This window comes from Thalassospira lucentensis, from assembly GCF_050516545.1.
Lineage (GTDB): Bacteria > Pseudomonadota > Alphaproteobacteria > Rhodospirillales > Thalassospiraceae > Thalassospira > Thalassospira lucentensis_C.
This window is the reverse complement of record NZ_CP191544.1, coordinates 4173460-4404145: the sequence shown is the minus strand read 5'-3', so window position 1 is coordinate 4404145 and position 230686 is coordinate 4173460. Positions and strand designations below refer to the sequence as shown.

General features: G+C 53.1%; 187 protein-coding genes, 1 tRNA gene and 1 riboswitch (2 of these 189 running past the window's edge). Of the genes, 71 read left to right on the top strand and 117 right to left on the bottom strand.

Annotation, left to right across the window (positions count from 1 at the left end; translation table 11 throughout):
- Positions 1-377, bottom strand: the 5' end (the start) of a protein-coding gene (locus ACQ0MK_RS20100) for a methylmalonyl-CoA mutase family protein (protein ID WP_430474125.1). It extends 1681 nt beyond the left edge of the window; only the first 377 of its 2058 coding nucleotides appear in the window; it begins with the start codon at positions 375-377; its stop codon lies off the left edge, out of view.
- A 288-nt stretch (positions 378-665) separates the two neighbouring features.
- Here ACQ0MK_RS20100 and ccrA point away from each other — a divergent pair, with 288 nt between their 5' ends.
- The 3 genes from ccrA (at position 666) to ACQ0MK_RS20085 (ending at position 6119) form a co-directional block, all read left to right on the top strand.
- Positions 666-1946, top strand: a complete 1281-nt coding sequence (gene ccrA, locus ACQ0MK_RS20095) for a crotonyl-CoA carboxylase/reductase (RefSeq protein ID WP_430474124.1) — start codon at positions 666-668, stop codon at positions 1944-1946.
- Between the two features lie 172 nt (positions 1947-2118).
- Positions 2119-3786 carry an acyl-CoA dehydrogenase family protein gene (locus ACQ0MK_RS20090; protein ID WP_430474123.1) on the top strand — a complete coding sequence of 556 codons (1668 nt, stop codon included), beginning with the start codon at positions 2119-2121 and terminating at the stop codon, positions 3784-3786.
- Between the two features lie 233 nt (positions 3787-4019).
- Positions 4020-6119 carry a methyl-accepting chemotaxis protein gene (locus ACQ0MK_RS20085; protein WP_430474122.1) on the top strand — a complete coding sequence of 700 codons (2100 nt, stop codon included), beginning with the start codon at positions 4020-4022 and terminating at the stop codon, positions 6117-6119.
- Positions 6120-6217: 98 nt separating this feature from the next.
- Here the strand turns inward: ACQ0MK_RS20085 and ACQ0MK_RS20080 are convergent, their stop codons facing one another.
- The 6 genes from ACQ0MK_RS20080 to ACQ0MK_RS20055 all read right to left on the bottom strand — a co-directional run bounded on the left by ACQ0MK_RS20080 (position 6218) and on the right by ACQ0MK_RS20055 (position 11967).
- On the bottom strand, positions 6218-7384 hold the full coding sequence (locus ACQ0MK_RS20080) for an adenosylhomocysteinase (RefSeq protein WP_430474121.1): 1167 nt from the start codon (positions 7382-7384) through the stop codon (positions 6218-6220).
- 102 nt (positions 7385-7486) lie between these two features.
- The gene (locus ACQ0MK_RS20075; RefSeq protein ID WP_430474120.1) at positions 7487-8191 is read right to left on the bottom strand and encodes a glutathione S-transferase N-terminal domain-containing protein; all 705 of its coding nucleotides are present in this window, start codon (positions 8189-8191) and stop codon (positions 7487-7489) included.
- A 239-nt stretch (positions 8192-8430) separates the two neighbouring features.
- Positions 8431-8871 carry a cyanase gene (gene cynS, locus ACQ0MK_RS20070; protein WP_350040936.1) on the bottom strand — a complete coding sequence of 147 codons (441 nt, stop codon included), beginning with the start codon at positions 8869-8871 and terminating at the stop codon, positions 8431-8433.
- Positions 8872-8910: 39 nt separating this feature from the next.
- A complete protein-coding gene (locus tag ACQ0MK_RS20065; protein ID WP_430474119.1) occupies positions 8911-9819 on the bottom strand; it encodes an ABC transporter ATP-binding protein in 909 nt (302 codons plus the stop codon).
- 11 nt (positions 9820-9830) lie between these two features.
- The gene (gene ntrB / locus ACQ0MK_RS20060) at positions 9831-10661 is read right to left on the bottom strand and encodes a nitrate ABC transporter permease (protein WP_350040938.1); all 831 of its coding nucleotides are present in this window, start codon (positions 10659-10661) and stop codon (positions 9831-9833) included.
- A gap of 1 nt (position 10662) precedes the next feature.
- The gene (locus ACQ0MK_RS20055) at positions 10663-11967 is read right to left on the bottom strand and encodes a CmpA/NrtA family ABC transporter substrate-binding protein (RefSeq protein ID WP_430474118.1); all 1305 of its coding nucleotides are present in this window, start codon (positions 11965-11967) and stop codon (positions 10663-10665) included.
- 364 nt (positions 11968-12331) lie between these two features.
- Here ACQ0MK_RS20055 and ACQ0MK_RS20050 point away from each other — a divergent pair, with 364 nt between their 5' ends.
- The 8 genes from ACQ0MK_RS20050 (at position 12332) to rbsK (ending at position 20869) form a co-directional block, all read left to right on the top strand.
- Positions 12332-14278 (top strand): sigma 54-interacting transcriptional regulator, encoded by a 1947-nt coding sequence (locus tag ACQ0MK_RS20050; RefSeq protein ID WP_430474117.1) that lies wholly within the window; start codon positions 12332-12334, stop codon positions 14276-14278.
- Between the two features lie 167 nt (positions 14279-14445).
- Positions 14446-14640: a twin transmembrane helix small protein gene (locus ACQ0MK_RS20045; protein WP_350040941.1), complete on the top strand. Its 195-nt coding sequence runs from the start codon at positions 14446-14448 to the stop codon at positions 14638-14640.
- Positions 14641-14697: 57 nt separating this feature from the next.
- Complete coding sequence (locus ACQ0MK_RS20040) at positions 14698-15270, top strand: cob(I)yrinic acid a,c-diamide adenosyltransferase (RefSeq protein WP_430474116.1); 573 nt, start codon at positions 14698-14700, stop codon at positions 15268-15270.
- A gap of 244 nt (positions 15271-15514) precedes the next feature.
- Positions 15515-16264 carry an electron transfer flavoprotein subunit beta/FixA family protein gene (locus tag ACQ0MK_RS20035; protein ID WP_430474115.1) on the top strand — a complete coding sequence of 250 codons (750 nt, stop codon included), beginning with the start codon at positions 15515-15517 and terminating at the stop codon, positions 16262-16264.
- A 15-nt stretch (positions 16265-16279) separates the two neighbouring features.
- Positions 16280-17215 (top strand): electron transfer flavoprotein subunit alpha/FixB family protein, encoded by a 936-nt coding sequence (locus tag ACQ0MK_RS20030; protein ID WP_430474114.1) that lies wholly within the window; start codon positions 16280-16282, stop codon positions 17213-17215.
- 69 nt (positions 17216-17284) lie between these two features.
- Positions 17285-18172, top strand: a complete 888-nt coding sequence (locus tag ACQ0MK_RS20025; protein WP_430474113.1) for a 3-hydroxybutyryl-CoA dehydrogenase — start codon at positions 17285-17287, stop codon at positions 18170-18172.
- Positions 18173-18338: 166 nt separating this feature from the next.
- Positions 18339-19805: a xylulokinase gene (gene xylB, locus ACQ0MK_RS20020; RefSeq protein ID WP_430474112.1), complete on the top strand. Its 1467-nt coding sequence runs from the start codon at positions 18339-18341 to the stop codon at positions 19803-19805.
- A 131-nt stretch (positions 19806-19936) separates the two neighbouring features.
- Positions 19937-20869 carry a ribokinase gene (gene rbsK / locus ACQ0MK_RS20015; protein ID WP_430474111.1) on the top strand — a complete coding sequence of 311 codons (933 nt, stop codon included), beginning with the start codon at positions 19937-19939 and terminating at the stop codon, positions 20867-20869.
- 13 nt (positions 20870-20882) lie between these two features.
- Here rbsK and ACQ0MK_RS20010 read toward each other — a convergent pair whose 3' ends face one another.
- The gene (locus tag ACQ0MK_RS20010) at positions 20883-21443 is read right to left on the bottom strand and encodes a redoxin family protein (protein ID WP_430474110.1); all 561 of its coding nucleotides are present in this window, start codon (positions 21441-21443) and stop codon (positions 20883-20885) included.
- A gap of 31 nt (positions 21444-21474) precedes the next feature.
- Between ACQ0MK_RS20010 and argH the strand changes: the two genes are divergently transcribed.
- The 3 genes from argH (at position 21475) to ACQ0MK_RS19995 (ending at position 26885) form a co-directional block, all read left to right on the top strand.
- Positions 21475-22890, top strand: coding sequence for an argininosuccinate lyase (gene argH / locus ACQ0MK_RS20005; protein ID WP_430474109.1), 1416 nt, complete (start codon positions 21475-21477; stop codon positions 22888-22890).
- A 140-nt stretch (positions 22891-23030) separates the two neighbouring features.
- Positions 23031-24296, top strand: coding sequence for a diaminopimelate decarboxylase (gene lysA, locus ACQ0MK_RS20000; RefSeq protein WP_430474108.1), 1266 nt, complete (start codon positions 23031-23033; stop codon positions 24294-24296).
- Between the two features lie 183 nt (positions 24297-24479).
- Positions 24480-26885, top strand: coding sequence for a DUF4175 domain-containing protein (locus tag ACQ0MK_RS19995; protein WP_430474107.1), 2406 nt, complete (start codon positions 24480-24482; stop codon positions 26883-26885).
- A 96-nt stretch (positions 26886-26981) separates the two neighbouring features.
- On the opposite strand, the gene ACQ0MK_RS19990 is transcribed toward ACQ0MK_RS19995, so the two are convergent.
- A complete protein-coding gene (locus ACQ0MK_RS19990; protein ID WP_430474106.1) occupies positions 26982-27812 on the bottom strand; it encodes a DUF3426 domain-containing protein in 831 nt (276 codons plus the stop codon).
- A 324-nt stretch (positions 27813-28136) separates the two neighbouring features.
- Here ACQ0MK_RS19990 and ftsE point away from each other — a divergent pair, with 324 nt between their 5' ends.
- The 4 genes from ftsE (at position 28137) to ACQ0MK_RS19970 (ending at position 31528) form a co-directional block, all read left to right on the top strand.
- A complete protein-coding gene (ftsE, locus tag ACQ0MK_RS19985; protein WP_350042864.1) occupies positions 28137-28850 on the top strand; it encodes a cell division ATP-binding protein FtsE in 714 nt (237 codons plus the stop codon).
- 58 nt (positions 28851-28908) lie between these two features.
- Complete coding sequence (locus tag ACQ0MK_RS19980; RefSeq protein WP_350046792.1) at positions 28909-29811, top strand: cell division protein FtsX; 903 nt, start codon at positions 28909-28911, stop codon at positions 29809-29811.
- Between the two features lie 117 nt (positions 29812-29928).
- Positions 29929-30648, top strand: a complete 720-nt coding sequence (locus ACQ0MK_RS19975; RefSeq protein WP_430474105.1) for a YdcF family protein — start codon at positions 29929-29931, stop codon at positions 30646-30648.
- Between the two features lie 64 nt (positions 30649-30712).
- Complete coding sequence (locus tag ACQ0MK_RS19970; RefSeq protein WP_430474104.1) at positions 30713-31528, top strand: lysophospholipid acyltransferase family protein; 816 nt, start codon at positions 30713-30715, stop codon at positions 31526-31528.
- Positions 31529-31613: 85 nt separating this feature from the next.
- Here the strand turns inward: ACQ0MK_RS19970 and ACQ0MK_RS19965 are convergent, their stop codons facing one another.
- The 6 genes from ACQ0MK_RS19965 to ACQ0MK_RS19940 form a co-directional block, all read right to left on the bottom strand.
- Positions 31614-32579, bottom strand: a complete 966-nt coding sequence (locus tag ACQ0MK_RS19965) for a DMT family transporter (protein WP_430474103.1) — start codon at positions 32577-32579, stop codon at positions 31614-31616.
- Positions 32579-33139 (bottom strand): gamma-glutamylcyclotransferase, encoded by a 561-nt coding sequence (locus ACQ0MK_RS19960; protein ID WP_430474102.1) that lies wholly within the window; start codon positions 33137-33139, stop codon positions 32579-32581. The genes ACQ0MK_RS19965 and ACQ0MK_RS19960 overlap by 1 nt, the downstream gene beginning before the upstream one ends.
- 38 nt (positions 33140-33177) lie before the next feature.
- A complete protein-coding gene (locus ACQ0MK_RS19955; protein WP_430474101.1) occupies positions 33178-34059 on the bottom strand; it encodes a DMT family transporter in 882 nt (293 codons plus the stop codon).
- An 86-nt stretch (positions 34060-34145) separates the two neighbouring features.
- Entirely contained in the window at positions 34146-35111 is a 966-nt protein-coding gene (locus ACQ0MK_RS19950; protein ID WP_430474100.1) for a prephenate/arogenate dehydrogenase family protein, read from the bottom strand.
- Positions 35111-36208, bottom strand: coding sequence for a histidinol-phosphate transaminase (gene hisC / locus ACQ0MK_RS19945; protein WP_430474099.1), 1098 nt, complete (start codon positions 36206-36208; stop codon positions 35111-35113). The genes ACQ0MK_RS19950 and hisC overlap by 1 nt, the downstream gene beginning before the upstream one ends.
- Before the next feature lie 54 nt (positions 36209-36262).
- A complete protein-coding gene (locus ACQ0MK_RS19940; RefSeq protein ID WP_430474098.1) occupies positions 36263-37156 on the bottom strand; it encodes a chorismate mutase in 894 nt (297 codons plus the stop codon).
- Positions 37157-37391: 235 nt separating this feature from the next.
- Here ACQ0MK_RS19940 and metX point away from each other — a divergent pair, with 235 nt between their 5' ends.
- The 4 genes from metX (at position 37392) to ACQ0MK_RS19920 (ending at position 40469) form a co-directional block, all read left to right on the top strand.
- Positions 37392-38501 carry a homoserine O-acetyltransferase MetX gene (gene metX, locus ACQ0MK_RS19935; RefSeq protein ID WP_430476055.1) on the top strand — a complete coding sequence of 370 codons (1110 nt, stop codon included), beginning with the start codon at positions 37392-37394 and terminating at the stop codon, positions 38499-38501.
- Between the two features lie 2 nt (positions 38502-38503).
- Positions 38504-39151 carry a methionine biosynthesis protein MetW gene (gene metW / locus ACQ0MK_RS19930; protein WP_430474097.1) on the top strand — a complete coding sequence of 216 codons (648 nt, stop codon included), beginning with the start codon at positions 38504-38506 and terminating at the stop codon, positions 39149-39151.
- Positions 39152-39330: 179 nt separating this feature from the next.
- Complete coding sequence (locus ACQ0MK_RS19925; RefSeq protein ID WP_430474096.1) at positions 39331-40167, top strand: hypothetical protein; 837 nt, start codon at positions 39331-39333, stop codon at positions 40165-40167.
- Between the two features lie 14 nt (positions 40168-40181).
- Complete coding sequence (locus tag ACQ0MK_RS19920) at positions 40182-40469, top strand: hypothetical protein (protein ID WP_430474095.1); 288 nt, start codon at positions 40182-40184, stop codon at positions 40467-40469.
- 17 nt (positions 40470-40486) lie between these two features.
- Here the strand turns inward: ACQ0MK_RS19920 and ACQ0MK_RS19915 are convergent, their stop codons facing one another.
- The 6 genes from ACQ0MK_RS19915 to ACQ0MK_RS19890 all read right to left on the bottom strand — a co-directional run bounded on the left by ACQ0MK_RS19915 (position 40487) and on the right by ACQ0MK_RS19890 (position 46401).
- Positions 40487-40945, bottom strand: coding sequence for a molybdenum cofactor biosynthesis protein MoaE (locus tag ACQ0MK_RS19915; RefSeq protein ID WP_430474094.1), 459 nt, complete (start codon positions 40943-40945; stop codon positions 40487-40489).
- Positions 40946-40994: 49 nt separating this feature from the next.
- The gene (gene pgsA, locus ACQ0MK_RS19910; protein WP_430474093.1) at positions 40995-41546 is read right to left on the bottom strand and encodes a CDP-diacylglycerol--glycerol-3-phosphate 3-phosphatidyltransferase; all 552 of its coding nucleotides are present in this window, start codon (positions 41544-41546) and stop codon (positions 40995-40997) included.
- Between the two features lie 165 nt (positions 41547-41711).
- Positions 41712-43649, bottom strand: coding sequence for an excinuclease ABC subunit UvrC (gene uvrC, locus ACQ0MK_RS19905; RefSeq protein ID WP_430474092.1), 1938 nt, complete (start codon positions 43647-43649; stop codon positions 41712-41714).
- A gap of 440 nt (positions 43650-44089) precedes the next feature.
- Entirely contained in the window at positions 44090-44515 is a 426-nt protein-coding gene (gene folB, locus ACQ0MK_RS19900; RefSeq protein WP_430476054.1) for a dihydroneopterin aldolase, read from the bottom strand.
- A gap of 103 nt (positions 44516-44618) precedes the next feature.
- A complete protein-coding gene (locus tag ACQ0MK_RS19895; RefSeq protein WP_430474091.1) occupies positions 44619-45389 on the bottom strand; it encodes an SDR family oxidoreductase in 771 nt (256 codons plus the stop codon).
- Between the two features lie 49 nt (positions 45390-45438).
- A complete protein-coding gene (locus ACQ0MK_RS19890) occupies positions 45439-46401 on the bottom strand; it encodes a calcium/sodium antiporter (protein WP_430474090.1) in 963 nt (320 codons plus the stop codon).
- Positions 46402-46699: 298 nt separating this feature from the next.
- Between ACQ0MK_RS19890 and ACQ0MK_RS19885 the strand changes: the two genes are divergently transcribed.
- On the top strand, positions 46700-48658 hold the full coding sequence (locus tag ACQ0MK_RS19885; RefSeq protein ID WP_430474089.1) for a cation:proton antiporter: 1959 nt from the start codon (positions 46700-46702) through the stop codon (positions 48656-48658).
- A 105-nt stretch (positions 48659-48763) separates the two neighbouring features.
- Here ACQ0MK_RS19885 and phoB read toward each other — a convergent pair whose 3' ends face one another.
- The 6 genes from phoB to ACQ0MK_RS19855 form a co-directional block, all read right to left on the bottom strand.
- Positions 48764-49462: a phosphate regulon transcriptional regulator PhoB gene (gene phoB / locus ACQ0MK_RS19880; protein ID WP_430474088.1), complete on the bottom strand. Its 699-nt coding sequence runs from the start codon at positions 49460-49462 to the stop codon at positions 48764-48766.
- A 17-nt stretch (positions 49463-49479) separates the two neighbouring features.
- Positions 49480-50202, bottom strand: a complete 723-nt coding sequence (gene phoU / locus ACQ0MK_RS19875; RefSeq protein WP_350042843.1) for a phosphate signaling complex protein PhoU — start codon at positions 50200-50202, stop codon at positions 49480-49482.
- 22 nt (positions 50203-50224) lie between these two features.
- On the bottom strand, positions 50225-51028 hold the full coding sequence (gene pstB / locus ACQ0MK_RS19870) for a phosphate ABC transporter ATP-binding protein PstB (protein ID WP_430474087.1): 804 nt from the start codon (positions 51026-51028) through the stop codon (positions 50225-50227).
- A 1-nt stretch (position 51029) separates the two neighbouring features.
- Positions 51030-52379, bottom strand: coding sequence for a phosphate ABC transporter permease PstA (gene pstA, locus ACQ0MK_RS19865; RefSeq protein WP_430474086.1), 1350 nt, complete (start codon positions 52377-52379; stop codon positions 51030-51032).
- Positions 52372-53751 (bottom strand): phosphate ABC transporter permease subunit PstC, encoded by a 1380-nt coding sequence (gene pstC, locus ACQ0MK_RS19860; RefSeq protein WP_430474085.1) that lies wholly within the window; start codon positions 53749-53751, stop codon positions 52372-52374. The genes pstA and pstC overlap by 8 nt, the downstream gene beginning before the upstream one ends.
- A 134-nt stretch (positions 53752-53885) precedes the next feature.
- Positions 53886-54917, bottom strand: coding sequence for a PstS family phosphate ABC transporter substrate-binding protein (locus ACQ0MK_RS19855; protein WP_430474084.1), 1032 nt, complete (start codon positions 54915-54917; stop codon positions 53886-53888).
- A 418-nt stretch (positions 54918-55335) separates the two neighbouring features.
- Between ACQ0MK_RS19855 and ACQ0MK_RS19850 the strand changes: the two genes are divergently transcribed.
- The gene (locus ACQ0MK_RS19850; protein ID WP_430474083.1) at positions 55336-55638 is read left to right on the top strand and encodes a hypothetical protein; all 303 of its coding nucleotides are present in this window, start codon (positions 55336-55338) and stop codon (positions 55636-55638) included.
- 139 nt (positions 55639-55777) lie between these two features.
- Here ACQ0MK_RS19850 and glcF read toward each other — a convergent pair whose 3' ends face one another.
- The 4 genes from glcF to ACQ0MK_RS19830 form a co-directional block, all read right to left on the bottom strand.
- Positions 55778-57103: a glycolate oxidase subunit GlcF gene (gene glcF / locus ACQ0MK_RS19845; protein ID WP_430474082.1), complete on the bottom strand. Its 1326-nt coding sequence runs from the start codon at positions 57101-57103 to the stop codon at positions 55778-55780.
- The gene (glcE, locus tag ACQ0MK_RS19840; RefSeq protein WP_430474081.1) at positions 57103-58353 is read right to left on the bottom strand and encodes a glycolate oxidase subunit GlcE; all 1251 of its coding nucleotides are present in this window, start codon (positions 58351-58353) and stop codon (positions 57103-57105) included. The genes glcF and glcE overlap by 1 nt, the downstream gene beginning before the upstream one ends.
- Positions 58354-58469: 116 nt before the next feature.
- On the bottom strand, positions 58470-59954 hold the full coding sequence (locus tag ACQ0MK_RS19835) for an FAD-linked oxidase C-terminal domain-containing protein (protein WP_430476053.1): 1485 nt from the start codon (positions 59952-59954) through the stop codon (positions 58470-58472).
- 14 nt (positions 59955-59968) lie between these two features.
- A complete protein-coding gene (locus tag ACQ0MK_RS19830; protein ID WP_430474080.1) occupies positions 59969-63436 on the bottom strand; it encodes a pyruvate carboxylase in 3468 nt (1155 codons plus the stop codon).
- 431 nt (positions 63437-63867) lie between these two features.
- On the opposite strand from ACQ0MK_RS19830, the gene ACQ0MK_RS19825 reads away from it, so the two are divergent.
- Both ACQ0MK_RS19825 and ACQ0MK_RS19820 read left to right on the top strand, forming a co-directional pair.
- Positions 63868-65271 (top strand): cache domain-containing protein, encoded by a 1404-nt coding sequence (locus tag ACQ0MK_RS19825; protein ID WP_430474079.1) that lies wholly within the window; start codon positions 63868-63870, stop codon positions 65269-65271.
- Between the two features lie 46 nt (positions 65272-65317).
- Positions 65318-65989: a response regulator transcription factor gene (locus tag ACQ0MK_RS19820; protein ID WP_350041708.1), complete on the top strand. Its 672-nt coding sequence runs from the start codon at positions 65318-65320 to the stop codon at positions 65987-65989.
- Positions 65990-66045: 56 nt separating this feature from the next.
- Here ACQ0MK_RS19820 and ACQ0MK_RS19815 read toward each other — a convergent pair whose 3' ends face one another.
- From ACQ0MK_RS19815 to ACQ0MK_RS19800, 4 genes are all read right to left on the bottom strand, one after another.
- Positions 66046-66801, bottom strand: coding sequence for a hypothetical protein (locus ACQ0MK_RS19815; RefSeq protein ID WP_430474078.1), 756 nt, complete (start codon positions 66799-66801; stop codon positions 66046-66048).
- Positions 66802-66856: 55 nt separating this feature from the next.
- Positions 66857-67216 carry a TraR/DksA family transcriptional regulator gene (locus tag ACQ0MK_RS19810; RefSeq protein ID WP_430474077.1) on the bottom strand — a complete coding sequence of 120 codons (360 nt, stop codon included), beginning with the start codon at positions 67214-67216 and terminating at the stop codon, positions 66857-66859.
- Between the two features lie 103 nt (positions 67217-67319).
- Positions 67320-68534: a hypothetical protein gene (locus tag ACQ0MK_RS19805; protein WP_430474076.1), complete on the bottom strand. Its 1215-nt coding sequence runs from the start codon at positions 68532-68534 to the stop codon at positions 67320-67322.
- A gap of 158 nt (positions 68535-68692) precedes the next feature.
- Entirely contained in the window at positions 68693-68944 is a 252-nt protein-coding gene (locus ACQ0MK_RS19800) for a hypothetical protein (RefSeq protein WP_430474075.1), read from the bottom strand.
- 529 nt (positions 68945-69473) lie between these two features.
- Between ACQ0MK_RS19800 and ACQ0MK_RS19795 the strand changes: the two genes are divergently transcribed.
- The 4 genes from ACQ0MK_RS19795 (at position 69474) to ACQ0MK_RS19780 (ending at position 74655) form a co-directional block, all read left to right on the top strand.
- Entirely contained in the window at positions 69474-71378 is a 1905-nt protein-coding gene (locus ACQ0MK_RS19795) for an ABC transporter substrate-binding protein (RefSeq protein WP_430474074.1), read from the top strand.
- Between the two features lie 44 nt (positions 71379-71422).
- The gene (locus ACQ0MK_RS19790; RefSeq protein WP_430474073.1) at positions 71423-73780 is read left to right on the top strand and encodes an ATP-binding protein; all 2358 of its coding nucleotides are present in this window, start codon (positions 71423-71425) and stop codon (positions 73778-73780) included.
- Between the two features lie 282 nt (positions 73781-74062).
- Complete coding sequence (locus tag ACQ0MK_RS19785; protein ID WP_350041715.1) at positions 74063-74287, top strand: hypothetical protein; 225 nt, start codon at positions 74063-74065, stop codon at positions 74285-74287.
- 143 nt (positions 74288-74430) lie between these two features.
- Positions 74431-74655, top strand: a complete 225-nt coding sequence (locus ACQ0MK_RS19780; RefSeq protein WP_350046765.1) for a hypothetical protein — start codon at positions 74431-74433, stop codon at positions 74653-74655.
- A gap of 245 nt (positions 74656-74900) precedes the next feature.
- Here the strand turns inward: ACQ0MK_RS19780 and gltB are convergent, their stop codons facing one another.
- A complete protein-coding gene (gene gltB / locus ACQ0MK_RS19775; RefSeq protein ID WP_430474072.1) occupies positions 74901-79466 on the bottom strand; it encodes a glutamate synthase large subunit in 4566 nt (1521 codons plus the stop codon).
- A gap of 28 nt (positions 79467-79494) precedes the next feature.
- The gene (locus ACQ0MK_RS19770) at positions 79495-80925 is read right to left on the bottom strand and encodes an NAD(P)-dependent oxidoreductase (protein ID WP_350041718.1); all 1431 of its coding nucleotides are present in this window, start codon (positions 80923-80925) and stop codon (positions 79495-79497) included.
- Positions 80926-81189: 264 nt separating this feature from the next.
- On the opposite strand from ACQ0MK_RS19770, the gene ACQ0MK_RS19765 reads away from it, so the two are divergent.
- Together ACQ0MK_RS19765 and ACQ0MK_RS19760 are read left to right on the top strand one after the other, a co-directional pair.
- Positions 81190-82020, top strand: coding sequence for an undecaprenyl-diphosphate phosphatase (locus tag ACQ0MK_RS19765; RefSeq protein WP_350041719.1), 831 nt, complete (start codon positions 81190-81192; stop codon positions 82018-82020).
- Between the two features lie 32 nt (positions 82021-82052).
- Positions 82053-82598: a GNAT family N-acetyltransferase gene (locus ACQ0MK_RS19760; RefSeq protein WP_430474071.1), complete on the top strand. Its 546-nt coding sequence runs from the start codon at positions 82053-82055 to the stop codon at positions 82596-82598.
- Here ACQ0MK_RS19760 and ACQ0MK_RS19755 read toward each other — a convergent pair.
- Together ACQ0MK_RS19755 and ACQ0MK_RS19750 are read right to left on the bottom strand one after the other, a co-directional pair.
- On the bottom strand, positions 82595-82870 hold the full coding sequence (locus ACQ0MK_RS19755) for a DUF3572 domain-containing protein (protein WP_350041721.1): 276 nt from the start codon (positions 82868-82870) through the stop codon (positions 82595-82597). The two genes, ACQ0MK_RS19760 and ACQ0MK_RS19755, sit on opposite strands and share 4 nt — an antisense overlap.
- Before the next feature lie 20 nt (positions 82871-82890).
- Positions 82891-83280: a hypothetical protein gene (locus ACQ0MK_RS19750; protein WP_350041730.1), complete on the bottom strand. Its 390-nt coding sequence runs from the start codon at positions 83278-83280 to the stop codon at positions 82891-82893.
- 299 nt (positions 83281-83579) lie between these two features.
- On the opposite strand from ACQ0MK_RS19750, the gene ACQ0MK_RS19745 reads away from it, so the two are divergent.
- Complete coding sequence (locus ACQ0MK_RS19745) at positions 83580-84317, top strand: transporter substrate-binding domain-containing protein (protein WP_350041722.1); 738 nt, start codon at positions 83580-83582, stop codon at positions 84315-84317.
- 279 nt (positions 84318-84596) lie between these two features.
- Here ACQ0MK_RS19745 and ACQ0MK_RS19740 read toward each other — a convergent pair.
- A tRNA-Leu gene (locus ACQ0MK_RS19740) sits at positions 84597-84684 on the bottom strand.
- Between the two features lie 222 nt (positions 84685-84906).
- Here ACQ0MK_RS19740 and ACQ0MK_RS19735 point away from each other — a divergent pair.
- From ACQ0MK_RS19735 to ACQ0MK_RS19725, 3 genes are all read left to right on the top strand, one after another.
- Positions 84907-86307 (top strand): hypothetical protein, encoded by a 1401-nt coding sequence (locus ACQ0MK_RS19735; RefSeq protein ID WP_430474070.1) that lies wholly within the window; start codon positions 84907-84909, stop codon positions 86305-86307.
- A gap of 153 nt (positions 86308-86460) precedes the next feature.
- Entirely contained in the window at positions 86461-87156 is a 696-nt protein-coding gene (bluB, locus tag ACQ0MK_RS19730) for a 5,6-dimethylbenzimidazole synthase (protein WP_430474069.1), read from the top strand.
- 41 nt (positions 87157-87197) lie between these two features.
- The gene (locus ACQ0MK_RS19725) at positions 87198-87449 is read left to right on the top strand and encodes a hypothetical protein (RefSeq protein ID WP_430474068.1); all 252 of its coding nucleotides are present in this window, start codon (positions 87198-87200) and stop codon (positions 87447-87449) included.
- A gap of 98 nt (positions 87450-87547) precedes the next feature.
- Here ACQ0MK_RS19725 and ACQ0MK_RS19720 read toward each other — a convergent pair whose 3' ends face one another.
- From ACQ0MK_RS19720 to mutT, 3 genes are all read right to left on the bottom strand, one after another.
- Positions 87548-87898 (bottom strand): hypothetical protein, encoded by a 351-nt coding sequence (locus ACQ0MK_RS19720; RefSeq protein WP_430474067.1) that lies wholly within the window; start codon positions 87896-87898, stop codon positions 87548-87550.
- Positions 87899-87990: 92 nt separating this feature from the next.
- Positions 87991-88764: a competence/damage-inducible protein A gene (locus tag ACQ0MK_RS19715; RefSeq protein WP_430474066.1), complete on the bottom strand. Its 774-nt coding sequence runs from the start codon at positions 88762-88764 to the stop codon at positions 87991-87993.
- A gap of 67 nt (positions 88765-88831) precedes the next feature.
- Positions 88832-89263 carry an 8-oxo-dGTP diphosphatase MutT gene (gene mutT, locus ACQ0MK_RS19710; RefSeq protein ID WP_430474065.1) on the bottom strand — a complete coding sequence of 144 codons (432 nt, stop codon included), beginning with the start codon at positions 89261-89263 and terminating at the stop codon, positions 88832-88834.
- A gap of 232 nt (positions 89264-89495) precedes the next feature.
- On the opposite strand from mutT, the gene ACQ0MK_RS19705 reads away from it, so the two are divergent.
- Positions 89496-90344 (top strand): alpha/beta hydrolase, encoded by an 849-nt coding sequence (locus ACQ0MK_RS19705; protein WP_430474064.1) that lies wholly within the window; start codon positions 89496-89498, stop codon positions 90342-90344.
- A gap of 66 nt (positions 90345-90410) precedes the next feature.
- Here the strand turns inward: ACQ0MK_RS19705 and secA are convergent, their stop codons facing one another.
- Positions 90411-93119 carry a preprotein translocase subunit SecA gene (gene secA, locus ACQ0MK_RS19700; RefSeq protein ID WP_430474063.1) on the bottom strand — a complete coding sequence of 903 codons (2709 nt, stop codon included), beginning with the start codon at positions 93117-93119 and terminating at the stop codon, positions 90411-90413.
- Positions 93120-93454: 335 nt separating this feature from the next.
- On the opposite strand from secA, the gene ACQ0MK_RS19695 reads away from it, so the two are divergent.
- The 4 genes from ACQ0MK_RS19695 (at position 93455) to argJ (ending at position 98252) form a co-directional block, all read left to right on the top strand.
- Positions 93455-94555, top strand: coding sequence for a hypothetical protein (locus tag ACQ0MK_RS19695; RefSeq protein ID WP_430474062.1), 1101 nt, complete (start codon positions 93455-93457; stop codon positions 94553-94555).
- 57 nt (positions 94556-94612) lie between these two features.
- A complete protein-coding gene (locus ACQ0MK_RS19690) occupies positions 94613-95683 on the top strand; it encodes a hypothetical protein (protein WP_430474061.1) in 1071 nt (356 codons plus the stop codon).
- Positions 95684-95952: 269 nt separating this feature from the next.
- Positions 95953-96831 carry a peptidylprolyl isomerase gene (locus tag ACQ0MK_RS19685; protein WP_430474060.1) on the top strand — a complete coding sequence of 293 codons (879 nt, stop codon included), beginning with the start codon at positions 95953-95955 and terminating at the stop codon, positions 96829-96831.
- 191 nt (positions 96832-97022) lie between these two features.
- The gene (argJ, locus tag ACQ0MK_RS19680; protein ID WP_430474059.1) at positions 97023-98252 is read left to right on the top strand and encodes a bifunctional glutamate N-acetyltransferase/amino-acid acetyltransferase ArgJ; all 1230 of its coding nucleotides are present in this window, start codon (positions 97023-97025) and stop codon (positions 98250-98252) included.
- Between the two features lie 77 nt (positions 98253-98329).
- Here argJ and ACQ0MK_RS19675 read toward each other — a convergent pair whose 3' ends face one another.
- Positions 98330-99604, bottom strand: coding sequence for a pentapeptide repeat-containing protein (locus ACQ0MK_RS19675; RefSeq protein ID WP_430474058.1), 1275 nt, complete (start codon positions 99602-99604; stop codon positions 98330-98332).
- Between the two features lie 180 nt (positions 99605-99784).
- The gene (locus tag ACQ0MK_RS19670) at positions 99785-101059 is read right to left on the bottom strand and encodes a pentapeptide repeat-containing protein (RefSeq protein WP_430474057.1); all 1275 of its coding nucleotides are present in this window, start codon (positions 101057-101059) and stop codon (positions 99785-99787) included.
- A gap of 359 nt (positions 101060-101418) precedes the next feature.
- Between ACQ0MK_RS19670 and ACQ0MK_RS19665 the strand changes: the two genes are divergently transcribed.
- On the top strand, positions 101419-102642 hold the full coding sequence (locus ACQ0MK_RS19665; protein ID WP_430474056.1) for an HDOD domain-containing protein: 1224 nt from the start codon (positions 101419-101421) through the stop codon (positions 102640-102642).
- 20 nt (positions 102643-102662) lie between these two features.
- On the opposite strand, the gene ACQ0MK_RS19660 is transcribed toward ACQ0MK_RS19665, so the two are convergent.
- From ACQ0MK_RS19660 to ACQ0MK_RS19650, 3 genes are all read right to left on the bottom strand, one after another.
- Complete coding sequence (locus tag ACQ0MK_RS19660; protein ID WP_430474055.1) at positions 102663-102983, bottom strand: YnfA family protein; 321 nt, start codon at positions 102981-102983, stop codon at positions 102663-102665.
- 31 nt (positions 102984-103014) lie between these two features.
- Positions 103015-104025 carry an asparaginase gene (locus ACQ0MK_RS19655; RefSeq protein WP_430474054.1) on the bottom strand — a complete coding sequence of 337 codons (1011 nt, stop codon included), beginning with the start codon at positions 104023-104025 and terminating at the stop codon, positions 103015-103017.
- A 141-nt stretch (positions 104026-104166) separates the two neighbouring features.
- Positions 104167-104646, bottom strand: a complete 480-nt coding sequence (locus ACQ0MK_RS19650) for an Lrp/AsnC family transcriptional regulator (RefSeq protein ID WP_430474053.1) — start codon at positions 104644-104646, stop codon at positions 104167-104169.
- A 139-nt stretch (positions 104647-104785) separates the two neighbouring features.
- On the opposite strand from ACQ0MK_RS19650, the gene phhA reads away from it, so the two are divergent.
- Complete coding sequence (gene phhA / locus ACQ0MK_RS19645; protein ID WP_430474052.1) at positions 104786-105691, top strand: phenylalanine 4-monooxygenase; 906 nt, start codon at positions 104786-104788, stop codon at positions 105689-105691.
- 41 nt (positions 105692-105732) lie between these two features.
- Here the strand turns inward: phhA and ACQ0MK_RS19640 are convergent, their stop codons facing one another.
- Positions 105733-106155 (bottom strand): response regulator, encoded by a 423-nt coding sequence (locus ACQ0MK_RS19640; RefSeq protein WP_350041738.1) that lies wholly within the window; start codon positions 106153-106155, stop codon positions 105733-105735.
- Positions 106156-106450: 295 nt separating this feature from the next.
- Positions 106451-106602: riboswitch (cobalamin riboswitch) on the top strand.
- A 140-nt stretch (positions 106603-106742) separates the two neighbouring features.
- Here ACQ0MK_RS19640 and ACQ0MK_RS19635 point away from each other — a divergent pair.
- From ACQ0MK_RS19635 to meaB, 3 genes are all read left to right on the top strand, one after another.
- Entirely contained in the window at positions 106743-108791 is a 2049-nt protein-coding gene (locus ACQ0MK_RS19635; protein WP_430474051.1) for a methylmalonyl-CoA mutase family protein, read from the top strand.
- A 2-nt stretch (positions 108792-108793) separates the two neighbouring features.
- Positions 108794-110947, top strand: a complete 2154-nt coding sequence (scpA, locus tag ACQ0MK_RS19630; RefSeq protein ID WP_430474050.1) for a methylmalonyl-CoA mutase — start codon at positions 108794-108796, stop codon at positions 110945-110947.
- Between the two features lie 69 nt (positions 110948-111016).
- Positions 111017-112081, top strand: coding sequence for a methylmalonyl Co-A mutase-associated GTPase MeaB (gene meaB / locus ACQ0MK_RS19625; RefSeq protein WP_430474049.1), 1065 nt, complete (start codon positions 111017-111019; stop codon positions 112079-112081).
- Between the two features lie 51 nt (positions 112082-112132).
- Here the strand turns inward: meaB and ACQ0MK_RS19620 are convergent, their stop codons facing one another.
- Entirely contained in the window at positions 112133-112288 is a 156-nt protein-coding gene (locus ACQ0MK_RS19620; protein ID WP_430474048.1) for a hypothetical protein, read from the bottom strand.
- Between the two features lie 174 nt (positions 112289-112462).
- Positions 112463-112612: a hypothetical protein gene (locus tag ACQ0MK_RS19615; RefSeq protein WP_350041731.1), complete on the bottom strand. Its 150-nt coding sequence runs from the start codon at positions 112610-112612 to the stop codon at positions 112463-112465.
- 231 nt (positions 112613-112843) lie between these two features.
- Here ACQ0MK_RS19615 and ACQ0MK_RS19610 point away from each other — a divergent pair, with 231 nt between their 5' ends.
- On the top strand, positions 112844-113842 hold the full coding sequence (locus ACQ0MK_RS19610) for a tRNA dihydrouridine synthase (RefSeq protein ID WP_430474047.1): 999 nt from the start codon (positions 112844-112846) through the stop codon (positions 113840-113842).
- Positions 113843-113932: 90 nt separating this feature from the next.
- On the opposite strand, the gene ACQ0MK_RS19605 is transcribed toward ACQ0MK_RS19610, so the two are convergent.
- From ACQ0MK_RS19605 to ACQ0MK_RS19595, 3 genes are all read right to left on the bottom strand, one after another.
- Entirely contained in the window at positions 113933-139372 is a 25440-nt protein-coding gene (locus ACQ0MK_RS19605; RefSeq protein ID WP_430474046.1) for a hypothetical protein, read from the bottom strand.
- 244 nt (positions 139373-139616) lie between these two features.
- Entirely contained in the window at positions 139617-140921 is a 1305-nt protein-coding gene (locus ACQ0MK_RS19600; protein WP_350046732.1) for an HlyD family type I secretion periplasmic adaptor subunit, read from the bottom strand.
- A complete protein-coding gene (locus ACQ0MK_RS19595) occupies positions 140921-143452 on the bottom strand; it encodes a type I secretion system permease/ATPase (protein WP_430474045.1) in 2532 nt (843 codons plus the stop codon). The genes ACQ0MK_RS19600 and ACQ0MK_RS19595 overlap by 1 nt, the downstream gene beginning before the upstream one ends.
- Positions 143453-143873: 421 nt before the next feature.
- Between ACQ0MK_RS19595 and ACQ0MK_RS19590 the strand changes: the two genes are divergently transcribed.
- On the top strand, positions 143874-144593 hold the full coding sequence (locus tag ACQ0MK_RS19590; protein WP_430474044.1) for a MarC family protein: 720 nt from the start codon (positions 143874-143876) through the stop codon (positions 144591-144593).
- A 48-nt stretch (positions 144594-144641) separates the two neighbouring features.
- On the opposite strand, the gene ACQ0MK_RS19585 is transcribed toward ACQ0MK_RS19590, so the two are convergent.
- The 3 genes from ACQ0MK_RS19585 to ACQ0MK_RS19575 all read right to left on the bottom strand — a co-directional run bounded on the left by ACQ0MK_RS19585 (position 144642) and on the right by ACQ0MK_RS19575 (position 149472).
- Positions 144642-145661, bottom strand: coding sequence for an Ldh family oxidoreductase (locus tag ACQ0MK_RS19585; RefSeq protein WP_430474043.1), 1020 nt, complete (start codon positions 145659-145661; stop codon positions 144642-144644).
- A 67-nt stretch (positions 145662-145728) separates the two neighbouring features.
- On the bottom strand, positions 145729-146898 hold the full coding sequence (locus ACQ0MK_RS19580) for an HPP family protein (RefSeq protein ID WP_430474042.1): 1170 nt from the start codon (positions 146896-146898) through the stop codon (positions 145729-145731).
- Positions 146899-147087: 189 nt separating this feature from the next.
- Complete coding sequence (locus ACQ0MK_RS19575) at positions 147088-149472, bottom strand: transketolase (RefSeq protein ID WP_430474041.1); 2385 nt, start codon at positions 149470-149472, stop codon at positions 147088-147090.
- A 500-nt stretch (positions 149473-149972) separates the two neighbouring features.
- Here ACQ0MK_RS19575 and ACQ0MK_RS19570 point away from each other — a divergent pair, with 500 nt between their 5' ends.
- Positions 149973-150860 carry a substrate-binding periplasmic protein gene (locus ACQ0MK_RS19570; RefSeq protein WP_430474040.1) on the top strand — a complete coding sequence of 296 codons (888 nt, stop codon included), beginning with the start codon at positions 149973-149975 and terminating at the stop codon, positions 150858-150860.
- Positions 150861-150977: 117 nt separating this feature from the next.
- Here ACQ0MK_RS19570 and ACQ0MK_RS19565 read toward each other — a convergent pair whose 3' ends face one another.
- Positions 150978-152216 (bottom strand): methionine gamma-lyase, encoded by a 1239-nt coding sequence (locus ACQ0MK_RS19565; RefSeq protein ID WP_430474039.1) that lies wholly within the window; start codon positions 152214-152216, stop codon positions 150978-150980.
- A gap of 227 nt (positions 152217-152443) precedes the next feature.
- On the opposite strand from ACQ0MK_RS19565, the gene ACQ0MK_RS19560 reads away from it, so the two are divergent.
- Together ACQ0MK_RS19560 and ACQ0MK_RS19555 are read left to right on the top strand one after the other, a co-directional pair.
- Positions 152444-154063, top strand: coding sequence for a sigma 54-interacting transcriptional regulator (locus tag ACQ0MK_RS19560; protein ID WP_430474038.1), 1620 nt, complete (start codon positions 152444-152446; stop codon positions 154061-154063).
- A gap of 126 nt (positions 154064-154189) precedes the next feature.
- Positions 154190-154972, top strand: a complete 783-nt coding sequence (locus ACQ0MK_RS19555) for a 3-hydroxybutyrate dehydrogenase (RefSeq protein WP_430474037.1) — start codon at positions 154190-154192, stop codon at positions 154970-154972.
- 90 nt (positions 154973-155062) lie between these two features.
- Here the strand turns inward: ACQ0MK_RS19555 and ACQ0MK_RS19550 are convergent, their stop codons facing one another.
- The 3 genes from ACQ0MK_RS19550 to ACQ0MK_RS19540 all read right to left on the bottom strand — a co-directional run bounded on the left by ACQ0MK_RS19550 (position 155063) and on the right by ACQ0MK_RS19540 (position 157668).
- Positions 155063-155245, bottom strand: coding sequence for a YegP family protein (locus ACQ0MK_RS19550; RefSeq protein ID WP_430474036.1), 183 nt, complete (start codon positions 155243-155245; stop codon positions 155063-155065).
- Positions 155246-155408: 163 nt separating this feature from the next.
- Positions 155409-156617, bottom strand: a complete 1209-nt coding sequence (locus ACQ0MK_RS19545; RefSeq protein WP_430474035.1) for a hypothetical protein — start codon at positions 156615-156617, stop codon at positions 155409-155411.
- Positions 156618-156792: 175 nt separating this feature from the next.
- Positions 156793-157668: a LysR substrate-binding domain-containing protein gene (locus tag ACQ0MK_RS19540; RefSeq protein WP_430474034.1), complete on the bottom strand. Its 876-nt coding sequence runs from the start codon at positions 157666-157668 to the stop codon at positions 156793-156795.
- Positions 157669-157789: 121 nt separating this feature from the next.
- On the opposite strand from ACQ0MK_RS19540, the gene ACQ0MK_RS19535 reads away from it, so the two are divergent.
- Together ACQ0MK_RS19535 and fghA are read left to right on the top strand one after the other, a co-directional pair.
- The gene (locus ACQ0MK_RS19535; protein ID WP_430474033.1) at positions 157790-158914 is read left to right on the top strand and encodes an S-(hydroxymethyl)glutathione dehydrogenase/class III alcohol dehydrogenase; all 1125 of its coding nucleotides are present in this window, start codon (positions 157790-157792) and stop codon (positions 158912-158914) included.
- 99 nt (positions 158915-159013) lie between these two features.
- Positions 159014-159871 carry an S-formylglutathione hydrolase gene (gene fghA, locus ACQ0MK_RS19530; protein WP_430474032.1) on the top strand — a complete coding sequence of 286 codons (858 nt, stop codon included), beginning with the start codon at positions 159014-159016 and terminating at the stop codon, positions 159869-159871.
- Positions 159872-159962: 91 nt separating this feature from the next.
- Here fghA and ACQ0MK_RS19525 read toward each other — a convergent pair whose 3' ends face one another.
- The 18 genes from ACQ0MK_RS19525 to ACQ0MK_RS19440 all read right to left on the bottom strand — a co-directional run bounded on the left by ACQ0MK_RS19525 (position 159963) and on the right by ACQ0MK_RS19440 (position 175446).
- The gene (locus ACQ0MK_RS19525; RefSeq protein WP_430474031.1) at positions 159963-160565 is read right to left on the bottom strand and encodes an energy-coupling factor transporter transmembrane component T family protein; all 603 of its coding nucleotides are present in this window, start codon (positions 160563-160565) and stop codon (positions 159963-159965) included.
- Positions 160562-161236 (bottom strand): energy-coupling factor ABC transporter ATP-binding protein, encoded by a 675-nt coding sequence (locus ACQ0MK_RS19520; protein WP_430474030.1) that lies wholly within the window; start codon positions 161234-161236, stop codon positions 160562-160564. The genes ACQ0MK_RS19525 and ACQ0MK_RS19520 overlap by 4 nt, the downstream gene beginning before the upstream one ends.
- 113 nt (positions 161237-161349) lie before the next feature.
- On the bottom strand, positions 161350-161898 hold the full coding sequence (locus ACQ0MK_RS19515; RefSeq protein ID WP_430474029.1) for a biotin transporter BioY: 549 nt from the start codon (positions 161896-161898) through the stop codon (positions 161350-161352).
- A gap of 193 nt (positions 161899-162091) precedes the next feature.
- Positions 162092-162451, bottom strand: a complete 360-nt coding sequence (locus ACQ0MK_RS19510; protein ID WP_430474028.1) for an ArsR/SmtB family transcription factor — start codon at positions 162449-162451, stop codon at positions 162092-162094.
- On the bottom strand, positions 162438-162884 hold the full coding sequence (locus tag ACQ0MK_RS19505) for an SRPBCC family protein (RefSeq protein ID WP_430474027.1): 447 nt from the start codon (positions 162882-162884) through the stop codon (positions 162438-162440). Before ACQ0MK_RS19505 ends, ACQ0MK_RS19510 begins: the two co-directional genes overlap by 14 nt.
- Before the next feature lie 164 nt (positions 162885-163048).
- Positions 163049-163669: an urease accessory protein UreG gene (gene ureG / locus ACQ0MK_RS19500; RefSeq protein WP_430474026.1), complete on the bottom strand. Its 621-nt coding sequence runs from the start codon at positions 163667-163669 to the stop codon at positions 163049-163051.
- On the bottom strand, positions 163666-164382 hold the full coding sequence (locus ACQ0MK_RS19495) for an urease accessory protein UreF (RefSeq protein ID WP_430474025.1): 717 nt from the start codon (positions 164380-164382) through the stop codon (positions 163666-163668). The genes ureG and ACQ0MK_RS19495 overlap by 4 nt, the downstream gene beginning before the upstream one ends.
- Positions 164372-164908 carry an urease accessory protein UreE gene (locus ACQ0MK_RS19490; protein ID WP_430474024.1) on the bottom strand — a complete coding sequence of 179 codons (537 nt, stop codon included), beginning with the start codon at positions 164906-164908 and terminating at the stop codon, positions 164372-164374. The genes ACQ0MK_RS19495 and ACQ0MK_RS19490 overlap by 11 nt, the downstream gene beginning before the upstream one ends.
- Positions 164909-164926: 18 nt before the next feature.
- The gene (ureC, locus tag ACQ0MK_RS19485) at positions 164927-166639 is read right to left on the bottom strand and encodes an urease subunit alpha (protein ID WP_430474023.1); all 1713 of its coding nucleotides are present in this window, start codon (positions 166637-166639) and stop codon (positions 164927-164929) included.
- Positions 166640-166655: 16 nt separating this feature from the next.
- Entirely contained in the window at positions 166656-166961 is a 306-nt protein-coding gene (locus tag ACQ0MK_RS19480; protein ID WP_350042800.1) for an urease subunit beta, read from the bottom strand.
- 12 nt (positions 166962-166973) lie between these two features.
- Positions 166974-167276, bottom strand: coding sequence for an urease subunit gamma (locus ACQ0MK_RS19475; protein ID WP_430474022.1), 303 nt, complete (start codon positions 167274-167276; stop codon positions 166974-166976).
- A 27-nt stretch (positions 167277-167303) separates the two neighbouring features.
- Positions 167304-168308: an urease accessory protein UreD gene (locus ACQ0MK_RS19470; RefSeq protein ID WP_430474021.1), complete on the bottom strand. Its 1005-nt coding sequence runs from the start codon at positions 168306-168308 to the stop codon at positions 167304-167306.
- Positions 168309-168383: 75 nt separating this feature from the next.
- Entirely contained in the window at positions 168384-169079 is a 696-nt protein-coding gene (gene urtE / locus ACQ0MK_RS19465; protein ID WP_430474020.1) for an urea ABC transporter ATP-binding subunit UrtE, read from the bottom strand.
- Positions 169080-169093: 14 nt separating this feature from the next.
- Positions 169094-169894 (bottom strand): urea ABC transporter ATP-binding protein UrtD, encoded by an 801-nt coding sequence (gene urtD, locus ACQ0MK_RS19460; protein WP_430474019.1) that lies wholly within the window; start codon positions 169892-169894, stop codon positions 169094-169096.
- On the bottom strand, positions 169891-171078 hold the full coding sequence (gene urtC / locus ACQ0MK_RS19455) for an urea ABC transporter permease subunit UrtC (protein ID WP_430474018.1): 1188 nt from the start codon (positions 171076-171078) through the stop codon (positions 169891-169893). The genes urtD and urtC overlap by 4 nt, the downstream gene beginning before the upstream one ends.
- A 3-nt stretch (positions 171079-171081) precedes the next feature.
- A complete protein-coding gene (gene urtB, locus ACQ0MK_RS19450) occupies positions 171082-172785 on the bottom strand; it encodes an urea ABC transporter permease subunit UrtB (protein WP_430474017.1) in 1704 nt (567 codons plus the stop codon).
- A gap of 126 nt (positions 172786-172911) precedes the next feature.
- Positions 172912-174186 carry an urea ABC transporter substrate-binding protein gene (gene urtA, locus ACQ0MK_RS19445; RefSeq protein WP_430474016.1) on the bottom strand — a complete coding sequence of 425 codons (1275 nt, stop codon included), beginning with the start codon at positions 174184-174186 and terminating at the stop codon, positions 172912-172914.
- 354 nt (positions 174187-174540) lie between these two features.
- Positions 174541-175446: a LysR family transcriptional regulator gene (locus ACQ0MK_RS19440; RefSeq protein ID WP_430476052.1), complete on the bottom strand. Its 906-nt coding sequence runs from the start codon at positions 175444-175446 to the stop codon at positions 174541-174543.
- A 146-nt stretch (positions 175447-175592) separates the two neighbouring features.
- Here ACQ0MK_RS19440 and ACQ0MK_RS19435 point away from each other — a divergent pair, with 146 nt between their 5' ends.
- A complete protein-coding gene (locus ACQ0MK_RS19435) occupies positions 175593-176576 on the top strand; it encodes an MBL fold metallo-hydrolase (RefSeq protein ID WP_430474015.1) in 984 nt (327 codons plus the stop codon).
- Between the two features lie 108 nt (positions 176577-176684).
- On the opposite strand, the gene ACQ0MK_RS19430 is transcribed toward ACQ0MK_RS19435, so the two are convergent.
- On the bottom strand, positions 176685-177881 hold the full coding sequence (locus ACQ0MK_RS19430; protein ID WP_430474014.1) for a urate hydroxylase PuuD: 1197 nt from the start codon (positions 177879-177881) through the stop codon (positions 176685-176687).
- Positions 177882-178162: 281 nt separating this feature from the next.
- Here ACQ0MK_RS19430 and ACQ0MK_RS19425 point away from each other — a divergent pair, with 281 nt between their 5' ends.
- Together ACQ0MK_RS19425 and ACQ0MK_RS19420 are read left to right on the top strand one after the other, a co-directional pair.
- The gene (locus tag ACQ0MK_RS19425) at positions 178163-179077 is read left to right on the top strand and encodes a LysR family transcriptional regulator (protein ID WP_430474013.1); all 915 of its coding nucleotides are present in this window, start codon (positions 178163-178165) and stop codon (positions 179075-179077) included.
- Between the two features lie 35 nt (positions 179078-179112).
- Entirely contained in the window at positions 179113-180075 is a 963-nt protein-coding gene (locus tag ACQ0MK_RS19420; RefSeq protein ID WP_430474012.1) for a DUF2971 domain-containing protein, read from the top strand.
- A 13-nt stretch (positions 180076-180088) separates the two neighbouring features.
- Here the strand turns inward: ACQ0MK_RS19420 and ACQ0MK_RS19415 are convergent, their stop codons facing one another.
- The 3 genes from ACQ0MK_RS19415 to ACQ0MK_RS19405 all read right to left on the bottom strand — a co-directional run bounded on the left by ACQ0MK_RS19415 (position 180089) and on the right by ACQ0MK_RS19405 (position 182944).
- Positions 180089-181126, bottom strand: coding sequence for a histone deacetylase family protein (locus ACQ0MK_RS19415; protein ID WP_430474011.1), 1038 nt, complete (start codon positions 181124-181126; stop codon positions 180089-180091).
- Between the two features lie 77 nt (positions 181127-181203).
- Positions 181204-182373, bottom strand: coding sequence for a methyl-accepting chemotaxis protein (locus ACQ0MK_RS19410; protein WP_430474010.1), 1170 nt, complete (start codon positions 182371-182373; stop codon positions 181204-181206).
- 37 nt (positions 182374-182410) lie between these two features.
- Positions 182411-182944 carry a PAS domain-containing protein gene (locus ACQ0MK_RS19405; RefSeq protein WP_430474009.1) on the bottom strand — a complete coding sequence of 178 codons (534 nt, stop codon included), beginning with the start codon at positions 182942-182944 and terminating at the stop codon, positions 182411-182413.
- Positions 182945-183276: 332 nt separating this feature from the next.
- On the opposite strand from ACQ0MK_RS19405, the gene ACQ0MK_RS19400 reads away from it, so the two are divergent.
- Positions 183277-183639, top strand: coding sequence for a hypothetical protein (locus ACQ0MK_RS19400; protein WP_430474008.1), 363 nt, complete (start codon positions 183277-183279; stop codon positions 183637-183639).
- A gap of 75 nt (positions 183640-183714) precedes the next feature.
- Here the strand turns inward: ACQ0MK_RS19400 and ACQ0MK_RS19395 are convergent, their stop codons facing one another.
- The 9 genes from ACQ0MK_RS19395 to uraH all read right to left on the bottom strand — a co-directional run bounded on the left by ACQ0MK_RS19395 (position 183715) and on the right by uraH (position 194582).
- Complete coding sequence (locus tag ACQ0MK_RS19395) at positions 183715-184782, bottom strand: BMP family ABC transporter substrate-binding protein (protein WP_430476051.1); 1068 nt, start codon at positions 184780-184782, stop codon at positions 183715-183717.
- Between the two features lie 223 nt (positions 184783-185005).
- On the bottom strand, positions 185006-185926 hold the full coding sequence (locus ACQ0MK_RS19390; RefSeq protein WP_430474007.1) for an ABC transporter permease: 921 nt from the start codon (positions 185924-185926) through the stop codon (positions 185006-185008).
- Positions 185926-187005 (bottom strand): ABC transporter permease, encoded by a 1080-nt coding sequence (locus ACQ0MK_RS19385; RefSeq protein WP_350042821.1) that lies wholly within the window; start codon positions 187003-187005, stop codon positions 185926-185928. The genes ACQ0MK_RS19390 and ACQ0MK_RS19385 overlap by 1 nt, the downstream gene beginning before the upstream one ends.
- Positions 186992-188599, bottom strand: coding sequence for an ABC transporter ATP-binding protein (locus ACQ0MK_RS19380; RefSeq protein WP_430476050.1), 1608 nt, complete (start codon positions 188597-188599; stop codon positions 186992-186994). The genes ACQ0MK_RS19385 and ACQ0MK_RS19380 overlap by 14 nt, the downstream gene beginning before the upstream one ends.
- A gap of 88 nt (positions 188600-188687) precedes the next feature.
- A complete protein-coding gene (locus ACQ0MK_RS19375; RefSeq protein ID WP_350042822.1) occupies positions 188688-189161 on the bottom strand; it encodes a nucleoside deaminase in 474 nt (157 codons plus the stop codon).
- Positions 189162-189269: 108 nt separating this feature from the next.
- Positions 189270-190334, bottom strand: a complete 1065-nt coding sequence (xdhC, locus tag ACQ0MK_RS19370) for a xanthine dehydrogenase accessory protein XdhC (protein WP_430474006.1) — start codon at positions 190332-190334, stop codon at positions 189270-189272.
- 4 nt (positions 190335-190338) lie between these two features.
- Positions 190339-192735, bottom strand: coding sequence for a xanthine dehydrogenase molybdopterin binding subunit (gene xdhB, locus ACQ0MK_RS19365; RefSeq protein ID WP_430474005.1), 2397 nt, complete (start codon positions 192733-192735; stop codon positions 190339-190341).
- On the bottom strand, positions 192728-194221 hold the full coding sequence (xdhA, locus tag ACQ0MK_RS19360) for a xanthine dehydrogenase small subunit (RefSeq protein WP_430474004.1): 1494 nt from the start codon (positions 194219-194221) through the stop codon (positions 192728-192730). Before xdhA ends, xdhB begins: the two co-directional genes overlap by 8 nt.
- Positions 194222-194228: 7 nt before the next feature.
- Positions 194229-194582, bottom strand: a complete 354-nt coding sequence (gene uraH, locus ACQ0MK_RS19355; RefSeq protein ID WP_430474003.1) for a hydroxyisourate hydrolase — start codon at positions 194580-194582, stop codon at positions 194229-194231.
- 498 nt (positions 194583-195080) lie between these two features.
- Between uraH and puuE the strand changes: the two genes are divergently transcribed.
- The 4 genes from puuE to ACQ0MK_RS19335 all read left to right on the top strand — a co-directional run bounded on the left by puuE (position 195081) and on the right by ACQ0MK_RS19335 (position 198165).
- Positions 195081-195995: an allantoinase PuuE gene (puuE, locus tag ACQ0MK_RS19350; protein ID WP_430474002.1), complete on the top strand. Its 915-nt coding sequence runs from the start codon at positions 195081-195083 to the stop codon at positions 195993-195995.
- A 27-nt stretch (positions 195996-196022) separates the two neighbouring features.
- Positions 196023-196550, top strand: a complete 528-nt coding sequence (gene uraD / locus ACQ0MK_RS19345) for a 2-oxo-4-hydroxy-4-carboxy-5-ureidoimidazoline decarboxylase (RefSeq protein ID WP_430474001.1) — start codon at positions 196023-196025, stop codon at positions 196548-196550.
- Between the two features lie 74 nt (positions 196551-196624).
- A complete protein-coding gene (gene alc / locus ACQ0MK_RS19340; RefSeq protein WP_430474000.1) occupies positions 196625-197644 on the top strand; it encodes an allantoicase in 1020 nt (339 codons plus the stop codon).
- Positions 197645-197658: 14 nt separating this feature from the next.
- On the top strand, positions 197659-198165 hold the full coding sequence (locus ACQ0MK_RS19335) for an ureidoglycolate lyase (RefSeq protein ID WP_430473999.1): 507 nt from the start codon (positions 197659-197661) through the stop codon (positions 198163-198165).
- Between the two features lie 74 nt (positions 198166-198239).
- Here ACQ0MK_RS19335 and ACQ0MK_RS19330 read toward each other — a convergent pair whose 3' ends face one another.
- From ACQ0MK_RS19330 to ACQ0MK_RS19320, 3 genes are read right to left on the bottom strand one after another with little or no spacing between them, the layout of a single operon-like run.
- Positions 198240-199091: a delta-class carbonic anhydrase gene (locus ACQ0MK_RS19330; RefSeq protein ID WP_430473998.1), complete on the bottom strand. Its 852-nt coding sequence runs from the start codon at positions 199089-199091 to the stop codon at positions 198240-198242.
- Between the two features lie 57 nt (positions 199092-199148).
- Complete coding sequence (locus tag ACQ0MK_RS19325) at positions 199149-199832, bottom strand: HAD family hydrolase (RefSeq protein WP_430473997.1); 684 nt, start codon at positions 199830-199832, stop codon at positions 199149-199151.
- Positions 199829-200644: a tetratricopeptide repeat protein gene (locus ACQ0MK_RS19320; RefSeq protein ID WP_430473996.1), complete on the bottom strand. Its 816-nt coding sequence runs from the start codon at positions 200642-200644 to the stop codon at positions 199829-199831. The genes ACQ0MK_RS19325 and ACQ0MK_RS19320 overlap by 4 nt, the downstream gene beginning before the upstream one ends.
- A 140-nt stretch (positions 200645-200784) precedes the next feature.
- On the opposite strand from ACQ0MK_RS19320, the gene ACQ0MK_RS19315 reads away from it, so the two are divergent.
- Both ACQ0MK_RS19315 and ACQ0MK_RS19310 read left to right on the top strand, forming a co-directional pair.
- A complete protein-coding gene (locus ACQ0MK_RS19315; RefSeq protein WP_430473995.1) occupies positions 200785-201096 on the top strand; it encodes a ribbon-helix-helix domain-containing protein in 312 nt (103 codons plus the stop codon).
- A complete protein-coding gene (locus tag ACQ0MK_RS19310; RefSeq protein ID WP_430473994.1) occupies positions 201045-201389 on the top strand; it encodes a type II toxin-antitoxin system RelE/ParE family toxin in 345 nt (114 codons plus the stop codon). The genes ACQ0MK_RS19315 and ACQ0MK_RS19310 overlap by 52 nt, the downstream gene beginning before the upstream one ends.
- A gap of 111 nt (positions 201390-201500) precedes the next feature.
- Here ACQ0MK_RS19310 and ACQ0MK_RS19305 read toward each other — a convergent pair whose 3' ends face one another.
- From ACQ0MK_RS19305 to ACQ0MK_RS19280, 6 genes are all read right to left on the bottom strand, one after another.
- Positions 201501-202283 (bottom strand): succinate dehydrogenase iron-sulfur subunit, encoded by a 783-nt coding sequence (locus tag ACQ0MK_RS19305; protein WP_350042836.1) that lies wholly within the window; start codon positions 202281-202283, stop codon positions 201501-201503.
- Positions 202284-202308: 25 nt separating this feature from the next.
- Entirely contained in the window at positions 202309-204105 is a 1797-nt protein-coding gene (gene sdhA, locus ACQ0MK_RS19300) for a succinate dehydrogenase flavoprotein subunit (protein WP_430473993.1), read from the bottom strand.
- 4 nt (positions 204106-204109) lie between these two features.
- A complete protein-coding gene (gene sdhD, locus ACQ0MK_RS19295; protein WP_430473992.1) occupies positions 204110-204493 on the bottom strand; it encodes a succinate dehydrogenase, hydrophobic membrane anchor protein in 384 nt (127 codons plus the stop codon).
- A gap of 27 nt (positions 204494-204520) precedes the next feature.
- Complete coding sequence (gene sdhC, locus ACQ0MK_RS19290) at positions 204521-204901, bottom strand: succinate dehydrogenase, cytochrome b556 subunit (RefSeq protein WP_350046685.1); 381 nt, start codon at positions 204899-204901, stop codon at positions 204521-204523.
- 437 nt (positions 204902-205338) lie between these two features.
- Complete coding sequence (locus tag ACQ0MK_RS19285; RefSeq protein WP_430473991.1) at positions 205339-206388, bottom strand: MaoC family dehydratase; 1050 nt, start codon at positions 206386-206388, stop codon at positions 205339-205341.
- Positions 206389-206511: 123 nt separating this feature from the next.
- A complete protein-coding gene (locus ACQ0MK_RS19280; RefSeq protein WP_430473990.1) occupies positions 206512-207390 on the bottom strand; it encodes an HpcH/HpaI aldolase/citrate lyase family protein in 879 nt (292 codons plus the stop codon).
- 216 nt (positions 207391-207606) lie between these two features.
- Here ACQ0MK_RS19280 and ACQ0MK_RS19275 point away from each other — a divergent pair, with 216 nt between their 5' ends.
- The 3 genes from ACQ0MK_RS19275 to ACQ0MK_RS19265 are packed head-to-tail and all read left to right on the top strand — an operon-like array spanning position 207607 to position 211531.
- On the top strand, positions 207607-209163 hold the full coding sequence (locus ACQ0MK_RS19275; RefSeq protein ID WP_430473989.1) for an OmpA family protein: 1557 nt from the start codon (positions 207607-207609) through the stop codon (positions 209161-209163).
- A 3-nt stretch (positions 209164-209166) separates the two neighbouring features.
- Positions 209167-210666, top strand: coding sequence for a hypothetical protein (locus ACQ0MK_RS19270; RefSeq protein ID WP_430473988.1), 1500 nt, complete (start codon positions 209167-209169; stop codon positions 210664-210666).
- 31 nt (positions 210667-210697) lie between these two features.
- On the top strand, positions 210698-211531 hold the full coding sequence (locus tag ACQ0MK_RS19265; RefSeq protein WP_430473987.1) for a hypothetical protein: 834 nt from the start codon (positions 210698-210700) through the stop codon (positions 211529-211531).
- A gap of 15 nt (positions 211532-211546) precedes the next feature.
- Here ACQ0MK_RS19265 and ACQ0MK_RS19260 read toward each other — a convergent pair whose 3' ends face one another.
- From ACQ0MK_RS19260 to pspA, 7 genes are all read right to left on the bottom strand, one after another.
- Complete coding sequence (locus ACQ0MK_RS19260; RefSeq protein WP_430473986.1) at positions 211547-212692, bottom strand: serine hydrolase domain-containing protein; 1146 nt, start codon at positions 212690-212692, stop codon at positions 211547-211549.
- Between the two features lie 66 nt (positions 212693-212758).
- The gene (locus tag ACQ0MK_RS19255; RefSeq protein ID WP_430473985.1) at positions 212759-213076 is read right to left on the bottom strand and encodes a hypothetical protein; all 318 of its coding nucleotides are present in this window, start codon (positions 213074-213076) and stop codon (positions 212759-212761) included.
- A 38-nt stretch (positions 213077-213114) separates the two neighbouring features.
- A complete protein-coding gene (locus tag ACQ0MK_RS19250) occupies positions 213115-213654 on the bottom strand; it encodes an EndoU domain-containing protein (protein WP_430473984.1) in 540 nt (179 codons plus the stop codon).
- A gap of 129 nt (positions 213655-213783) precedes the next feature.
- Entirely contained in the window at positions 213784-215160 is a 1377-nt protein-coding gene (locus tag ACQ0MK_RS19245; protein ID WP_430473983.1) for an ATP-binding protein, read from the bottom strand.
- Between the two features lie 265 nt (positions 215161-215425).
- The gene (locus tag ACQ0MK_RS19240; RefSeq protein WP_430473982.1) at positions 215426-216028 is read right to left on the bottom strand and encodes a hypothetical protein; all 603 of its coding nucleotides are present in this window, start codon (positions 216026-216028) and stop codon (positions 215426-215428) included.
- Positions 216025-216273 carry an envelope stress response membrane protein PspB gene (gene pspB, locus ACQ0MK_RS19235; protein WP_350041374.1) on the bottom strand — a complete coding sequence of 83 codons (249 nt, stop codon included), beginning with the start codon at positions 216271-216273 and terminating at the stop codon, positions 216025-216027. The genes ACQ0MK_RS19240 and pspB overlap by 4 nt, the downstream gene beginning before the upstream one ends.
- A 56-nt stretch (positions 216274-216329) precedes the next feature.
- The gene (gene pspA, locus ACQ0MK_RS19230; RefSeq protein WP_430473981.1) at positions 216330-217007 is read right to left on the bottom strand and encodes a phage shock protein PspA; all 678 of its coding nucleotides are present in this window, start codon (positions 217005-217007) and stop codon (positions 216330-216332) included.
- Between the two features lie 168 nt (positions 217008-217175).
- Here pspA and pspF point away from each other — a divergent pair, with 168 nt between their 5' ends.
- The 4 genes from pspF to ACQ0MK_RS19210 all read left to right on the top strand — a co-directional run bounded on the left by pspF (position 217176) and on the right by ACQ0MK_RS19210 (position 219698).
- Entirely contained in the window at positions 217176-218180 is a 1005-nt protein-coding gene (pspF, locus tag ACQ0MK_RS19225) for a phage shock protein operon transcriptional activator (protein WP_430473980.1), read from the top strand.
- 11 nt (positions 218181-218191) lie between these two features.
- On the top strand, positions 218192-218674 hold the full coding sequence (locus ACQ0MK_RS19220; RefSeq protein WP_430473979.1) for a hypothetical protein: 483 nt from the start codon (positions 218192-218194) through the stop codon (positions 218672-218674).
- A 152-nt stretch (positions 218675-218826) separates the two neighbouring features.
- Positions 218827-219147, top strand: coding sequence for an XRE family transcriptional regulator (locus ACQ0MK_RS19215; RefSeq protein WP_430473978.1), 321 nt, complete (start codon positions 218827-218829; stop codon positions 219145-219147).
- On the top strand, positions 219144-219698 hold the full coding sequence (locus ACQ0MK_RS19210) for an RES family NAD+ phosphorylase (RefSeq protein WP_430473977.1): 555 nt from the start codon (positions 219144-219146) through the stop codon (positions 219696-219698). Before ACQ0MK_RS19215 ends, ACQ0MK_RS19210 begins: the two co-directional genes overlap by 4 nt.
- Here the strand turns inward: ACQ0MK_RS19210 and ACQ0MK_RS19205 are convergent.
- The 7 genes from ACQ0MK_RS19205 to ACQ0MK_RS19175 form a co-directional block, all read right to left on the bottom strand.
- Entirely contained in the window at positions 219695-220828 is a 1134-nt protein-coding gene (locus ACQ0MK_RS19205) for an acyl-CoA dehydrogenase (RefSeq protein ID WP_430473976.1), read from the bottom strand. The genes ACQ0MK_RS19210 and ACQ0MK_RS19205 overlap by 4 nt on opposite strands.
- Positions 220829-220904: 76 nt before the next feature.
- On the bottom strand, positions 220905-221522 hold the full coding sequence (locus ACQ0MK_RS19200) for a carbonic anhydrase (protein WP_430473975.1): 618 nt from the start codon (positions 221520-221522) through the stop codon (positions 220905-220907).
- A gap of 107 nt (positions 221523-221629) precedes the next feature.
- The gene (locus tag ACQ0MK_RS19195) at positions 221630-222817 is read right to left on the bottom strand and encodes an acetyl-CoA C-acyltransferase (RefSeq protein ID WP_430473974.1); all 1188 of its coding nucleotides are present in this window, start codon (positions 222815-222817) and stop codon (positions 221630-221632) included.
- A gap of 24 nt (positions 222818-222841) precedes the next feature.
- Positions 222842-224014 carry an isovaleryl-CoA dehydrogenase gene (locus ACQ0MK_RS19190; protein ID WP_430473973.1) on the bottom strand — a complete coding sequence of 391 codons (1173 nt, stop codon included), beginning with the start codon at positions 224012-224014 and terminating at the stop codon, positions 222842-222844.
- A 72-nt stretch (positions 224015-224086) separates the two neighbouring features.
- On the bottom strand, positions 224087-224551 hold the full coding sequence (locus ACQ0MK_RS19185; RefSeq protein ID WP_430473972.1) for a PaaI family thioesterase: 465 nt from the start codon (positions 224549-224551) through the stop codon (positions 224087-224089).
- Positions 224552-225011: 460 nt separating this feature from the next.
- Complete coding sequence (locus tag ACQ0MK_RS19180; RefSeq protein ID WP_430473971.1) at positions 225012-225812, bottom strand: substrate-binding periplasmic protein; 801 nt, start codon at positions 225810-225812, stop codon at positions 225012-225014.
- 284 nt (positions 225813-226096) lie between these two features.
- On the bottom strand, positions 226097-227956 hold the full coding sequence (locus tag ACQ0MK_RS19175) for a DEAD/DEAH box helicase (RefSeq protein ID WP_430473970.1): 1860 nt from the start codon (positions 227954-227956) through the stop codon (positions 226097-226099).
- A gap of 382 nt (positions 227957-228338) precedes the next feature.
- On the opposite strand from ACQ0MK_RS19175, the gene ACQ0MK_RS19170 reads away from it, so the two are divergent.
- Complete coding sequence (locus tag ACQ0MK_RS19170) at positions 228339-230009, top strand: methyl-accepting chemotaxis protein (protein ID WP_430473969.1); 1671 nt, start codon at positions 228339-228341, stop codon at positions 230007-230009.
- A gap of 112 nt (positions 230010-230121) precedes the next feature.
- Here ACQ0MK_RS19170 and ACQ0MK_RS19165 read toward each other — a convergent pair whose 3' ends face one another.
- A protein-coding gene (locus ACQ0MK_RS19165; protein WP_430473968.1) for a DMT family transporter crosses the window boundary here: on the bottom strand, positions 230122-230686 show its 3' portion. Its footprint extends 371 nt past the window's final position; 565 of the gene's 936 nt are visible here — the last part of the coding sequence; the start codon falls outside the window, past its right edge; the stop codon is at positions 230122-230124.

Here is a 230686-nt window from a genome sequence, read left to right as displayed (position 1 = left end):
AAACTTGCGCGCGCGGTTCCCTGCTTTTCCGCAACAGTAATATAAAGCGATAAAAGCCAGGCCGCCGGGGCATTGATCGTCATGGACGTATTCATCTGATCCAGCGGAATGCCGTCAAACAAGGCCATCATATCGCCCAGATGCGATACCGGCACCCCGACCTTACCCACTTCCCCGCGCGCCAGAACATGATCCGAATCGTACCCGGTCTGGGTGGGGAGATCGAAGGCCACCGAAAGCCCCGTTTGCCCCTTTGTCAGATTCTGACGATACAGGGCATTGGAAGCCGCTGCCGAACTGTGCCCGGCATATGTCCGGATCAGCCAAGGACGATCGCGTTCCGGCTTTGCTGCGCTGCGCTTGTTTTCCATCGACATCGCGACCTCTTGTATTTTTATTACCTTATATCTTTCCGATAATTTCGTTTAAACGTTATTAAATTATCTTATAGACATAACTTGAGTAATTATATAACAATTTGTGCGACGCGATAAAAGCGAAAACAAATATCGCCCTGGTTATCCTTGCACAAAAACCGCAGGACACCGGGGATGCCCGGGGAAAATAAAATAAATTCCGTGGCTTGGAGGATCCGTCGACCGCAATGCAGCATAGTAATTTAATTACCCTGCAGCCCGATCGACCCCGAACAAGGAGTGAAGGCCATGAATACCAGTGCTGAAGTGTTGCCGTTCCGTGGCGGCCAGGAAGAAAAAGATCTTTATGAAATCGGCGAGATCCCGCCACTCGGCCATGTGCCCAAGAATATGTATGCCTGGGCGATTCGCGAAGAACGCCATGGCGAACCCGATACCGCCATGCAATGCGAAGTCCTGCCGGTAACCCAGCCTGATAGCCACGAGGTACTTGTTCTCGTGATGGCGGCTGGCGTTAACTATAACGGCGTATGGGCATCCCTTGGTCAGCCGATCTCAGTCTTTAATGTGCATGACTGTCCATTCCATATTGCCGGTTCCGATGCATCAGGGATCGTCTGGGCGGTTGGTTCCAAGGTCACGCGCTGGAAAGTCGGCGACGAAGTGGTCATTCACTGCAATCAGGATGACGGCGACGACGAAGAATGTAACGGCGGCGATCCGATGTTGTCCCCGACCCAGCGTATCTGGGGCTATGAAACGCCCGATGGGTCGTTCGCGCAGTTTACCTGTGTGCAGGCACAACAATTGATGCCGCGTCCCAAGCACCTGTCCTGGGAAGAAAGTGCGTGCTACACGCTGACCCTTGCCACGGCATATCGCATGCTGTTTGGTCACCGTCCGCACATTCTGCGTCCGGGCCATAATGTTCTGGTCTGGGGGGCGTCTGGTGGGCTTGGATCCATGGCGATCCAGTTGATCACCACCGCCGGAGCCAATGCCATCGGGGTGATATCCGATGAAAGCAAACGCGACTTCGTGCTGGGCCTTGGTGCCAAGGCCGTGATCAACCGCAAAGATTTCAATTGCTGGGGTCAATTGCCGACGGTCAACGGCCCGGAATTTGGCGACTATATGAAAGAAGTCCGCAAATTCGGTAAGGCCATCTGGGAAATCACCGGCAAGGGCAATGACGTTGATATCGTCTTTGAACATCCGGGCGAACAGACCTTCCCGGTGTCGTGCAATGTCGTGAAACGCGGCGGCATGGTTGTGTTCTGTGCCGGAACGACCGGCTTTAACCTGACCTTTGATGCACGGTTTGTCTGGATGCGCCAGAAACGTATTCAGGGCAGCCACTTTGCCAACCTGAAACAGGCGGCACAGGCCAACAAGCTGATGATTGAACGCCGCATTGATCCAAGTATGTCCGAAGTCTTTAGCTGGGATGATATCCCGCGCGCCCATATGAAGATGATGCGCAACGAACACAAACCCGGAAACATGGCGGTGCTGGTTCAGGCAAAACGCCCCGGCATGCGCACACTTGAAGAAGCAGTCGAAGGTTAATCCCACATTGGGGTTGTGCCCTCAAGCCGCCCCTGCCCTAGACTGCTTGTTGGCACCCCAAGCGCCTTCTCGCCCGATCGGCGTGCGGGGTGCCACCACCCTTTTAAGAATTTCGATTTGCATACCGACCAGTGCAATCGCCCCACACGGTTGCCGACCCGAGGACCCCATAATGACCGATACCGTAATTTTGCCTAACCTCGAACGTTTGTGTGATGATGCGCTGGCGGCACTGGCCCCTGTTTACGACGCCGCTGAAAATGCTTTGCGCGCGTCGGTAACGGTTGATGGCCGGATTGATGCGGCAGCATTTGACGACAACCAGTTTGCTGCCCATGGCTTTGCCTGGTTCACCACCTATGTCACCGCCTTACAGCAGATGAAGGCATGGTCAACCCGCCTGAAAGATCAGGGCAAATTTGGCCAGCTTGAGCAATTGATCCTGCAAGCGGCCTTTGGCGAATATCTTGCCCAAATTCAGGGCGGCATTCCAATGTCGCAGGGCGAAATCATTCGACTTTCGACCCTTGGCCTACCCGACAGCCTTATCAAAACGCTTGGCGCGAATGCATCGGTCATTACCCTTGCCACGTCGGGTAATTCAGATGCGGTCCGTCGGGCAATTGCCAAGGAAATCGAAGACAGTCTTGATACGGGTCAGTTTGGTGAAACCGGGCTTGAAGATGAAACACTTGATATGGTCCGCGACCAGTTCCGGCGTTTTGTTGATGAGAAAGTATCCCCGCATGCCCATGGCTGGCATGAACGCGATGAATTGATTCCGATTGAAATCGTCAATGAGATGTCCGAACTTGGCGTGTTTGGCCTGACCATTCCCGAAGAGTTTGGCGGGCTTGGCATGGGAAAAACCGCCATGTGCGTTGTGACCGAAGAACTTTCGCGTGGTTATATTGGGGTCGGGTCGCTTGGCACCCGTTCGGAAATTGCCGCGGAACTGATCCGGCTTGGCGGGACCGACGCACAAAAACAGCATTACCTGCCCAAACTGGCATCGGGTGAAATCCTGCCAACGGCGGTATTTACAGAACCGAATAACGGATCGGACCTTGCCCATTTGCGCACCCGTGCGGTCAGGGACGGCGATCACTATAAGGTGACCGGTAACAAGACATGGATCACCCATGCTGCCCGGTCCGATCTGATGACCCTTTTGACCCGCACCAATCCGGATGAAGCCGGTTATCGCGGATTGTCGATGTTGCTTGCTGAAAAGCCGCGCGGAACCAACGACAATCCGTTCCCGGCCGATGGCATGTCGGGTGGCGAGATCGAAGTGCTTGGCTATCGTGGTATGAAGGAATACGAGCTGTCCTTTGACGGGTTTGAAGTCCCGACCGCCAACCTTCTGGGCGGCGAAGAGGGGCAAGGTTTCAAACAGTTGATGGCAACTTTTGAATCCGCCCGCATTCAAACGGCGGCACGTGCAGTCGGGGTCGCGCAAAACGCGCTTGAGATCGGCATGCGCTATGCCAAGGATCGCGTTCAGTTTTCCAAACCGCTTTATGCCTTCCCGCGTGTTTACGGCAAAGTGGCCTGGATGGTTGTCGAAACCATGATCGCGCGTCAGTTAACCTATTTCTCGGCTTTTGAAAAAGATCAGGATATCCGCTGTGATATCGAAGCCGGGATGGCCAAACTTCTGGGGGCGCGTGTGGCATGGTCGAATGCAGATAACGCGCTTCAGATTCATGGCGGAAATGGTTATGCGCTTGAGTATCAGATCAGCCGGGTGCTCTGTGATGCCCGCATTCTAAACATTTTTGAAGGTGCTGCCGAAATTCAGGCGCAAGTTGTCACCCGTGGGATTCTTGGCCGGTAAATGGCTAATATATTGAAAACATACAATTTTCATTGCGAACCGTGGCCCCTGTGAACAACGAGGCCAAACTTGGCCCGTCAGGATTGACGGGCCACTTTTTTATATCAACCTAAAGTATGATATATTTCGCCCTTACCTGTGGTGCTAGACTAGATAGAAGTCCAAACAGAAACCTAAAAAATCTGGGGGATGCCGGCTAAAATGCCGACAGGGAAAAGGGAGAGACGTTAAAGATGAACCACGCCTCTGCAACGCAAGAAAACACAATCTTTGCGCGTATATCCGAAGCAAAAGGCATTTTTGAACAACATGCCGATCAACTTGCTGAAAGTCTTGTCGCAGAGTTGTTTGGAACAGGTCAAAGCAGCGCCGATCCCGACGATCCGCGAAGCCATGTAAAAGGCCTTGCCCAACGATTCCGCGCAATGGCAAATGCGACCTCCGCAAGCGAGTTCAACCGTTGCTTTGATGATCATATTTTAGCTGACCAAACGGCCGATTTATCCCCAGATCGCTTGGTGCTTGCCTATCACAAGACCGCAGCGAACTGTGCGCTCCTGGCGTCGCGTACCAAAGGTGTGCGGTCGACCCCGACCTTAATCGAAGCCGCCCGCTGTGTTTTGATGGCCGATATGGCGTGCCTTCTGGCCGCCAAGCAAACGTTGATTTCGCAACAACGTGCGGTATCGGAAATCCAGTCGATGTCCGAAATCATCGAACGTGAAACAGATAACATCATCTCGGAAGTCGGGTTTCAGGCTGGCCGCACCAATGACGTTGCCCAAGCCATGGAAAATGATGCAAGTGATCTGTCACAATTGGTCGAACGCATCACGACGACAACGGAAATTGCCAGCAACAATGTCTCAACCGTTGCATCCGCGACAGAAGAGCTTCAGGCATCCAGCCATGAAATTGCTGACCGAATTCATAAAACCACCGAAATCGCTGGTCAGGCTGTCACCCGTGCGCAGGAAACATCCCATACAATGAACAGCCTGTCGGAAACGGCAAGCGAGATCGGCAAAGTCGTCGATATCGTTAAACGCATTTCTGATCAGACCAAGATGCTTGCCCTGAATGCGACCATTGAAGCCGCCCGTGCCGGTGATGCCGGCAAGGGATTTGCTGTGGTCGCGAACGAGGTCAAAAATCTTGCGACACAGACCGAAAAAGCCATTCTCGACATCAATTCGCAAATCACCGCCATTCAAGGTGCGACATCCGAAGCCGTCGTCGCAATTGAAGGTATCGGTGGGGCAATTGACGAAGTTAGCCAGCTGTCTTCTGATATTTCGGCCTCGGTAGAACAACAAACCGCCGCGATTGCAGAAATTTCGGCCAGTGCGCAAGAAGTCTCCACCCATATGCAGGGCATTTCTGACGATATTGAATTGGCCAGTGCGAAGTCGCAAAATGCCAGAGAAACCGCAGAAAACCTTCGTATTCTTTCTTCAAACATCCGCAATGACATCAATGAAATGGAAAGCCGGTTCCGGATGGTTCTGCGCAGTGCCGAAGGGTCAAACCGACGTCACGAAGAACGCGTCCCGATTGCCGTTGATATCAAAGTCGATTTTGGCAACGGTGATGTTCGCAATGGTGTTACCGCAGATATGTCCTTGGCAGGTTTGCTTGCCCGTATTGATGCCAGTGAAAAAGACCACGATAAACCGGTCATTATCACCATGGATGATGGTACAATCCTGAACGGCATTATCAAGGCGGTTTCCGGACTTGGCACCCATGTTCAATTGACTGAACTGAATGATCACGCCAATCAGGTCATTCTTGGGCATATGAAGAAAACCCATGAACATGACGCCAAGATTGCCGATCTCGGCAAAGAACTGGCGACTGATTTGGCCAAGGTTCTTGAAACCGGACTGCGGAATAAGGAAATCACGCGCGATGATCTGTTTAGCCCGCGCTATGAAGCGATAGTCGGTAGTGATCCGAAACAGTTCATGACACCTTATATCCCGTTCACAGATCGCAACTTTACACCACTTCAAGAAGCCATTCTTGCGAAGGACAAACACATTGTCTTTGCTGCGGGTGTTGATTCAAACGGGTACCTGCCAACCCATAACAAGATTTACAGCCAGCCGCAGAAGCCCGGTGAACCTGCCTGGAACATGGGCAATTGCCGCAACCGCCGCATCTTTGACGATCGTGCTGGTCTGATGGCCGCCCGCAATACCAAACCACATCTTCTGCAAACCTATTTCCGCGACATGGGGGATTCTGTTGTCTTTATGAAGGAATGTGACGTTCCAATCATGGTCAATGGCGAACAATGGGGCAATTTACGGATTGGCTATCGCGCCTGACGATTTGGAAACGAGCGAACAATAATAACAAAACACCCCGGTCATCTGGCCGGGGTGTTTTACATTTACGTATTACCGATCAGATCGGGTTGAACGCATTAGCTGTGGGAATGCAAAATCGCTTCTGCAATTTCGCGTTCAATTTCGGCCGGATAGTCATAAAATCCCGGTTTGAAAGATGCCGCACCACCCGATGCCAACCAGTCAATCCCGCGAATAAGGATGGCGGAAAACGGATCAAACAGATCCTTGCCCGACCCCCCCATACCCGGCGCAAGGTTCAAAAGACTGCCCCGGTTCAGAAGATAAACTTCGCGACCGTTATCAAGATCGAACCGTTCAATGTAGCGGCGCATTTTCGTGCGGCTTTGTCCATCAAGCCATGCAACATCGATCTCGGTGTTTGAATGGCCGACATTGACCAATACGGCACCCCGACGGGCCTGTTTGACCTGCGTTTCACCCAAAATGCCGGAATGACCCGTGGCGGTGACAATGATCGCGTTTTCCTTGAGCCCGTCTTCAAGGCCAACCACACGGCATCCATGATGCTGGGCTTCAAGCGCGCGGACCGGATCATGTTCAGCAACCGATACCACCGCACCAAGATTACGCGCACGTTCGGCAACACCGCGCCCCACCGGACCAAAGCCAACCACAAGAACGGAACGACCATAAAGTGCGAGGCCGGTTACATTGGAAAAGACCGGCCACATTTCCTGTGCCACATGATGACGGTTATGCAGGCGATCTTTGATTGCGATATCGTTCCAGTTAAAGACCGGGAAGGAATAATCAAGTTTCTCAACCCGGTGCACACCGGTTGTGGTGGCTTCAAGCGCGCCATCAACCTTCTGGCCCTTTTGAACAAATGCCTCGATCAATTCCCCGCCCATATCCGCGACAATGTCAGCAGGCTCGGATGACAGGATATCGATGCTTTTGGCATATTCGTCCGGGCTCATCCCGGAAAAGGCATGTACTTCAACACCGTTGGCCGCCAGATAGGCTGCTGCGACGTCATCGGTACTATCAGGATTACATGCACCAACCTTGACCTTGGCACCGGCCTTCACAAATGGCAGCAAGGTCGGAATGGTGTCTTCCAAGACATGCTGGAAACTGACAATCGTTTTGTCGCGCAAATCACGTTTGGCAACATAATTTCCGTATTTTGCCGTGACCGGACAAATCACTTCACGCCATGCAAGCGTTTCGTCATTGATCTGGTTGGCAAGGGTGGCGTCCTTGATTCGGCTGGTCATGGGTAATTCTCTTAACTTCGTGGGCGAATGAATTCCCCACTAGTTAATGGGAGCGTGACCGGATGGAAAGCATTTCTGACCATCCGGTCAATTTTCAAACCCTTAATCGCGTGATGGAATGTCCAGCCCGCGTTGAACCGCAGGACGTTCAAGCCCCCGGGCAAGCCATGCCGGGACATTGACCAGTTTATCAAATTCAACCAGATCACCCGCGTCATAGAACCCAACCAGGTTACGCACCCAGCCGATAGTTGCGATATCGGCAATGGTGTAGTCATCGCCCATGATCCAGTCACGCCCTTCCAGACGGGTTTCAAGCACGCCAAGCAGGCGTTTGGATTCATTGACATAGCGATCCCGCGGACGCTTGTCTTCGATGTCTTTACCGGCAAATTTATGGAAGAAACCAAGCTGTCCAAAGATCGGGCCAAGACCGGCCATCTGGAAATAAACCCATTGAATGGTTTCCATACGCTTGGCCGGATTGGTTGGCAAAAAATTACCGGTTTTTTCGGCCAGATATTGAATGATCGCCCCGGATTCAAACAACGCAAACGGTTCACCATTCGGGCCATTCGGATCAATGATCGCCGGGATTTTGCCATTGGGGTTCAAGGACAGGAATTCCGGAGTCCAGGTCTCGTCCTCGCTGATATTGATCAGATGCGGCTCATAATCCAGACCGGTTTCCTCAAGCATGATGGAAACCTTCACCCCGTTGGGCGTCGGCAGGGAATAAAGCTGAATAATATCGGGATTTTGTGCTGGCCAGCGTTTGGTAATGCCGAAATTGGAAAGATCACCCATGGTATCGCCCTTTCTAAGTCAATGCGCTTATTGATGTCATTGACCATAACATGTAGCGCATCACATCGATTGTGCCACCGGCAATATGGCAACGGATTGTTTCCCCAACCTCGTTGGACTGGCATTCCGCACGCCCCACCCGATCGTCTGACATACCGAAACCGGCCTGCTTATGGCAGACCGGCTTCGTCTTTTAAGGCTGCTCGTACCCGGTGAAAAGGCTCACCGGTCCGCTTTGCTTACCAAGCCCGATATTTCAGGAATTTACCGTCAAGGGTGATGACAACCCGGTCACCTTTCGGATCTTCCTTACGCTCGATATACATCTCGTAATCAATGGCGCTCATGATGCCATCGCCGAATTTCTCGTGGATGATTTCCTTGATGGTTTCGCCGTAAACACCGACGATTTCATATAGGCGATAGACAGCCGGATCGGTTGGAACCGCCTGATCCCAGATTTTCATCGGGCATTCCTGAATGACGGCCGATGCTTCTGGCGGAAGGCCAAACAGGGCAACCAGCATATCGGCCTTGTCCTTTGGCGCGGAATTCATGCCAAAACAAACCGAGGTCGTCCAGACCGGCGACATGCCGATCTTGCTTGCAACTTCTTCCCAGCCAAGACCTTTGGCCTTTTTGGCTTCGATGATCATTTCTTTGACATCTGCTTTTTTCACAGCTTTTCTCCTTCTCGGTAATCAACGTTTGGATCTGGTTTATTTAGCCCGACTGACGGCAGATTTGCGGTTATCCTTCGGGTCCGAAAGCACCTCGTGCGCGCCGAACCGAACGATGGATGGCTCAGAACTGCCGCCATCTTCCTGCTTGCCCGCAAGCGCCCTGGAGCGGGTGGCAAGGAATTCGACAAGGTGATTTCGGATGTCGTAATAGTCGGAATGATGGATGATGTTGGCCCGTTCGCGCGGACGTGGAATTTCGACTTGGACCGATTCTGCCACACGGGCATAGGGCCCGTTGGTCATCAGCAAAATACGGTCCGCCAGCAAAATTGCTTCGTCCACATCATGGGTGATCATGAATACGGTCTGATCTGAGCCAGACCAGATACGGATGAGTTCATCCTGAATGCTGCCACGGGTGAGCGCATCAAGCGCACCAAATGGCTCATCAAGCAGCAACAGTTCCGGCTGGATTGCGAATGCGCGTGCAATCGAAACACGCTGACGCATCCCCCCTGACAATTGAGACGGTTTGCGAAGCTCCGCACCACCGGCCAAGCCAACCATCTCAAGATACTTCATCGAATGTTCGTGGACCTGTTTTTTGCTCCAGGACTTGTGACGGGCCTGCACGGCAAAGGTCACGTTTTTCAGGGCCGACAGCCAAGGCAGCAGGGAATAGTTCTGAAACACGATACCGCGATCAAGACTAGGCCCCGAGACCTCCTTGCCGTTCATAATCACCCCGCCTTCGCTTGGTTCATCAAGCCCGGCAAGAATGTTAAGGATCGTCGATTTACCACAGCCAGAATGACCGATAATGCAAACGAACTCGCCCTTCTCAATGCCAAGATTGACGTTTTCAAACACGGTGAGGGCGTCTTCACCCTTGGGTGCTTTAAACCGTTTGCTTAGGTTCTGTACGCTCAGGAATGGTGTCGACATTTCAGGTCTCCTTATTCCTGGTACTGCACAAGACGTGCGCAATAGGCAAAGGCGGTATCAAGCAGCATGCCGACAACACCAATCACGAGGATCGAGAACACCACACTGGTCAGATCAAGATTGTTCCATTCATTCCAGACGTAGTAGCCAATCCCCGTACCCCCCACGAGCATCTCGGCGGCAACAATAACCAACCAGGCAATGCCGATTGAAATTCGCATACCGGTCAAAATCGTCGGGGCAGCCGCGGGCAAAATCACAATCCATGCTGTTTTAAGCGCACCAAGTTCGTGTGTGCGCGCAACGTTGACCCAGTCCTTGCGAACCCCGGCCACACCAAAGGCCGTATTGATCAGCATTGGCCAGATCGAACAGATGAAAATGACAAAGATCGCCGATGCCTGGCTGTCCTGAATGACAAACAGCGCAAGAGGCATCCAGGCCAAAGGTGATATCGGTCGAAGCACCTGAATGAAGGGATCAAGTGCCTTGTACATCAACGGCGACATCCCGATCAAAAAGCCGACCGGAATGGCAATGGCTGCTGCAAGGAAATAACCGCTCAGAACCCGATACAGCGAATAGCCAATCTGAATACCAATCCCCTTGTCATTGGGACCTGCATCATAGAAAGGATCGCTCAGTTCTTCCCACGCCTTGGCGAAGACGGCTGAGGGTGGTGGCACAGCCGCTTTTGGCTCGCCCCCGCCCATCAGCAATTCATATTCGGTAAGTTCGCCGGCAAGCTGCTGCTTCGGGCTGGCGGCCTCCCATAACCCAAGGAGAACCGCCAGCAACACGAGAGACAAAAGCAAAGCCCTGGCATTTAAAGATGCCAGCATGTCAGCTTACCCCTTTACCAATGGCAAAGCTGTTCACATAGGCTTCAGGCTCATCAGGGTCGAAAGTCTTGCCCATGATGCTATAGGTTTTGTAGGTCTCGGTCGGGGCCTCATACCCAAGGTCTTTCATGACCTTGGCGCAATCGGCTGCGACATAGACTTCTTCGGCGATTTTCTTGTAATGGATGTCGCCTTCGATATAGCCCCAGCGTTTCATCTGGGTCAAAATCCAGACCCCCATGGAATGCCATGGGAACGGATCGAAATCGATACGGTCCGGGACATTCAGAACTTCGCCCAAGCCATCCGCATACCGCCCGGTCAGAACCTGTTCGATCACTGGAACCGGCTGGTTCAGATAGTTTGCCGGTGCAATTGCTGCCGAAATTTCTTTGCGGTTTTCCGCTTTGGACGCGTATTGGGTCGCATCAACAATCGATTTCAAAAGTGCGCCATAGGTGTTTGGAAGCTCTTCCGAAAACGCCTTGGAGCAGGCAAATGCACAGCATGGATGACCTTCCCAGATATCCTTGGTCAGGGTGTGCAGGAAGCCGATTTTTTCCCAGACAGCGCGCTGATTGAACGGATCCGGTGACAGATAGCCATCAAGGTTACCGGCACGCAGGTTTGCAACCATCTCGGGCGGCGGAACGACACGGATCTGAATGTCCTTGTCCGGATCCAGCCCATGTTCGGCAACGTAGTAGCGCAGCAAGAAGTTGTGCATCGAGTATTCGAATGGCACACCAAACTTGAAGCCTTTCCACTGCTTAGGATCACGTTTATCAAGGTGGTCGTTATGCAGCACGATGGCCTGACCATTGATGTTTTCAACGGCTGGCATCAGGAACGGTGTTGCCGTGGACCCAGCCCCCATTGAGATCGCCAATGGCATCGGGGTCAACATATGCGAGGCGTCATATTCATTGTTCAATGACTTGTCGCGCGCAACCGCCCAACCGGCTGTCTTGATCACATCAACATCAAGGCCGTATTTTTCATAAAAGCCCATCGGCTGAGCCATAATGATCGGTGTTGCGCAAGTAATCGGAACAAAACCAATATTCAGTTTGGATTTTTCCGGCTTGCCCAGATCATCAAGGATCGCCGCTTTGACCTTATCAATCGGCAGAACAGATCCCAAGGCGGCCATCATGGTGGTACCGCCGACCATCTTGGCAAAAGAACGCCGCGAAATTTCATCATGCCCAAAGACGGACCGGACAATCGCACTGTCGATTGCGCGATCAAGCATCTCTTCACTGCTGGCAGGTGTTGTATCACCCATATCACTATGTGCAGGCATTTTTGCAAGATCATGTTCTACGCTATGACCTTGGGCCGTATGTGATGCGTGTTTGTGATCCCCTTTTGACGCGCAAACCTCACAGCCACATGATTTACTGTGCCGAAGGTCTGCATCCCCACTGAATGGATCGCCCAGACTTTTGACTGACATATGATCACCCCCTGTTGTTACGCCACCCAGATCAGGCAGCATCAGATATTCACAAGGGACAAGAGCAACCAGCGTGCCAACTTGTTGCATCGCAGCAGTTTCGTTGGAAACGCTAGACTCTGCATATGAAGGCTGGCATCCTCAGGTAATACGAAAAATCGTAATTTACGAATTTTCGTAATTATTAATACGATTTTTCGTAGGATCTTCAATGAATAGCGATGTAATCCAGCCTATTTCAATGCCTTTGGAGACACTTCATCTTCAGGCACTTTTGGCCCACACGCATCCGACATTATTGGTTCATCCAAAAACCGACAGCATCATTTTTGCCAATGATGCTGCTGCCAAATTGCTGGGCCGCAGCATAGGCACCCTGAAATCATCAAAGATGAGTGCCCTGCACAAAGGACAAGTTCCCAGCCTTGTCGTTTTTAGTCAGGCAGCCCTCTACCACGGCTTTGCGTGGACGCGAGGGCTGGATTTGACCCGCCCGGATGGGTCTGAATTAAAGCTTGAACACGAAGCCCGTGCGATCACACTCAATAATGAAGAATACCTGACCATTACCATTTCTGACCTTGATGCCCGCCATCGTCGCGATGTCGATTCAGAAGCAGATGATTACCTCCGTGAAGGCATTTCCGAATGGCGACGCGCCGAACGTTTTTTCCGCGAAATTGAACGTGAAAACCAGCTCATTCTAGGGGCGGCAGGCGAAGGTATTTACGGGGTAAACAGCGACGGCATCACAACATTCGTCAACCCGGCAGCTGAACGCATGCTGGGCTGGACAGCGGATGGGCTTGTTGGCAGGGAAATCCATTCGATCATTCACCATTCCCATGTCGACGGCGAACCCTATCACGCTGAACAATGCCCGATTTACAATGCGTTTCGCGAAGGCATTGTCCGGCGCGTCGACGACGAAGTTTTCTGGCGCAGTGATGGAAAACCGATCCGGGTTGAATATACCTCCACCCCTATTCGCGACCATGGGCTTGTCATCGGGGCCGTGATTGTTTTTCGCGACATCACCGAACGTAAAATTGCCGAAGAAAAACTGCATGCCGCACTGGCCGAGGTTGATCGCCTTCGTGAACGGCTTGAACTTGAAAACGCCTATCTGCAGGAAGAAATTCTTTCGACCAACAACCATCACGAAATCATCGGTCAGTCGGATGCTATTCAGGGTGCCTTAAAACAAATTGATCTTGTTGCCCCAACCGATGCCAACGTTCTGATCACGGGTGAATCCGGAACAGGGAAAGAACTGATTGCGCGCGCCATCCATCAGGCCAGCACCCGATCAGATCGCGTATTGGTTCGCGTGAACTGCGCGGCCATTCCCCATGAACTTTTTGAAAGCGAGTTTTTTGGCCATGTCCGCGGTGCCTTTACCGGTGCCATACGCGATCGCGTGGGCCGCTTTGAACTGGCGGATGGCGGGACATTGTTCCTTGATGAAGTCGGAGAAATCCCGCTAGAGCTTCAGGGCAAATTGCTGCGTGTTTTGCAGGACCAAAAATTTGAACGCATTGGCGAAGAACGCACCCGAGAGGTCAATGTTCGCTTGGTCGCTGCAACCAACCGCGACCTTAAAGAAGAAGTGCGCCAAGGGCGTTTCCGCGAAGACCTTTATTTCCGCCTGAATGTCTTCCCGATTGAATGCCGCCCATTGCGCGACCGTACCGACGATATCCCACCATTGGCGACCCATTTCCTGCGCAACATCTCCCAGCGATTAAACATCAGCCAACCCACACTGACCAAGGGACAGGTCCGCACCTTGCAAAATTACGGTTGGCCGGGGAATGCCCGTGAACTTGAAAACGTTATTGAGCGGGCCGCAATTCTTGCCCATGACGGCAAACTACATTTCGACTTACCTGAAACCGGTGGGCGCGATAGTCGAAGACTGATCGACACAGCTGTCGATCAGACCGAACTCCCCGAAAAAGCCATCCTAACCCGCGATGAATTGCGCCAAAACGAATGCAACAACATCATCCACGCCCTGACAGAGACACGCGGAAAGATTTTTGGCCAAGGGGGTGCCGCCGCCCTTCTCGATATTAAACCGACCACGCTGGCATCGCGTATCAAGACGTTCAACATTGATCGTCGAGCATTTCTTTTGGATAAAACGTCCGAATAATCCAAAAATTTTCCAACGCCGGTTGCCTATAAAGGCTGCTTGGCGCAGCATGTCGTCGCCTGATACAAACTGACCTAACGACATATAGATTAATCTTTGCGATTTCCCGTTATTGCAAAACCCCGATGACGGCATAAGTCCTCAGGCAGGAACAAGGAAGACCAAGAATGGCTGCATTTCTTCAGATCGGTGCTTTGCTGGCGATGGCCGCTGTCGCCGTTGTTCTGGTTCTCGGCATCATATCCATGGCACGCGGAAACGATGCCCGAAAATCCAACAAGCTGATGCAGCTTCGTGTCCTGCTTCAGGCTGGCGCGCTTTTGCTTTTGTTTATTCTGTCTTTGATGGCACTTGGGAAATAACCTAGGAAATAACCCGGCCCGGATATTTATCCACATTCGCCACATAACGGACGGCACATGGTTCAACTGACACGTATCTATACAAAATCCGGTGACAAGGGCAAAACAGCCCTTGGAAATGGCACACGCGTTTTCAAAAACGATATTCGCGTTGAGGCCTATGGCACCGTTGATGAAACCAATGCCGTTATTGGTGTTGCCCGGCTGCATGCCACCGGCGATCTCGATGACATGCTGGCGCGAATCCAGAACGATCTTTTTGATCTCGGTGCGGATTTATGCACGCCCGGCGATGGCACGAACGACAATCCGGAACAGCCGGCATTGCGCATCATCGCCAAACAAACCGAACGGCTTGAGCAAGAGATTGATCAGATCAACGAACATCTTGATCCGTTGAAATCCTTTGTCTTGCCCGGTGGCAGTGCGCTTTCGGCCCAGCTTCACATCGCGCGCACTGTATCGCGCCGCGCCGAACGCCTGATGGTCGCACTGGCGGGAATCGAGGCGATCAACCCCGAAGCCGTGCGCTATATCAACCGGCTTTCCGACCATATGTTTGTCTTGGCCCGTCATGCAAATAATGGCGGCAAAGACGATATCTTGTGGAAACCGGGACTGACGAGATAAGGAAAAATATTGGACAAATCCCTGTTAATTGGCGGATTTGTCCCGTATCAAGATTATAGAAGGGCATCAAAATTTTAGTGAAGAAGTTATCGTTAACGTTAACCTCTTTACGTAAATTGACAACCCGTATCGCACTCCCTATTGTGCATCGCGGGGAAACCAGTAACATCCGGGCCCACCGCAAACTGCCCGTGCAGGGAGCAGAAAGCCTATAGTTTCGACAACAAAAACGAACAGGTCTGTCATGAAGGTTCTTGTCGCCGTTAAGCGCGTTGTGGATTACAACGTCAAGATCCGAGTCAAACAGGACCAGTCTGGCGTTGAGTTAAACAACGTCAAAATGTCCATGAACCCGTTTGACGAAATCGCCGTTGAAGAGGCCATCCGCCTCAAAGAAGCAGGTACTGCGACCGAAGTGGTTGCTGTATCTCTCGGCGTTAAGCAGTGTCAGGAAACGCTCCGCACTGCTCTGGCTATGGGTGCCGATCGCGGCATTCTGGTCGAAACCGACGACGAACTGCAACCGCTTGCTGTTGCAAAGCTCTTGAAAGAAGTCGTTGCCAAAGAAAGCCCGGACCTTGTGATCCTGGGTAAACAGGCAATTGACGATGATGCCAACCAAACCGGTCAGATGTTGGCCGCGCTTTTGGATTGGCCGCAGGGCACGTTTGCTTCCAAGATTGCCATTACTGATGGCAAGATGGATGTCACCCGCGAAGTCGACGGCGGTCTTGAGACCGTTAAACTTGATCTTCCGGCAATTGTGACCACTGACTTGCGCCTCAACGAGCCGCGTTATGCGTCCCTGCCGAATATCATGAAAGCCAAGAAAAAGCCGCTTGATACGATGAGCCCCGCGGATCTTGGTGTTGATACCGCGCCGCGCCTTAAAACCCTGAAAGTGACGGAACCACCATCACGTCAGGCAGGCGTCAAAGTTGCTGATGTTGCCGAGCTTGTCGACAAGCTGCGCAACGAAGCAAAAGTTATCTAAGCGGGGATCATTCAAATGAGCATTCTTGTTATTGCCGAACACGACAATACCGAACTGAAAGGTGGCACGCTTAACACCGTTGCCGCTGCACAGAAAATCGGTGGCGACATCACCATCCTCGTTGCCGGTGAAAGCTGCCGCGGCGTTGCTGAAACGGCTGCCAAAGTTGACGGCGTTTCCAAGGTTCTGGTCGCAGACAATGCCGCCTATGGCCATTTCCTGGCAGAAAACATCGCAGGCTTGGTTTCCGAACTGGCCGGTGATTACGGCCACGTTCTGGTTCCGGCGTCGACTTCTGGCAAAAACTTCATGCCGCGCGTTGCGGCATTGAAAGACGTCGCGCAGATTTCCGACATCACCGATGTTGTAAGTGCCGATACATTTGTCCGCCCGATTTATGCCGGCAATGCATTGGCGACCGTGCAGTCATCTGACCCGATCAAACTGATCACGGTACGTACCACGGGCTTTGATCCGGTTGCCGCCGAAGGTGGTTCTGCATCGATCGAAGATGTTGCAACTGTCACCGATGCTGGCAAGTCCAGCTTCGTCGGTGCTGAACTGACCGAGTCGGAACGCCCTGAACTGACCGCTGCCAAAGTTGTCATTTCTGGTGGTCGCGGCATGGGATCGGGTGAAAACTTCCACCTGATCGAACCGATTGCCGACAAACTTGGCGCTGCAATCGGCGCGTCACGCGCTGCGGTTGATGCCGGATACGCTCCGAATGATTGGCAAGTTGGCCAAACCGGCAAAGTTGTTGCACCGCAGCTATACATTGCTGTAGGCATTTCCGGTGCTATTCAGCACCTTGCCGGTATGAAGGACAGCAAGGTCATTGTCGCAATTAACAAGGACGAAGAAGCACCGATCTTCTCGGTAGCCGATTACGGCCTTGTCAGTGACCTGTTCGAAGCCCTTCCCGCACTGGCGAGCGAACTCGACAAATAATCTGATCCCATTTAGGGTCAAAACAGTGAATTCTATTGTTTTGGCCCTAAGGGGACGAGTGGGGAACAAATGGCTTCGTTGGAAGATATCAAAACCATTGGCGTAATCGGCGCTGGTCAGATGGGCAATGGCATTGCCCATGTGATCGCATTGGCTGGTTACGACGTCCGAATTCTCGACATCTCGCAAGACGCCCTTGATAAGGCGATTGGCTTGATGGAAAAGAACATGGACCGTCAGGTCAAGAAAGAGCAAATTACCGCAGCGCAAAAAGATGCTGCCATTGCTCTTATCTCAACCGGGACGGACTATTCATTCCTGACAGGCTGCGATCTGGTAATCGAAGCAGCAACCGAGAATGAAGAAGTCAAAAAACAGATTTTCAAAGCTCTTTGTCCGGTTCTTGGCCCCGAGGCCATCATCGCGACCAATACATCTTCGATCTCGGTAACCCGTCTGGCGTCCTATACGGACCGCCCGTCGAAGTTCATGGGCATGCACTTCATGAACCCGGTGCCGCTGATGAAGCTGGTAGAGCTGATCCGTGGCATTGCCACCGATGAAACCACCTATCGCACCATTCATGAACTGACCAAGAAACTCGGTAAAGACACGGCAAGTGCCGAAGATTTCCCGGCTTTCATTGTCAACCGCATCTTGCTGCCGATGATCAACGAAGCGATCTACACCCTTTATGAGGGTGTGGGGAATGTCGAATCCATCGATACCGCATTGCGACTGGGTGCCAATCACCCGATGGGCCCGCTGCAACTCGCAGATTTTATCGGTCTGGATACCTGTCTTTCGATCATGCATGTCCTGCATGACGGTCTGGCAGACACCAAGTACCGCCCGTGCCCATTGCTGGTTAAATATGTCGAAGCTGGATGGCTTGGCCGCAAGGCTGGCCGTGGCTTCTATGACTATAGCGGTGATGAGCCGGTCCCGACCCGCTAAGGGCGCAACCGTAGCTTATTCGCATATCAAATTAAAGCCGCTGCAGATCGCAGCGGCTTTTTTTGTTGCAATCAAGCCACCAAGCATCTGGAATAAAGATCACATCAACCCGCACAATCGCAATGTCGGGATAGAATGATAAAATACGTCTGGAGGCGGTCCGAAAATGTTTCTCGGGATTGATGTCGGCACATCAGCGGTCAAGGCACTGCTTATTGACGAAAACTCGGCCACAGTTGCCGAGGCCGATATCCCGTTATCTGTTTCGACCCCTCATCCGTTCTGGAGCGAACAGAACCCGGCCGACTGGTGGCAGGCGACCTTGGGCGCGATTGACGCGCTCACGGCCCAAAACCCCACCGCAATTGCCGCCACACGCGCCATTGGTCTGTCTGGACAGATGCATGGTGCAACTTTGCTTGGTGCCGATGACAAACCGCTTCGACCAGCCATTCTTTGGAATGATGGTCGGGCCATGCGCGAATGTGAAGAACTGGATCAGGCCTTGCCCGATCTGGGCATTCAGGCCGGTGTTGCTACCATGCCGGGCATGACCGCCCCGAAACTGATCTGGTTGAAAAAACACGAACCTGATCTGTTTGCCAAAATAAAAACCATCCTGCTGCCCAAGGATTACATCCGTTTTTGCCTGTCGGGCGACAAAGTAACCGAGATGTCGGATGCCGCAGGCACGCTTTGGCTTGATGAAGAAAGTCGAAGCTGGAATCACGCTGCAATTGATGCCTGTGGGTTAAACATGGATCAGTTACCAAAACTGGTCGAAGGATCGGATGTCACCGGAACTCTTTTCCCCGAACTTGCCAATCGATGGGGCATGGGCCGCAATGTGATTATTGCGGGCGGCGGCGGCGATGCGGCAACCGGTGGCATCGGTGTCGGCGCTGTCAGTCATGGGGATGGCTTTATCTCGCTTGGCACATCGTCACAGATATTCGTCGCATCGGACAAATACCGGCCAAAACCCAAAGAACTTCTGCACAGCTTCACCCACGCGATCCCGCAACACTGGTTCCAGATGGCAGTGTTGCTTAATGGGGCAAGTTGCCTGCAATGGGCGGCCAGTCTTTTGGCAGAACCCGACATTGGCGCGTTACTGCGTCGGGTCGAGGCACAACATGCCGCCCCCTCTGACATTCTATTCCTGCCCTATCTGAACGGGGAACGCACCCCGCATAACAATCCCTATGCCCGTGGGGTTTTCTTTGGCCTTGGCAGTGACAGCAACCGGGAAATGATGGTGCAATCAACCCTTGAAGGGGTCGCCTTTGCTTTGTCTGATGCTCAATCACGCCTGCATGCCGCAGGGGCGCATTGTGAATTGCCCGGCGTTATTGGTGGCGGTGCGCGCAGCCGATACTGGATACAGTTGATTTCCGACATTATGGGAACGCCCCTTGCCCGCTATGAAGGGGCCGCCAAGGGTCCGGCATTTGGGGCGGCACGTTTGGGACGATTGGCACTGACCAAAGAACTCCCCGAAGATGTATGCCTGAAACCGGCCATTGAAGAGGTCATTGAGCCCAATCAAGTCCGACACGCATCCTATCAGCCGCGTTTTGCCAAGTTCAAACGCCTTTATGCCGCCCTTTCAGACGAATTCACCCCGACCTGAAATCGCCAAGTTCAAATCCCGCTAAAGATTTTTTGTGATTGTGGGGCATTTTGCCTTTCTACGACTTTAAACCACTGATCTAATACCAATATTACCATAATAGTATAATTTTTATTCTAATTGGATAGGCTATGGGTATTGCAGTTGTCGGAAGCTCCAACATTGATTTTGCCGCGCGCGTGACAAAGCTTCCGCAGCCGGGGCAAACCGTTCTGGCCAAGGAATACAAATCCGGTCCCGGTGGCAAAGGCTGTAATCAGGCACTGGCGGTTAACCGCCTTGGCGTTTCGCCAATTTTCATTTCCAAAATCGGGGATGACGTTCTTGGCCGTCAACTGCTTGCAACCCTGTCTGACGAGGGACTTGATACCAGCCATTTGATCATTGCAGATGGTGCTCAAACCGGCACGGCCCTGATTTCCATTGATACCGCCGGTGAAAACATGATCACGGTAGTCGGCGGCGCGAACATGACCATGACGCGTGGCGATCTGCATGAAAAACAAAGCCACCTGCGCGATTGTGACTTTTTGTTATTGCAGCTTGAATGCCCGGTCGTTGCCGTCGATTGCGCGATAAAATATGCCCGCGAAGGTCATGCGAAGGTCATTCTGGACCCTGCCCCCGTCCCGGATCACATGGTGATGCGCGATCTTTTGGCTCTGACCAATATCGTAACGCCAAACAGCAGCGAATGTCTGGCCATGACGGGAATTGATCCCGTCGATATGGCAACCGCGACCATTGCGGCCAACAAGCTCCATGAAATGGGGCCAGAAACCGTCATTATTAAAATGGGCAGCAAAGGTGCATTTTATTCATCTGATGGCCAGATCGGACTGGTGCCGTCCTTTGTGGTCAGCGCCATTGATACGGTCGGTGCCGGGGATTGCTTTAATGCAGGACTTGCCGTTGCGCTTCATGGCGGACAAGACCTTGCGGATGCTGTGCGCTTTGCCTGTGCCACCGGCGCGTTGTCGACCACGCGCAACGGGGCTGGCGATGCGGCACCAACCCTTGAACAAGTATTGGCATTGCTCGAAGACCCGGCCTCGGCCAGCTAACCGAAAAAGTTGCCTAAGACATTTCCGCGATCAGACCATCAAAATACGTAATCACCGCTGGCGCATCCCAACGGGCAATGCCTTCAAGCTTGCCGCGGATAACCCCGTTGCTATCAATGACAAAACTGGTGGGAAGTCCCCGTGCGCCCATCTGGCGTGCCGTCGCACCACGCGGGTCGAGCACGACATCAAGATGCTCGATTCCATTCTTTTCAAAGAATTCTGTAACCGCTGCGGCCCCGCCACGATCCTGACTAAGTGCTAAAACCCGAAACGGCTTTCCCGCCATTTCAGCCGCCAACTGATCAAGTTCGGGCATTTCCTTGACGCAGGGCACACACCATGTCGCCCACAGATTGACCAAAACAACCTGACCTTTCAGGTTATTAAGAGATATCTCTGCATCATTTTCATCGACAAACACCGCACCTTCGGGCAAAGAACCGTCATCAGATGGAGCCACCATCTTTGAAAGTTCTTGCGGGAATTGCGTATCTGCAAAGGCAGGGGTTGCATAAATGCCCGATATGGCGACAATCACGCCAAGTTTTACGTAATGAAGCAATGCCTTCACAACACCCACCTTTCCAATACTGCGGATCACAATGACCGATCAAAACGCCACCGACCAGAAAAATGCCAACTCCCTTTGGGGCGGCCGCTTTGAAGCAGGCCCGTCTGCCATCATGGAAGAAATCAATGCTTCCATCGGTTTTGACAAACGCCTCTACGCTCAGGATATTCAGGGTTCCAAAGCCCACTGCGCCATGCTGGTCAAGCAGAACATCATCCCTGCAGAAGATGGCGAGAAAATCACCAATGGTCTAGACCAGATTCTTCAAGAAATCGAGAGCGGGAATTTTAAATTCTCAAGCGCCCTTGAAGATATCCACATGAATGTCGAAAGCCGCCTGCGCGAATTGATCGGTCCCGCAGCAGGCCGCCTTCATACTGCACGCTCGCGCAATGATCAGGTCGCAACCGACTTCAAACTGTGGGTTCGCGACGTCGCGCTTAGCGATCTTGAAGCAGGCCTGAAAGGTCTTCAGGAAGCGCTGATAACGCAGGCTGAAAAGAATATCGACACGATCATGCCGGGCTTCACCCATCTTCAGGCCGCCCAACCGGTGACCTTTGGCCATCATCTTTTGGCCTATGTTGAAATGTTTGGCCGGGATCGCGGTCGCGTTGCCGATTGCAAAACGCGGGTCAATGAAAACCCGTTGGGCTCGGCCGCCCTTGCCGGAACACCTTATCCGATTGACCGTCATATGACGGCAAGTGCCCTTGGCTTTGACCGCCCGACTGCAAACTCGCTTGATGCGGTATCGGATCGTGATTTTGCCCTGGAATATCTGAATGCCACGTCAATCACGGCGATGCATTTGTCGCGTCTGGCCGAAGAAATGGTCATCTGGTGTTCGGCACAGTTCAAATTTATCGGCATGTCCGACAAATTTTCGACCGGATCGTCGATCATGCCGCAAAAACGCAACCCCGATGCGGCTGAACTGATCCGATCAAAAATCGGCCGTATCGTTGGCTGCTATAATTCCCTGATGCTGTCGATGAAGGGATTGCCGCTGGCATATTCCAAAGACATGCAGGAAGACAAAGAACCGGTTTTTGAAGCCCACGATCATCTTGGCCTGTGTGTTGCAGCCATGACCGGCATGGTTGCCGACATGAAGGTCTTTGCTGACAACATGCGTGCAGCAGCTGGCGCGGGTTACACCACGGCGACCGATCTTGCCGATTGGCTGGTTTCAGAACTTGGCATGCCGTTCCGTGATGCGCATCACGTGGTTGGTGCCACGGTGAAGCTGGCCGAAACCAAGGGATGTGATCTTGATCAGCTTTCCCTTGATGACCTTCAGGGGATCGAGCCAAAAATCACCAATGCCGTTTATGACGTCCTGACCGTCGATGCATCTGTTGCGGCCCGCCAAAGTTTTGGCGGCACGGCACCAGTTCGGGTCAAGGAATCCGTTGCTGCGGCAAAGGAAAGGTTTCTGAAATGAATGTCAGTTTGCTTAAACGCGGCACCGTGATCACGCTTGCCGTTATGATGAGTCTTTCGGTTGCGGCGTGTGGGAAAAAAAGGCCCGCTCGATCCGCCGACCGACAAAGGTTACGAATATCCAAGGGACTACCCAGCCAAATGAACCATTTTGAATATATTGATGGCGTCCTTCACGCTGAAGGTGTCTCGCTTCCGGAACTGGCTGATAAAGTCGGAACCCCGTTTTTCTGCTATTCCACCGCAACGCTGGAACGCCATTATAAGGTTTATGCCAGTGCGTTTGATGGTCTGGATGCCACGGTTTGCTATGCGATCAAGGCAAACTCCAATCAGGCCGTTCTAAAAACGCTGGGCAAGCTTGGTGCCGGTGCAGACGTTGTGTCCGTGGGTGAAATGCGCCGTGCATTGCGTGCAGGCATTGCCCCCGCCAAAGTCATCTTTTCTGGCGTTGGCAAAGCCGAAGCCGAAATGCGCGAAGCCCTTGATGCCGACATTGCCCAGATCAATGTCGAAAGCATCCCGGAACTGATCGAACTTAACCGTGTTGCCATCGACATGGGGAAAAAGGCCCGCATTGCATTGCGAATCAACCCGCATGTTGATGCCAAAACCCACGAAAAGATCGCAACCGGCAAGGCCGAAAACAAGTTTGGTATCGACTGGACCCGTGCGATTGAAGTCTATCGCGATGCGGCCGCGATGGATGGCATCGAGGTCACCGGTATTGCCATGCATATCGGCTCACAATTGACCGATCTCGCCCCGTTCCGCGAGGCTTTCACACGCCTTTCCGATCTGGTCGAAAAACTACGTGCCGAAAATATCAATATCCGCAATCTTGACCTTGGCGGCGGCCTTGGCATCGCCTATCAGGGCGAAACCCCACCGCTTCCAGATGCCTATGGTCAGATGGTACGTGAAACTGTTGGCCATCTTGGCTGTCACATCACGCTGGAGCCGGGTCGTTTGATTGCCGGTAATGCCGGGATCATGGTATCGCGCGTTATGTATATCAAAGACGGCGAAGCAAAACGCTTTGTCATTCTTGATGCCGCAATGAACGATCTGATCCGCCCGACACTTTATAACGCCTATCACGAAATCATCCCGGTCGATGAACAGGGTGACGGCGACAAACAGGCAACTGTCGATGTCGTCGGCCCGGTATGTGAAACCGGTGATACCTTTGGCAAGGACCGCACATTGCCTGATAACCTTAAGGCAGGTGATCTGGTCGCAGTGATGTCTGCCGGGGCTTATGGTGCGGTGATGTCTTCGACCTATAACACCCGCGCATTGACGCCAGAAGTCCTGGTAAAGGGCGATGAATTTGCCATCGTCCGCCCGCGTCAGGAAATCGATGATCTGATCAATATGGATCAAATTCCCGGATGGTTGGACTAGGTTCCAAAGCCGAACGGTTACAAACATTCTGATCTTTAAGGCGACCTGTGATTTGCAGGTCGCCTTTTTATTTGGCCTCAGACCACGGGAATAACTTGACCCGCCCTTGCCAAACCCCAAGTTTTAGGTAGATAGCTTTGCGATCCTTCTCGCAACGCATGGGCAATAAGGGCCACCAGACAAATGTCGCTGATACCACCGTATCCCGGAATGGAGCATCATGTGCGCAGGGCGCGCATGGTCATGATTTGGGAATCGGTTTGGCCCTGTCTCATCCCGTCGCTGTCTGTTGGTCTGCTGACGGTTGGGTTGACGCTGACCGGCACGTTTGAATTCCTGCCTGCCACGGCCCACATCATGCTGCTGTCGGTGTTGTCGGTGGCGATGATGGTTGCTGTGCTCGCACCTTGGCGTCGTTTCCGCTGGCCGACCCGCCGGGATATCTTACGTCGGCTTGAAGTTGAAAACCGGCTTGAAAACAACCCGCTGCAAAGCCTTGAAGATCATATCGACGAGACAGAAGATCCGCTGACCAGCTTCCTGTGGCAGCGCCAACTTGGCCTGCATGAAACGGCACTGGCGAATTTACGCCTTCCCCGTCCAATCCCGGCGATCAGCAAGATTGACCGGTTTGGCCTTACCGCCATTCCCATTCTGTTGATGTTTGTCGGACTGATGGTTGGCAGCAATCATATCGCAGAACGCTTTTCCAAGGCTTTTAGCCCCCTGCAACGCTTGGGTGCGGCGGATTTCAGCGCAACACTCTGGGTCACCCCACCGGCCTATACCGGGCAGGTCCCGCGCGTCTTACGCTTTAGCGCCTTGGCGTCCCAAGACCCTGCAAATGAAGGCACAGGCCAAAATGTCATGTCGGTCGACGTTCCGGCCGGATCGACCCTTGATGGCAGCATTTCAAGTATCTGGTCCCCGACCTTAACCGCACCGGATGGAGAACGCGATTTCACTGAAAGCAGCGAAAACAGCTATGTTCTTTCGACCGCCATTGAACAATCGGGTGAATGGCGCATTTCGGTTTGGGGGAATGACCGCCTGACCTTGAACATCAATCTGGTTGCCGATCAGCCCCCCAGCCTTTCTTTTGTCAGTCCACCGGAAATTACGCGCCGCGATCATATTCGTCTGGATTATACCGCCAATGATGATTACGGACTGGCCAAGCTTGATCTGGTGATAACACCCGCCCCTGATGACGCAACGATTGATCAATACGGTCCGATTGATCAAATTGTCATTGATCTTAAGGGCGAAGGTGCCAGTGAAACCTCAATGCCGACCCGCGTTGAAGGGCCAAGATTTGTCGATCTTGTTGCCCATCCTTGGGCAGGTTTGCCCGTCAATATCCAGATGCAATCGCGTGACAATGCCGATCAGGCCGGACAAAGCGACATCCGATCACTTGTCCTGCCCGAACGCGAGTTTTCCCACCCTGTAGCGCAAAAACTGATCGCCATTCGCCGGAGCCTCCTGCGTCATCCTGATCGCGCGCTTGAAATGCATCAGGCCATCTTGCCGGTTCTGTATGCGCCGCAGGCCTTTAATGGTCATATTGGTGTTTTCTTGACCCTGTCGGTCGCAGAAAGCCGCCTAGCCGCAAACCTGAATAACCGGGAAGTCCATCAGGACGTGGCCGGGCTTTTGTGGCATATCGCCGAGGAAATCGAACGCGGAAGCTATGGCATTGCTGAACGTAATTTGATGGAGGCCGAAGAACGTCTGCTTGAAGCCCTGTCAAACCCGGACATCACCGAAAGTGAAATCGCGCGTCTGATCGAAGAATACCGGCAGGCATTGAACCAGTATCTTGCGGCTTTAACCCGCGAAAGCACCCAGTCACCCGAAGAACAACCGGCTGCAACAGCCACCCTTGAGCAACAGGATCTTTCGCGGATCATTGATCAGATCGATGCCCTGATGCGTGCCGGCGCCCGTGACGAAGCCCGCCAACTCATCGACCGGCTACGTGAACTGGTTGAAAACATGCAAGTCACCAGCGGTGAAGGCGGCATGGATATCACTTCAAGCTTGCGCGAAATGCTTGATGGCATGCGTGATCTATCGCGTCGACAACAAGATTTGATGAGAGAAGGCGACAACCCCGCAACCCAGAACGGTCCGGGCCCGCGCGCCGATCAGCAACAAGGCCTGGCCGATGACGCCAATGACATCCTGAACAGCCCCGGTCTCGGTCAGTTTGGGGATGTAAGCGGTATGAATGCCGTCATAGACGCCATGCGGGGTGCTGCAGAGGCGCTTGGACACAATCGGTCTCACGAGGCCCTGCAACATCAACGACAGGCCATGGAGGCCCTGCAACAGGGCATCGGCGAGATCAGCCGTGCGCTTGAAGGGCTTAGTCAGTTAGCCCCGATGCTTGAAGATCTTGACGGGGCAGGCCGCCGCGATCCGCTGGGCCGTCCGGTGGGCGGGAATGGCACCACCATCATTCCTGATGTGAATACGCTTGAACGGGCATGGCGGATTTTACAGGAACTTCGGCGCCGGTCTGGCGACCCTGATCGCCCACAAGTCGAACAGGAATATATCGACCGCTTGCTGAAACGGTTCTAGCGGAACAACCATCCGGTCCCACAACTCACCAAAATCCCAATAAAAAAGGCAGCGATGAAACGCTGCCTTTTTGCATAAATCTTGTCGCCTTGCCGATTACGGTTCGACCGCTTCACGCGGATCAAGGAACGTTACCTGCAAACGGGTTGCTGTCGGATTTGGACGACGGATTTTCGTTTCCACCGTCAAGGTTTCTCCCACAGGCAGCATTTGCTGTTCCATCGGCATTTCGGCACCGGTCGTTACCATCGACTCGTCATAGACCAGCGGCATCTTTTTGCGCTGAACCACACGATCAAGCGGATCAAGCAACTCGATCAGAAGATACGGCAAGGCGCGCGGTTCTTCACTGATATTGACGATCTCGGCACGTACCACCAGAACATCAACGCCGTCTTCATCTTCACGGGTCGGCGGCAGTTCCCGAATATCAAGGCCTTCACCAACATGGGGCACATCAAGCCCGACCATGTCGTAAACCTTGGCAATCGGTGGCCACAGCTCGATCACCTGATCCTTGGCAAAGTAACCCCCTGCACCAATCCCGCCAAGCAACAGCAAGAAGATGATCCAGCCAACAATACCCTTTTTCTTTTTGGGTTGTGGTCTGGGGTTATTGCGGATCAGCTGCTGCGGAATGGGCGGCGGATCTGGAATCTTGTCTGCTTCTTCAAAGCCGGGGTCAACACGCCCCCCACCCATCTGGTTGGCATTGAAATCAGCGCCCAACGCCCCTTCTTCATTGAAAGGCGGCGGAAGGTCATTATCTGGCGTAGCCGCAGGCTGGGGTGCTGGCTTCTTCGCGCCGGGCGGCTCCTGATGCCAGCTATTGCCGCAGCTTTTACAGCGCACGGTACGGCCTTTCGAGCCGATTGCTTCTGTCTTAACTGAGTATTTTTTAGAACACTCTGGGCAAGTAATGATCATTGCAAACCTGGCATTTCGATGACAGCGGCATCAAACATCGGGGGAGGCATAAAAAGCTCACAGTCAGCGATCCCCCAATCGCGCCAACCGTGAATTACACTATATGTAAATAGCCGCGATTTAACAGACTGTTAAGCACAGATAACAGAAGCTGCCCGGATTTAGGTGTCTAACCATTGCGTAATGGCTCTGTTCGTGGCATCCGAAAGCAGGAGAAAAACCGGCTAAACCGGTTTAATCATTTTCGATATTGTCATGACAGGTGCTTTTTCCAAGCCCACAAGACCATAAAGAAACCTAAGTTAATTGCAGCGGCAACCGCCAATGCAAACCGTCATTCTGCCAGATGGAGCGCCGATTTTGACCGATGTTGTCAGTTTCAGGAATGTCGGGGTCCGATACGAATCCGGGCCTGATATTTTGCGCGATCTGAACTTTTCTTTGGGCCGCGGCAGTTTCCATTTTCTGACCGGTGCATCGGGTGCAGGCAAGTCGACCTTGATGCGACTTTTATATTTGGCCCTACGTCAGACTCGCGGTGAAATTAATATTTTCGGGCGTGACAATATCCGTATTCCACGTGACGAGCTGCCGGCGATTCGCCGCAAAATTGGTGTGGTGTTCCAGGATTTCCGTCTGATCAATCATTTGACGACCTTTGAAAACGTTGCTTTGCCATTGCGTGTTGCCGGTGTTGAAGACCTGCAAATCCGCAAAAACGTGACCGAACTTCTCGAATGGGTCGGGTTGGGCGATCAAATCAACGCACCGCCATCGCGCCTTTCGGGCGGTCAGCAACAACGTGTCGCCATTGCCCGTGCGGTCATCGGTCGCCCGGCATTACTGTTGGCCGACGAACCGACAGGTAATGTGGATGACCGAATCGCCATGCGGTTGCTGTATTTGTTTGAAGAACTCAACAAACTCGGGACTACTGTTTTGATTGCCACCCATAACCGGCAACTGGTCAGGCGGTTTGGCCATACGCAATGGTTGCTTGAAGGTGGCACATTACACGATGTGACCAACAGCGGCTGACACAGACAAAACGGCTTTAACATCGCGCTAACAAGATCAACAGGACCAAAACACGATCATGGCATTTCGCGCACCACCATCGCATCTACCGCTTGAAAGCGACTCTTCCTCGCGCTTTTTGCCGAGCATTGTCGCCCTGATGGTTGCCTTGCTGACGTTTTCGATCGTCGGGCTTGCTGCCCTGCATGACAGTGTTGGTCAATGGTCAGGCCAGATCGAAGGAAGCCTGTCGATACAGGTTCCCCCAACCGAACTTGCCAACCGCACACCAGATGAACGCGAAAAAGCTCTTCAGAAAACCGTCGATACCATCATCGACGAAGTTTCCACAATGCCCGGCATTGCCCGGATCGAAGAACTGAGCCCCGACACCATGGCGGCCCTTCTTGAACCGTGGCTTGGCCCGGATGAGGTTCTGAGCGAACTGCCCATCCCGCGCATCATCGAAATCACCCCGGAAACCGGATTTAACTTTGATGCGCTTGAAGTCAGATTGGGAACAATCGCCCCCGAGGCGATCTTGGATGACCACCGCATCTGGATTGAACGGATTGCAGATGTCGCCTTTTCCGTCGAACTGGCACTGTCTCTTTTGATTGTGGTGTTGTTTGGCGCGACCATACTTTCGGTCGTGTTTGCCACCCGTTCGGGGCTGTCGATACATCATCGCATCATTGAATTGCTGCATTTGATTGGTGCGCAGGATGGCTATATCGCCAAACAATTTGGCCGACATAACCAGCGACTTGCTTTTTTCGGGGCCTTGATTGGGCTGCTGATTGCGCTTCCTGTGTCTGCCCTGATCGGGTGGCTTGGCATGCGCGCCGGATGGCCAATTCCGTCACTGGTTCTCAGCCCGACCTTTATTGCCCTTACTGTTGCCATTCCCTTTATTGTCGCCTTTGTTGCCGGGATCACAGCAACCCGCACCGTCCTTCGTGTTTTACACAGGATGTTGTAACAAACGACATCGCTCCGTATAGTTCGACCAATACAAGCTTCCCTTTTGAGATCATGGCTTTGGCCGTCGCAGGAGATCCGAATACATGCCTAAACACCAATTTTTTGGCACGCATTCATGAACAAGCCACCACGTAGTGTGCAACAACGCCGCCGGTTTCGCCGGTTTCGCTTTTTGCTTTCGGTTTTGATTCTGTGCGGGTTGATCTGGGCAATTGGTTTTGTCTGGTATGTCAATTCGATCCCAACCACGGTCGATAACACCAATGAACGTACCGATGCGATTGTCGTCCTGACCGGGGGCAGTGAACGGCTGTCCGAAGGTCGTCGCCTTTTGGCGCGTGGCATGGCGGATAAGCTTTTCATATCAGGTGTCTATCGCGGGGTAGAGGTCGATGAACTTCTATCGGCCGGGAAAGCTGACCCACGCCTTCTGTCTTGCTGTGTCGTTCTGGGGCATATCGCGGAAAATACCCGTGGCAATGCGATTGAAACAGCTGTCTGGGTCTATGGAGAAGAATTTAAAAGCGTGCGGATCGTTACGGCCAACTACCATATGCCGCGCTCGCTTTTGGAATTCCGTAGTCTGATGCCCGATGTGGAAATCATCCCGCATCCGGTTTTTCCGGATAATGTGAAAATTGAAAATTGGTGGCGTTTCCCGGGAAGCACAGCCTTGATCGCCAGCGAGTTTAACAAATATATGTTTGCCAGCCTGCGCAATACATTGCTGCACTGGCTCCCCGGTGGGGGTCAAACAGCATTACGAGGACCCGACGGTAACACACCGTTGCCTCAGGATTTCTCGGCATCCAATGCGACAGGCAAAAAGGGCTGAACAATTGCCACATAGCTGTTACAAAGCACCAAATGGACCCTAGGCGTATGAAGGATTTTTCTGAATGAGAGCCCTCCGCGCGTTACTTTTTAACGTGTTGTTTTTTGGCGGAACAGCCTTGCTGTGCATCAGCATGATCCCCTTGATGGTCTGCGGCCGCAAGGCCAGCCAGTTTGTCGGTCATGCGTGGTGTCGATTGACCCAGGCGGCCCTCAACCTTTCGGTTGGCATGCACAAACGCATCACCGGGCTTGAAAATCTGCCCGATGGCCCCTGCATTCTGGTGGCAAAGCATCAATCGGCGTGGGAAACCCTGACCTTTCACACCGTGGTGCCCGATCCGGCCTATATTCTCAAAAAAGAACTGACCAGAATTCCGCTTGTCGGACAGTTCCTGATCCTGTCTGGCCAGATTGCCGTTGATCGGTCTGCCGGGGGTTCGGCACTCAAAGACATGATCAAGGGCGCGTCACAAGCGCTTAAGGAAAACCGTCAGGTCATCATTTTCCCCGAAGGTACGCGCACCCCACCCGGATCAAGCCGCCCGTATCATCCGGGCGTCTATGCGCTTTACAAAGCCTTTCCCGACACCAAGGTTATTCCGGTCGCGGTGAATTCCGGCATGTTCTGGGGCAAGGACAGCTTCATGAAATATGGCGGTCGGGTTACGATGGAACTCATGAAACCGATTGAACCGGGCCTTGATCGCAAGACCTTCATGACCGAAATCAAAACCAGAATTGATACCCGAACCCGCGAACTTGAAACCGAAGCACAGCGTGAATTCTCTTTACCTATGCTGACCTCGGCCGATATCGCGGCTCAGGAATCTTCGCAAAATTCAGATGCCGGACGCGTCGAAAAAGACACCGCATCCTGATAGCCCGCAGGTTTGCCCATCATATTAAAAGGCCGGTGATGCGTCGCATCCCGGCCTTTTTCTTTGTCGTCGTTCGGGTTTGGGATCAGGCCCGTTCGCGTTTCTTTCGGGTTGCCTGCCAAATACCAAAGGCGATCAGCGCGATCCCGCCCAAATGATACAGATGCAATTCTTCGCCTAAAAAGATGATGGCCAGCACACTGGCAAAGACCGGCATCAGATACATGAAGACACCTGCATTGGCCGGACCAACCACAGAAACACCCTTGCCCCAGAACAAATATCCCAAAAAGGCCGGTCCTGCGCCGATATAGAAAATCTTGAGCATATCGGGCCATGCCGGATCCATCCGGGTAAAGAACGGCTCCCCGTCCACCACCAGCGACCAGACATAAAGCGGCGTCAGGAAACAAAGCCCTACCAACGCACTGACAAATATCTGGCTTAACGGATGAATGCCTTTTGGCGCACGTTTAAGCAGCATGGAATAGGTCGCCCATACCATCGCCGAAATCATCGCCAGCACGTCACCCAAAACAAAATCCATGCGCTCAAACACGGAAAAGTCGGCCTTGGTAATGATTGTCGCCGTTCCAGCACCGGCAATCAAAACGCCCAGCCACTGACGACCACTAGGTTTTTCCGCCGTCAGAATGGCGGCAAAGATCAACACCCAGACCGGGGTTGTCGCATTCAGTAGGCCCGTATTGACGGCCGTTGTGTTAAAGGCCGCAAGGTAGATCACCACCGAAAACAGAAACACGCCGGTAAAGCCGATGAGAAACATCGACATTTTGTGATGCGCCATGATTTTAAGATCACGGCGCAGATGCTTTGCACAGACGGGCAGCAACAGCAAAATCGCCACGATCCAGCGCCAGAAAGACAATGCTTCAAACGGCACTGTGGCATTCACACCACGCGCAACCACGTGGTTTGATCCCCACATCATCGCGCAGGCAATCAACATCAAATAGGCCACCGCCACTGGCGTTTGATCGCCTGAGGTCGAAGAACTCCCTGCCCCAGTCGATACATTTGGCTGCGACATCAGATACCCGCCCCCATATTCATCTCGCCATATTCACGACGGACCAGATCCATCAAATCGTGTAAGGGCGGATCGGTAATGCCCATTTCATCAAGATGCAGCACAGTATTTTCGAGATATTCAAGATTTGGCCCAACATTGCCATGTGCAGCAACAATGATCTCAACCGCAGTCCGTACCGGCAAGTTTCCAGCATATTGTTGATGGGTTGGATCGGCAACATAGGTATGCGCAATCACTTTGCGCCCGTCCGCAAGTTCAACTTCGACATCCGCCGGGATATAGGTGTTGGTCACCAACTCTCGCTCATCCAAATAAGCTTTCACCGCATTCCAATTGTCCGGAGCGATGCAAAAAGCATTACCAACGCATTCGCCGCCCTTATTCAGGCCAAGAACAAGCCCGGGATTTTCCGGCGTGCCGCGATAATTATGGGAATAAATACAGAAAGACCGGTGATAGCCGCGCAGCATCGCACGCGACCGCTCGACGAACTCAAACCCTGGTCGCCACAACAGTGAACCATATCCAAAAACCCATCTTTCGCGGGCGTCCGTCACGCTTTCCTCCGGATTTGTATTTATCAATTCACCTGAACCTAGCGTTTCATGATCACCAATGCCACCCCAAGTGCCGCAATGGCAAAACCGGCAAAGCCAAGCATGCCAAGTTGTTCGTCAAACAGCATCCAGGCAAAGAAGGCTGCTGTTGGCGGCACAAGGTAAAACATGCTGGCAACACGGGTGGCTTCGCCCTGTTTGATCAGAACCATCAACAGCATGATCGCCCCAATCGACAGAACCAAGACCAGCCACGCCATCGCCAGAATGAAGTCCATGCTCCATTCGACTGTCAGCGGCTCCTTAAACAGGGCAATAACGCCGACAAAAATACCGGCCGCAACGTATTGAACAACCGTCCCACCCATCAAATCCATGCCCGTGCAGAACCGCTTTTGATAAATCGTTCCCGCCGTCATGGCCAAAAGGGCCGCGATCGCCAAACCAATGCCAAATGCAGTGATCCCCACCCCATCGCCAATCTTGGGCAGCAACACAAGTGCGACACCAATCAGGCCAAGCATCAACCCGCCCCATTGACGCATTGAAACCCGCTCACCCAGAAGCGACCCGACAACAGATGCGGTCACAACCGGCTGCAGGCCCACAATCAACGCCGCAAGCCCTGCGGGAAGACCGGTATCAATCGCCCAGAAAACCCCGCCAAGATAGACGCCATGCACCAGAACGCCGGTCGTGCCGATATGGATGGCCTCGCGCCAGGTCCTTGGCCATTTGCCGCCCATCAGGGCGACAATTGGCACCATAATAATCAGGACAATGACAAATCGGACAAACAGGAAAACAAACGGGTCGGCATAGGGCAGGCCGAACTTGGCACCGACAAAACCCGTGCTCCAAAGGAACACGAACACAAATGGCATGATCCGCCCAAAGGCCGGATGATTGGTGGCAGACATAATATTCCCCTTGAACCGGCAGGCGGTGCAATTTGGGGCGCATCACCAACCGAAAAACAGCCCGCAGGTTGCAGGCTGTCGGTCTTTTAGTCTATCGGCTTTTTCTTGCCCGCTTCATCGCTTTTGCGGTCTTCGCCCTCGGCCGAGAAATTGGTGAAATACTGACCGGCATCAACAATACCGCGGCGAATTTCGCGCGTCCGTGAAAACAGCTCAAAAAGCTTGTCGCCTTCACCCCAGCGAATGGCGCGCTGAAGCGCCATAAGGTCTTCCTGAAAACGTCCAAGAACTTCAAGAACTGCTTCGCGGTTGTTCAAAAACACATCGCGCCACATGGTCGGGTCGGATGCGGCAATACGCGTAAAGTCACGGAAACCGGTTGCGGAAAACTTGATCACTTCCTGACGCAGGGCATCTTCAAGATCGGTTGCGGTGCCAACGATGGTGTAGGCAATCAGATGTGGCAGATGTGATGTGATGCCAAGAATGCGATCATGATGATCGGCATCCATGCATTCAACATGCATGCCACACGCTTCCCAAAGTATCCGAACTTTTGCGATGGCATCTTCGTTTTCACCGGGAACCGGCGTGAGAATACACCAACGTTCTTCAAACAGCTCCGGGAAACCGGAATCGGGCCCTGAATGTTCGGTCCCGGCCAACGGATGGCCCGGCACGAAATGAACACCCTCATCAAGATGCGGGGCAATATCGCGAATGACGGACTGTTTGACCGACCCGACATCGGAAACAATCGCACCTTTTTTCAAAATACCCGAAAGCTGTGCGCCAATCGCGGCATTCGCCCCGACAGGCGCACAGATCATCACCAGATCCGCATCGCCAACCGCTTGTTTGATGTCACAATAGGCTTCATCGGCAATGCCAAGTTCAAGCACCCGGTCACGGGTCGCTTCGGAGCGCACCACACAGGTGATTTTGCTGGCAAGGCCGTCACGCTTGATGCGACGGGCCATGGATGAACCGATCAGGCCCATGCCGATAAAGGCGATTGTTTCAAACAACGGTTGGGATGCGGTATTGGTCATTATGTGTTCACAAAGTCCTTGATCGCCTGAAGGCAGATATCCATTTCTTCCTTCGTACCGATTGAAACACGAAGCATCTGCGGCAGGCCATAGGCACCGATTTTGCGCGGAATCACGCCACGTTCCATCATGAAGTCATTGGCTGCATCGGCATCTTTGCCGCTTTCGCTCGGGAATTCGATCATCACGAAGTTGCCATAGCTTGGATGGGCTTTCAGGCCGCTGATCGCATTGATCTCATCACGGAACCATGCCAGCGTTTCCGCATTGTGACGCACGCATTCATTGACAAAATCATCATCATCAAGGGCGGCGACACCGGCTTCCTGTGTCGGAAGCGGCACGTTAAACGGATTGCGCAGACGCTGCAAAACATCGGCAATGGCAGGCGGTGCATAGCACCAGCCAAGACGAATGCCGCCAAGACCATAAATCTTGGAGAATGTCCGGGTCATCACGGTGTTATTACCCGCTTTGACAAGCTCTTCACCGGCTGAATAATCTTCCTGCCCGGTCATGAATTCGGCATAGGCCGCATCGACCACCAAAACGATATCTTCGCGAAGACCATCGCGCAGACGCTTCATTTCGCTATCGGTAATGTAGGTTCCGGTCGGATTGTTCGGATTGGCGACAAACACGATTTTGGTGTTGTCCGTCACACCTGCCAACAGGGCATCAACATCGGTCGTCATATTGACTTCAGGTGCTGTTACCGGCGTTGCACCAACGCCTTTGGCCGTAATCGGATACATCAGGAAACCATGCTGCGAATACAGCACTTCATCGCCCGGACCGGCATATGCGCGGATCAAAAGGGTCAAAAGTTCATCCGAGCCGGCACCACACACCAGCTGATCGAACTCAAGATCATATTTTTCCGAAAGCTTGTGACGCAAAAGATCACAGCCGCCATCCGGATAACGATGCAGACGTTCAGACGTGTTGCGCAGTGCTTCCATGGCTTTGGGGCTTGGGCCAAGGGCACCTTCGTTCGATGACAGCTTGATTACGCGCTGAGCACTGTCAGAACTGGATTTACCGCCTTTATAAGGCGCAATATCAAGAATTCCGGGGCGTGGGGTGGGCGCAGACATAACGTATATTCTCCCAGAGGAAGCAGCAGGCCCGACCGGCCTGCCATTGATTTTTCAACTTAGTTCATCTTCGCTAATCGGCACCGCATAAGCACCAACCACTCGCAGGCTTTCGGGATTAAGTCCCTGCTCTGCCAGTGTTACTTGGAACGCATCAGCGCGATTACAAAAGAATCCCGGCACATCAACAAGAACAAAACGCCGATCTGCCGCCGTATCATCAGAAAAGCCAAGGATTGCCGATCCGGCAATGCCGCCCGCAATTTTTTTGCGCGCCGTATCCATCGAAATCTCTTTGGACAGGCTTACCACAAACAAGGTCCGGTCATCGCCACTGTCTTCAAGATCAATCGCTGCAAGGACAAAACCTTCGGTTTGTTCGCCACGGCCAACCGGACGCCCGCCAAACGGCAATTTCGAGACAACCTTGACCGCACTTTGTTCTGTCAAAAGCGTCCACCACGGCATGGGTTCGCCCAGTTCAGGCTTGGGAAACACGCCAACAGCGGCCCGGCCTTCTTCAAGCGCACCAAACGCTTCACGCGGCGTATCATATTCAATGATTTCGTTCAGGCAGCCAAAATTCAGCCGGGCAAGTTCCCAGCAATCAAGTCCCTCGGCATTGCGACACAGCGCAATCGTATAGGACGCTTCAAGGCGGGTTCCGGCTGCGATCATCTCGCGCCAGATTTGAATCAACGCCGTTTTGGGAAAAGCACCGTCATGACGGTCCACCAATGTCCGCATGATACGGGCTTCGCGTGCCGGACGATAAGGGACTTTCACCTTCCCGCCAGCCGCAATCACCCGGTCCTTATAGGCACCCACAGCCTGCACAACATTGGTCCGGCGAATGATCAGCGATTGCAGCGCCTGATCGATTTCATCGATCTCGCACCGCAACCCGTCAAGGTCAAGATTTGCCAAATTTTTGTCGTCCAGCGCCATGATCAACTCTTTTGTAAAACGGCGCACAGTATTAGGACAGGGCCGCAGAAATGCAAAGAAAAGATTGACTAAACCCCGTCCTGTTCATAGCTAGAACAAGCGAATTTCCTGCAAACCAATGTCAGAAGGCTAAAGACCTTCGCGTTTGGCAGGCAAATCATCGATAACAGGGAATCCGATATTCATGTCCACCGCTGCCAACAAAGACAAGCGCCCGCCGCTTCCCGGCTACCACATGGCCCTTGGGGAAACGGATAAGTTGCGCCTCGATAGTGGTATTGAATTCGGACCTTTCACCTTGGCCTATCAGACCTATGGCACCCTGAATGCCGATAAAACCAACGCCATTCTGGTTTGCCATGCCCTGACGGGCGATCAATATGTTGCCGATGATGTTCACCCGATCACCGGCAAAGAAGGCTGGTGGCGTGAAATTGTCGGCCCGGGCAAGATTATCGATACCGACAAATATTTCGTCATTTGCAGCAATGTCATCGGCGGATGCCTTGGCAGCAGCGGCCCGAAGGACACCAATCCTGAAACCGGCAAACCATGGGGCCTTGATTTCCCGGTAATTACCATCGCCGATATGGTGCGCGCGCAAACCATGCTGATTGATGCCCTTGGCATCGATAGCCTGTTTGCCGTGATTGGCGGATCGATGGGCGGCATGCAGGTTCTTGAATGGTGCAAAAGCTATCCCGAGCGCGTCTTTGCAGCAGCCCCGATTGCAACATCCTTCCGCCATTCAGCACAAAACATCGCCTTTCACGAAGTCGGGCGTCAGGCGGTTATGGCCGACCCGGACTGGTGTGGTGGCAATTACTTGCTTGAAGGCAAAAAACCTGCGCGGGGCCTTGCCGTTGCGCGGATGACAGCGCACATCACCTATCTGTCGCAGCCGGCCTTGCATCGTAAATTCGGGCGCAAGCTCCAGAACCGTGGCGCGATTACGTATAGTTTTGATCAGGATTTTCAGGTCGAAAGCTATTTACGCCATCAGGGTAAAAGCTTTGTCGACCGGTTTGATGCCAACAGCTATCTCTACATCACCCGTGCGATGGATTATTTCGACCTGTCGCTTGAATATGACGGGCGGCTGGCCGATGCCTTTACCGGCTGCAAAACCCGGTTTTGTGTCGTTTCGTTCTCAAGCGACTGGTGCTTTACCACCGCCGAAAGCCGCCTGCTTGCCCATGCGCTGAATGCAGCGTCATGCAATGTCAGCTGTGTCGAGATTGAAAGTGACAAGGGCCATGATGCGTTCTTGCTGGATGAACCGGATTTTCACATGGTTCTAAGCGGCTTTATTGAAGGCGCTGCGCAAAGCCGGGGGCTGAGCTGATCATGAACCATTCGAACTCAAACGGGACACCTTCCCAGACCCATAATGATCGCATCCGCGTTGACCTTCAGTTGATTGCCGACATGGTTGAACCGGGCACACGTGTTCTTGATATCGGGTGTAGCGATGGCGAACTTCTGGGCTATCTGACCCGCACCAAAAATGTCGATGGTCGCGGGTTGGAGCTGTCCAACGAAGGGGTACGCAATTGCGTCGCACAGGGCCTTCCTGTGATGCAGGGCGACGCTGACCGTGATCTGGGGGATTACCCGGATGGAGCGTTTGATTACGCCATTCTCAGCCAGACTTTGCAGGCAACCCATCGCCCCAAAGAAGTGCTGTCAGAATTGCTGCGCATCGGCAACAAGGCCATTGTTTCCTTCCCGAATTTCGGTCATTGGCGGGCCCGGTTTGATTTGATGTTCCATGGCCGGATGCCGCAAAATCCGAACTTGCCGATCATGTGGTATGAAACACCCAATATTCATTTCTGCACCGTGCGTGACTTTGTCGCGATGTGCGATGAAATGGGGGTGAAGATCGAACGCTCGATGGTGCTTAATGAAAGTGGCTCGAAAGTAAGCTTGGGCAGTCATTCCCGCTTTGCCAATTTCATTGGCAATCAGGCACTGTTCATGCTGAGCAAATAATCCATCTTTGGTTATTCATAAAATCAGTCAGCAACACATGCGTTGAGCTGACTGACCGTTTTCCGTGCCCACAATTCCCCGTCTTCGCCTGAAATAACGGTTCTGCCACCCCTTGCCCGAATGTCACAAATGCGCTGTTGCCCCGTCAACAGACTGTCATTCACATAAAGGGGGCACACATGGCATTCCGTGATTTTGCATCCAGAACACTGATCATTTGTATCGTCGGGCTTCTGAGCGCCTGTTCGCAAAAGGCCGAGATGCTGAAACTGTCAGCAACACAGTTTGGCACGGCGACAGAATCTGCTTTTGATGCCTTTGATACGGCGAAGAATTTGCAATTCGCCCCCTTCCCCAAATCCGCCGACGCACAGCGCACCGAGTTCCTCAACAATATGGCTGCGTTTGACAGTCCGGTTACAGCATCAAACGTTGCTGTTCTGATTGATCGGGATGCGGTGACCAACAGTAGCGACGCCAATGCGGCCTGGAAATCAACATTGGCCGATTTGCGGGCGCAATATCAGGAATTTGTCGCGATCTTTGACAATATAGAAGGCGGATCTGCCCTTGGCGCGTCTGCCGTGACAGAGTCCGGACCGATCCTTGAAAAACTGCGCACCCAGCTTGCCACCATCACCCAAAACCTGACGCAGAACCCGCCACAGCTTTTGAAACGTCGCGCCGCATTGATTGCTGATCTGAATGACATTCGCAACGATGCTTCCGATGACGCGGATGCAAAGAATCTTCGGTATGAAATGTGGCTACAAGAATGGCAGGCCTTGATGGGCTCTGAACAAAGATTGCAAACAGATACCCTGCGCCACTTTGTCACGGCATCCAAACTTGGCGAGAAGCTTCAAGGCCAAATTGAGAATTACGCCAAACTTGATGTGGCATCTCTGATACAGGCTGTCGAACAGGGGATTACGCTTGTCGATGACATCAATAATCTCAGCCCGCAGGAACTGCTGACGCAAAGCACAAACCTGGTTGAAACCGCAACCCAGTAAAGTAGGAGGCCGATATGTCGAACAATCTAAACAAACTGATCGCAGAGGCGCGGCTTGCCTACATCAATGCAGAGGTCGCGTTTCAATCTGCCAACATTAATGACGTAGAAACGCTTCAGCCCAAGGTCGAAGAAGCACAAGAATTGGTCGAAAAACTTGAAGCCCGGCAATTAAAAGATGGGATTGTGATTACCGCAGCCGACGTTGCAAAGATGAAAGAGCTTCGTGAACAGATCAATGATGCGGCAACCCTGCAACAAGGATTGACCAAGCTGATCTCGATCCTTGTAACCTTTGTCTAAACGGGTTCAGCGCAGATTTACGCGTCATTCCACCGATCGGCATCGGCATCATCAGATGCCTTTGCCGTGACCCATTTATCCCCTTCTGACGTTTCTTCACGTTTCCAGAACGGTGCGCGGGTTTTCAGGAAATCCATAATAAAGTCACAGGCCTCAAACGCCGCACGGCGATGGGCCGAGAGAGCAATCACCAGAACAATCCGTTCACCGGGCAACATCCGGCCATACCGATGGACAATGCGAATGCCATCCAGCGGCCAGCGATCTGATACCGCATCGGCGATCTTTTCAAGTTCGCGTTCGGTCATGCCGGGATAATGATCAAGGGTAAGTGCGGATACCTGATCCCCGCCATGGATATCACGTACCAACCCGACAAAACTGACAGCCGCACCAATATCGGTACGCCCATCGGTCAGGGCAGAAAGTTCTGCCCCCGGATCAAAATCATATTCCTGAACGGATACGCGTGCCATCAAAGCCACCTTTAAGTCGCCACCTTCAAACCGTGATCGGAGGCCAACCTTAATCGAGGTATTTAAGCCCCGTACGCAGGTAAATATACCCGGTCTGAACCGTCACGATACCGGCAATCCACAGCAGGATATCACCAATCAGGATCGACGGGATCAAGTCCGGCGACGCATCGCCGACCAAAAGGAACCCGATCGCCAAAATCTGGGCCGTGGTTTTCCATTTCGCCAACACGGTTACCGGCAAAGGAACCTTAAGTTCCGCCAGATGTTCGCGCAGGCCTGAAACCATGATTTCGCGGCACATAATGATCACGGCAGGCAAAACCGAAAGACCGGCAATGCGTTCAAACGACACCATCATCATCAAGGCCGCCGCGACCAGCAACTTATCAGCAATTGGGTCAAGGAACCGGCCAAGTGGGGACACCACATTCATGCTGCGTGCAAGATAGCCATCAAAGAAATCCGTCACTCCGGCAAAGGCAAACAGCACAAAGCCAATCCAGTTACCTACCAGGCCGTCAATGTAAAACGATGCGACCAGTGCCGGGATCACGACAATACGTGACAAAGTCAGCAGATTGGGAATCTGGTTTTTCATAAACAGGCCTGTTTTCGGATATTTACGGCGATGACTTTACGGTTTGGAGCACGCGTGCGGCCCCAAGGTTGGGCAATTATTAAAGCCTTGACGTACGAACCACAAGGTTTGCGTGCCCAAATACACGCAAGTCCCTTAATAAATGCCGATTAATCGATTTTGGATTTATTTTTCGCTGTGAAAATGATCGTAAATCTTACGCGCCAAAGCCGCACTGATCCCGCCGACGGCCTCAAGATCGGATAGCCCGGCATCCGCAACCCCGCGTGCCGATCCAAAATGATGCAAAAGTGCCTTTTTACGCGCCCCACCGACACCCGGCACCGAATCCAGAACACTTTTACCGATTTGTTTGGCGCGTTTTGCCCGGTGCGTGCCAATCGCCCAACGGTGTGCTTCATCGCGCATACGCTGAATGAAATACAAGACCGGGTCTTTCATATCCAATCGCACGGGTGCCTTGCCCGGAATATGAAGAACTTCCTTACCGGCATTCCGGTCAACGCCCTTGGCCACCCCGACCAGCATCACGTCTTCAATGCCAAGGTCTTCGAGAACGGCCTTGGCAACACCAAGTTGGCCCAAGCCGCCATCGATCAAACACAGATCCGGCCATGTACCGTTTTCACGGTCCGGGTCCTCTTTCTGGGCACGGGCAAACCGCCGTGTGAGAACTTCGCGCATCATGGCAAAGTCATCACCCGGCGCGATATCGGTCTTGATGTTGAATTTGCGATAGGCGTTTTTAATAAACCCTTCTGGTCCCGCAACAATCATCCCGCCGACCATATTGGTCCCCTGCGTATGACTGTTATCGTAAACCTCGATCCGTTCGGGCGTATTTTCCAGATCAAGCTTATCTGCCAAATCTTCAAGCAGTTTACGCTGGGTCGCACTTTCGGCCATGCGACGGCCAAGCGCGTCCTTGGCATTGGTCAGGGCATGTTCAACCAGTTTGCGTTTACCGCCACGCTTGGGCACAACCAGTTCGATCTTGCGATCATTATTGATGGCAAGCGCGCTTTCGACCAGTTCCTGCCCTTCGATCTCGTGTGACAGGAAAATCTGCTTGGGGGCTGGCTTATCAGCATAAAACTGCCCCACAAAGGCCGACAGGATTTCCGGGATTTCAGCTGACTGTTCATGGCGCGGGAAATAGGACCGATTGCCGTAATTTGACCCGGACCGGAAAAAGAACACCTGAACACAACTTTGGCCGCCTTCGTGGTGCAGGGCAATCACATCGGCCTCTTCGACACCTTCAAGATTAATATCCTGATGTGATCGGATTTGGCTCAGCGCACGAATACGATCGCGATACATCGCAGCTTGCTCGAACGCCATCTTTTCAGATGCATCCATCATATCAGCTTCAAGCTGCTTAAGGATTTTCTGGCTACGCCCGGTCAGGAAATCGCGGCAAATATCGACAAGCCCGTCATATTCCGGTTTGGAAATTCGATCGACACATGGTGCCGCACAACGTTTGATTTGATACAGTAAACAAGGACGCGACCGGTTGGAAAACACCGCATCCGTACAGGACCGTAGCAAAAACGCGCGTTGCAGATGGTTAATCGTATTGTTAACCGCCCAGGCGGATGCAAACGGACCAAAACAACTGCCGTCTTTTGCCCGCGCCCCGCGATGTTTCACAATCCGTGGGTAATCATGATCTTCGGTAATCAAGATATAGGGAAAGCTTTTATCGTCACGCAGCAAGATATTGTAGCGCGGCTTCAGCTTCTTGATCAGGTTGGATTCAAGAAGAAGGGCTTCGGCCTCGGTATGGGTGGTGATGATTTCCATCCGGACCGTCTGGGCAACCATCCGCGCGATACGCAGCGGCAATTGCATGATCCGCGTATAGGACACCACCCGTTTCTTAAGGTTCTTGGCCTTGCCGACATATAAAACCCGTTCCTTGTCATCAAGCATCCGATAGACGCCCGGTGATCCCGGCATGGTTTTCAGCGCATCCTTGACTGCTTCGACGCCCCGTGCGGCTCCTCCTTCGGATTTATCACCATCAAGCGACAAACCGATTTCCCGTTTTGGGGTCTCGTCCCCGGTCGGGTTTTCGGAGGGAACAGGCGGCTTCATCGAAGGCACTCCATAATCATATAAATACATCCAAAGTTGTGACGGTCGTCACAACGGAGCGGGACTTTCGAACATAGCCGAAAAGATTAACATCACAACAGCACCAGAAGGAATCGCCCCGGAAAAAAGATGTCCACCAAGACTGTGGATAACTATGTGGGTAATAGGGGGGTGACTTCCTGCACCCCTTGAGAGTCTTAACGTTCTATGAAGTGCCCAAATATTGAGCAAAACGGTTAAGTTATTGATTTAATTAAATAAAATTACTGTCAACCTGAAATCAATTGGTAATACATCCGTAAAAAATGAATATTTCCCTTTGATTCCAACCCGTCAAATGCTTGTGCATAAGGATATTTACGATTCGCCCTAGAGGAATCACAGAGTCCCTTGATCTTCCGAACTGAAAAAGTAAATTTTTTACCGAAATTTGCGGTAAATTAGCGCGCGATATTGTGCCGCTCAATTTCGACCCCGACCGCCGCGACGTCTTCAAAAACGTCGAGCTTTTCAACCCGAACGATAACTTTGCGGACACGGGTATCGGCAAGACACATATCGGCCAGTTTTTCCCCAAGTGTTTCCACAAGGTTCACATGACCATCCTGACAAATACGACGGGTGCCAACCACAAGGTCCTCGTAACTCAGAACTGTCGTGATATCGTCATTTTGAACGCCATCCCCTTCCAATACGGCCAGATCAAGATTGATCCGCACACGTTGGGGGGTTTCTTTTTCGTGGTCATACACACCGATAGAGGTATGCATCACCATATCGCGAACAAAGACACGGCGCAGGCTGCCTGCCAAATCGGCAAACGGCAATGTCGTAATTTTGGCGTCCTGTTTTAGGCCTGCGGTCATATTCCGGTATTCCTTGTGCTGCTTGTTGGCATGGGTCTTCGGTGTCACGCCATGCCCGTCCGGCCTGATATCCGAGATTAATGCTGTGCACGCGTCTCTGGCATCATTCTTCTGGCTTGTCATTGTCGCCACTGGGCGCCCAATCAAGGTGCTGCCCGCCGTCAAGGGCTAACATTTGCCCGGTGATGGCCGGCGCGGCAAGGAAAAATCGAACTGCGTCGCAAATCTCTTGCGGGTTTGTCCCAACTTTCAGGGGTGTTTTCGCACATTGTTGATCGAAAACGTCCTGTGTTTGTCGGGTACTAGGCAATGCAGGCCCCGGCCCGATGGCATTCACACGAATTTTTGGCGCCAAAGCCAATGCCAGCGTCTGGGTCAGGGTCCAAAGCCCCGCCTTGGACAAAGTATAAGTCATAAAATGCGGATTCAGATTCCAGACCCGCTGATCAATCAGGTTAATGATCGCACCCTGACAGTCATCAGGAAGCCGTTTGGAAAATTCCTGCGACAGGACAAATGGCGCGCGCAAATTGGCCGCCATATGAAGGTCCCAGCTTTCGCGCGTGGCACTTTCGACATCATCATATTCAAAGGTCGATGCGTTATTGATCAAAACCCCAATCGGACCAAGGACTGCTTGGGCTTCACTAATGATGCGATGGGTGTCTTCTTCATTGGCAAGGTCGGCTGAAATCACGCAGGCGCGCTGTCCAAGACCCCGGATTTCATCGGCAAGATGATCGGCATCTTTACGCGAATGATGACAATGCAGCGCCACGTCATAGCCGTTTCTGGCCAGATCAAGGGCCACAACCCGACCAATGCGCTTTGCCGCACCTGTAATCAAAACCGTTTTTGGCACCTGACCTGTCATTGCTGTCTTGATCCTTTTATCAACCCGCCAATGCGTTTGATCTGACGATCTATGTCGCAACAAGTTGGAAGACATACACCAGATATGCAATCACGAATGCACCGCCGGTGACACGTGAGATATTGCGAAATGCATAGGCTATCCCCAGCAGTCCAACCGTCACAGCCAACATGATCCAAAGATCGGATGTCATAATCTGATCCGGAACCGGAATGGGTGCAATCAGTGACACACCGCCAATAATTACCAGAAGGTTCAAAAGATTGGACCCAAATACGTTGCCCAATGCAACATCGGCATGGCCACGAAACGCTGCCACCATTGATGCAGCAAGTTCTGGCAAAGATGTGCCAAACGCCACCAATGTCAAGCCAATGACCGCTTCGGACACACCATATTCACGGGCGACCGCCACACCACCATCAACCAGCCATTCTGCCCCAAACATCAAGGCAACAATGCCGATCAGGGTTGCGATAATCGGCTTTGCCCAACCGGTCGGCATTTCGCCAACTTCGTCGACTTCTTCTTCGTGCAGATTGCTGGCATGGCTTGGCGTATTTTTGTCATGCTGATAGGTGAAATACCAAATTGCCGCCAAGACACACAGCATCAAGCCCCCTGCCCAGCGCTCAATCACCCCAAACATGCAAAGCCCGATGAACAATACGGTACCAAACAACATAGTCCCACCATCGCGCACCACCGTCACACGGCCTGCCGCAATCGGTTTAAGCACCGCCACCGCGCCAAGGATCAACAGGATATTGGCAATATTGGAGCCCACCACATTGCCCATCGCAATGTCGGCAGTACCTTTCAACGACGCATTTAACGAAACAACAAATTCAGGGGCAGATGTGCCCGCGGCAACAATTGTCAGACCGACAATGACCTTGGACACCCCCAGCAACAGGGCAAGACCAACCGCACCCCTTACGATGAACTCGCCACCGGCGGTCAAAAGAATTAGGCCTGCGACAATCTGAATATAAGGAATGAACTGTTCCAAGATGCGTTTGCTCGTATTGGCTATCGTTAAATGCATGCCCGATCAGGCCCGCGGAACATGGCATTTGGTATCCCGAATGGCAAGTCATCAGGCGATGACAATTATCACATTGCATTCCCAATCCGCTATTCGCCGCCTTATAAAATTCAGCCGCGTCCAACTTTGCATCAGATCAAACCTTTACCGGGTAATTGTCCCGTTTGATTTAAAATTCCCCACGACTGACATGGTTATTTTCGGTATCGTGTTAATCTCGTTGTTTTCAGTAATTTAACAGCCTGCCGGATTATTATTGGCCATGCATCAAGGCGTCTTGTTCGAACTCTTCCTGATCTTAACTGCGGCGATCATAGCTGTGCCTATCGCGCATCGTTTGCGCGCCAATTCGATTATCGGCTTTTTGATCGGCGGTTTTTGCATTGGGCCATTTGGACTGGGTCTGATCAATGAACGCGAAGACATCGCGACTGTGGCCGAACTGGGCGTTGTCTTTCTGCTTTTCATGATCGGGTTGGAATTGTCGCGCGAACGGCTGCGCGTCATTGGCGGACGCTTTGCCGCCCTTGGTCTGTTGCAAATTCTGGTTTCCATGGCTGCCCTGCTTGGGGTTTTGGCCGTAAGTGATCTTCCCCTTCCGACCGCATTGGTCATTGCCGGTGCATTGGCTTTGTCATCAACAGCCATCATTCTCAAACAGCTTTCAGACGATCGCCAACTCAATACCCGTTTTGGCCGCTCAGCCCTTGCGATCTTGCTTCTTCAGGACGTGGCTGTTGGCCCGTTTCTGATCATGGTGCAGGCGGCGGGCAATGCCGGTACGGAAACCAGCCCCTGGATCAGTATCCTGCTTGGATTTGGCTCGGTCGCGGTTCTGTTGCTGATTGGGCGCTATTTGCTGCCACGGCTGTTTGGCTATATCGCATCGCTTAAGAACCCCGATCTGTTTGCCATCGGCACATTGTTTGTCGTTTTGGCCGCCAGCACATTGACCGAAATATCTGGCCTTTCAATGGCGCTTGGCGCCTTTATCGCCGGTGTGATGCTTGCCGAAACCGAATTCCGCCATCAGATCGAAGCCGACATTGCCCCTTTCCGCGGGGTTTTCCTGTCGCTGTTCTTTATGTCTGTTGGCATGTCGGTCAATGCCAACGTGGTTTATACGCAATTTGGCACTGTCATGATGTCGCTGATTGCGCTGATCGCAATCAAAACGGGCGTCTTGTTTGTTCTGGCCATGGTGATGAAGTTCGAAAAGGGCACGGCCATTCGCGTTGCGCTGAGCCTTGCGGCGGGGGGTGAATTTGCCTTTGTCATGTTTGCCTTGGCCGCGCAAAACGGAGCGATCCCGTTTGAGTTGGCTGCGATGTTGATCCCGGTGGTTGCCCTGTCCATGGCATTAACCCCGAGCCTGATCACACTTGGCCATAAGATCGAAGAAAAGCTGAACCCGAAAGATGACGACCAACTTGGTCCGATATCTGATGAGGCCGAAGGCATCACCCAGCATGTTCTGGTAATTGGCAGCGGACGTGTTGGCCGCGTTCTGGCCCGGTTGCTTAAGACCCGTAAAATTCCCTTTATCGTCCTTGATAGCGATGCACAGCAAGTTTCGCGCGGGCGGGCAGAAGGTCTTCCGGTGTTCTTTGCCGATGGATCACGTCCGGAAACGTTCCGGGCCGCCCGCACTGAAGAAGCAAAAATTGCGGTTGTTGCCATGGGCAACCCGCATGCAACCGAAAAAACCGTTGCTCTGTTGCGCCAACATTACCCACATCTGAAAATCTTTGCCCGTGCACAGGACATTACCCACATTGGTCCGCTGTCGCGCAGCGGTGCCGATGCCGCGATCCCCGAAGTGCTTGAAACCGGATTGCGACTGTCTGACCATGTGCTGTCGGCCTGCGACGTTCCGCAAGAAGAAATCGATGCCGAAATCGCCAAGTTCCGTCGTGCAGACATGCTATTGATGAATGAACTGGCCCCGCGCAGCCAACGCCGAAAAGCGCAAGATACCGTTACGCAGCCAACCGTGCCGCTGGTTACAGAGGCCCCCAAGCCCGATATCGAACTGCCCGACAGCACCAAGCCCGCAGCAGCAGCACCTGACAAGAAGACCGCCGTTCGAAAAACAGCAACGCGGACGACGGCCGTGCGCAAGGCCGCTGTAAAGAAACCGGCTGTCAAAAAACCAGCGGCAAAGAAACCTGTCGCAAGGAAACCCCGCGCCGCAAAGCCAAGCACACCAGAGGACAACTGAAAGATATGCTTGAAATGCAAAACCCCCGCTGCCTGATGCAGCAGGGGTTTTGGTAAGTAAATCAATCGTCTGGGGCAAGTTCACCTCACCACCACAAAACTTAGATCAGGCAGCCGTTTCTGAATCCAGCGCATAGCCCGCAGCACGCACGGTACGAATGATATCGCGCGTGCCTTTGACATCATTCAGTGCCTTCCGCAGGCGACGAATATGAACGTCAACTGTACGGGTTTCGACATAGATATTCGGTCCCCACACGGCATTCAAAAGCTGCTCGCGCGAGAAAACGCGTCCCGGATGCTCAAGGAAATAGCGCAAAAGACGGAATTCCGTCGGGCCAAGATGGATGGCCTTGCCATTTCGGCTGACCCGGTGCGCGGCAAGATCCATTTCGATATCGCAATAGATCAACTGCCCCTGTGGTTGCGCAGGGCCGGATCGACGCAAAAGCGCGCGAATACGGGCAAGCAATTCTCCAATCGCAAACGGCTTGGTCACATAATCGTCTGCCCCGGTATCAAGGCCACGAATGCGATCGCCTTCTTCGCCGCGTGCGGTCACCATAATAACCGGAAGATCACGGCTTTCTGGTTTGCGGCGGATCTGGCGACAGACCTCGATCCCTGACATGACTGGCAACATCCAGTCCAAAAGGACAAGGTCGACATGCGTTTCAGCAAGAATTTTCAACGCTTCGTCACCGTCTCCGGCTTCGACAACCTGCATCCCCTCGCGTTCGAGGTTATAGCGCAACATGGTTACGATTGCAGCTTCGTCCTCGACGATAAGAACCGTTGGGTCCATCTTCCTATGCTCCAGTGTCACTCATTTGGTTCGACAACAGCAAAGTTCGCTGCATCGTTTTTTGGCCGATCAATTGCCGGCAGGTCTTCGCCTTTGATCCGATAATAAATCGTCTCGGCGATATTAGTCGCGTGATCGCCAATACGTTCGATATTCTTGGCGATGAACAGCATGTGGGTCGACGCGGTGATATTGCGCGGATCTTCCATCATGTAGGTCAACAATTCGCGGAACAGCGAATTGTACATGTCATCAACTTCCTGATCGCGTGCCCAGACGCGTTCAGCTTTTTCCGCATCGCCTTCGATATAGGCGTCCAGAACGTCCTTGATGATTTCCTGGGCCAGCTTACCCATATTCGGGATAACCTGAACCGGACGAATCGGCGGGATCTGGTTTAGAACCTGTGCCCGTTTGGCGATGTTTTTCGCCAGATCACCAATACGCTCAAGATCGTTCGACAGCTTAAGAGCGGTCACAACATGGCGCAGGTCATCTGCCATCGGTTGACGCAGGGCGAGAAAACGCACGACAAAGTCCTGCACTTCCTGTTCAAGAATATCAATCCGATGGTCCGACAGAATGACTTTTTCAGCCAGTTCGGAATCACGTTTTACAATCGATCGGATCGCAGAAATCAGCTGACTTTCTGCAAGCCCGCCCATCTGCGAGATAATGTTGTTCAGACGGGTCAATTCCTCGTCGAACGAACTCACGATATGTGTTTTGTCGTCAGCCATTTATTCGCTCTCCTGCGGGCGCTTAACCGAAGCGGCCAGTGATATAACCCTTGGTACGTTCGTCTTTTGGGTTGGTGAAAATCTGATCTGTTTCACCAACTTCGACCAGCTTGCCAAGGTGGAAGAATGCGGTCCGCTGCGACACACGTGCAGCCTGCTGCATCGAGTGCGTCACAATCACAATCGTGTAGTTCGAACGCAATTCATCAATCAGCTCTTCGACCTTTGCCGTTGCAATCGGATCAAGAGCCGAGCACGGCTCATCCATCAGAATGACTTCCGGGCTAACCGCGACCGCGCGTGCAATGCAAAGACGCTGCTGCTGGCCACCGGAAAGACCGGTTGCCGGTGACTGCAGGCGGTCTTTCACTTCTTTAAGAAGACCGGCACGCTCAAGCGAGGTCATGACGATTTCGTCAAGCTCATCGCGTGAATTCACCAGACCATGGATCCGCGGGCCATAAGCCACGTTGTCATAGATGGTTTTCGGAAACGGATTTGGCTTCTGGAACACCATGCCAATACGTGCGCGCAATTGAACAACGTCAATCCGCTTATCATAGATGTCACGGCCATCAAGAGTTACCTCACCTTTGATGGTTACCCCGTCAATGGTGTCATTCATACGGTTCATGCACCGCAAGAACGTTGATTTTCCACAACCTGACGGACCAATCAGTGCCGTTACCTGACGTTCAACAATATCAAGATTGACGTCATAGAGCGCCTGATTGTCGCTATAGAAAAGATTAAGGTCACGTGCCGTCATTTTCGGGCTTGCGACCGACGGCTCTGCCGTCATTGCGCTTTGGGTTACAACAGCCATTTTACCACTTCCGTTCAAATTTCTTGCGCAGATACACGGCAAATCCGTTCATCAGAACCAGGAAAGCCAGCAAAACCATAATCGCCGCCGAGGTTTTCTCGACAAAGGCACGCTCCGGGCTGTCTGCCCACAGATAAATCTGAACCGGCAGAACCGTTGCCGGATCAAGTGCCCCACCGGGAATATCCACGATAAAGGCCACCATGCCGATCATCAAAAGCGGTGCCGTTTCGCCAAGAGCCTGCGCCATACCAATGATTGTCCCGGTCAGAATGCCCGGCATCGCCAAGGGCAACACATGATGGGTCACGGTCTGAACCGGTGATGCCCCAAGACCAAGGGCGGCCTGGCGGATCGACGGCGGAACCGCCTTGATCGCGGCACGCGATGCAATGATGATTGTCGGCAAGGTCATCAGTGCCAGGGTCAAACCACCAACGACCGGTGCGGAACGCGGCAGATGCATAACATTGAGGTAAACCTCAAGCCCCAGCAAACCAAACACAATCGACGGAACCGCTGCGAGGTTGTTGATATTGACCTCGACAACCGTTGTGAAACGGTTTCTTGGTGCGAATTCTTCCAGATAAACCGCGGCCAAAACCCCGATCGGGAAAGACAAGCTCAGGGTCACAATAAGTGTGTAAAACGACCCGACCGCAGCCCCCCAGATACCGGCAAGTTCCGGTTCACGGGAATCGCCACTGGTAAAGAAGCGAGAATGGAAATGCTTTTCCACCGCCCCTTCGGCGACCAGCGTGTCATACCATCCGATTTCCTGATCGTTCAGGCGACGATTGCTTTCTTCAATGTCGGCGTCGATATAGCCTTTGTTGAGCATGTCGAAATCATCGCCGGAAATCAGCCAGACCTTCCGCGTCTGACCGATCAGGTTTGGATTACTCATAACCCGTTCGCGAAGATCATAAGAGGCACCGCCTGAAACAATGCCATACAGGTTACGCTTGTCACGCCGAGCGGTAACGTCCGGGAATTTATCTTGCAAGGCCCCTTTGACCAAGCCATCAAAATTCGCACGGCCAATCACCTCTGGATCGCCGGTCCCATCCGGGTCAATCACCGCCGGATCAAAATAGATTTCAAGCTGAACATGGGTTTGGAAAAAGGCGGTATAGCCCTTTGATCCAATCGACCCCGCAAGCACACACAAAACCAAAAGCGCCAAGCAAATTGCGCTAAGGCCATACATCTTGAACCGTCGCTCGGCTGCGTAACGTTTTTTGATGTTACGCGCGATTTTCGGATTATCCCAGTCAACCGGCTTTTGCATTTTATCCGAGATCACCTTTGCCGCGGCTCTGTCTTCCATAAGAGATGCCATATCAGTCATATTTCTCGCGATACTTCTGAACTACCTTAAGGGCAAATACGTTCAGGCCCAAGGTGACAAGGAAAAGAACCAGCCCCAACGCAAAGGCCGAGAGGGTTTTAGCACTGTCAAATTCCTGATCACCGACCAGAAGGGTCACGATCTGAACCGTCACGGTGGTCACCGCCTGAAGCGGGTTAACCGTCATATTCGCAGCAAGGCCTGCGGCCATGACAACGATCATGGTTTCACCAATTGCCCGCGACACAGCCAACAAAACAGCACCAACAATGCCCGGCAATGCCGCCGGGACAATGACCTGACGAATTGTTTCTGATTTGGTTGCCCCCAAACCATAAGATCCATCTCGCAACGACTGCGGCACTTGGGACATCACATCATCGGAAAGCGACGATACGAAAGGAATGATCATGACACCCATGACAAGCCCAGCAGCCAAAGCACTTTCCGAACTGACATCAAGACCAAGGATGGCACCATTATCGCGCAAGAACGGCGCAACAGTCAGCGCGGCAAAGAAGCCGTAAACTACCGTTGGAACACCCGCCAGAATTTCAAGAGCCGGCTTTGCGATTGCGCGGAATTTCGGCGATGCATATTCGCCCATGTAAATGGCTGAGAACAAACCGATCGGCACCGCAACACACATCGCAATAAGCGTGATCAGCAACGTACCGACAAATAGCGGAATGGCCCCAAAGGCACCTTCGGATGCGACCTGATCGGCACGGATCGCCGTTTGCGGGCTCCATTCCAGACCAAACAGGAATTCAAGCGGGCTGATCTTGCTAAAGAAGTGCAGCGCTTCAAACAAAAGCGAGAAAACAATACCAACGGTCGAAAGGATCGCAATCGCCGAGCAGGCAATCATGATCCAGCGTGAAATCCGCTCAACATTGTTACGGGCCCTCATTTCCGGATCGATCCGACGATAGGAAAGGCCAATACCGGCAACCGCCACACTGAGCATGACCACAACCAGTGCCGCGTTTGCAACGGTCTGCAAATTGGCTAAACGGCGTCCAGCATCAACAATTTCCGGAGAAACCGAAAGATGTTCGCCGCCGCCTGCTGCAATCTGGGAAATGCTGTTCAAGGCCAGAGAAAGCAGGCCTGAATTACTGGTAACCTCGTCGGGCAGATCCGAAATGATCATCGCTTCGATGATCGACCCCTGGAACGCGTACCAAACAAGTAACAGCAACAATGCCGGAATGCCGCACCACAGGGCAACATATGTCCCGTAATGAGCAGGAAGAGAGTGAAGGTTACTATACCGACCACCCGAAAGGGCCACAGCCCGCCGGCGTCCAAAATAGAAGGACAGTGCACAAAGTGCAGCAACCGCGAGCAACAGGAAAGACAGGGACATTACGTTAAATCCGTTTGCCAGGTGAGCCTGTAGGGATCAGATGATAGGCCAATAGGACAAAGATAATAAATTAATCAAGCCAAGAAACAAAGAAACCGATGGCAGCTATTGCTGCCATCGGTTGAAATATCACGTTACATGCTCAGCGGAGCAAGGTTTGCAGCAGCATTGCGAACTGCTTCACGCTCAGCAGCGCCCATCGGGATGAGGCCACGGTCAGCAAGGTAGCCTTCATCACCCCAAGCTTTGTCAGCGGTGAATTCAGCCAAATATTCCTGGATACCAGGGATCGTACCAACGTGTACGTTCTTTACGTAGAAGTAAAGCGAACGCGATACCGGGTAAGAACCGTCAGAGATTGCTTCGAAGGTCGGAGCAACACCAGAAATATGGGAACCCTGCAGCTTGTCGCCATTCTGGTCGAGGAAGGAGAAACCAAAGATGCCAAGTGCATCATGGTTGGCTTCAAGTTTCTGAACGATCAGGTTGTCGTTTTCGCCGGCTTCAACATAGCCACCGTCTTCACGTACACCAGCGCAAACAGCTTTGAATTTGTCTTTGTCGGATTTTTCAAGATCGGCAATGACCGGGAAGCTTTCGCAAGCTTCTTCAAGTACCAGCTCGGTGAAGGCATCACGGGTACCAGAGGTCGGCGGCGGGCCGAGAACTTCGATTTTAACGTCCGGCAGGCTCGGATCAATTTCTGACCAAGTGCTGTAGAAGTTGTCTACCAGCGATTTACCATCTTTCGAAGGAACGATTTTGGCCAGAGCAAGGAAGATCTGCTCTTTGGTCAGGTCAATTACCGGTGCTTCGTTGGAGTTTGACAGAACGATACCATCATAACCAACTTTGACTTCGGTAACTTCAGCAACACCGTTTTTGGCGCAAGTTTCAACTTCGGACTTCTTGATGCGACGCGAAGCATTGGTGATGTCCGGGTGCTGTTCGCCAACACCGGCACAGAACAGCTTCAAGCCACCGCCAGAACCAGTCGATTCGATAACCGGCGTCTTGAACGAAGTGGTCTTACCGAATTCTTCTGCAACAGCAGTTGCGAATGGAAACACGGTGGACGAACCAACGATACGAATCTGGTCACGTGCCTGGGCAGCGCCAGCAAAGGCAACGCTCATCAGCGCCGCAACAGCAAGAGTCTTCTTCATGGTATATTCCCCAATGGTAGTTCCGGTTTGGAACGGTGCAACGATCTGCGAGCCGGACTCTACCGCTGGGTGCTTACGGTATTGCGTCAGTTTTGTTAACGTTATGTGACAACGTATCAGGGCAGTAAAAATAACGACAATTTACTAACTATATCAATAAATTACATACCATCTGATGTTCCTACTTCATATCCATTTCGGCAGCATTTTTTTGAAAATACGCATAAGGTCACCTTTGGCTGTAACAATAACTGTCACAATCCCCTAACCGATTGAACTTGATCGGAACCAAACGCCCCCAAACAGGACACATCCGAGCATTTTCTTTACATGCCCACGATTCCAAGCAACTGTTACCTCAAGGAAAAACAATCGGGCTGCACGTACTAAGTGTTGCTAACCATATAAGGAGAACGACATGAGCAATGCCTCACTCGACGAGATTCAGGAACTGATCCAGAAACTGTCTGGTGAACTCGGTGAAATGTCTGAAGCAGCATCGCGGCATATCGATGATCTGCATGTCGCTGTAAACAATGTGGCTTCGCACGTTCTTGCGATTGAAGCGATCCTGTCTCTTGTCGCGCAAAAAGTCGAAATTGACGACGCCGAAGCCATCAAATGGATTCGTGACAAAACCGCAGCCTACGCCGAAGACAGCAGCGAAGGGTCGGCCGCCGAAGGCATCGCACAAAGCCTGCTTGGCAAAGAACAAAACTAATTAACGGACCATTCTGGGCATGGACGCACCGAACACATCCGGTGCTGACCGGCTGATTACAGTCCGCAATCAAAAAAGACGGCAGAGGTTGATCCCTGCCGTCTTTTGTTTTGATCTTTATAAGCTTTGTCGCCGCTGATTAGCCCGCTAACGCAGCTTCATCCATCTTGCCCTGTAGCTTGGATGGGATCGGCCCGCCTGCCGCCCAATCAAGCAACTGAACCGTATGGATAACCTTAAGGTCATCGGTTTCGATCTGTATCATGCAGCCGATATTCCCGGTCGCGACCAGATCAGGCTGGGTTGCACGGATATTGCCGCGCTTGCGTTCCTGAAGCTGCCCTGCGATTTCCGGCTGTAACAGGTTATAAACCCCGGCCGATCCACAACACAGATGCCCTTCGGCAATCTCGACAACCTCATAACCGGCCTGTTTCAACAGATCACGCGGCGGGCGGGTGATCTTCTGACCATGCTGCATCGAACATGCAGAATGATAGGCAACCCGGGGATTCCCGTGTTGCGCACCGGCAAACACATCCGCCCCCACATCAAGACCGGCAAGATATTCCGTAATATCCTTGGCCAAGGCTGAAACCGTGGCGGCCTTATCGGCATAGGCCGGATCATTACGCAGCATATGACCATAATCCTTGACCGTGGTGCCGCAGCCAGATGCCGTAATCACAATGGCATCAAGCCCCTCACCAGCCAATTCAGCAGACCATGCATCAATGTTGCCCTTGGCCTGATGATGCGATTGTTCTTCCTTGCCCATGTGATGAACAAGGGACCCGCAACACCCTGCGCCCTTGGCAACAACGATCTCGATGCCAAGCCGGGTTAATAGACGAACCGTCGATTCGTTGATCTCGGTTTCAAGCACCTGCTGGGCGCAGCCGGTCAGGATCGCGACCCGACCTTTGCGCATGCCAACTGCGGGAATGACCTGTGGCTTATCGACCCAACTGGGCGGTGGCATCGAACGCGCCCCCATCTTAACCATGCCTTTGAGGCGTCCGGGCATAAAGCGGGCAAATGGGGCTGCAAACTTCGCCCCGATCAGAGACAGACGAAACAGCGTCGGATTGGGGACGACCAATGCCAATAACTTGCGCAGAAGCCGATCACCCAAAGGACGTTCATAATTTTCTTCGATATGGGCGCGCGCATTATCGATCAGATGCATGTAATCGACACCCGACGGACAGGTACTTGTGCAGGACAAACAAGACAGGCAGCGATCAAGATGTTTGACCACCCGATCGGTTGCCGGTTTGTCATTTTCGAGCATATCCTTGATCAGATAAATGCGCCCGCGCGGACTATCAAGTTCATCGCCCAGCGTCACAAATGTCGGGCAGGTCGCGGTACAAAACCCGCAATGCACGCATTTGCGCAGGATCTGTTCGCTTTCGGCAATGACCGGGTTTTCAAGTTGGGCTGGACTAAAGTTCGTCTGCATTATGCGTCCTCCCCGATCAGGTTACTTGGCATCAACCGTCCGGGATTAAGGATACCCTCGGGATCGAAATTACTTCTTATCTTGGCACTGATCTTGGCCAGTGCCTGACTTTCGGCGTGAAACGCCGATACTGTTTCGCGCGCGATTTCCGAGGCACGCACCAAATCAGCCTGACCGCCAGCATTGCGGGCGATTTCCCGGACTGCTCCGGCCATCGCGTCTGACCCAGAAATCTGCAACCAGATCAATCCCCCGGCCCAGTCCATCATCACCCGGCCACCGGTTGCGTCCAAAAGACTGACACAAACATCGCCACCAATCGCTGGTGGAACCGACACCCGCCATAGCAGCCCGGCCTTTTCGGCCGATCCGGCAAACGGTTTAACATCGGCAACAAATTGCCAAAGACGTTGGCTGTAGGCATGGGAAAGTTCATGAGTTTCCCCAAATGGTCCTAGCGCTTTGCACAGCGCCTCTGCCCGCCATGCGACGGATGGTTTCGGGCCTTCGACACGCAAAACCACCAAACCGCTGCCAAGTTCCGATGCCATCGGGATATCCAGTGCAGTGACATCACTTGGTGAAATCCATGCAGCAGCCGACACTTCGTTTTCACTGCGCATGGCAAGGGTCATTGCCTTGCACGCTGATTGCGGATCATTGCAGGTGGCAATAACGGTTGCTGATGTTTCATCACAGGGCATGACTTTAAGGGTCACGGTATGCATCACGCCCAATGTGCCAAAGGATCCCGACATCAGTTTTGATAAATCAAACCCGGTGACATTCTTCATCACCCGGCCACCGGACTTGAAATCTTCTGCCCGGCCTGAAACGGCTTCAAACCCCAGCAAATGATCCCGTGCCGCCCCGACCTTGATCCGGCGTGGCCCGGCAAGATTACAGGCCACCAACCCGCCAATCGTCCCGGCATCAGAAACAGCGTTCTCGCTCAGAAGCCCCGGAAAATTTCCCGGCTCAAAGTGAAATTGCTGATTTTTTTCTGCCAACGCAGCCTTAATATCGGCAAGTGGCGTGCCCGCACGGGCAGAAATCACCAATTCTTCGGGTTCATAAAACAAGATACCCGACAATTTCGAGCAATCGAGAACAGCATTGGTTTTCACGGCATGTCCAAAGGCACGCTTGGTGCCTGATCCGATGACTTCCAACGGGGTCTTGGACCCAAGGGCCCAGCCAACTGCTTCGCGCAGCTGTTCTGGCGTCGATGGACTTAAAATGTCCGCCATGGTGGGTTCTTTCCTCTCCTGAACCGTGCTTGACCGGTTTTGCGGGAACCGTTCAGCAGGCTTTGTTTTTATCGTCAATTCTTTGTAATCGGGGCATTCGCCCGAATGAATTCGTTTTAGAAACGCGGGATATCCGGGAACTTGTCAGCAACCGCCCTAGCATGCAGGGTTTTCAGTTCGCCACAGCCATGCAATGTCGGGAAAACCTTGCCGGGATTAAGCAACTGATCCTCGTCAAAGGCGATTTTGATGCGTTCCTGATGCTTCATGTCATCAGATGTGAACATCTCACCCATCAGGTCGCGCTTTTCAACGCCGATGCCATGTTCACCTGACAAAACGCCGCCAACGCCGACACACAGCTTTAAGATATCGGCGCCAAATTCTTCGGCCTTTTCCAGATCACCGGCTTTATTGGCATCAAACATGATCAGCGGATGCAAATTGCCATCACCTGCATGGAAGACATTGGCCACACCAAGCCCGTGACGCTTGGACAGCTCCTGCATCCCGGCCAAGACTTCGGCCAGACGGACACGCGGGATGGTCCCGTCCATACACATATAGTCAGGAGAAATTCGACCAATCGCCGGGAAGGCATTTTTACGCCCGGACCAAAACAGCAGGCGCTCTTCTTCAGTCTCAGAAATGCGCGAATAAACCGCACCGTAATCCTTGGCAATTTTACCAACCCGTTCGATCAGGTAGTCGACCTCGACCTGTGGGCCGTCAAGTTCGACCAAAAGCAAGGCTTCTACATCCAGCGGATATCCGGCATGGACAAAATCTTCGGTCGCCTTGATTGCCGGGGCGTCCATCATTTCAAGTCCACCTGGAATGATCCCGGCCGCAATAATCGCGGCAACGCATTTGCCGCCTTCTTCCGATGAATTAAACCCAAGAAGAAGTGCACGCGCCGTTTCGGGTTTACGCAAAATGCGGACCGTCACCTCGGTCACAATGCCCAACAGGCCTTCGGAACCGGTGATAATTCCCAACAGGTCATACCCTGTTTGATCAAGTCCCTTGCCCCCGATGCGAAGGATTTCGCCTTCGATCGTGACCATTTCAACGCCAAGCACATTATTGGTCGTAAGACCGTATTTAAGCGAATGCACACCACCGGAATTTTCGGCAATGTTGCCACCGATGGAACAGGCAATCTGGCTGGATGGATCGGGTGCGTAATAGAAACCTTCATGTTCGACCGCGCGCGTGATGCCAAGGTTGGTGACACCGGGCTGCACCACAGCAGCCCGGTTGTCCCAATCTATTTCAAGCACACGATTGAATTTCATCATACTAATGGTAATCGCATCGGCCATCGGCAAAGCCCCGCCCGAAAGCCCGGTCCCTGCACCGCGCGGCACGACGCGCACTTTATTTGTATGACAATATTTCAGGATGGCTGCGACCTGCTCGGTATTTTCGGGCAGGACCACAATCATTGGCAGTTGACGATACGCCATCAAGCCATCGCATTCATAGGGCCTGAGCTGATCATCATCGACAATCACGCCACCAACCGCCGGAATGATTTCCCTCATGGCAGCGATGATGTCCTTACGACGTGCAAGGGTATTTTGATCAGGCTCAGGCATCCTAAGCATGGTGGTTACTCCGTTAATTCGACCAGCAAATCCTTGCTGTCGACTTGTGTACCGGCGGGCGCGTGGATTTTCGCCACGGTCCCATCTTTCTCCGCATGAACTGCGGTTTCCATTTTCATTGCTTCAAGCGAACACATCACATCCCCGGCTTTGACCTTCTGGCCTTCGGCGACATGCACTTCAACCACAAGACCGGGCATTGGTGCTGCGATATGAAGTTTGTTTCCGTCTTCGGCCTTCGGCTTGACCTTACCCGTACCGGCAAGTGTCTTATCAGCGACCTTAACCGTACGGGGTTGACCATTCAGCTCGAAGAATACTGTTCGATTGCCTTCTTCATCGCCGAATTCCGACGTCGCCAAATAGCGGATCACCAACGTTTTGCCTTTTTCCAGATCAACCGAGATTTCCTCGTTCTGGTTCATCCCATAGAAAAAGACCGGGGTCGGTAAAACAGAGACATCGGCGTTGTGGCTACGATGTTCGGCATAGTCGAGAAACACCTTGGGATACATGACATAAGATGCAACCTCGGCATCGCTGGTATTGCGATGGGTTTTCTTCTCGATTTCCTTACGGGTGGCTTCAAAATCAATCGGCGGCAATGACTTGCCCGGACGATCTGTCAGGGCTTCGGCACCTTTAAGAACCTTGCGCTGCAAGGCTGGCGGGAAACCACCCACCGGCTGACCGATTTCACCACGGAAGAACGAAATGACGCTATCAGGGAAGGCAATGTCCTTTTTAGGATCAAGAACGTCTTCCTCAGACAAACCGGACGTCACCATCATCAAGGCCATATCGCCCACAACTTTGGAACTTGGCGTCACCTTGACGACATCACCAAACATCTTATTGACTGCGGCATAGGCCTTGGACACTTCCGGCCAGCGATCTTCGATCCCCAATGCACGTGCCTGTTGGCGAAGATTGGTATATTGGCCACCGGGCATTTCATGAACGTAAACATCCGACGTTCCGCTGCGAATATCGCTTTCAAACCCGGCATAATACCGACGTATCTGCTCCCAATAGGTCGAGACTTCCTTAAGCGCCTCGGTATTCAGGCCCGGATCACGTGGCTGACCGATATAGTTATTGGCAATTGAGCCAAGGTTTGGCTGTGACGTCAGACCCGACATTGAATCCATGGCCGCATCGACTGCATCGACACCGGCATCAATCGCGGCAATCACGGTCGCTGCCGAAATACCGCTGGTGTCATGGGTATGGAAGTGGATCGGAATATTGACCGTATCCTTAAGCGCCTTGACCAATTCGGTCGCCGCCGCCGGGCGCAGCACACCCGCCATATCCTTAAGACCGAGAATATGTGCACCGGACTTTTCCAGCTCACGCGCCATGTTCACATAGTAATCAAGGTTATATTTCGGGCGTTTGGTGTCGTAGATATCGCCGGTATAACAAATGGTCGCTTCGCACAGTTTGTCGGTTTTCAAAACCGATTCCATCGCGACCTTCATGTTATCAACCCAGTTGAGACTATCAAACACGCGGAACACATCCATGCCGTGGTCGGCTGCTTGCTTGACGAAATAATCCACAGCATTGTCGGGATAGTTCGTATAGCCAACCGCGTTCGAAGCCCGCAAAAGCATTTGTGTGAGGATATTGGGCACCCGTTCACGCAGCTTGACCAGACGGTCCCACGGATCTTCCTTCAAGAACCGCATGGCAACGTCAAACGTCGCCCCGCCCCAGCATTCCAGCGAAAACAGTTCCGGCAAGCCATGCGCATAATACGGCGCAATTTCGAGCATGTCATAAGTCCGCATGCGCGTTGCCAGCAAGGACTGATGGGCATCCCGCATGGTGGTATCGGTCATCAGGACACGTTCCTGATCCTTCATCCAGCGTGAAAAACCTTCCGGCCCCAACTGATCAAGCTTCTGCTTGGTCCCTGGACGGATTTCGCCAAGATCAATGGATTTTGGCATGACCGGATCATGCAGATTGGTTGGCACAACCCGGCCTTCGACTTCCGGGTTGCCATTGACCGCAACTTCACCGATGAAGCGCAGCAAGCGTGTTGCACGGTCCCGACGACGGACAAACTTGAACAGATCAGGCGTTTCATCAATGAACCGCGTGGTGTATTCGCCAGCCCGGAATTTCGGATGATTGATCAGGTTTTCAAGGAAGGCCAGATTGGTCGCAACACCGCGAATACGGAACTCGCGTAAAGCCCGGTCCATACGATCCACCGCTTCGCGCGGGGTACTGCCCCATGCGGTGACCTTTTCCAGCATACTGTCATAGAACGGGGTAATTACCGCCCCGGAATAGGCCGTTCCACCATCAAGGCGAATACCAAACCCGTTGGCCCCACGATAGACCTTGATGATCCCGTAATCGGGGACAAAGCTGTTTTCAGGGTTTTCGGTGGTGATACGACACTGAAGCGCGTGGTCGCGCAGCTTGATCTTGTCCTGCCAGGGAATGCCAGTTTCGGACGGGAAGCCAATCCGACCACCTTGGGCAATCAGGATTTGCGCCTTGACCAGATCGAAGCCGGTCACACATTCGGTTACCGTATGTTCAACCTGAATACGCGGGTTTACTTCAATGAAATAGAATTTGGATGTATCGACATCCATCAGGAATTCGACTGTACCGGCATTCACATAATTGGCAGCCTTGCCAAGTCGGATTGCCGCGTCACAGATTTCTTTGCGCTGTTCGTCATTAAGATACGGCGCTGGTGCGCGTTCAACGACCTTTTGATTGCGGCGCTGCACAGAACAGTCACGCTCATAAAGATGCACAAGCGTTCCGTGGGTATCGCCCAAAAGCTGCACTTCAACGTGGCGTGCACGGCGGATCAGCTTTTCAAAGTAAACCTCGCCATTGCCAAACGCGGCCTCGGCTTCGCGGCGTGCACCCAAGACCTGATTGGCAAGGTCTTTGCCGTTTTCGATCACGCGCATCCCGCGACCACCGCCACCCCAGCTGGCTTTGAGCATCAGAGGATAGCCGACTTCTTCGGCAATGCGGGCGACCTCAGCCATATCTTCGGGAAGGGCTGCGGATGCGGGCATCACCGGCACATCTGCTGTTTCTGCCAGATTACGTGCAGAAACCTTGTTGCCCAAGGTTCGCATCACTTCGGAATCAGGGCCGACAAACTGAATGCCGGCTTCGGCACAGGCATCGGCAAATTCCGGATTTTCCGACAGGAAACCATATCCGGGATGGATCGCATCCGCACCGGCATCACGTGCCACGCGCAAGATGTCTTCGATGTCGAGATAGGCGCGAATGGGTTTGTTGCCCTTGCCCACCGTATAGCTTTCATCTGCTTTAAAACGGTGAAGGGCGAAACGGTCTTCGTCCGAGAAAATCGCAACAGTACGAATGCCAAGCTCGTTGGCAGCTCGCATAACACGAATGGCGATTTCGCCACGGTTGGCGACCAAAAGTTTACGGATACGCTTAGGTGCAGAACGCGTCATTGACACCGGGCTCCTACCACATTTTCCTGGCAGGAACGTGCCTGTGCGCGCCTGCCAAAACCAAGTGAAACGCCACGATAAGGTCCTGAATTGCGTTGCGGTGCGGGATGCCTGCAACGCCATACCTTGTGTGGCGGAACAGGATGCCTGCACGATGAGATCTTGTGCAATGCATCCAGAGCTTTTGGCGCCCGGTGGGCAGGCGTCGGTTCTGGTATATGCGCATTGCCCTCTCCCTGTCAAAGCATGATATCGTTAATTGGTAATACCAATTTAAAAAATACAGGGCCAGTTGCTTTTCACCATGCGGAAAATCGACCAGATAAATGATCGATCCGTGTGCTGGCACAGCCGTGTTCTTTCGGCGACTTTTACGACAGACATGCTATTGTCCACCCAAGGAAACTCCCAAATCCAAAACGGTCATGCCCATGCCGCAGCTTAATCTTCGACTAAAGTTCCTACTGCTTTCCATCCTGCCACTGGTTCTTGCTGCCTCAGCGATCTCCTGGCTGGTCTTTGCGCAGGCCGAACGATTGGCCGAGGCCGAGATCAGAACGTTCGAGCGCAATATCCTTGAAGCGCGGAAAGAAGAGCTCAAAAGCTATCTCGAACTGGCGATGGCATCGATTGATCACATCTATTCGGTCGCAAGCCCGCTGGATGCGGTTTCCAAGGAACGGGTCAAATCCATCATCGAAGACCTGTCTTATGGTGAAGATGGGTATTTCTTCATTTATGACCGTGACGGCACCGCCCTTGTTGATCCGCCCCAACCATGGCGTTTGGGCCGAACCTATTGGAATTTGCGCGACCTTAATGGCAACACGGTCATTCAGGGACTGATCTTTAACGCCGAAAAGGGTGGCGACTTCATGCGCCATGTTTGGGAAAAACCATCCACAGGCGAACCCACTGAAAAGATCACTTATTCCCTGATGCTCGATAAATGGGGCTGGATGATCGGCACCGGGATTTATATCGACGATATTTCCGAACAGGTCGCAGAAATCGAGGCCGAGGTTTCCACTCATATCCGCGAAACGACGATTTCGATCATCGGGGTCACCATCCTTGCCGTGCTGCTGGTCGGGATATCGGGCACGGTCGTTACCCTGTCTGAACGTAAACTTGCCGATTCCAAGCTAAAAGAACTGACCCACCGCGTGGTCGATGTGCAGGAACAGGAACGTTTGCGGGTCTCGCGGGAACTCCATGATGGTATTAGCCAAATATTGGTATCGGTCAAATATTCGGTTGAAACAGCCATCGCGCGGATCGGGCAAAAGCGCGAAAATGCGGTTGAACCGATGGACAAGGCGGCCAAACGGCTACAGGACGCCATTCATGAAGTCCGACGTATATCGCGTGACCTACGCCCGGCCGTTTTGGATGATCTTGGTCTAAAACCCGCTATTGAGAGCATGTGTGCCGAACTGCAAGACCGTTCGAGCATCCGGATCGACGTCAAATGCGATTCGATTGACAACCAGCTTGATATTGCCAAAAAAACCACGCTTTACCGTGTCTTGCAGGAGACGCTTACCAATATTGAACGCCACGCCGATGCAACCGTGATCAAAATAAGCATCAAACGCGAAGGCCAAAGTGTTGTGATGCGCATCACCGATAACGGGGTCGGGTTTGAAACCAACCGCTACATCCGAAACCGCGACCCCCGTGCGGGCATCGGTTTGCGCAACATGCGCGAGCGTATGGAATTCCATGGCGGGGGGCTTGCTGTGCGCTCAGAACCCGATGACGGCACCGCAATCACTGCATTTATTCCCGCAACCAACCAGAATGCGCTACCCGGCCGGACAATCAGCGGTTAATCTGGCCTTGCATCCATAATCACGCGACAGGAACAAGTTTCAGCCAATGAACAGTGCCAATCAAATCTATTCCACCGACCGTCCTTTGCGCATTTTGCTGTGTGATGACCATGCCCTTGTGATGGATGGCATCCGTTCGCGACTGGAATGCTTTGATCATATCAACATCATTGGCGAAGCCAGCAATGGCGTCGAAGCCCTGTCTCTTGCCGGGGAATTGCATCCCGATATCGTTCTGATGGATATCTCCATGCCTGTCATGAACGGGCTGGAAGCAGCCGAAAAGTTCCGTGAAACCCTTCCGGGCACCAAGGTCGTCATTCTTTCAATGCATGAAAACCCGGAATATCTGCGCACTGCACAGCAGGCCGGGGCAAAGGGCTTTATCCTGAAAGACGTGTCATCAAACGACATGGTCCGGGCAATTGAAACCATCGCCAATGGCGGTGAAGCCTATAGCTCCACCTTTGATCGCATCAGTGCGGGTGCAGGTAGCAACAGTGACGGCGTGCCCTTGACCACACGCGAACGCACCGTCTTGCGCCTTTTGGCCAAAGGTGCCAGCAACAAGCATGTTGCCCGCGAACTCGACATTAGTGTGCGGACAGTTGAAACACACCGCCGCAACATCAAACGCAAACTTGATATTGATAGCTCGGCCGGGCTTGTCCGTTATGCGATTGAAAAGGGTTTGGTTACCCTTGATTCAACCGCCTAGGGTCAGGCCCTATAGCCGCAATTAGCCGCAAGTTACAGTGATCGAGAAGCCCACACCTAACGCGCGGCGGCCTGTAAAACTGTCTGAAACGCAGAGTTCGGACCGCAGGCCAATGACAGTTTTTCATATTCTGCTGGCGTATCGATCTGCCTGTGCTGTTCACGTCGATTGCGATCAATATCACGTATGCGTCGTTTAAAATCCCGACCATATTCTGAGAGAAGTCTTTTCATTGCGCCGGGTACATTATCCGCCGCAAGCGGGAACATGGCATCGACCTTGCGCACAACATCCGCGATCAAATCATCAAGGGCAGCCCGAATATCGGCCTCCATCCCCTGATTGATTTTCACGTGTTCGCCTTCATGGGCATAGACCACGTTATATTCGCATGACCCACGGTTAAGCTCCGATGCGATATAGACCAGATGCTTGACCACATCGACCTTGGGATTGACCCGAACCGGGTCGAGACAATAACGGCCAAACCCGACTTGCCGTGGTTCAAACCGCATATCAAACGATGCCCGCATTTCATATTCGGTCAGGCCCGCAACAAGATAACTCGGACTGCCGCCCGCCCGGGAATTAAGCCACCGAACAGACCGGTGCCGGTCCAACTGAGGGTCTTTGTGATTAAATTCCAATATTGCTTGCGGTGCCGATATCGGTCCACACGATCCTTGCGCGCTCGCTGGGCCGGAAAACAGAACGGCTGCACAAATCAGAAGCAGACTGATGGCAAGGCCACTTAAATTGATCCGATCATATTGCCCATAAACCGGCAAACGGCCTCTCCCGACTTTGTTCAAAGCTTATCCATCAGACCATCGTTGGCACTGCGTGTTTTCATTCTACGCAAAGAAATCAGCCGTGGCTTACATGATTGGCACATTCGACACAAAGCGGTGTTGTCGGATCAAATTCCAACCGTTTCGCTTCAATCGCTTCACCGCAATTATGACAATGCCCGTATGCATCATTTTCCATACGCGCAAGCGTCTTCTCAATACGGGAAAGTTCGGCGGCCCGACGGCGTTCCTGTTCCAGATGCATCTGCTGATTCTGAAGCGCATCCATGCGCGATAACCGCCCGACCGCCTGTTGATCTAGTTCAACCGGCTTTCGGTGATTTTCGGAATGTTCTGAATGCGCCAAAATATCGGCACGTCGTTCTTCAAGACGCACCCGCAAACCAGCAAGATCAATGTCTTTTCGATCTGTCATCTGGACCCTCATGACCTGTTTTTATTCTTCTTTCCTTCATATGGGGAGTGCCGGGGGTATTTCGCCAACCCCCAAAGCTAATTCAGTTCCCTAAATTGCGGTTTCACGTGCAATTTCCACAGGCATCGACAAGTTTTTCAAGCGCAGCCTTGGCTTCGTCGTCATCAAGGCCTTCGGACTTGATGTTTTTCTGGATTTTACAGCAAAGAGCCGGACCATCGGCAAACGGCTTGTCGGTCCAGAACGGCACGTCGGTTCCGAAATACCCGGCCTGATCAAGGAACGAGACCCCGTAATAATAGGCTGCCCCAACCGAGTTATAGAATGTCGGGTCATCGATGAACCCGCCATCTTGCGTCATTGATTTGGTCAGACACCAGTTCAAAACCAACCCGATATCTGATGCAGCTTCGTTTTGCGTATCCGTATCGACACTTGACCAACCAAGATCGAAAATCTTGGTCACATCATAGTTGTTGTGATTGTTGAAATCGTCATTGTGTTTCCAGCCAAACGGGTAGGCCTCGTCACGAATAGCAAGCGTCGTGTCAAAGATCGCCGTCCACAAATCAACCTTGCCATGCTGATAGGAAATATTGTGGAAGGTCAGGCTAAGATCACTGCTTTTTAAGACACCCTGGTCTTGCGTATTAAACCATCCGCCCCAATACCCGCTTTGCGGATCCTGCCAATCATCAAGCCATGTCTTATAGGCGTTGATATAGTCTTCGGTCAGGTCAAAGCCCTTTACATAGTTTTGAAAATAATCGCGAATTTCGCTTTTAAAGCACATCTGCGAAAGCGTTGCTGTCACTGCACCCAAGGCATCACGGCGATCCAGACCATCGGTAAAGATCGAAGACGTTTTCTGACTTTCCAACCAAGCAATCATTTTTTCAGGCGTTGCGATCGGCGCCATGAACAAGAACGGATAATCTGGTGCTTGCCCCGCATCTGCCAAGGTATTGACCGCATCAATCATGGCATCAACTTTCAGGAACCACTGGTCATAGCAAGGCCCCCACGACCCGTCGCTTGGCACCTGTTTTTCGGCCCAATCCTGATCGGTATTTTCCAATGACTTGGCAAACGCATCAAGTTTCCCTGACAGGGTTTTCCAGTCAGCGGTGTAAAGCAAAAGCCATTTACATTCGATCATCTGCTGATCGGATGCGGCCATGCTGTTCCCGGTTTTTTGCGCCTCGATCAGCTTTTCCTGAAGGGGGGCAAGTTTGTTGGCGAAGGCTTCTTGTTGCGCAACATAGTCAGGATCAAACACGCAGAACTGGTCTGCAATCAGCTTGGTAAAATCAATCATAACCGCATAAGCCTTCCCAAATGCCTCATTGAGCGATCAGCATGACAAAAAATCCCGTAATGCCAAGAAATTATCGCAAAAAGTGTATTGGATACTTTGCAGTGAAATAATGAGATTCATAGATACGCAAGAATAAGCTGATCCACAGGTTGGACGGATCAGCCTTGCAGCAACCAATTACGGATGACGCGCAACGCCTGATCGGGATCCGTTTCGACCACCTTGGCAGCAACATTTGCCTTCTTGCGGTCAATCATCCCTTCGACTCCTGCGACGCTAAACCCGTCTGGATCATCGCTGACGGGAATCATTGATGTTGCGGAGGAGGATCCACTCAAACGATCACGCAACCCCGCATCCGATCCCGGTTCATATCGTGGGATCGGTGCACTTGGCTTCGGACCGTCCATGAAAGACGCTTCCAAAGCTTGCTTTGTTTCATCATCAGATTGCGCCACACGTCCGTCTTTCATTACGCTTGAATGTCGTACCTATCATATAGGACGACTCGTCAGAAAATTAACGCTGTTGCGCCCAAAATTCTGCATTTTCGCGTCATTGTCTATATATTAGACAGCATTGAACTTTAGTATTACGTTCGAATTCGAAAGGCATTGAACAACGAATACTGCAGACCGATATATTGTTTATGACACAGATCAAAATGCTTTCGGAACTGCACAAGAACCTTTCAATTCTGCGGCATTATCGCCCATTTTACGGCGAAAATTCCTGCTTATGTTCTTGTGAAAAGACACATAGAACACTTAATTTATGTACATAAATTAAAAGCCCAGACGCCACAGCAACACACTTTGGGGTTTATCATGGGAACAGGTCTATTTACCTTCATAGCCACTCAAGGTATTCACCACCTTTGAATAGCTTCACCGATACCTTAGGTCAGAGGCGACTACCGCGACGGGGGCACAGGAATCTTTGAAACAGTTTAAATACATTATGATTGCCGTAATGGGCACCATGTTGGTGAACAGCCCAAAACTGCATGCTGTTGAATTTGGCGAAGCCCCTATTCTTGCCAAAGAGGTTGCCGCGGGTAATTTGCCGCCGGTCAAAGATCGCCTGCCAACCACACCAATGATCGTTACCCCCAATGATAAAATTGGCGTTTATGGTGGCACATGGAAAATGGCCCAGCGCAACCAACGCGACCATGCATTGCTGATCCGCAACATTGGCTACGAACCGCTGCTGCGCTGGACACCGCAATGGACGTCCACAATTCCCAATGTCGCACTGTCCTTTCAACCAAGCAGCGATGCGACGGAATTTTTCTTCCGTCTACGGCCGGGCATGCGGTGGTCTGATGGTGCGCCATTCAGTGTTGATGACATTGTCTTCTGGTATCAAAACATCCTGAGCAATCCGGCATTCGCTGATGCCGTACCCGAATGGCTAACGGCGGGGGGCAATGCCGTACAGATTGATCAGGTTGACGCAACCACCGTCGCCTTTCGTTTCAGCACACCTTATGGGCTGTTCCCGACCGCCTTGGCACGCCCCGAAGGCGTTGAACCGGTGAGCTACCCTGCACATTTCCTTAAGCCCCTTTTGCCAAAGTTTAATCCGAATGCCGACAAAGAAGCCCGCGATCTTGGCTTTGCCGGATGGAAAGAACGCTTTGTCGAGGTGTTTGGCAATCCCGGTACGATTGACGATCCTTCGCGTTGGCACAATCCGGAAGTTCCGACACTTAATGCATGGGTTCTGACCGGAACCTACGGCGAAGATGATCCGCTGATTGCCAAGCGTAATCCGTATTATTGGAAAATTGATCCGACTGGGCGCCAGCTTCCTTATATTGACGAAGTATCTTTTGCCCTTGTCCCGTCACGAAGTGCCGCCGGGGATGCGGCCATTGCCGGCAAGGTTAATATGCAGGAACGCCATGTCAGCACGCGCGCCGACGAAGTCCTTGCCGCCAATGATAACCTACAATCCTTCACGCTAGTCGAAAGCGACATGAACACACTGACCTTGTCCCTAAACCTCAACGACAAGGACCCTGTGTTGCGCGATATTTTCCAGAATAAGAATTTCCGTATCGCACTTTCGCATGCCATCGACCGCGACATGATTATTTCCCGCTTTATCCCCGGCGCCTTGCCAAACCAAGCGGCTCCGCGGCCCGAAAGCCCGCTTTATCATACGGTTCTTGCACGGCAGTTTATCCATTTCGATGCGGAACTGGCGTTGGATTATTTGTCAAAAGCCGGTCTGACCAGAAAAGACGACAAAGGTTTCCTGCTCCGTCCGGATGGAGAACGTCTGTCCTTTACAATTGATACCGAAGGTGCCGACAGGTTCGTGATCCTTGATGCCGTCATCGCATACTGGCGCGACCTTGGCATTGATGTGAAGGCCCGCAACCTGCAGCGCAACACATTCGTTTCCCTGCGCGAAAAGAATGATCATAATGCCAGCGCATGGGGCGGCGATGGTGGATTGGACGCGATGGTTATCCCAATCAACTATTTGCCAATGTCAGCTGATTCATCTTGGTTCGCAACCGGATGGGCCAACTGGCATGTCAACCCTGATAGCCCCGACGCAATTATCCCGCCTGCGGCAGTTCAAAAGCAGCTTTCGCTCTATAACAGCCTTAAAGAGACAGCGAATGCTGAAAAACAAACTCAACTGATGCGCGATATTCTCGACATCAGTGCAGATCAGTTCTACGTTATGGGAATTGCTTTGCCGCCGAACAGGAAAGGCGTGGTTGCCAAAGACTTCCACAACGTTCCCAAAGTTATTCCGGCAGCATGGAGTTATGCGACACCGGCACCGACAAACCCAAGCCAATACTATATTGAGCAGAAGTAACCCGGTGCACTGAATTAAGTTGCTGTCAGGGGAGACAGATACGCGTGAAGAAGCTGTTGGACCGGATGATTGGCAGTCTGGTTTTCAAGATCGCATTGGCGATTGTGATCGTGGAAACCATCCTGCTTGGCCTGTTTGGCGGCTATTATGTGCAGTATTTTGGTGCAGAGATTGACCGCCGTATTGCCGAACAAATCAGCGCCCCCGGACGTCTTATTCAGGACGAACAGCTTAAAGTCTCCATCCTGAGTGATGCCGCACAAATGGAACGCTTGCTGGGAAGACACCTGCAGCAAGCTATGGCCATTGGCTTTGACGGTACGATTTATCATGCGATTGATCCGCTGCTGGTCGGAAGTTCAATCAATGTCATGCCCGACTTTCCCCAAGATGAATTGCGTTCGAACCTGACAGATCAGGTGCTATTCACAACCAATGACAATGGCGACCACAGCATGGTCTCCATCACCCCGCTATTCAGTCTGAATGCCAGTCAACCTTTCATGTATGTCTATCTCAAGGTCTCGACCAAAGGTCTTGAAGAAAGCCAACGTCAGATGCAATCGGTCCTGTTGGTCGGATCGGCAATGTGTATTTTGCTGACATCGGTGCTGATTTTCCTGTTTACCCAGCACACTGTCCTTAAACGCCTGATTACGGCGGCCCAGTTCGTCAATAAAATCCAGATTGGTAAATTAAGCTCACGCCTGACGCCAATGGGGCGCGATGAAATTGGCACGCTGGAACGTGGCCTGAATGCCATGGCGGAAAGTCTGGAACGCAGAACACAGCAGCACAAGATCGCACAAGACGCCTTGCGCGACAGCGAAGAACGGTTCCGTGACTTCACCCTGTCATCAGCCGACTGGTATTGGGAAATGGGGGCGGACCTTAAAATCGCGTTCGCGTCTTATAAGTTCTATCAGCTGATCGAAGAAATTAACGGCTCCCCACAAGGTCAATCCTTTGACAAGCTGGGCCTGCATTCCGAACATTCTGAAGGCTGGCATTATCTGCAACGCCGTCTTGATGCCCATATGGCATTCCAGAACGTTGAATTTTCCTGGACATCACGCACGGGCGAAAAGCATTACGGACGGATCAACGGTGTTCCGGTCTTTACCCTTGATGGCCGTTTTAATGGCTATCGCGGAACCGGCAGCAACATCACAGCACAACACCGTGCCGCAGAAGAACAACAGATCCTGCAACGTCAACTTGCCACATCGCAAAAGCTTGAGGCCGTTGGCCAGATGGCTGGTGGGGTGGCACATGAATTCAACAATTGCCTTGCCGGTATTCTGAGCTTTGCCGAAGTTGCTCGTGCCAAAATCGATGATCCAGAACGGGTCAAAGAATATCTTGATCATGTGATTTCACTTGGTGAACGTGCAACCAGTGTTGCCGATCAGCTCTTGATGTTTTCGCGGCGCCGGATCGATCAGCCAACCAATGTTCGGGTGCAAAGCATTTTCTCAGAAATGGAAAAACTGCTGCTAACCCTTCTTGAACACCGGATCGAGCTCCAAATCTGGTCGAATGAACCAGAACTTTATACCCGTGTTGATCCGACCCAGTTATCAGCCTGCATTCTTAATCTTGCGATCAATGCGCGTGATGCCATGCCCGAAGGTGGCACCTTACAGATTTCATGTAGCAGCATCGACATTGCCCCACTCGCCCAGCGGGTGCCAGATGAAGACGACGAAATATTTCCCGCTAACATTGCCGGCGAGTTTGTCGTCATTACGGTGCAGGATACCGGAACCGGTATTCCCGACGACATTGTCGAGAATATCTTTGAACCCTTCTTTTCGACCAAGGAGCCGGGAAAAGGTACCGGTCTTGGTCTGTCGATTGTTCACAGCTGGGTCGAAGAAGCACACGGCTTTATCAAGGTCGAAAGCATCGAGGGCGAAGGCACTACCTTCTCGGTCTATTTGCCAAGGTCCGAAGCAGGGATCGAAACAGCGCGCCATATCGACAAGATTGATAACCTCCCCGGCAATGGAGAGCGCATTCTGATTGTCGATGATGAACAGGCCTTGCGAACCACTGCTGAAATCATTCTGCAAGATGCCGGTTTCAGAATTGAAACCGCTAAAAGCACCGAAGAAGCCTTGGACCTTCTCAAACAAACAGAACTCAACGATCCGTTTGATGTGATCTTGACCGACGTTGTCATGTCCGGTCGCAGTGGCCCGCAATTGATTATCGAAGCATTACGCCAAAATCAAAGATACGGCGTTGTCTTCATGTCGGGCTATCCCGCAAGGTCGCGCAAGGAACTCGACAAGCTTCTGGGCAATTACGTGTTTGTCAAAAAACCGTTCCGCCCAGCCCAACTGCAAAAAGCCATTCATGACGCCATTGCATTACGCGCCGAACGCCAAAACTCCTAATACCCGTCGCGCAAACCTAATCCCACTCCGCCGAGTCCCCAGCCATAACCACCTGCTCTATGGCGCTTTGTCGCGCAATGGTTAAAAAAATATTACCCTTTTCTTATGCTTTAAATGCTTCTGAACCAACCCGTTACGGCGACTTGGGCAAGCCCCGCTTTGGGCGGGTGTGACAGCCATCACTTTTTCCAACACAATTACCCCATACCCTGACGTCATAGAGATTTTTTGATGTTCTCTGCGATGGGTATCGAACCCTCCCGATATGTTTACGAGGTCAGGATGATCGGCTCAGTTCAAGGTTCAGGACTTAGTTCAGCGGCACAGGCCGTAAATGACGCAATCACGCCCAATGGTGGCGCGGGTCCGACATTGCCATTCGCAGCCGCAGAAGGCGCGATCAACAAAGCGACGGGTCTGGCAAAAGTGATCGGCTCAATAGTTACAGAACATCAACCGCTTGAAACCAGTGGTTCGCGCGGTACCAAGGTTAATATCCTAACGTGATTTTTCCCTCTCGTTAGCTTCCTCCAGGGTGGTCATTGACCACCCTTTTTTCTGTCTAAATTGTAAGCTGGGCATGATCGCCCGCATGACAAGTTCGCCATTGCGTGCTAGGGTTACCAGCGGTTTCACACTTGGATGGCACAATGACCACCAATAGAATTGGCACAGGCTCCTCCCATACCGGACTTCAGGATGCGCGTTCACGTCCACAGTTACCTGTCGGGCGCGGGCGCGGTGCGGCCGTAATCGAACTACCATCGTCTGAAAGCTTCATTGCCGCCCAGCTTGCCCGCCTGCGCAATCTGATTGCTACTGATCAGATTGACCATAATGCGCGCCGTGGAACCTATCTCAACATTCTTCTCTGAACATCAACTCTACCATCACCGCCGTTATGTCTGACATCTGTTCTGCGCGAACGGATTTGGCAGTTGTATCTTTTGACTTGGCCTATTGCCCAAAGAAAAAGGCGGGCCAAATGGACCCGCCTTTCTGCGTTCCCGTTATCCGAGACACATCTAACGCAAAGAAAAGTGCCCCGTACCGAAGTACGGGGCAAGTTGATTTGTCCAGGTGTGTTGGACAAGGGAGCTTGCGCAAAAGCGTGATCAGATCACGCAGTTGCCTGGTCTTCGCTCATCGAGCGAATAGGATGTTCCAGCTTATCGACGATTTCTTTTGGCACGATCTGCCAGAAGTGGCCGCGTTCGCGATCCCAGTTATCAAGGATGGTCCGTGCGAAACCACTTTCGGTTTCGGCAACATGTTCCTCGATAAGGATACGGCACTGTTCGTCCCAATGCTGGGTTTCAATGCGCTGGTACAGAATGGAGCTGTCATTGACGACATTGCCAAAAGTATCGTTGACGTCATAGATAAACGCCATACCGCCGGTCATGCCTGCGCCAAAGTTTTCACCAACCGCACCAAGGATAACAGACGTACCGCCGGTCATATATTCACAACCGTTCGAACCACAGCCCTCGACCACAACGATCGCGCCTGAGTTACGGACACAGAAGCGTTCACCAGCCTGACCGGCAGCAAACAGCTTGCCCGCGGTCGCACCATAAAGAATGGTGTTGCCAATGATGGTATTTTCGTTGGTTTTAAGTGGGCTGGAAGGCCGCGGGCGCAGAACAATCGTCCCACCCGAAAGACCCTTACCAACATAATCGTTGGCATCGCCCTGAACTTCGATCTTAAGCCCTTGAACCGCAAAGGCACCAAGCGACTGACCAGCCGAACCACGCAGACGCACATGAAGGTGCCCCGGTTTCAGGCCCGTCATGCCATATTTCTGCGTGATCAGTGATGACATCCGGGTCCCAATCGCACGTTGGGTGTTCTGGATGTTGTACTGAAGCTGCATCTTCTCGCCGTCTTCCAAAAGCGGACGGGCGTCTTTGATCATTTGGGCGTCAAGCGTGTCAGGTACTTCGTTGCGACCGACGATCGTGCAGAAACGTGCACGACCACCCGCATCGGCCTGAGCCAACAACGGGTTCAGATCAAGATCAACAAGGTCTTTCGCGCCACGGTGCACCTGCTGAAGCAGGTCCGAGCGGCCGATCACGTCTTCAAGTTTGTCATAGCCAAGCTCTGCCAGAACGTCTTTGACTTCCTCGGCCATGAAGGTGAACAGATTGACCAGTTTATCGGCCGTTCCCGTGAACTTGGCACGCAGTGCCGGGTCCTGAGTACAAACGCCAACCGGACAAGTGTTCGAATGGCACTGACGCACCATGATACAACCAAGTGCGATCAGGGACGCGGTACCGATACCAAATTCTTCAGCGCCAAGCATCGCCCCAATCACAACGTCACGGCCAGTTTTGAAACCGCCATCAACACGCAACTTAACTTTGTCACGCAGGTTGTTCAGGGTGAGAACCTGGTTTACTTCCGACAGGCCCATTTCCCACGGGATACCGGCATATTTGATCGAGGTCTGCGGGCTTGCACCCGTACCACCGTCATAACCGGAAATCAGGATCACGTCGGCTTTCGCCTTGGCGACACCGGCGGCAATCGTGCCAACACCGGAACGCGACACCAGCTTGACGCAAACCTTACACCGCGGATTGATCTGTTTCAGATCGTAAATCAGCTGTGCCAGATCCTCGATCGAATAGATATCGTGATGCGGCGGCGGCGAAATCAGGGTCACACCCGGGGTCGCATTACGCAACTGGGCGATTTCAACCGTGACTTTAAAGCCCGGCAACTGGCCACCTTCACCCGGTTTTGCCCCCTGGGCGACCTTGATCTGAATTTCTTCACAGTTGTTAAGGTATTCCGCCGTCACGCCAAAGCGACCTGAGGCAACCTGTTTGATCGAGGAACGCGCATTGTCACCGTTCGCACGCGGACGGAAACGTTCACGCGATTCACCACCTTCACCGGAGTTCGATTTCGCACCGATGCGGTTCATGGCAATCGCCAACGCTTCGTGGGTTTCGGTCGAAAGCGCACCATGGGACATGCCCGGTGTCACGAAACGCTTGCGAATTTCGGTGATGCTTTCAACTTTATCCTGATGAAGTGCTGTCCGGTCACTACGGAAATCAAGCAGATCACGAAGATGCAGCGGTTCACGCGACCGCAGGCCTTCAGAAAACTTGCGGAACGTGTTGTAGCTACCGGTCGAAACAGACGACTGCAGCGTATGGATCAGCGGACCGGTCCAAACGTGACGTTCGCCCGAACGACGGTATTTATAAAGACCACCAACCGGCAGGGTAATGACATTGCCGTTAAAGGCTTCTTTGTGCTGCGCAATGCAGCGACGCTGAATACCCTGAAGACCAATCCCTGAAATACGCGACGGCATACCGGGGAAGAATTCAGCCACCAACGAACGCGAAAGACCAATGCTTTCGAAGTTATAGCCACCGCGATAGGAGCTGATGATCGAGATGCCCATTTTGGACATGATTTTCAAAAGACCGGCATCAATAGCGGCCTTGAAACGCTGCATAACTTCGGCGGTACTACCGACATTCGGGAACAGGCCACGCGCATAGCGGTCCAAAAGACCTTCCTGCGCGAGATAGGCGTTCACAGTCGTTGCACCAACGCCAATCAAAACGGCAAAGTAATGCACATCCATGCATTCTGCCGACCGAACGTTCAGCGAAATATACGTCCGCAGCGACGTTTTCACGAGGTGGCTGTGAACACCACCCGTCGCAAGAACCATCGGCATTGCGGCCCGGTCTTCGGAAATATTTTCATCGGTCAGAATGATGTGCAAGGCACCGCCGCGCACTGCTTCTTCTGCTTCGCGCTGAATGCGCGAAATCGCATCCCGAAGGGCAGTATTGCCACCACTGATGTCAAATGTGGTGTCAATTTCCACCGCGGTATCGCCCATATAACCGCGCATGGCGTCATATTCGGCGTTGGTCAGAACCGGGCTTTCAAGCTGCAGCAAATCACACTGGCTTTCATCCTCGTCAAGGACGTTACCAAGGTTGCCCAGACGGGTTTTCAGGCTCATGACCCGTGCTTCACGAAGTGAATCGATCGGCGGGTTGGTCACCTGTGCAAAGTTCTGGCGGAAGAAGTGATGCAGACCGCGATAGCGATCCGACAGAATCGCAAGCGGGGTGTCATCGCCCATCGAACCAATGGCTTCTTTACCGTCTTCACCCATCGGATGAAGGATCAATTCGAGGTCTTCATGGGTCAAACCCATAGCTTTTTGAAGACGAAGCAGGCGTTCTTTTTCAATATGGGACGGTTCGGTATGTTCCGGTGAAATCAGGTCATCAAGCACCTTGGTGCGACCAACCCATTTCGACCAGTCACGGCGATTTGCCAGTTTGTCTTTCAATTCGCCGTCATGGAACAGCTTGCCTTCGGCAAGGTTGACCGCAATCATCTGGCCCGGTCCAAGCCGGCCTTTTTCAATGCAGCTTTCTTCGTCGATATGCACCATGCCGGCTTCGGAACCGGCAATCAAAAGACCATTGCCCGTCACCGCATACCGCAGCGGACGCAGACCGTTACGATCAGTACCACCCATCAGCCATTCACCGCCATAAGCAGCAAGGGCTGCCGGGCCGTCCCACGGTTCCATCACAGCGTTACAATAGGCGTAAAGGTTTTTGTAGTTATCTGGTGTCGATGCCTTTTTCGACCAGGCTTCCGGCACCATCATGGTTTTCACCATCGGCAGGTCACGGCCCGCACGCACCATCAGCTCAAACACGGCATCAAGGGCAGCCGAGTCTGACGAACCGGGTTGAATAACCGGTTTAAGGTCATCAATGCTGTCTGCAAAAGCTTCGTGCGCCATACGCGCTTCGTGGCTTTTCATCCAGTTGACGTTGCCGCGCAGCGTGTTGATTTCGCCGTTATGGGCCAAAACACGGAACGGCTGCGCCAATGGCCAGCTTGGGAAGGTGTTGGTCGAATAACGCTGATGATAAACGCAGAAGTTCGAAATGAAACGTTCGTCGCGCAAATCCGGATAGAATGTATCAACGTCTTCTGCGAGGAACATGCCCTTATAGATCACCGAACGGCACGACATCGAACAGATGTAGAAATCCTTGATCGCTTCGGACAGAACGGCTTTTTCAATACGACGACGAATGGCGTAAAGATCGATCTCGAACTTTTCTTCATTCACGTCATCGCGCACACCGATCAGAACCTGTTCGATTTCCGGGCGCGTCTGGTTTGCTTTTTCACCGATGACCGACACATCAACCGGAACCTGACGCCAGCCAAGAATGCCGTAACCCTGTTTAAGGATTTCGGTTTCAACAATTGCACGGCAACGTTCTTGCGCGGCCATATCGATACGCGGCAAGAACACCTGACCGACTGCGATCAAGGTATCGGGTGCTTCCTGATTGATGACTTTAAGATATGCCTTAAAGAAATCCTGCGGGATCTGAAGATGGATACCAGCGCCGTCACCGGTTTTACCGTCGGCGTCAACAGCACCACGGTGCCAGATGGCTTTCAGTGCTTCGATACCGGCTTCAACAACTTCGCGCCGTGGTTTGCCGTCAATGGCGCCGACAAGACCCACACCACAGTTGGCGTGTTCTTCTGCCGGGTCATACATGCCACTGGCTTCAAGATGGGCTGCGTTTTTCTCAAAACGGGCGATATCGGCAGCGGCCCGGCTCTGATCCATTTTGTCCTGAACGATCTTGTTCATAACTCTCTCTCCTAATGCGGCAGCGGGCTTAAGCAGCAGCTTCTTTGCGCGCCAGCAAATATTCATCAATCCGGTCTGCCGCATCACGGCCATCGCGAATTGCCCAAACCACAAGCGATGCACCACGGGCAATATCACCAGCAGCAAATACACCATCAAGATTGGTCATCATGGAACGGAAGTCGATTTTGACGGTTCCCCAACGTGACACACCAAGTTCCGGCGCATCAAACAAGGTCGGCAAATCTTCCGGCTCAAAACCAAGGGCCGTAATCACCATGTCGGCATCCATGGTATAGCTCGAACCTTCGATGATTTCCGGGCTCTGACGGCCACCGGCATCCGGTGCGCCAAGGCGCATCTTGATCGCGCGCACGCCCGTTACCTTGTCGTCGCCAACAAAGGCTTCCGGGTTGGTCAGCCAGACAAATTCAACGCCTTCTTCTTCGGCGTTGGCCACTTCGCGCTGTGAACCGGGCATGTTTGCACGGTCACGACGATAAAGACATTTAACCGATTTCGCACCCTGACGGATCGCCGTACGGACACAGTCCATCGCGGTATCACCACCACCGATCACGACAACATTCTTGTCCTTGGCATTCAGCGTTCCGTCGTCATAGGCCGGAACATTATCGCCAAGACCCTGACGGTTCGACGTCGTCAGATATTCAAGGGCTGGATAAACGTTGTTCAGGCCAGCACCGGGCAATTTCAAGTCGCGGGCTTTGTAAACGCCGGTCGCGATCAGAACGCTGTCATGTTTTTTGCGAAGATCATCAAGGGTGGCGTCACGGCCGACTTCAAATTCGGTATGCATGACAACACCGCCCTCTTCGAGCAGTTTCACACGGCGTTCAACAACGTCTTTTTCAAGTTTGAAGCCCGGAATGCCATAAACCAGCAAACCACCGATGCGGTCATAACGGTCATAGATATGAACTTCATATCCTTTAAGACGCAGCTGTTCGGCTGCAGCCATCCCGCCGGGGCCACCACCGATAATGCCAACAGACATACCGTTTTCTTTGGTCGGTTTGGGAGCCTTGACCCATCCGTTCGCAAAGGCCGTGTCCGTAATGTATTTTTCGACCGACCCGATGGTGACAGCACCATGGGTTGACTGTTCAATGACGCAATTGCCTTCACACAGGCGATCTTGCGGGCAAATACGACCCGTGACTTCCGGCATGTTGTTGGTGGCAGCCGAGATGGCATAAGCCTCTTCAAGGCGCCCTGCGGTCGTCAGGCTAAGCCAGTCGGGGATATTGTTGTAAAGCGGGCAATGCGCCTGGCAGAACGGCACACCGCACTGTGAACAACGCGACGATTGATCAGCAGCGGAGCTATCCTCGAAAGGCTCATAAATCTCGTTAAAATCCGTGCGGCGTGCGGACGCCTCTCTTTTGTGCGGATATTTTTGTTCGAGATGAACAAATTTCAGCATCTTTTCTGTCATGACGGCCCTCTGGAAGGGTTTTATGTTGCGGGTTTCGCCTTGTATACGTGGCAAACACGCAAGAATCTAGCACAAAATAGCTGATACGACAGAAATACTGACCTAAATATCCATACTATTTTTCAGGTCTTCGGGATTACCCTGCCAAATCCCTCGGCAATAAAGTTTCAATAGTACCAAAATGGTACTATTAATGCATTTCGCGCAAATGCGCTAAACTGCTATAAGCGATGAGTTTTTCCGCGAACAGCCATAGAGGCCAGAGTGACCCTACAGCACATAATTCTTCTGGCGGTCGTTCAGGGGATCACCGAATTCCTTCCGATCAGCTCATCTGGCCATTTGGTTCTTGCTCCTGCACTAACAGGAAGCCCGGATCAGGGTTTATTGGTAGATGTCGCCGTCCATATCGGGACTCTGGCAGCAGTATTGATCTATTTCTGGCGTGATGTGTTTGCCATGCTTGGCGGATTCGTTCTGTTGCTTACCGGGCGAATCAACGCGGGGGCGCGTCTTGCCCTTCATATTGTTCTGGCAACCATTCCGGTCGTTGCGATTGGCTTCTATTTCAAAGTCTCGGGCATTGAAGAACAGCTGCGCTCGATCGAGATCATTGCCTGGACCACGCTTGGCTTTGGCATTCTGCTGTGGATTGCCGATAAGATCGGGATGACGATCAACCGTCTGGAACATATGCGCTGGGGCGGCGCCCTGTTCATCGGTCTGGCACAGGTACTGGCCCTTATTCCCGGCACCAGTCGTTCAGGCATCACCATGACGGCCGCACGTTTCATGGGGTATGAGCGATCAGATGCCGCCCAGTTCTCCATGCTGATGTCTATTCCGGTTATACTGGGTGCTGGCCTTCTGGCCGGTATTGATCTGCATCAGGGGGGCAATATTCAGCTGAACAAAGACGTTCTTCTTGCTGTTGGCCTGTCATTTGTCACCGCCCTGATCGCGATCAGCGTTCTGATGAACTGGCTTAAACGATCCACCTTCACGCCCTTTGCCATCTATCGCGTTCTGCTTGGCATCGCAATTCTGGTCTGGATTTACGTTTACGACAGTGCACCGTTACCGTTCCTAAGCTAGTCACACCCTACCGACCAACCGAGTCCTAGCCTATGTATTTGCGCCCTCTTGATCCGGTTGCCGATGGACCGGCATTGCATGTCATTTTTGGCGATCCGCAATGCTGCCTTTGGCTTCCTGATCCAGCTTTTCCCGATGTCGATACAACCATCGCCAAACTGAAATTATGGACTGACGGGTTTGAAGAAACATCGTGGGTGATCACGCAATCACCTGACGGCCCTGCTCTTGGCCGGATTTCGTTTTACAATACTGGTCGGGATAAGGACGTTTGGGAAGCGGCCTGCATGGTATCGCCACAAGCCCGCGGGCAGAACTATGCCGCACGCGCGTTATCTGTTGCGATCAAACATCTGTTTTCGACCACAACAGCACGGCGCATCTATGCCGATATTGACCCGGACAACCATGCTTCAATGAAAACGTTCGAGAAATTGGGATTCACCCAAGAAGGCGTTTTGCGCGGCGAATGGGAAACCCATATCGGCATTCGTGATTCGGTAATTTATGGCCTGCTCCGCACAGACCTACAGCCCGACATAGCCCCGGAACCAACTATGATTGGGCGCGTGCGTTAATCCTGCCAGATCGGCCCGCCCGATAAGACAATCTGTGCGCGTGCCGGGTCTTCGGGGGCATAGTCCGCATCTTCGACAAAGCGCATTAAAAACGGTTCGTGCGACAGCAGAAAATCAAGCGCGCCACGTTGCACTTCGTTTGATGCAATCCCGGCCCGTAAGTCATCAAGCCCCATGCCCGTCTGTGCAACAAGGCCTTCCAGCAGTTCATCATCACCCGCAATGTGGGCAATGGCGCGAATGGCAAGCGTTTCCGCAGCTTCTTTGTTCATATTACGTTACGTCCGAGAGATTATTTAAACCAATTTGCCTTGGCCATCGCCCGCCAGATCACGAGTCCGGCAACCACAATGACCCCGGCGGCAATACCACCAAGTCCGTTACCCGCAACCAGCACCAAGCCCCAGAACCCAACCGTCCCGAAACCAATCGCAAGACTAAGGAAAGCTGACTTTGTCAGGGTGTCCTGATTTTTCTGGGCAGCTTCAGCACGCTTAAGCTCGTCGACGATCTCGTACCAGGCAATCTGCTGCCAACGGGAATATTTAAGCCCCTTGCGCGGACCTTTGCGCAAGAACTCATCAAGCTGCTTGACGATATTCGCCGCGCGTTCTTCCGGCACAACATATTTGCCAAACCGTTCTTTCTTGCGCGGGCCTTCGTCTTCTTCTTTCTCGATCATATTCACTGGATCACTTCCGCCTTGGCGTGCAACACTGCATCACCTTCTGGTTTTAGCCCCAACGAATTTAAATCCGGTAAACCAAAACCATATGTGCATTCCGTCACAGCAAAGACGAATAGTACACGTTAAGTGCCTGCAGAATTTAATTTCGCGACACGATCTGGATGAAACGGCGATAGAACAATGACTTCGCCAATGGCCAACCATCACGCTATTACTTTTGCCAACGCCACGCCTAAAAACAGTCCAGGATCAGTCATACATACATACTAGATGACAATAATTTGGATCGGCAGATGCTGCGCACGCTTGGAAGTCTTGGATTTCTGCTTGTTATTCCCTTTTTTACGCCGTCAACCGGACACGCGTCCGATGATAACAGCATAGAAATCATCGCATCTTGCAGCCCCTGGCCACCATATGTTGTCGACGGGGCAAAGCCGGGCGGTATTCTGGTTGAATATGTCGAAGAATTGCTGACATCGTTCGGCTACAAACCCAAAATCGAAATTTACCCGTGGAAACGTGCCATTGATGCCGCGCAAGACGGCGCCATTGATGTGATCTTTTGCGCCGAGTCCGGTCAGGCAAACGCCTATGGGTTAAACTATGAATTCCCCATTTTGATCAGCGACACCATATTGCTGTCTCACCGTGAATTTCCGCTTGATGCCGGCCAATTGTGGGATCACCGCATCGCTGTCGGGGCAGGATATTGGTACGGAGATGTGTTTGAAAGTCGGCGCAAGGATGTTGAAACCATCGAAGTCGTCGATGACCTGACCATCTTGCGCATGGTCGCAAGCAAACGTGCGGATGCCGGTTTGATGGAAAAGGCTGTTGCCGACAACCTTATCCTGACCTATCCGGAACTTGGTGATATGCTCCATATCAGTCGTCAGCCGGTGGCAACCCAGACATTCTATTTCGCGACGTCTCCGGAAACGAAAATAGACATACGTAGCCTACGCCGCCATTTGGCTGTGGCAAAACCACTGCCAATCGTGCAGCAAATTAATCCGGATACATTTTAAGGCTGGGATCATCGCAACTTTCGTCGCGATGATGGATCCTCACAGCGTTTAGGCAACGACCAGTGCTGTGACGGCGATAATGCCGAATGCGATCAGATGGATCATCTTCATTCTCCTGAATTTGCGCAGCGCAAATGTCGTCCCAACAGCAGCAAAAAGCACCTGTTACAGGACGGCGAAGAACCTGTTTGCACCGGAAAACAGGTTTTTTAATGGCACCGTTCAAACCGATAGATGCCCGTCATCTCAGATGTATCGTGGGAATTTAGTCGGGGGATATGGTGCGGGCGGCCGGACTTGAACCGGCAAAGCCTTTAGGGCCGGCGGATTTTAAGTCCGCTGCGTTTACCAATTTCGCCACGCCCGCAAAGCGCGTGAAAGCCAGCTTTCCAACCGGCAGATCAGGGTTCTAGCGCGACTTTAAGATCGGTGCAACATCCTATTGCCGGTTTCCTGATTACCCCGCCTTTTGATCGGGCCCGATCACTTTCCCAACCCCAATTGCAGCACGATTGCCTGCCTTTCTCCACATTCCTTGCACTTTTCCCGACCATAGTGAACAGCCTCAACAATCAAAGCGCTGTTATTCATGCACAAGGATCTGAAAACTGCACTGACAGCGACAGTGTATCTGGCAAGTGTTGGCCTGTTTCAGCACTATGGCATTATTCCGCGCTTCTTGCCGCTGGCCTTGGCCCGCGAAGATGGCGCACGTCCTGATGCGCCGATCCTGCGCAGCGAAACCCTTAACCGTGCCCATAACCGCCGCCGTCATATGGACCGTCTTTACGACAAGATGGACGATGATCTTTATGACACGACATTTGCGCCGCTTTTTCTGGAAAATGCGCTTCCTTCCGACGACCCATCGGCAAGCAGACTTCAATTCGGTTCGACCGACGACATCCTGCAACAAGCTTTCAGCGGCCGCGCCGCCCTGACATCGCTTGCGGGCAAGATTGATTTTGACAGTGCCGCGGGCACCTTCCCAACCCAGTCCCGCACCTTCCGCACACCCATCAGCATCTGGGTGTCTGGCAACATTACCGACCTTGAAAACCGCATCACCGGGTCCGGTTACGATCCGGGGTTAAGTGGTGATACGGTATCTATTGACAGCGGCGTTGACTATTTGATTGATGACGGGCTTGTTTTGGGGCTTGGTGTTGGCTGGGGCAGCACGCTTGGCGAATCGGCTGCACGACAATTGCGCTATCGCGAAAGCAACTTGTCCGTATCACCCTATTTCGTTGCTCGCATGACCGACTGGCTAAACCTGCGCGGCAGTCTCAGCATGGGCAAAAGCACGATCACGCAATCAGCCATCGGCACAGTCCCCGACGACCTGCGCTATGCGGAAACCCTTGGCAGCAGCACCATCTCCAGCACAATCGGTTTTGGCTCAAAATATGAATTTGGCATCCTGCCTGTCAGCGTGGAGCTTTATGGCGACATGATCACGGCCCGCGAATATGTGCAGAACGCACGCGCAGATGATGGCTCCATGATCTTTGGCAATACCGCAACAACACGCCTGTTTGATGCCGGGGCTGAAGGACGTTATCGCCTGCTTATGGGCGATCACGTGATCGTCCCGTTTGCCGGACAGGAACAAACCATATCAATGATGAACCAGAATTACGGGCGCAGCGGATCGACACGCTATTACGCCGGTTCCGAATATGCTTATGAACCCTTGAATTTCGACATGAGCATTCAGGGTTTTCGCGAAATGGCCACCAACGCCGACCTTGTTGAAGGCATCCGTTCCCAGTTCGCCTTAACCCACGACTTGCCGCGCGGATATGCAACACTTCAGCCTTTTATCAATGTCGAAAGTACCAATCTCTATATCGATACCGGGGGTGGGATGACCTATGACTGGGGACGCATTCCCGGCCAGGTCAACTTTGAAGTCCGCCGCAAATTTACCTATGAAATCCACCATCGCGATTATACCGGTTTGGTCAGCATCGATTTCCCTTTCTAAACCCGGCCTTGTTTCGTAACCACAGCCGAGAAAATCAACGCGATTCTATGAAGCTTTTGCCCGGATGCGTATCTTGCTATTGGCGTTCACCCCTGTGACGAGTAGGGTGCAAAACATAATGAACATATACGCCAATTCCAGCAGGCCTGCGCCATGACCGAAACTGATCGACAAGACGCCAGCGGCACCAACGGCACCAAAAATGCTGACGTTACCCCACCCGTCTTTGACCAAGCTTTCCAAAAGCAATTTATTGATCTTTTGCTATGGCGGCGCGATGTCCGTCGGTTTCGCACCGATGCCATCCCGCAAGCGGACATCAATGATCTGATCAAGGAAGCCTGCCTTGCACCGTCGGTTGGCAATTGTCAGCCATGGCGCTTTGTAAAGGTCAATGACCGGGCGCGCCGCAAGGCCATTCGCGACAGTTTTGAACGGGCCAATGCCGAAGCCCTGAACGAATATCACGGTGAACGGGCCAAGCTTTATGCTTCGCTAAAACTACAGGGCATGGATCAAGCCCCGGTACAATTGGCAGTCTTTGCCGATGAAGAAACCGAAGCTGGCATGGGCTTGGGCCGTAAAACCATGCCGGAAATGCTTGATTATTCTGCGGTCGCAGCAGTGCAATTGCTGTGGCTGGCTGCACGGGTAAAGGGCATCGGGGTCGGCTGGGTATCGATTTTGGAACCGGAAGTGGTCGGTAAGACGTTGGACGTCCCGGATCACTGGCGCCTGATCGCTTATCTTTGCATCGGCTATCCCGAAGAAGACCATGTGGTGCCCGAACTGGTGCGCGAAGGCTGGCAGGACCGTATTGATCCAGACGCGCTCACCCTTGAACGTTGATCCGATCCACACTTAATATTTCAGAACACAAGGATATCAGGATGTCTGCGGAAAACAGCCAACCGACCAACCCCGAACAGCCCGAAAAAAAAGGCCTGCCCAACAAGGTCTACTTCAAGATCATGGGTTACTTGCTGACCGCAGCCTGGGTTGGCTTCATTTTGGCCGCATCCGGTGGTGATACCAACCATCCGTTGTTTGATTATATCTTTGTCGTGCCATTGGCAGGCTGGATCATCGGCATGATTATCGCGCGGATCATTACCAAGAAAACCGGTGCTGACCGTCCTTAAGACCATAAAACAACAGACTAAAGGCGCCGAAATGGCGCTTTTTTTTTCGTTTCAAATGCCTTGCCAACTGACCCGTTCATTTTGGACCGTCAACGATCCTAATCGTCGGGATTTTGTTCCCGCCTACGCTCATCGCGGTAATGATCATCATCGGAAAATCCGCCAAGCGTCATGATACCAATCCCAAGACTGATCCCGCCAAATGTGACGAACAGCCCAAAGAACAATAAGAATATAAAGATCGGCGCATCACGTGATGCCATCGCAAGGCTATAAATCCCGCCAATATCGAAAAACAACACCAGCGCCCCAAATACCAACGCACCAAACCCGCCATAGGCCGTGTGTTCGATCATAAAACGCACAATCGACCGCGCTTCACGCGACGCTTTGCTATTGCGAACTTCATCTTCTGGATTTGGGTCTTGGCTTGGATCGTTGGCTGCCATGATCTTATCCCATCAAAGCTCAGAACAAACCTATCAGACTGCCCGGCTTGATGTTTTGACCAAACGCAATCGACCTAACCCACCTGTCGTGATCAGGCGCCGGTTGCCTCGACCGCACCTGTATCCTCGATCACCTCACGACCACCTTCAATGATCGCTAGGCGAACGCGTTCTGATGCCTGATTAACATCATCTGGGTTTTCTCCACGGACCACCAATGTAGTGCCAAGTTTACCTTCGCGCAGGAACGGATAAGACCCGATGTCGGTTTGCGGAAAATCAGCCTGAATTTCGGCCAGCACCTTGGCGATTGCGCCTTCGGGGATATACCCACCGACCGACCGCGACATCATTGGCTTGCCACCGATCAATTGGTGTTTAATCCCTTGGAACATCACCTGCATGATCATGGGCACACCGGCCAGAACATAAACGTTTTCCATGCGGAAACCCGGGGCCTTGGAAATCGGGTTTTGCACCAGCTCCGCCCCGACCGGTACATGCGCCATGCGCAGACGTGCTTCATTCAAGTCTTCGGGGTTTTCATAATGGCTTTTCAGCAATGCGTGCGCATCTGCGTTCAAGGCGTTTTCAACCCCGAACGCCTTGGCAATACAGTTTGACGTAATGTCATCATGGGTCGGGCCGATCCCGCCCGTGGTAAAGACATAATCAAACTTCGCCCGGCATTCATTGACGGTTTCAACGATGGTGTCTTCGATGTCGGGTATGACGCGGGTTTCAGCCAACCGCACGCCGATCTTGTTCAATTCTTCTGCCAGATAGGGCAAGTTCTTGTCATGGGTGCGACCAGACAGGATTTCATTGCCAATAATAATCAGACAGGCCCGTACCGGATCAGACATCACATCCCCATAACTTCAATCGAGTTTTCTCGTTTCATAAACCATACGTCGCAAAGACGCGCGTGGCTCACAGAAAATCGCGCAACATCGCAACAAGCGGCACATCAGCCGGCGGCATCGGGTAATCCCCCAACCGCACCGGACGCACCCATTTAACCTGCTGGCCTTCCATCGGGGTGATTTCCCCCTTCCAGACGCGGCACAAATAAAGCGGCATCATCAAGTGAAAATCATCATAGGTGAAAGACGCAAAGGTAAAGGGTGCCAGACAGCTTTCGGTGATATCAATGCCAAGCTCTTCTTTAAGCTCACGCACCAAAGCCATTTCCGGGGTTTCCCCGGCTTCGACCTTACCGCCGGGAAATTCCCAAAGGCCCGCCATGGATTTACCTTCCGGGCGCTGAGCGATCAAAACGCGATGATCGGCATCGACCAGCGCCACCGCACTGACAAACACCGTCTTTTCCGGGGTTTTACCCTGCCGCAGGTCAACCGACATGCAGCCTTTATCTGGTTGTACTATTGTCATGGCACTGTTTTATCGTGCGCCCCGCCCTTCGCCAAGTATAGAAAAAGTCTCAGCCCCACTTTACCAAACTCATAAACTTTCAAACCGTTGCGCGTTTCCCTTCGTAAACAAGCTATGTCTTTATAATTCAACCAAACAGGCTGCTTGAATGCCATCTTTTTTACCCCCAGTCCGTCCGCGCCAACAGGGAAGAAAGCGCTTTTTGACCCTTGCGGCTAATTCGATTATATCGGTCATTCTGCTCGCGGGCTGTGACAAGCTTGGTGCATTCAATCAATGGCAAACTGGCGATTACCAACCCGATATTCATGATCTGCCTTATGGCAGCGACACACGACAGGTTCTTGATGTCTATCTGCCATCATCATCCGCGCAGCCTGCCCCATTAATTATCTGGTTTTACGGCGGGTCTTGGGATTCCGGGAACAAAGCCAAATACGCATTTGTCGCCAAACGCTTTAATGAACTTGGCTATGCGGTCGCCATTCCAGACTACCGATTGGTGCCAAAAATCCATTTCCCGGCTTTTATCGAAGATGCCGCATCGGTCATTGCCTTTATGAAGGATTATGCGGCCTCAAACCCCGATCAACTCACCGACGAACCGGTCATGTTGGCGGGGCATTCAGCGGGTGCATATAATGCGGTTCAGGTTGTCGCAGACCCGACATATCTGAAAGCTGTTGGATTAAATTCCCAACATATCGTCGGGATTATCGGTCTGTCGGGTCCCTATGACTTTCATCCCTATGATGTCAGCGCGACCGAGATTGCCTTTGGCAACACCCCGGCACACCAAAGCCAGCCGGTTGAGATGGATCTGACGCACATGCCGCCACTTTTGCTGATCACAGGCACGCGCGACACGACTGTGCTACCACGTAATTCACGCCGGTTGGCAACCCTTGCCCCAAAAACCAATCTGATTGAAATCAAGGACACCGGACATGCCGGAACCTTGACCGCATTGGGGTTTTATCTGACCACCGATCAAGCCGTTCTTGATCCCGTCACGGCGTTCCTAAGTACCAATCTTCCAACAGAGAACTAAAGCTTTCCCCAAACGAAAAACGCGCCCCAAATGGAGGCGCGTTTTTATCAATTTTACAAAGTTGGATCAGGCGATTTGACCGTGGCAATGTTTGTATTTCTTGCCTGATCCACACGGGCAGGCCTGATTGCGTGCAACCCGCCCCCAACTTGCCGGATCATTCGGGTTCACCGTTCCCGATGCCTGACGCGATTGAACGGTGGCACCTTCGCCGCCCTGTTCAACAGCTTCACCCGCACCGCGGTTTTCATGCATTTCCTGCTGCGAACCGCGTGGTTCAAGGTCTTCCTGTCGCGGTGTGGTCTGCAATTCAACATGGGACAACATCTGGGTCACACGTTCACGCAAAGATACCAGCATCGCTTCGAACATATTAAACGCTTCGCGCTTAAACTCGTTCAGCGGATCACGCTGACCATATGCCCGCAGGCCAATGCCCTGTCGCAAGTGGTCAAGTGCCAGAAGATGTTCTTTCCACGACTGATCAAGCAACTGCAGCACAAGGCTTTTCTCGACCTGACGCATGACGTCAGCACCGTAATTGGCAACCTTGGCAGCCATTTTTTCGTCAGCGACTTTTTCAATCCGCTCACGCATGACTTCCTGATCGATGCCTTCTTCCTTGACCCAATCTGCAATCGGCAGATCAACGCCCAGAATACGGGTGGTTTCTTCGTGCAGGCTGGCGACTTCCCATTGCTCGGGATAGACCTTGGCCGGGCAATATTTTTCAACCATGTCTTCGATGACTTCGGCACGCATGTCCGCAACATCTTCGGCAACATGCTTTGCCTGCATCAGATCGCGGCGCTGCTCATAAACGACCTTACGCTGGTCATTCATGACGTCATCAAATTTCAGAACGTTTTTACGAATGTCAAAGTTACGTGCTTCGACTTTCTGCTGTGCTTTTTCCAGCGCCTTGTTGATCCACGGATGGTAAATCGCTTCACCTTCCTGCAGACCCAGCTTCTGGAGCATGCCGTCCATCCGCTCGGACCCGAAAATGCGCATCAGGTCATCTTCAAGCGACAGATAAAACTTCGATCCGCCCGGATCACCCTGACGACCGGAACGGCCACGCAGCTGGTTATCAACACGACGTGATTCGTGACGTTCCGTCCCGATAACAAACAAGCCACCAGCTGCCAGAACTTTTTCCTGATCGGCTTTGACTTCGGCTTTGATTTTTTCAATCGCTGCCGCACGTTTGGCTTCGTCCGTCACGTTGCCAAGTTCATGTTCAACACGCATTTCAACGTTGCCGCCAAGCTTAATGTCGGTACCACGACCGGCCATGTTGGTTGCAATCGTAATTGCGCCCGGCGCACCGGCTTGGGCCACGATCAATGCTTCGCGTTCATGCTGCTTGGCATTAAGAACTTCGTGCGGAATTTTCTTCTTTTTCAGAAGGTCCGACAGAATTTCCGATTTCTCGATCGACACCGTCCCGACAAGGGCCGGTTGGCCGCTTTTATGGCACTCTGCCAGCTGTTCGGAAATTGCCACCCATTTTTCATTGGCGGTGCGATAAATTTCGTCATCCGCATCTTTACGCGCAATCGGGCGATGGGTAGGGATTTCAATGACGTGAAGCTTGTAGATTTCTTCGAATTCTTCGGCTTCGGTCATTGCCGTACCGGTCATACCGGCAAGGGTCGGATACAGACGGAAATAGTTCTGGAACGTGATCGAGGCCAAGGTCTGGTTTTCGTTCTGAATCTTGACCTGTTCCTTGGCTTCCAGTGCCTGATGCAGACCATCGGAATAACGGCGGCCTTCCATCATACGTCCGGTAAATTCATCAATGATGACGACCTTGTCATCTTTGACGATGTAGTCGGTGTCTTTCTGGAACAGCTTATGCGCCCGAAGTGCCTGATTGACGTGATGGACAAGATGAACATTGGCAACGTCATAAAGCGTGCCTTCTGTCAGGATTTCCATTTCCATCAAAAGCTGTTCGGCGTGCTCGGTCCCTTCTTCAGTCAGGGTTACCGCACGGGCTTTTTCGTCTTTCTCAAAGTCTTCTGCGATCAGTTTCGGGATCAGCGCATCAATGGCGCGATACAGCTCTGAACTGTCTTCAGCCGGACCGGAAATGATCAGCGGGGTACGGGCTTCGTCAATCAGGATCGAGTCGACTTCATCGACGATCGCAAAGTTGAACGGACGCTGCACCATGTCTTCAAGGCGGAACTTCATGTTATCGCGCAGATAATCAAAGCCCAGCTCGTTATTGGTCGCATAGGTAATGTCGCAGCCATAAGCAGCGCGGCGCTGATCGTCGGTCATGCCATGCATGATCACGCCCACTGTCAGACCAAGGAAGCCATAAACTTCGCCCATCCATTCCGCATCACGGCTGGCCAGATAGTCGTTGACCGTGACCACATGAACGCCCTTGCCTTCAAGCGCATTCAGATAAACCGGCAAGGTCGAAACCAGCGTTTTCCCTTCACCGGTTTTCATTTCAGCAATTTTGCCAGACGTCAGAACCATCCCGCCCAGCATCTGAACATCATAGTGACGTTCACCGCGCACACGTTTGGATGCTTCGCGAATGGTGGCAAAGGTATCGGGAAGAATGTCGGTCAGAGTTTCGCCATTCTTGAGACGTTCGCGCAGCCAATCGGTGCGGGCGCGCAGTTCGTCATCAGACAGCTTCTCGACATCGGGTTCCAGGGCATTGATTTGCTCGACCGTGGCCCAAAGGGCTTTGACTTCACGATCGTTAGCTGAACCGAAAATTTTCCGGGCAATGGCGCCGAGCATTAATACGTTCCTGAACAAATGAATAAAGACAGAATTAAGCACCGGCGGAAAGCCGAGCACGATCACAGATAGAACCCTGCCTGCCATCTGTCAACGGAACGAACCAATATCGCTAATGTTGAGCCTGAATTTAGACGAGAACGACACAAATCCGAGCAAAACAAGCATCACATTGCGCAAAAAAACCTGCTCATACATCACCTTCTGGCTTGAGAACTCCGAAAAAAAAACGTAGTATTTCCGCTACAGTTTAAATTTCAAAGAGCATGTAGCTCAATTTTGGCAATCAGGAATGTCCTGAACATTTATGCCAAAGATATCCTCAGGAGGAGGAAATGGTCGATTTCTCCGCGCTAAATCCGTTCCGCCAAGGTCAATCTGGCCTTCAGGACGCGCGTCAGCCACTCAGCAAAATCAGCACCGACGTTGGACAGGGTTCCGCGCAGGCAAATGCCAATGCGCGTCAACGTATTGATCCTGTTTCATTGTCAGACGATGCGCTTGCGGCACAAACCAATAATCAGCCCCTTGCACCGGCAAACGGCAAAGCACTGTCGTCAAAACCGCTGACAACGGACGAGCTGTTTGAACGTGCACTTGATGCATCGCTTGAAATGATTCGCGGCAGTGTCGAAGAAATGTTCGCGCTTTCGGGCATGACCGAAGAAGACGCGATTGCCGCAACAGATGCCATGTTTAGTGGAATCCGTGACGCTGCATCGGGACAAGACCAGTTCGAGTTCTCCTTTGATCAGGCCATCGCCAGCCATAGCAAAACGGCAATTTCCTATGCCGGTGCCAATGGGTCGGCTGTCGGTGTTTCCGAGTCTGCGATGATGGCGGTTCAGTCGCTTGATATCAGCATCAATAACGAAACCGGCGAATTCTCGTTCAACTATCAGGCCGCCAAGGTCGAAGTTGTTCGCACCGAAGCTATCGCCATAGGCAACAGCATGGGTGCCGCCTTGGGCGCACTTGGCAATGTCATGAGCGGCCTTGGGGGCGGATCACTGGTCAATGCGCTGGGTAATCCGGCAAGTGCCGAAGATGGCGGTCTTCTGTTTGACATCAATGACAATGGCGTTGCCGAGTTCATCCGTGAACTTATGAACGCAACTGTTGGCACCGATGATGGCAACGAAGGCGAAGATGGCAATGCCACGTCTTCTGGCCAATCGGTTGCCGCAGAACGAATGTCGGCCCTGAACGCGCAGATCACTGAACAGTTCATGGAACAGGCAACCTTGATCGTTCGTGGCATCAGTCAGGCCGCACCACAAGATGGTGACGGCGGAAATCATCTTAAACTCACCGTCGATATGTTGATGCCGATGGGCCGATTTGGTCAGGACGGTAATGACGCAACTTTCACCTTCCCAACGGGTGAAACTGTCCCGGTGATTGACCCGACACAAGAACAGGATGTTCTGATTTAACCAAAAACGGGATGCCAAAACACGGCATCCCGCAGCCCTTCAGGAAGGAGGCGCTGGATGTTTGATCACACGACTCTCAACAACCCTACAGCATCCCAAAATGCTGCAAATATGGCCACATCAAATGCCCCATTGCACAGTGCTGTCACGACCAATAAGTTGGATGCGGATGCACAAACCAACGCGCAGCTAAACCAGCAGCGCGCGATCACTGATCAGATTGATCTCAGCATCGAAGCCAACAGGCGCATCGAACAATCCATATCCGCAATCCCGCGCCCTGTGCTGGATGTTCCAAGCAACCCGCTTGCGGCCTTTGACGCCCTAAACCCCGCCTATGACGATGCCCAGACCCGGATGAACAGCGAAGCCTTCATCGTGCTTGCGATGATGGGCATCCCCCCGGCCAAGGCGCGTGCAATGGCCAATGCCATGACCGATAGTGTTCAGGACATGACGGTCGCGAGTTCAAACAGAACAACCGGCGCGGTTTCCGCTCAGGAACTTTCGATCAGCTCGCGTCAGATCGAAATTAATGTCACAGACATCGAAGCCCGGTTTTCGAAAATTGCCGGTAATGCCAACATTTCCATATCGGAATTCACCGCCCAGATCGAAATAATCCGCGTCGAAATCGCCCAAGCCTTTCAGGTTGATCCCTTGATCCTTGATCTGGACGGCAACGGGATCGACATCACCAGCCTTGAATACGGCAAGCAGTTTGACATTGATAGCGACGGATCAATTGATCAAACCGCATGGATTAGCGGTGCCGACGCGCTTTTGGCACTTGATCGCAATAGGGATGGCAAAATCAATGATGGTCGCGAACTTTTTGGTGACCAGAATGGTGCCAAAGACGGGTTTGATGAACTTGCCAAATTTGATGACAATCTGGACGGCCTGATCGACAAGCAAGACGGCGCGTTTACCTCTCTTGTCTTGCTGCGTGCGGATGGACGTCAGCAGAACCTGTCAGAAGCTGGCATAAAATCGATCTCGCTTTCCATGATCACCCCTCTTGATCAACGACTGATCGGTGGTGATCTGGTCGCAGAGTCGCAATTTGAACGTGATGACGGATCAACCGGACAGGTTGGCGAAGTCTTCTTTGACGTCAAAGCCTAAGTCACCCGTCAATTTCATAAAATCATTATTCCACTGGCCTCGATTGCCCCTGTTAAAACCGGGGCGATGGGTTCCGTGCTGGTTTAACGGGTAATTGATTTACGCATATCTCGAAGCCCGAATTTAAGCGTTTCACAATTTGGACAGAATGCTTTGCGAAAAAACCCGTCCTCCACGGCGAAGCCTTGTGCAGAAAACGCTTATGTGGTTTACCCGTGGGGAGAGGCGCTGGGGTGAAAACCCCTCTGAAATCAAAGTCTGGAGAAACTATGCTGCGCAAAACCCTTCTTGCCGCGTCGCTGGCATCCGTCATTTTTGCTTCCCCTGTCATGGCACAGGACGCTGCACCGACCGAAGATCCGGTCTTGGCGACGGTTAATGGCGAAGAAATCCTGGAATCTGAAGTCCGTGCAACCCAACAGGGCTTGCCGCAACAGTATCGCCAGCTTCCGTTTGAAATGCTCAAAGGTGATCTGCTGACACGTGAAATCAATCAGCGCCTGCTGATGATTGCCGGTTCTGATGCCGGTCTTGCCGACGACGCAGAAGTCAAAGCACGCGTCGAAGCGCTTGAGCGCCGCGTTGTGGCTGAGACCTTCCTTGATCGCGCCCTTGACGATGCGATCACCGATGACGTAATCAAAGCAAAATACGACGAATTCGTCGAAACCAACGTGCCAGAAGCACAGGTTCACGCCCGTCACATTCTGCTTGAGAATGAAGAAGACGCCAAAGCCATCATCGCAGAGCTTGACGATGGTGCTGACTTTGTCGAACTCGCCAAAGAAAAATCCACCGGCCCATCTGGTCCGAATGGCGGTGATCTTGGTTTCTTTAACCGTGCAGACATGGTCGCACCGTTTTCCGAAGCAGCCTTTGCAATGGATGCAGGCAGCTACAGCAAAGAACCGGTTCAGACCCAGTTTGGCTGGCACGTAATCATGGTTGAAGAAGTCAAAGAAGGCACACAGCCGACCCTTGATGAAGTTCGCCAGCAGTTGCTTGCAGAAGCAACCCGTGATGCGATCACTGGCATTGTCGATGGCCTTCGCGAAGAAGCGGACATCGTCAACAATGTTGAAATCGAAGCTGAAAAAGCTGCTGCCGAAGCAGCAGACAAAGCTGAGAAAGAAGCTCCGGCTGAATAAACCAAGGGATCATCACGTCGGGTTTACCCTGACGGATGTTTAAGTCACTTGATTGCAAACGGGGTGTTGCCATTGGCGTCACCCCGTTTTGCGTCCCCCTCCATAATCAGACAAAATGCTCCCTGCTGCTTGCTTTTCGCCACCATTGCGGCAGGATGGGCAAAACATCCCTATTAAAGGAACCTGCACAGATGGCTGCGACGTCGCTTTCACCGCTTGCCCCCGCTTCATTCCCGGACCTTCCGACCATTGCCGGTGTCAAACTTCATACCGCAACACTTGGCATCCGCTATAAAGGCCGCCCGGATGTGTTGCTGGCAGAATTGGAACCGGGCACGCAGGTTGCCGGTGTTTTCACCACCTCGACCACAGCATCCGCAGCAGTCCGATGGGGCCGCGAAGCACTTAAGGGCGGGACTGCACGTGCCTTCTTTGTCAATGCCGGGAACTCTGTCGCCTTTACCGGCAAGGCCGGTGAAACCTTTGTTGCAGACAAGGTCGAAGCGGCATCCAAGGCCCTTGGTTGTGCCAAGAGCGAAATCTTTACCGCATCAACCGGCGTGATTGGCGAACCGACCACCGCCAACCGCATTACCGATGCGATGGATGAAATTCTGGCCTATGATGCAAGCTGGTTGGGCGCCGCCAAGGCCATCATGACCACAGACACCTTCCCGAAAGGTGCTTCTGCCACGGCAACCATCAACGGGACCAAGGTCAGCATCGCCGGGATCACCAAAGGATCGGGCATGATCGAGCCAAACATGGCAACTATGCTTGGCTTTGTCTTCACCGATGCTGCCCTGCCCCACAGTGTTTTGCAGGCATTGTTGTCTGATATTAACAACCGCAGCTTTAACGCGATCACCGTTGATAGCGACACCTCGACATCTGATACGGTTCTGCTTGCGGCAACCGGCAAAGCGGGCAACAGCCCGGTTACCGATGTGAACGATCCGGCACTTGTCGAATTCAAGGATGCGCTTGAAACCGTCTTGCGCGACCTTGCCCATCAGATCGTGCGCGACGGCGAAGGTGCGACCAAATTCATCACCATCAATGTCACCGGTGCCCTGAACGAAAAAGAAGCCAAGATCACCGCCAAGGCGATTGCCAACTCACCGCTGGTTAAAACCGCAATTGCCGGTGAAGACGCCAACTGGGGCCGGATTGTCATGGCCGTTGGGAAATGTGGTGTTACCGCAGATCCGAACAAACTGACGGTTTCAATCGGTGGCATCGCGCTGGCCAAAAATGGCGAACGGGTTGCAGATTATGACGAAGGCCCGGTCGAAGCCCACATCAAGGGTCAATATATCGACATCGAAGTCGATCTTGGGTTTGGTGATGGTGCTGCCACGGTTTGGACCTGTGATCTGACTCATGGCTATATCTCGATCAACGCCGATTACCGTAGCTAATTAGACGCTGCGATAGACCCTATAAACAAAACGCCGCCTGTGATGGGCGGCGTTTTTGCATCATACGTTCAACGCAATCATTTCTTGCGGGGAATGTTGCCGTTCAGAACCAAACCGACATTGGCCCCTTCGAGGTCCGCCTGACTTAAATCCGTGTCGCCAAACGCAACGCCTGCGACATTGGCCTGTGTCAGGATGGTGCCCTTCATTTGCGTTTCTTCGAAAATCGAGTTCCGCAAATCCGCATTTTCAAAATTTGTATCGGTTAAATCAGCGCGCCACACAACACCGGTTTTGGCACCTTTCTTGTCACGCTGGTCAATCCCGCCAAACTTGACCCCCTGAAAGACGGCCTCGCTGCAATCGGCATTGGCCATCCGAACGCCATCCAATACAGCACCGTTCATGCGGACCTTTTTCATGTCCGCATCACGCATCGAACACATTGCAAGGATCGTATCGACAAACAGGGCACCGCGCAGATTACATTTTTCAAAACTGGCACCAGACAAATCCAGACCGGAAAAATCCATCCCGCTTAAATTCCGCCCGTTCGCAATCATGGGTAGACCGGTTTTACCGCCTGATAAAAGCCACTCGCTATGCCCATTCACCAATTCGCGGATATCTTCAACCAGCGGCGCAGATGACGTCCCCCCACCGATGGAATTGGACGTATTGGACTGCGACAGATCAACACCCGTCATATCGACATTCCGAAGATTCGCACCGCTTAGGTCCGCACCGACCAGATTACAGTCAGTAAGCTTGGCCCCCTTAAGGTTGGCATTGCGAAGCTTTGCCCCATTAAGGTTACACCCGGTTAAATCAGCACCTTCAAGATTCACGGCAAACATGTTTGCGTCGCTAAGATCGGTATTGGCTAGACTCGAACCAGACATTTTGGCACCGGATAAATCAGCCCCCCACATTACCGCACCTTCAAGATCGGTGTTGGTCATATCGGTTTCTTTTTTGACGGGCCGTTCTTGTAATCCGTCCATAACGACCATGATGCCCGCGCGCAAATCGATGCCGCTTAGATTGGCATTGCGCAGCTTGGCGCGCGCCATATTGGCACCGCGAAGGTCAGCCCGTAGGAAGCTTGATCCTTCAAGATCGGCTTCAACAAAGTTGGCCCCAAACAGATCACAGAAATCGAAACAAACATCACGCGCACTTGCCTGAATAAAGTTCGCACCGGGCAAAATAGCGTCTTGCAGACTGATTTTGCTCATTTTAATGCGAGACAGGTTTCCGCTGCGCAATTGCATGCGTCGACCACCCGGTTTTTGATTGAGATAGAGTTGATGCATTTTAATTGCATCAATCAGGTCAGAACGCGATGCCATGTGGCAGGTATTCCTCAGTCGCTAAATTACGTTTTTTGAATTCAGCAAACAGAATGCAATAGTTTCGCCGTAACGCAATGCATTTAACGTCTTGCGACAACTTAATATTCTTCTGGCGGCGGGTTTTATTTCTGTGGCCTATCCAGATGGTCAAGGCAAAGCCCTAATGACCCGCGCGACCTATGACGCCTGCTGCGGAATGTTGCCGTTCAGGATAGAACTGGCATTGGTCCCATTCAGATCAACTTCCTGCAGGTCGGTATTGCCAAATGAAACACCGGCAATATTCGCCTTGGCAAGGCTAGCCCCCTTCATCTGGGGTTCTTCAAAAACCGAATTGCGTAAATCGGCAAATGAAAAATTGGTTTCGGTTAAATCAGCCCGCCATACTTGACCGGTTTTATCACCGTTTCCATCGCGCTGCTCAACCCCGCCAAACTTAACACCCTGACAGACCACTTTGGTGCAATTGGCATAGGACATCCGCACACCATTCATGATCGCACCGCTGAGACGCGCACGCGTCAAATCGGCATTACGCATTGATGTCATGGCAAGAATGGTGTCGACAAATAATGCTCCGCGCAAAATGCAGTCATCAAAACAGGCCGCAGATAGATCAAGACCAGAAAAATCAAGCTCCGTCAGATCACGCCCCGTCACATTCAACGGCGTTCCCGCTGCCCCGCCACTGGTCAACCATTCACTGTGGGCATTGATCAATTCACGAATGTCTTCCGGAAGTGGCGTCACCGCCTTGGCACCAATCGAGTTGGCGATATTTGCCTGCGACATGTCCACATCGGTCAGATCAACGTTGCGAAGATTGGCTCCGGTCAGGTCCGTGCCCACAAGTAAGGCGCCCTTCAACCGGGCACCTTTAAGGTTGGCGTTTTTAAGCTTCGCCCCTGACAGGTTACAGCCCGTCAAATCCGCCCCGGCAAGGTTCACCGCAAACATGTTCGCATCGCTAAGATCAGCATCGGCCAATCGTGCACCCGACATATTACTTTCGGCCAGATTGGCACCAGACATCATCGACCCTTGCAGATCAGCATTGGCCAGATCGGTCGCGCGTTTGACTTTACGTTCGCGCCCGGCATCGACAATGACCATCACACCAGAACGAAGGTCAGCCCCCTTAAGGTTCGCATTGCGTAATTTCGCCCGCGCCATATTCGCACCGCGTAAATCTGCGCGCACAAAGCTGGAGCCTTCAAGATTGGCTTCGACAAAGTTGGTGCCAAACAGGTCACAGAAATCAAATTTCACATCCCGAATGGTTGCCTGGATAAAGTTGGCCCCCGGCAGCACCGCATCTTCAAGACTGACTTTGCTCATTTTGATGCGCGACAGATTGCCGTTGCGCAATTGCATGCGCTTACCGCCCGGCTGCTTCGTCACATACAGCTGGTGTTGTTTAATTGCGTCAATAAGTTCTGAACGCGTTGTCATTTAGTGGATCGCACCCCCGGTCGATCAAAAGACTGCGTGCGCATTTTTTTGTGTTTATGATTGTACCTACGCACGGCATTCAACAGTCTGACAAAATATGACATTTGTCTGAAAAGCATTGTAGATATAGATGCCTACATCAAAGTAACATATACATTTGTACATGATCCGCTTCTTTTCTCGACACCCTTCAAGCTCTCGATATCGTTAGACACTGATTCTGATGAAAGTATGTGATCTTACGAAGGTCGATATCTTACGAGTCGCAATCCGAGATTTATAGATGTGGCTGGATGATCTTGTGATCAAGCCATGCAAATCCCATCTGCATAAAACAAATCTGTTTTAGAATCGGACCCATGCACCACATCCTTTTTGTCGACGATGACGCCAATATTCTTAGCGGACTGCGCCGACGCCTGCGGAGTGCGCGACCAGAATGGAACCTTTATTTCGCGGCCAGCGGGAAGGATGCACTTAAGCTTGCAGAAAATCAGGATTTTGATGTCATTGTTTCAGACATTCAAATGCCTGAAATGGACGGGATCACCCTGCTTGAAAACTTGCTGAAAACCCATTCAGATGCAGTGCGCATCATTCTAACCGGGCATACCGACAGCGCGTCCTATCTTCGGACCATTGGCCCGGCCCACCAATTCCTGAGCAAACCCTGCGATAATGCAACTCTGATTGGCAGCATCGAAAATGCTCTTGGTCTTCGACAGTTGCTTAAAAGTCCGGAACTTCGAACGCTGGTGGCCGACGCCAAAAGCCTTACTTCTCCGCCAGACACCTATATGCGTCTCGAAACGGCATTTGCTGACCCGAACTATTCGCTCCAAAGCATCACGGAAATTGTTGAATCCGACATTGCGCTTACGACCGAAATTCTCAAACTCACCAATTCATCCTATTTCGCTGTGACCCAGAATGTTTCGTCCGTGTCGCATGCTGTGCGCATGCTGGGTATGGAAACGCTTAAGGCACTTGCCCTGTTTATTGGCCTGTATCGCGGGTTTGACGGCCCGCCCAGTCAGGCAGAAAACCTTAAACGACTATGCCATCGCAGCCAGCAGATCGGGGTTACCGCGGCCCTCATTGCCGAATATGAAAAGCTGCCGCGTGAAATTTGCCATGCAGTGCCCTCTATCGGAATGCTCAGCCATATCGGCACCCTGATCCTGTACGCCAACCGCCCCGATGAAATGGATGCCGTAACCAAGCGGGTCGAAGACGAAGACATCTCGATTCATCAGGCCGAAACCGAACAGTTCGGCGCAGGACATGCCGAAATCGGTGCTTATTTACTTGGTCTTTGGGGGTTTGCTGCGCCGATCATTCAGGCCGTTGCCTATCATCACCGCCCGATGGATTTACCCCATCAGGAAATGAACGCATTGACCGCGATCTATGTCGCACAACATCTGACACGCGAACTTGCCGATCGCGACGCCGGACTTGACGTTCAAAGTGCCATTGATATGGATTACCTGACCAAGATTGGCAAAGACACGCATATTGAAGAATGGCGCAACATCGCTGGTCTTATGTCAGAAAAATACAGCGACCTGACCAACACCTGACCGGCACACGCCAAATAAGCCTAGCGCGGCGCGAACAGAATAACCCCCGCCCCGATCAGGCAAATCGCCATGCCGGTTAAATCCCAGCGATCTGGCGTAACGCGCTCCACCGCCCAAAGCCAAAAGACCGAGGCGGCAATATAAATCCCGCCATAGGCCGCATAGGCGCGCCCGGCAAAACCCGCATCAACACGCGTAAGTATCCATGCAAACAAGATCAGCGACGCAATGCCCGGGATAATCCACAAAACGGATTTCCCCGAACGCAGCCACGCCCAAAAGGCAAAGCATCCGGTAATTTCAGCAATGGCTGCAACGACATAGGCCGCGATACTTTGCATCAGGTTCCCTTGGATGTTTTAGGATCAGGACCTAAAAGGCCGGACGCATATCACCAGCATATTTGCCCGCCCAGTTGGTCAGAACCGGGGTGAGGTATTTTTTCAAAACTTCTGCCTTGGCATCATCAATTACGCCATGTTTGCGCAAGATCGCCCCCATCGCAACCTCCGCCCCGCGCTGGGTGCCGTCATCGATCTTAAGCGCAACGCCAAGCCCCTGTTTGGGGAAAGCCGCACAATAAACGCCCTCGGCGCCAACCTTGACTAGCGCGTCTTCGCCGCACTCTTCCATGATCCCGGTGCAAAAACGCCCGGTTCCTGCGACCATAAAGGGTGCCGTGGCACAGCCTTTGCGGATGCGTTTGATCGCATCAATACGTTTGGCATCCAGTCCCGCCGGATCGGCCATACGCGCCATGGCAAGCCCAAGATCACGAAGCCGCATACCAATCACCGGAATGCCACAGCCATCAATGCCGCGCGGTGTTGCCGTTAAATCACAATCGCCCATGTCTTCAAGCACCTTGATCAGGCGTTGCTGAACGGCATGGGGTTCATTGATATAGCCGCTTGGGTCTTCGCCCAGATGCTGTGCGGTGCTTAGGAACCCGGAATGTTTCCCCGAACAGTTATTATGCGCCTTGGTCAGCGCAATCTGATCAGCTGCCTGCTTGATCCCGGCAGGCTGATGGATCGAATAATGCGGTGCGCATTCCAACGCATCAACCGAAAGCCCGATTTTTTCCAGCCACGCCTTAACAGTTTGGGCATGTTCTTCTTCACCGTTATGCGATGAACAGGCCAGCGCAATATGCTTGTCCTCAAGCCCGAACGCCTCGACCGCACCGCTTTCAACAAACGGGATCGCAAGCAATGGTTTGATTGCAGATCGCGGATACATCAGCGCGTCAACATCCCCGCCCTGCTCCACCACCGTGCCATCCGCCTTCATCACGACATACCGTCCGCGATGGAAACTTTCGACCATGTCGCCACGGGTGGCTTCAACAAGGATAGGGTTGGCAGCGATTGATTGGGACATCGTTCGGCTCCGGCGTTAATGGGACTGATATTGCTATGCCCGAAACCGGGGGGCAAAGGCAAGCAAAGGGATCTCAAGATTGTTTAATTGAGCATATCGACAAAGAACCGCGATCATCAGAAACGGCATCTAAACGGGTCATTACATTGCCTTGGGCATCGGAAGGGTCGTCTGGTTTTTATATTCTTTCAAAACCAGACTGGATTGCACATCGCGCACATTGGGCATTGAAAGCAACTGATGGGTTACAAAATCGCCAAAGCTTTCAATATCCCGTGCCACCGAAACCAGCAGGAAATCCTGCCGCCCGGTCATGGCCCAGCAGGACAGGATTTCGGGTAAATCATTCATCGCCCGTGCAAAATCTTCAGCCCCGGCTTCGGTATGGCGCAGCAACCGAACCTGAATGGTTGCCAGAACCCCAAGCCCAAGCTTCTTACGATCCAGCAACGCCACCTGCCTTTGGATCACCCCGGATGCTTCAAGTTGTTTAACCCGGCGCAAACATGGCGATGGCGACATACCGACCATTTCGGCCAGTTGCACATTGCTTATGGCCGCATCCTTTTGCAGGATTTGCAAAATCCGAATGTCCGTCGCGCTCAATATCACTTCGGTCATTTTTCACCTCATAGATAACCAATCAGGTCACAATATTCACATCATAGCGCAATAAAGCCCCTCATTGGCCATAAAATGACATCGAATTTGATGTAAAATAATTCTCGTAAAACGGCACAAGAACCCGACGAGGACGGCCATGGATCAGGGAAAGAATCTGCGTGGCGACTACAGCCACATCAATAACGACTACACGATCAATCAGGACTGGGAATCCTATTCCGAGGCTGAGCACGACCTTTGGCGTTCACTCTATTCCCGGCAATCACGCATTCTGCCGGGCTATGCGGCCAGCGATTATATTGCCAATCTGATGAAACTCGATGCTGCGGATCAGATCCCGCATTTCGGTCGGGTGAGTGAGCAGCTTCATGCCGCCACCGGCTGGCATCTGGTCGCCGTTCCCGGACTTGTGCCCGATGATGTGTTCTTTGATCATCTGGCCAACCGACGTTTCCCCGTGACCGTTTGGCTGCGCACACCCGAAGAAATGGATTATCTGGTCGAACCCGACATTTTTCATGACTTCTTTGGTCATGTCCCGATGTTGTATGACCCGGTCTTTGCCGACTATCTGGCGGCCTATGGCGCCAAGGGTCCTGAGGCCATCGCCATGGGCGGGCTTAAGCAATTGGCGCGGATGTATTGGTACATGGTCGAGTTTGGCCTGATCATGACCGAACATGGCTTACGGGCCTATGGCGCGGGCATGTTGTCATCGCAAACAGAAACCATTTATTCCGTGACCGACCCGACGCCCAATCGGGTGGCGTTTGATCTCGAACGGGTGATGGCAACCGATTACGCAATTGATGATTTCCAGAAAACCTATTTTGTTTTGGAAAGTTACGATCAATTGTTTGCCGCGATGAACATGTCATTGACCCCGATCTATGACCGATTGATTGCAAAACCATCAATTGACCCGCAAACAACCCTGCCGACAGATCGGCTTTATCATCTGCATGGCGATACCAGCAGCATCATTTTATTGGACCAGAAACGCCCGTCACAGCAAAGCCAGAAACAACAACGCCCTGCATGATGCAGGGCGTGGCAGTCAGAGTTTCTTGGATTAATCAGCGTTTAGCACGTACACATTGACTTGCCCAAAACCCGGTTAAGCTGTTCAAGCACCACGGTCGGGCTGGCATCCTTGCTGATGAAATCGGCCGCCCCCAGGGCATCTGCCTGCGCGCGGGTGTCTGCATCATAATGGGCCGAGAAAAAGAATACCGGCACATTCACACTGTTGGGATAGCGGCGGCGAATTTCGCAGAATGCTTCAAATCCGCTCATGCCGGGCATTTCAATATCAAGAATGATTGCACGCGGGTAAAGCCCGTCAAGCTGATCAATCAGATCATCTGCACAATCAAAGCCGGCCACGTCATATCCGGCCCGGCGCAACACTGTTTCAAGTGCGGCCTTGGCACTGGGACTGTCGTCAGCAAACGCGACCAGTCCATCAGGACCAATCTGCGACGGCATGGCGCTAAGCGCGTTCATGGATGGCGATACTCCGAGTATTGGGACAAGGCCAAACTGACAGATGAAAATGTCAAATTGGTTAAACCTTCGAAGTTTTTACACCTGCCCTGCAGGCATCAGGCCCCGCTCTGCCTGTTACCCAGCCAAAGTATAATAGTTGCATATGCGAAATATGTATTGCAGCGCCGAAGGCGTTCCGGTTGAAAACCCCGCGTTTCTTGGGCCTTTCCGTTACGGAAACATCGATCCCGGCGTTTCGCATACACCTAAATAGGTATTTCCATGCCTATTTACGGAATTAATGGCAGGTGCTATAAACCGCCATGTCGCGATTGTGACCGGAAAACATGATTGGGAATCCGGTGCGGTTGGCAGGAAAACCTTGCTGATCAAACCCGGAACTGCCCCCGCAACTGTAAGTGCGACTCCCGTTGCACGAGTCAGAATACCGAAAATGTTTTCATGGTTTGAACAAGGTTTAAACGGCGTCGGGCGGGGTGTACCGGGCGTTGGGAATTCATCGTAGAATAAAATTTGGAAATGTTCCGGTGTGCTGAGAACCCGAAAAGGTCCCGCCGCCAGATCAAACCAAGCCGGGAGAAACCATGACCGACCCGCTTAAACTCGCATCCGAATTTCCATCTGCCGATTACGCAACTTGGCGCAAATTGGCCGAAGAGGCCCTTAAAGGTGCGCCCTTCGACAAGAAGCTTGTGACAAACGCGCTTGATGGGTTTGCCGTTCAGCCGATCTATACAATCGATGATCAGGATGATGCGACCCGGTTGATCCATGAAGTTCTGACCGCATCAGTCGAGCCGCGTGACACGATTACCGGCTGGGATATCCGCCAACTCCATATCCACCCTGATCCGAAAATCACCAATGCGGCGATTCTTGAAGATCTGGAAAATGGTGCAACATCGATCACCCTGAAATTTGATGCCGCTGCCCGTCAGGGGCGCGAAGTTACATCCGGTGAAGTCGGGGTGGGTGGTCTTGCCATTCATTGTCTGGCGGATCTTAAGCTTACCCTTGATGATGTTTACACCAATCTTGCAACTGTTGGCCTTGATGCCGGTGCGGCAGGCGTTCCCGCCGCCGCCCTTCTTGCTGCCCATATTGCCAATTCTGAAGGTGCCGACGAAGCAGCCCCTGCCTTTAACATCGATCCGATTGGCACCCTTGCCGCGACGGGAAAGTTACCGTGTAGTGCCCATGATGCAATCAGCCATTCGGCCAACATTGCCTGTGAACTGATTGATCTTTTCCCGCTGGCAACGGCGATTTCGGTCAATGGTGCGCCTTATTATAATGCCGGTGCAACCGATGGGCAGGAACTTGCCTGTTTGCTGGCAAGCGGGGTGACCTATCTTCGTGCCCTCACTGATGCAGGCATGGCGGTTGATCAGGCTGCCGGTGCGATGGTGTTTAATGTCGCGATTGGCACGGACTTCTTTGCGGGGATCGCAAAGCTTCGCGCCTTGCGCATGATGTGGAGCCGCATTCTTTCGGCATCCTCCGCACAGGATGCAACGATTACGATCAATGCTGTGTCTGCCGAAATGGCCCTGACCAAGGTTGATCCATGGGTCAATATGCTGCGCACCACGGTCACAAGCTTTGCTGCGGGTCTTGGTGGCGCGGATAGTGTTGTTTGCCTGCCCTATGATCATTTGATCGGCCTGCCCGATGGGTTTGCCCGGCGCATTACGCGCAACACCCAATTGATCTTGCAGGAAGAAAGCAACATTCACTGCGTGATCGATCCTGCCGGCGGGTCTTGGTTCATTGAAAACCTGACCAAGGAACTTGCCACGGCGGCATGGGCGAAATTCCAGTCGATCGAGGCATCAGGCGGCATTGTTAAATCACTTTCCAACGGATCGCTTAAATCTGAAATCGAAGCTGTTTGGCAGGCACGTGAAAAACGTCTGGCAACCCGGCGTGATCCTTTGACCGGTGTTTCGGAATTCCCCAACATCACAGAAGTGAAAGTCACCTGCGAGGCCCCCGACCTTGATACCATTCAGGCAGAGGCCAAAGCACGCCAGACCAAATATGACGAAACCGTTGGCAAGGACCTTGCCGCAATGATGCAGGCCGCGCGTTCAGGTGCGACCATCGGTCACATCTTTACCGATCTATATGGCACCAGTGCCGCGACCGTCATTCCGGCCCTGACCCAGCATCGTTTATCAGAAAGCTACGAAACCCTTCGCAAACGATCCGATACGCACAAATCCAAAACCGGCACCTTCCCGCAGGTGTTTCTTGCCAATCTTGGCAAGGTATCCCAGCACACCGCACGTGCGATGTTTGCCCGGAACTTCTTTGAAGCCGGCGGGATCGAAGCCATCACCAATAACGGCTTTGAAAATGCCGATGCAGCCGTCAAGGCATTTGGTGAATCCGGTGCCAAAATCGCCGTGATTTGTGGATCAGATCCGCAATATGCCGAACTGGCCGTAAAGACCGCCAAGGCGTTGAAATCTGCGGGTGCGGCGCTGGTGTATCTTGCCGGTCATCCCGGCGATGCCCGATCAGACTATGAAGCCGCCGGGATTGATGAATTTATCTATGTCGGGGCAGATGTTCTTGGCATTTGCGAAACCGCACTTGACCATGTTCTTGCCAAACAGGGGGAGAAATAACCATGACCCGCATTCCTGATTTCTCCGATCTTCCGCTGTTTGATGGTGCATCTGCCGGTGCGAAAGACCCGGTTGATTCCACCGCATGGACAACCCCCGAAGGCATTGACGTCAAACCGGTTTATGGCCCGTCTGATCTTGAGAATATTGATCATTTAAACACCATGCCGGGCATGCCGCCATTTTTGCGCGGCCCTTATCCGACCATGTATGTTCAACGCCCCTGGACGATCCGCCAATATGCCGGTTTTTCAACGGCCGAAGAATCCAACGCGTTTTATCGCCGCAACCTTGCCGCGGGGCAAAAGGGCCTGTCGATTGCCTTCGACCTTGCCACCCACCGCGGCTATGACAGCGACCATCCGCGTGTTCCCGGTGATGTCGGCATGGCTGGTGTGGCGATTGACAGCATCTATGACATGCGAACCCTGTTTGATGGCATCCCGCTGGATCAGATGTCGGTATCCATGACGATGAATGGTGCTGTTCTGCCCGTCATGGCGCTTTATATTGCTGCAGCTGAAGAACAGGGTGTCAAACACGAACAGCTTTCGGGCACCATTCAGAACGACATCCTTAAAGAATTCATGGTGCGTAACACCTATATCTATCCGCCCAAACCATCGATGCGGATCATCTCGGACATCTTTGCCTTTACCTCGCAGAACATGCCGAAATTCAACTCGATCTCGATTTCCGGCTATCACATGCAGGAAGCCGGTGCGACAGCAGACCTTGAACTGGCCTATACCCTTGCCGATGGGATCGAATATGCCCGTGCCGGTCTGGAAGCAGGTCTTCCGATTGATAAATTCGCCCCGCGTTTATCGTTCTTCTGGGCGACAGGCATGAATTTCTTTATGGAAATTGCCAAAATGCGCGCGGCCCGCATGATCTGGGCCAAAATGATCAAACAGTTTGATCCGCAAAACCCCAAATCATTGTCGCTGCGCACCCACAGCCAGACATCTGGCTGGTCGCTTACGGCCCAGGATGTGTTTAACAACGTCATCCGCACCTGTGTCGAGGCCATGGCATCGACACAGGGCCACACCCAGTCGCTTCATACCAATGCACTTGACGAAGCATTGGCTTTGCCGACCGATTTCTCGGCCCGGATTGCCCGTAATACACAGCTATTCTTGCAACAGGAAAGCGGCACGACCAACGTCATCGATCCATGGGGTGGTTCATATTATGTCGAACGCCTGACGCGCGATTTGGCGGAAAAGGCATGGGCCCATATTGCCGAAGTCGAAGAACAGGGCGGCATGGCAAAGGCAATCGAAGCCGGCATTCCAAAAATGCGCATCGAAGAAGCCGCTGCCCGCACTCAGGCCCGCATTGATAGCGGTCGTCAAACATTGGTGGGCGTAAACAAATACCGTGTGACCGATGATCGCCCGGTCGATGTGCTTCAGGTTGATAATGCCGAAGTTCGCCGCCAACAGATTGTCAAACTTGAACATCTGCGGGCGGAACGCGACAACGCCGTGGTCGAAACTGCGCTTAATGCCCTGACCAATGCCGCCGATACCGGCACGGGCAATCTGCTTGAACTTGCCGTTCAAGCGGCACGTGCGAAATGCACCGTTGGTGAAATCTCCAGCGCACTTGAAAAGGTCTATGGCCGTCATCAGGCGGTTATCCGGTCCATATCGGGCGTTTATAAAACCGAAGTCGGCCCGGATAACGAAGCCTTGGTCAAGGTTGATCGCCTGATCAAAACCTTTGAAGAAAACGAAGGCCGCCGCCCGCGTATCCTGATTGCCAAAATGGGGCAGGATGGTCATGACCGCGGGCAAAAAGTCATCGCGACTGCCTTTGCCGATCTTGGCTTTGACGTTGATATCGGCCCGCTGTTCCAGACCCCGGAAGAAGCCGCCAAACAGGCCGTTGAAAACGACGTTCACATCGTTGGGGCAAGCTCGCTTGCTGCAGGGCATTTAACCCTTGTCCCACAGCTTCGCGCCGAACTGGACAAACTTGGCCGTGAAGACATCATGATTGTTGCCGGGGGCGTGATCCCGCCGCAGGACTTTGACAAACTGTTTGAAGCCGGGGCCGAGGCTATCTTCCCGCCCGGAACGGTCATTGCCGAAGCCGCAGGCGACCTGCTAGAAAAGCTTAATCAATCTGGCGAAGAAGCCGCCTGATCAGGGCTTCTTCCACCTGCCTCTGTGGTAGGCTATGTTGATTGGGATTGGCAAGCAAAGGGATCCTTGGTGAAAGAAACACTGCGCACCATACCAGCAGGCTCGGGCGGTACTGTTAGCCCGCGCAAGGCCGTGCGCAGGCGCGTGCTTTCAACTGATGAACTGGTCGAAGGTGTTCTGGCCGGTGACCGCACCATTTTGTCACGTGCGATCACACTGGTGGAAAGCCGCAATCCCAAACATTTCGAACAGGCGCAAGCCGTCCTTGCCCGCCTGATGCCCAAAACCGGGGGATCACAGCGCATCGGCATTACCGGTGTGCCCGGTGTTGGCAAATCAACCTTTATCGAAGCATTTGGCAAGAACCTGACCAAGGCTGGAAAAAAGGTCGCCGTCCTTGCAGTCGATCCGACCAGTGCACGATCCGGCGGTTCTATTCTGGGCGATAAAACCCGGATGAATGAACTCTCGATTGACCCGAACGCCTATATCCGCCCATCGCCGAGCAGCGGCTATCTGGGCGGGGTGAACCGCATGACCCGCGAAACCATTTTACTGTGTGAGGCCGCTGGCTTTGACGTGGTGTTGGTGGAAACAGTCGGGGCTGGTCAAAGCGAAACCATGGTCGCGCAAATGACCGACTTCTTCCTTGTCCTGATGCTGCCCGGTGCCGGGGATGAGCTTCAAGGGATCAAGAAAGGCGTTCTGGAAATTGCCGATCTGATTGCGGTCAATAAATCCGATGCCGACCCGGCCAAGGCCCGCGAAGCCAAACGTGAATATTCATCCGCCCTTCGCATCCTGCAGCCAACCAGCAAACATTGGCGCCCGCAGTCGGTGATGGTGTCATCGCTGATCAATGACGGGCTTGATAACATTTGGGATTTGATCAATCAGCACCGTGCCGTGATGGAAAAAGAAGGCGAGTTCGTTTCCAAACGTGCCCGTCAGCAACGTGATTGGATGTGGACGATGCTGCGTGATCGTTTGCTTGAAACCTTTACACATCGAAGCGACGTTGCTGAACGTCTGCAAACCCTAGAAACCAACGTCCTTTCAGGTTCCACCAACCCGACCGCAGCGGTTGAAGAATTGCTGGGGATGATCAAAACCACCCCGAATTCGGCAAAATAAAAGGCCGCACATCACTTTGCGCGGCCTTGGCAGTTGGATGTGCCAACTGAATTATTTGCTTTTGGCATCCACCTTGAGCTTGTCCTTGAGGACCTTTAGCTTCTCGACCGCTTCATTGATTTCGCGATCAAGATGGGCAAAGTCATCGCGTTTTTCACGCGGCATTGCTTCGATCTCGTTCAAGGCTTTTTCAACGATATACAACATTTTAGCGATCTCCTTCCTTGACCGGATATGGGTCAATTTCCTGAGAAGTTTCATCCCATGAACGCAAGCACGGGGTGGAGGGTTCCATATCAAAAGCCGATGGCCGCTCGGTCAAAGACGTCTATGGCACCCCGGCACACGCTCATGGCACAAAACCGGTAGCAGGAAATTTGATCAGGAAGCAGTCTGCTCAAGACGGTCTTTGAGAACCTGAAGACTTTCGGCAGTCGATTTCAGGATCGCTTCAAGGCCGGTCAATTTCTGGCGCGCTTCGCGCGAAACGGCTTCGACTTCATCAAAGGCACTTTCGAAAATATACAGCATGCTTTTTACTCCTGCCCGATGCCAATCATCGGGGGCTTCATTGTTGTTTTTGATATTTTAAAGTTACCCCCGGAATTCGCTGGAATCGTGTCAGCAATGCGCTTTTTTCGCCTTATTTCGGCGATTGTCGGCGGATTGGGGCAAAGCTGCCTTGTGATTTTTCACCGGCACGTTTGATGCATTTGTGCTAAAAGCCGCCGACGGATTTCATAAAATCAGGACAAACTTGCGATGACTCGTTTGGTGCTTGCACCGATGGAAGGACTTGTTGACTGGCGCGTTCGGCAATTGCTGAGTGCGACCGGCGGGTTTGACCTGTGTGTCACCGAATTTATCCGCGTCTCGCAAAACCTGTTTCCGGCCCATGTGTTCCATCGCTATTGCCCGGAACTTCTCAATAGTGGCAAGACGCTTTCGGGGTTTCCTGTTCTGGTTCAGTTGATGGGCCATGACCCGGATCTGATGGGTGAAAATGCTGCCTTTGCTGCAAGCCTTGGCGCACCGGGCATTGATATCAATTTTGGCTGCCCGTCCAAAACCGTAAACAAACACGAAGCCGGTGCATCGCTTTTGAAATGCCCGGATAATCTGTATCGAATTGTCTCCGCCGTTCGACGTGCGGTGCCCGATAATATTCCGGTCAGTGCAAAAATCCGCCTTGGCTTTGCTGATAAGGACCTGTTTCTTGATAATGCCCGCGCGGTCGAGGCTGCTGGCGCGCAACATCTGACCGTTCATGCCCGCACCAAGGTCGAAGGATACAAACCACCAGCCCATTGGGAATATCTGGCCCGCATTCGCGAAGCCATTTCAATTTCCATGACCGGCAATGGTGAAATCTGGGATCTGGCGGACTATCAGAAATGCCGCGATATATCAGGCTGTGACAGCTTCATGCTGGGCCGTGGGGCGGTTGCCGCCCCTGATCTTGCCAGCCGCATCAAGGTCTTTGAAAGCGGATCACACCTGCCCAAGGAATGCTGGGCGGACGTTCTGTCCATGTTGCTGTCCTATTGCGATCTGATGGCAGAGGATGGTGCATCGGAAAACCATCAGGCCGGACGCATCAAACAATGGATGGCATTGATCCGCAAAAGCCACGCGCAAGGTTCGACCTGTTTTGACGAGATCAAACGCATTCGCGCCATAGACGAATTGCGTGCGAAATTGCGCCATGACATGACCTTGCCGGAAAATCAGAAACAAGACGTTCCGATTGCCGCCCAATAGGCGGCATCAAAGTCAGCATGGGTTTGCATAGAAAACGGGGTGGTCATGTGAACCACCCCGTTTTTGTTTCATCTGATTTTTAATCGGCTATCAGTTGCCGAACCCGAAATCATCGGCATCAAGATCATCAGGATCATGAACACCCATCAGGGTGACAGATGCATCATTGCCAAGTTCGATCACGACATTGCCGTCGGTATCAAGATGCATGTCGTTCTGGATCTGATTGAAGTTGTTGTAGCTCCATTCCGACAGATCAATGATGTCTTCGCCCGGCGTGAAGTCGGTAATGATGTCATGACCATCGGCCTTGCCGATCTGGAATTCATCCCAGCCCGTGCCACCGGTCAGGGTGTCATCGCCGGCACTGCCATACAGATGGTCATCCCCGGCACCACCAAGCAGCACGTCGTCACCGGCGTTGCTCCACAGCGTATCGTCGCCGTCACCACCATCAAGCGTGACATTGCCATAGCTTTCAACGTCGCTTGTCAGGTCGATGATGTCATCGCCAGCGCCCGCTTCGATGACTTCAATGCCGCTGATGCGGACGTTGCTGTCGCCGTCGCTGACCGTGTCATACAGGAACAGGGCATCATCGCCACTGGTCATCTGAAGAGTGTCAACACCTTCGCCACCGATAAAGACATCGTTCGACTGGTTCATGCCGCCAAGATTGACATACTCGCCGGTGCCATCATCGCCACCGTCGTCATGGCCCCAACCATTGCCATTATGGTTGTCATGACCCCAGCCATTGTCGTGGTTATGACCATCTTCACTCGGCGAGCCATCGTTCAGCGCGTACCAGCTATTGCCCCAGGTATCATCGGCATTGAATTGCAGAACGTCATCACCGGCACCGCCATTGAGAATATCCACACCATTGCCGCCCGAAAGCGTATCGGCACCCGAACCACCCCAAAGCGTGTCATTGCCTTCACCGCCGTCAAGGACGTCATCACCGGCATTGCTCCAGATGATGTCATCACCGGTACCGCCATAAACCGTGACATCACCATAGGTCAGTGTATCACTGGTCAGATCGACAATGTCATCGCCGTTACCGGCATCAATGACTTCAACATTGGCAATGCGTGGGCTGGTGCCCGGATCGGTCATCGTATCATCAAGGAACAGCGCATCATTGCCGCTGGTCATGGCAAGCGTATCGGTGCCATCCCCGCCATCAATGATGTCTTGGGATCGGTTATACCCGGAAAGATTAATCTGCTCGTTGGTGCCATCCATATTCGGATCGCCAACGTTTTTCGCAGCGTAGCTTCCGCTCCAGGTTGCGTCTTTCTGATATTCGATGGTGTCGTCACCGGCACCCGCATCAATCAGATCAGAACCCGTACCGCCATTAATCGTGTCGTTGCCATCGCCACCCCAGATGGTGTCATCCCCGGCGTCACCACCAAGAACGTCATTCCCGCTAAGGCCCGAGAGCAGGTTCGAACCATCATCACCAAACAGGTAATCATTGAAGTTCGAGCCAATCAAATCTTCGATCGAGGACAATTTGTCATTGCCATCACCACCAACGGCCGTGCCCGTTTCAAGGTTGGCTGCGACCGCAGAAGATGAATTGGCATAGCTTGCCGCATCGCGACCTGCACCACCGACCAGACTGTCATGGCCAAGCCCGCCTTCAAGGGTATCGTTTCCGGCATCGCCATACAGTTTGTCGTCGCCATTGCCACCAAGAAGGGTGTCATTGCCATCGCCGCCATACAGCTTGTCGTTATTTTCGCCGCCATCAAGAACGTCGTTACCGGCACCACCTTCAAGGGTGTCATCGCCCGTACCGCCTTCGATGCGATCATTGCCAGCTTGGCCATACAGCTTGTCCTGACCCTGACCGCCCATCAGCGTATCATTGCCGTCACCGCCCCAAACGCGGTCATCACCTGAGCCACCGTCAAGGGTGTCATCACCGGCACCGCCTGTGATGCTGTCCTGACCGCTGCCGCCTTCAACAAGATCATTGCCGGCATCGCCAGACAGCGTGTCATCGCCGTCACCGCCATAAAGACTGTCATTGCCTTCCATGCCTGACAGGGTGTCCTGACCATTCAGGCCGTAAACCGTGTCATCACCGGCAAGGGCGGCAATCGTGTCATTGTTGCTGGTGCCATAAAGCAGATCGTCATACGGCGTCGGGCCAGTTGACTGCTGCACACCGACAAACGTGTCGGAGCTGAGCTGGCTCATCGAAATACCAACCAGCGTCAGTGTGCCCTGACCGTTCAGGTCAATAACAGTATTTCCGTTTACTTCAGTCATCAGATCCTGAAGTTCGGCCCAGTCATCAACGTCAAGCGACGCCAGATTGATCTGATCTTCGTTCGGGTTAAAGTCAGTGACGACCTTGTCACCGGAATTGTTCGAAACAAGGATCTGATCTTCGCCTGCACCGCCGGTATAGGTGTCATCACCTGCACCACCGTCAAGCGTATCATTGCCCGTGCCACCCAGAAGGGTATCAGCACCATCGGTTCCGGTCAGGGTGTCGTTCCCGGCACCACCATCCATCAGGTCATTGCCAGCACCACCCGACAGGACGTCATTGCCATCACCACCGCTCAGCGTGTCGTCACCGTCACCGCCCAGAAGGGTGTCATTGCCCGTACCGCCATCAAGCGTGTCATTGCCGGCATCACCCGACAGCAGATCATTGCCAGCACCGCCCGCGATGCTGTCATTGTCATCACCACCATAAATGACGTCGTCGCCGCCTTCACCATCAAGTGAATCGTTGCCCGCAGAACCGTAAATCGTGTCGGTTTCATCGCCGCCCTTAACGGTATCGTCGCCGTCCATTGCGTCGATGTAATCGTCACCGCCGCCGCCATCCATGACGTCGTTGCCGCTGCCACCGATCAGGGTGTCATTACCGGCACCGCCAGAAATCACGTCGTGGCCTTCGTTACCATCAAGGCTATCGTCGCCGTCACCACCCGATATAACGTCATTGCCGGTGCCACCGGTTACGGTGTCATCGCCATCGCCGCCCGAAAGGTTATCATCACCTTCCATACCATTGATGGTGTCGTTGCCAGCACCGCCATCGACCACGTCATTACCGGCCAGTGCGTCGATATAATCATCTTCGCTGGTGCCGATCAGGACATCATCAAACGGCGTTGCACCGCCATCATTTTCAATCCCGACAAACATGTCAGATGAAACATCGTTCAGGCGCACACCAAGCAGCGTGACCGAACCGTTTTCGCCCAGATCAATGACCGTGTTGCCGTTCACTTCTGACAGAAGCGGGGCCAGTTCCGACCATGTGCTGACATCAAGTGCATCAAGCGAAATCTGATCTTCGCTGGTGTTGAAATCGGTAACGACCTTGTCACCGACCAGGCTGCTGACCTGAATAAGGTCGGCCCCCGAACCACCCGACAGGGTGTCATCACCCGAACCACCATCAAGGGTGTCATTGCCTGCGCCACCAACAAGGGTGTCATTACCGGCACCTCCATCAAGAACGTCGTCGCCTTTTTCACCGTTCAGATAGTCGTCACCATTGCCGCCAAGCAGCGTATCTTCGCCGTCACCGGTCCAGATGGTGTCATTGCCTTCGCCGCCGTCAACCGTATCGGTGCTGACATCGGCTTCGACATTGTCGAACGTATCGTTGCCATCGCCCAGATCGACTTCGTTATTCTGGCTGTTGCCATAGACGTAATCGTCATGCGCAGAGGCAATTACTTTTTCGAAGTTGGCAAGAATGTCGCCAACAGCATCACCGCCAAAGGCCCGGCCTGCTTCGCCCGGTGTCTGGGCATGGGCATCGGTTTCGCCAAGATAAATCTCAACACCTTCTGCCGATCCTTCATAGCTCAGCGTATCAATGCCATCGCCACCATCAAGGTAATCACCACCGGAACCACCTTGAATGGTGTCATCACCGGCACCGCCCAGAATGGTGTTGTCACCTTCCGATCCGGTCAGAACGTCATTTCCGTCCGAACCAATGACATTTTCAATGCCACTGATTGTGTCAGACCCGGTTTCAGCCGAGCTTGCCGTACCAGCCGCCAGATCAACCGTCGCGCCGTCTGCGGCACTCATATCAAGGGTATCTTCACCCTCGCCACCGGCCAGCGTATCGTCGCCAGCAGCAGCAATCAGGCTGTCATTTCCGGCACCGGCATCCACAACATCGTTGCCTGCACCGTCATTGATGGTATCGGCACCATCGCCTGCGGCAATCGTGTTGGTTCCGTCACTGCCCGTGATGATGTCATCCCCGGCAGAACCAATAACGTTTTCAATGCTGCTGATCGTGTCCGATCCGGTTTCAGCCGAGCTTGCCGTACCAGCCGCCAGATCAACCGTCGCACCGTCTGCGGCACTCATATCAAGGGTATCTTCACCCTCACCACCGGCCAGCGTATCGTCGCCAGCAGCGGCAATCAGGCTGTCATTTCCGGCACCGGCATCGACAACATCGTTGCCTGCACCATCATTGATCGTATCGGCACCATCGCCTGCGGCAATCGTGTTGGTCACGTCACTGCCCGTGATGGTGTCATCGCCAGCAGAACCAATAACGTTTTCGATATTGGTCAGGCTGTCATTTCCGGTTTCGGCCGAAGAGGCGCTGCCGGCAGCAAGATCAATCGTCGCGCCATTGCTGGTCGAGGCATCAAAGGTATCTGCACCTTCGCCACCATCAATTGCATCGTCACCGGCACTTGCGGTGATGGTGTCATCACCTGTGCCGCCGTCAACAACGTCGTTGCCTGCACCGTCATGGATAACGTCGTTGCCCGCGCCACCAAGAACCGTGTCGTCGCCTTCATTGGTCCACAGCGTATCATTGCCGTCACCGCCATCAACCGTCACGTCGCCATAGGCATGTGTCTCGCTGGTCAGATCGACAACGTCATTACCGTCACCGGCATTGATGACTTCGACATCTTCAAGTCGGACATCATCGACAGCCGGGCTTTCGATCACAGCTTCATAGGAAATCGACCGGATATAGAAGTCGCTACTGTCGCTTCCGACTGAACCATCTTCATACGGCTCTGCCTTGAACGAGAGATAGCGGAAATCAATCGGCGCACCGGCTTCATCGGTTATTGAAATCGTGGCACCACCGACACCGTTCGCATCATATGTGACCGTGTCTGCATCAAGCACACCGCTTCCAACCAGATTGCCTTCGTCGTCAAAGGCCTGCCAGGATGCGGTTTCACCGCCATGTTCATTGCCATAGAAGGCCGACAACTGAACACTTGCGCTGCGGGCATCATTGCCAAGATCGACAACAATCGCTTCGCTGTTGCCAGACGGCGCATCGTGATTGATCTCGTTACCGGCAACCTGACCACCGCTATTGCCAACACCGGTGCCAAAGAAGCCGACCGTGTCATCAGCAGCAGACAGATCAAGCTTGCCGTTTTCATCAACAAGCGACGTTCCGAAATCATAGGCATAAAGATTTGCGTCCGACCACGAGGCTTCAACATCCGCAGCAGAACCATTGCCATTCAGACCAAGCGTTCTGGTCTCAAGCGTTGCGTCGGTTTCGCCAAGTTTCGAACCATCCAGAACAAGTGCGTCATCGCCACCGGTCAGGTTCAGGGTATCGTTACCCTCGCCACCGATGAAGGTATCGTCGCTGATATTTTTATCGCTGATATCGGCAACATCACCTGTGCCTGCAACACCCGGGCTGCCTTCGTGAACGGCTTGCGCGTCATTGTCGGCAACGTCGTCGGCATCGAACTGGAATGTATCGTCACCGTCACCGCCATCAAGGGTGTCGTCGCCGTCACCACCTGAAAGGGTATCGTTGCCGTCGCCACCGGAAACCGTATCGTCGCCGGAACCGCCCATCAATGTGTCGTCACCGCCGTCACCGGCAATGGTATCGTCACCAGCAAGACCGTCGATGCTGTCATCACCGCCTGTGCCGCTTAGGGTGTCGTCTTCCGGCGTGCCAACATTGGTCACACCTTCGAACTGATCCGGGCCAAGCTGATCAAGGGTCACGCCAACCAGCATGATCGTCCCGCCTGCTGGCAGGTTGATCACGGTGTTGCCGTTGCCATCTTCTGACATCAGCGCCTTAAGGTCAGTCCAGGCATCAATGCCCAGATCCGGAAGCGAGATCACATCTTCATCAACATTGAAGTCGGAAACGACGTCATCATCGGTGCCATCTTCAAAGATCAGCGTATCTGCACCAGAACCACCCGTGATGGTGTCATTACCGTCACCAGCAGCAATGGTGTCATCGCCTGCACCGGTATTGATAACGTTGTCACCGTCCGATCCGGTAACGATGTCATCACCGTCGCCGGTGGTCAGATTTTCAAAGCCTGAAATCGTATCATTGCCGGTTTCTGCACTGCTTGCCGTTCCAGCCGACAGATCAACAGTTGCACCGCTGGTCGCATCCGTCAGATCAAGTGTATCGGTGCCTGCATCCCCCGAAAGGACGTCATCACCGGCACCCGCCATGACCGTATCGTCGCCTTCACCACCGGCAACCGTGTCATTCCCGGCACCGCCATCAAGAACGTCATCCCCGGCATTGCCCGAAATGATGTTTGCACCATCCGAACCGGTAATCGTGTCTGCACCGGCACCACCGGCAACATTTTCGAACCCGGAAATTGTGTCATTCCCGGTTTCCGTGCTGCTTGCCGTACCGGCATCCAGATCAACCGTCGCACCACTGGTGGCCTCGCCAAGATCAAGCGTATCGGTTCCGTCACCACCGGCAAGAGTATCATCCCCGGCACCGGCCAGAACCGTATCGTCGCCTGCACCCGCATCAACGATATCGGAACCTTCGCCTGCATCGATAACGTCGCTGCCGTCACCGGCAATTAACGTATCGTCGCCAGCACCCCCATCAAGGGTGTCATTCCCGGCACCGCCTTCAAGAACGTCATTGCCGTCATTGCCAACAAGTGTGTCATCGCCCAGACCACCGGTCAGGGTGTTATCGCCATCCGACCCGGTAAGGGTATCGTTTGCACTCGACCCGATCAGGTTTTCGATGCTTGAAAGTTTGTCGGTTTCGCCATTGGCCAACTGTGCTGTACCGGCTGCCAGATTGGCATTTACTGCAGAAGCCGCGTTGCTGTAATCGGCCGTATCGGTTCCATCGCCACCGCGCAGGGTGTCGTTGCCCGCACCACCAACCAGCGTGTCATCACCGGCACCGCCATCAAGGATGTTGGCTTTGTGGTCGCCCGTGATCGTATCGTCATGATCCGAACCGGTAACGTTTTCGACCTGATAAATCGCATCATTGCCCGCACCACCGGTGGCGGTGTAGTTGGCAAGATCGACATTCACGCCATCGGTTGCATCGTCATAAATAACGGTGTCTGTGTCAGAACCACCAACGATGGTGTCATCCCCGGCACCGCCACGAAGTTCATCTTCGCCCGTACCGCCAAGCAGGGTGTCATTGCCGACGCCGCCATTGATTACGTCGTCGCCATAGCCACCATCCAGGAAGTCATCCCCCGCACCGCCATGGATGTTATCATCGCCAAGTTCACCATTGATGGTGTCGTCGCCTTCATTGCCCCACAGGGTATCGGCACCCGACCCACCATTGATGGTGACATCGCCATAAGCAATGGTATCGCTGGTCAGATCGACGACGTCATCGCCATCACCGGCATTGATAACTTCAACACCCTCAAGGCGGGCATTGTCGCTTGGCTCGTTAACAATCGTCTCGAAGCTGATCGAACGAACAAAGAAGTCGCTGCTGTCTGAACCGGACGTGCCATTCGCATAAGGTTCGCCTTCAAACGCGATATAGCGGAATTCAATCGGGTTGCCTGCCGTGTCGGTCACGGCAATGGTCGAGGTCCCGACACCACCACTGGTGTAATCAACCGTGCTGTCATCAAGGATGCCGGATGCAACAAGGTTGCCCTCGGCATCAAACGCCTGCCATGAGCCGACTTCACCACCGCCTTCACCAGCCATCAGGTTGGAAACCTGAACCGTGGCGGTTGTCGCATCTGCGCCAAGGTCAACAACGATGGCTTCGCTCTGGCCGGTCTGGCCGTCATGGTTGATCTGGCTTCCGGCAGGATTACCACCGTTATTGCCAATACCATTGCCGTCATAGCTGACACTATCGTCGGCAGCCGCAAGGTTCAGCTTGCCGTTTTCATCAACGAACGATGTTCCGAAGTCATAGGCATACAGATCGGCATCCGCCCAAGATGCTTGAACGTCTGCGGCACTTGCCGAATTCGTCAGACCAAGGGTCCGGGTTTCAATTGTTGGCGTGGTGGCTTCGCCATCGCCAAGTTTCGAACCATCAAGAATAAGCGCGTCGCTGCCGCCGGTCATATTAAGGGTGTCATTCCCCTCGCCGCCAACAAACGTATCATCGGAAATGTTTTTCCCACCGATATCAGCAAGATCACCCGTGCCGTCAACATCCGGGCTTCCGGTATGTTCGGTGGTTTCACCGTTTTCTGCTGTGCCGTCAGCTTCGAAGTTCAGAACATCGTCGCCCGCACCGCCATCAAGGGTGTCCGCACCTGCACCACCGGTCAGTTTGTCACTACCGTCGCCGCCGCTGATGGCGTCGTCGCCTTCGCCACCGGTCAGGGTATCGTTACCGGCACCGCCATCGATGTCATCGTTGCCCGAACCACCATCGATGGTGTCGTTGCCCGAATTGCCCAACAGCGTATCGTCACCGGCACCACCGGAAACAATGTCATCACCGGCAAGGGCATCAATGGTGTCATCGCCGTCCGTGCCTTCAAGATTGTCATCGAACTGCGTTGCGCCATCGGTGATGTTGGTGAAGTCATCTGCACTGAGTGCATCAAGGCCGACACCGATCAGTGTCACCGTACCGCCTGCTGGCAGGTTCAGGACCGCATCGCCATTGCTGTTTTCACTCAGCAGCGGCAGAAGATCGCTCCAGCTTTCAAGACCAAGGTCATCAATCGAAAGCTTGTCTTCGCCAATCGTGAAGTCGCTTACGACATCGTCATCGGTGCCATCGGCAAAGATAAAGGTGTCCGCACCCGATCCACCGGCAACGGTATCGTCACCGGCACCACCGTCGATGGTGTCATTGCCTGCACCGGCATTAATAACGTTATCAGCACTCGAACCGCTGATCTGGTCATCACCGGCACCGGTTTTGACATTTTCAAAGTTCGAAATCTGATCGTTTCCGATTTCAGATGACGTTGCCGTCCCGGCATCAAGGTCGACAACCGCATCACCCGATACGCCTGACATATCAAGCGTATCCGTGCCGTCACCGCCATCCATGCTGTCATTGCCGGAAGCGGCCATAACCGTATCGTCGCCCGCACCGGCCATAACGAGGTCACTACCGGCACCATCGGAAATCACGTCATTGCCGGCACCGCCGTCAATAACATCAATGCCATCGCCACCATCGATGGTGTCGGCACCGTCACCGGTCGAAATCGTGTCATTGGCATTGCTGCCCGTTACGGTATCGTCGCCCGACCCCGTGATCAGGTTTTCAAAGCCTGAAACCACGTCAGAACCGGTTTCGCTGCTATTGGCTGTGCCATCCTGCAGATCGACCGCGATATCGGCCTGCGCACCAGACATATCAAGGGTATCGGTACCGGCACCACCCCTTAAGGTGTCATTGCCTGCATCACCGACGACCGTATCATTCCCTGCACCGGCATCGACGATATCGTCACCGGCACCGGCATTGATATGATCATTGCCGTCACCACCGCTGATGCTGTCATTGCCTTCATTGGTCCATACCGTGTCATCGCCTGTACCGGCATCAACCAATACATCGCCATAGGAATGAACCTGACTGGTCAGATCGACAACGTCATCTCCCTCACCGGTATTGATGACTTCAACATCAACAATCGACGGGTTGGCCGCGCCATTTTCATGATCGCCATCAAGAATGATCGCATCACCGCCACTGGTACCCACCAGCGTATCGATGCCTGCGCCACCATCATAAACGTCATCGCTGGTGCCAAGACCTTCAAGATCGGCAACGTCGCCCGTGCCATCAACGCCTGGGCTTCCCGCATGATCGGTGCTATCGCCGGTCTGACCGGTACCATCGGCACCAAATTCAAGAACGTCGTCACCCTCGCCACCCTCAAGCGTGTCAGCACCGCTGCCACCACTTAGGGTATCGTTGCCACTGCCGCCCTGAACCGTGTCATCACCATCACCGCCGCCCAGCGTATCATTGCCGTCGCCACCAGACATGGTGTCGTCACCGTCACCACCGTCAATGGTGTCATCGCCATCCGTACCGCCAAGGCTGTCATCGCCTTCGGTCGGGACATTTTCGATTCCAGTAAAATCACCCGGGCCAAGGTCTTCGACCGACACACCGGCAAGCGTAACCGTGCCACCAGATGGCAGCGTAATAACCGCACCATCCGGGCCATCCGACAGCATGCCCTGCAATTCGGTCCAGCTGCTCACGCCGCTATCTGGCAGGGAAATCTGATCTTCACCAATGGAGAAGTCGGTGACCAGATCGTCATCCGTGCCATCATCGAAGGTAAAGGTATCGGCACCCGTGCCACCCGTCAGGGTATCATCGCCCAGACCTGCATTGATCTGATCATCACCGGCACCACCGGCAACTGTGTCGTTGCCTTCACCGCCAAGCATACTGTCATTGCCCGCACCGCCGTCAATCACGTCATCGCCGGCACCGCCATCGACAACGTCATCACCAGCACCCGACGAAATTTCGTTCGCGCCATCAGACCCGGAAATGGTGTCATCACCATCGCTGCCCGTAACATTTTCAAACCCGGAAATGCTGTCATTGCCGGTTTCAGTCGAGCTTGCCGTTCCGGCATCCAGATCGATAACCGCACCATCGGCACCGGCCAAATCAAGGGTATCGGTGCCATCGCCACCGGCAAGCATATCATCGCCTGCACCGGCCAGAACCGTATCATCGCCGGAACCGGCTGTTACCGTGTCATTGCCGGCACCACCGTCAAGGGTGTCATTGCCCGCACCACCATCGATCTCGTTGACCGCGTCCGAACCGGTGATGATGTCATCACCCGAAGAACCGGTAACGTTTTCGATGTTGGATATGGTGTCAGAGCCAAAGGCATCGGACTGTGCCGTGCCTGCGCCAAGATCAACATTGACGCCATCCGCATCGGACAGATCAAGCAGATCAGTGCCATCGCCACCATCAAGGGTGTCGTTGCCAAGGCTGCCTTCAATGGTGTCATTGCCAGAACCGGCATTTACAACGTCATTGCCCGCGCCATCATGAATGACATCATCGCCGTCACCGGCATTGATTTCGTCATTACCTGCACTGGTCCAGACCGTATCATTGCCGGTACCGGCATCAACCGTCACATCGCCATAGCTGTCGGTTGCGCTGGTCAGATCGACGACATCGTCGCCATCACCAGTATCGATTACTTCAATATCGCTGATCGACGGCGCGTTTGCGCCATCTTCATGATCGTTATCAAGAATGATCGCATCATTGCCCGACGTGCCAAGAAGGGTATCAACCCCGTCGCCACCATCGAACTGATCGTCGCTCAGACCAAGACCTTCAAGATCGGCAAAATCGCCCGTGCCATCAACACCCGGGCTACCGGCATGGTCGGTTTCATCGCCAGCCTGACCGGTACGATCGGCTTCGAACTGAAGCACGTCATCACCGGCACCACCCGAAAGGGTATCAGTACCTGAACCGCCGCTTAGCGTGTCGTTGCCGTCACCACCATCGACCGTATCATCACCGTCACCGCCGCCAACACTATCGTCACCGTCGCCGCCATCAATCGAATCATTGCCTTCGCCGCCATCGACCGTGTCGTTGCCGCTGCCACCATCAAGGCTGTCGTCACCACCACCGCCGTCAACGGTATCATCGCCATCACCGCCATCGACCGAGTCATCGCCGTCACCACCATCAAGCGTATCTTCGCCCGGGGTTCCAACATTTTCGATACCATCAAAATGGCTTGGCGTCAGATCATCAACGGCCACACCGGCAAGGGTTACAGTCCCGCCAGACGGCAGCGTAATAACCGCACCGTCCGGTCCGTCAGACAGAAGCGGCTGCAAATCGGTCCAGGCCGAAATGCCCAGATCAGGCAGGGAAATAACATCCGAATTCAGATCAAAGTCGCTGACCAGATCGGCATCCGTACCGTCTTCAAAGACAAAGGTATCCGAACCTGCACCACCCGAAAGCGTGTCATTGCCATCACCGGCCGCGATGGTGTCGTCACCTTCGCCACCTGACAGGATATCGTCACCGGCACCACCATCAAGGGTATCGTCGCCCGCACCGCCATCGATAATATTGGCGTCATCCGAACCGGTGATGACATCGGCATCATCCGAGCCGGTCACATTTTCAAAACTGGCAATCGTGTCTGTGCCGGTATTGGCACCACTTGCCGTGCCTGCGGCCAGATCGACAGTAACGCCGCCTGTCGTGTCAGACAGATCAAGGGTATCAACACCTTCGCCACCATCAAGATCGTCATTTCCGCCATCAAGGGTAACGGTGTCATTACCGGCACCGGCATCAATGGTGTTGTCGCCATCCGATCCGGTGATGTCATCATCACCATCGGTTGCAATTACATTCTCGAACCCGTCAATGCTGTCAGAACCGGTTGCATCGCTGCTGGCCGTGCCTGCCGCAAGGTCAATAGTCGCGCCGTCGGCACCCGACAGATCAAGGGTATCGTCGCCGTCACCGCCGATCAGGATATCGTCGCCAGCACCGGCCATAATCGTGTCATTGCCAGAACCGCCATCAATGGTATCGGAACCTTCGCCACCATCAAGGATGTCGTCATCCGCACCACCATCAATGACATCGGCACCCGCCCCGCCATTGATGTTATCGGAACCTTCACCACCCGAAATAACGTCATCGCCGTCATTCGACCAGATCGTGTCATCGCCAGCACCACCATCAATGGTGACATCGCCATAGGAATGAACGTTGCTGGTCAGATCGACGACGTCATTGCCGTCACCGGCATCAATGTTTTCGATATCAACGATGGCCGGGTTGGCCGAACCGTTTGCGTGATCACGGTCAAGAATGATGGCGTCATCGCCGTCACCGGCAACCAATGTGTCATTGCCATCACCACCGACAAAACTGTCATCAGACAGGTTCTTGCCGGAAATATCGGCAACGTCACCCGTGCCATCGGTGGTCGGACTGCCAACATGATCCGTCGTCTCGCCGTCGGCGCCAACGCGATCACCTTCAAAGGACAGAACGTCATCACCGGCACCGCCATCAACAAGGTCGGCACCTTCGCCACCAGCCAGGGTGTCGTTGCCATCACCGCCAACAAGCGTATCGTCACCCGCACCACCGGCAAGGACGTTATCCCCGGTCGAACCGATCAGGGTGTCATCACCAGAACCACCGGTCGCACCTTCGATTCCGTTCAGGGTATCGGTGCCATCGGTCGCAACGCCTGTGCCATTTTCAAGATCAACGACCACACCGTCGGTTTGCTCGGAATAATCAACAATGTCGTTCCCGGCACCACCGGTCAGAATGTCATTTCCGGCACCGCCCGAAAGCGTGTCATCACCGGCATCGCCATCAATGACGTTGTTTGCATCATCACCAGCAATGGTGTCGTCATGGTCTGAACCGATAACGGTTTCAAAGCCGTCAATCGTATCGTTACCCGCACCACCGGTTGCCGTACCGGCACCAAGATCGACATTTACGCCTTCTTCGGCATCCTCATAAGACAGAACGTCTTCGCCTTCGCCACCGATCAGGGTGTCGTCGCCGCCATTGCCAAAGACCGTGTCATTGCCTTCGCCACCATCAAGGATGTTGGCATTTTCATCACCGATCAGGACATCATCACCGGCACCGCCAGTGACGTTTTCAATGCTTTCAAGGGTGTCATTTCCGGCTTCGCCGGTCGCAGTACCTGCGCCAAGATCAACAGTGACACCTTCGGTCGTATCGGCATAATCGGCCGTGTCGCTGCCTTCGCCGCCACGCAACGTATCGTCGCCGGCCCCACCGATCAGCGTGTCATTGCCTTCATCGCCGTAAATGTCGTCATTCCCAGCTTGACCATCAATGATATCGTCGCTTTCAAGGGCGTGGATTTCATCGCTGATCTGACTGCCGGTGATGTTGTCTTCGAACTCGGTGCCGAGGATGACTTCATAGCCATAGAAGTTTGCCGGACCAAGATCGTCAACCGAAACACCTTCAAGCGTAATGCTTTCGCCGTCGGCCAGCGTAATGACCGCATTGCCATTTTCGTCATCAGCCATCTGATCGCGTAAAGTTGCGTAATCTTCAACGCCATATGCCGACAGATCGATTGTGTCTTCTGTGACATTAAAGTCGGTCGCGGTGTCATGACCGCCACCCGGCTTAAGGACAATCATGTCTTCGCCGGAACCGGTAATGATTACGTCATCACCGGCACCACCAAACAAGCTGTCATTGCCCGACCCGCCATCAAGGGTATTCACCCCGTCACTACCCACCAGGGTATCGGCATAGTCCGAACCGATCACACGCTCAAAATTACGAACAATGTCATCGCCTGCTGCGCCAGTGGCATATTCTTTGACAAGATCAACCGTTACACCGCCATCGGCATTGGAATAATCAACGGTATCGACATCCTGATCATCATCATCTTCGCCGCCGTCAAGAATGTCATCGCCAGCATCGCCATAGACCCAGTCATTACCCGTGCCTGCATCAACAATATCGTCGCCATCACCACCGGTTATGGTGTCATTGCCAGCTTCGCCCAGAATGATATCGCTATCAGCACCACCATCAATGACGTCATCGCCGTCGCCGCCACTGACTTCGTCAACACCGGCACCGGCATCAATCACGTCATTACCGGCACCACCATCAATCGCATCGCCACCGGCACCCGATGAAATGGTGTTCGCATTCGCGTCACCTTGGATTTCGTCGTTGTAATCGGAACCAACTACATTTTCGATACTGGTGAATGTATCGGATCCCTGACCGGTTGCTGTTCCTGCAGCAAGATCAACGTCAACGCGCTCGGTTGCGGTGCCGTAATCAACAGTATCCGAACCTTCACCACCATCCAGAACATCATTACCCGTTCCGCTGACAAGGGTGTCATCCCCGTCAAGGCCAAACAGCGTGTTGTCTTGATCATTGCCAATCAGCGTATCGTCATGAAGCGTACCGATAAGGTTTTCAACGCCATCAATAACGTCATCGCCGTCACCACCTGTGACAGTTCCGTTCTCAAGATCCGCGGTAATACCGGCACTTTCTGCGGAATAATCCGCAGTATCAATGCCGTCCCCGCCAGACAAAATGTCCGACCCTGAACCGCCAACCAGTGTGTCATTGCCAGCATCGCCCGAAAGCGTATCATCGCCAGCACCACCGATCAGATGATCGTCGCCGTCGCCACCTGAAATCGTATCGTCGCCACCAAGGCCATCGATGATTTCATCATTGCTGCCGCCAACGATTTCATCATTACCTTCGGTGCCTGCTCGATAATCAAATCCTGCAAAGTTTTCAGTGCTTACATCAGATGGGGACACACCCTGAAGCGTAATCGTCTCACCGCTCTCAAAGGTGATGGTCATATCACCGTTGTCATCGGTCCCGAACATGTCTTCAAGCGCGCCGTAACCCGCAATAGGGAATGCCGTCAGATCAAGGACATCCGTCGCGACATCGAAGTCGGTAATCGTGTCATTGCCATCACCCGGTTTAAAGGTAACCAGATCGGCACCACTACCAAGCGTAAGCGTATCGTTGCCAGCACCTGCATTAAATGTATCATCGCCGGCGCCGCCGACAAATGTGTCGTTCTGGCCACCACCGGTGAAGGTATCATCGAAGTTTGTCCCTTCGATTACCTCGACCTCGTCAAGGGTGTCAGTGCCACTTCCTGCACCAATGACCGTGCCGTTGCTGGTATCAACTGTAATACCAGATTCTTCTTCAGCATAGCTGACGGTATCGGTACCATCGCCACCGCTTATGAGGTCATCGCCCTGACTTGACAGGATCGTGTCGTTACCGGCGCCACCGTCAACCGTATCGTTCCCTGCACCTGAGAAAATGATGTCGTTGCCAGCACCGCCGTCAATCAGATCATTACCATTGCCGGACGAAATCACGTCATTGCCACCGCCGCCAAGTACAGTGTCAGCACCTTCACCAGTATCAATGGTATCGTTGCCCGAACCACCGTCTACGACATCATTACCATCACCTGTATTAATGGTGTCGTTGCCAGCACCGCCATCAACAACATCGTCGCCCTCGCCCGAAACAATGGTGTCATTGCCAACACCACCATCGACCGTATCATTTCCGATTCCCGACAGGATGGTGTCATCACCTGCACCACCGTCAATCAGGTCATCTCCACTGCCTGACGAAATGACATCTATGCCATTGCCAGCGAATATTGTGTCAGCACCTTCACCGGTATCAATAGTGTCATCACCTTCACCGGCATCGACAAAATCATCACCTTCGCCAGAATCGATGCGGTCATCCCCCGCACCGGCCCGAATTGTGTCATTCCCAGTGCCCCCGTTGACGATATCATCGCCTTCACCAGCATTGAGAATGTCGTCGCCAGCACCACCGGACAGAATGTCATCACCAGTACCACCTTCAATGCTGTTATCAGCATCGTTGCCGATGATCGTATCGGCATATTCGGTACCAGTTACATTTTCAAAGCCCGAGATCGTGTCATTGCCATCGGCACCGGTTACAGTTCCGGCTTCCAAATCAACGGTCTGGCCATCGGTGGCATTTGAATAATCAAGGGTGTCGGTGCCATCGCCGCCCGAAAGCGTGTCATTACCAAGACCACCAACGATCAGATCATCACCTGCACGGCCATCAATGATGTCATCACCTGCACCACCGGTCAGGGTGTTGGAGTCCGCCGAACCTGAAATACTGTCATTGGCGTCAGATCCGACAACATCTTCGATGTTACTGATCAGGTCTGTCCCATCGGCTTTTTCGGCACTACCGGTTTCAAGATCGACATCCACACCAGTGTCGCTGTCACTGTAATCCAAGACATCTTTACCAGCGCCACCATCAATGACGTCGTCGCCTGCACTGACATTTATTGTGTCATCACCATCGCCACTCAGAATGGTATTATCGGTATCCGAACCGGTAATCTCGTCATCATGGGCCGAGCCAACCACATTCTCGACATTCAGAACCGTATCACCGGTCGTTGAATCGGTTTGTCCTGTCGCCAGATTAAGTTCAACACCGCGTTGTGCGGTCGCATAGCTAACGGTGTCAATACCATCGCCGCCGTCAATTATATCTCTGCCAGTACCACCATCAAGCGTGTCATTTCCTGCACCACCAAGAAGGGTATCGTCGCCACCTTTACCGGAAAGAGTATCGTCGCCATCTTCACCGGAAAGAACGTTATTGGTCGTATTACCATTGATAACGTCGTCATGATCCGAACCAGTCAGGTTTTCGATATTTTCGAGCTGGTCTGTGCCAAGGCCAGTTACTGTTCCTGTTTGAAGGTCAGCAGTGATGCTGCCCGTAGCATTACTGTAATCGGCGGTATCAAAACCGCCTCCGCCCAGCAACACGTCATCGCCATCGGTTGCGATCAGACGGTCATTGCCTGCACCGCCATTTATGGTGTTATCACCGCTATCACCTTCAAGGGTGTCTGCATGGGTCGACCCAAAAATGTTTTCAATGCTTGAAAGAGTATCATCGCCCGCAGCGCCACTTGCAGTCTGATCTTCAAGATTAACCGTCACGCCACCCGTGGCATTGGCATAGCTTGCGGTATCGCTGCCTGCACCACCTGCTAGGGTGTCGTCGCCATCCAGGCCTTCAAGCACGTCATCGCCAGCGCCACCGTCAAGCAGGTTGCTCTCATTCGATCCGGTCAGTCGATCGTTCCCTGCACCCCCAACGACATTTTCAATGTTGCGTAGGATGTCATTGCCGTTACTGGACGCAGACGCACCTTCATTCAGGTTGACGTCAACATCATCGGTATCGTCGCTGTAATCTGCGGTATCGACACCGTCACCACCGTCCAGGTCGTCATCGCCTTCGCCACCGATAAGCGTATCATTGCCGTCACCGCCCAAGATACTGTCATCATCATCAAGGCCGTAGATCGTGTCATTGCCGTCCAGACCAGAAATTACATCCTGACCATCGGTACCGTAAATCGTATCATCGCCAGATGTACCAACGATGTCGCGAACACCAATGAAGTTGTCTGCTGAGATGTCGTCAAGACCGACACCCTCAAGCACCATGGACGTGCCTTCGCCGAAATCGATGACCAGATCACCGTTTTCGTTTTCAGACATCAGCTCATAGAGTGCGCCATAGGTATCAACCGACAAACCGGTAATGTCGATTTGATCAAATTCTGTATCGAAGTCGGTTACCGTGTCGGTTCCATCATCAGGACCGATAATATAAACATCGGCGCCATTGCCACCGCTCAGGGTGTCGTCACCAGCCCCACCGGTAATCGTATCCGCGCCATCACCAGCCTTAATGATGTTATTGCCATCATCACCGGTAATGGTATCAGCTTGATTCGAACCAATGACATTTTCAACACCACTGATACTGTCAGTTCCACCTTCATTTGTGGCGGCACCTTCAGACAGATCAATCGTTGTCGCACCGGAATTCTCATAGCTGACAGTATCAACGCCTTCGCCGCCTTCAATGGTGTCATTGCCAATACCGCCAACCATAAGGTCATTGCCAGCGCCGCCATCAAGAACGTCGTCGCCCAAACCACCCGTCAGTGTGTTGTTTGTGCCATCGCCAATCAGTGTATCGTCGAAATCAGAACCCGTTACATTTTCGATGGTTTCAAGCGTATCGTTGCCTGCACCACCTGCTGCGCTGCCTGCGCCAAGATCAACCGTAACGCCACCTTCGGCTGTACTGTAATCAGCGGTATCGACCCCATCGCCACCAACAAGTGCATCATCGCCCGCACCGCCGGAAAGGGTATCGTTACCAGTGCCGCCAAGAATGGCGTCATCACCAGCGCCACCAGAAATCGTGTCGTTGCCGCCATTCCCACGCAGAGTATTGGCGGCATCATCACCGGTAATGATGTCTTTCTGACTGGAACCGTTTACGTTTTCGATATCAACAAGCGTGTCTTCGCGACCTACACCGCCAAAGCCAGCCTCAAGATTGACTTCAACGCTGCTTCCCGTGCTGTAATCAACGGTATCTTGGCCTTCACCACCGTCAATCAGGTCGCTCCCCGATCCACCGGAAATCGTGTCGTCACCGCTATTGCCATAAATCGTGTCAGCGCCCGCACCACCATTAATGGTGTCGTTCCCGCCAAGACCATCAATGATTTCTTCGAATGAAGTACCCTGAAGAACGTCATCGCCTTCGGTTGCGCCCAAACTGTCGATATCGACGAAGTTCGATGCACTCAATTCGTCAGATGACACCCCGACCAGCGTCATTGATCCGGTATCTGTCGTGATGACGGCATTGCCATCATCATCAGCTGAAATTAACTTTTTCAGGGCTTCCCAATTCGGAATCCCAAAGCTGCTGAGATCAACCTTATCTTCAGTGACGTCAAAATCAGTAACTTCGACATTGTCCGAGACAGAGGTCATGACAAAGGTATCGGCACCTTCACCACCGGTTATGACATCGTCACCTGCCCCGGAATAGATCGTGTCGTCGCCAGCACCACCATCAATCGTATTGTCTTCGCTGGACCCGACAAGCTCATCATCATGGTCCGAACCAATAAGGTTCTCGACACCAGTAATGCTGTCATTACCATCTGCGCCAGATGCCGTTCCGCTGCCCAAATTGACAGACACACCGCCCGATGCATCGGCGTAACTTAAGGTATCCGTACCAGAACCGCCTTGGATTGTGTCGCTGCCGGCTCCGCCAACAAGGGTGTCATTCCCGGCACCACCATCAAGAAGGTCATCCCCCGCACCACCATCAAGAATATCATCACCTGAACCAGCGCGAAGAGTGTTTGCAACATCGTCACCGGTAATGGTATCGGCATGAGCAGAACCAGTTACATTCTCAAAGTTTGAAATTGTGTCACTGTCTTCCCCTGACGTCGCTTGACCTGTTGCAAGATCAACATCAATACCCGCTGCACTGTCCTGATAGCCCAGCGTGTCCGCGCCATCACCACCGTCAAGATTGTCGTTTCCAGCGCCACCATTGATCGTGTCATTACCAGTGCCGCCAGTAATTGTGTCCGCACCAGCATCACCGGCAAGAACATCATTTCCAGAGCCACCATCAATTGTGTCATTGCCGTCGCCACCAGTAACAGTGTCATCCCCGCCTTTGGCATTGATGACATCACTGCGGTTGGTTCCAACCAACGTGTCTTTTTGTTCGGTACCGTCAAGGGACCGGATGCCCGCAAAGTTGGCATAAGTCAGGCTGTTAGGATCAACCCCTTCAAGGGTGATCACGGCATCGCCAACCGTAATCATCGCATTGCCAGCAGCATCTTCACCGATGAAATCAACAACGTCCGAGAACAGTTCAAGCCCGTCGATACCTTGAATATCAAGAGTATCTTTTGTCGGATCAAAATCCGTAATGACATCATTGCCGCTATCCGCGGCGACAACAAAGGTATCTGAACCTGCTCCACCAGTCAGAGTATCGTCACCACCACGACCATCGATCGTGTCATTGCCGGCACCACCGTCAAAGGCATCATCTCCGCTGCTGCCCAGCATAGTGTCCGCAGAAGCCGATCCTTCAATCTCTTCAAAGCCGGAAATTTGGTCTACAAAACCGCTTCCTGTAACTGTACCTGCCTCAAGGTCAACAGACACACCTGATGCAAGAGTGCTATTCGCCCCGGCACTGTAGCTGAGCGTGTCATTCCCATCGCCGCCAGTCAGGGTGTCACTACCACTGCTCCCATAAACAGTGTCATCGCCTCCACCGGTATCAATGATGTTATCAGCACTGCTGCCATAAACGACATCATCGCCACTACCAGAAACAACGTTTTCAATACCGGAAAGTGTGTCATTGCCTTCGCCAGAAGCACTCCCGCTGGCAAGGTCAACGCTAACACCACTATCTACGCCAGAATAATCAACCGTATCACTACCGTCGCCACCAATAAGGATGTCATCGCCACCACCGCCGGAAAGCGTATCGTCACCCGCCAAACCGGAAAGGACGTTATTGCCATCATCGCCTGTGATGACATCGTCATTGTCAGTACCCGCGACGTTTTCAAAGTTCGAAATCTCAGAGGTGCCAGAATCGGTCGTCGCTGTTCCAGTAGCAAGATTAACGTTCAGCCCGGTTTCGTTGCCAAAACCAATCGTGTCGCTGCCTTCGCCACCGTCAATCGTGTCGTTTCCGCCGCCACCAAGGACAATATCGTCACCCTCATTGGTCGAGATGATGTTGTCGCCTGTGCTGCCATAAACCGTGTCATTTCCAGAACCGGTGATGACATTTTCGATACCCGAAATGCTGTCATTCTCACCTGTAACGGTGTCACGCGCCGAACCTCCCGAAAGCCGTACATCCTGACCGCTTTCACGCGCACTCAGATCAAGCGTATCATTGCCTTCGCCACCAATGATGACGTCGTTGCCGTCTTCACCTATGAACAGGTCGTCGCCAGCACCGCCATCAAGCGTATCGTCTCCACCCCGTCCGACAATGGTGTCATTCCCGGCACCACCACTAAGAACGTTTACGCCGCTATCACCTGAAATTTCATCGTCATAGTTCGAACCAATAACGTTCTCGAAGCGATCAAGAACATCATTGCCGTCTGCACCGGTCGCAGTTCCTGCTTCAAGGTCAACCTGAACACTGCCCGGCGCACCCGAATAATCAACGGTATCAATACCTTCCTGACCGCGCAGGGTATCATTGCCCGCACCGCCAGAAACCGTATCGTCGCCATAGCCACCCGAAACAACGTCATCGCCGTCGCCGCCGCCAAGGGAATCGTTCCCGCCATAGCCATAGATGGCGTCGTTTCCGCTTGTGCCGCCCTGAACATCGTCATCTTCGGTTTCAAAGATTCGACCAAATCCACGGAAATCATCCGCGACCAAGCTGTCGCTGCTGACCCCTTCAAGGGTAAGAACACCCTGCTCGCCAAAATCGATAACGGTATTGCCGTTCCCATCGTCTGACATCATCGATTGAAGGGTTGCGAAATCGGCAATACCGACTTTCGCCAGATCGATAATATCGTCCGATCCGTTGAAATCGGTAATTGTGTCGCTGCCGAAATTCTCGGTCAGTTCAAAGTCATCTTTGCCTGCGCCACCGGTAAGCGTGTCATCACCCGCACCACCGGTCAGGGTGTCAACACCAGCACCACCTTCAAGAACGTTATTGCCGTCATCACCCGTGATATGATCGTCGTAGTCGGTACCAACAACGTTTTCGACCATCTGCAGCACGTCATTGCCCGCACCACCGGTTGCCGTTTCACTGGCAAGATTTACCGTAACCGCACTGGTCGCGTCGCTATAGCTGACGGTATCAACGCCGCTGCCGCCCTGCATGTGATCGTCGCCGGCACCGCCGCGCATAAAGTCATTGCCGGAACCACCGGCCATGACGTCATTGCCGGCACCACCAACCAGAACGTCATCGCCCTGACCACCCTGGATCATGTCGTCGCCATCACCGCCATCCAGGCTGTCATTGCCGTCGCCACCCTGCAGAATGTCATTGCCTGCTTCGCCGCGCAGAACATCATCGCCCGCAGCACCTTGCAGAAGGTCATTACCGGTATTGCCTTCAAGCGTATCGTCGCCGCCATTGCCCTGCAGCGTGTCGTTACCAGAACCGCCACCAAGGAAATCGGCATCTTCGGTCCCCTGAACCAGATCAGCACCGCCGGTTGGGGTGTTGTCATAGTCCGAAGTCGTGCTGTCTTCGGGGTCGGTTACATCCGTTTCGGTTTCGTCTGTGGTTTCATCACCAGAAGCTTCATCACCGCTCGCGTCTTCACCAGTGGCATCTTCGCCGCCGGTTTCGTCGTCACCAGCTTCATCACCAGCAGTTTCCTCGTCGCCAGTTTCACCTGCGCCAAGTTCTGGTGCTTCGGTTTCGCCGTCGCTTTCAGAACCTTCTTCACCGGTGGTCTCGTCGCCATCGGCCTCACCTTCGGTTTCCGTATCGGTTTCATCTGAACCAAGTGTCTCGTCGCCATCCGATCCATCTGTTTCATCAGAACCGGTTTCGGCTCCGGCCTGAGCACCGGCCGTGGTGTTGTCTGTGCTGGTATCTTCCGAGCTTTCTGATTCTTCACCTGAAGACGTTTCTTCCTCGTCGTCACCCTCGGCTGTTCCGGCGTCACCATCACTGGTTTCATCGCCAGGCTCAGCATCGGACGTTTCGTCATCCGATGTGTCTTCACCGGAAGTTTCGTCGTCGCCTGCTTCGTCTACCGGGTCGGCTTCACCGTCAGTTTCCGTATCGGTTTCATCTGAACCAAGGGTATCGTCGCCGTCCGATCCATTGGTGGCGTCGGAACCGGCATCACCACCGGTTTCTTCGTTCGAACCGGTTTCTTCAGTCTCGGTTTCACCCGTTTCGGAATCGCCAGACTCCGTCTCGCCGGTTTCGCCGTCCGTTGCGGTATCACCGCCATCAGACTCACCGCTATCCGTTTCGCCATCCGATCCGCCGCCGGTCTCAGCTTCATTACCGCTTTCAGATGTTTCGTCTGTGCCAAGCGTGTCGTCGCCGTCAGAACCCGAAGCATCGTCAGAGCCGCTATCACCCGTGGCTTCTTCATCACCAGAAGACGTTTCTTCTGAGCCACTATCCGTTCCGTCCGCGCCATCCGTGTCGGAAGAATCGCTGGCATCGCTGCCCGATCCATCACCGGTTTCGGTTGGGGCGTCGGAATCCGTACTGCCTTCGGTCTCTGTTTCGGTATCCGAACCAGACCCGGTTTCGCTATCGGACTCACCCTCTTCCGAGGATGCCTCTTCCTGTGTCTCAGAACCGTCTGATGAACCGGTTTCGGTGTCATCACCGTCTGAACTGTCACCGGAACTATCAGTCGCATCTGTCTCGTCGGTCTCCGTCGTACCGCCGGAGCCGTCAGATGTGTCGCCTTCGCCCGAACCGGTTTCTTCGGTCCCGGTTTCACCGGAATCCGTTTCACCGCTATCGGTGTCACCTGATTCAGAAACGCCTGACTCAGTCTCGCCGGTTTCGCCGTCCGTGGCAGTATCGTCGCCATCGGACTCGCCGCTGTCGGCTGCACCAGAATCCGTCTCACCGGAGTCTATTTCACCGGAATCCGTTACATCATCGCCGCTGGAGCCATTGGTCGCATCGTCACCGGAATCACCATCGGTAGAACCCGTTTCGCCATCGCCAGAATCGCTTTGGGATGAGCTATCATCGTCGTCAGCGATTGCTTTGCCGACACCGCTATCAAGATCGACATGAACGCCCTGTTCTGCATCACTATAATCAAGGGTGTTTTCGCCCGAACCGCCATCAATGACGTCCGAACCTGTACTTGTTTCAAACGTGTCATCACCGGCACCACCCGAAAGGGTGTTGTTGCCCGCATCGCCGCGCAGCACATCATTACCTGATGTGCCTTGAATGTTTTCAATGCCACTGAACGAAACGCGGTTGGCGCCAAGCGTATCACTCGCCGAACCCTGACCAATATCGGCACGCATGCCATTGGCAGCACCGTCAAGCGACAGAGTATCTTCGCCGTCGCCGCCATCAACACTGTCAACGCCGCCACCAGAAGAAATCACATCATCGCCGTTCGAGCCGGCAATCATGTCATCACCTTCCGTACCGTCAATGACATTAGCCTCTTCGCCCGAGGCTGCTGAGTCACCGCTGGCATTACTGCCGCCATCTGTGGAAACGGCAACTTCTGTAAGCTGCGGGGCATCAACGATTGTCACATTGGCCAGATCGGCTTTGCTCACACCCTGAAAAACCAGAACGTCGCCCGTGGCAAATGTCACAACGACATTGCCCGCACCATCATCAGATGCCAGCGTCATCAGGTCTTCAGCGCTCTCAACACCAAGATCGCTGAGTGCCAGTTTGTCTTCTTCAATGTTGAAATCAGTAATCGTGGTTTTTTCAAAACCACTTTCAAGCACAAAGGTATCGCGCCCTTCGCCACCGGTAACAACATCCTCGCCTTCGCCCGACTCGAGGATATCGTCGCCTTCGCCACCGATCAGAGTATTGTTGGAGCCATCACCAACCAGAATATCGTCATAGGCAGAGCCGATGACGTTCTGAACATTGGTGAAAATCTGGTTTGCAGAAGATGGGGAATTACCAGCATTCTGTGAACCAGCTCCAGAATCAGAATTAGCCGCAGCAGAATCATCTTCTGCGCGGCTATCTAAAACCTGATCTATATCGGTGTCGGTAATTCCAACACCATCGTCTTGATTGGCGGGCGAAGCCACGGCACGTACTCCCTACTTGGGAATTATGATTACCTGAACTGTGTCGCTACATCCGGCACAGAATCGATTTATACAGTAGTATAGATTACTCTATTCCTGCCATCAACCACAGATAGGCGGATTACAGCGTTAGTTTAGTTTTTTTTCATGTTTTTTCGTGCTTTGGAAGGCAAAACTGAAAACTGTCAGATTCTGTCAGGTTGCACAGGCCCCCTAGCATACTCTCGACGTAACCCGTTACAGGTTACTGTTCGCGGAATGCGCGATCAAAACTGGTGGTAATCGGGGAAAACAGATAGGCAAGCACCGTTCGCGAGCCCGTCACGATCTCCATCTGGGCTGGCATGCCCGGCGACAGGATCATGCCTTCATGCTCGGCCAGACTTTCGCTATCAATCTCGACCATCGCCTGAAAATACGACCGCCCTTCCGAATCGGTCAACCGGTCCGGCGACACATCGGTCACCGTCCCCTTGACCGGGGCGAACCAACGCTGACTGAACGCCGTCACGCGGATATTTACCGGAAGTCCGGTGGCAACCACATCAATATCGTTTGGCGATACACGCGCTTCGATCACCAGACGGTCATCAATAGGCACGATCTCAAGCACCTGTGCGCCGGGCGGTATAACGCCGCCGACCGTGGTGAACTGCATATTGGTCACCGTCCCGTTGCGCGGTGCCTTGATGTCGGATCGCACCAGAATATCTTCTGCCGACCGCATCCGTTCATTCAGGTCTGAAATCTCGCTTTGGACATCGCGTAGTTCGGTATTGATCGATTGCAAATGATCGCGCATCAATTGCGACTGACTTGCCTTAACTTGCTGAATTTGCTGTTCAATTCGTGCGATATCCGCCGAAAACCGACCAATATTGCCAAGGGCTTCGACCAACCGGCTTTCAAGTTGCAACAACCGGGTCCGCCGAGCATAGCCAAGATCGACCATCGGCTTGACCATGGCGAGTTCTTCTTTGACGATCCCGACCTGTTGTTCGGCGGCGGTTTTCTGTTCGCGGGTTCCAATGATCTCGCGACGTTGTTCCTTGATCCGCTCGTCATAAAGCTGAACTTCGCCGACAAAGGCGTTGCGTCGGCTTTCAAACAGGGTGCGCTGCGAATCCGTGATCGAAAAATAACGCGGATCTTCAAGGACGGACGGGAACCTTAAATGATCTTGCTGTGCCCGTTCGGCAATCAAACGCGTCTGTGTCGCCAAGGCATTAAGATACCGGTTGTTTAACAGATCAAAGCTTGCCCGGGACCGCGTATCATCAAGGCGCACCAAGACATCGCCCGCCTTCACCCGTGCCCCGTTACGCACCAGAATATCGCGGATGATACCGCCTTCAAGATGCTGGACACTTTGTCGCCCGGAAAACGGTGCGACAACGCCGCTTGCAGTTGCCGCTGAATTCACTTCTGCCGTACCGGCCCACAAGAGAACCGAGCCAAAACCAAGGATCAGGATCACAAGTCCGATCCGCACCAGCGGCTTGACATCCGTGCTGAGTTCACGTGCCGTTGGAAGCTCAACGCCTGCCATCAAGCCCCACCCTGTCGACGTTTGGCCGATCCTTCAACAACGCGTAATTGCGGGCGCCCACGGCGCGGTTCATCGTCCGGGCGCGCCGCTGCCGGACGATCCGTCTCGCCCCGCGCGCGACGCTGTGCTGCGCGTTCGGCGGCTGCCCGTTCGGCATCTTCACGGACTTTGCGCATCCTCATCGCGGCTTCTTCGCGGGCCCGTATGATGGCTTCGCCGTCACTGATTTTGCGCGATTTAGGCGGCGCTGCGCGCACCTGTTCCCGCACCGTCTTGCGATCACTTAACGGCTGGCGTTGTTCGGCGGGTTTGGTTTCTGCCGGACGACGCGGCACAGTTGCCGCTGATGATGGTGTCGTCGCCGCTGCGGGCTTGGCTGCGACCTTGGCTTTCGGCTGAGCCGGACGTTCGTCTTTTACCGCATCACGACTTGGTGCGGTTTTTGGTGTGACCGGGCGCATGGTCATCATTGTGCCACCCGGGGTCGGCTGCGGTTTCATTTCGGATTTTGCAATGCCAGCCGCCTGCTTTGCTGCCTGCGCACGCCCTGATCCAGCGTTGTCTTCAATACCGAAATCGGCAATTTCCGGCATTTTCGGTGCCGGTGCGTCTGCTGCCGGTTTGGCTGCCGCTGGGTGCGGGGTGGTTGCACTGTTCTTTTCAACAATCGGACGCGGCGCATCGGGATTGGGCACGGCAATGCGTTTGGGCGTGATCCGCATCTGACCATCTTCAGGTTCTATCGGTTTCACCGCGGCATGGCTTGATGGTTCAGCCGGACGGGCTTCTGGCGGAAGGCCGCGCGAAATGTCTTCGGTCTGGATAACCGGTTTTCCAGGCGCCCGGTTGCCGCCTTTAACGGGAACCACCTGAATTTGGCCATCGGCAAGGGCAAGAACCGCATCTGCCCGCGCAAGGATGGAGCGTTCATGACTAACGATAAAGGTCGTAATGCCGTTCCGCCGCAGAATTTCAATCAGCTCACCAATATGACCAACACCCGTGTCATCAAGGGCGGTTGTCGGCTCATCTAGCAGCAACAATCTTGGCCGTGAAAACAGCGCCGCTGCCAAGGCAATCAGTTGGCGCTGCCCGCCCGAAAGGTTGCGCCCACCGCGATCCACCCGCGTATCGTAGCCATCCGCCAAATCAAGAATGAATTGATGCGCACCGGCAAGTTCGGCGGCCTGAATAATATCGCGCATATCGGCAGCACCCAGACGCGCAATATTTTCCGCAATCGTGCCGGGGAACAGGAACGGATTTTGTGCCAGATAGCCGATTTGTGTCCCGATATCAGCGCGGTCGACTTTTGATGCTTCGACATCATCAAGTTTGACCGACCCGGAACCGGGCACCCAGATCCCCATGATCAGCTTCAAAAGGGCTGTCTTCCCAACCCCGTTAAACCCGGCAATCGAGATAATCTGCCCCGGCCCGGCCTTAAACGAGAAACCCTTGAACAAAACATTGCGGCTGTTAGGCGGTGCAAACACCAACCGATCCACCGTCACCGCCATGCCACGCCCACGCGGTAAGGGGGCGGGAACCGATTGGCGTTTATCGAGCAAAATCTTGTTCAAACGTTCAAACGAACTGCGTGCTGAATTCCAGCTACGCCATGCATTAACCGCCCCGTCAAAGGGTGCCAAGCCGCGCATACCAAGGATCATGGACGCAACCATGATGCCGATTGTGATGCTTTCGGACAAAACCAGATAGGCCCCAACACCGATAAAGCAAACCTGCATGGCAAGCCGGATGAAATGCGACAAAGTGGTCGATGTCCCGACCCGGCGACTGGCTTGTCCTTCCCAATAGAGCGAATCGGATTGATCGGCCTGCCAGCGCTGACGGGCCGACTGGGTCATGCCCATGGCCTCCATCGCCTCGGCATTGCGGACATAGGTTTCTTCCTGCGCGATGCCGCGATTCTGGCTTTCTTCCGACCGGTCGACTGAAATCTTGGATGCGGCCTCATTGACGACTGCAATAATGATCAGCAACACCGCCCCGCCACAGGCGACAAGGCCAAGACGGGTATCAAAGATAAACACAACCCCGATATAGACCGGCGCCCACATGAAATCGATCAGGGCAAAGGGACCGCTTCCGGTCAAAAAGCCACGCAATCCATAAAGATCACGCAAAGGCCGCTGGCGCATCTGGGCACCGCGAGCGGATTGCTGCACGACATGGGCGAACAAATCCCCGCCAAGTCGCAGATCAAGTGCGGTTCCAACCCGGATCAAGACCCGCGATCTCAGCTGTTCCATCGAGGCAATGAAAACAAGAACAAGGCCGATACCAAGGGTTAAAAGCGCAAGCGTATCAACGCTTCGGCTTGAAAGCACACGGTCGAAAACCTGCATGGAATAAATCGGGATCACCATGTTGAGCAGGTTGATCACCATCGAGAATCCGCCCACGAGCGCAATCGACCGCCAGAACAACCGTTCCAGCGGGGTACGATCCCCCTCACGTCCCGCATCCGATCTGCGGGTTGGCCGGATTTTATCCAACAGGCCCATTCAATCCTTCCGCTTCAAGCACAACAACCGTTCAAGCACCGCCCAACACCTTATATCGGGCTTTCTATCACGCATGGCAATCGCCCCGCGCAACAGTGCTACGACGGGCAACCTAGCCAATGGCATACTGTCACTATTCTAGTGGAATATATAAGGATGTATTAAAATTTCGCCGCAAAGCCCTTTATTTCATTGCTTTATCATCACATTGAAACACGCAATCCGGGCAAAGTTTCGACCACATCCCCTATACCGACATGATCAAATTCACCAACTTGGCGCGCAATAATCCTCTGGAACCCTATTTGGCAAAAGAACTGCCAATATAATCATTTACCTGCCAGAATAACGAAGATACATGCCTTTCGCATTTAGGCAGCGCCCTAACCAACCCAAACACAGTCGTAATCAGGGAAAACCGATGCCAAGCTTTGACATGCTCAATGAACTGATCCCGGTCTTTGTCACTCTGTTCGTGATCATTGATCCCCTAGGTCTGGTTCCGGTTTTCATCGTTCTGACACAGGGCACAAGTGCCGCACACCGTCGCCGTATGGCGATCCGGGCCTGTTTGACCAGCTTCTTTATTCTGGCGGCCTTTGCCCTGATCGGCGAAGGATTGCTGGGCATCTTTGGCATTCACATGCCTGCCTTCCGCATTGCGGGGGGCACGTTGCTCTTCCTGATCGCGCTTGAAATGCTGTTTGAAAAACGCAGCCAAAAACGGAACGAGCGCGCCGAACAGCTTCATCAGGAAATGGAAGACGAAAACAAAACCGACAAACCCAAATCCAAAGCCGCCAAAGCAAAACCAAGCACCGATCACACCATCCCCGATGATCAGGCCGACGACATTTCAATCTTCCCAATGTCGATCCCGTTCCTGTCGGGTCCCGGTGCGATTGCATCGGTCATGCTGTTGATGGGTAAATTCGAAGATAATATCGCCATGCAAGCCAGCGTCATTGGCGTTGTTGCCGTCGTGATGAGCATCGCCTTTGTCTTCTTCCTGCTGTCAAACGTGGTCGCCAAACGCCTGAGCCCCACGGTCGCAACTGTATTTTCCCGCCTGCTTGGCATGATCCTAGCCGCCCTTGCAGTTCAGTTTATCATTGACGGGATTAAGCAGGCGTTTTTCTAGAGCAACTCAGGAACGAACGTTTGTCATCCGCCCCCGAGCTTCTTCAACTTAACGTTTCACGACAAGCGCAACTAATTCATCATGCAATGCCTTGGGGATTGTCACCCCGTTTTCACGGCTGCGTTCACGCGCCTCGAACCGGCGCTGGGACGGTAAGCGTGCGCCTTGTTCAATAATGCCTTCAAACAGGTCTTCGGCATGTTCAAGATGCTTTTGCGCATCCGCACCAAGGAAGGTTTCCGGGCAAAAGGCGATGATGATTTCGCCGTGATGCGGTTTGCCCGGCGCATCTTCGGATGCCGCATGAGTTTCATGGCCCAAAACATCCCCGATCAAAGGTCCGGCCAGTAAACCGATCATGGTCGAAAGGGCCGATCCCTTATGCCCGCCAAAGGTCAGCATGGCCCCTTCAAGGGCCTTGGTCGCATCCGTTGTTGGCACACCCGCCTTATCAATTGCCCAATCATCCGGGATCGGCTTACCCGCCCGGCGATGCAGTTCGATTTCGCCGCGGGCAATCATGCTGGTGGCAAAATCAAACGTATAAGGTGTTCTGCCCGGACGCGGCCATGAAAAGGCAATCGGATTGGTGCCCAAAAGCGGCTTTGTGCCCCCCGTCGGCGCAACAAAGGCATGGGTCGGGGTCATCGCCAGACCGACCAGTCCCTGCGATGAGATGGCTTCAACTTCGGGCCAAAGTGCTGAAAAGTGGAAACTGTTATTGATTGCGAGTACCGAAATTCCACATGCGCGGGATTTTTCGATCAAAAAGGGCAAGCCCATCTCGAACGACAAAAGCGAACAGGCCTTATGTGCATTCACCTTGGTAATCGCCGGGGCCTGATCAATGATTTCTGGCTCCGCATGGGTATCAAGCGCGCCATTGCGTGCAGTCTGAACACAGCCAATCAAGCGATAAAGCCCATGGGAATGGCATTCATCCGATTGGGCCGCCACAACACTGCGCGTGATCGCAGCAGCATGATCATGGCTAAACCCATTGCCTTCAAGTACGGCAAGGCTCAGTTTTCCGGCCTGTTCGACCGACAGCGTAACAAAGTCACTCATGGTCCATTCCATTTCATACAAGCAGTTTGAATTAAAAGATTATTCTAGAGTCAGAACGGAAGGCCAATCAACCCGAACCACTCTGTTGTGCCGCCAGCCCCAAACCGGCATGGGCCAGTGCTGCAATCAAATCTGTTCGCGTCACGATGCCCATGATCTTGCCGTCCTCAACTACAGGCACGGCATCACATGCCCCATCAGCCATAAGTGGTAGTAATGCAGCGATGGGCGTGTTTGTCGTCGCACGTGGCTCGGTAACCGACATGATTTCAATCGCCCGAACCGGCGCATTCCGGTCACGATCAATCAGGCGTGACATGGATGAAAGCAACCCACGGTCAAGACGCAATGCATCTTCTCTTGCGCGCCGGATCAGATGTATCTGAAAAATCACACCAATATACCATTCGCCTTTCTGCACAACAGGCAGTGACGTAAAACCATGACGGCGGAAAAGATCGGCAACCTCACCCAATGGTGTATCGGCATCCACCACCACCAGATCACGGGACATGATATGTCCTGCCGTAATTGGTCCGGTGAAATGCGATGCAACCTGTAATTCTGCCGCACCAATCAGGCGCGCAAGGTCTTCAACACCAAGATTAAGCGACTGGCTGTAGCGCTGAAGAATTGCATTGAGTTCGCCCTCATCAAGGCCAAGACGTTCAATCGCCGGACGATCCGCCGTCTGATGCGATCCTTTATCGTCAAAATGGCGAAACGGATAGGTCCGCCCCGTCACACGCGCATACGCAATGGCAACCAGAACAAGGACGGCAGTCACCACCGCTACTGGCGTCACCGCAAACCAAAATCCGATATCGGTCACAATATCGGGGTTCATTGCCACCACCATTGCCACAGCACCACCCGGCGGATGGACCGCACGTACCAAGATCATGACCGAAATGGCAAGACCAACCGCAAGCGCCACACGCAAAACCGGGTCGTCAATGACAAGGCAGACGGCTACACCGGCAAGGGCCGCAACACTGTTGCCAACAATGGCCGACCATGGCTGCGCCAACGGACTGTTTGGAATGGCAAATAGCAGCACAGATGACGCACCGAATGGCGCAATCAGATAAAGACCAGCCCCCTGCAGATCAAAGAATGACAGCAGAAAACCCGCCACGCCCAACCCGATTAAGGCGCCAATCCCGGCACGTAAAGACTCGCGCGGTGCGCCAAAAGGCATCGCCGGCCAAAATCCGCGAAAATGATTGAATTTCATAGGAACGTTTCACGGCCCCGCTCAGGATTGAACACGAGCCAATTGTTTATTTTTATAAATTGCGAATTATCCTCGTACTTTGAAACACTCACCCCGTCAATATCTGTGCAATCCCCCAAATGAAAAAGGGAAAGCAATTTGCCTTCCCCTTTCAATCTCAGATATCTGAAGGTCGATTAGAAATTCAAATCAATCCCAACGCTTGGCCGCGCGCAGGATCGCATCCGTTCCGATCTGATAATGCTCATAAAGCGCGATGCTATCCCCGCACTGACCAAAACCATTCACGCCAAGCGGTGCCACCGCATGGCCACGCACAGATCCCAGCCACGCAAGGGCGGCCGGGTGACCATCAATCACGGTGACAAGGCGCGCATCCGATGCCAATGGTGCCATCAGGTTTTCCACATGGGCCATCTGACCATCACCCTTGCCTGACAGACGTGTGCGTTCCAAATCCTGCCACTCGTTATAAAGCCGATCGGTCGATGTCACGGCAAGCAGGCCCAAGCCCGGATGGGTTTCTGAAAGCTTTTCCCATGCCGCAATTGCTTCGGGTGCCATCGCCCCGCAATAGGCAATCGCCATTTTGCAATCTTCGCCCGGCTCGCGAAGCCAATAACCGCCTGAAACGATCTCGGCCTTGGTGGCATCGGAAAGTTCACGTTCTGGCTGTGCCACCGGTTTGGTTGACAGGCGCAGATAAATCGACCCGCCATCTGATGCCTGCATATGATCGAACGACCATCCCATGATGGTTGCCAACTCATCGCCAAAGCTTGGCTCAAAGCTGGTCAGGCCGGGTTGGCCCATCCCGATCATTGGGGTTGAGATTGACTGATGCGCACCACCTTCAGGTGCAAGCGTAATGCCGCTTGGTGTTGCCACCACCATGAAACGCGCATCCTGATAGCAGGCATAATTCAATGCATCCAATCCACGGGCAATGAACGGATCATACAGCGTTCCAATCGGGAACAGACGCTGGCCAAACAGGCTGTGCGATAATCCAAGGGCGGCTAAGTTCAAAAACAGGTTGTTTTCAGCAATGCCAAGCTCAACATGCTGACCGCTTGGCGATCTGATCCATTTCTGTGCTGAGGGCACTTTGCGTTCGCGGAATTCATCGGCCAGCTCTTCGCGGCCAAACAAACCACGCTGGTTCACAAACCCGCCAAGGTTGGTGGAAACCGTCACATCGGGCGATGTGGTCACAATGCGATCAGAAAGATCGCTGTTTTTCATCTTCGCCAATTCATTGAGGATTTTACCAAACACTTCCTGCGTGCTTGATGTATCCACCCGTGAATATGGCATTTCCGGAATGGTAATGACCTCGGACATTTTATGGCGTGGGGCGCTGTCATTAAACGGTGCATTTTTGATGTAATCACGAACCTTGTTAGCGCTAACATCAAGCCCCGCTGCCAGTTCCCACTCATCACCATCTTCAATACGGTTCTGCTTTTTAAATGCATCCATCTGCGGAACATTCATAAGGCCCGCATGGTTATCTTTGTGCCCCTGAAGCGGGGTGCCATACCCCTTAACCGTATAAGCAATAAAGATGGTCGGCTTATCATTCGGGACGGCATCAAACGCGCTTAAGACGGCTTCCATGCAATGACCGCCAAGATTGGTCATTAACTCATGCAAGGCATCGTCGTCATAATCCCCCAACAAATTCGCGAGTGCATTATCCCCGGCTATGTCGGATGTAATTTGCGCCCGCCATGCCGCACCGCCCTGAAACGTCAGTGCGGAATAAATGTCGTTTGGCACGTCATTAAGCCATTTCTTCAATGACTTGCCACCCGGCTTGGCAAAGGCATCATGAAGTTTGCGGCCATATTTGATGGTAATCACGTTCCAGCCAACCGCACGGAAGAACCGGCCAATGACGCGGAACAGATGGGCGTCAATCATGCCATCAAGGCTTTGACGGTTGTAATCGATCACCCACCAAACATTGCGAATGTCATGCTTCCACGTATCAAGAAGCGCTTCGTAGATGTTGCCTTCATCAAGTTCGGCATCCCCGACAAGGGCAACCATGCGACCGGGCACCTCATCCCTGGGCAGCATGTCCTTATAACGAAGGTAATCCTGGGCTAAGGCAGCAAAGTTCGTCACCGCAGCACCCAGCCCGACCGACCCGGTTGAAAAGTCAACCTGATCGCCATCCTTGGTCCGCGACGGATAGGATTGCGCACCACCAAAGGATCGGAAATTTTCCAGCTTTTCTTTGGTCTGGCGACCAAACAGATAGTTGATCGCATGGAAAACCGGACTTGCATGCGGCTTGACCGCCACCCGGTCCTGTGGACGCAGGACATTGAAATAAAGCGCGGTCATAAGGGTGGTCATGGATGCACAACTGGCCTGATGGCCACCGACCTTGATGCCATCGCGTTTCGGGCGCAAATGGTTGGCGTTATGGATCGTCCAGCTTGATAGCCAGCGCACTTTCTTTTCGATCTGACCGAGCATCTCAAGATCTTCGGCCTTTACCTGACCGGTCGAGCTTGCTTCGATAATTTCGCCGATTTCCGGGGCGGCATCCTGTGCTGACATTTTTTATCGCCTTTGTGTAAGCCCGATCATGCGGGTCTTTTTCGGGCGGTGACCGCGCGCCCGCAACATTTCGGTATTGATTTACCGATTTTCAAACAGCCCCCTGAAAAAGCAAGGTCGGGCGCTCAAGTTTCACACAAGATTCGTCGATTTCAGCCAAGCCGTGGAATCTGCTGCAACGAACCAGCCCAAACGTTCGAATTTCCCGTCTGAAACATTATTTCGTGACGGCAAACCGCAAACTTAACGACAACGATTCGCGCCATTTACCGTCAACGATTAAGCCGTTCGGATACCTTCGACTTAAGGGAAAGATAACCTATTCCCGGCATCTTCACTGGCGTTACATAAATCCGATCAGTTTGCCCTATACGCACATTCTCTCGTTCACGCTGCATAGATCCGTCGGAATTCAGTTGCCCGCTTTCTTCGCCGCCCATTGGGGAAAACCGAACACTCTTTTCAAAAAGTGCTCCACGATTTGGCAGGGCATAACAACCATGCGTGCAATATCTATATTGATGTTGTGTTTTTCAAACACCGCGCAAACGCAGCCTGTCGCCGAATTTTACGAAGCCAAAATACCGATGGATGCATCCTCAGGCTTTTGTCAGGGGCTCATTACATGGGATCAACATTCGGCATATCACGTTGATCTTTTACAGCTGGCAGCAAAGCTAAGCGGCAAAGACATCGTCATCACGCCGGTTTGCATGGATTACCCGACCGAAGAACGCCGTATTTCAATGCTTCTGGCGAATGATCAGATCAACACGGTCTATTTTGGCGCATCTCAGGAACGCGAAGACAAATTGCTGGCCGCTTACGTGCCGTTGTATCTCGGCACGACCGGCCTTCGGCTTTTTATGGTGCGAAGCGAACTGCTTGGCGATTTGCAAGCTGTTCAAACGCTTGATGACCTTCGGAAATTCACGATGGGGCAAGGGCTGGGCTGGCCGGATTCTGCAATCCTGATTGAAAACGGATTTTCCGTTGCCGATGGCCGTTATAAAACCCTGCACCGGATGCTCGATGCCAGACGGTTTGATCTTTACCCACGGGCCTACTGGCAAATCATCGGGGAATGGAGTTGGATGAAAGATCAGGCACCGGGCATCGTCGTATCGCCAGATGTCGCACTTTATTATCCCCAACCAATCTATTTCTTTTTCAGCCCGCATCATCCGGAACTCCGCAATGCGGTTCAGATCGGGTTGGAACGCGCATATGCAAATGGCATGTTACTTGACCTTCTCAAATCCCATCCCGACACAGCTCCATCCTTTAACGAAATAAATCTGCGAAACATCCGGATCATTCGTGGAACAAACAGAAAATTACCTGAAAAATCTCACCAATCCATGATTTACTACGGCATTTTCGAGTGAGTCCGGTTCTTTTCTGTGAAATTGCAATAATGCCGGGACGATACTCGGAAGACGGATCAATCCACATTTAAGATTGAACCGTCTCCACGATATTTACGGCGCTTATGCCCAAAGTTCTTATTCTGCAGCAATCGCCATCTGATCACCATCCAGCGCATTTGAAAGATCACCGAGAATATCGTCGATGCTTTCAAGACCGGCAGATAGGCGGATCAAACCATCGGTGATCTGATATTCTGCACGTTCTTCGGGCGTATAGGTTGAATGGGTCATGGATGCCGGATGCTGGATCAGGGTTTCGGCATCGCCAAGACTGACCGCACGCGTGATCATGTTAAGGCCGTTCATTAGTTTGCGGCCTTCTTCGATCCCGCCTTTAAGCTCAAACGCAATCATCCCGCCAAAACGATCCATCTGTTTCTTGGCCAGATCATGCTGCGCAAAATCTCTCAGACCCGGATAGAAAACCTTGTCGACCTTCGGGTGACTGGCAAGAAAATCTGCAATTTTCTCGGCATTGTCGCAATGACGTTCCATCCGCAGCTCAAGCGTTTTAAGACCGCGCATGACAAGGTTGGCATCCTGTGCCGATAGAACCGCACCGGTCATATCCTTTAAGCCAACCAGACGCACCTGTGTCATGTCCTCTGCCGATCCAATCACGGCACCCGCCATCAGATCACCATGCCCACCCAGATATTTGGTTGCTGAATGCACTACGATATCAGCACCAAGCTCAATCGGACGCTGCAAATACGGCGTGCAATAGGTGTTATCAACCACGACCTTGGCGCCATGTTTATGGGCAATGTCGGAAATGGCTTCGATATCCACCAGACGCATATTCGGATTGGCCGGGGTTTCAAAATAAACAATTTTGGTCTTGTCCGAAATCGCCTTTTCAAGCTCCTTTGGATCGGTCAGATCAACATGGGTGTGCTTGATGCCAAACTTTTCCAGACCATGCCGGAAATAGGCGAATGTGCAGCCATAAAGCGTGCGATCAACAATGATCTCATCGCCTGGCGCAATAAAGGTCCAAAAGACCGATGTAATCGCCCCCATGCCCGATGCGGTCGCAACGGCGGCTTCGCCGCCCTCAAGAACCGCAAGGCGTTTTTCCAACAGATCAAGGGTCGGGTTGGCGATACGGGAATAGATAAAGCCCTGCTCATCACCGGCAAAGAACCGCCCACCCTGCTCTGCCGTTTCAAAGGCAAAGGTCGAAGACATATAAACCGGCTGGTTAAGCGCACCATTATGGCTTTGCGGATCATAGCCATGATGAATGGCACGGGTGGCAAAACCGGTTTTGCTGCTGTTGGTGCGGGTGGTGTTGGTGTTTTTTGCGGACATGGGGGGACTCCTGATAAGGCGGTTATTTGCCCACATCATCGCAAGGCCCGTGCCAGATGCCAAAAGGTGCAGTTTCCCGCCATTTCAGCCCAAATCAGCATCGATGAACTGTAAATAATTATTTACAGTCACTTGGCAACACAATCGCAGTACCCCGCAAAATATATGGATTTTGGGCATAAATATCCGTACACTATTTTTTACAGTGTAAACTTTTCGGTACAGTCATGCGATTTGAAATCCGCGGCGAAAACAGGCTTGGCATCACCCGTGATGTGGTCAATGTACTGACCGATCATAAGCTTGATATCCGAAGCTTCGAGGTCACCACCCATCATATCTATGCCGATATCCCGGCGGTGCGCCCGGAAAAATTTCCTCTGTTGGCCCATGCACTTAAACAAATTCCCGGCATTTCTGACATCCGCGAAATTGACCGCCTGCCAACTGAACGCCGCCGCGCGCAACTTCATGCCACACTTGCCGCCCTTGGCGATCCGGTGATTGCGGTTGATGCCAATGGTCAAATTGCCCAAGCCAATCCCGCAGCACAGACCATCGCAGGCACCCCGGAAAAGCCACTGCGTGATATGGATATCACTAGAATATTAAACGAACCATCTATTGAAGATTTACGCCAAAGCGGATTTCACATGCCCGAACATGAAGTCACACTCGGCGGGCAAACCTATATGCTTCAGGTCGAACCGATTGGCCATGTCGATGATGGATCGGACATGATCGATGATGCGCCGTGGGGCGGGGTGATGGTGTTTCACCGCGCCGCCCGACTTGGCCGGGTCATCACCGCCCTTCAGGACAGAAGCCATACCGGGTTTGACGACATTATTGGCGACAGCCGGGCGATGGTTCGGGTCAAGTCACAGGCCAGACGTCTTGCTGGCATTGACGCACCGCTTTTGATTTTGGGTGAAACCGGTACGGGCAAAGAACTGTTCGCCCGTGCCTGCCACCGCGTAAGTACTCGCGTTGATCAACCGTTTCTGGCCCTTAACTGTGCCGCCATGCCCGAAGGATTGGCCGAAAGCGAGCTATTTGGCTATGCCGCGGGCGCCTTTACCAGTGCGCGGCGCGGCGGTAAGCCGGGCCTGCTTGAACTGGCCGATGGCGGAACACTGTTTTTGGACGAGATTGGTGAACTGACCCCGTATTTACAGGCCAAACTTCTGCGCGTTTTACAAGATGGCCGGTTCCGCCGGGTTGGTGGCACGGACGAAATTGCCGTTGATGTCCGCATCATCAGCGCGACCAACCGCGATCTGGAAGCGATGTCCCATGACGGCACCTTCCGCGAAGATCTTTATTTCCGTATCAACGTGCTTGGCATCACCTTGCCTGCGCTTCGCGACCGGGTCGAAGACATCAACGATCTTGCGCAATTCTTCATTGCCCGCACCGCCCAGCAAACCGAACGCGCATCGCCCATCCTTGCCCGTGACGGATTGGCTTGGCTTCAAAACCATGACTGGCCCGGCAACGTTCGGGAGCTTGAAAATACCCTGTTTCGCGCGGTCGCCCTGCTTGATGGCGATGTTTTAAGCGCCCATGACCTCAATGACGCTGCAACCGGGACTGCGTCCAGAATTGAGCGGACCGACAATGCACCTGCCCATCCCGACGCAGCACACCAAGCCCCACACAGCAGCGATGTGATTGCCGATGCCCTGTCACAACCGGATTTCAATGCCGGGCTGGACATGCTGGAGCGCGAAATGCTTCTGCGCCTCTATCCCGATTATCCAAGCTCACGCAAACTGGCCGACCGGCTGGGCGTTTCGCACACATCAATCGCCAACAAGCTGCGCAAACATGGCATCGGGCAATAGGGGAAACTGCCCCATTCCGACAATCATCTGCACCCCTTTTGCCAGTTTGGTTGCGCTTTACACTGCACTGCGGCATGATCAGCCTAAATCATAAGGCGTAAACCGCCTCCAACAGGGAGAAGACAGATGCTGACAGGAAAACGCGCACTTGTAACCGGCTCAACCAGCGGGATCGGCCTTGCCATGGCCCGTGCGCTTGCCGGTGCCGGGGCGGATGTGATGCTCAATGGTTTTGGCGATACTGATTTGATCGAGGCCACCCGAAGCGCCCTTGAAACCGATTACGGTGTGACTGCACATTACAATGGTGCCGACCTGTCCAAACCTGATCAGATCGAAGCCATGATGCAAGACGCTGATGCCAAATTTGGCGGCGTCGATATTCTGATCAACAATGCCGGCATCCAATACACCGCCAATGTCGAAGACTTCCCACCGGAAAAATGGGACGCGGTGATTGCGATCAACCTTTCATCGGTCTTCCATACTACCCGCCTTGCCGTGCCTTATATGCGCAAACAAAACTGGGGCCGCATCATCAACACCGCCTCGGCCCATGGCCTTGTCGCATCGGTGCAAAAGGCCGCCTATGTTGCCGCCAAACATGGCGTGATTGGCCTGACCAAGGTAACCGCCCTTGAAACCGCCGAAACCGGCATCACCGCCAATGCGATTTGTCCAGGCTGGGTGCGCACCGAACTGGTCGAACGCCAGATCGAAGCGCGCGCCAAAGAAGGCGGCATTTCGATTGAAGAAGCGGCGACCAACCTTGTCTCGGACAAACACCCATCCAAACAGTTCGTCACCCCCGAACAAATCGGCCAGACCGCCTTGTTCCTGTGCTCGGACGCCGCATCGCAAATGACCGGAACCCATATGTCGGTCGATGGCGGCTGGACCGCGCAGTAAGCGCAAAGGCCCCAACACATTCGCAGAAAACAAAGAAGCCCCTTTGGCCTAAATGCCAGAGGGGCTTTTTCTAATTTGCATCATCACGCCTTAGCTTAGATCGCAATCACATGCTGGGCGCTTGGCATTGGCGATACAATCGGATTTGTTCGAATAGCCCTGTGTCGAGGCCCCGACAATCTCGCCATTATTGGCTGTGCGCCGCCACCGCCAGCCATCCTTTGCCTCGTAAATCTCCCAAAGATCGCCGAGGGAATCCTTACAAGTAATCATCTGTCACCTCCTGCAATACTTGCAACTGCTGCACCTACTATTACCGACAATTTGACGTGGGCACCGGCTATCTGTGACGAATTTGGAACATCATAATAAGCACGGAAGCCTCCAAACCATGGCTTGCAACGGCAATAAGCAGATCAAAAAACACGACGTGATCTTAATGGTAAGCACTCAGCATCGCTGCAACCAGCTTTTCAATCTGATTTAGTTCTTCATGATCTGTGAGCGATGCAAAGCTTTTACAGACTGTGGTCGAAGCACCATCCCATGGCTCAGCACTTTCGCCCGATGACGTTTTCTCTGAAACGACAAACTGATTGATCAAATTACTTTTAGCGATCGCAAGCGGATAGTTCGGCGGCCCATATTTCCCGTAATTGCGGTTATCCACCCAATTATGAAAGGCCAAACCGATATCTGGGACATATTGCTGATGATCCGCTACCAAATTACCGTCGACGAGATATTGCACCGAACCATGTGACCATTCGATGGTGTAATTATGCCAGTCATAGATGCTGTATTGGGCAGCATTAAGTGGTGTGAGACAAAAACCGGCTTCGTCCTTCTCCACGCCGCCACGTACAGTCATCATCCATGTCTGATTGTCGAAACCATGACCACCCTGTTTCTCTGTGGTGATCTCCATGAACCATGCAAACTGCAAGACCAACGGGTTCATTGTAGTGTTCCAATATCCCCACCCGCGACTACCGCCACCTTCACCTTCAGCACGGATATTGGCAACGATGCGGCTTGAGACGGTTTCGTCTGCCAAGTAGATGTTATTGAACCCCAGATCCCGATACCATTTCCATGGCGCTTCATTGTCACCCAGGAGAGCAAGATAGTTATGGGCGATATTTGCCTTGGTCGTTGTATTCCATGCATCTTTGGCAAAGGGCGCCGGAGTAAATTCTCCATCGATTTCGCGGTAAGGATATGGTCGGTCGCAATATTTCTTCATGTTTGCATGCAACTCGGTTGATGGAACCAACGAGATTGATTGCACCAACGGATTAACTGGATCAAGCAAACGGTCATAGGGCTGTTTATTTGGATGCCCCGGCCCCTTGCGCACACATGAATTATTGTACATTTCGGCATTTATGTAGGGTGGCTTGCCATCACTGGGCATGACATATACTGGCGCGGCTAGCTTGACGCACGGTGCATCGGAAAAGCACCCTTGTAAGGCAGGGTCCGCTTTGCCGGGCGTGTCCGTGTAATTAAAAACATGCGTCCCAACAGCATCTTCGCGCCAGAACCAAGTATTGAACTTCGGGCTTAACGGGGCTGTCGTGGCATAGCTGTAATTGTCTTCGTAGACCGGTGTCCACGTCTTACATCCAGCCAAACTGCTCATCGCAATGGCGACACCACCAACAACACAAAATGTGCGAAACCTCATACCAACATCCTCCCTGGATTGGTTTAAGGCCGAACCATATGCTCAACCCTTCAACTGTGAATCTTCACACCTTTTACGTTCAAATGAAAGATATTTATTCTCGCTATAGGATGGTATATGGCGAAAATCCCTACCCCAAATACCGCCCCAAATGCTCCACCAGCATCCTGATTTTCGGGCTAAGATGACGGTTAGTGGGGTAAATCGCCCAGATGCCTTCATCAGATGGCTGGTATTTGGTCAGGACCGGGATCAGATCACCGCTGGCGATCCATGGCGCGACGTAATAATCAGGCAATTGCACAATCCCGATGCCTTTGCGTGCCGCATCAAGCAATGCCTGCCCGCTATTGGCATGGATGGAGCCATGAATGCGCACGGTGCGTTCGCGGCCATCTTCTTCGAACCGCCAATAATCAAGCGTCCCGACAAGGCAATTATGATGCGAAAGTTCGGACAGTGAATGCGGCTCCCCGCGTTTGGCGATATATTTTGGCGCGGCACAGGCATAAAGGCGGCGGGTGGAAAGCTGTTGGGTCATCAGGCTTCCGGTCGTGCTGTCAAGCCGGCCCAAACGGATCGCCATATCATATCCTTCAAGAACCAGATCAAGCTTCTGATTGGAAAAGCGACATTGCACTTCTAATTCGGGATAGCGGGTGACGAAATCATTGACCAGCGGCGCAATGACCGTTTCGCCATACGTCGTCGGCGCGGTCAGTTTAAGCTTTCCACGCGGCATTTCGCTCAGGTTACCAATTGCGCGCTCCGCATCGCCCAACCCGTCCAGCAATTGTCGGCAATGCTGATAGTAAATCTGCCCGGCTTCGGTCGCACTCACCTTGCGGGTGGTGCGATAAAACAACTGCACGCCAAGCTTTTCTTCGAGTGCTGTGACCTGTCGGCTGACTTGCGCGACTGAAATGCCAAGCTGCTTGGCAGCATGGGTAAAGCTTTGGCGTTCGGATACCGCGATAAATTCACTGATCCCGTCCCACGCATTCATTACCCAATTCCAATCTGATTATTGCACAACAGTAAAAGTCATTTACCAAATTACCGGATTATCAGTTCGTACGAAACAAATATACTGACCTCATTCCATATTCATTCGCCGGAGAAGCGCCATGAGCCTTGAGACCATTACCTGTAAAGCTGCCATTGCCTGGGAAGCTGGCAAACCATTGTCGATCGAAGAGGTTCAGGTTGCCCCGCCAAAAGCCGGTGAAGTGCGCGTTAAAATCGTTGCGACCGGCGTTTGTCATACCGATGCCTTTACCCTGTCGGGCGACGATCCCGAAGGCATCTTCCCGGCGATCCTGGGCCACGAAGGCGGCGGGATTGTTGAATCGATTGGTGAAGGTGTCACCAGTGTTGCCGTGGGCGATCACGTGATCCCGCTTTACACCCCGGAATGTGGCGAGTGCAAATTCTGCAAATCTGGCAAAACCAACCTGTGCCAGAAAATCCGCGTCACACAGGGCAAGGGCCTGATGCCTGATGGCACGACCCGCTTTTCCCAAAATGGTAAGCCGGTCTTCCATTATATGGGCTGCTCGACCTTCTCGGGATATACGGTTCTGCCGGAAATCTCGCTGGCGAAAATCAACAAATCTGCCCCGCTTGAAGAAGTTTGTCTTCTTGGTTGCGGGGTCACCACCGGCATGGGGGCGGTCGTAAACGCAGCCAAGGTGCAAAAGGGTGACTCGGTCGCCGTCTTTGGCCTTGGCGGCATTGGTCTATCGGCCGTGATCGGCGCGCAGATGGCCGGTGCCGGTCGCATTGTTGCGATTGATATCAACGAGACAAAATTTGATCTGGCCAAACAGCTTGGCGCGACCGACTGCATCAACCCAAAGAATTTCGACAAGCCAATTCAGGAAGTCATTGTTGAAATGACCGATGGCGGCGTTGATTGGAGCTTTGAGTGCATTGGCAATGTCAATGTCATGCGGTCTGCTCTTGAATGCTGCCACAAAGGTTGGGGTGAGTCGGTCATTATCGGCGTTGCCGGTGCGGGTCAGGAAATCTCGACCCGTCCGTTCCAACTTGTCACCGGGCGCGTCTGGCGCGGCACGGCGTTTGGCGGGGTCAAAGGCCGCTCGCAATTGCCGGACTATGTTGAACGTTATCTTGCCGGTGAGTTCAAACTATCTGACTTCATCACCCACACCATGAAGCTCGAAGACATCAACGAGGCGTTTCACCTGATGCATGAAGGTGAAAGCATTCGTACAGTCATTCATTACTGATCAATCAAAAACAGTTTGTATAATAACGCCAATGCCGGAAATTCTCCGGTGACGAGTTCCCCCGCCCTTTCCGGCATTGGCAGATCAGAGGAACCCCAAATGGGTATTGAAAACGCTTCAAGCAACAAGGTGTTTGGCGGCTGGCAAAAGCAATACACCCACCCCTCCACGGTGCTGGGTTGTGACATGCGCTTTGCCATCTTCCTGCCACCACAGGCCAGCAACGATGCCAAGGTGCCGGTGATGTATTGGCTTTCTGGCCTGACCTGCACCGATGAAAACTTCATGCAAAAGGCCGGTGCGTTTCGCATTGCGAGCGAACTTGGTATTGCCATTGTCGCCCCGGACACCAGCCCGCGCGGCGATCATGTGCCCGATGACGAAGAAGAGGCCTATGATTTTGGCAAGGGTGCGGGTTTCTACGTCAATGCGACGCAGGAACCCTGGGCGCGCAATTACCGCATGTATGACTATGTCACCAAGGAACTGCCAAGCCTGATCAAGGATCACTTCCCGGTCAGTGACGATGCGGTGATTTCTGGTCATTCGATGGGCGGGCATGGGGCGCTCATGATTGCGCTTCGTAATCCGGGCATGTTCAAATCTGCGACCGCCTTTTCCCCCATCTGCAACCCGGTCAATTGCCCATGGGGCCAAAAGGCATTGGGCAATTATCTGGGCGATGACAAATCGGCCTGGAAAGACTGGGATAGCTCGATCCTGATGAAGGCCGCAACATCATCTGATGTTCAGACCCCGGCCCTTGTTGATCAGGGCGATGCAGATGGGTTTTTGGCCGAACAGCTTAAACCAGAAACACTGCAAGCAGCGGCCAAGGCATCACACTATCCGCTAACCGTTCGGATGCAGGATGGCTATGACCATAGCTATTACTTCATCTCAAGCTTTATCGAAGATCACATCCGCTTCCATGCCAAGCACCTTAATCTCGGCTGATTGCACCAGGATCTTCGATACACCCCGGCACGTCGCCACGTACCACTCCCCCCAATAGACGTGTCGGGGTTCTTTTTATCCCGAAGCCCGATCAATCAAGGTCAAAGCTGCGTGCGTCAATCGCATCGGCAACGTCATCGGCCATCTTAAGGGTCCGGATGATCAGCGGCACGATCATCGCAAGGATGGATTTATCAAGCCCGCGCGCACGTTGGGCATCGCGGATTTCTGATGCAACGGTTGCGATCACCGGGATAAAGCGCAGCACCATCGAAATCGCCAGACTGACCTTTTCCGGGTTCACACCAATCGGCTTTAACGGGACCATCGCGCGGTCAAGGGATGCCAGCATGTCCGATGTTTTCGTGCTCAGTGTCACAAGCGATGCGAATAAAACAATCGCCGCAACCCGCAGAACAACAAGCAATCCCGCCTGCCAATCATTGAGCCAAAACTGCACGGCAAAGAAAATCAAAAGGAACCAGATCATCGGTTTGATCTGCGCCCAGATGATGTGCGGGCCAAATCCACTGATGGGATAAAGTGCAATGACGGTCGCTAAAACAACCGCGACCACCGGCCAGTCAGGGATCAGAAACACCCCTGTCCCCAACGCCATCATCGCCAAAATCTTAATCCCGGCAGTGGCCCGATGCAGCGCTGATGCACCGTCAATATACAGCCCCGCGATCATGCCATCATCTCGCGATATTTCGCGATGACGTCGGCGGGTTTGCCATCAAGCACAAGCTTGCCCTGATCAAACACCAGAACCCGGTCATAATCGGCAATCAGATCAAGATCATGCGAAACGGTAATCACCGTCTGATCAAGATCGCGAATGGCGCGTTCAACCCGGTTGCGGTTGCGCAGATCAAGCAAGGTGGTCGGTTCATCAAGAACGACATAGCGCGGCGCCATGACCAAAACGCCCGATATCGCCAAAAGCTGTTTTTGGCCACCTGACAACAGATGACTTGGGTGGGTTTTGAATTCTGTCAGGTCATAGCGCGCAAGGATTTCATCAATACGACGATTGATCTCATCCTTTGGCAGTTTCAGCGATTTCAACCCAAAGGCCAGATCTTCTTCAACCACGGGATAGACGATCTGATTATCGGGATTTTGAAAGACAAAGCCAACATGGCGGCGCAGTTTCCGGCCATCCTTAGCAGCATCGAAATCATCGACCAAAACCCGACCGCTGGTTGCGGTTTGCAACCCGTTTAAAAGCCGAACAAACGTGCTTTTTCCCGATCCGTTGGCACCAACAATCCCGATCCGTTTTTCGGTCAGGGTAAGGTTGATATCCTCAAGTGCGCGCCGCTGATCAAATTGCACAGAGACATTTTCAAAACGGATCATGGGGTTGTTTGTCCGGGATTACATTCGGGAGCATTGATTGGGCATAGGTGGTGGTAAAAGTCGGGCACCAAGCATCATCGCGCATGGCGTACATGCCTGGCACCCATAAGACGTTAGCCCGCCTTGGAAATCAAGGGGTAGGAACGGCGCACCGCAAGGCATGCCGCAGTTGCAATCGCAACCTTGATCGCATCACCAATCAAAAATGGCGCAGCACCAACGGTTGCCTGCCAATAGCTAATATCGACCGCAACCGCGACCCATGCATTGCCAATGGCATACAGCACAACAATCCCACCAAAAGCGATGGAAAGCGCTGCATTCACAACATTCAGTTTGTTCCAGAATTTTTCGATCAAAAGCCCGACGACAAATGCCGCAATAGCCCATCCAAAAATGAAGCCGCCGGTCACACCGATCATCACGCCAAGACCACCACGTCCACCGGAAAGCAACGGCAAGCCAACCGCGACCAACACAAGGAACAAGACAATCGACAAGCCACCACGACGGGCACCAAGAATGGCGCCAGCCAACATCGGACCAAGCGATTGTGCCGTTACCGGAACGCCGGTAATTGGAAGGGTGATTGGCGGAAACAGCCCAAGAACTGCAGTCAGTGCTGCGAACAGGGCGATATAAACAATATCTTTGGTCTTCATGTAACGGTTCCTATTCCCGTTAAGACCGCCTTACATCAACCCCTTGCGCAAGACGATCTTGGTTTAACCGGTCCGCCCGACCGGCTCAACGCGATATGGGATAACCGCAAATCTCATCAAGGCCAAGCAAAATGACGTCGCATTCTGGCAACTGGTCTTGCGCCGCACCTAATATTCGATGAATTTCAAAATGTTAGCTGTCATCATCTTCGACAAAGGTTTTAAGCCGCATAAGGGCAGATTCCCAACGCCCCGCCACCTGATCAAGATAGGCCCGCGCCTGTGCCAGTTGATCCGGGCAAAAGGCATATTGGCTTTCACGGCCCACCCGATGATTCTGCACCAACCCAGCAGATTCCAATACCCGAAGATGCTTGGTCACGGCCTGCCGGGTCATATCGGCATCATCGGATAAGGTCGAGATGGAACGCGGCTTGCCATCGGCCAACCGATCAAAGATCGCCAACCGTGTAGGATCGCCCAATGCGGCAAACATGACGGAAAAATCCCTGTCATGCTTGCCCTTACCCAGATTATTTTCAGTTTTCGACATATTTTTTGATGTTTTCCAACTGGAATCCCCAGCCATTCGTATTGGCCTGCAAAGCATCGGCAACCCGGTGTGGTGGTAGATTATCAAATCCGGTTTCGCGCACCCGAACCGATGTTTGGCCCTCAGTTTCTTCGAGCCAGAACTCGACAAGTGTTTCGGGCTCATCGGTGTAATCGACATTTGGATCAACCGCATAGGGATGCCATGTATAGGCGAAATAGGCCGGTTCCTCCATCGCCTTGATCGTGGAATTCCACGGCACATGGGTAAAACCCTCAATCGTCATCTGCCCGGTTGAAAGTTCGCCCACCGCAAACGGGGCTTCAATATCAATCCCGAACCATGCACCAAACTGACGATGATCTGTCAAAGCCTGCCAGACACGTGCCCGCGATGCTTCAATCTCGATCGACTTTTCAATTACATTTGACATAACGCAACCTCCTGATTGCCTTTAACGTGCCAGAAGGCCTTTCATTACGCAACCAAAAAGTTGCATTAATTATTTCCCCCGCAAAACACGAACGCCCGACCATTGCTGGCCGGGCGATGTGTGCTCCCGTCATCCTTTTCAATGCAGGTCCTTATATCCCCATATCAGGACGCTGCGGATTGGCGGAGCCCCCCTGTCTCGATGATGAAATTCTTAACGTCTTCAAGGCCATCCATCGCCTTAAGATTGGTGAACAGGAACGGACGGGTGCCGCGCATTTTCTTGGCATCGCGGTCCATCACGCCCAGATCCGCGCCGACAAGTGGTGCAAGATCGGTCTTATTGATCACCAGCAAATCAGACCGGGTAATGCCCGGACCACCTTTGCGCGGGATTTTATCGCCGGCTGAAACGTCGATGACGTAAATGGTAATGTCGGCAAGTTCTGGCGAAAAGGTCGCAGACAGATTATCGCCACCCGATTCAATAAAGATCGCCTCAAGCCCGGCGTGCTTGGCAGCCATATCTTCGACCGCGGCAAGATTGATCGAAGCATCTTCGCGAATGGCAGTATGTGGACAGCCACCGGTTTCAACACCGGTAATGCGATCAGCATCCAACGCCCCCGAACGGGTCATGAATTCAGCATCTTCTCGGGTGTAAATGTCGTTGGTGATGGCAGCGATATTGAACTCGTCACGCATGGCCTTGCAAAGGCGTTCCAACAGGGCGGTTTTACCAGACCCGACCGGGCCACCAATGCCGATACGAAGGGGAGAACTCATGATCTAAATAGCCTCGTATATTGGGTTTCGTGTTTCATAGATGTCCAATCGACCATCGGGGCCGCCGCCCCAAGGTCGCAAAGATCGGTCGCCATGGCATGATCAACCGCGATGGAAACCGCTTTATCAAGGGATGAAAGTGACCGCACACCATCTGTTTGACCAAGCGGGACCAAACGCACTGCACTGGACACAAGATTTGCCGCCATAGCATGCAAATAAGCGGTCAGCGCATCGCGCAACGGTACTTTGGCCTCGGCCGCGGCAATGCCAACCGCGACCGGATAAGATGGCAGACGATCATCAAGTCGCATTCTGTGCGCCCAGCGCGTGACAACGCCATCGCCCCAGACCTTTTCCGTCGTCGATACAAATGCACGCCCCTGTGCGGTTGCCTCAAGCGCCATTTCAGATGTGCCACGCCAACAATCGGCTTCAACCCCGATGTCAAAAAGCGCGTCTTCACCCCCCAAAAGGGCTGCACGCCAAGCTGCACAAAACAGCACCGCATCAATGCGCCCTGCGCCAAATTCCAAAACGCCTTCTACCCAGTTGATCAGGGTTTCAGCCGATGTCACCCGACCATCTTCGACCGCATATTCCACACCATGGGAATAGGAATAGGCCCCGACGGGGAATGACGGGCTCAGCCAGGTCATCAACCGCATCAGGCCAGCGGGGTTAAGGGTCAAATCATCGGCGTTAATGGTCATGGGGTTTTCCTGCCGCATGAGCATGTGCGTGCGCATGGTCATCACGGTCAAAATGATCATTGCCATGACTGTGACCATGGGCACCGCCAAGGCCGTGATAGGCGCCATTTAGCGGGTCAAACGGTGCGATTTCGTTTTCAACCACACCGCCAAGGCCCAAAATCATGTCACGCATCACGTGATCATCAATGATCCGCAAACGCCCATCATCAAGAACCTGAACCGGGGTATGTCGGTTACCGATATGCCATGCCAGTTTGGCAGTCGCAATCGGCCCGGCAGCCGTGATGGTCAAAACCGGCTCATCCGCCGCCCGCACAACAATCACCCCACCGTCAGCCAACCTCAACCGATCCCCATCGGCCAGCCGCACCGCATGCGGCAGATCGAGCAAGAAGGCATCCCCCGCATCATCATGCAGGCGAATGCGCCGACGATGGCGATCAGAAAACACCAAGGTCACCGTGCCGCGCACTTCCGACGTATCGGCACGATCAACCGGGATATGTTCAATGGCATGACGCATGATGGTGTCCAAATCCGATCAGAACAGGAAATAACGCTGCGCCATCGGCACAGTATCGACCGGCTGACAGGTCAAAAGTTCGCCGTCCGCCGTGACCTGATAGGTTTCCGGGTCGACTTCCATTTTCGGCAGGGCATCATTAAGTTTCATGTCCTTTTTGCCGATGTTGCGCGTGTTTGAAACGGCAAGGAGTTCCTTGGCCAAACCAAATTCTGCGGCAATCCCGGCATCAATGCCCGCTTGGGACACGAACGAGAAACTGGTTTTCGCAAGCGCCCCGCCGTAGGCGCCAAACATTGGGCGATAATGAACCGGCTGCGGGGTTGGGATCGATGCATTCGGGTCCCCCATGGCCGCCGCCACAATCATGCCCGCCTTGATCACCATGTCGGGCTTGGTGCCAAAGAACATCGGCTTCCACACGACAAGATCGGCGATTTTGCCAACCTCGATCGATCCAACATGCGATCCAATGCCTTGGGCAATCGCCGGATTGATGGTGTATTTCGCGATGTAGCGTTTGGCACGGAAGTTATCGTTGCCCGCACCGGCATCTTCGGGCAACGCACCGCGCTGCTTTTTCATCTTGTCTGCTGTCTGCCAGGTCCGGGTGATGACTTCACCAACGCGGCCCATGGCCTGACTATCTGATGAAATGATCGAAAACGCGCCAAGGTCATGCAGGATGTCTTCGGCTGCAATCGTTTCACGGCGAATGCGGCTTTCGGCAAAGGCGACGTCTTCGGGGATTTTCGGATCAAGGTGATGGCAGACCATCAACATATCGAGATGTTCGTCAATCGTATTGACGGTAAAAGGCCGGGTCGGATTGGTCGAACTTGGAATAACGTTGGCTTCACCGCACAGCTTGATGATGTCTGGCGCATGGCCACCACCGGCCCCTTCGGTGTGGAAGGTATGAATGGTCCGGCCTTTGAACGATGCGCGGGTATGCTCGACAAACCCACTTTCATTCAATGTGTCAGTATGGATCATCACCTGCACGTCAAGGTCATCTGCAACTGACAAACAGGTATCAATCGCTGCGGGCGTTGTGCCCCAATCTTCGTGCAGTTTCAGACCACAGGCACCGGCTTTGACCTGTTCTTCAAGCGACCCCGGCAGGGTCGCATTGCCCTTGCCAAAGAAACCAATATTCATCGGAATGCCATCTGCTGCCTGAAGCATCCGGGCAATATGCCACGGACCGGGCGTACAGGTGGTGGCGTTCGTACCCGCCGCCGGGCCAGTTCCGCCGCCGAGCATACTGGTCACACCAGAATAAAGCGCATCTTCAACCTGTTGTGGGCAAATCCAGTGAATATGGGCGTCAATCCCGCCTGCGGTAATGATGTTGCCTTCACCGGCAATTACCTCGGTCCCAGGACCAATAATAATATCAACACCGGGCTGAATATCGGGGTTGCCTGCCTTGCCCACTGCGGCAATGCGGCCATCCTTGATGCCAATATCGGCTTTGACGATGCCGGTATAATCTAGGATCAGCGCATTGGTAATCACGGTATCAACCGACCCTTCGGCACGGGTTGCCTGTGACTGGCCCATGCCATCACGGATGACTTTGCCACCGCCAAATTTGACTTCTTCGCCCAATGTCGTGAAGTCTTTTTCAACCTCAATGATCAGGTCGGTATCGGCAAGCCGCACCTTGTCACCCACGGTCGGGCCAAACATGGCAGCATATGACGGACGATCAATTTCATAAGCCATTTATCGTATCCCCCGCTTAAAGCTTGCCGTTGATTTTGGCGTTAAACCCGTAAACCGTGCCGGTCCCTGCATATTTGACCAGATTGACCTCGCGCGACTGGCCCGGCTCAAACCGGACGGCCGTTCCTGCGGGAATATCAAGGCGAAAGCCCTTTGCGGCTTCGCGGTCAAAATCAAGCCCCGGATTGGTTTCATAGAAATGATAATGCGATCCAACCTGCACCGGACGATCGCCGGTATTGGCAACTTTAATCACTTTGGTTTCACGCCCCTCATTGAGGATGAGGCTGCCTTCTTTGGTAATGATTTCACCTGGAATCATAAACGGGCCCTCTCAACGAATTGGTTCGTGAACGGTCACAAGCTTGGTCCCGTCGGGGAACGTTGCTTCGACCTGAATGTCGTGGATCATTTCGGCAATGCCATCCATCACCTGATCGCGCGAAATAACGGTTGCCCCGTCGCGCATCAGATCGGCAACCGATTTGCCATCACGTGCACCTTCAACGACGTAATCGGTGATGATTGCGATTGCTTCGGGATGGTTCAGCTTTACACCGCGTGCAAGGCGATTGCGTGCCACCATTGCAGCAACCGAAACCAGCAGCTTGTCCTTTTCGCGTGGCGTCAGATTCATGCCTGCCTACTCCTTGGATCCACCGTATTAAATCTCCCACAAACGCGGCAAGCGTTCGGGAAGCCCCCTTGTTTTATGGCGAAACTGCTTCCACCATGCGCCGTAAACCCGGCGCAAATTCATCGGATCACGCGCCATAAAACGCGCAATCACAATTCCCTTCATTGCGGTCGCTGCGCACAAAACGTCATTTTCAGCCAGCCCGTCACACGCACTTTCAAGACATTCACGCGCATCCGAAAGACGATCTTCCGCCCCGTGACCAACCAATATGGTCGTGGCATTGGCACGCGCGCCATCAAAGGCCGCACCATGATCAAGCATGCGCAAAACATCGCCTTCTAAATGCAACGCATCGCGCCAGATCGGTCGACCATCAATCGACACATCCCATGCATCGCGCGCCAATCCGGTTTTAAACACTTCCCCGCGCGCCAGACGGCCAAACACCATCATTTCCCCGGCAAGAACCATGCCCGAACCGGTTGCAGCCACGGTTGTCTTCCGGCGCAGACGGGCCTGATCAAACAGGATGGTTTCATGGGGCAACCATTCAAGCCACCCACCGTCTTCAACGCGAAGATCAACCGACATTTCACAATCGGGACCAACAGACCGGTAAATCTTTTCAGCCGCTTGGGCTGTAAAAAGGGCAGACGTTCCCGCCTCGACCTTGCCAGCAAAGGCAAGCTTATCCCCACCGACCATGCCGCCCGATGTTGTCACCAGAACAGCCGTCGTCAAATCCCCCGCCATTGGGCGCGGGAACAGGATTTTCATCGGATCACGGTAATAAAGATGATCAAGGGCCGCATGCCCGCCCTGATGGGTCGGCCCCGTGCCGGTGCGATAGGTCACCTCTGCGCGACCATTGGTCACAATGCGCGCTGGCGTTCCGGTCGTTGCTGTATCTGCTGTGCTCAGCGCAGATACCGGGGTTTCGAGTTTGCGAAGTTGCACTAAGCCACCTGATTGATGCGGTTCAATTCCAAGGGGCTTAACAGCAAGATGCGGGCCAACCGCCAAATCCATGCTGACACACGGATTCCGGTCGCAAATAGTCTGATCATTTGGCTTAAATTTGCGCAAATTTTCGGCAAATGCTGATCAAACAGTCAGATATGCCCGCACTTTTTCCCGATCCAAAGAATCCTTTGTTCCCGACAGAACAACTTCCCCGCGTTCGAGAACAACAATCTCGTCAGCCAGTTCATGGGCAAATTCAAAATATTGCTCGACCAACAAAATCGCCATGTCGCCACGATCGGCAAGCTGTTTGATCACGCGCTGAATGTCTTTGATGATTGACGGCTGGATACCTTCGGTCGGCTCGTCAAGCACCAGCAAACGCGGGCGGGTCACAAGTGCGCGGCCAATCGCAAGCTGCTGTTGCTGCCCACCAGAAAGATCACCACCGCGCCGCCCAAGCATGTCACGCAGCACCGGAAACAGATCGAAAATCTCGTCCGGGATATGGCGCAAGGGCCGGGGCAAGGCGGCAAAACCGGTTTCAAGATTTTCCTTCACAGTCAAAAGCGGGAAAATCTCACGCCCCTGTGGGACAATGGCAATACCATTGGCGGAACGCCGCCATGACGGATCGCGCGAGATATCCTTGCCTTCCCATGTGATGTTGCCATCGGCAATCGGGTGCTGACCAACGACGGCACGCATAAGCGACGTTTTACCCACACCGTTACGGCCCAGAACCGCTGTCACCTTACCCGTTTCGGCATTCAATGACACTTTGCGCAGGGCATGGGACGCACCGTAAAACAGATCAATATTGCTGACATCGAGCATGTTACAACGCCTCCCTATCGGCCCAGATAAACTTCAATGACCCGCGGGTCTTTCTGCACATGGTCAAGCCGCCCTTCGGCAAGAACCGACCCTTCGTGCAGGACAGTCACCTTGCAATCAAGGTCACGCACAAACTCCATGTCATGTTCGACCACCACGACCGAATATTCCTTGGCAATGTTGCGCAAAAGCTTGGCGGTTTCTTCGGTTTCAGAATCGGTCATGCCGGCAACAGGCTCATCGACCAAAAGAAGTTCCGGTTCCTGCATCAACAACATACCGATTTCCAACCACTGCTTTTGCCCATGCGAAAGATTGGCCGCCGTCTCATCGCGCTTATCTTCGAGCATGATGGTAATCAGGGTCTTTTCGATCTTGGTCTTCTCAACATCCGACAAGCGATGGAACAATGCCTGAAACACCCCGCGCCCGCCCGAGCAGGCAAGAAGCAGATTGTCAAAAACCGTGTGGCTTTCAAACACGGTCGGCTTCTGGAACTTGCGGCCGATGCCCAAATTGGCAATCTCGGCCTCGTCCATTTTGGTAAGGTCGATCTCGCTTTTGAACAGAACGTCACCGGTATCAGGTCGCGTTTTGCCGGTGATGATATCCATCATCGTGGTCTTACCCGCCCCGTTCGGGCCAATAATGGCGCGAAGTTCGCCCGGCTCGATATAAAATGACAGATTGTTAAGCGCGCGGAACCCATCAAAGGTGACCGAAACCCCATCGACATATAAAATGGTTTCAGCCCGTGCCGATTTAACCTGTGGCACATCCGAGGCATTCACTTCAACGGCTACTGCGTCGTTCATGCCTTGCCTCCTTCATTGGTTCTGCGATCCGCGATGCGTTTGCGTAATCCCGAAAGAACCGATTTCCGATCAGGCGATCCAAATGCGGGCACCGCCCCAATCACACCTTTTGGCAAGAACAGGGTAACGGCGATAAACAGCCCACCAAGGAAGAACAACCAAAAGTCTGGCATCACACCGGTAAAGAAGGTCTTGGCATAGTTGACAATAAAGGCGCCCAGAACCGCACCATACAGCGTGCCACGCCCGCCAACCGCAACCCAAATAACAATTTCAATCGAAAGGGCCGGGGCAAATTCGCCCGGATTAATGATCCCGACCTGCGGCACATATAGCGCACCTGCAATGCCCGCCATGACCGCCGATACGGTAAAGACAAACAGCTTGTAATATTCAACCCGGTATCCGGTAAAACGCACGCGGGCTTCTGCATCGCGAATGGCGATCAGAACCTTGCCCAACCGGGATTGGGTAATGCCGCGCGCAACGATGTAACAAATGCCAAGAAACACACAGGATGCAACAAACAGTCCCGAACGGGTGCCATCTGATTGCAAAGAATATCCCAGCAAATCCTTGAAATCCGTCAGGCCGTTATTGCCACCAAACCCCATATCATTGCGGAAGAACGCCAACAGCAATGCATAGGTCATGGCTTGGGTAATGATCGAAAGATACACCCCCGTAACACGCGACCTGAATGCAAGGAACCCAAAGACAAATGCCAGCAATCCCGGCACGAACATTGCCATGACAATGGCGAACCAGAACATATCGAACCCATACCAGTACCACGGCAATTCGGTCCAATTCAGGAACACCATAAAATCGGGGAGTTCCGGGTTACCATAAACCCCGCGATCGCCGATCTGACGCATCAGATACATGCCCATCGCATAGCCGCCCAGCGCAAAAAACGCCCCATGGCCAAGCGATAGAATGCCGCAGAACCCCCAGATCAAATCAACACTAAGTGCAAGAAGCGCATAGCACAGATATTTACCTAAAAGACTGAGCATCCAGGTCGGCACATGAAACGCCGATGTTTCAGGCACCAGAAGGTTGCCAACCGGCACAAGAATGGCCGCCGCAATCAGAATGGCAAGCAAGATCATCCCGCCACGATCCTGAAGAAGCCAACCAACGACCGGTGTCATTTGATATTTTTGACGATAATCAGTCATGGATTACGCCTCCACCGCGCGGCCCTTAAGGGCAAATAGCCCCTTGGGTCGTTTCTGGATAAACAAGATCAGCGCAATCAGAACAAAGATTTTTGCAAGTACTGCACCAGCAACCGGTTCAAGGAATTTGTTCACAATGCCAAGGCTGAACGCACCCAGCACCGTCCCCCAAAGATTGCCAACCCCGCCAAACACAACCACCATGAAACTATCAATGATGTAGGTCTGACCAAGGTTCGGGCTGACGTTTGAAATCTGACTAAGGGCAACACCGGCAATCCCCGCGATCCCCGATCCCAACCCAAATGTCAGGGCATCAACATAACCGGTCCGAATACCAACCGACCCGGCCATGCGGCGATTTTGCGTGACCGCACGCATCTGCAAACCAAAGGCAGTATAGCGTAGGACCGCTGCAATACCTGCTACCACAATCACACTAAACAAGATGATCCAAAGCCGGTTATAGGTCAGGACAAGACCTGTCGAAAATTCAACAGCACCGCTCATGAAATCAGGTGCGGTAACCTGTTGGTTGGTCGCCCCGAAAATCGATCGGATGGCTTGTTGCAGAACAAGGCTAACGCCCCAAGTCGCCAGCAATGTCTCAAGCGGGCGCCCATACAAAAAGCGAATCACGCACCGCTCAATCACAACCCCGACCATCCCGGCAACAAGGAAAGCGACGGGAACTGAAATAATCAATGACCATGCCGAACCGGATGGCAAAAATGGTGCCAAGGCCTGTTGCACCATAAAGGTGGTATAGGCCCCGATCATGATCATTTCGCCGTGCGCCATATTGATGACCCCCATCACACCAAAGGTGATGGCAAGACCAACAGCAGCCAACAAAAGGACCGACCCCAGACTGATCCCACGATAAACATCGCCAACCGTCTGCCATGTCGAAAGACGCCCTTCAACGGACGCCAAGGCATCCTTGGCCGCAGAAACCACTTCTGGTTCAAACCCTTCGGCCTCGGCACTGGCAACAAATTGCGACAGGACCGCGCGAATTTGCGGCGTGGTTTCACTGGCCAGAACTTCAATCGCGCTTAAGCGTTCTTCGGTGGTTTCACCTGCCGCCAGCGCCATTGTCGCCTGTGCCAATTCCATCCGTGCCAAAAGCGTTTCATCTTCTTCGCGGTCAATCGCGCGCAACAGCAATGGCAACATTGCCGGATCACGGGCATCCATGACCTGTTCGACCGCAGCAGTACGAACCGTTAAATCCGGGCTAAACAGATTAAGCGTCGCCAGCGCATCGCGCAGCGCCCCGCGCAAACGGTTATTGATCTTGATTTTGGAAAGTTCCTTGGACGAACTTTCACCGGCTACTTCGCCACTTACGATGTCGATATGGGTGAAAACTTTGCCCTTTTTCGTGGCAATGACGACATGCTCGTCACTGTCGCGAACATAAAGATCGCCATCGAGCATCGCCTTTAAGATCGGCGCGACACGCGGGTCACCATCGGCGGCCATTTTTTCAATGACGGCGACCTTCTTGGTCGCGCTGCCGTCATTCAGCTGTTCGGCAATATTGCGCAGTTCTTCGTCGCTAAAGGCCTGTGCGACATTGGGTGAAACCACCGCAAACACCATAAGGCAGGCCACCACCACGCCAAAACGCGCGACGTAGCGGACTGCCATTTTCATGGAAAACGGAGAACGGCGCAGCACTGAAAAAATATCATTGCGCATGATCACCAAACCTTTGAATTCGATATGGAAAATGGAAAAAAGAAAGGTCGGATATCCGGGCGAGAGCCAGGATCCTTAAAGTGAACGGGCCGGTCGCGTTTCCACGACCGGCCCGCCCGAAACCAATTAGTACATCGGTTTTTCACAGTTGCCGCAGACCCACGGATAGGTCCAGTCGGCGGTCAGCTTTGCGCTTTCCGGAAGGAAGTCAGACCAGGCATCGCCAACAACCGTACCTTCGGTTTCCCAAACGATGTCAAACTGACCATCGTCCTGTACTTCGCCGATCAGAACCGGCTTGGACAGGTGGTGGTTGGTGTTCATGACAGCCGTACCACCCGTAAGGTTTGCAACTTCCTGGCCATACATGGCCTGGCGAACCGCATCAACATCGGTGGTCCCAGCCTGCTCAACAGCCTGTTTCCACATGTTAAAGCCGATATAGGTTGCTTCCATCGGGTCGTTGGTTACGCGTGCTTCATCACCAATAAAGCCATGCCATTTTTCAATGAAGGCTGCGTTGGCGTCAGCTTCGACCGACTGGAAATAGTTCCAGGCAGCAAGGTGACCAACAAGCGGGGTGGTATCGATACCAGCCAGCTCTTCTTCACCAACAGAGAATGCAACAACCGGAATGTCTTCGGCTTTGATGCCCTGGTTGGCGAGTTCTTTGTAGAACGGAACGTTCGCGTCACCGTTAATCGTCGAAACCACTGCGGTTTTCTTACCGGCTGATGCGAATGCTTTTACGTCAGCAACGATCGACTGCCAGTCAGAATGACCAAACGGGGTGTAGTTCTCCATGATGTCTTCATCGGAGATACCTTTGCCGTTCAGATAAGAACGCAGGATTTTGTTGGTGGTACGCGGATAAACATAGTCGGTACCAAGCAGAACGATACGTTCAGCAGAACCACCATCTTCGCTCATCAGGTAATCAACAGCCGGAATGGCCTGCTGATTCGGAGCAGCACCGGTATAGAATACGTTGCGCGAGCTTTCTTCGCCTTCGTACTGAACCGGATAGAACAGCATGCTGTTAAGTTCTTCGAAAACCGGCAGAACCGACTTACGCGAAACCGAGGTCCAGCACCCAAAGACAACATCAACCTGATCTTTTTCGATCAGCTCACGGGCCTTCTCGGCGAAAAGCGGCCAATCGGATGCCGGGTCAACGACCACAGCCTCGACCTGCTTCCCAAGCAGACCACCACTTTTATTCAGATCGTCGACCAGCATCAGGACGGTGTCCTTGAGCGTGGTTTCCGAAATCGCCATCGTCCCTGAGAGAGAATGCAGCACACCAACTTTAATGGTATCTGCTGCCTGTGCGGCTGACATGGTCATTACAGACAATGCCAAGGCCCCAGCGCCTACGAGCGCTTGAAGCTTCTTATTCATTTATAGCCTCCACTGCGAGTTTATTGCACCGCAGTGATACTTGCTAAAACCGTGCCAGATTCCGAACGCCGTAGAATAAAATCAAGAATCGAGGGATTCCCACGCAATATGCGACTATTTCACATGCCTTTTTAGGAGAATATTTGCGCGACCTGCGTTTTTCATGAGCATTTTTCAATCATAGATTAAATAATGACCATTTTTTAATCACATTGACGCCATAGTTTTCAGCTCTTATTTCAAGGGTGGAAGTTTCGCCTTCATTGCGGTTATTGCACCACAACCTGCCTCCCTGATGGCAGCTTCCCGCCCCGTCGGTTCGCCCGGCGGGGCGTTTTCATACCCCCGCGAACGTTATTCCGCTGCCTGCACGTGTTCCGCCGGTGCGATGGATGCAATCACGGATCGGATCTGATCGCGCAACCATACCAGACCCACATCCTTATCGGTCCAGACCGCCCAGTTCATCGTCACCGGTGGAAAGGCAACATCAATCGGCATCGGACGAATGGCCAGACCAAATAACGGGGCATATTGGGTGGCGATACGACAGGGAACCGTTGCAATCACCGGTGTATTACGTGCTGCAGCCAAAAGCGGCATGAAATCGGGCGCTGCCATGACAACATTCAAATCAATCCCCAACCCTTGCAATGCATCGCCGACACATCCCGCGACATTGCCTGTTTGCGACAACACGGCGTGACGGGATGCCAGATAATCCTCCCGCGACAAGGGGGTTCTCAGATCAAGAAGATCGGGGTTAAAGCAGCACGCCACTTCGGAGTTAAAAAGAACTTCTCCGAGATAACCTGCTTGCACCGGGCTTTTACATCCGATTGCCAAATCAATTTCGCCATTATTGATCATAAGATCAACGCTGTCGGCGGTGATCGTGCGGCTTAAAAGTTTGGTCTTGGGTGAATGTATCTGCAAATGACGCAGCAATGCCGGAAGCAGGATCATTTCCATTTCACCGGTCACACCAAGACGAAAAACACGTTCCGCCGTTGCCGGATCGAAACTGTCCGTTGCCTGAATCGCGTTTTGTGCTTGCGATAATGCCGTGCGCACCGGCCCGGCCAAGGCGCGCGCCTTGGCGGTTGGTTGCATTTTTTGTCCGACCCGCACGAACAATTCATCATCCAAAAGCATGCGCAAGGTCGATAAATTGTGGCTCATCGCGGACTGACCAATACGCAGTTTTTCCGCAGATTTGGTAACACTCATCTCTTGCATCATTGCGTCAAACGCAACCATAAGGTTGAGATCGAAAGACCGTAAATTGAAATGATCAATGTTATCCATGATTCGCATCGATTTGATTACTGACTGGTCGCACTATACATTTTCCCCATCAGCTTACAACCCGCCGGTTCACCCGGACGATTTTGAGGGAAAAGAAAATGTTATCACGTCGCGATATGTTGAAAGGCACGATTGCCGCCGGTGCCATCGGCGCAATTGGCAGCACGGTGTTTGTTCCCCTTACCGCCAAGGCCAAGGCGCCACTGGCTGGCACACAGGCCCCGGGCTATTACCGCCTTATGGTCGGGGATGTTGAAGTCACCGCCCTTTCCGATGGTACGGGTCTGTTCCCGATTGCCGATCTTTACATCAATACAACACCTGAACAGGCCCGCCTTGCGCTTGCCAATGCGTTTCAGGGTACCCCGACGCATTTGTCGGTTAACGCCTATTTGCTGAATTTCGGGGATCGTCTGGTTCTGCTCGATGCCGGGACCAGCGATCTGATGGGACCATCACTTGGGAAACTGCCCGCTAATATCATCGCATCGGGCTATCATCCCGATCAAATCGATGATGTGGTCATCACCCATATTCATCCCGATCACACTGGCGGCCTGACACTGGGCGGCAAAAAGGTCTTTGCCAATGCCAAGGTCCATGTGCCCGAAGCGGATGCACAATTCTGGTTAAGTTCCGAAAACAAGGCCGCAGCGCCCGAAGATGCAAAGGCATTCTTTGATCAGGCGGTTGCCGCACTGACCCCTTATATCGATAGCGGCACTTTGGAAAAATATGCCCCCGATGCTGCTGCCATTCCGGGCAAGGTCAACACCACCTTCCGTCCCGGCCATACACCGGGCCACAGCGCGCTCTGGATTGAAAGCAAGGGCGAGAAATTTGTCTATTGGGGCGACATCACCCATGGCGACGTCGTGCAGTTTGACGAACCCGGTGTTGCCATTGCCTTTGACAATGACAGCACACAGGCCATCGCATCCCGCGAAGCCGCCTTTGCCGAAGCCGTATCGGAAAAATATCTGGTGGCAGGCTGCCACATCGCATTCCCCGGCATCGGTCATGTCCGCGAAGACGCCACCATGTATGACTGGGTGCCGATGAACTATAACGCTGGCCTATAGGGTTAAACCACCTCCCCCTCCCCTTTGGTTTAAACCAACAGGTCAACGCAAAAGGGCGGCCGCATCACGCGACCGCCCTTCATTCTACTGAACCGATTGACCGCAAAGTTACTCGGGCATGCCTGCCCGGATCCATTGGCCAAGCTGGGCGCGTTCTTCGTCGGTCATTTCTGTCATATTGCCAAGTGGCATGGCACGGCCGATCACGGCCTGCGCCAAAACACGCTGCGCATTGGCTTCAATCTGGGCAATGTCGTCAAACATCACCCCTGCCGGGGCTTCATCAAACCCTTCGTCGCGCGGATTGGCGGAATGACAGCTCGCACAGCGGGTCTGGACAATCGCCAAGGCATGATCGGCGGTGATGATGTCTTCATCTGCCAGTTTAATCCTATTGGGATCATAGGACGCAAACATCGCCAGAACAGCCATGCCAACACCGGCGGCCGGAAGCTGCCAGGCAATCGCCTTGCCGGATCCACCGGCATTGTGCGTGTTGAAGAAATGCCGAACCAAACCGCCAATGATCAGAATAAGCCCGACAATCAGCCATGACTGATCATGGGAAAACAGCATCGAATAATGGTTGCTGATCATCATCAGCAGCACGGGCAGTGTCAGGTAATTGTTATGGGTCGAACGCTGCTTGGCCTGAAGCCCCAAAGCAGGATCTGGTTTCTCACCGGCCATCAGACTGGCGACGACCTTTTTCTGATTGGGGATAATGATGCGAAACACATTGGCCGCCATGATCGTACCGATCATCGCCCCGACATGGATAAACGCCCCCCGCCCGCTAAAGACATGGGTAAACAGATACGCACCGGCCATGACCAGGATGAACAAGGCAATGGCAAGTTTCGCCGTACTTTCACCAATCGGACTTTTGCAGATCACGTCATAAATGACCCAACCGGCAAACAGGCTGCCAAGACCAATCAGGATCGCATCCATCTTGGTCAGGGCAAGAACACTTGGATCAATCAGATAGCTTTCCGCACTCCAGTAATACATCGTCACCATAAGCGCGAAGCCGGTAATCCATGTGAAATAGGCCTCGTATTTGAACCAATGGAGTTCTGATGGCATCGAGGTCGGCGCAACCATCCATTTATTGACGTGATAGAACCCGCCGCCATGGACCATCCATGCTTCGCCATACACACCATCATCCATGCCCGGACGCTTGCGCAAAGAAAGATCAAGCCAGACAAAATAGAATGACGACCCGATCCAGGCGATGCCTGTAATCACATGCGCCCAGCGCAGGATCAGGTTGATCCAGTCCTGAAACAGAATATCCACGGTGTTTGAAACCTCCGTCTCGCCCCGAACAGATCACTGTCGTCGGGCTGCCCCTCTTGTGAAAATGGCCCAAGCAGTGCGGTTCTTGCTCAGACTCATTCCAATCAATCTCTTACCCTGTCCTAGCATAGCCATCCGGCCGCCTCTATTATTAAGGGTCCGAGCATAATCGAAATGACTTTCAAACTATTCTTTAAAATGGCACAGTATGCGCCGTTAAATTGAATATATAACAATCATAAACGCCAAAATACCAAGCGATATCAGGAGCATCCCGCACCATGTCCGACTTTGAGGACATCCAGATTTTTGTCCGCGTTGCCGAACTTGGCAACCTTTCTGCTGCCGGGCGCGAATTGCGCCATTCGGCCGCCGTCGTGTCAAACCGGATTGCGCGGCTTGAAGAACGCCTTGGTGTGCGCTTGCTCAACCGCACGACCCGTCGGGTTAATCTAACCACGGAAGGGGACGTTTACTACCGGCATTGCCTGCGCATTTTATCGGAAATGCAAGAAGCCGAAAACGCCATCGCCAATCAGAAAAACACCACCCGCGGCCCGGTAACGCTGACCTGCCCGATTGCGTTTGGCAACAAATATATCGCCCCGATCATTCCGAAGTTTGTCGAACAAAATCCCGATGTGCAAATTCGCCTGCATCTGTCCGACCGTTTGCTTGATCTGTTGCAAGACAAAGTCGATCTTGCCATCCGCATTGCCGAGCTTAAAGAAAGCTCGTTGATTGTTCGCAAACTGGCCTCGAACAAACGCATGCTGGTCGCAAGCCCGGCCTATCTTGCAAAGCACGGCACGCCAAATGTGCCCGGCGATCTTTTGCACCATAATTGCCTGCTGTTGCGCTTTCCCGGATCACGGCAATATCAATGGACGCTGACCGGCCCTGATGATGAAGGCCCGGCAACCCTTGCCGTTTCTGGATCAATGGATTCTGACAATGGCGAAGTGCTGACCCGCTGGTGCCTTGATGGCCATGGCATTGCGCTTAAATCAAACTGGGAAGTCGGCGAATATATCCGCGATGGCAGACTTCAAGTCGTTCTGCCCAACCATCAACCGCCATCGCACGCGGTCTATACGCTTTATCCCGAAAACCGGTATTTACCGACCCGTGTGCGCGCCTTTGTTGATTTTCTGGTTGGCGAATTTGGCGGCACCCCGCCTTGGGAACGCAGCTAGAGGATCATTCTAAGCCAACAGTGGGCATCTTTCTCATGAAACAACTATTCAAGTATATGAGCGAGCCTAGGGATTTCTTTGAAAACGGCTATATCCGTTTGACACAAATCGCAGCCCTCAATGATCCATTTGAAGCAACGTTTAGTCGCACTGATCTAGAATTGCTAGCATTGGAGTGTGATGAAAAAGTTGCGTGCAATCGTCAGACATTCCCAGACTTCATCGAGACCAACCTAAGCAAATTAGGCGCAATCAGCTTGTCTGAAAATAAAGAGAATTTGCTGATGTGGGCACACTATGCGGACGAGCATAAGGGCATACTTGCTGGAATAAGCTACCACGCAGAGGGCGAAGGCCTAAAATTATTCGAGCACCTTCTGCCCGTCAGTCATTTGTTTAGTGATAGCCTTAATACCGATTACTCGCCCTTTGATGGTAAGCCAAAACCAGTTTCTTACAGAAAATCACCAAGATATAGGAACGACAAATTTGATCATGACTATTCGAATGTCTGCGTGGAGTCCGGAGACCGGTTCCTTTACGAAGTCTGCATGCAAAAAAGTGATGAATGGATTTACGAACAAGAATACAGGATAGTCCTAAGATTAGAGCAATCGGACCGAGTTATCGCTCCGAAAGGAATTCTGGATCCCCTCCTAAATCCAAGTAGAACACATCACATTCACCATTTGCTTAGATCGTATACAGTTCCATCGGAAGCAGAACCACACTGTTACATAACAGATTTATCAAGCATTGATGATGAAGTTGAACGAATAGCTTGCGCAAAAACTCTAACCAACCTGAGCAAGAGCAGAGACGTCATTTACCTGATGAAACTGGACTCAAGTGCGATCAACAATTGCATCTTCGGTTTAAACTCAGAAATTTCGAAGCAAAACCTTCACGTTAATCATGCAACTAAGACAGGCTATCTAGATTATTGGAAAGCAAGAAAGTGCGAGAACCACTACGGATTAGAATTCGACGAAATCTAGCCTCAGGCTTTGGTTAGCGTTTAGCCTCATTAAGGTAACCGCTGAGAACCGCCGCCACGTTATGGCCGATCACGTCATGGGCATATCCGCCTTCCATGACAAACACGGTCTTAAGGGCCAGCCGGCCAATCATTTGACCGATGCGTTTGAAATCGTCGGTCTGAAGTTTGAAATCACAGATCGGTTCGGCTTCATGCGCATCAACGCCAAGCGCAATCACCAATGCATCAGGCTGCCAGGTCACCAGTTTTTGCATCGCCTTGGCATAGGCCAAACCCCATGCACCAAAATCACTGCCCCCCGGAAGCGGAAGATTAAGGTTCGCACCCTGCCCGTCATTGCGGCCGGTTTCGTTGGCATAGCCCATGAAGAACGGGAATTGCTGGGTCGGGTCGGCATGGATCGAAATCGTCAAAACATCGCCACGCTCATAGAAAATATCCTGCGTGCCATTGCCGTGATGATAATCGATGTCCAGAATCGCGACCTTTTTCGCCCCCTTGGCAATCATTTGCTGGGCGGCAATGGCGGAATTATTCAGGAAACAATAGCCGCCATAACGATTGGCATGGGCGTGATGCCCCGGCGGGCGGGTCAGGGCAAAGGATGCCTCGCCGTCATTCCATGTCGCATCGGCAGCCGAACTCACAGTCTGCGCCCCCCAATAGGCCGCTTTCCACGTACCTTTCGTGATCGGGGTGTCTGATGAAATGGCAAACTGACCTAAACGTGCGCTGATATGTTTTGGAGAACCGCCGGAAAAACCGGCTGTTGGCCAAACATAGGGGAATGCATCGCCGGTGTTTCCGACCTTGGTCCACTCATCCCATGCGTTTTCGATAAAATCGAGATAGTCGGGATCATGAATGGCGCGGATCGGGTCCATGCCGTGATCGGCCGGATCAACCAATTGCGCCTTAACCGCATGGGCCACCGCATCACGGATGATCGGAATGCGCCGGGCATTTTCAAAACAGGGCACCATGCGCCCGTGATGCATTTCGCCAGCGCCATCATGGGCATCGTGACGGGCATTAAAGAAGACGCGCATAGCATCGTTTCCCTGTTTTAGATAAAGGACAGGGCATTACAATAACGCCCTGTCTCTTGATTGTCCGAAGAAAACGGCTATTTCTTGGCGGTATAAAGCAGTTTTTCGATGGTATCGAGGAACCCGCCAAGATGTTTGCGCAGATTTTCCGACTGATCTGCCAGACGCCCGGCCATATCGCGCGTGGTATCGGCGGCATCCCCGGTACGGCTGGCCATATCGGAAACCACGGTAATGTTGTCGGTTACATTCTGTGCGCCGTTTGAGGCCTGTTCGACATTGCGCGTGATGTTCGATGACAGGTTGGCTTGCGTTTCGACATTGCCCGAAATGGTGTTGGATCGTGCGGCAAGATCATCAATCACCCCGGCAATCTCACGGATCGCACCAACCGATTGTTCAATCGCAGTCTGAATATCCTGAACTTTTTCTTCGATGCTTTCAGTTGCCTTACTGGTCTGGTTGGCAAGGCCTTTGACCTCATTGGCGACAACCGCAAACCCTTTGCCTGCTTCGCCGGCACGTGCGGCCTCGATCGTCGCATTCAGGGCCAGAAGGTTGGTCTGGGCGGCGATATCACGAATAAAGCTGACGACTTCGACGATTTCACCGGCAGCCGCTTCAAGTTCGCCAATGCGGCCATCGGTTTCCTGTGCCAGACCATTGGCGCGATTGGCAATTTCAACCGACTCATGTGCTTGATCGGCCACGTCGCGGATCGACTGGCTCAGCTCTTCTGAGGCTGTCGATACCTCGGTCACGTTGCTTGCGGTCTGGCGTGCGGCGGCCGCAACATTGGTTGACCGTGAACTGGTTTCATGGGCAATCGTGTTGGCTTCACCAGATGCCTCGGCCAAGGCCGACGCGGCACTGGCGATATGGTCTACCGCCTCGAAGGATCCACTTTTGAATTCGCCAAGAATGTCAGAGAACCCTGAAAGTTTCTGTTCAATCGATGCGGTCGCGGCATTGATACGCTTGGCCGAAGACAGATATTCGCCAACCAGTCCGGTTTCAACGATCCGGCGATAATACCGGTTTTCCGAAACAGCGCCCATTGATGCGGCACTTTCGCGCAAAAACGCATCATTTCGGTCAATCAGACGGTTGATCGCAACAAACAGATCACGCATGGCGGGATGACTGTCGACATTGGTAATACGCGCCTCGTAGTTACCGTCGGCTGCGGCCTCAACCACGTCGAGTGCCTTTTTGATTCCTGACTTGGAACCACCAAATAGTGACATTTAGAACCTCGAACCTTCGAATTAGGAGCTACAACCCCTAAAGACTTTGAATGAATTTGTCGTATGCCACCCCGGCATCGGCAAGCTTTTGGGCAAGGGCGCTGGATGCCGCATTCATCCCGTCCTTGCGGTTATTCGTGCCTTCCTCGATCTTGCGCAGCTCCGCATAGAGAGGAAGGATCTTCTCGCGCAGGATTTTGGGGTCCGCAACACGGCGGTTGGAATGATATCCAATGACCTGATGATTAGCATCAAAGGTCGGCGTTACGTGGGCATAAACCCAATAATGGTCGCCTTTTTTACCCATATTCAGGACATAGGCAAAAATCTCGTTTCCAGCCGAAATCTCATCCCAGAGAAGTTTGAAAATGCAGCGCGGCATATCGGGATGGCGGATCATGGAGTGCGGCTGTCCCAGCACTTCTTTTTCCGTAAAATCAGACAGACGCAAGAATAGGTCATTGGCATAGGTAATCCGGCCCTTAAGGTCGGTCTTGCTGACAATCAGTTCTTCCGGCTTAAATTTACGTTCCTTGCCGGATGGCTGAACGTTCAAACGTTTCTCGCTCACCTTGATACCCCGTTTATTCCGGACTCGTCTTACAATTCTGACGTGCTGGTACGTTTAATCTTTGGATTATCATGTAGCAAGAAACCTACGAAGAAAAAATGTAAATTTTTATGCACTTGCCACCAATTAACCATTTGAAACTTCAAACGATTCTAAATTTTCCCCGCATTCTGACGATACTATTTCTATTATCGCTCTACATCACACCCGGCATCCCGCCAACTATACCTGACACATATCAAGGCATATCGGCTTTCAGGTCGACAAGATTAACCAATCGCTGGAATATTTGATTTATTATCGCGCAACTAAGCACATGCAGGGGAAGCGAAATGTCGCAAGATCTTCGGAATTTTCCATTTCGCGTGGTCATCCACGAAAAGCATTCCGCTCAAGCCGTACTAGATTGGCTCGATCAGAATGTCCGAAGTGATATGTGGACAATGGGTATTCGCAATATCGAACTGCCACGCTCAGGCCAGTCCGCACCGTTTGTCGACATGGTGATCTATTTCGCCAAACGCGATGACATGGACCTGTTTCGCGAACGCTGGGCCGGAAAAGCCCGCGAACATAAGGTCAAGCTTCATGGCTGGCGGGCCGCCCTTTATGCGCTCAGGCATCCAAAGATCGAAATGGTTGCTTATGAAAAGTCGCCAGACGGACCACCCAAAACCACAAAAGCAAAGTCCTGATCAAAGAAAAGCCCCGCGCAACCTAATGCACGGGGCTTCGTCATTTAGCCGATCCGGATGGATCGAAAATCTGACTTATTTTGGCAGTTCTGCGTCGATGCCCTGGATGTACCAGTTCATACCCAGCAGCATACCGTCTTCAGCAATTTCGCCTTCTTTGATGCGCAGCTCGCCTGCCTGATCATAGATCGGGCCGGTGAACGGGTGGAATTCACCCGAAGCAATTTTGGCAGCAGTTTCTTCTGCCAATGCTTTTACGTCGTCAGGCATGTTGGTGTAAGGCGCCATTTCAACCATGCCGCTATCAATGCCACCCCAGGTGTCGGTCGACTCCCAGGTGCCATCAATGACGGCTTTGGCACGTGCGACATAGTATTTGTCCCAGTTATCAACAATCGCCGTCAGCTGTGCTTTCGGTGCGAATTTGATCATGTCAGAAGCCTGACCGAAACCAAGAACGCCACGGTTTTCAGCAACCTGAAGCGGAGCCGGGCTATCGGTGTGCTGAACCATGATGTCGGCACCCTGATCGATCAGGGCCTTGGCAGCATCGCCTTCTTTGCCCGGATCATACCAGGTGTTCGCCCAGACGATTTTAACTTTAACGTCCGGATTAACCGACCATGCACCCATCATGAAAGCATTGATGCCACGCACCACTTCCGGGATCGGGAAGGAACCAACATAACCAACAACGTTCGACTTGGTCATTTTACCGGCAATCACGCCAGCAACATAACGGCCTTGATAGAAACGTGCTGCATAGGTTGAAACGTTGTCGGCACGGGTGAAACCGGTCGCATGTTCAAACTTCACATCCGGGAACTGTTTGGCAACCTTGTTTGTCGGGTTCATATACCCAAACGAGGTCGTAAAGATCAGGTTGTGGCCGGTCTGGGCCAGCTGACGGATCACACGTTCAGCATCGGCACCTTCAGGCACACTTTCGACAAAGCTGGTCGAAACCGCATCGCCGAGTTCTGCTTCGATTGCCTGACGGCCAATGTCATGGCGATAGGACCAGCCATGATCGCCAATCGGGCCAACATAGACAAAACCGACTTTTGCGTCTTCGGCCTGGGCAGCACCCATTCCGGTTGCAAGCGCACCAACGGCTGCGACAGCAGCAATTGTACGCTTCATGAAACTTGTATTCATTCGTTAGGTCTCCCTGTTAATCAGCAGATCTGGATTTAAACTCAATCCACTACGCAATCAATGACGTGTTCACACCTGAACCAAGACTCAGTCAAACCGATCACAGTTGCGATCAATCGGCTTGTGTGAGTTTTGGTTCGGCATGAGCCTTCCTCCCGTTGGGTCGGAACATCGTTTGACGTGTTCCGATCCCGCAATGGACCGCCCCTTATTGGGCCGGTCTGAACGCCTGTCCAATACAGGCAGGCGCATTCAGTCTGATCTTCGCACGGTCACTGGAAATAATCACCAGCACAATCACGGTGGCCAGATACGGCAACATCGACATGAACTGGCTTGGCACATGAATGCCCGCACTCTGTGCATGAAGCTGCATCACCGAAATCAAGCCAAACATATATGCCCCGGCCAGTAAACGGCCCGGACGCCATGTTGCAAACACCACAAGTGCAAGCGCGATCCAGCCACGCCCCGCGGTCATGTTTTCAGCCCACATCGGCGTATAGGACAGCGAAAGATACGCCCCGGCAAGACCCGCCATTGCCCCGCCAAACATGGTGGCAAGATAGCGGATTTTAATCACGGAATAGCCAATCGCATGCGCCGAATGATGGGAATCCCCAACCGCCTTAAGCACAAGCCCGGCCCGCGATCTGGTCAGGAACCAGCCAATGCCGACCACGACCGCAATCGACAGATACACAAGAAAATCCTGCCCAAACAGGATCGGCCCGATGACCGGAATGGCACTGATGCCCGGAATCGAAAGCGATGGCAGCGGATTAATCGCAAACCCGACAAAGCCGGACCCGACAAGGGCGGAGAACCCGACACCAAAAATCGTCAGGGCCAACCCGGTTGCCACCTGATTTGCCATCAGGGTCAGGGTCAAAAACGCAAAGATCAGCGACATCAACGTGCCGGCAACCACCGCCGCCGCAACGCCCAGAATGGCCGAGCCACTTGAGGCCGTTACAGCAAAACCGGCAATCGCACCAACCAGCATCATGCCTTCAACGCCAAGGTTCAAAACACCGGATTTCTCGGTAATCAGCTCCCCCGACGCCGCAAGCAAAAGCGGGGTCGATGCGGTAATCACCGTCAGAAAGAAGGGAACAATCCATTCCATTATGCGGTTCTCCCTTTGGCCGCGGTTGAACCGAAACGAATGCGATATTTGGTCAGAACGTCACAGGCCAGCAGGAAGAACAACAAAATCCCCTGGAAAAGCCCGGTCACCGCATTGGGAAGCCCCAATGTAATCTGGGCCAATTCACCCCCAAGATAGGTCAGCGCCATGATCAGGCCGCCAAACAAAATACCCACCGGATGCAAGCGCCCCAAAAAGGCAACAATGATCGCGGTAAAGCCATAACCCGGTGAAATCGATGGCTGCAACTGGCCAATTGGCCCGGCCACCTCAAACAAGCCCGCCAAACCGGCAAGACCACCACCAAGTAACAGCGTGAACCACACCATGCGTTTCTGACGAAACCCGACATGACGGGCGGCCTGCGGGGCCTTACCGACAACGCGCAACTGGAACCCGATCACGGATTTCGACAGCAACAACCACCCGGCAATCACGACAAACACCGCAACGGCAGTGCCAAGATGCACACGCGTACCGTCATAAATGATCGGCAGCAATCCGGCATCGGGGAACGGACGTGATTCCGGGAAGTTGAACCCTTCTGGATTACGCCAGGGACCATGCACCAGGAAGCTTAGGAACAGGGTCGCGACATAGGTCAGCATCAGGCTGGTCAGAATTTCATTGGCGTTAAAGCGCGTGCGCAGCAATGCCGGAATTGCCCCCCAAAACGCACCACCCAGTGCGCCCATGACGAACATGGCCGGCATCAGAAACATGCTTTCGCTGTCATAGAAATACAGCGCAAGACCACCGCCAAAAATCGCGCCCATGGTCAACTGGCCTTCGGCCCCGATATTCCACACATTGGCGCGGAATCCCATGGCAAGACCCACGGCTATAATCACAAGCGGCGTTGCCTTCACAAACAGCTCGGAAATGCCATAGCTGTTGCTGATCGGCAGGATAAAGAAGGTATAAAGCGCATCAAACGGGTTCTTGCCCATAAAGGCAAAAATGATCCCGCCAACGAAGAGTGTCATCAAGATTGCCAGAACCGGCGACAGATAAACCATCGCTTGGGAATGCTGGCGACGGGGTTCAAGCCTGACCAACGCGACCTCCTTGGATTTGGGTTTCGTGCGCCGGGGTCGCGTCGCCTTCAAGATCATGAAGGCCCCCCATCAACAGACCAATTTCTTCGATGCTGACATCGGCCATCGGGCGTGGCTTGGACATTTTGCCTTCCGACATCACAACGACCGAATCACAGATGGCAAAAATCTCGTCAAGGTCTTGGGAAATCACCAGAACCGCTGTGCCCTTGGCCGCCAGATCAAGCAACGCCTGATGAATGGCACTGGCCGCTCCGGCATCCACCCCCCAGGTTGGCTGTGAAATCACCAGAACACCCGGGTCCTGAAGAATTTCACGACCAACGATAAATTTCTGAAGGTTCCCCCCCGAAAGCGATCCGGCCTCGGCACCGGCACCAGTGGTGCGCACATCAAACGTCTTGATGATGTTATCGGCAAAACTTTTGGTCGGAACTTCACGAATAAGCCCCCGCGCGGCAAGTGCCATGCGGCGGAACGCGGTTAAGAAACCATTTTCCGACAAGCTCATATCCGGTACCGCACCGTGGCCATTGCGTTCTTCTGGAACGAACGCGGCCCCAAGACGGCGACGGCGGCGCGGACCAAAATGGGCAACCGATTTGCCATCAATCTTGATGGTATCTGGGGCTGCTTCCTGTTCGGTTTCGCCGGCCAACGCCTGAAACAGTTCGTTCTGGCCGTTCCCGGCAACACCGGCAACCCCCATGATTTCCCCTCCACGCACATCAAGATTGATGTCCTTAAGGTGGGTTCCGAACTGCTCGTCACTCAACAATGAAAGTTTGGAAACCGTCAGTCTCACATCGCCAAAATCGCGATCCGCACCACGATCAGGGGCGGTCAATTTCTGACCGATCATCATTTCGGCCATCGATTTTGCGGTTTCTTCACGCGGGTCACAGCCCCCAACCACCTTGCCACCGCGCAGAACGGTTGCCTTCTGGCACAGCGCCTTCACTTCATGCAGCTTGTGGCTGATATAAAGGATCGCACAGCCTTCATCGGCCAGACGACGCAGGGTTTCAAACAGCTTTTCAACTTCCTGCGGCGTCAAAACGGATGTCGGCTCATCCAGAATAAGTAATTTCGGGTTCTGCAACAGGCAGCGGACAATCTCGATGCGCTGACGTTCGCCGACCGACAGGGTGTAAACATGGCGATCCGGGTCAAGCGGCAGCCCATAGGTCTTTTCGACCTCAAGCACCTTTTGCCGCAGCACATCCATATCGCGCACGTCATTCATCGCAAGCGCGATGTTTTCAAGCACGGTCATGGTTTCAAACAGCGAGAAATGCTGGAACACCAGACCAATACCCATTTCACGCGCATCATGCGGACTGTGGATCGTTACCGGCGCGCCCTGCCAGATCAGGTCACCCTGATCGGCCTGCAACACACCATAAATGATTTTCACAAGCGTACTTTTGCCCGCACCATTTTCCCCGAGCAACGCATGGATTTCACCCGGCTCGATCCGGAAACTGATATCGTCATTGGCCAGACAGCCCGGAAAGGCCTTGGTCACACCGCGCACTTCCAATTGCGCAGGTGCCGCCCCCTTCATCGCGTCTGCCCCGGCATCACCGGTCATTGACGTCACTGTTGCCACCCCTATTTAGCATTATAATTTGCAACCCCTTTTGCGGTTCTACCGCAGAACGGTTTGCAATCAAACGGTCTCAATATGCGATCTTGTCGGTTTTGGCATCCCATGCCGCAAATACGTCGCGGGCTTCGGGCAAATCGACATGAACAATTGGCAATGAACGATCATTCATCGGCTTTGCCACTTCATCATAAAGGAACTGATCATCGAAACCGATGGCAGCAGCATCCTCGCGGCCATTGGCGTAATAGATCTTGTCAAGACGGGCCCAATAGATCGCCGAAAGGCACATCGGGCAGGGTTCGCAACTGGTATAGATTTCACACCCCGACAGCTCGAACGTGCCCAGCTTTTCGCAGGCAGCCCGAATGGCGCTGACTTCGGCATGGGCCGTCGGATCGTTGTTGGATGTCACATTGTTCCATCCTTCGGCAATCACCTCGCCATTGCGAACAATGATTGCCCCGAACGGTCCACCGCATCCTTCATCCATTTTTTGCCGCGATAAATCCACGGCACGGCGCATATGGCCTTTGGCGTCACACACTGCCAAATTCTCCTTTACGAAACCCCTGATCTGATTGCCAGATCACCTGATTGGCCGTCATTTCGCGGCCATTTATCATTAATTTTGCCTTTAAAGAAGGCTTTAAGCTCATCCGACGCCGTCTGATGCGGCTTTGGTCGTTTGATTTTGTGCCAACTGTGCTTCACGCACCGACAACACTTGTGCAGCAACCGACGCTGCAATCACCACCGGCTGTTTTCCGGTAATGCCTTGAATCCCAATCGGGCATGTCAAACGACCGATCTCGGCCGCCCCCAACCCCCGATCAGAAAGCCTTCTGACGAACCGTGCGCGTTTGGTTTGGCTGCCAATCATGCCAACAAAACCAAGATCACCGCGCATCAATGCTGCCCGGCAGATATCAAAATCAAGCGCATGGTTATGCGTCAGGATCAAAACATGCGCCCCTGCCGGGATATCGGCGACCTCGTCTTGTGGCTTATCACTTTGATGAATATGAAGGTTCTCACCCTTAACCCGATCCAGATAGTCATCACGCGAATCGATCAGATGCACATCAAACGGTAATGGTGCCAATGCCGAAACCAGCGCCTGACCAACATGCCCGGCCCCAAAAATCCACATCGGTGTAAGCGCCTCATCAAGGCGCAGACACAGCGTTTCCGCACCATTGATCGTAACAATACCGCCGCGTTCCGTGCCAAAGCCCGATGCCAACATGCCTGCCTGCAGGCTATCAGATGCAGCGATATGCAATCCCCCGGCATCGCCTGCGACAGGCAACATCACCCAACGCCCTGATTGCGAAACTGGCTCGCTTGCGATCTCGGACAAAACATCACGCAGATCAGCTTTCTGGCCCGCATCCAACAGATGAAACCCGACCTCAACCGACCCGCCGCAACATTGACCAAGCCCCGGCCCCAACGGAAAGCGCACAATTTCCGCATTGGGCAGCATCGCCGCGTCACACTTGCCAGCCGTCTGTTTGGCAAAGGCATCCACCACCCGGCGCGTGACTTGATGTTCAAGATTGCCGCCGCCAATGGTGCCTGCCGTCCTGTTGCAGGTAACAAGCATGAAAGCGCCAACTTCGCGCGGAGTTGATCCTTTGACCGCCGCAACACTGACCATCATCACCGGATCCGGCGATGTCAGAAGATCAATATGATGGCGCAGCGACAAGGTCATGATGTCATTCCCCTGCCACAGAAACCGGCTGATCGGGCTGTGCGATCATGCGTTTGGCGATATCGGCAACCGCATAAAGCACGGCCTCTGGCGTTGCCGGGGTTTCAAGGGTCGGGATAATGCCATGATCCGCGACCGAGGCCACCGCATCGGCAATCGCCCGATGCACGGAAATTGCCAGCATCAAGGGTGGCTCACCAACAGCCTTGGACCGATGAATGGTTTTTTCAACGTTTCGTCCCGAAGACCACAGATCAAGCCGGAAATCTCCCGGTCGATCCGAACAAGCCGGGATTTTATAGGTCGACGGCGCATGGGTGCGCAGGTTGCCCTTATCATCCCACCACAATTCTTCGGATGTCAGCCAGCCCATTCCCTGAATAAAGCCACCTTCGATCTGCCCACGGTCAATCGCCGGGTTCAACGACCTGCCAACATCATGAATGATGTCGACACGGGTCACCTTATATTCGCCGGTCAGGGTATCAATCAGAACTTCCGAACAGGCCATGCCATAGGCAAAGTAATAGAACGGACGACCCGATGCCGCTTCGCGGTCATAATGAATTTTCGGCGTGGCGTAATAGCCGGTTGCCGACAAGGACACGCGCGCAAGATAGGCCTGCTTGATCAGATCGGCAAAGCCAACCTCTGCCTTATCCCCGACAATGATCTTGCCGGGTGTAAAGCGCACAGACGCCTCGGCCACACCGTATTTTTCAGCAGCAAATTCGATCAAGCGGTTCTTGATCGTCATCGCCGCATCACGGGCAGCCATGCCGTTCATATCGGCACCACTGGATGCGGCCGTGGCCGATGTATTTGGCACCTTGCCGGTATTGGTCGCGGTGATTTTGATCTGATCAAGGTCAATCTGGAATTCTTCGGCCACAACCTGGGCGACCTTGATGAACAGGCCCTGCCCCATTTCCGTCCCGCCATGGTTCAGATGCACCGACCCATCCTGATAGACATGGATCAACGCACCGGCCTGATTAAGGAAGGTGGTGGTAAAGGAAATGCCGAACTTGACCGGGGTCAGCGACATGCCCTTTTTCAAAACCGGGCTTTGGGCATTAAAGGCCTCGATCGCGGAACGCCGGGCGCGATAGTCGCTTGATTTCAGAATATCGTCGGTCAGCTCACCCAGAACGTTATCTTCGACAACCATATGGTACGGCGTCGTGTTGCGATCTTTGGTGCCGTAATAATTGGCAATCCGCACATCCATCGGATCGCGCCCGACGGTTATCGCGATTTCATCAATGATCCGTTCAATCGCCACCATGCCCTGTGGCCCGCCAAAGCCGCGAAACGCGGTGTTGGAGACAAGGTTGGTTTTACAACGATACGATCTGATTTCAACATCGCCAAGGTAATAGGCATTGTCGGTATGAAACATCGCCCGATCACAGATCGCGGCTGACAAATCGGCTGAAAATCCGCAATTGGCGGCATATTGGATATCAAGCCCGCAAATCCGCCCGTCATCGTCAAAGCCAACATCATAATCGACAATGAAATCATGGCGTTTACCGGTCATGACCATATCGTCATCACGGTCCAGTCGGAATTTCGCTGGACGTCCGGTATTGACCGCAACGATGGCCGCCAAAGCCGCCCATTGCATCGCCTGCGTTTCCTTGCCACCAAACCCGCCGCCCATGCGCCGCACTTCGACCGTCACCGCATTGGCCGGACGACCAAGAACATTGCCGATATTGTGCTGAACTTCCGATGGATGCTGGGTCGAACAATGCAGGAATACATCACCGTCCTCACCCGGAATGGCAAAGCTGATCTGCCCTTCAAGGTAAAAATGATCCTGCCCGCCAATATCCATTCGACCCGAATGGCGGTGCTTGGCGCGGGCCAAGGCGGATTTGGCATCGCCCTGCTTCATCACATGTGGCGGGGCGACAAATTGCTGTTTTTCAAGGGCTTCCTGGGTCGACAGGATCGCTGGCAATTCTTCATATTCAATGTCGGCCAGCTTGGCAGCGGCACGTGCCTGTGCGCGGGTTTCCGCCGCGACACAAAATACCGGCTGACCATAAAACTGCACCAGCCCATCGGGCAAAACCGGCTCGTCATGGGTATGGGCCGGGGATACATCATTCACACCGGGAATATCATCGGCTGTCAGAACGCAGACAACACCCGGTGCGGAACGGACCTTCGACAGGTCCATTTTCTTGATCTTGCCATGCGCGATGGTGGCCGCCCCCGGTGCCAGATGAAGCGTACCAAACGGCTCCATAATGTCATCGATATAGATCGCTTCGCCCGAAACATGTTTAGGGCCACTGTCATGTTTCGAGGATGACCGAACACCGCCCGACAAACCCTTTGTCGGAGCAATTTCATCATCAAGCGCTGCTTTTACAGTCTGATCAGACATAAGCCGCCTCCTTGCCCACCAGACGGGTGGCAACTTCCGGCGCGGTTGTTTCGATGAACAGTTTGGTCAAAAGGTTCTGGGCAACCAGCATGCGATATTCTTTCGATGCCCGCATATCAGACATCGGGGCGAAATCCTGCGCAAGGGCGCGCTGGGCGGCCCCCAGTGTGGTTTCATTCCAGTCCTCTCCGATCACGGCCGTTTCACACTTTTTCGCCCGCATCGGCGTTCCGGCCATGCCGCCAAAGGCCGCCCGGAATTCCGTTACCTTGCCATCTTCAACCTGAAGGGCAAAGGCACCAAGAACGGCGGTGATATCCTGATCAAACCGTTTGGAAATCTTGTATGCCTTAAACGCCAATCCCTTGGCCGGTTTGGGCACAATAACACTTTCAACAAACTCGCCCTTATGGCGGTCCTGTTTGCCATAGGTGATAAAAAAATCTTCCAACGGTACTTCGCGCCGGATATCGCCCATGCGCAGGACAATCTTTGCCCCCAGCGCAATCAAGGCCGGTGGTGTGTCACCAATCGGCGATCCATTGGCAATATTGCCGCCCACAGTTCCGGCATTGCGGATTTGGCGCGATCCGATGCGGCGAACCAATTCGCCAACATCCGCAGCCACCCGGCCCAATGCATCATGGGCACGGCTATAGGTCACACCGGCCCCGATAATCAGGGCATCTTCGGTTTCCGTGACCGATTTCAAATCCGCGACATCACCAATATAAATGATCGGGTCCAGACGTTTGAGCATCTTGGTCACCCAAAGCCCCACATCAGTCCCACCGGCCAGTACCGTCGCATCCGGATGGGCAACAAAAAGGGCCGCCAGTTCATCAGACGTGCGCGGCGCATAATAGCGGCCAGCAGCATGTTCAATCGCCAATGGCTTGGTCCCGTCAACCATCGCGATCAAACGGGCGGCAACATCAGAACGGCGTTTTTGTTCAATCGCGTCATTGGCAGCAACCCCGCCTGCTTTGCGCGCTGCTTCAATGATCGGGCCATAGCCGGTACAGCGGCAAAGGTTCCCCGCCAGCGCATCATTAATCGCACCCCGGTCATCTTCCCCACCATCAAGCCAAAGCTGATACAGGCTCATGACAAACCCCGGCGTACAGAACCCGCATTGCGACCCGTGGGTTTCAACCATCGCCTGCTGCACCGGATGCAGGGTACCGTCTCTGGATTTAAGGTGCTCGACGGTCAAAAGCTGTTTGCCATCAAGGGTCGGCACAAACTGAATACACGCATTGACCGTGCGATAGCCCATCCCGCCAGTGCCGTTAGGTTCGCCCAACACAACCGTACAGGCCCCGCAATCACCTTCGGCGCAGCCTTCCTTGGTTCCCGATTTACGTTCTTCAAGACGCAAGTAATCAAGCACCGTCATCTGCGGATCAACACCGCGCAGGCTGCGTTCTTCGTCGCCCAGAAGGAAACGGATATCATTGCGGAAGGAACCTGTTGCGTTCGCCATGATGCCCTCAGCTTCCGCGATAGGTGGAATAGCCAAATGGCGACAGCAAAAGCGGCACATGATAATGCGCCTGACCATCGGAAATACCGAACCGGATCACCACCTGATCAAGGAATTTTGGCTCGGGAAGTTTTGCCCCGATCGCATCGAAATAAGCCCCTGCATGAAACACAAGCTGATATTCGCCCGGCTTGAAGGCTGCCCCGTCAAGCATCGGCGTTTCGGTTCGACCATCGGCATTGGTGACTGCTTCGGCGACCAGATCATCATGACCATTGCCAAACCGATGCAGTTCGATACGGATGCCAGCAGCCGGACAGCCTTTTGCCGTATCCAATACATGGGTAGTTAGTCGGCCCATGCCGGGTCTCCTCTCTCGATACAGGGTTTGAACCCTTATAATTCGGTGGTCGGTCGCTTCTCCCGTGTTCGACATTCTTGTTTGGGCGGACCCGTTAGTTTTGTGTCGAACTTATAGCGTCTCGAAGGGTCGCATTAGGACCCACCCTCGGGAAAGAGGGGATAAAGTGAAACTATATCAATAATTCTTTGAAAAACGAACAGGTTCGTTTCAGGCACTATAATCGCGAACAGAGGCAAAAAGCCTTGAAAGACCGCGTAAAACGTGGCCCAAATCAATTTCCGTCCAGGAACATTATCAAAACAGTCTTGATAGTGCGGCACTTATCGGGTCCAGCAAGCTTGGTTTCGTCCTTGCTGCGCTGTGACCTATGGTTAATTGTAACCTGATAGGATGCTACACGAAACGTTCCGGACGACAAAGCCGGGCATGACGATCAGAACTCATTATTTTAAATGGAACGGGTTCTGCCCCTAAAGAATTCAGGAGAAGGCACTGATGAACGACCAGACTTATGCGCGTGATTTGATCGGCTATGGCGATACTCCGCCACAAGCCAACTGGCCCAATAAGGCCCGCGTTGCGGTTCAGTTCGTCCTGAATTACGAAGAAGGCGGTGAAAACTGCGTTCTGCACGGGGATAAGGCATCCGAAGCGTTCCTGTCGGAAATCGTCGGTGCGGATATGCGCGAAGGTGTCCGCCATATGAGCATGGAGTCGATTTACGAATATGGCTCGCGCGTTGGTGTGTGGCGTATCCTGAACCTGTTTCGCGAACGCCAGATCCCGATCACGATTTTTGCCGTTGCCATGGCGCTGGCCCGCCATCCCAAAGTTGGCGAAGTCGCCATGAAAGACGGGCATGAGATTTGCTCGCACGGATATCGCTGGATCGACTATCAATACATGCCCGAAGATCAGGAACGCGAACATCTTCACAAGGCCATCGACATCATCAAAAGCGTCACTGGTGAACGCCCGCTGGGCTGGTACACCGGCCGGACAAGCCCCAACACAAGGCGCCTTGTCGCCGAGGAAGGCGGGTTCTTGTATGATGCCGATGATTACAGCGACGAATTACCGTTCTGGAGCACCCAGACCGAAAAACCGCACCTGATCGTGCCCTATACCCTTGATGCCAATGACATGCGCTTTGCCGCCATGCAGGGCTTCAATTCCGGCGAACAATATTTCCAGTATCTCAAAGACAGCTTCGACACATTGTACGAAGAAGGTGCCCAAACTCCGCGCATGATGTCTTTGGGGCTTCATTGCCGACTGGTTGGCCGCCCGGGCCGTTTCGCCGCCCTTAAACGCTTTGTCGATTACGTACAAAGCCACGACAATGTCTGGTTCGCCCGCCGGATTGATATCGCACGCCACTGGCGCGAACATCATCCCTTTGGCGGTTGAGAACCGACACCAGAAACCAAGGTAACCATGACAGAAACTACAGAATCCCTGTTTATCACCCGCCCGCCAAACACCTTGGCCGAAAGCGCCTTTGTCTCGCTTTATGGCTGGGTGTATGAGCATTCGCCGTGGGTTGCCCATAAGCTTTATGCGCGCGGCATCACCAAATCACTGCACAGCCCGGCCGCCCTTGCCGATGCCATGGCCGCAGTGGTCAATGGTGCGGTGGATGATGACAAACTCTCTTTGCTCCGTGCGCACCCGGATCTGGCGGGGAAACTTGCCCTAGCCGATCTGACCGCATCTTCACAGGACGAACAAAAGGGTGCGGGCCTTGACCAATGCAGCCCGGAAGAACTCGCCCGCTTTACCGAGCTTAATGACCTTTATAAACAGAAATTCGGCTTTCCGTTTATCTTTGCCGTCAAAGGGTATAATCGCGCAGACATTCTCGAAGCGTTCGAGCGTCGGGTAAAAAACGATCCCGAAGCCGAATTTAACGAAGCCATCCATCAGGTTCACCGCATCGCCAAATTGCGGCTTGAGGCCCTTTAGCCCAGCCGATACGCAATTGCGCAAACCACGCCTTATAACCGAATAAAAAACGATCATTTCAGGATTATATAACCATGAGCCATCAGGAAAATCACGACGCGCCGGAATTTACACGGCGTTTTGTCAATCTGGCCGACGAACGTCTGGGCGCAGTAGCCATTTTTGCGACCGATGATTTCTTTGCCGATAAACAACGCATGCTTCAGACAGCAGATGCAGTGTTTTATCCTGATCGTTATGACGATAACGGCAAATGGATGGATGGCTGGGAAAGCCGCCGCAAACGTGTTGAAGGCCATGATTACTGTGTTGTCCGACTTGCGACATCGTGCCGCATTTTTGGCGTTGATATCGACACCAGCCACTTTACCGGCAATTTCCCGCCGGCAGGGTCGCTCGAAGGCTGCTATTGCCCGGATGGTGATCCGCTTGATGATGCCAAATGGGATGAAATCGTTGCCCCGATGGGTCTGGGCGCAAGCGCGCATCATTATGCCGATGTCACCTCGGATGCCATTTACACCCATGTCCGCCTGCACATCTATCCCGATGGGGGCGTTGCACGGCTGCGCGTCTATGGCCGACCGAACCGCGACTGGACCGACATGGCCGCCCGCGGCGAACAGGTTGATCTGGCATCGATGATGAATGGTGGCGTTGTTGTCGGCTGGTCTGATTCCCATTACGGCAACCCGAATGCCATTCTGGCACCGGGTCGCGGGGTCAATATGGGCGATGGCTGGGAAACCAGGCGTCGTCGCGAACCGGGCAATGAATGGCTGATCATTGAACTTGGCAATCCGGGCGAGATTGAAAAAATCATCGTTGATACCTGCCATTTCAAGGGCAACTATCCCGACCGCGTTTCCATTCAGGGGGCTTATGTTGACGGCGAAAAGGACAAGTCCCTGACCGCACGGTCGATGTTCTGGTCAACCATCTTGCCCGAAAGCAAAATGCAGGCAGATCACATCCACGAATTTGATGCAGCTTCCCTTTCCATTAATGGTCCGGTCACGCATTTGCGTCTGAATTCGATCCCGGATGGCGGCATCAGCCGTTTGCGCATTCTTGGCAAACCAGCCACCAAATAAAGGAACGGACTGGTATGAAGCTTTCGGTCGAACACCTGACCCCGGATGCCTTCGCCCCGTTTGGCGAAGTGATTTCAATTGCCACGGCGCGTGACAGCTATCCGATCAATCTGGGCACCACCACCCGGTTCCACGACATTTCACGTGTCGATGTTGCCGATGGTGATGGTGCTCCGATCATCAGCATTTTTCGCGGCACGCCGCGGCCAAAACCGATTGAAATCAAGATGATGGAACGCCATCCGCTGGGATCACAGGCTTTTATGCCGCTCTCGGCCCAAAGGTTCCTGATCGTGGTCGCTGCGGGAACCGACACACCCAAACCTGAAGACCTCCGCGCCTTTCTCTCTGATGGCACCCAAGGTGTGACCTATGCCAAAAACGTCTGGCATCATCCGCTTCTGGTTCTGGAAGAAGACAGCGATTTTCTGATTGTTGATCGATCCGGCCCCGGTGAAAACCTCAATGAAATCGACCTGCCACTGGTCGACGGCGAAACCATCACCCTTGATTGGGCTTAGCATCAAGCAACGGTGACACGTCCTTGAAAATCAGAAAGAGCGGGCAAAAATGCCCGCTCTTTTCGTACACGCGATCAGTTAATTTGCGACAGCAGATCAGGATTCGTCACAAGATTTCGCACCCCGTGGGCATGGTCTTCGTCGAACAGATTGTCTTTTAACCATGCATCGACCGACAGGATGTTGAGCTTAACGACTTCGGGCCGCACGCTCCAGGTCACCTGAAACGGCGATCCTTTTTCGTTATATCCCGGCCCGGTGGTCGAGCCTGCATACAGGACCGGATCACCCAGATCGGTTGGCAGGTTGGGAACCTGATTAAGGCCATTGATCTGCTTGATCTGTGCCATTTCGGTGAAATCAACCCCGCCCTCAGATACCAGAACCGCGACAACCGCCTCAACGCGAAGCTGCGGATTGCCGGTCGCATCGCTCAGGCACGTGCCAAGGCCATTGCCAAGGGTCGCTTGCGCGCTTGAATGCACAAAATGAATTTCGATGGTATCGCCCGGCTCAAGATCGCCATGTTCGCCCGCGCCGATCGCCATGCCAACCGGCGCACGTTCAGCGTCCGTCAGTTCACCATCATACTTAAAACCGGTCCCATACCCATGACCATCACCGTTCCCGGCAAAGGTTGTGAACTGACCACCTTTATGTTCGGCATTTTCATGAAAATGAATGTCACACAGCGCCATGTTGCTTGCGGCTGGTGCCATGCTAAACGAACGATGGTTGGCACCGCCAAGCGCAGTAATGTCACGCGGGGACTGCGGACCATACCCCATGCCATCCGTGGTAACCGCCAAAGCCGCGCGCTGCTGGGCGATGATTTCGTCGGAAACCGCATGGGTATCAGATGCAGCAAAAGCAGCAGAAGAAACAAGCGCAACCGTAACGCCTGCCCACAAGAACGTCTTAAGCATCTTCTTTCTCCAGAAAATAACGGAAACAGGCAAGGTCTTCGGTCCGGATTGAGCGGCCTAGTGTCTTGATGGCCCAAGCAACCCGAAATCACGCAGGCAATTATGCAAATCATCGCTGTTACCCGCGACATACTCTGCACCAGCATCCCGCAGGATACCATAATCCTCTAAACTTCGATGCGCCCCACCCAAAAACCCGACGGATCGCATGCCCGCGGCCCGGGCTGCAATGATCCCGGATGGGCTATCTTCGATCACAAGGCATTGCTCTGCCTGCCAACCTGATTGCGCCGCCGCAAACAGGAAAACATCCGGTGCCGGTTTGCCACATGCGACCTGTTCCGCTGAAAAGATCCGCCCCTCAAAGAAATCCACCAACCCGGTCAGGGCAAGACATTGATCAAGCCGGGCAAGATCACTTCCAGATGCCAAAGCAATCGGAACGGTAAGCCGCGTTAGAAGATCACGCATTCCCGGAATGGCGCGCAGTTCGGTTTCAAAGGTTCTGCTCAGTTCCGCTTCGCACCGTTCCTGATAGCGCTTCGGGTCAATCTCTGTCCCAAACCGTTCATTCAGGGCCGCCACCATCTCGCCATAGGTGACACCACCAAATTCCCGTGCAAGATCACTTGCCGTTATCGTCACGCCATAATTTGGCAACAGCTTCTCATCAACTGCAAAGGACAGAATTTCGCTGTCGATCAGAACGCCGTCGCAGTCAAAAATGATGTTTGAGATCATTGCGCGGGTGCTTGTTGTCCCGTCCCCGCCCCGGCATTCAGATCAAGGGCCAGAAGCCGTTTTTGAATGGTCTGGGACAGCACCGGACCGGCCCCCGCCTGAAGGGCACGTTGATAGGCCGCGCGCGCCATATCGGTTTTACCCATTGCCAGAGCATTATCGGCAAAATGCGCGATATGCTCGGCCGTTGGCATCACCTTGTTGGCGCGGACAAACACGTCTTCCGCTTCCTGATATCGGCCTTGGCGATACAATATCAGGCCATAGGTATCAAGCGCACCACCGTCATCCGGGGCAACTTGAAGGGCTTGCTTGGACAAACGTTCGGCTTCTCCCAGATTTTCACCGCGCACCGCATAATGATAGGCCAGCCAGTTGGCCGCCCCCATATTCCCCTGCCCGGCCGCCTGATAGGCTTCTGCCGTTAAGGTATCGCGGTAAGATGAAATGACCGCTTCAATCCCCGCCTGATCCAGCCCGTCCACCCATGTCAGACCAACCCGAACGGCCTTGCAGCCTTGGGCATTGCTTTGCTGGCACATGGTAACGGCTTCTTCCACCGCCCCAAGAACAGTTGCCGATGGACCGGCGGCATATTCCTTGCCGGCATCATCACGGGCAAGTGCCTTGAAATCAATCATCGCCCGATAGCGATCATCAAGTTTCGCCTCGGTCGGGGCGGCAAACATATCTTGTGGTTCCCAGTTCGAACTGGTGTCGCCACAGGCCGCAAGACCAAGGATCAGGCCCAAGCCAAGCAACGAGCGTAAGGAAGAGGTCGAAAAAGAGCGAGGTGACGACAAGGCGATCATTCCCGATTTTGGTGAAGAGAACCGACAACCATCTTAACCGCTTACGGTAAGACAGACATTAACAAACAACCACAATCGCACACCCATGCCTTGACAGTAGTGCTACTGAGTAGCACTTTAGACAGGAAAGGAGAACGATCATGACCGTCAAATCATCCATCTCTTTAACTGACAACCAGAACGCCTTTGCCCGCGAACTGGTGGAACAGGGAAAGTATCCCAGCGTCAGTGCCGTCCTGCAGCAGGGCTTGGAATTGCTTCGCCACAAGTCCGAACTCGAAAATCTTGAAACAGAAGCTTTGCGCGACATCATTAGCACCCGACGCAATGGTCAATTCATTACAGGGTCGGCAATGAAAGACCGCATTTCTGCCATCGCAGAAAAAAAAGCGCCGCACCCATGGCCTATGAGATTTCCTATGCAGCAGATGCAGAGCGTGACTTTAGCCTGATTTTCGATTTTCTCGTTGAAAGCTATATCGGGTTTGGCGAAGACATTGACAGCGCCATATCCCACGCCCAAGAACGCCTTTTCTCCATCCAGAAAGACATCGAAAAGCTTGGCAACACCCCGTATTGCGGGACGCTGCATAACGACATTTTGCCAAACTTGCGCCATGTCACTCTGGGTCAGGCGATCATTTGGTTCGACGTGATCGAGGAGCCGAAAAATGTCAGAATACTTGCTGTCTTCTTCGGTGGGCAGGACCATTTCCGGCACATGCTGACACGGCTTTTGTCCTAATCTCCAAAAACTCCCGACCCAAGAACGAAAAAGCCGCCGGGATCAAACGATCTCCGGCGGCTTTAACATGCTGGCGTAAAACGCCAATATCAGGGCAACACTGCCAAGCGCTTAGGCGCGGCGTTCTGCAATCATCTTTTTGATTTCAGTAATCGCCAAGGCCGGGTTCAGGCCTTTCGGGCAGGTGTTGGTGCAGTTCATGATCGTGTGGCAACGATACAGGCGGAACGGATCTTCAAGTGCATCAAGACGTTCACCAGTATATTCGTCACGCGAATCAGCCAACCAGCGATAAGCCTGCAGCAGAACTGCCGGGCCAAGATAACGGTCCGAGTTCCACCAATAAGACGGGCACGCGGTCGAGCAGGAGAAGCACAAGATGCATTCCCACAAACCGTCAAGCTGCGCACGTTCTTCACGCGACTGCAGGCGTTCGCTATCGGGCGGAGCCGGGCTATCGGCTTTAAGCCATGGCTCGATCGAAGCAAGCTGGGCATAAGGCTGCGACAGGTCCGGCACCAGATCCTTGACCACCGGCATATGCGGCAGCGGATAGATTTTGACTTCGCCCTTGATGTCATCAATCGGCTTAAGACACGCAAGCGTGTTACGGCCATCAATGTTCATCGCGCACGACCCGCAAATGCCTTCACGGCATGAACGGCGGAACGTCAAAGTCGCGTCGATCTCGTTTTTGATCTTGATCAGCGCGTCAAGCACCATCGGACCACACTTATCAAGATCGATATCATAAGTGTCGGTACGCGGGTTGTCGCCGCTATCAGGATCAAAACGATAGATCTTGAAGCTACGTGTGTTCTTCGCGTCAGCCGGAGCAGAGAACGACTTGCCCTCTTTTACGACCGAATTGGCGGGAAGATTGAATTCTACCATCTCTCAAATCCTCTCTTGCCGCGCCTTAATAGACGCGCTCTTTCGGCTCGATGTATGACACTTCATCGGTAAGGGTGAAGTTGTTAACCGGACGGTATGTCAGATCAACAGCATAACCCTTGGTGTCATCCACTTTGGCAATGGTGTGCTTCATCCAGACTTCGTCATCACGTTTCGGGTAATCTTCGTGGGCATGTGCACCACGGGATTCCTGACGCGCTTCTGCCGAATTCATCGTCGCGGCGGCACAGGTCATAAGGTTCTCAAGTTCAAGAGTCTCGACCAGATCCGAGTTCCAGATCAGCGAACGATCCGAAACACCGACGTCGGGAAGGGTCTTGGCGGTTTCAGCAAGCTTGTCTTTGCCTTCTTTAAGGATCTCCGCGGTACGGAACACACCGCAGTTACCCTGCATAACGCGCTGCATTTCCAGACGGATATCGGCCGTCGGACGCGAACCCTTGGCCCAGCGCAGACGATCAAAGCGTGCAATCGCTTCTTCGCCATCCGTGCCTTTGAGTTCCTTGAAGGATGATTTCGGATCAACCACTTCGGCTGCATGCATGCCACATGCACGACCAAACACAACCAGATCAAGCAACGAGTTCGTACCCAGACGGTTTGCACCATGGACCGACACACAGGCTGCTTCACCAGCCGCCATCAGGCCCTTAACAATTGCATTCGGGTCTTTGGCGGTCGGGCGCAGAACTTCGCCCTTATAGTTGGTCGGAATGCCGCCCATGTTGTAATGGACCGTTGGCAGAACCGGGATCGGTTCTTTGGTCGCATCAACACCGGCAAAGATTTTTGCGGTTTCGGTAATACCCGGCAGACGTTCCCACAGCACTTCCGAACCAAGATGTTCAAGATGCAGGTGGATATATTCGCCGTGTTCACCAACACCACGACCGTCACGGATTTCCTGTGCCATACCACGCGACACAACGTCACGCGATGCAAGGTCTTTAACGGTCGGTGCGTAACGTTCCATGAAACGTTCGCCTTCGGAGTTGGTCAGATACCCACCTTCACCGCGGGCACCCTCGGTGATCAGGCAACCCGAACCATAAATGCCGGTCGGGTGGAACTGAACAAATTCCATGTCCTGCAGACCAAGACCCGCACGGGCAACCATACCATGACCGTCACCGGTGCAAGTATGTGCCGAGGTGCAGCTAAAGAATGCACGGCCATAACCGCCAGATGCCAGAATGACCATCTTGGCGTTGAAACGGTGCAGCTCGCCGGTATCAAGATCCCAAGCAACCAAACCGCGGCAGGTGCCGTCTTCGTCCATGATCAGATCAAGGGCGATATATTCGACAAAGAATTCAGCTTTATGCTTAAGGCACTGCTGATACAGGGTGTGAAGCATCGCATGACCGGTACGGTCAGCAGCAGCACACGCACGTTCTACCGGTGCCTTACCGTGATCACGGGTGTGACCACCGAACGGACGCTGATAGATCTTGCCATCTTCGGTCCGCGAGAACGGCATGCCGTAATGTTCAAGTTCATGAACCGCCGGAACGGCGTTACGGCACATATATTCAATCGCGTCCTGATCGCCAAGCCAGTCAGACCCTTTGACGGTGTCATACATATGCCACTGCCAGTGATCCTCGGACATATTGCCAAGCGATGCACCGATACCACCCTGGGCAGCAACGGTGTGCGAACGGGTCGGGAAGACCTTGGTGATACAGGCTGTTTTCAGGCCGGCTTCAACCGTGCCAAGTGTCGCACGAAGACCGGCACCACCTGCACCCATAACAACGACGTCGTAGTTATGGTCGATAATTTTGTATGATTCACTCATTGGCTCAGGCTCCGGCAAAAACGATACGCAGGACTGATACGACGGCTGCCACGGACAGGAATGCCGCAACGGCCTTGATCAGCATCAGCGAGATCACTTCTGCTTTACGGTTATGCACATAATCTTCGATCACGACTTGCAGACCATGCGTGACATGCACGGCAACGCTGACGATCATCAGGATCATCATGGTCGAATGGAAGTACGAGCTCAACCAGGCCTGCACGGCGTCATAATCAGCCGTATGCCCAGCAAGAATCGAAATTATGAACCAAATGCCGAGCGGAAGGTTGGCCATCGCGGTAACGCGCTGGGTCCACCAGTGCGACGAGCCACTTTTGGCAGAACCGAGGCCACGGACACGGCCCAGATCGGATTGCATCTTCATGACAAGTTTGTCCCCTCTTGCCCGGCCTTAAGCCAGACCGATGATCCAGGTGATGATGGTCAGCACAACTGCCGCGCCAAGGACGATTGGGTTGCCTTTGGCAGCACCCTCATTCGACAGGCCGCGACCAGTATCCCAGACAAGGTGCCGGATACCGTTGCAAGCGTGGTAATAAAATGCCGCTGTCCAACCGAACAGCAACAACAGACCAAACCACGAGGTGAAAAATGCGTGATAACCATTAAAGGCTTCACGACCAGCGCCGGCTCCAATAAGCCAGGACGCCAGAAATACGAAACCAATGGCAAGGCCGACACCCATCGCGCGGAAAGTGATGGACATCATTGCCGTCATCGGAAGCCGGTACACCTGCAAGTGCGGAGACAGCGGCCGATTGGCTTTGCTCATAGCGGAATTGCCTCTTCTCAAAGTAGCTGGCGGGAAAGCAGGGTTTATTTACCCATGCAGCGGGTTTGAGTCAATCTGAACCCCTTTGAAAACCAAAGAAATCAGTGACAAAACTCCGTTTTCGCCTCCGTTTAACTACGTAGGTTGACCTCTCAGACACCGTAAACACCCTGCGGGAAGGGCTTATTCAAAGACACACACGGTCATTCTTTGAATGCGCATACGACGTAACGTGGATTTAGCAATTGCACAATTAGACCTTCATACGCAAGAAAACTGCCCATTGATCAGGTCTATTTTATTGCAAACACATATGGATGCACGACCAACTGATCAAGATCATCAGGCCATGCTGCGTGAAATTAGCGCCAAGCATCCAAAGGAACCGTTAAACGCAAGGCACTTAATATCCCGGTATTTCGCGGTTTCCCCTTCAATTAGCGTGGAATCAAAACCGTATAATCAAAATCAAGCAACACATCAGAATGGTATTTTCCATCCGCGGTCCGCAGCGGAAAATCGCTGGCCTGACGATCACGCACTGCAACAAGTCGCAGACGCAGCGCGCCAAGATCACGCCGTCCCGGCACGTCAAACTTCCCGAGAATTTCCGACCAGGCAAAAATCGTATCCCCGGCAAAGGCCGGATTGGCGTGGGTTCCGGCATTGATCGCGGCAATCCGGAACGCATTACCAAGCCCGTTAAACGACAATGCCCGGACCAATGAAATGATATGGCCGCCATAAATCAGGCGTTTGCCAAACCGTCCGCCATTTGCCGCCACCTGATCGAAATGAACCTTGGCGGTGTTTTGATAGAGTCGCGTGGCAATCTGATGTTCGGCTTCTTCAAGCGTCATGCCATCGATATGGTCAATTTTCTCGCCGACGAAATAGTCATCCCAGCGATGCGGCGATCCCGACAATTCGGTGTCATAGGCCGACACATCCAGCCCGACAGGAATTTGAAACGCTTCAGGTGCGACGACACCGGGCAATTCCGGCAAAACGGTTTCCGGCGCCGGAGTCCCTTCATCGCGTTTGCGTACCATCACCCAACGATTGTAATCAAGTACCATCTCGCCGCGTTGATTGCGCCCGACGGAATTAACGTAAACAACCCCGGTCTTGCCGTTGGAGTTTTCCTTGATCCCGGTCACGGTTGAAACCGAACTGACCGTATCACCGGGATATACCGGCACCCCAAACACGCCCCCGGCATAGCCAAGATTGGCCACCGCGTTTAACGACACATCGGGGACGGTTTTGCCAAACACCATGTGAAAGGCCAAAAGATCATCTACCGGGGCAGATCGAAAACCGATTGCCTGGGCAAACTCGTCAGATGACTGCACGGCAAAGCGCGGACCATAAAGCCCGGTATAAAGCGCGACATCGCCGCTTGTGATTGTCCGCGGTGTGGCGTGGCGGATTTCCTGTCCGATCTGGAAATCTTCAAAATAGTTGCCCGGATTGGTCTTTGACATTCGATTGCCTCCCCTGAAAGGCCGGAATTTCTATGTAATGCCGATGCGCGCCGTTCTGGCTGTCTTGAATGCAGCCATTTATGACCCGGCGCGAACCGTCTTGTCCGAGTACGGACAAGCCCGTCAGGCAGCGTCCATTTCCGTGATCAGATCGGCCATCTCGACCAGTTTTTTGGCCGAAACCACATGCAGATTTTCAATCAGCTTGCCATCGACCACGACAACTCCCTGGCCCGCCGCACTGGCTTCCTCATGGGCAGCAATGATTTTACGCGCCCAGTCGATCTCGGCTTGCGCCGGGGCAAAGACCGCATTGGCTGCAGCAATGGTTTTCGGATGAATAAGCGTCTTGCCATCAAACCCCAATTCACGCCCCTGTTTGCAGGATGCGTCAAACCCGGCATCGTCCGACAGATCAAGATGAACCCCGTCAAGGATCGCCAAGCCATAAGCGCGTGCCGCCAACAGGCACAAACCAAGACTGGTGATCATGGGCAAACGGTCCGGCGTATGGGCGCAATTCAAATCCTTGGCCAGATCGGACGTGCCCATGACGAACCCGCCCAATCGCGGATGCGCACCGGCAATTTCCTTGGCATTCAACATCGCAAGCGGGGTTTCCATCATGCACCAGATGGTCATGCCGTCATGGGCACCTTCGGCCTCCATAATCGCGGCCACTTGGCGGACGGTATCGGCACTTTCGACCTTGGGCAGCAAGATGGCATCGGCAGACGTTTTGGCCGCAGCAACAATGTCGGCATATCCCCACGGCGTGTTCAGCCCATTGGTTCTGATCTGAATTTCGCGTTTGCCATAACCCCCTTCGGCAAGGGCACTGACAATCTGATCGCGCGCACTATCCTTGGCATCGGGTGCAACTGCATCTTCCAGATCCAGAATAAGTCCATCCGCCGGAAGGCTCCTGCCCTTTTCCAGCGCACGGGCGTTCGATCCCGGCATATACAAAACAGAACGGCGCGGACGCGGGGCAGCAGCCATCAGGATTCTCCCGTTTGATAATATTCGTACAATATTGCGCTTTAATTTTTACGAAAATTACCCAAACTTGCTTCGCACTGCAAGCCACTTTTTGCACTGCGGCACACCGAAACATAACTCTCATAAACATTCAAACAATGCTTGCTGACTGAGCGCCAGTAACGTTAATAGTATTTGCGGGGACTAATACACATTTTGATTGAATTTGGGGTTTTCATGAAATTCAAGCCTGCAAAGGCACTGGTTGCTTCTTTATGCGCAACCAGTTTGCTAAGTGGTTGCGTAACCAATGGCAGTAGCGCTAATTTTCTAAGCACTACACCCGGTGCGAACGGCGAATGCGAATATAACGAAGCCGCCTATGTGATTGGCGGGGCGGTGATTGGCATCGGGCTCGGTCTTCTGCTTGGTGGCGACAATAGAGGCCTAGCCACAGTTGCCGGAGGCGCAGCCGGGGGCCTGGCAGGCAAAGGTCTACAATCTTATCTGCAAAGCAGATGCAAGGAACTTGCGGCTGTTCAGCAACGCATGAAAGAAACCGATCTTAACGTTCAGGCTATTACAGCCCCGGCGTCTGGAAGCTGGGTTAACCCGGATGACACCTCGCAAAAAGAGGGTGAACAGGGTATCGCCGTAACGGCATCAAATACTGCAATGTTTGAAACCGGCGACTCAAACCCAACACCATCTGCAGCGCAAGACTTGCAGGAACTGGCAAAAACATATGCCGATAAAAACCGCAAAGTTCTCATTGTCGGGCATACAGATGCAACCGGCCCGGATGCCTTCAACCGCAAACTTTCTGAACAACGCGCGCGTGAGGTTGCCAAAATCTTTTCGAGTTCAGGCATCCCCGTATCAGACCTTTATTACAAAGGTGCCGGTGCTGACCGACCAATAGCAACCAACCAAACACCAGAAGGCCGAGCCACAAACCGGCGCGTTGAAGTTGTCGAACTTGAAACTGAAGACGGTATCATCGCCTATGACAGTTTCGTAGAAAGCGATCCGCTTTTGCCTGCCCGCGTTGCGGCATCTCAGGAAATACCTGAAACGCCTCCGGCACCACCGAAAGCTCAAACCTCTCCCAAACCATCAGATAAAGTTGAGGTTGCCACAAAGGATATTGCTCCTCCGCCCAAAGCGCTAAAATCAGGAACTTCTATCGATTTCGGCGGCCAATCCATTGCGGAGTATGACCAAAACCTTGCTGAGCAAATCGAAAAGAAAGAAGAGGGCAAAAGTCTAATCGCGTCTCTTTGGCCTATTTCCGATGCGCAGGCATCCAATGATGACCCCATGTTAGGGACAACCTGCATCAATGACACCTATCGCCCTGTTGGCGCAGTTATGTCACTTGATGATGACAAACCACTCCGGCGCACTTCGGACTATGTATCAGGACTTTATTCGACATCCTGGCATGACAATGTGAATGGTCACCTTGTTGGGTTGACCAATGTTGCCGTTCTTAAAGATAGCGGTCTGGTCGATAAACAGCCCGATTTCTTTGTCTTTGATAACTACCAAAAAGGCGACGAAACCCCTGCACTTCACACCACAGGGTCTGCGCGATCCTATGCCGGCCAGAACGGTGTGATTTATCGGGTATTTCTTGATGAAAATGTCTGGCCTGTAAGATGCGTCGATGTCTTCTTCCCCAAGGGAAGCGCCAAAAACAAAACCGCAGAATCCCGAATTTACTACGACAAGAACAGTCAGGTTTTTGCCAACGGGATGAACCTGAAACTTGCTAAAAGTACGGAACAGTAATCCATGGATGAACTTTACGCATTCTTGCTGGCCTATCGCGCCATTATCGGGGCTGCCGTACTTACGGCAATATTCGTTATTCTCGTCATCACATGGTGGGACGAGGTAAAACTGTTTTTCAAAAGCATGATGTATAGTTTGCCGATTATTGGCAAAACGCGTCGACTGGCAAAAGACATGTCAGTGCGTAAAGATGGCTGGTTTGCATCAGAACGAACTCTTTGTGACGACTTTGCCGGTGACATACGCCGTATTGCCGCCGATCCGGAAATGTATGATCGTTCCAAAAGCTATCTTGGCAAAGTTCAAGAACTCGGACGGAATGAACTTGGCGTCTTTATGCGCATTCTTCTGATTGCTATGGTTTTCGTCGAGGCACTCGGTTTTGCCTATGTTCTTGCAGGATACACGCTTCCAGGTGCCAGTGAACAGTTGCAGGTTCAAGGGTCCTTCTTCATTGCCTTCCTGATTTCTTGTGTATTGGTTTTCCTCACGCATCAGTCTGGTCAGGAACTTCACAAGCGCGGCTTGATCAAAAAAGTCCGTACTTGGTGGATGCATGATACGGACGAAGACCGGGCGAACCTTTTGGGCCGCACAAACAAGGTCACGCTTGAAAATGATCAGGTTGATGACAACGACCCTGCCTATATGCAGATCCTTCACCGTGTTGATACCAACGCCCATGTAACCCCGGGTGCTCCGATCTGGACGATCATTGCGACAATCGCAATCATTGGCGTTGCGGTAGGTGCAACTTATGTGCGGTATGAAACGTATCAGCAGGAAAAGACGGCTGAAACAATCGGTTCGGATACCCCATCAAGCAACTCTATTTTCTCACTTGGTGATCTTCAATCTGACGGGCTTCCCAGCGCGCTTACCCAACCTCAGGCAGACGCTGATCAACAGGCTGAAAATGAACAAGAAGGCGCGCGCGATGCCGCCAACCTGACGACCTATGCAATTCTCGCGACCCTGTTCATTCTCATTCAGATTATGGGTATTGGTATCGGTTACAAAACTGGCTTTGCCGGGAAGGAAAGTGCTACTGCACGCGGTATTATCCGCAACTTCCCAAGTCGAACCTCATATGAAGCTTGGTATGAGCGCAAGCGGGATGCGATTGCACGCGTTGCACAGAAGCATCTATCTAATTTGCAAGTACGGCTTACGGCAAATGCCGCAGCGAACGGTGTGGATAAGACACACCGCGAAGTCTTGATGGGTTCTGCTGATCGGACATTCATCGATCACCACGAACAATCCGAAAACAAAGCTGAAATATCGCGCCAGAATGCGGACAAACGTAAACAATCGCCCGTACAGGCTGCCAAAGAAGAACTCACACCGGCTGTTTCTGAGCCAAGCCCCGAAACCCGTGAGGAAATGGAAGCACGTATCCGTCAGGAACTGTTGAACGAAAAACAAGCCCGCGAAGAAAAGACCGAAACCGAAGAAGAAATGCGCGAGCGTATCCGCAAGGAAATGGGGGAATCATGATCAAGCCCCGTGATCCAAGGAAATAACGACAATGTTCAAACACACTTTTGCTGCTTTTGCGTTTCTGCTGGGCTTCGTTGACACCTCGGCGCAGGCCGCACCTGCGACAATAGGAAGTTGTTATGACACCGTAAAGCTGGGGGATATTCCGCCCCCGGCTCTATCGCGTGATCTTTACGTTCTTGTTGATCAGACCATGGCGCTGGATGCAAAGCTTCAGGAAGAATCCTATCAGAAGATCATCCAATTCCTCATGCCAGGTGATTCAGTTCAGGTTATTGGATTTTCGGCAAATGCGGCGGGATACTATACTGAAATTATCCTGCGCGGCGTTATTGATGCCCGCCTGCCCGACGATACCCGCTACGCGATCTCAAAAAAGATATTGCGCCAAATCGATACCTGTCAAAAAAATCAGGACAGCCAAGTTAGAACCTTTACCGGAAAGGCTCTTTTACATGCCTTTTCCAATGCGACAACTGACCTTCCAAAAACAGAAATCCTGTCCAATCTTTCCAATGTCACAAAAAGTGTAATCTCCCAATCTGGCACGCCCGAGAAATACATGCTGATCATCTCCGATATGATGGAGAATTCAGATCTCTTGTCACTATACGGTGCGGGAAAACTGGAAAAGCTAAACGCGGCACGTGAACTGGAAAAACTCGAAACGAAGGTGTCCTTCGAAGATATGGACCGCACAAAGGTCTATGTCATAGGAGGGGGATTCCTTAATGATGGCAAATACCGTTCGTCGGTTGCGCTCAAATCGCTGGAAAACTTTTGGTCTCTGTATTTTGATCAATCAAACGCCGAACTCCGTCAATTTGGATCGCCATCTCTATTGGGAGACATCGGACAGTAAAGTTTTCCTGCAGCCCTATTCCGGCGTGCCAAACAAACCAGTCATCAGCATGCTGGTCACACTGGGCACCTCATTCAATGCCCGCCCGTTTGATAAAAAAACCACCACGGCATTCTGATCGGGGAACCACGAAAATTCGGCGGAATAGCCAAAGTAAATCCCGTCATGGCCCCAGACCGGGCCCCAATCGCTTGTGCCGATCATAAGCCCGTAGCCATACGATCCTTCGCCAGTAAAGGCGGTATCGGTCGTTGCGCGCTTTATCGCGTTTGGCCCCAGTAACACACCGTTCACAAACAGGGCCCGGGCGAATTTCACCATATCCTGCGCGGTTGAAATGATGCCACCATCGGCAAGCTGATCGCCAACGTCATAATCGGTGACATCTTCAAGCTGCCCATCGCCATTGGCATCATCAAATCCCCGCGCCAAAAGATCCGGGCGGGGATAGCGGCCAAAGGATGTATCGGCCATTTCCGCAGGTTCAAAAATCCGGCGGTTAAATACCGCTTCGATATGGTCGCCTTCTACCGCCTCGATCATGATGCCAAGCAAAATGAAATTACTGTTCGAGGCAGCATAACTTGTCCCCGGCTCGAAATAGGCATCCCGGTCCGCAATCAGCGGCAGCAATTCAACATTGCGCCACCCATGTTGCGGATCGCGCCCGACCAGTTGAAAAAAGAACTCGCCATCAAGGTAATCGGGAATGCCAGAACTGTTGCGCAAAAGATCGCGAATAGTTGCCTTATCGGCATTGGCAATGCGGCCCTGAAATTCCTTGGGCAACCATTTTCCAATCGGATCGGAAAGATCAATCCGCTTTTCCGATGCCAGTTGCAAGGTCACAACCGAGGTCATCATTTTGCTCAGCGAGCCGATATAAAACTGCCGATCAACACTCATGCCGGTATCGGGTCTTACACTGGCATAGCCACTGGCAGCGAACCGGACATCCCCCGAACCATAGCCAATCCCGACCACACCCCCGGGCAACCCGGCATGCTGGACATACTGATGCAAAAAGGTTTCAAGCGGATCAGACGGGGCCTTCTTCTGTGCTGTGCTTTGCTGCGCAGACACAGGTGCAGGCACAGCAATGAATGCGAAACTTGTCGCACCCAATATCACCGCCGATACAAAAAGACGCTTTATACCCAAAACCAAGGCTATCCCCGTTTTCACACCTTACGCACACGATATTCCGGCAAAGAGTTTGCCGTCTGGTTAATCAGATGCACGGTTAATCTGACTGATCCACGCCACAAGCGCAGCCCGAAATTCGGCTGTTGGCACATTCACAACCTTCTCGCCTTGCTCCTTATAAAGCGGTGCAATCTCGCAAACCGATGACTGAATCGTAAGAACATAGGCATTCATTACCAGTTTTTGATGACTGGCACGCCCGGCGCTCACATCATCAATATGTTCCAAGACCATCTTCGCCGCCTCAGGAACGCTTTGAATGTCGGAAACAAGGCAGGCGGCGATACGCTCATGACCTTCGTCGCCTGCTATCCTGCTTGGCCAATCAGGTTTCAACATAGTACCGCCTGCCTTTCTTAAAGTCTCATGTCTGGTCGTTAACGAACTGGGAATGCGGTGTTGATCGTACCGTTACCCAAAAGACCGAACTGAACGTGGAAACGATTGTCCGGATCGTCGCCTTCGCAGTATGGGCCTTGTGTCGCCAAGACCGGATCGGGTCGATTCCAACCACATGTCGCCCAATGTTGCGCTCCCGCAGGACAAGCGTCGTGATTCGCTTCTGCATATAGGATGGAATTCACCACCTCTTGCCGCGAGCAGCTATCGGGGAACATCGTCGAAATCGTCTTGTGCTGGCCGTTCTTGTCAAAAGAGATGTTGTAAACCCCCATGGCATTCGCGGCCGCAGTGATTACAACATTCGCAATGCCCGCATTGGCAGGGTTCACCCCACCTGGCCGGGAATGGAACCCTTTGACATTACCATCAATTTCACCACAGAAAATGTGGTCACCATTGATGGTCGGCAAACCAGCATTCACGATGGCGCCAACAGGACATGCCACCTGTGCAGATGCCGGATTAAGCGACAGCAAAAATACTGCCCCCATCATCAGTGCCGCAGCGGCAAACATTTGAGAAAGCTTTGAAAGTGTCGTCATAAACGACCTCCTATGCTTTGTCCGATACAGTTCCTGACCACACCGGGCGGTGCGATCATACTGCCAAGATCAGACGCAGCGTTGCAATTCATGTGAAGGCAATCAAAGCTGCGAAAATTCAAGCCCGATCCGCAGTGCCAGCACACTTGCCGGTTCAAACCGCGTCGGCACCCCGCCAACTTTCCCGCCATGCCATTGCGCCTTGGTCAGAACAAACGCCCCCAATGGCAGCGCATGACTGCCGCGGAAATTGACCAATGCGCGAATTTCTTTGGGCTTGCGAATGGCTTCATCGCGCCACAGGCAGTGATAGGCAAATAAGGGCGTTCCCGACCGGCGATCAAGGAACACAAACGGCACCTCATAATGCCCCCACCGCGCGTAATACAGGCTTTCCATCCCGACACTTGATGTCAGAAACTGTGTCTGGATGGCGGTTTCGGCCAAGCGGGTGATGGTTGCACTGTCCGATGCCCGCCCGCCAATCAGCCCGGTGCGAAGACCGGGATGGATCAAATGGACCTTGAAGGCGACCGCACGTTGAAACGGTTTGGCATCCTGATCCACCCGTTCAAGCCGACGGACCAGCCAGGCACTTTCAAGATATTCCAGATACCGACGCAGGGTATTTTTGGCGATATCAAGCTCACGCGCCAATGTCTCGATCGAAAATTCCGACCCGGTATTATAGGCCAAAAGTGCAAACAACCGATGCAGGTCCGATGGGCTGGAAATGCCATGTAATCCCGGCAAGTCAGAATGAAGTGATCGGTGAATGGCCCCGGCTTCGCCGTTACTGTCATGAAAACCACCCTCATTGATGTAATCTTCAAACAGATCATTCAACTCGATCAAGCCATCTGGCACCTCGGCGGTATAGCGCCCGACATTAGGGGTTTCCGGCAAGACATCCGTGGGTGCAATGCCTTTTTGCTCAAGATATTCGGCAAAGCTGAACGGCGGTAAAAACAGGCTTTGGATATGGCCCGCACTGTCCGCACTAGGTGCCAACGCACTGACCGCCACCACACGCAACATCGGATCGGCCACCAGCAACCTTGCCAAGTGATCTTCCCAGTCGCGCTGATAGGATACTTCGTCGATAAACAGCCATAGCGGATGGTCGGCCGAAATCCCGCGCATGGAGCGCAGCAATTTTGGCAATCGCGGCAGATCAATTTCCAGAAACAGCGGATGTTCAAGCGAGATATAGCAAACATGGCGGCGCGGGGTATCGGCGTTCAAAAGCCCTGCCACGGCCTGACGCATCATCACGGTTTTGCCAACCCCGCGCGGCCCGGTCAGAACAACCGCCTTCTGCCCGTCATGCTTTTCAAGTGCGGCCCAGAAACGCTTGAAAAACGCGCGTTGCGGCAATCCTTGCACCACATCATCCGTGATCCCGTCCCACCACGGATTATCAAGCATCAATCGATGCAGGAAATCCCGTTCACCCGGATGTTCGATCATGGCAGCCATAGATTTCTTCCCCAAACGCCCCGCCCATATAGATGGGCATTTCTCCCGACTTTGCCGAGAAAACCTTTAAATTAGGTATACTGATAAACGCTATTTGAGAATTTTTCTGCAATGAACTGCAAATAAAAGAAAAACCGGACCACGAATGCGATCCGGCTTTTCGTCGGGAATGAACATGACGGCGGCTTTACGTTGCTAACGCGAGGGGGGATTGGGGAAAGCAAAAACCGCCGTCAATCTTTGAAACATCTTTAAAACCGGGCTGTTACGCCTTTGGACCATCCGGGTTGTTGCCGGTCTGATCGGGATCGTTTTTGGCGCCTTTGGCGTTCTTGGCATTTGAAACATCATCTTGTTTCATCTTGGCCAATTCAGATGCGACGCCATAATCGCCAGAGGCAACAAACCCCTCCATCGAACCGGTCCGGCGTTCAAGATCGTCGAACTGATCGCGCAGGTCTTCCATCCAGGATTCTTCGTAATCAACCCCCACCGTCGGGCGTTCATCACTCGCATCGGATTTGGCTTTGCTGCCAGATGCACTGCTTGGTGCTGACCGTCTGGCCGAACCACCACGGATTTTACCGCGCAGCCCATCAAACCAGTGCGGATGATGGACATAGGCCCATGCCAACCCGAACAACATAACCCCGACCGGGAAGCTGAAGATCAGGATCAGAATGAAGGCAACCAGAACACCTTTGCGCGGGATACCAAATGCTTCTGAGATTCCCTGCGTGGTGCGCCTGATCACGCCATCACATTTCTGTCCGTCACGGTCGCGTTTTGAAAATCCGCATCCGCCACGGGCGCGTTTCTTGTGACTGCGGCCAAAACCGTCTCCGGCAGCTGCTTGCTGAGCAGTCATATCCTGTTCCTCCATTCGGCAACCTCGGCATCTAACAGGCGTTCAAGTGTTTCAACACGGGATTCAAGTCGCGCGGCCCGTTTTTTCAAACCGGCCACCGCTTCTTGTTCGCGGGCAGCCTGCGCGGGGTTTTGTGCGCGTTCTTCTGCCTTCATCCGTTTCCAGACGGTGATGTAATAAAACACCACCCAGACCGGACCGACAACGGCAACGAACACAATAAGCGGTATGGCAATCGCCCACATGGCTGACAACTTCTTCCCTCTGCAGGCTCACGCGCCAAAACACACAAACCGGTTGATTACTTATCTTTCTTCACGTCTTTCTTCACGCGGGCTTTAAGCTCCTTAAGATCATCTTCGATCCCAAGTTCTGCCTCAAGGTCTTCGAACTGATCTTCAAGGGTCTGCCCGCGGCCAAGGTCCCAGGAATCCGCACTGGCTTCAAGTTCGTCAATGCGACGTTCCATGGTTTCATAGCGCAGCAACGCATCGTCAATCTGACCGGAATGAATCTTCTCACGCATTTTGACACGCTTTTCAGCCGTCTGCATGCGGATTTCGACTGCACGTTGCTTGCCCTTGGCTTCATTCAGCTTGTTCTGAAGCTTATTCAGGTCTTCATCAAACTTGCCAAGTGTTTCTTCAATGACTTCAAGCTCGCGCTCAAGCACAACACTTTGATCGGCCAGACGACGACGCGCCATCAGCGCACCTTTGGCAAGATCATCACGGCCCTTGGACACAGCAAACTCTGCCTTGGTGTCCCATTCGACCTGACCGTCATGCAGCTTTTTAAGCTTCCGTTCGACTTCCTTTTTATCGGCAATCGCTTTGACGGCGGCGGAACGCACTTCAACCAGAGTGTCTTCCATTTCCTGGATCATCAAACGGACCATTTTCTCCGGATCTTCGGCACGATCCAAAAGCACGTTGATGTTGGCATTTACGATATCTGACAAACGCGAAAACACGCCCATTGTCTGATCTCCTTAATTAATCGGGGGACGCACAAATTCTGTTCTCTCTATTTCAAATCCCGTGCCAGTTTTGAAAACCAATAAAATCAATGGCTTGAAAAGTTGACTCTTTAAGGATTAACTTTTATCGCGACAGTATTCGCGATTTTCGATATCGTTTTTCGCGATATGGACAACTTGCAACCTATTTTGGGCGAAGACCCCGTTTTTCTGGCCGCTCTTGAGCATGTTTCACGCCTGGCACCGATTGAACGCCCGTGTCTGGTGATCGGCGAACGCGGGTCGGGTAAGGAGTTGATTTCATCACGCCTGCATTACCTCTCACGCCGCTGGGGCGGGCCACTGGTGAAGGTCAATTGCGCAGCCTTGTCGGAAACCTTGCTCGATACCGAACTGTTCGGTCATGAAGCAGGCGCTTTTACCGGCGCCTCCAAACGCCATATCGGCCGGTTTGAACGCGCGCATGGCGGCACCATCATTCTCGATGAAATCGCCACCGCCAGCCCGGTGGTGCAGGAAAAACTTCTGCGCGTTGTCGAATATGGCGAGATTGAACGTGTCGGCGGGTCCGAGGTGATCGAGGTTGATGCCCGCGTCATTGGTGTAACAAATGAAAACCTCCGCGAACTGGCCAAAACAGGGAAATTCCGCGCCGACCTGCTCGACCGGCTTGCCTTTGACGTGATCGCTGTGCCGCCACTGCGCCAAAGGTCTGATGATATCTTACCGCTTGCCGAACAGTTCGCGCTGGAAATGACCAAACGCCTGTCGCGGCAGGTCTTTGCCGGATTCACCCCAACAGCGGCGCGCCAACTTCTTGGCCATTCCTGGCCCGGCAATGTCCGCGAATTACGCAATGCCGTCGAACGCAGCCTTTATCTGGCTGAAGACGATGAAGCCCCGCTTGCCCATATCGTCCTCGACCCGTTCGAAGGCATTTGGACCGAAACCGAACGTGATGCGCCACCAATCACAGCAGGCAGCCCCGAAGAACCTGCCCCGACCGGCACAACAGATTTCAAATCACAGGTTGCGGAATTTGAAATCAAACTGCTTGAAACCGCCCTGCGTCAAAACGCCAACAACCAGACCGAAGCCGCCAAGGCGCTTGATCTGAATTACCATCAATTCAGACGACTTTTGGAAAAACACGACCTGCTACCGGGGCGATAGGGACCATAAGCATGTATCAGCCCCGCACCCCTAACTATCGCAAGAGCGACCCGGTAATGCGCTGGAACCTGCCTGACCGCGTATTCTTTGCCTGTGGCGCCTGTCATATCCTTGCCCACGCGTTCATCGAACGCTTTGATGCAATTGGAAACCTCACCCCGATCTGGTTCCATCCCAAAAATGGCCTTCCCGGTAATCACATCGTTGTCTCAGGCGGAGATTGGGTTTTCGATTATCACGGCTATAGCAACCGTCAGAAATTTATCGACCATTGCTTTCGCCGTGCCCGACAACGCTGGCCGGGCTGGGATGCCGATATTCAGGAGCTTCCGCGCCATACCCTGATATCAGAGCCCGATTCCCGCAAGATCGAAGGTCTCTGGCTGCGCGCGGCAGGGCAATTCCTTCACAATGCCTTGCCGCGTGCTGAACGCTATCTTGATCGCTTCCCGCCACCACCGACAACCAACCAGACACTCTTTACACTGCCATAACGGGAATTCTTGAACTTTCGCACTTTGCCCCATATAATGACCGTAATTTCTATATTTTGCGAGGCAACATTATGGTCTCGATCACCAAACCACATGCGCCCCCCTCCGGTCATCCGACCACTTTTTTAGAGAACGTGTTCGGAAATGACGATATGGTCCGGCCTGATCAACTGGTCGCCATTTTGAAAATGAGCAAACTCGACATCGCCCCGGCTCTTGGCCTGTCACGCGATGCGCTGTCGAAAACCATCCGGCAAAACAGCCCGAAAACCCAGTCGCGCCTGCGCGAGGTTGTCGAAATCCTTAACCGCGTCCTGCCGTGGGCAGGAACCCCGGTCAAGGCATGGGCATGGTATCGCTCCGAATCCCTGCCGGGATTTGGTGGCATGACCGCCGAACAGCTTGTCAAAGACGGGATGGGGGATGCCGTTCGGCACTATCTTGATGAAATTGCCATCGGGGGCTATGCGTGACGCAAACGCAGGCACCGGCCCTGTCGCTCTGCCGTCCGTTCGCCCAAACCGTTTACCGGTTTCACAATCCGAAATGGGCGTTCGATCCGCTTTCGGGAACCGGGGCGGCACGCTATGGCGGGCGCTTCAATCCTGCGCAAACCCCGGCACTCTATACATCCCTTGATATCCCCACGGCCGTAATCGAGGCCAATCAGGGGATGGCCGCCAAAATCCGCCCGCTGACCCTGTGTAGCTATGATGTCGAATATGATGCCATTCTTGATCTGACATCAGTACAAACCCGGCGGCAACTCGGCATCGGCCTCGATGATCTGACCTATCCGTGGCGACTGGATATTGCGCGCGGAACCGTCCCCAAAAGCTGGTCTCTTGCCCGTGACCTGATCACATCGGGCATCCCCGGCATTCTGGTACAAAGCTTCGCCCCCGACGCCGCGGTGGACAATATCAACCTTGTTCTGTGGCAATGGTCGGATCATGAACCAACCCGAATTGCACCCTATGATCCTGATGATCACCTGCCAAAGAATCAGGATAGCTGGCGCTAATCCGCTAGAGCCCGCGCAATCACCATCCGTTGAATGTCCGATGTGCCTTCGTAAATCTGACAGACCCGAACATCGCGGTAAATGCGCTCCACCGGGAAGTCTTTGAGATAACCGTACCCGCCATGGATCTGAATGGCGGCGGAGCAGACTTCTTCGGCGATTTCAGATGCGAACATCTTGGCCATGCAGGCCTCGGTCAGACACGGTTTATGGTCATCGCGGAGTTCTGCCGCGCGATGGACCAAAAGCCGGGCGGCATCTATCTTGGTTGCCATATCGGCAAGGCGAAACGCCACCGCCTGATGTTCTATGATCTTTTTCCCGAACGTTTCACGCTCATTGGCGTAATCCTTGGCCGCTTCAAACGCTGCACGGGCCATGCCGACCGATTGGGCGGCAATGCCAATCCGCCCGCCTTCAAGATTGGCCAGCGCGATTTTATAACCCTGCCCTTCATCGCCAAGCATATTTTCATCTGGCACCCGGCATTCAACAAAGGTGATCTGGCAGGTATCAGATGCGTTTTGACCAAGCTTTTCCTCAACCCGTGACACGACATAGCCCGGTGTGTCGGTTGGCACGATAAAGGCCGATATCCCGCGCTTGCCCGCATCCGGGTCGGTGACGGCAAAGACGATGGCAATATCGCCCTCGCTGCCCGATGTGATGAATTGCTTGGACCCGTTCAGGATCCAGTGATCACCATCGCGCACCGCACGGGTGCGTAGCGCACTGGCATCTGATCCGGCCTGTGGTTCGGTCAGGCAGAACGCACCGATCTTTTCGCCCTGCGCCATGGGGACAAGGAATTTTTGTTTCTGGTCTTCTGTGCCAAATTTAAGGATCGGCATGCAACCGACCGAATTATGCACCGACATGATGGTCGATGTCGCCCCGTCACCGGCCGCAATTTCTTCGAGTGCAAGGGCATAAGCCACATGATCCATGCCCGCCCCGCCATATTCATCTGGAACCAGCATGCCCAGAAAGCCAAGTTCGCCCAGACCGGCAATGGCTTCGGCCGGGAAGGTATGGTGAATGTCCCATTTGGCGGCATTGGGTTTGAGTTCATTTTCGGCGAACTCACGCGCGGTATCGCGCACCATAATCTGATGTTCTTCCAACCGCATGACGGTACTACCCTTCCATTTTCCCAGTCGGGCGCAGTACCAGCCATGCGATCAGAGAACAAGCATTCAGCCGGGCTTACAGCCCTTCAACAAACTCATCTTTGGCACTGTCATATTGCCAAAGAATGCCTTCTTTCATGCCGTACCACCACCCATGTAGGTTGAGGTCCCCAGCTTCGATCCGTTCGCTGATGAACGGGAACGTCATCAGATTGCCCAGCGAATTGGCGACCGACTGGCGTGAAACCTCGTCAACATCCGGGCCATGGTGCAAACAGCATTTCGCCATGCTGACCCATTCACCAATAAAGTCACGATCCGGCACCTTTCCGGCTTCGCCATGTTCGACCAGTGCGGAAATGCCGCCACAGGCCGAGTGCCCCAAAATCACGATATCCTTGACCTTAAGATCACGCACCGCAAATTCAATCGCCGCCGATGTACCGTGATAATTTTCATCAGGCTCATAGGGAGGGACAAGATTGGCGACGTTACGGACAACAAACATCTCGCCCGGTTCAGCATTGGTCAGGATGGCCGGATCAACACGGGAATCCGAACAGGCAATCAAAAGCACCTCGGGTTTCTGGCCCATATTGACCAGATCTTCGACACGCTCCGGGCGCTGTTCGTAATACATCGCCTTGAAACTTTTGAACCCGGCAAGCATCCGGTCAACGGTTGGTTTAGACATCGTGCGAATTCCCCTATTCTGGTCAATCACTCTGGCGACAAAATAGGGCGAATTTGCACAAGTTGGTAGCCCTGATTACAGGCTTTTTGGAACTGATTTAAACAGGTTCACACAAGCTCAACCGCAACAGCGGTTGCTTCGCCGCCACCAATGCAAAGTGACGCCACGCCTTTGGTCCCGCCATGGGTTTTAAGCGCATGGATCAAAGTCACAAGCAAACGCGCACCAGTTGCTCCAATCGGATGGCCCAGCGCACAGGCACCGCCATGGACATTGACCTTGCCGTGGTCAAGCTCAAGATCACGGATCGCGGCCATAGCAACAACCGCAAAGGCTTCGTTAATTTCCCAAAGGTCAACATCACCAACCGACCAGCCAGCCTTGGCCAGAACCTTTTTGCTGGCATCAATCGGGGCCGTGGTAAACCAGCACGGTTCCTGCGCATGGGTTGCCTGACCAACGATTTTAGCCAATGGTTTAAGACCACGTTTTTTTGCCTCGGATGCACGCATCATCACCAGGGCCGCCGCCCCGTCGGAAATGGATGCAGAATGGGCAGCCGTGACCGTGCCGTCCTTGGCAAAGGCCGGACGCAGGGTCGGGATTTTTTCCGGTTTGGCTTTTGGCGGTTGCTCATCGGCATTGATCGTCACCTCGCCCTTGCGCGTCGCATAGGTAACCGGGGTGATTTCATCGGCAAAATGCCCTGCCGTGGCGGCGTTCTGCGCACGGGTTAGGGACGTAATCGCATAGTCATCCTGCTCTTTGCGGGTAAAGCCGTATTTTTCTGCCGTTGCCTCGGCAAAGGTGCCCATGGAACGACCTTTTTCATAAGCATCTTCCAAGCCATCAAGCGCCATATGATCATAAACAACATCATGGCCATATTTGTGGCCACCCCGCATTTTGGGCAAAAGGAACGGTGCATTGGTCATGCTTTCCATGCCACCAACCACCATAACATCGGCCGACCCAGCAGCCAGAATATCATGGGCAAACATGACGGCCTTCATGCCAGAACCGCACATTTTATTAATCGTGGTTGCCCCGGCAGAACGCGGGATACCGGCATTCCAAGCCGCCTGACGCGCAGGTGCCTGGCCTTGTCCTGCAGGCAAAACGTTGCCCATGATGACTTCATCAATGTCATCAGCAGAAACACCGCTGCGCTCTAGCGCAGCTTTAATCGCAACACCGCCAAGTTCAGCAGCCGTAACAGGGGCGAAATCACCCTGCAGCCCACCCATAGCGGTACGCGCACAGGAAACGATAACGATTGGATCGGAAGTGCTCATGATATTTATCCTGTATTTTGGGGCTTAAGCCGTTTCGCCAAACAGTTCGCGGCCAATCAGCATGCGGCGGATTTCACTGGTCCCCGCACCAATTTCATAAAGCTTGGCATCGCGCAGCAAACGACCGGTTGGATATTCATTGATATAGCCATTTCCGCCCAGCGTCTGAATCGCTTCAAGCGCCATCCAAGTCGCTTTTTCCGCGGCATACAAGATCACACCAGCAGCATCTTTTCGCGATGTTTCGCCGCGATCACAAGCCTTTGCAACCTCATAAACATAAGCACGGCTGGCATTCATGGTGGTGTACATGTCAGCGATCTTGCCCTGCATAAGCTGGAACTCGCCAATCGCCTTACCAAACTGTTTTCGTTCATGAATATAGGGCACAACCACATCCATACAGGCGCGCATGATGCCGGTTGGGCCAGCGGCCAGAACCGCACGTTCATAGTCAAGGCCGCTCATCAAAACGCGGACACCGCCATTAAGCTGACCAAGGATGTTTTCTTCGGGAACTTCGCAATCCTGGAACACCAATTCACAGGTGTTTGATCCGCGCATGCCAAGCTTATCAAGCTTCTGCGCGGTCGAGAAACCCTTGAACGTCTTTTCAATGATAAAGGCCGTAATGCCCTTGGCCCCGGCATTTAGATCGGTTTTGGCATAGACCACCAGCGTGTCGGCATCCGGGCCGTTGGTGATCCACATTTTATTGCCATTAAGGATGTAACGATCACCTTTTTTCTCAGCACGAAGCTTCATCGAAACGACGTCTGATCCTGCCCCCGGCTCGCTCATGGCAAGGGCGCCGATATGCTCGCCGCTGATCAGTTTGGGCAGGTATTTTGCCTTTTGTTCGGCGCTGCCGTTACGTTTGAGCTGATTGACGCAGAGATTGGAATGCGCACCATAGGACAGCGCGACCGAGGCCGAAGCGCGGCTGATTTCTTCCATGGCGATGACATGCTCAAGATAGCCAAGGCCGGTCCCGCCATCTTCTTCGGAAACGGTCATGCCCAGAAGGCCAAGATCGCCGAATTTGCGCCAGAGATCGTTGGGGAATTCATTCTTTTCATCGATCTCGGCAGCACGTGGGGCAATTTCCGCCTCGGCAAAGGAAGAAACGGTTTCGCGGATCGCGTTTGCGGTCTCGCCAAGATCAAATTTCAATCCGGGAAATTCGAAAAATGCCATGGTGTTTTTCCTGCCTGATTTGCGTGTTTCGGGGCGTTTTAATTGTTCAATAAAAATGAATAATGCGGATTATTAAACAATTTGATCTAATAATTCCGGCGGCAGCTTCATCACCTTGAGCGTCTGAAGTGCTGTTGCGCATAAAACCGGAATTTCATTTCTCATACTAATGACATCGATGCGGGTCACAATGATCGAACGTCCGCGTGAAACGACCTCGCCGACACCGCGCAATTGATCCCCTTGTCCGGGTGCGACGATGTTGAGTTTATATTCAACGGTCAGCATTCCCTGATCATGGGCGACCAGACTCCAGCCGGCAAATCCACCGGCGATATCAGCAAGACCCGCGATCAGCCCGCCATGGAAATAGCCATTATGCTGAACCAGATCAGAACGGGTTGGTATGATGACTTCGACCCGGCCCGGTTTGACATCGGCAATGCTGGCCCCGATTGACAGATTATAGGGCTGCTGCGCAAAGCGACGTCGCACTTCGGCATCAAAATCGGGGTTTTCGGGTTCAAATTGAGCCATGTCGCGGTCCTGACATTAAAGCGGCATGCCCGTTGCGGGACATACCGGGATATGACGCGACTCCCTTGTAGTTAACGTTAACGTTAACGTCAAATTAAATCAGCATAGCTCTACCACTTTATATGCACCGCCGAAGCACCCCAGGTCAGAACATGCGCACAGACTTTCGAAACAGGGTGAAATTGGCGGCGTAGCAGCGGTCTTGACCATCGCAAGGATGCACACCATGTGACTATTTTCATGGGTTCAGCCCGCCGATTGATTGGATCCGTCTGAGAGTCGCGCGCCTCAGTCCGCGGGCTGCTTGGATCGGCCCATGCGTTGCCCGTCTTAGTCCGCAGGCCGGTTGGATCTGCCTGAGAGAACCCGCCTCAGTTCGCTGGTTGATCGGTCAGCACCTGATTTAAGGGATCAGTCTGCCCGTTGGTGGTTTCTACCCACGCGTTGCTGGCTCTGCCCCCTAATTGGTGATTTCGCCCCATTCACGGATGCTGGCTTCAAGCAATTCGCTCATCACGCCGTCAGAAACCAGTTCAAACACTGCCTTTGAAATACGCCCGCGCAGCTCACCGGTATTGCAGGCTGATTGGTGCGACATGGTCAGATACAGATTTTCCGTGCTGACCGGGATAGGGTAGCTGCGGATATTTTTGATATGTTCGCGCGCGGCATAGGCCTTGCCGGGGAATTCTTCGTAGATCAGGTATTCACCGCGATTAAGGGCCAGCATTTTAAGCCCCTGTTCAAGGCTGGGCACTTCGCGGATGGTCAGGTTGTCACGGGCATAGGTATCAAAGTTTTGCCCGAAGCTGTTATTGATCACGGTCAGGCCTTCAACCCCGACCAAATCTGACCATTGTTTGTAGCCAAGATCAAGATTGTCGCGGGTCCAGATCACTGTGCGCGTGCCCTGAAACGCCGGATAGAAATAATCCATATAGTCGAGACGCGGCATGGTCAGAAAGGCACCGGCAATCAGATCAATCGTGCCGTCGCGCATATGCTGTTGCACGCGACCCCAACTACCTGAATGAACCACCTCGATCTTGATACCTGAAAGTTCGCCAACACGTTTGATGAATTGTGTCGCCGCCCCTTCAAGGGTGTGGCCATCTTTTGAAATCCATAAATACGGCGGATAGTCGGGATTGCCCGAGGCAACAAGATGCGTGCAATCGCGACGGCCATCGGCTGTCATGACAAAATCTTCTACGCCCTCAGCGGCGGACGCCATATTCGCGCCAAGCGCGGAACTGGCCATGATCCCCAAGGTCATCCCGAGGGATACGATCCTTGACTTCATTCGGAATACTCGCTTTCCGTCTATAGCCTCTGGTCGATATCGCACAAAAAACACTACACCTTTATATGGGGTCATCGTAGGGGAAATTCACCCCAAAGGATAGGAACAACCGATTTTTTGACTCCGGGCTTAAGTACTTCAAACCCCGAATAAAAAAAGGACCGGCTGTTTCCAGCCGATCCTTTGAAAATCTTTGACAGTCTATCAGGTGCGAAACCCGTCAGACCATATCGCAAAAGCGATTATGCAGAGCGACGTTTCATGCCCTGGGCACCGCCACGTCCTTCGGAAGAACGGTTTGGACGGTCACCAAAGTCACGACGTGCGCCATCGCGGCCGCCATCACGACCGGAACCAGCGCCATCACGGCCGCGGAAGTTACCGCCACGACCACCAGCACCTGCACGTTCGCCACGTGGCTTGTCAGCAAAACGACCAGCACCACCATCACGACCAGCACCGGCATCACGCTGTGCGCCATCACGCTGGCCACCTTCGCCACGCGGGCGGAAGTTACCACCGCGACCGCCATTGCGATCTTCACGATCCCCACGCGGAGCGCGGTCATCATTGTCGAAACGTGGTTTGCGATCAGCGCGGAAATCACCGCCATCACGACGCGGACGATCGCCAAAATCACGACGTGCACCATCACGGGCACCTTCGCGAGGCGCACCGTCACGACCACCATCACGGCCGCCGAAACCACGTGCTGCGCGTTCGCCTTCGCCACGACCGGCATCACGACCGCCAGCAAAGCCACCGCGAGCGCCGTCACGGGCACCATCACGACCGCCGCCAAAGCCGCCACGACCACGACCGCCATCGCGACCGCCGCCAAAGCCACCGCGACCACCGTCACGACCGCCACCGCCGCCGCCGAAGCCACGACCACCGCCGAAGCCACCACGGCCACGACCGCCATCACGACCACCGCCGCCGCCGCCACTTGAACGTGCCGGAGGGGTTGCATGGAATTCATGGTTTTCGTCGATTGCAATGTCCTGTTTGATCAGGCGTTCAATGTTGCGAAGCAGGCGAATGTCGCGCGGTTCACAGAACGCAATCGCCGTGCCTTCGGCAGAACCACGACCGGTACGACCGATACGGTGAACATAGCTGTCCGCGTCTTGCGGCAGATCGTAGTTCACAACGTGGGTAATACCCGGAACGTCAATACCACGGGCCGCAACATCGGTTGCGATCAGAACCGGGAACTGACCATTACGGAAGTTCCGCAGGATTTTCTGACGAATGCGCTGCTGCTTATCACCATGGATCGCATCGCTATCAATGCCTTCATCGCGCAGCTGGAACGACAGTTCGTCAGCATCTGCTTTGGTTTTGGTGAAGACCAGAACGCGTTCGGTATCATCACGTTTGAGAATCTGAACCAGAAGCTTGGTTTTGTCGTGACGTTTCACGAACATACCAACCTGGGTCACACGCTCGGTCACACTTGCCTGCGGTGCGGTTTCAACTTTAACCGGATCACGCAGAAGGCGGTCGGTCAGATGTTTGACTTCTGCTGGCATGGTTGCCGAGAACATCACGGTCTGATGTTTGTGCGGCAATTGGTCAGCAACGGTCAGAACGTCTTCGGAGAAGCCCATGTCAAGCATACGGTCGGCTTCATCAAGGATGAAGACTTCGACATCGTCGAAACGAATCGTATTACGCGACATATGGTCAAGCAGACGACCCGGGGTCGCAACCAGGATATCAACGCCACGGCGCAGTTCCTGAATCTGCGGGCCCATCGGGGAACCACCAAAAACAACAGATGAGAAAAGGCGGATGCCTTTTTTGAAATCACGCAGGCACTGGCCGATCTGGGTTGCCAGTTCGCGGGTCGGCGCAAGAATGACTGCGCGCGGCTGACCCGGTTTTGGACGCTGCGGATTTTCAGCAAGACGCTGCAGCAATGGCAGGCAGAATGCAGCGGTTTTACCGCCACCCGTATGGGAGATACCCATAAGGTCACGCCCTTCGAGAAGTGCTGGAATCGTGGCGGCCTGGATTTCAGTCGGCGCCGAGAAACCAGAAGCTTCAACATTGCGCAGCAGGGGCTCGATGAGGTTGAGCCCTTCAAAATTCGTCATAAAGGAAAGTCCTTCGTTATCCGGTCGGCGACATGTTAACGCCTGTTGTGCCTGCTCAAACGCAGTCATGACCGGTAACGCGGCAAAGAAGCCACTGCGTCGGACCCTGCAAGAGAGGCAAATGATGTGAGGTCACAACGTCATCACGCTGCAACCACCCTCCTCGCCTTTGATACAGTTCCTGACAGCTGATTCTGTCTTTGCAAGCGAAGGAATGAGCCGGGTGATACAGGGCCTCCTGAACAATGTCAATCAAAGACCGCGCCGGGCAGCCATGCAAAAACGCATTTGTTGCTAAATTATATCTCCGGATATTAACTTTCCCGTGCATAATTATAGATCAATAATCCAGATACGATAGACGCTTAGCAAGGGGATGGACATGCGGTTTCGTGTTGTGACAGGGATTTTTTCGATCCCGGCGATTTGCCTACTTACGCTGCTTGCGATCATTTTTACCGTCGCACTCAATTATCAAACCAGCCTGCGAAATGGAAAGTATGAGCAGATTTCGCATCTGACCGAGGGTGCTGTCACCATCGTTGACACCTATATTGCCAAAACTAAATCCGGCGAGATGAGCGAGGCTGACGCCAAAGCAGCCGCTCTTGGCATTCTGAATGCGTATCGCTTTGACGGCGAAAACTACATTTATGCCACCGATTACAGCCATTGCATGGTGCTTGACCCGTTAAGCCCTGGAGATGTTGGCAAATGTAATCCGGATAGCAAAGTTCGAAACATGATCGTCGATACGGCCAAGTCCGGTGGCGGGATTATTACCTATGAAACCAAGAAACCCGGTGAAGGCGACAGGCTGATTGAAAAGGCCGCTTATGTGCGCCCGATCAAGGAATGGAACTGGGCGCTTGGTGCGGGCGTCTATATGGATGACGTTCAATCCGAATTTGTCAGTGTGATGCAAAACATCGCGATCATTTCGATCATTGCCATCGCGATTGCCGGTATTTTGTCATGGATCGTCGGCACCCGGATCACACAAAGCATCGTGGGCCTGAACAGCAGCATTCGCACCATTGCAGATGGCGATTACAAGGCTCCGGTCGAAACGCAATCGCGTTTCATCGAGATCGGCGACATGAGCGCGGGTGTTCAGGCGCTGCGCGACAAGTCCGCACAGGCCCAGCAGCTTGAATCTGATGCAGCCAGCCAAAAACAGAAAAGCGAACAGGAACGCCGTGCGAATATCCGGTCCATTGCCGAAAAACTTAAAACCGAAGTTGGTGGCATTGCCGGTGCGGTGGATCGTTCGGTTCAACGCAGTGGCGACCTTGCCAACAGCATGGCGCATAATGCCGACGGTATTTTAGGGCAAAGCCAACAGGTTGCGTCTGCTGCGGGGGAAGTTTCGCAGAATGTCGATGCGGTTGCTGCCGCGACCGAGGAACTTTCATCTTCGATCACGGAAATCAACATGCAGATTTCCCAGATGTCGAACACGGTTGAACGCGCAACCGATGAAAGCCAGAGTGCGTCAAACGACGTTGCCGGTCTGTCCAACACGGTTGAAAAGATCAAAGAAATCATTGGCTTGATCAATGATATTGCCGGTCAGACCAACCTTTTGGCCCTGAACGCGACCATCGAAGCTGCGCGTGCGGGCGAAGCCGGTAAGGGCTTTGCCGTTGTCGCAAACGAGGTCAAAAACCTTGCGACACAGACAGCAAAGGCAACCGACGAGATCGCAGCCCAGATCAACGACATCGTTGATGGTACTGAACGGGCTGTTACCGGGATTTCGCGGGTTTCGGAAACCATCGAACAGGTTCGGGGGGCTTCGACCGCAATTGCCGCCGCGATTGAGGAACAGGGTGCCGCGACACAGGAAATTTCAGGCAACGCAAACCGCAGTGCGGATGGCGTGAAGCAGATTTCCTATAGCATCGATGAAACCATGAAGAACGCGCAAGGGACGACCAAAGATGCCGCCGAACTGAAATCGGCATCCGAAGAGCTTTCAAGCCGTTCGAACGAACTGACCCAGATCATTGCACGATTCTCTGGCGATCTGATCAAACAGTCGGAAAGCTAAAAAGCTTTCAAACCACGCAGAAAAAGACAGCCCGGACATTTTAATGTCCGGGCTGTCTTTGTAGTAAACTCACTGCAACCCCAACATCAGATAACTTGCCATCGCAACAGAATCAGGCCGCCTTGTTTTCAGATATTTCTTTTGTGACCGGAATAATTCGCTTGCCTGTTTGTTGCAGAAAAACCCCGATCAGAATTGCCATCATGGCGACAACATCAAGCGATGCCAACGGTTCCCCGACCAAAATGATCCCCACAGCCATTGCCACCAGCGGTGGCAGATAGGTCACCCCGGACGCAGCCATAGCCCCCAGATTCGCAACAATGAAATAATACAGGATATAAGCTAGGCCTGTACCGAGAATGCCAAGTCCGACCACAAGGCCCAAGGCGGTTTTCGGATCGGAAAACACCGCATCGATATTTGTATAATCCGTGGCAATGGCAAAGATCGCCGTCGCGATACCGATCTGATAGGTCGACAGAGACACCGCAGAAAGTTTAAGCGGCGTTATGAATTTGCGCGCATAGACAAATGAACAGCCGACACTTAATGCGCCACCAACCATGTAAGCCGTCCCGACCAGACTGACCCCGCCATCCGCCATCTGCGCACCATCAAGCTGCCAAGGGCGGGCAATCAGCACAACCCCGGCAAAGCCCAAAGCCACCCCGATG

What these genes read in the sequence shown, in the direction of transcription:
- urtC (WP_430474018.1), bottom strand. Translation starts at nt 171,078, where the DNA reads ATGACTGATTATCGTCAAAAATATCAAATGACACCGGTCGTTGGTTGG.
- ACQ0MK_RS19955 (WP_430474101.1), bottom strand. Translation starts at nt 34,059, where the DNA reads ATGTCTGCCACCAATCATCCGGCCTTTGGGCGGATCATGCCATTTGTG.
- ACQ0MK_RS19495 (WP_430474025.1), bottom strand. Translation starts at nt 164,382, where the DNA reads ATGACCATTAACGCCGATGATTTGACCCTTAACCCCGCTGGCCTGATG.
- ACQ0MK_RS19635 (WP_430474051.1), top strand. Translation starts at nt 106,743, where the DNA reads ATGACCGACCCGCTTAAACTCGCATCCGAATTTCCATCTGCCGATTAC.
- ACQ0MK_RS19725 (WP_430474068.1), top strand. Translation starts at nt 87,198, where the DNA reads ATGTCTGCGGAAAACAGCCAACCGACCAACCCCGAACAGCCCGAAAAA.
- ACQ0MK_RS19470 (WP_430474021.1), bottom strand. Translation starts at nt 168,308, where the DNA reads ATGGATTTGGCGGTTGGCCCGCATCTTGCTGTTAAGCCCCTTGGAATT.
- glcF (WP_430474082.1), bottom strand. Translation starts at nt 57,103, where the DNA reads ATGCAGACGAACTTTAGTCCAGCCCAACTTGAAAACCCGGTCATTGCC.
- ACQ0MK_RS19940 (WP_430474098.1), bottom strand. Translation starts at nt 37,156, where the DNA reads ATGGCGCTGGACGACAAAAATTTGGCAAATCTTGACCTTGACGGGTTG.
- ACQ0MK_RS19440 (WP_430476052.1), bottom strand. Translation starts at nt 175,446, where the DNA reads ATGGTTGCGTTTGACGCAATGATGCAAGAGATGAGTGTTACCAAATCT.
- xdhC (WP_430474006.1), bottom strand. Translation starts at nt 190,334, where the DNA reads ATGACCTTGTCGCTGCGCCATCATATTGATCTTCTGACATCGCCGGAT.
- ACQ0MK_RS19270 (WP_430473988.1), top strand. Translation starts at nt 209,167, where the DNA reads ATGGATGAACTTTACGCATTCTTGCTGGCCTATCGCGCCATTATCGGG.
- sdhD (WP_430473992.1), bottom strand. Translation starts at nt 204,493, where the DNA reads ATGAAGATGCAATCCGATCTGGGCCGTGTCCGTGGCCTCGGTTCTGCC.
- hisC (WP_430474099.1), bottom strand. Translation starts at nt 36,208, where the DNA reads ATGTCTGCGCCCACCCCACGCCCCGGAATTCTTGATATTGCGCCTTAT.
- ACQ0MK_RS19950 (WP_430474100.1), bottom strand. Translation starts at nt 35,111, where the DNA reads ATGACCAATACCGCATCCCAACCGTTGTTTGAAACAATCGCCTTTATC.
- ACQ0MK_RS19580 (WP_430474042.1), bottom strand. Translation starts at nt 146,898, where the DNA reads ATGAAATTCAATCATTTTCGCGGATTTTGGCCGGCGATGCCTTTTGGC.
- metW (WP_430474097.1), top strand. Translation starts at nt 38,504, where the DNA reads ATGAACCATTCGAACTCAAACGGGACACCTTCCCAGACCCATAATGAT.
- ACQ0MK_RS19565 (WP_430474039.1), bottom strand. Translation starts at nt 152,216, where the DNA reads ATGTCCGCAAAAAACACCAACACCACCCGCACCAACAGCAGCAAAACC.
- urtD (WP_430474019.1), bottom strand. Translation starts at nt 169,894, where the DNA reads ATGAACGACGCAGTAGCCGTTGAAGTGAATGCCTCGGATGTGCCACAG.
- ACQ0MK_RS19195 (WP_430473974.1), bottom strand. Translation starts at nt 222,817, where the DNA reads ATGAGCACTTCCGATCCAATCGTTATCGTTTCCTGTGCGCGTACCGCT.
- ACQ0MK_RS19735 (WP_430474070.1), top strand. Translation starts at nt 84,907, where the DNA reads ATGCACAAGGATCTGAAAACTGCACTGACAGCGACAGTGTATCTGGCA.
- ACQ0MK_RS19285 (WP_430473991.1), bottom strand. Translation starts at nt 206,388, where the DNA reads ATGTCAAAGACCAATCCGGGCAACTATTTTGAAGATTTCCAGATCGGA.
- bluB (WP_430474069.1), top strand. Translation starts at nt 86,461, where the DNA reads ATGACCGAAACTGATCGACAAGACGCCAGCGGCACCAACGGCACCAAA.
- lysA (WP_430474108.1), top strand. Translation starts at nt 23,031, where the DNA reads ATGAACCATTTTGAATATATTGATGGCGTCCTTCACGCTGAAGGTGTC.
- ACQ0MK_RS19615 (WP_350041731.1), bottom strand. Translation starts at nt 112,612, where the DNA reads ATGCTGTATATTTTCGAAAGTGCCTTTGATGAAGTCGAAGCCGTTTCG.
- ACQ0MK_RS19575 (WP_430474041.1), bottom strand. Translation starts at nt 149,472, where the DNA reads ATGTCAGCACAGGATGCCGCCCCGGAAATCGGCGAAATTATCGAAGCA.
- ACQ0MK_RS19690 (WP_430474061.1), top strand. Translation starts at nt 94,613, where the DNA reads ATGTTTGATCACACGACTCTCAACAACCCTACAGCATCCCAAAATGCT.
- alc (WP_430474000.1), top strand. Translation starts at nt 196,625, where the DNA reads ATGAGCCATCAGGAAAATCACGACGCGCCGGAATTTACACGGCGTTTT.
- ACQ0MK_RS19170 (WP_430473969.1), top strand. Translation starts at nt 228,339, where the DNA reads ATGCGGTTTCGTGTTGTGACAGGGATTTTTTCGATCCCGGCGATTTGC.
- ACQ0MK_RS19525 (WP_430474031.1), bottom strand. Translation starts at nt 160,565, where the DNA reads ATGATCGCGGGGCTGTATATTGACGGTGCATCAGCGCTGCATCGGGCC.
- ACQ0MK_RS19600 (WP_350046732.1), bottom strand. Translation starts at nt 140,921, where the DNA reads ATGGCAGGCGTTGAGCTTCCAACGGCACGTGAACTCAGCACGGATGTC.
- ACQ0MK_RS20030 (WP_430474114.1), top strand. Translation starts at nt 16,280, where the DNA reads ATGAGCATTCTTGTTATTGCCGAACACGACAATACCGAACTGAAAGGT.
- glcE (WP_430474081.1), bottom strand. Translation starts at nt 58,353, where the DNA reads ATGGCGGACATTTTAAGTCCATCGACGCCAGAACAGCTGCGCGAAGCA.
- pstC (WP_430474085.1), bottom strand. Translation starts at nt 53,751, where the DNA reads ATGTCCCTGTCTTTCCTGTTGCTCGCGGTTGCTGCACTTTGTGCACTG.
- ACQ0MK_RS20085 (WP_430474122.1), top strand. Translation starts at nt 4,020, where the DNA reads ATGAACCACGCCTCTGCAACGCAAGAAAACACAATCTTTGCGCGTATA.
- ACQ0MK_RS19745 (WP_350041722.1), top strand. Translation starts at nt 83,580, where the DNA reads ATGCTGCGCACGCTTGGAAGTCTTGGATTTCTGCTTGTTATTCCCTTT.
- secA (WP_430474063.1), bottom strand. Translation starts at nt 93,119, where the DNA reads ATGCTCGGCGCCATTGCCCGGAAAATTTTCGGTTCAGCTAACGATCGT.
- ACQ0MK_RS19480 (WP_350042800.1), bottom strand. Translation starts at nt 166,961, where the DNA reads ATGATTCCAGGTGAAATCATTACCAAAGAAGGCAGCCTCATCCTCAAT.
- ACQ0MK_RS19510 (WP_430474028.1), bottom strand. Translation starts at nt 162,451, where the DNA reads ATGTCGAAAACTGAAAATAATCTGGGTAAGGGCAAGCATGACAGGGAT.
- gltB (WP_430474072.1), bottom strand. Translation starts at nt 79,466, where the DNA reads ATGAACAAGATCGTTCAGGACAAAATGGATCAGAGCCGGGCCGCTGCC.
- ACQ0MK_RS19250 (WP_430473984.1), bottom strand. Translation starts at nt 213,654, where the DNA reads ATGTTTGCCGCTGCGGCACTGATGATGGGGGCAGTATTTTTGCTGTCG.
- ACQ0MK_RS19280 (WP_430473990.1), bottom strand. Translation starts at nt 207,390, where the DNA reads ATGGCTGCTGCCCCGCGTCCGCGCCGTTCTGTTTTGTATATGCCGGGA.
- ACQ0MK_RS19590 (WP_430474044.1), top strand. Translation starts at nt 143,874, where the DNA reads ATGCCAAGCTTTGACATGCTCAATGAACTGATCCCGGTCTTTGTCACT.
- ACQ0MK_RS20050 (WP_430474117.1), top strand. Translation starts at nt 12,332, where the DNA reads ATGAATAGCGATGTAATCCAGCCTATTTCAATGCCTTTGGAGACACTT.
- ACQ0MK_RS19800 (WP_430474075.1), bottom strand. Translation starts at nt 68,944, where the DNA reads ATGGACGGTCCGAAGCCAAGTGCACCGATCCCACGATATGAACCGGGA.
- ACQ0MK_RS19265 (WP_430473987.1), top strand. Translation starts at nt 210,698, where the DNA reads ATGTTCAAACACACTTTTGCTGCTTTTGCGTTTCTGCTGGGCTTCGTT.
- ftsE (WP_350042864.1), top strand. Translation starts at nt 28,137, where the DNA reads ATGCAAACCGTCATTCTGCCAGATGGAGCGCCGATTTTGACCGATGTT.
- ACQ0MK_RS19505 (WP_430474027.1), bottom strand. Translation starts at nt 162,884, where the DNA reads ATGTCAAATGTAATTGAAAAGTCGATCGAGATTGAAGCATCGCGGGCA.
- sdhA (WP_430473993.1), bottom strand. Translation starts at nt 204,105, where the DNA reads ATGAGTGAATCATACAAAATTATCGACCATAACTACGACGTCGTTGTT.
- pspA (WP_430473981.1), bottom strand. Translation starts at nt 217,007, where the DNA reads ATGGGCGTGTTTTCGCGTTTGTCAGATATCGTAAATGCCAACATCAAC.
- ACQ0MK_RS19640 (WP_350041738.1), bottom strand. Translation starts at nt 106,155, where the DNA reads ATGAACGCGCTTAGCGCCATGCCGTCGCAGATTGGTCCTGATGGACTG.
- ACQ0MK_RS19570 (WP_430474040.1), top strand. Translation starts at nt 149,973, where the DNA reads ATGCGTGCAATATCTATATTGATGTTGTGTTTTTCAAACACCGCGCAA.
- pgsA (WP_430474093.1), bottom strand. Translation starts at nt 41,546, where the DNA reads ATGAAAAACCAGATTCCCAATCTGCTGACTTTGTCACGTATTGTCGTG.
- ACQ0MK_RS19720 (WP_430474067.1), bottom strand. Translation starts at nt 87,898, where the DNA reads ATGGCAGCCAACGATCCAAGCCAAGACCCAAATCCAGAAGATGAAGTT.
- ACQ0MK_RS20075 (WP_430474120.1), bottom strand. Translation starts at nt 8,191, where the DNA reads ATGGGTGATCTTTCCAATTTCGGCATTACCAAACGCTGGCCAGCACAA.
- ACQ0MK_RS19255 (WP_430473985.1), bottom strand. Translation starts at nt 213,076, where the DNA reads ATGTTGAAACCTGATTGGCCAAGCAGGATAGCAGGCGACGAAGGTCAT.
- ACQ0MK_RS19520 (WP_430474030.1), bottom strand. Translation starts at nt 161,236, where the DNA reads ATGATCCGTTTTGAAAATGTCTCTGTGCAATTTGATCAGCGGCGCGCA.
- ACQ0MK_RS19240 (WP_430473982.1), bottom strand. Translation starts at nt 216,028, where the DNA reads ATGACTGCTCAGCAAGCAGCTGCCGGAGACGGTTTTGGCCGCAGTCAC.
- urtB (WP_430474017.1), bottom strand. Translation starts at nt 172,785, where the DNA reads ATGCGCAATGATATTTTTTCAGTGCTGCGCCGTTCTCCGTTTTCCATG.
- ACQ0MK_RS19970 (WP_430474104.1), top strand. Translation starts at nt 30,713, where the DNA reads ATGAGAGCCCTCCGCGCGTTACTTTTTAACGTGTTGTTTTTTGGCGGA.
- uvrC (WP_430474092.1), bottom strand. Translation starts at nt 43,649, where the DNA reads ATGAAGCCGCCTGTTCCCTCCGAAAACCCGACCGGGGACGAGACCCCA.
- xdhB (WP_430474005.1), bottom strand. Translation starts at nt 192,735, where the DNA reads ATGTCTGATCAGACTGTAAAAGCAGCGCTTGATGATGAAATTGCTCCG.
- ACQ0MK_RS19190 (WP_430473973.1), bottom strand. Translation starts at nt 224,014, where the DNA reads ATGGCATTTTTCGAATTTCCCGGATTGAAATTTGATCTTGGCGAGACC.
- rbsK (WP_430474111.1), top strand. Translation starts at nt 19,937, where the DNA reads ATGGGTATTGCAGTTGTCGGAAGCTCCAACATTGATTTTGCCGCGCGC.
- ACQ0MK_RS19750 (WP_350041730.1), bottom strand. Translation starts at nt 83,280, where the DNA reads ATGATCGAGAAAGAAGAAGACGAAGGCCCGCGCAAGAAAGAACGGTTT.
- ACQ0MK_RS19965 (WP_430474103.1), bottom strand. Translation starts at nt 32,579, where the DNA reads ATGTCGCAGCCAAATGTATCGACTGGGGCAGGGAGTTCTTCGACCTCA.
- ACQ0MK_RS20040 (WP_430474116.1), top strand. Translation starts at nt 14,698, where the DNA reads ATGGTTCAACTGACACGTATCTATACAAAATCCGGTGACAAGGGCAAA.
- ACQ0MK_RS19325 (WP_430473997.1), bottom strand. Translation starts at nt 199,832, where the DNA reads ATGATCTCAAACATCATTTTTGACTGCGACGGCGTTCTGATCGACAGC.
- ACQ0MK_RS19785 (WP_350041715.1), top strand. Translation starts at nt 74,063, where the DNA reads ATGATCGGCTCAGTTCAAGGTTCAGGACTTAGTTCAGCGGCACAGGCC.
- ACQ0MK_RS19185 (WP_430473972.1), bottom strand. Translation starts at nt 224,551, where the DNA reads ATGGCTCAATTTGAACCCGAAAACCCCGATTTTGATGCCGAAGTGCGA.
- ACQ0MK_RS19990 (WP_430474106.1), bottom strand. Translation starts at nt 27,812, where the DNA reads ATGATCATTACTTGCCCAGAGTGTTCTAAAAAATACTCAGTTAAGACA.
- pspB (WP_350041374.1), bottom strand. Translation starts at nt 216,273, where the DNA reads ATGTGGGCGATTGCCATACCGCTTATTGTGTTCGTTGCCGTTGTCGGT.
- ACQ0MK_RS19330 (WP_430473998.1), bottom strand. Translation starts at nt 199,091, where the DNA reads ATGCTTAAGACGTTCTTGTGGGCAGGCGTTACGGTTGCGCTTGTTTCT.
- ACQ0MK_RS19175 (WP_430473970.1), bottom strand. Translation starts at nt 227,956, where the DNA reads ATGACGAATTTTGAAGGGCTCAACCTCATCGAGCCCCTGCTGCGCAAT.
- urtE (WP_430474020.1), bottom strand. Translation starts at nt 169,079, where the DNA reads ATGCTCGATGTCAGCAATATTGATCTGTTTTACGGTGCGTCCCATGCC.
- ACQ0MK_RS19215 (WP_430473978.1), top strand. Translation starts at nt 218,827, where the DNA reads ATGGTCCGGCCTGATCAACTGGTCGCCATTTTGAAAATGAGCAAACTC.
- ACQ0MK_RS19995 (WP_430474107.1), top strand. Translation starts at nt 24,480, where the DNA reads ATGTCGCTGATACCACCGTATCCCGGAATGGAGCATCATGTGCGCAGG.
- ACQ0MK_RS19760 (WP_430474071.1), top strand. Translation starts at nt 82,053, where the DNA reads ATGTATTTGCGCCCTCTTGATCCGGTTGCCGATGGACCGGCATTGCAT.
- pstA (WP_430474086.1), bottom strand. Translation starts at nt 52,379, where the DNA reads ATGACTGATATGGCATCTCTTATGGAAGACAGAGCCGCGGCAAAGGTG.
- ACQ0MK_RS19540 (WP_430474034.1), bottom strand. Translation starts at nt 157,668, where the DNA reads ATGAATGCGTGGGACGGGATCAGTGAATTTATCGCGGTATCCGAACGC.
- ACQ0MK_RS19650 (WP_430474053.1), bottom strand. Translation starts at nt 104,646, where the DNA reads ATGACCGAAGTGATATTGAGCGCGACGGACATTCGGATTTTGCAAATC.
- ACQ0MK_RS19810 (WP_430474077.1), bottom strand. Translation starts at nt 67,216, where the DNA reads ATGACAGATCGAAAAGACATTGATCTTGCTGGTTTGCGGGTGCGTCTT.
- ACQ0MK_RS19380 (WP_430476050.1), bottom strand. Translation starts at nt 188,599, where the DNA reads ATGACCGGTGATGCCGGGGCAGACGCGATGAAGGGGGCGGCACCTGCG.
- ACQ0MK_RS19310 (WP_430473994.1), top strand. Translation starts at nt 201,045, where the DNA reads ATGGCCTATGAGATTTCCTATGCAGCAGATGCAGAGCGTGACTTTAGC.
- ACQ0MK_RS19435 (WP_430474015.1), top strand. Translation starts at nt 175,593, where the DNA reads ATGTTATCACGTCGCGATATGTTGAAAGGCACGATTGCCGCCGGTGCC.
- ACQ0MK_RS19620 (WP_430474048.1), bottom strand. Translation starts at nt 112,288, where the DNA reads ATGTTGTATATCGTTGAAAAAGCCTTGAACGAGATCGAAGCAATGCCG.
- ACQ0MK_RS19770 (WP_350041718.1), bottom strand. Translation starts at nt 80,925, where the DNA reads ATGACAGAAAAGATGCTGAAATTTGTTCATCTCGAACAAAAATATCCG.
- ccrA (WP_430474124.1), top strand. Translation starts at nt 666, where the DNA reads ATGAATACCAGTGCTGAAGTGTTGCCGTTCCGTGGCGGCCAGGAAGAA.
- ACQ0MK_RS19895 (WP_430474091.1), bottom strand. Translation starts at nt 45,389, where the DNA reads ATGACAGGTCAGGTGCCAAAAACGGTTTTGATTACAGGTGCGGCAAAG.
- ACQ0MK_RS19205 (WP_430473976.1), bottom strand. Translation starts at nt 220,828, where the DNA reads ATGCGGTTGGAAGAACATCAGATTATGGTGCGCGATACCGCGCGTGAG.
- ACQ0MK_RS19855 (WP_430474084.1), bottom strand. Translation starts at nt 54,917, where the DNA reads ATGAAGAAGACTCTTGCTGTTGCGGCGCTGATGAGCGTTGCCTTTGCT.
- ACQ0MK_RS19220 (WP_430473979.1), top strand. Translation starts at nt 218,192, where the DNA reads ATGTATCAGCCCCGCACCCCTAACTATCGCAAGAGCGACCCGGTAATG.
- ACQ0MK_RS19665 (WP_430474056.1), top strand. Translation starts at nt 101,419, where the DNA reads ATGCACCACATCCTTTTTGTCGACGATGACGCCAATATTCTTAGCGGA.
- sdhC (WP_350046685.1), bottom strand. Translation starts at nt 204,901, where the DNA reads ATGAGCAAAGCCAATCGGCCGCTGTCTCCGCACTTGCAGGTGTACCGG.
- ACQ0MK_RS19825 (WP_430474079.1), top strand. Translation starts at nt 63,868, where the DNA reads ATGCCGCAGCTTAATCTTCGACTAAAGTTCCTACTGCTTTCCATCCTG.
- ACQ0MK_RS19920 (WP_430474095.1), top strand. Translation starts at nt 40,182, where the DNA reads ATGTCGAACAATCTAAACAAACTGATCGCAGAGGCGCGGCTTGCCTAC.
- ACQ0MK_RS19915 (WP_430474094.1), bottom strand. Translation starts at nt 40,945, where the DNA reads ATGGCACGCGTATCCGTTCAGGAATATGATTTTGATCCGGGGGCAGAA.
- ACQ0MK_RS19245 (WP_430473983.1), bottom strand. Translation starts at nt 215,160, where the DNA reads ATGGCTGCCATGATCGAACATCCGGGTGAACGGGATTTCCTGCATCGA.
- ACQ0MK_RS19830 (WP_430474080.1), bottom strand. Translation starts at nt 63,436, where the DNA reads ATGACGCGTTCTGCACCTAAGCGTATCCGTAAACTTTTGGTCGCCAAC.
- uraH (WP_430474003.1), bottom strand. Translation starts at nt 194,582, where the DNA reads ATGGGCCGACTAACTACCCATGTATTGGATACGGCAAAAGGCTGTCCG.
- ntrB (WP_350040938.1), bottom strand. Translation starts at nt 10,661, where the DNA reads ATGCTGGCATCTTTAAATGCCAGGGCTTTGCTTTTGTCTCTCGTGTTG.
- ACQ0MK_RS19980 (WP_350046792.1), top strand. Translation starts at nt 28,909, where the DNA reads ATGGCATTTCGCGCACCACCATCGCATCTACCGCTTGAAAGCGACTCT.
- ACQ0MK_RS19515 (WP_430474029.1), bottom strand. Translation starts at nt 161,898, where the DNA reads ATGAAGACCAAAGATATTGTTTATATCGCCCTGTTCGCAGCACTGACT.
- ACQ0MK_RS19685 (WP_430474060.1), top strand. Translation starts at nt 95,953, where the DNA reads ATGCTGCGCAAAACCCTTCTTGCCGCGTCGCTGGCATCCGTCATTTTT.
- pstB (WP_430474087.1), bottom strand. Translation starts at nt 51,028, where the DNA reads ATGGCTGTTGTAACCCAAAGCGCAATGACGGCAGAGCCGTCGGTCGCA.
- ACQ0MK_RS19755 (WP_350041721.1), bottom strand. Translation starts at nt 82,870, where the DNA reads ATGAACAAAGAAGCTGCGGAAACGCTTGCCATTCGCGCCATTGCCCAC.
- ACQ0MK_RS19585 (WP_430474043.1), bottom strand. Translation starts at nt 145,661, where the DNA reads ATGAGTGACTTTGTTACGCTGTCGGTCGAACAGGCCGGAAAACTGAGC.
- ACQ0MK_RS19655 (WP_430474054.1), bottom strand. Translation starts at nt 104,025, where the DNA reads ATGTCCCAATCAATCGCTGCCAACCCTATCCTTGTTGAAGCCACCCGT.
- ACQ0MK_RS20090 (WP_430474123.1), top strand. Translation starts at nt 2,119, where the DNA reads ATGACCGATACCGTAATTTTGCCTAACCTCGAACGTTTGTGTGATGAT.
- ACQ0MK_RS20045 (WP_350040941.1), top strand. Translation starts at nt 14,446, where the DNA reads ATGGCTGCATTTCTTCAGATCGGTGCTTTGCTGGCGATGGCCGCTGTC.
- ACQ0MK_RS19415 (WP_430474011.1), bottom strand. Translation starts at nt 181,126, where the DNA reads ATGCGCGTCTTCTTTAATGCCCGTCACGATGCCCATGATGGCGCTGGC.
- ACQ0MK_RS19820 (WP_350041708.1), top strand. Translation starts at nt 65,318, where the DNA reads ATGAACAGTGCCAATCAAATCTATTCCACCGACCGTCCTTTGCGCATT.
- puuE (WP_430474002.1), top strand. Translation starts at nt 195,081, where the DNA reads ATGAACGACCAGACTTATGCGCGTGATTTGATCGGCTATGGCGATACT.
- ACQ0MK_RS19560 (WP_430474038.1), top strand. Translation starts at nt 152,444, where the DNA reads ATGCGATTTGAAATCCGCGGCGAAAACAGGCTTGGCATCACCCGTGAT.
- ACQ0MK_RS19320 (WP_430473996.1), bottom strand. Translation starts at nt 200,644, where the DNA reads ATGATCGCCTTGTCGTCACCTCGCTCTTTTTCGACCTCTTCCTTACGC.
- mutT (WP_430474065.1), bottom strand. Translation starts at nt 89,263, where the DNA reads ATGTCGGTTGACCTGCGGCAGGGTAAAACCCCGGAAAAGACGGTGTTT.
- ACQ0MK_RS20065 (WP_430474119.1), bottom strand. Translation starts at nt 9,819, where the DNA reads ATGTCGACACCATTCCTGAGCGTACAGAACCTAAGCAAACGGTTTAAA.
- ACQ0MK_RS19805 (WP_430474076.1), bottom strand. Translation starts at nt 68,534, where the DNA reads ATGATTGATTTTACCAAGCTGATTGCAGACCAGTTCTGCGTGTTTGAT.
- ACQ0MK_RS19425 (WP_430474013.1), top strand. Translation starts at nt 178,163, where the DNA reads ATGTCCGACTTTGAGGACATCCAGATTTTTGTCCGCGTTGCCGAACTT.
- ACQ0MK_RS19925 (WP_430474096.1), top strand. Translation starts at nt 39,331, where the DNA reads ATGGCATTCCGTGATTTTGCATCCAGAACACTGATCATTTGTATCGTC.
- ACQ0MK_RS19420 (WP_430474012.1), top strand. Translation starts at nt 179,113, where the DNA reads ATGAAACAACTATTCAAGTATATGAGCGAGCCTAGGGATTTCTTTGAA.
- ACQ0MK_RS19835 (WP_430476053.1), bottom strand. Translation starts at nt 59,954, where the DNA reads ATGCCTGAGCCTGATCAAAATACCCTTGCACGTCGTAAGGACATCATC.
- phoU (WP_350042843.1), bottom strand. Translation starts at nt 50,202, where the DNA reads ATGGCTGACGACAAAACACATATCGTGAGTTCGTTCGACGAGGAATTG.
- ACQ0MK_RS19545 (WP_430474035.1), bottom strand. Translation starts at nt 156,617, where the DNA reads ATGAGCAGTTTGGCTGGATGTAAGACGTGGACACCGGTCTACGAAGAC.
- ACQ0MK_RS19670 (WP_430474057.1), bottom strand. Translation starts at nt 101,059, where the DNA reads ATGACAACGCGTTCAGAACTTATTGACGCAATTAAACAACACCAGCTG.
- ACQ0MK_RS20055 (WP_430474118.1), bottom strand. Translation starts at nt 11,967, where the DNA reads ATGCCTGCACATAGTGATATGGGTGATACAACACCTGCCAGCAGTGAA.
- ureG (WP_430474026.1), bottom strand. Translation starts at nt 163,669, where the DNA reads ATGAGTTCTCCCCTTCGTATCGGCATTGGTGGCCCGGTCGGGTCTGGT.
- urtA (WP_430474016.1), bottom strand. Translation starts at nt 174,186, where the DNA reads ATGAATAAGAAGCTTCAAGCGCTCGTAGGCGCTGGGGCCTTGGCATTG.
- ACQ0MK_RS19780 (WP_350046765.1), top strand. Translation starts at nt 74,431, where the DNA reads ATGACCACCAATAGAATTGGCACAGGCTCCTCCCATACCGGACTTCAG.
- ureC (WP_430474023.1), bottom strand. Translation starts at nt 166,639, where the DNA reads ATGGCTTATGAAATTGATCGTCCGTCATATGCTGCCATGTTTGGCCCG.
- ACQ0MK_RS19475 (WP_430474022.1), bottom strand. Translation starts at nt 167,276, where the DNA reads ATGAATCTGACGCCACGCGAAAAGGACAAGCTGCTGGTTTCGGTTGCT.
- ACQ0MK_RS20025 (WP_430474113.1), top strand. Translation starts at nt 17,285, where the DNA reads ATGGCTTCGTTGGAAGATATCAAAACCATTGGCGTAATCGGCGCTGGT.
- ACQ0MK_RS20080 (WP_430474121.1), bottom strand. Translation starts at nt 7,384, where the DNA reads ATGACCAGCCGAATCAAGGACGCCACCCTTGCCAACCAGATCAATGAC.
- ACQ0MK_RS19535 (WP_430474033.1), top strand. Translation starts at nt 157,790, where the DNA reads ATGAGCCTTGAGACCATTACCTGTAAAGCTGCCATTGCCTGGGAAGCT.
- uraD (WP_430474001.1), top strand. Translation starts at nt 196,023, where the DNA reads ATGACAGAAACTACAGAATCCCTGTTTATCACCCGCCCGCCAAACACC.
- ACQ0MK_RS19200 (WP_430473975.1), bottom strand. Translation starts at nt 221,522, where the DNA reads ATGTCTAAACCAACCGTTGACCGGATGCTTGCCGGGTTCAAAAGTTTC.
- pspF (WP_430473980.1), top strand. Translation starts at nt 217,176, where the DNA reads ATGGACAACTTGCAACCTATTTTGGGCGAAGACCCCGTTTTTCTGGCC.
- ACQ0MK_RS19660 (WP_430474055.1), bottom strand. Translation starts at nt 102,983, where the DNA reads ATGCAAAGTATCGCGGCCTATGTCGTTGCAGCCATTGCTGAAATTACC.
- ACQ0MK_RS19390 (WP_430474007.1), bottom strand. Translation starts at nt 185,926, where the DNA reads ATGGAATGGATTGTTCCCTTCTTTCTGACGGTGATTACCGCATCGACC.
- argH (WP_430474109.1), top strand. Translation starts at nt 21,475, where the DNA reads ATGACCGATCAAAACGCCACCGACCAGAAAAATGCCAACTCCCTTTGG.
- ACQ0MK_RS19315 (WP_430473995.1), top strand. Translation starts at nt 200,785, where the DNA reads ATGACCGTCAAATCATCCATCTCTTTAACTGACAACCAGAACGCCTTT.
- ACQ0MK_RS19275 (WP_430473989.1), top strand. Translation starts at nt 207,607, where the DNA reads ATGAAATTCAAGCCTGCAAAGGCACTGGTTGCTTCTTTATGCGCAACC.
- ACQ0MK_RS19550 (WP_430474036.1), bottom strand. Translation starts at nt 155,245, where the DNA reads ATGATTACTTGTAAGGATTCCCTCGGCGATCTTTGGGAGATTTACGAG.
- ACQ0MK_RS19490 (WP_430474024.1), bottom strand. Translation starts at nt 164,908, where the DNA reads ATGCGTCATGCCATTGAACATATCCCGGTTGATCGTGCCGATACGTCG.
- ACQ0MK_RS19335 (WP_430473999.1), top strand. Translation starts at nt 197,659, where the DNA reads ATGAAGCTTTCGGTCGAACACCTGACCCCGGATGCCTTCGCCCCGTTT.
- scpA (WP_430474050.1), top strand. Translation starts at nt 108,794, where the DNA reads ATGACCCGCATTCCTGATTTCTCCGATCTTCCGCTGTTTGATGGTGCA.
- ACQ0MK_RS19850 (WP_430474083.1), top strand. Translation starts at nt 55,336, where the DNA reads ATGAGCAATGCCTCACTCGACGAGATTCAGGAACTGATCCAGAAACTG.
- ACQ0MK_RS19555 (WP_430474037.1), top strand. Translation starts at nt 154,190, where the DNA reads ATGCTGACAGGAAAACGCGCACTTGTAACCGGCTCAACCAGCGGGATC.
- ACQ0MK_RS19180 (WP_430473971.1), bottom strand. Translation starts at nt 225,812, where the DNA reads ATGGCCAGTTCCGCGCTTGGCGCGAATATGGCGTCCGCCGCTGAGGGC.
- fghA (WP_430474032.1), top strand. Translation starts at nt 159,014, where the DNA reads ATGGGTATTGAAAACGCTTCAAGCAACAAGGTGTTTGGCGGCTGGCAA.
- ACQ0MK_RS19305 (WP_350042836.1), bottom strand. Translation starts at nt 202,283, where the DNA reads ATGGTAGAATTCAATCTTCCCGCCAATTCGGTCGTAAAAGAGGGCAAG.
- ACQ0MK_RS19610 (WP_430474047.1), top strand. Translation starts at nt 112,844, where the DNA reads ATGACTCGTTTGGTGCTTGCACCGATGGAAGGACTTGTTGACTGGCGC.
- metX (WP_430476055.1), top strand. Translation starts at nt 37,392, where the DNA reads ATGGCCCTTGGGGAAACGGATAAGTTGCGCCTCGATAGTGGTATTGAA.
- ACQ0MK_RS19400 (WP_430474008.1), top strand. Translation starts at nt 183,277, where the DNA reads ATGTCGCAAGATCTTCGGAATTTTCCATTTCGCGTGGTCATCCACGAA.
- ACQ0MK_RS19695 (WP_430474062.1), top strand. Translation starts at nt 93,455, where the DNA reads ATGGTCGATTTCTCCGCGCTAAATCCGTTCCGCCAAGGTCAATCTGGC.
- phhA (WP_430474052.1), top strand. Translation starts at nt 104,786, where the DNA reads ATGGATCAGGGAAAGAATCTGCGTGGCGACTACAGCCACATCAATAAC.
- ACQ0MK_RS19715 (WP_430474066.1), bottom strand. Translation starts at nt 88,764, where the DNA reads ATGTCTGATCCGGTACGGGCCTGTCTGATTATTATTGGCAATGAAATC.
- xdhA (WP_430474004.1), bottom strand. Translation starts at nt 194,221, where the DNA reads ATGGCGAACGCAACAGGTTCCTTCCGCAATGATATCCGTTTCCTTCTG.
- ACQ0MK_RS20035 (WP_430474115.1), top strand. Translation starts at nt 15,515, where the DNA reads ATGAAGGTTCTTGTCGCCGTTAAGCGCGTTGTGGATTACAACGTCAAG.
- xylB (WP_430474112.1), top strand. Translation starts at nt 18,339, where the DNA reads ATGTTTCTCGGGATTGATGTCGGCACATCAGCGGTCAAGGCACTGCTT.
- argJ (WP_430474059.1), top strand. Translation starts at nt 97,023, where the DNA reads ATGGCTGCGACGTCGCTTTCACCGCTTGCCCCCGCTTCATTCCCGGAC.
- ACQ0MK_RS19675 (WP_430474058.1), bottom strand. Translation starts at nt 99,604, where the DNA reads ATGGCATCGCGTTCTGACCTGATTGATGCAATTAAAATGCATCAACTC.
- ACQ0MK_RS19410 (WP_430474010.1), bottom strand. Translation starts at nt 182,373, where the DNA reads ATGTCACTATTTGGTGGTTCCAAGTCAGGAATCAAAAAGGCACTCGAC.
- folB (WP_430476054.1), bottom strand. Translation starts at nt 44,515, where the DNA reads ATGACCGCAGGCCTAAAACAGGACGCCAAAATTACGACATTGCCGTTT.
- ACQ0MK_RS19395 (WP_430476051.1), bottom strand. Translation starts at nt 184,782, where the DNA reads ATGAAGCGTACAATTGCTGCTGTCGCAGCCGTTGGTGCGCTTGCAACC.
- ACQ0MK_RS19885 (WP_430474089.1), top strand. Translation starts at nt 46,700, where the DNA reads ATGCATCAAGGCGTCTTGTTCGAACTCTTCCTGATCTTAACTGCGGCG.
- phoB (WP_430474088.1), bottom strand. Translation starts at nt 49,462, where the DNA reads ATGGACCCAACGGTTCTTATCGTCGAGGACGAAGCTGCAATCGTAACC.
- ACQ0MK_RS19595 (WP_430474045.1), bottom strand. Translation starts at nt 143,452, where the DNA reads ATGGGCCTGTTGGATAAAATCCGGCCAACCCGCAGATCGGATGCGGGA.
- ACQ0MK_RS19975 (WP_430474105.1), top strand. Translation starts at nt 29,929, where the DNA reads ATGAACAAGCCACCACGTAGTGTGCAACAACGCCGCCGGTTTCGCCGG.